Source organism: Methylotenera sp. 1P/1, assembly GCF_000384355.1.
Classification (GTDB): Bacteria; Pseudomonadota; Gammaproteobacteria; order Burkholderiales; family Methylophilaceae; genus Methylophilus.
Window position 1 is genome coordinate 575,582 of the sequence record NZ_ARWC01000001.1, and the last position, 230,686, is coordinate 806,267.

Consider the following 230,686-nt stretch of genomic DNA (forward strand, 5'->3'; position numbering starts at 1 on the left):
ATCTCGAACTAGCCTGCGTTTTCTACACGTTTTTCGGCTTCAGAATAAATCAGGATAGGTGCAGACTCTTCGTTAATTACACCTTCATCAATCACCACTTTGCTTAGATTTTCGATAGAAGGCAACTCGTACATAATATCAAGCAAAGCATGCTCTAAAATAGAACGCAAACCACGGGCACCCGTTTTACGCTCTAACGCCTTTTTGGCAATCACATGTAAGGCGGACTCTCTGAACTCCAGTTCGACACCTTCCATTTTGAACAGTTTCATATACTGTTTAGTTAATGCATTTTTCGGCTCAACCAAGATAGTCATTAACGCTTTTTCATCAAGTGATTCCAGTGTAGCCACTACCGGCAAACGACCGATAAACTCAGGAATTAGGCCGAACTTGATCAAGTCTTCAGGCTCCACTTCGCGTAGCACCTCACCGACTTGACGGATATCATCTTTGCTCTTCACTTCTGCGCCAAAACCAATGCCGCCTTTTTCTGAGCGATGACGGATCACTTTTTCTAGACCATCAAACGCGCCACCGCAGATAAACAAGATATTGGTGGTATCCAACTGCACAAACTCTTGATTAGGGTGCTTGCGTCCACCTTGTGGAGGTACTGAGGCAACAGTTCCCTCAATCAGTTTCAGCAAGGCTTGCTGTACGCCCTCGCCAGAAACATCGCGGGTAATAGACGGGTTATCTGACTTGCGTGAGATCTTATCGACTTCATCAATATACACAATGCCGCGCTGTGCTTTTTCAACGTCATAATCACACTTCTGCAATAGTTTTTGCATGATGTTTTCTACGTCTTCACCCACATAACCAGCCTCAGTCAAAGTGGTTGCATCAGCCATCACAAACGGCACATCGAGTAAACGTGCAAGCGTTTGCGCAAGCAGTGTTTTGCCGGAGCCTGTAGGTCCAATCAACAGAATGTTACTTTTCTGAATTTCTACGTCATCTTTAGCTGTATTTTCAGAAATGTGGTTATGGCCTAATCGTTTGTAATGGTTATATACCGCAACAGACAGGTTTTTCTTGGCTTGAATCTGACCAATCACATATTGATCCAATATCGCGCAGATTTCTTGCGGCGTTGGTAATGATTTGTCGGTGGCTTTAATATCATTGAGATTTTGAATTTCTTCACGAATGATGTCGTTACATAAATCCACACACTCGTCGCAAATAAACACAGAAGGCCCAGCGATGAGCTTTTTCACCTCATGCTGACTTTTGCCACAAAATGAGCAATAGAGTAATTTTTCGCCTTCAGCTTTTGTTGCCATGCTTAATTCCTAAATTCAACTACTTTAAAAAATATATCGTTCTAAGCCGCGTCTGTGCGGGCAGAAATCATTTTATCTACCAATCCGTACTTCACAGAGTCTTCTGCGCTCATAAAGTTATCACGGTCGGTGTCATTGGCAATGGTATCTACTGGCTGACCCGTATGATGCGCCATGATCTTATTGAGCTTGTCTTTTAAATACAAAATTTCTTTGGCATGAATCTCAATGTCAGATGCCTGACCTTGGAAACCGCCTAAAGGCTGATGAATCATGACGCGTGAGTTGGGTAAGCAAAAGCGCTTACCTTTCGCACCTGCCGTTAATAATAGCGCACCCATGCTAGCCGCTTGGCCGATACATAAGGTGCTGACATCAGGCTTAATAAACTGCATGGTGTCATAAATAGCCATACCAGCCGTCACGGAACCACCAGGTGAGTTAATATAAAGCGAAATGTCTTTATCTGGATTTTCAGCCTCTAAGAATAGTAACTGGGCAACAATCAGGTTGGCCGTCATGTCATTCACTGGGCCTACTAAAAAAATCACACGCTCTTTTAACAGCCTTGAGTAAATATCGTATGAGCGTTCACCGCGTCCACTTTGCTCAATGACCATCGGGATATAACCCAACCCTTGTGGTTCAAAGATCTCTCTTGTGTTAGTCATAAAACTGCTCATACCTTTCACCATTATGCGCCTGCCATTAATTCGTCAAATTTGATTTTTTTATTGGTTACTTTTGCTTGATTCAATACCCAGTTCACCACGTTCTCTTCTGTAGCTAGCGCCGCTGGCTCATCCAAGCGTTTCACATCGGCGTAATACCAGCTGACCAACTCTGCTGGCTTTTCAAAGCTTTGTGCAAAAGTATCCACCATTGCGCGAATTTGATCCGGTGTCGCTTGCAAGTTATTGGTATTCACCACTTCAGCCAAAATTAATCTTAATGCAGCATTACGCTTTGCTTGCTCTTCAAACATTGCTGGCTCAAGCTGAATCGCTTTTGGATCCATGCCGCGTTGCTGTAGATTTTGCGCAGTGACTTGCATTAAACGGTTAATTTCAGAACCTACAATCGCTTTTGGCGCTTCAAACTCTGCCTCAGCAATCAGCGCTTGGAATACAGCCTCTTTTACGCGTGCTTTTACACGTTTTTCCACTTCTTGCGTCAAGCTTGCTTTGATTTCAGTTTTCATTGTGTCGATATTACCGTCTTCCACACCTAAGCTTTTAGCAAACTCAGCATCTACAGGAGGCAATACTGGTTGCGACACTGTATTGAATGTCACTTCATAGCTGACTGTCTTGCCAGCCAACTGTGCCGGATTGTGATCTGCCGGATACGCGATCTCAAATGTTTTTGTTGCGCCTGCTTTACCACCTAGTAAAGCATCATCAAAGTCTGCCATACGACCAGGCTCACCTACCACCAAATCAATACCATTATCGGCCGTTCTTTCCACTTCTTTACCGTCAATAGAGGCAATCAATGCAATGTTAATACGATCACCTTTTTTGGCGGCACGTTTCACAGGCTCAAAAGTCACGCGCTGTTTCACCAACACGTCTAATGTTTTTTCAACATCAGCATCCGCAACTTCCAATGCTGGCTGCTCAATTTTCACTTTAGATAAGTCTTTTAATTGAATTTCTGGCAGCACTTCAAAGGTTGCGGTGTATTCAAAATCTTGCGCAGCTTCAGCAAACGGCTTGTGCTCGATGTTAGGGAAACCTGCAACACGCAATTTATTCTCTTCAACCGCATCACCAAAGCTAGTTTCTACTGCTTTGGAATACACTTCATCACGTACTTGATCCCCATAGTGTTGATTCACAAGGCCGATAGGTGCTTTTCCAGGACGAAAGCCCGCAAATTTTGCGGTGCGTGAAATTTGACTTAGACGCTGTCTAATTTGTCCTTCAAGCGGTGCCAAAGGTACTGAAATCGTCATACGACGTTCTAAATTACTAATTTTTTCAACAGATACTGCCATGTTGCATTTCCTGTAAAAGTTCGTTCAATTGAACGGTTGGTTATGGTGGCGCGATAATGACATCGCACATGTAGTTAAATCGACTTCAAATTGTTTTTGCTTGTAACGCCTAACCAATATGAGCAGGCAAGCGATAAGCGCAAAAAATAGCACTAAAATATATCACAAGTCGCCTCTGAAATAAACTCAAGCGTATAAAGTTATCTGTAGTTTGGCGTGTATCAATAGCAGATTCAAGCCTTAGGCAAGACTCACAATCGCCTCAATTTCCACCAGTACATCTCTTGGCAACTTAGCCACTTGTACTGTTGAACGTGCTGGCGTATGACTGCCAAAGGCTTCGCCATAGATAGCATTCATAGTTGCAAAGTCATCTAGATTTTTCAAAAACACCGTGGTCTTCACCACTTTGGATAAATCTGCACCGGCTTGTTGAATAATGGCTGATAAGTTGGCTAACACTTGTTGCGTTTGCAATGTGATATCACCTTCTACCAATGTGCCATCTGGGCGCAAGGCAATTTGACCTGAGGTATAGAGCACTTGCCCAACCACTACGCCTTGTGCGTATGGGCCGATGGCAGCTGGTGCATGTGGAGTTTGAATGATTTGCATAAATATCCTTATATGTCAGTACATCAACGATTCACAAAAGTTCATCGCATCACACTAGGTTGTTGCTGATGCGCTTGCTTTAAAAACAACAAAGGCCTCTCCTAAGAGAAGCCTTGTCATGGTGCGAAAGGAGAGACTCGAACTCTCACGCCTCGCGGCGCTGGAACCTAAATCCAGTGCGTCTACCAATTCCGCCACTTTCGCATGCGCTTGCTGTTACACATTCGCTAAAGACGCTATTGTATCTCAAGTTTGGTCTTTCGGAAAATAAAACCTGCGTAAATGCGGTTTCACCTTACTGAACATTGACAAACCAAGGCGTTAAAATGCACTATGTTGTTTCACTCAAATAAATAAATCTGTAAAGAATTAAGAAAAGTCACTATGTCCAATACCCAACAAATCGCAGAAAGCAATATGCTGCGAGCCGAATTAGAGCTTTTGATGAAAGAGCGCGAGACCCTTTTGATTATTGCTGGGGCTGCTGCTGGGTTGATTGCTGAGCTCAATACCGCAGATTTACCAATTCGCACAGTAGAAGCTGCCGATTTACTTGCGACCACCATCAACAAGTTACCTGAAGAGTCGCTTCAGGATGCCTTAAATGCGGTGCATGCCACCATTGATCATTAAGTACTAACGGCTTTGTCAGGCGAGTGCTTTCGCATGCAACCCACTTTCCGCAACACGTTCAGCATTTGCTCAATCACCTTAATTCTATTGGGTTGTGCGCATCAAACCTATTTCGCCAAACCATTAGATGCAGCACAATCCGCACGCAAATTATCACAAAAATCTTTAGATAATCCGGAGTTTAGAGCTTACCTAGTTAGAAACGGTGTGGCGGACACGGCTATTCCTTTTCAATCTTGGGATTTAAGTACACTGACGCACACCGCCCTGTTTTACCACACTAACTTAGTGGTAGTAAAAGAGAAATTGGCGCTGGCGGAATACTCTATCCAAGCCGCAGGATTAAAACCAGCCTTAGGTATCAACGGCACCATCGCCCGCAGTGATCGTGCCAATGGTGACATCAACCCGATGTCATATGGCTTACAGGTAGACATTCCATTTGAAACAACTGCCAAGCGTGCCGTAAAAGTGGAAGAGGCTCAGCATTTGGCAGAAGTTGCAAGGATGGATGCTGCAGAAATCGCATGGCAACTGAGGCATCAGCTACAAATTGACCTCATTGATTACCGAGCACATCAACATCAACTTACTTTACTGCAACAAGAAGTTGCACTTTACCGCCAACTGGTCGATATGCTACAGAAGCGTGTCGCCACAGGCTTAGGCTCCAATACAGAACTTGCACAATATCAACTCTTATTGCAAAAAAGCCAGATTCAATTACGCAATGAATCAGCTAAAACTGATGGGTATAAGATTAAACTCGCAGCAGATACAGGCTTGAGCTACGCACAGTTTAATATCATTCCTATTGCCCCTTTGACAGAGACTATTACAGCACAAGCACAATCTGAAATAACGGCACAAACATTACAAACTGATGCACTGACTAACCGCATTGATATTAGACGAGGGCTTGCGCGCTACGCGGTAGCTGAATCCAAATTAAAATTAGAAATCGCCAAACAAGTACCTGATATCACTTTAACACCGGGCTATATTTTTGAATTTGGTGACCGTATTTGGTCACTTGGCTTGGGTACACTACTCAACTTACTTCAGCAACAGCCAACGCTTATTCATGAAGCCGAGCTGCTCCGAACCATCGAAGGCGCGCAGTTTGAGGCCTTGCAAGCCTCAGTTATTGCGCAAGTGGAACAAGTGCATGCACAGTATCAACTCGCCATCACTACATTCGAGCACGCAAAAGAGTCGCATGCAGCACAGCGCCTGTATATTGCAAGTATACAAAAGCAGTTTGACGCTGGCTTGATTGACCGTGTAGCCCTCACACAAGCACAATTAGTGCTAAGCGTTGCCAACCAAGACCTGAATAATGCGACGTTTGATGTGCTGAAAAAACGCGCGCTGCTGGAAAATGTAGTGCAACGGCCACTCCCCTACGATAATGCAACTTTACGCACGGTAAAGCATGATGAATAAAAAAATTACACTAATAATTGGGTTACAAGCGCTGATTATTGTCACGCTATTTTGGGTCTTGGTCTTTTATAGTAAAGACGAGTATGAGGCCTACCAAAGCGAACAAGAAGAGGAAATCGAAAGCCCAAACCGGGTCACAGAAAAAGAAGGTATTAGTACGGTAGCGCTCTCGCCAGAAACGCAAGCCAACAGCGGGATCACCTATAGCAAGGTACAAAAGATCGCCTATCAAGGTGTGGTCAAGACTTACGGCAGCGTTATCTCTATCGATAAACTGGTTGAAGCGAAGTCACAATACATTGCCTTATCTACAGAGCTGCAAATTGCAAAAAGCAGCAGCCAGCAACTAACATCACAGTTTCAGCGCTTAAAAACGCTCAATGAAGATGACAAAAATATCTCAGACAGCGCCGTGCAAGAAGCACAGTCGCAACTCCATGCCAACCAAGCAAAAATTCAAGCTTTGGTACAACAGCAGCAAAATCTGAAATCAACGGTTCAACTACAGTGGGGTGAACCGTTGACGCAACTAGTGGTTGGTGGACAGGGTTCGCCACAAGTCAATCAATTACTTACTCGTCAAAATGTGTTGGTACAGGTCAGCCTGCCCATTACTGCTAACACACCTGCGGCTGGCGATAGCATTCAAATCATCTCACTAAACGAGCGCGCTGCCAGTGTAAAGGCACTATATATCTCGCCAGCGAGTACCGCAGACATTAGCGGTATAGGCAAAACCTATTACTATAGTGCGCCAGCAGAATCGCTACGCGTGGGCATGCGGGTACACGTAGTACAAGCCAACCGTACGCAACTGCAAAACGAAGGTGTTGTCATCCCTAGCAGTGCAGTGGTTTGGCATGCTGGCAAACCTTGGGTTTATGTGAAACAAAAAAACAATCAATTTATCAGGCAACCTATTTCGACAGACACAGAAATTGAAGAAGGTTGGTTTAACCAAAACATTGCTGCTGGCAGCCAGGTAGTGACCAGTGGAGCACAGCTACTACTCTCGGAAGAGTTTAAATATCTGATTAAAAATGAAAACGAGGATTGATATGTCTATATCAACCCAAATTTCCGTGCAGATGCCTATTGCAAAGCAGTGTGATGCCGTCACGATAATGAGGATACATGGCTAATGCATTTGCTTGAAAGCACCCCATCATGATGTCCGCCATTGTTCGTTTTTCTATCCGCTTTTATGGTGTGATAGTTGGGCTGGCCATCCTGATTGTATTGTATGGCTTATACAGTCTCACTCGTAGCAATCTAGATGTATTTCCGGAATTCTCCCCTACGCAAATCATCATTCAGACCGAATCCCCGGGACTGTCTGCAGAGTTAGTAGAGTCGCTAGTCACGCAACCGATTGAGAGCAGTATATCTGGTACGGTGGGCGTGATTAACCTGCGCTCACAGTCAATTCCGGGCTTATCGATTGTGACCGTAATTTTTGATGAAAAAACGGACATATACCGTAATCGGCAAGTGGTGGCAGAACGCCTAAGTACAATTGCTAATCAACTACCCAGAGGCATTGTACCCAACATTACCCCACTCACCTCTTCTGCCAGCACGGTGTTGGGCTTTGGTGTCACCTCTAAAACGCTCAATTTAATGCAGTTGCGTACACTGGTCGATTGGACGATTACGCCTCATATGATGGCGATTCCAGGCGTGGCTGACGTGAATGTATTTGGTGGCCAAGTCCGACAGTTTCAGATACAGATTGACCCAGACAAACTGGTGCGTTATCAACTCAACCTCAATGATGTTGTGCTTGCTGCACAAAAGGCGACTGGAGTGAGCGGTGCCGGTTATATCCAGAATAACAATCAACGCATTATCATCAATACGCAAGGTCAAGCGACCGATGCTAAAACACTGGCAAAAGCAACGCTAGTCCACCAAAACGGCGTGACCATTCAGCTAGGTGACATCGGTCGTGTGGTGGAAGGACCAGCACCATCGATCAGTGCTGCGGCTATTAACGAAGAAATTGGCATTTATCTATCCGTGCAAGGCCAGTTAGGTGCAAATACACATGCCGTGACACTAGCGATTGAGTCTGCATTGCAGGAGTTAAAGCCCCACCTGCAAGCACAGCATGTGACCTTACATGAAGGCCTATTTAGACCCGCCAATTTTATTGAAACCGCTATTGACGGTGTACGTACCGATATTCTGATTGGTTCAATACTGGTCATTTCCATTTTATTTTTATTCTTATTTAATGCCCGTACCGCATTTATTTCTGCAACAGCTATCCCACTGTCATTGCTCACAGCCATTGTTATCATGAGCTATTACAACGTGGGCTTGAATATTATGGTATTAGGGGGCTTGGCCATTGCGCTGGGCGAGGTGGTCGATGACGCAATCATCGATACCGAGAATATTTTTAGGCGGCTGCGTGAAAACCGCGCATTGGCGCAACCGCGGCCTATCCATAAGGTAGTGTTCCAAGCCTCCATGGAAGTCCGTAGTTCCGTAGTATATGCCACCATCATTGTGGCACTTGTGTTCATGCCTCTACTTACCCTCTCTGGTGTCGCAGGCAAATTATTCGCCCCATTGGGGTTTGCTTATATTGCGGCCATTTTGGCGTCACTGGTTGTCGCCCTCACGCTCACGCCGGCGCTCTGTTACATGATGTTGGGGCATGCCAAATTAGAGACCGAAGACTCACCCATTATTAAATATATCAAACGCAACTATATCCAACTGTTGTATGTCATCGAGAAAAACTACAAAGCCATTATCACTATCAGCTTCATCACCATTGCCATGGGGTTAGGTGTACTTCCACTGTTTAAAAATCAATTTATTCCAGCACTGCATGAAGGCCACTTCATCATGCATATGACTGCAGTTCCGGGCACATCGGAAGAAGCATCGTTACGGCTTGGCCAAAAAGTGTCTAGCACAATCAGGAAAATCGATGGTGTTAAATCTGTGACCCAATGGGTTGGTCGCGCGCAAAACGGTGCAGACACATTTGGCACGCACTATAGTGAATTTGAAATTGAGATTGGTACCTTGGCAGGTGAAGAGCAAACGCGTATTTTGAACGATATCCGAGAGGCATTGGGCGGAGATCCAGAAGATGTAGATAACGATGGTATTGCTGAAGTAGGATTTGTCGGCGCCAACTTTGCTATTAACACTTTCCTTACCGAACGTATTGAAGAAACCATTTCCGGTTATGCGGCCAGTACAGTTATTAACATTTATGGTGATGATTTGGATGCGCTGGATCGTGATGCGCAAAAAATTGCGGGGGTACTCAATGCCACCAAAGGTGCAACTGATGTGTTGGTACAGTCTCCTCCAGGCACCCCACAAGTAGTGATACGGCTCAGACCTGACCAACTTGCAGTCTGGGGATTGCATCCAACAGATGTATTGGACACGATACGTGCAGCGTATGAAGGCGTGCCTGTCTCACAAATATACCTAGGTAGCCGTGTTGTTGGCTTGAGTGTGTTGCTTGATTTAGAAGCACGGGACGATATTGGTGATATCAGCCGCATTCCGCTGTTTAATGCAGAGGGCAAATTACTACACCTCAACGATATCGCTTTCATTACGCAAGAGAATGGGCGCTCTAAAATATTACATGCGGGCGCAAAGCGTATTCAAACCGTCACTGCCAATGTAGAAAATAGAGACCAAGACAGCTTTATACGTGAGCTGAAAAAACGAATTAAAACTGACATCAGTATCAGCCCCGGCAACTACCTTGAGTTCACCGGAGAAGCTGAGGCCAATGCACAATCCAGAGAAGATTTGATTGTCCATTCACTCTTGGCCGGCGTGGCAATTTTCCTGATGCTATACATTGCATTTGGTAAGTTACGCAATTTATTACTGACCTTTGCTAACCTACCTTTTGCCTTGATTGGCGGGGTATTGGCAGCACTATTTACCGGCGGCTGGATATCTCTTGGCTCTTTGGTTGGGTTTGTCACTTTGTTTGGTATTACCTTGCGCAACTCCATCATGATGGTGTCGCATTTTCAGCATTTGGTCGATGAAGAAAATTGTGTGTGGAATCTAGAAACCTGCATACGGGGCGCGTCAGAACGCTTGCCCTCGGTGCTGATGACAGCCTTAGTCACTGCACTAGGCTTGCTGCCTTTGGCAGCAGGTAGCGGTCAGCCCGGTAGAGAAATCGAAGGGCCAATGGCGACGATTATTGTGGGAGGATTGATTACTTCCACCATGTTGAATTTACTGATTTTACCGACCATCATGCTGCATTTTGGTCGCTTTGAGAAATCGCAGCAAGACTAAGCTTCGCTGTAATCAGCATCTTAATGCGTGAGCAAGTGCCCCACTTGCCGCAAGGATGACTCCTGAAAACCATTAGAGAATGCAGTGTAGTCACCTTTGTAAGCCACCCATGCCTTTACTTGGCTATCCGCATTAAAGTGTGAAAATGCGGTGTCTATCACACCTTGGTCAATCATCTCTTCTAGACTAGCCGTGTGAGATGGTGGCTCAGATTTAACCAGTATCAGATGCTCTGCGGATATTTTTTTGGCTAGCCATAGCGCCAAACTGTCAGAAGACACATCCCAACTATGCGGAATATCATCACCATCCGTCATGACCATTTTACTAGGCATCCAGACAATGCCGCGGTGTTGCCAACTGCGTTCTGCAATTTCCAGTTCGCTATGTGCGGGAACCAGCATAGGTACTTGATCAATCAGCAGCGTTCCAAATTGGTTCATCGCACTGACCGCCAGTGCATGTGCACAGGCATCAGTCATGGGCGTTTGCTGGGATACACTTCTGACCACATCAGCAAATACACCACCACCTGGCACGATAACCACTTGCCCATCGCCATACTGCGCCACCAACTTTAGCCAGTGCTGCAACTCATCCGACCCGAGAAGGCTGCCCCCTAATTTAATCACCCACACGGATTTCCCCTTAGAATACGCTGTTGTTTTGCCAGTTATTATCTAGCTTATACAAAATATTGCCGGGATCATTGGCCTAATATACGGCCAATTACGCGTTAATTATTGTTTTAAATCTGTTTTAAATCTAAAGTATCACGCTTTTTGTCATACTCACGTATGGTTTTACTCAAAATATCCATGGTCGTCAGGAAATTAGAGGCTTTATCTAAGGTTTCTTTATACTCTTTTTCGTAAGTGGAATCAGCCACAACACCACCGCCAGCATAAAAATGAATCTGCCCTGCAATAACCACGGCGGTACGAATAGCAATATTGATGTCCATATCCCCATCAAACCCAATATAGCCTATCGCGCCACAATAAATGCCTCGCCTATGCGGCTCAAGCTCTTCTATGATTTCCATTGCACGCAATTTGGGCGCACCAGTAATTGATCCGCCAGGGAAGCAGCCACGCAGTAAATCCAAAGCTGTATAGCGATAATCCAATACGCCAGTGACGAAACTCACCAAGTGATGCACATTGGCAAAACTTTGCAGATTAAACAGCTTTTCAGCTTTGACACTACCGCGTTCACACACTTTGCCAATATCATTACGCAGCAAGTCAACAATCATGACATTTTCAGCGCGGTCTTTCAGGCTCGTCACTAACTCAATCGCACTTTGCAAATCTTTATCAGGGTCTTCAAATCGAGGGCGTGTACCTTTAATTGGGCGTGTTTCCACTTGCTGACCAATCAGTTGCAAAAAACGCTCCGGTGAGGCCGACAGCACTTGTAAGGACTGCTGGTTACCAAAGCTTAAATCCATATATGCCATAAACGGCGCTGGACTAATTGCTCTTAAAGTGCGGTAGCACTGCCAGCTATCGCCGTCAACTTCAGCAGAAAAGCGTTGTGCCAAATTAACTTGGTAGCAATCCCCTTCTTGAATATAGTGCTGCACTTGCTTAAACGCTTGCTCGTATGTTTCTGCATTAAAGTTTGAGCGTACTGCAGACGTAACTTGAAAGGTAGCAGTTTCCTCGTGTGCGGCTTGCTCACACAGCGCGCACAATGTATGCCAAACATCATTGCTGGTATAAAACTGATGTGAGACGATATGCGTAGTCTTAGCACGGTGATCCACCACAATCGCCCAATCGTAAATACCCACCATCATTTCCGGCATTTGTGTGTCATTGGCGGCAATACTAGGCAATTGCTCAATGCGTCGCCCTAAATCATAAGAAAAATAACCTAGAGCACCACCGGTAAATGGGTAATCACTATGCGCACTGGGCGTGCGTTGTAGCGTTTGCTTAACCAAAGTAAACGGGTCTTCTTCAGAAATGGTTTGTTTGCCCGCATGTTCAACCACCGTTTGCGACCCTGTGGTGACAAAGGTCATGGCCGGGTCTGCCACTAATATGTCATAGCGCCCAAACTGACTCGCCGGCAATTGGGTGTCTGCGTGCAACATTTGTGCGCTGTCTAAGAACATCGGCCAGCGCATATGCTTAATGCGTGCAAATAATTGTGCACTGTCGTGCTGATAAGGCAGTGCATGTTGAATTAACGCCATGCTATGCCGCCAATCTCGCTACTGCATAAGCAGGAAAGCAATTAACGGCTTGTTGATGCGTAGTTGCATCTTTAGCTTGCACCAACTGCGCGCCATGAATAAACGGACGTTGTAATTCGTCAGCAAGCTCACGACACAAAAACGTACCGATGCCCACGCCGACTATGGGGACAATGGCATCGGTAAGTTGTGCGTTCAATGCTGTCATGATTAGGTTCTTTTGTGTTTGTTTAAACTGCTGTGCAAGTGTTTTCCAATCAGTCAAGGTAGCATCCTCCACATCGTGGCCAATCATGCGCGCTAGCCGTCTTGCCGTGCTCAGAGGGGACCGATCTTTGCCATCGGCTGTCTCTGCCAAGTCCACCTCTGCTGGTAACTGCTCCAATAAGCGGTACACATCTGCACTGGTTGCAAAGTACTCAGCGGCCACGTAGTAACGGCGGTGATTAAACATCATAGTTGGACCCAGCGCCATGAGTGGTGTTCTCACAATACCAGTATAAATTAAGCCATGGTGCGCCATCCTTTGTGCATCCGTACACCCCACATCCAGCAAACCATGCTGCTGAATCGGAATAACGTCAGTGGTGGTGCTGCCAATATCCACAAACAAACCATCCGCTACTGTCTGTGCAATAAACGCTGCACTGGCATGCCAATTCATGGAAGCTATAGCGCCCGTGTTAGATTCTACCTCAGTGTGAGATAACCAACCCGTTTCTCCTGCATAAAATCTAGCATCCGCGCCCAACTGCGCATGCACTACCCTAGCAATCTCGCACACACCAGTATGGCGATTGGGAAAGTAATCCACCAACTCCCCAGTCATGGTTACCGCAGACACCACGTTGGACGGCAACAATGCTTGTATCTGTGCCATCGACTGCACCAGCTCTTGTGGCCCACGCCACAGTGGGCAAGCCAGTTGATATACCTGATGCGCCAGCCCCTGCGCATCAACCAATGCAGCCTTGATATGCGCCCCACCAATATCCCAGCCGATTGTATAGTTATCTTTACACATAAAACTCTATTTGCTCTCGTTTGATTTCTGGCATTGAAAACGTAGGTGCCAGCATGGCATCCATCACCATAGCCGCAGGGTTGCACCCCATGGCTTGGTGCAAGTGTACGTAACTTGTAGTTAAACGCGGGTTGATTTCGACAATCGTTACCCCTCTCGCCGTTTGCGTATCTAGCAATAGGTCCACCCCAAAATACCCGATCAAGCCAGGTACGGCAGCCTTAATGTCGTTTGCCAGCAATTTCAATTGTGGCCAATAAGCGCTCGCGCCATTAATCCTGCCGCCGGTATAGCTTAGCTTTCCATCCTGCAACAGCATCCATTGTAAATTACAACTCAACACCACCACCTCATCTTTTAACCCCAACACACAAATACTCGCAGGCTTACCCGAGATATAAGGCTGAATCACATGTGTTTGCTGGCGCTGCTTGTCTTGAGTAAACCAAGTTTCAAGTGCAGCCATTTGATTAAATACATAGGTAGATGCGCACCCTGCACCATCATTCGGCTTAACTACCCAAGCTGGGTTGGCATCTGGAATCCATTCCGAAAAAAAATAAGTAGGAATAACAGGCAAATTAGCACGCCCTAACACTTGCGCGGTAAGGTGTTTTTGACTCGTTACGTGAATCGTTTCCGGAACGGGGCCGATCCAGCGCGCTTGCAGGCTATGCGCCATCTCCGCCAATTGATACAAAATACCATCTGTCTCTGGTGCAACAACCCACACAGCATCAGCCTCAGCCATGCATTCACGCCAAATTTCCCATACATCGCAGTGACCGTCCACAGCAATGCTGCGCACCTTTGCATTAAAGGGAGAAACACGACTGTCGTAGGTGGTCACTAACTGCCAGTCCTCAAGTTGGTCAAGGTCTCTCAGCAATGCATCTCGCATCAACATACCCTCTTGGGCCAAACTCTCTGGCAATGCAGCCCCCACAAAGCCACCGCCAGTGATAAACTCACATACAAATAAAGTTTGTTGTGATTTCATTGTGCATATTATTCCTGTGATTGATTTACTGAATGGTGTTGTTGTACACGCCAAGCAAGGGCAGCGCCATCAGTATCAACCGATTCAGTCGTCACTCACCACCTCTACCAAGCCGCTAGATATTGTAAAGGCTTTTAGAGATATTTATCCGTTTGACACGCTCTACATTGCCGATTTAAGTGCAATACAACACCTGCTGGGTACACCTAGCAACCATCGCCCCATTATTGATAATATCCTTGAGGCATTCCCCGACCTAACGATTTGGATCGATGCCGGCATACAACAAGCAAGTGATGTGCAGTCTTGGCATCATCCTACGGTAAAGTCGATCATTGGCACAGAGAATATGCGGCAGATGGATGACTACTTGGCCATTGCACAGGGATATTCTGAGCATATTGTGCTATCGCTAGACTTTATGCCAAATGGCTACCAAGGTCCTAGCGCACTTCTCCAGCAACATCAGGCTTGGCCCCAAGATGTCATTGTGATGACACTGAATCAGGTGGGCGCGCAATCGGGTGTTGATATCGCCACGCTCAACAAAGTTATCCGCGTGGCTAACAAACAGCGTATTTACGCTGCCGGTGGCGTACGCAATATGCAGGACTTGGCACAACTAAGCACCATGCGTATCCATGGCGCCTTGATTGCCACAGCATTACACAGCCAACACATCACTGGTGCAGACTTATGTGCACTCCATAGTGCGGATACAAAAAAGCCCGAGTAAGCTCGGGCTTTTTAATACGGACAAACCGTTGATGACAAGCAATTACTCTAAGTTAGCATGAATCGCGCGCATACCTTCTTCGGTTAAATCTTTAGCAAAAATCAAATCAGCAATCGCCGCTTCGAGGAATACTAATGTTGAAAGCTCAAATTGTGAGCCCATCGGCATGCCTTTAGTGAGTGGGAAGCTGCTATCGTTACCAATTTGAACTACTAAATCAGCAACATCCGCCATGGCAGATGATTTTTTCATTGAAATCACCACTAGTTTTGCGCCCACAGATTTAGCTTTTTTAACGAATGGCAATAGTGTTTCCGTGCCGCCAGAGCCAGAAACCAACACCAATAAATCGCCTGCTTTAATGGCAGGCGTCACGACTTCACCAATCATACTGACGTTATACCCTGCATGCACTAAACGCATGGCAAAAAAACGTGATACCAATAGTGAACGACCTGCGCCACCAATGAATGTACGACCAGCTTCTTCAACCAGTTTCAAAAGCTCAGCAGCTTTAGAATTGTCTGTTTCTGACAGGATGCTAGTTAATTTATTTAAAATCAATGACTGACTATTGCTCATAATATTTCCTTATTTAGTCTAGGCTTACGCGCCACAATTAGATAAAAAAACCCGACACATTGCTGAGTCGGGCTTTTTAAAACTCACATCAATAATTGCTTATTGACACAGCGTTTAATTTAAAAGGCAATTAAGCGTGAGCGATTTTTGTGATTTCTGCAGCAGAAGCAGCAGGATCAGCAGCACCGTAGATAGCAGCACCAGCAACGATGATAGTCGCGCCAGCATCACGTACTTGAGCAGCTGTAGCAGCTTTAACGCCACCAGCAACTGAGATCTCAACACCTAAGTTCAAACCAGAAACCAATGCTAAGTCAGCAAATGGTGTTTGGCCAGCAGCTTGTTGGTCTAAACCAGTGTGCACGCCAATGATGTGTGCGCCTAATTTAGCAACTTCTTGTGTGCGTGCTTTTTTGTCAGCAACGTTGATCAAGTCAACTTGTGCTTTTTTGCCGTATTTGTTAGCAACGTCGATTACGCCTTTGATTGTACCGATATCTGCAACGCCTAATACAGTCACGATGTCTGCACCAGCTTTGTAGAATGGCTCAGCTTCGTAGAAGCCAGCGTCCATTGTTTTCAAGTCAACTAAGATTTGGTTGTTTGGGAATTTAGCACGTAATGTTTCTACCAATTTGATACCGTTATGCTTAATGCATGGTGTACCGATTTCTAAGATGTCTACGTGTGGAGCAACTGTAGCTGCTAATGCAACTGTTGCGTCGAAATCTAGTGAATCTAATGCCATTTGGGTTTTAGCCATGGTTTTCTCCAAAGTTAATAAATATGTTTTTCTAAAATGCTAATTTCTAGCGAATTACAGAATTTAAGCAGGACGCTCATGTTAAGTGCCCTGCTCAATTATGTCAATGTTAAAGCAGCTTAATTACAACCATATGACCCATATGGGAATGGTTTAATTCCCGCGAAACTTATAGTTTTGCGCTTAAAGCAGCCTCTAGTTTGTTTTGATCAGCAACAAAGCCACGAATGCCTTCTGCTAATTTTTCTGTTGCCATTGGATCTTGATTTAATTCAAAACGGAACTGTTCTTCAGTCATTTTAGCTGGAGCTTCTTTTGTTTTGCCGCCATCTTTTAATACTTGTACTAAAGTACCTTCAGTCGCTGCTAAATCTTGCAATAAGTTTGGTGAAACTGTTAAGCGGTCACAACCAGCCAAAGCGATCAACTCGCCAGTATTACGGAATGAAGCGCCCATGACTACAGTTTTATATCCGTGCTCTTTGTAGTATTGGTAGATCGCGCGCACTGAAACTACACCTGGGTCTGTTTCTTGTGTGTATGTTTCACCAGTTTTAGCCTTGTACCAGTCTAAGATACGGCCAACGAATGGAGAGATTAAGAATACGCCAGCTTCTGCACATGCACGCGCTTGGCCGAAACCGAATAACAATGTGAGATTACATTGGATGCCTTCTTTTTCTAAGATTTCACCCGCTTTAATGCCCTCCCATGTAGAAGCTAATTTAATCAACACGCGGTCTTTGCTGATGCCTGATTCAGCGTAAAGCGCGATTAATTTACGGCCTTTAGCTACCATTGCATCTAGGTTGAATGACAAACGTGCGTCTACTTCTGTGGAGATACGGCCTGGTACTACTTTAGTGATTTCTGTACCGATTAACACAGCTAATTTGTCAGCCGCATTTTCGATTTGTTGCTCTTTTGAGCCGCCTTGCGCTTTTGCATAAGCAATTGCAGTCTCAATCAATGGCGCATATTCTGGGATTTGACTTGCTTTTAAAACAAGTGATGGATTGGTTGTTGCGTCCACAGGTTTAACGCTTTTGATTGCTTCCACGTCACCGGTATCGGCTACGATTGTTGTCATTGCTTTAAGTTGGTCTAATAAATTTGCCATTGCATCCTCCTAGAAAATTGCTTAACTTGATTGCGCCAAAAATTTAAGCTTAGCATTATAGCTTAATTTACCTAAGATGCATGGACAACTTACACAAGAAATAAAAGCAAATCCTAGCAGAGACAATTGAAAAACATTGTTAAGTGGCTTGTGTCGCTATAACGCACCATGAATAATGGCAACCATCATGAGAGTTTGGTGTGGTGTGTGATGTCAATCAGCGAAGACGATATTGCTAGCAATGCCCTTTCGTTACTTGGGGCCAGCAGCACTTGGGTGTTGGTGCGTCATCAATGGCTCATTGATAATATGCGTAGCATACTCACCGGCGAGCCTCCACCTCCACTTGAGCACCTCTATGAATTTGACGTGATCATCCCCAAGGATTTGAAGCTTCCAGACAATCTGATTCTCAGCTTCTTAGAAGTCAAACACACACTAGAAACTTTATGGCATAACACCGTCAAGGCTACACACCCCCTTTCAGGAAAAACCTTACTTGAGCAACTGGATCAATATCAGCTGCGTGCTCATCACTTTATGCAATCTACCAAAGAGGCTAATCAGCATTTGTGGCATGAATTCACCATGCGGGATTCGCTTACGGGCGCATGGTCAAGACTCACACTGCAAGCCAATCTGACGCAAGAGCTTAAACGCCACAAGCGCTACCTCACACCATGCTCAATTGTGCTGCTGGATCAAAATAATTTCAAATCAATTAATGACTGCTGGGGACATGTCACTGGCGACCAAGTGTTGGCAAAAACAGCCAACATCATCGAAAACAACTTAAGAATTAATGATCAGTTATTCAGGTATGGCGGTGATGAGTGGTTAGTGCTAATGCCAGCTACCACTGCAGGGATTGCCGAAGCTGCCATGCGACGTATTAGTCAATTTGTGGAATCACATGCGTTTCAATCCCCCTCTGGCGAAGTGTTTCATGCAGGATTTAGTTATGGCATTGCTGAATCAGCAAACTTCCCTAGTGTTGATGATTGGATATCTGCGGCAGATCGTGAATTGTATTCAAAAAAGCAGCGTTTAACTGCGTAAAAGCACCGCCTACATGCATCATTCTTCCGAATGTGGCTGAAACTCAATGATAGGAATGCGCAAACTAAATGTAGTCGGCTGCTCCAAATCACTCTCCACCGCAATTGCACCCCCATGTTTTTCAATCACAGTTTTGACGAAATATAAGCCCAATCCAACGCCATCTGCAACCTCATCATTAGGCTTAATGCGCGAAAATCGCTTAAAAAGATAACGCTGCTCATCTTTAGATATCCCCGCACCATCGTTAGTTACAGAGAACAATACACTACGCTTATCAGCGTCCACCTTAAGCGCAATGCGTACCGTTGAGTCTACCGGCCCATATTTCACCGCGTTCAATATCATATTGAGCAATGCGCGATGGAGTAAGCCAAAGTTACCTAGTACCCATACCATGCCATCTACCAAGACGCGGCTGAGCTCTATATCTTTCATTAAGGCCACCTCATAAGCATCATCAATCGCTTGATGCACAAGGCCAACAAAATCAATTTCATTAAACTGCGCAACATCCATCATTTCTGCGCGTGAGGCATGCAAAAAGCCTTCTGCCAAACCTAATGCTTGCGACAAAGGGCTATGTAATTGAGGCAGCATATCTGGATGCTGTTTCAGCGTCATCAGTGCACTCACAATAGGCGCACGCAAATCATGTGAAATAAACGCCAACGTTTCTTTTCTATCGTTTTGTAAAAACCTCAACTGCTGTGAGGCAGCGCGTACTTGGTCAATGCGGGTATCAAATACATCATAATGTTCTATCGAATGCTCGGCAGTTTGCACAGGCAGCGCAATGAGGTTTTCTCGCAAATAGGCTAACTCAAAATCAAGAAACCGTTGCGCGGCCTCCAGCTTTCGCCAGCTCCATATGGGGTAAGCAATCATCAGCGCCACCAGCGCTGCTGCTGGCGGCATCCACACGCCAAAAAACTTGGGCACCATGCCAGAAATTAATGTAATCAAAATCAGAAAAAGCAATGTACATACAAAACCCGGCAAAGCAGGCAATTTGGGCATCCACAACAAAGGCATCAGGGCGACAGCTACCACAATCAATGTACTCAACCACAATGGCATAGACTGTATTAACCGGTCATCTCGAATAGAAGCGAGCACGTTGGCATGAAACTCTACACCAGCCATGGGCTGACCCCTTCCAGAAACTGGCGTAGACAGCAAATCATTCATGCCTAGTGCTGTAGCACCTACCAGCACAATTTTATCTTTGAATAACCCGGTAGGAAACTCCCCCTTTAATACTTGCGCATACGAAATTCTAGGAAAATGTCCGGGTGGTCCAATAAAGTTAATTTTCCTCTGGTCTTTCCTCGCTAATGTAAAAGGGTTCACTTTGGGATCAAACGCTAAATCGAAGCGGTTTTGGGTGGGTTTATTTTCCGCCACATTGAGAACCGCCTGTGCAAATAGCTGCCAAGTGGGGGTACCCACGCCTTCAAACAAGTACACACTTCTTGCGATACTGTCTGCATCAAGCACTGCGTGCACGCTGCCCATATCAGCACTATGCTCAATTAAGCTTGGTAAAGGTAGTGTCTCTATGATTTGACCATTGGCACGCGTAGTCTCTAACAATACTGGCAACACCACTTTTTTAGACTGCGTAATAGCTTCTGCTAACAATGCATCTGCATCCGGAGATTGCAGCTCTTGTTCTGAGAAAACAATATCCATGCCAATAGCAGCGGGCTGTTCTGCATTGAGCCGTTGGATTAATTGCGCATGGGTTGTTCTTGACCAAGGCCAGCGGCCAAGTTGAGATAAGCTATATTGGTCTATTGCAACAATAATGACATCATCCGGCAGCGCTTGCGGCACTATCTTTTGACCAATATCGAAAACCAAGTAATCCACCCGGTCCAACACATGTGTAAGGTGAATAACGAGTGTAAGCACCAGCAGAATTAGCGCCGAGGACGCTAAATCATTAAGTTTTATATGATGAAATGTAAGCCCCAGCACTATTCCGGGTATGCATAGAATTCATAAACCGTGGCAGCACTCACCACCCCATCGCTGTCCGCATGACGGATATATAGAGTCTGCTTTCCGTACTCTTTGAGCAGGAATTGGTAGTCCGTCTCAACACTACGTTTAACCCACACATCTTTTTGCTGATTCGCATCATTGTCCAGATTAAATTGATAACTTAATCCATCCGCAGGCGGTAGCGTGTGAATGTTGACACGATTGTCAGCAACGTCTATCCAGAACTGGTGGAGATCCGGCTTGCTAGGTATAGGTCTGACGCTAAACTGCGCGACTTGATCAAACGGACCCTGATCATCTCGCCCATCTGCTTGCATCTCTATACTTGCCACACGCCAATAATAAGTCGCTGGAGGCAATGACTGCACTGCCTGATACTCTGTGTTTTCGATGCGTCGCTGCTCAATGATGTGCTTAAAATCCACGTCTTTTGCAATGTCTAACTGATAGGCCTGTGCATTGGCGACTGTCTTCCATTTGAACATTGGGCGCACATCCCCAGTACGTTCACCTGCACCAGGCGAAACCAGTGCCGGCGCAAACGGCTGTGCATTCAAGGTAAAAGCATGCACACTCTCGTAACCTGCAATACCGTATGCATCACGTGCGTGCACACTCAGATAGTAATGACCATCAGGGATATCTTCAAACACTAGCTGAGGCTTGGCTGATGTGATTTCCGCCGTCAATTGATTGATTGTGACATCGGTAGCCACTTTACCTTGCCAAGACACTGCCGCAGCCTGATTTGGCATATCGAATACTACGGGTAAATGGGTAAATTGTGAGTTAAGGCTTGTGGTGTCTATAGCAGAAAGCAGCACGGTGGGTGGCATTGGTGGCTTGCCTTTTTCTGCCTGACTACCAAACCCTGCATTCACGATGACTTCATTATCTGCTGCTTGCAAACTCACCTGACCTGCCAGCGTAGCTTGCAGGGTATGCGTGTCATCTGCATCCACGCGGAACTTCGTCCCACGTACAGCGGCGACTGCGCTAGGCGTGATAATTTGCATGGCATTGCCTTTGATATGTTTGGGATTAGCGACCGTTTCGGCCTGACCTTGCTGCAAACGCAGCTTGGTATCCACCATTGCGCCTCCACTATACAAGCTCATCGTATCTAATACCAACTTTGCATTGGATGCAAGGCTTGTCAGCGTGCCATCGGCAAACTGAAGCGTCACTTTACTGTTGTCTTTGGTGATAAGGGTCGCTCCAGGACCTAGCGCTTGGCCTAGCCGTAACGGAACTAATGTTGGCGGATTAGGTGCTTGCGCGCCCTGCTGCAAAAACACTTGACCACTGACCTGCACTGCCTGCGCTGAAGCTGGCACTTGTTTAACCAAAGTGAGTGGTACCTGTAAAAGAAATCCAATAGGGATGCGATAAGGATCTTTAATATGATTAAGCCGCTGGAGTTTTACCCAATCATTAGGATTGATTAAATGTGCACGGGAAAAATGGATAAGATTATCGCCAGGATGCATGGCGTAACGCCATATCATATCGTTCTCGGCAGCATGCACACTCAGTGTTGAAAATGCATATAAGGCAATCAGTATTGAATGTGCAGCAGTCTTGTTTAAACCAGCTGATACTTTCATAAAGAATTAATCCAACCGTTCTAAGCGATAACCTTGGTGATACACAGAGATCAAACGCCAACCAAAAGGTGGCAACAATTTCAGTTTACTACGCAAATGACTTACATGTACATCAATCGTACGGGTGTCGATATCGGGCGAGGAAGCCCAAACGACTTTGGTCAAGTGTGACCTAGACAATAGAACACCCATCTGGCTAAAAAAATACAGTGCCAAATCTGTTTCTTTTTCAGTAAGCTTGATAGGATCGCCTTCAATCTCGAACTTGCGTTTGTCAAAATCCACTTTTAAACCACCGTAAACACTGGTGTCTCGTGATGAAAGCCTGGCATGATGGCGACGATACAGCGCGTTGATTCTGGCGAGCAATACTTTGGGGTTAGGTGGCTTAACAATGTAATCATCAGCGCCAGACTCAATCACAGACACGACGTCCTCTTCTGAATCACGACACGTTAAAAATACTACTGGTGGATAATTGCCTTTTATTTTTAAACTGGCCAACACTTCGGTACCTGCCATATCTGGCACTTCCCAATCCAAAATCGCAACATCGTATTTTGCACCGTTGAGTGCTTTTAAGCATTCACGACCAGAAGGAAAATAATCAACATCATGTCCATCGCTTTGCAAAATCGCAGTGATTTCACTGGCAAATGTTTGATCATCTTCTAAAAATGCTATTTTCATTCAATCACCTATCAAGATTAACGCGGGGCGCATTTTTACATAATTATATGGACGAACTGAATAGACAAATTGTTAAATTTCGTTAAGCGCTTTAGTACCTCAGCTTTTACGCAACAACTAAGCTGTGATGTAGAAATAACGTAGCCACCGTTAAATCCGCACTAGTACCCGGGTTAATGCCTTGGTTTTTCAAATCACGGTCAAACGCTCTCAATGTTGGGAGATAAAGTTTAGGATTTTCTTGATTTAAAAAAGCCAGATAATGCTCACGTGCTTCTTTTTGCAACTGATCCGCCACCTCCAAGCCATATTTACGCGCGACATGACTATCGGTGTGATGCGCAAGCCAATACAAATAAACGGCTGTCGTAGCCCATGCTGGGCGGTCCCATCTCACTAGTGCTTGCTGATAGTGTGGCAACCCTTCGTGCAATATAGGGTAAAACTGATTGGTATATTGCAGCGCAATGTGATCTCTCAGTGCCGCCGCTTGCATCGCTTCTAACAAGGTACATTGCGCTGACTCATGAATATCATGCTGTGCACTCTGCCCCAACCCACCGGGATTCGCCAATTGAATAGCGTCGAATGCCCATTGTGCGTCTTCAATGGTCGTATGCGCCAATACATCGGTTAGTGCAGCCTCAAAAGGCTCCGCCTGACTGTGTAGCGCAGCCTGTATCAATGGTGCACACAACAAAATAATGCCTAAATTGGTATTGCAGCCCACGGCTTGATGGGTTGCCGCAACAGATTCGTAGATACGCTGACCCAGCGAGAAAGATGGATTTGCAATCACATTAGCAGACACTTCTGCACTGGTGATAAATTGCTCAACGACCATGCCGTGTCCATCAGCAAAAATATGTACATTACCGGGCTTCAGCGCCTCCAGTTCAGCCATGCATGCATTCTGATACACCTTTGCAAGCCGTTGTGCAATGATGTGTTTAGGGTCGCTTACCATATCATCCGTTTGATTTATTTGCTTTATCGATTAAGTCGTCTACCAATGTTTGCGCAATATCCACAGTGCATACACTTTGTAGACCACGCCATGCCGGAATGCTATTTACTTCTAGCACCCATAATTGATCATCCGCATCTCGGATAATATCCACTCCGCAGTAATCAATGTCAACGGCTAGCGCAGCACGCTCTGCCAACGCCTGAATCTCGTCATCTTCTACTAATAAGCATTGGGCGCCACGTGCGACATTATGCAGCCAACCCTCGCCGCTCCGCCGCATAGTAGCAACTGCTTTATTATTGACGACAAACACGCGGTAATCATAATTATAAACACCTGTATTGACCATTTGCTGTAAATAATACACGCCATCCACAAACATATCGCGTGGCAATGGCAGCGCATCTTGCTGCGTCACTAGGCGCACGCCTTGGCCTTGGGAGCCAAATAGCGGCTTGATAACTAACGAGGTATGCAGTTCTAGCTGGGCTGAGATAATATCGTGTGCCTGCTGCCTAGATTCACATACCCAGGTAGCGGGCGTTGGGATGCCGTGATGTTTCAACAAAAAACTGGTCATGCCTTTGTCTACGGTACGCTCAATCGCTTTCGCATCGTTATATATATAGGTGCCTTGCATGCGCAAAATATGCAATATATTCAAACGTGTAATGACTTGCTGCAACGTGCCGGCGGCTATGCCGCGAATAAAAGCGAAACTTGGTTGTGCTGAAAAATGTGGGATGTGTATGCTTGCTTGTTGCCCAGACAAATCAATCATACAGTCTTGCAACTCTACAAACACAGCTTCTACGCCGCGCGCGGCAAGTGCATTGCTAAGCGCAACGCCATGCCAGCCACCCTGCTGGGCGGCTTCGTCCGTAATAATGGGGATTCTCATTTAAAACAAATTACTTTAACTAATAAATTTAAACTATTGATTTATAATATATTTAGTTAAAAGACTGTTCTAACAACGCTTCGTTAAATTGCCCAGCAAAATAGCTATGGCCTGTGTCTAAATTAGTCACTGCTACTTTGGCAGGTGAAAATAATAAAGGATCGATTTTATAAAAATCCATATTCACCGCTTTGAACACTTCAGCAAACGGGCGGCCATAATCTTTAGATGAACTGCTTGGCAATGATTTCGCCAGCGCTTCTGCTGCCGCATCTGTGCATTTCACATACAAATGTACAAATCCACCAAACAATATCGCATCATTGGTTCTACCCATGCCAGTTAAAAAGTCCGGAGAAGGCGCAGGAATTGGCGCAACACCATATCCATCCACTAATTGATGCAATGGAAAATGCACTGTATGCAATTTGTGTAAAGCCACTTCCAATACGCGCGCGGTAATTTGCACCGTCCCCGCTAGGCTTCTGGTAGGCGTTAAAATAAAAGTTAATTCATTTGCCGGAATTTGCGTGTCTCTGACCACTTTTTCAATGACTTCTTTAGGTGGAATTTTGTCTGTTTCCAGCACCAAGACCGTTTGTTTAGCTGCATCCTGATATTGAATTTCAGTAAAAATCTCTTCACGTTGCGCCAGCGCACGTGCAGGCCCGCTACCTAACGAGAAAAATTTCTCATGGGAGAGTGCCCAGCCCGCATACTGACTGCCTAAGCAAGCCACTACGGGGCTCATCGCATGCACTTTCACGCTGAGTGGCCAGTTGGCAAAAGTAGTGTTGTTTTGCAAAGTAACTTGCCCAAGCCCACCCATGCAGATCTCCGCCACAAGCCGTCCAGCCTCTAAACCGCCTTTTGCTTGAATGCCTGCATCAATCAGCGTAGCACCTGTCTCGTGTTTAGACACTATCACCTGCAAAGCATCTGCTTGTGCAATCATCCGCTCAACTATTGGTAATGTGAGCGCATGAATACTCATTTTTGATGGATTTGTATTGTTTTGATTTTGCATCGGAACCCCCGTTTTACTATCTTAAATAATGCCAGCTCTGGCTTGTACCAAATGCTTAGCTTCTTGTACATTATCTGCCGATGACGTCACCGTACAGATAGGCATACCTATCTCAAAATATTGTGATTGGCTTGGAATATCACTCACCCACTCCGGCCAAATTTTATCTTTAGCAATCTGTACTGGTTGATGCGCATACACAATATGGTGCGCTTTAGACTGTGTGCTCAATACCAGTGTCGGCATGGCCTCGATACCAAATGCACTGACATGCGATGCCATCAATGTGCCCTTCTGTGGTGTATACAAATCCACGGTTGCACTTAGGCGTGGATTGATTTCCAGCATCACCAATTGTTCGCCATCGACCACCGCATCCACACTGTTCAAACCTTTAAGGTTGAATTGCTTACTGGCTAGCGAGACAAACCGCTTAAAGGTTTCAACCAAATGCGCACTTAAAGTAATTTGACTGACCGCCCCACCATACTTAAAAGGCGTATGCTTATCTGCATCCACCCATTGTTCATTCATGCCAATCACTTGTACATTTTGTTCACTGGCTAAGAATAGACAAGAAACCGGTGTGCCGATTTGCATTTGTTGAAAATATTGATTAGATTTCAACGGTGCTTGATAGGCGCTAGCCCATTGGATATGCGCACCACCACTCCCGCCAACCTCCTTCACCAGCCAATCATCTAGCATGCTGGGTTGATTCATTGAGATAGCAGGCGTTAAAAACTGATTCGCATGGCAAAACGCAGCAAATATTTCGGGATGCTTACTTGCTTTTATAGTATCTGCAGAATTGCCTAATAAGCGGAAGCGCTGACCGATGCTAGCTAGAAGATCAGGCTGCGCTTCAAACCCTGCGCCATAGCAAACACCAAAGATATCTGCAGAATCTATTACATCTAATGCACGCAATAAAGCTTGTGCGTCAAACTGATGGCCAGTGCAGGCCACCTGAATACATTGTTTTGCCATGGCTTGCGTGTCTTGATCGACAAACGCATCCACAGCAATCACATCAAATCCGGCATCCTTTGCAGCTTTTACGTATGGCCGGCTAGATATTGCAACAATAACGAGCGTTTTATTTGGCATTGGCGCAAGCAAAGTCGTAGGCATCATGATAATCAATATGCATAGGCACATCACTACTTAGCATGCGTTGTAACAACTTGTGTTGTGTTACATATTTAAGCTGACCAATGGCTAAGGCGCCGAAGCCAGCAATCGCAGTACCTGCAATCACATCTCCATTCGCCATCACATCCACACCTTCTATCGCAGAAGGCGGCACTGCGTTTACGTCTGCCACTACTTTCAAGCTGGAAGATTTTGCGAAATGATCTAGGCCTAACACACGTACACCTGCCGGTGTTGCGCACAAAGCAACACTGGCTTGCGCCAACGCTGTTTTTTTGGCGGCATCGCTACTGCCATCCGCTACAGTTAATTGCACGTCATAACGTTGCTGCATGTTATCCACATAGGCTTGCATGCTGGCTGTGTCTGCATGTGCCATCATCATAATTTTTGCGCCTTGGCGCGCAGCAATCAGTGCGGCGGTAGAGCCAACCGTGCCGCTCGCACCAAAAATCGCAATGGTTTGCTGGCCTAATGTTTGCTGGCTCTTTTGTAAATGCGCGTCTACTTTTGCCAACATTGCCGCAGCTGTTGTAAATGCGCCGGAAGGATCTGAAAACGTAGACATTTCAAACGGTTTAAACATAGCGCTTCTGGCCGCTTTTTGCATATCGAGTGCTAAGTGAATATCGCGTCCACCGAAAAAGAACGCTTCTTGTTTAATCCCGCTTGGGCTTCTAGAGAAAATCGCATCTTGCGTTAGCGCAACCACTTCATTCAACAGCACATTGGTATAAGGCATGATCTTTTCATACCCGGCATCAAACGCCATATTGACATCAAACGGGCTTGCATTTTTGGCTGCTGTCACAAGGTGTAATATGCTGATTTTATTCATAATTCGTCTTCTTATATAAAGTAATCGAAAAAATTTATTAATATTGTATTTCTAATCATGCACTTTAACCGCAACACAACGCAACCAAAGCCATGATTAACCTAGCAATTAGCCTTTATTTCTAATATTAATCTGCGCACCGTGATTGTTTGCCGTACATATTTTCCATCGTAACGACATATCACTAAAGCGAGCCTGTAGGCGAGACAAATGCATTTGTGCTTCTTGTTGGTTAGCAAATACAGCAAAGCCTGTCGGGCCCCAAGAGCTTTGTCCAGCGCAGTGAATACCATGCGCCAACAAATCACCCAACACCGCAGTCACTTGCTTGCTAGCGTACCGTCCTCCTTGCACTGGCGCAAAATAATCACCATTGTAAGCCTGCAATGCCGATACAGCTTTACCAAACGTGGCTAAATCCTGCTCCACAAGCGCCGGTAATGCTTGCATCAGCAATTGGTGGCTTAATTGCTGCGTGTTTGGTAAGGCATGATCCGCCAATCGCTTGAACGCCTGCAACTCTTCGTCGCCATGCACACCTGTGTGTTGGTCATCGAATATCAACAAAATACGCCATGCTTCTGGAAACGCATGCTGCGCAATAATAGGCGGTACGACTGTATGAGAATTGCTACCTGCATCCAGTACAACACCACCCGTAGCAAATGTACCGATGCCAATCCCAGAGCGCGCACCGCGTCCAATTAAGCCGGCAATATCGCGTAAAGGTAAATTTACGTTAAATAATGTACTGATTGCGGTACCAATCGCCAATGCCATTTGCGTCCCAGAACCCAAGCCGGCATGACGAGGTATTTGCTCAATCACCCGGACATGCACAGGCGTATGTATCCCGGCATGCTGTAACAACAGTTGCTTGGTACGTTCAATATAGCTAGGCGCTGCCTCACCTTCACCGATAGATACTTCGACACGCGTATGCGGTGCTTGCAGGCTCACACCCATGCTACCAAAGCGACGCCCTATCGACCCGTTAAGATCAAAAAATCCCATATGCAATCTAGCGGTGGTGATCACTTCAACGGAGTGCGGTAATGAATTTGATTTCATGATGCTCTAACAAATAAGGGTTAATTCTAGAGTGAATCGCACTATACCAAGATTTCATCAATGGTTTTAGTCAATTCTGACTAATCAAGCAACGTGACATCAGTGGCCTAATTTGGCATAATGAACGTAATAAACGCTTTAATTATATTCAATATAAACCTGTCTTCACACGCAAATTTAGTGTGGGTTGTTAAAACAATATTAAGGGATTCGTATGTCTAGCCATGTCATTCCATTTGAAAATCTACGTAATAGCGATGTACCTTCGGTTGGGGGTAAAAACGCTTCACTAGGTGAAATGATTTCTCAATTAAGTGCTAAAGGCGTACGCGTTCCAACCGGTTTTGCAACAACCGCTGATGCGTACCGTGAGTTTTTATCACAAGGCGGTTTAGATAAAAAAATCAATGATTTACTAGATAAACTTAATGCAGATGATACGCAAGCATTAGCCAAATGTGGTGCGCAAATCCGCGGTTGGATTATGGAGGCACAATTTCCGCCTGCATTACAAACAGCCATCGCAGAAAGCTATGCTCGTTTGATTGAGAAATCTGCCCCAGGCACTACCTTTGCCGTACGTTCTTCTGCGACCGCAGAAGACTTGCCAGATGCCTCATTTGCAGGCCAGCAAGAAAGCTTTTTAAATATTCACGGCTTGGACAATATTACCCACGCAATTAAAGAAGTATTTGCCTCTTTATACAACGACCGTGCGATTTCATACCGGGTACATAAAGGTTTTGTGCATGCAGATGTAGCGCTTTCAGCGGGTGTGCAGCAAATGGTGCGTAGCGATATCGGCTGTGCAGGTGTCATGTTTACGATTGATACGGAATCAGGCTTTAAAGACGTGGCATTCATTACCTCCTCTTATGGCTTGGGTGAAACTGTGGTACAAGGCGCCGTCAATCCGGACGAGTTCTATGTACACAAACCATTATTGGCACAAGGCAAACCAGCAATTGTACGCCGCACCATGGGTTCTAAACTCATCAAAATGGTGTTTTCAGATGCTACGCAAGCAGGTAAATCAACCCATACCATTGATGTAGATCCAGTAGATTCTGACCGCTACTCACTCACGGATGCAGATATTTTGGAATTGGCTGGCTACGCCATGACCATTGAATCTCATTACGGCTGCCCAATGGACATTGAATGGGGTAAGAACGGTTTAGATAACAAGCTGTATATCTTGCAAGCACGCCCAGAAACAGTGAAGTCACAAGAAGCCAATAACAACGTAACCGAAACATACAAATTACAAAAACACTCAGCTAAACCATTGGTTGCTGGCCGTGCCGTGACGCAAAAAGTAGGCGTGGGCCCGGTACGTATTGTGTTAGACCCTGCACAAATGCATGAAGTACAACCTGGCGATGTGCTGGTTGCCGACATGACAGACCCGAACTGGGAACCCGTGATGAAACGTGCAAGCGCGTTGGTAACGAACCGCGGTGGCCGTACCTGCCACGCTGCGATTATTGCGCGTGAATTAGGTATTCCTGCCATTGTAGGCTCTGTGAATGCGACAGACTTGCTGCGCGAAGGTGAGATTGTGACCGTTTCATGTGCAGAAGGTGAGACTGGTTTTGTCTATCACGGTGCCTTCGATTTCGAAGTCAGCACACAAACAAACAGTGCTTTGTCTAAACCACCATGCAAAATCATGATGAACGTAGGTAACCCAGACATGGCGTTTAGCTTTGCGCAAATCCCGAATGACGGTGTTGGCCTAGCGCGCTTGGAATTTGTGATTAACAATATGGTAGGTATTCACCCGAAAGCTATTCTGAATATCGACGCCATGCCGAAAGCCATTCAAGACACGATTAAGAGCCGTGCGCGTGGCTATGCTTCACCTAAACAGTTCTATATTGATAAAGTAGCAGAAGGTGTCGCCACCATTGGTGCAGCGTTTTACCCCAAACCAGTCATCGTGCGTACATCTGATTTCAAATCGAACGAATACAAAAAACTGGTCGGCGGCGAGATTTACGAGCCAGATGAAGAGAACCCAATGATTGGCTTCCGCGGTGCGGCACGTTACATGGCAGAGGACTTTAAAGAGTGCTTTGCTATGGAATGCCAAGCCATGAAACGTGTGCGCGATGAAATGGGTCTCACCAATGTTGAGTTAATGATTCCATTTGTACGTACCTTAGATGAAGCGAAAGCTGTCACAGAAATCATGGCAGCCAATGGTTTAAAACGTGGTGAAAATGGCTTGCGCCTCATCATGATGTGTGAAATTCCATCGAATGCATTATTGGCTGAGCAGTTCTTAGAATACTTTGATGGATTCTCTATCGGCTCTAACGACTTAACGCAATTAACACTAGGCATGGACAGAGACTCTGGGATCTTGGCCGATGGCTTTGATGAGCGTAACGACGCGGTCAAAGTGCTACTAAAAATGGCCATCAGCACCTGTAACCGTCTTGGTAAGTATGTGGGAATTTGCGGACAAGGCCCTTCTGACCACCCTGACTTTGCAGAATGGCTAGTTGCGGAAGGTATTCAATCCGTTTCCTTGAATCCAGATACTGTTGTTGCCACTTGGCAGCGTCTAACCAAAAAATAGTTAGGTGGGCATTGTGAATCGTACCGTTTTCTTTATCTCAGATGGCACTGGCATTACTGCTGGTGCCCTCGGTAAATTGCTTGAGCACTTTCCCAGAACACACTTCACACAAGTGCGCATGCCATTTACCGACACATTAGATAAAGTGAAGTTGGCGAAACACGCAATTCAGGAAGTGACAGAAGAGGATAAAATCCGCCCAGTTGTGATTATGTCAGTAGGCAATGTTGAGCTGCGCCAAGCGTTGAAAGACATTGATGCCTACTTTATTGATTTATTCAATGTCTTTATTGATCCATTGGGTGAAGAGCTGCAACAAAAACCACTGACCGGCGCAGGCATTGCGCATAGTGTCATGGGTAGCAATTATCACGAGCGCATGGAAGCAGTGAATTTCACGCTGAACCATGATGATGGCATGACCAACTCCGGCTTAGAAGAAGCACAGGTGATTTTGATTGGTGTATCACGCTGCGGTAAAACACCTACCAGCGTGTATTTAGCCATGCAGTTTGGTATTAAAGCCGCTAACTACCCTCTTATTCCAGAAGACTTTGAGCGCGGCTCACTGCCTGCGGTATTGCATAAGCATATCGATAAAATATTTGGATTAACCATTAAACCTGAGCGCTTGCACTCTGTGCGCAACGAGCGTCGTGCAGGTAGCTTTTATGCTTCTTTAGATAACTGTAAAAAAGAAGTCGCAACGGCCGAAAACTTAATGCGGAATGCAGGCATTACTTGGGCTGATTCTACCAGTCGCTCTGTAGAAGAACTTTCCGCCATCATTATGCAGAAGATTAGACAGCCAGCTAAAACAGCGGCCTAATCCATCGCAAAATAATAAAGCCACCCTCAAATCGGGTGGCTTTATTATTTGGCAGGCTTCAAATAGGGTTTAATTTTACCTAAAATCTCTTTTGAATCCGGCAGAACACTACTCTCGTAGGCATATACCTCTTTACCACCAGGTAAAATGACATATTTATAAAAATTCCATTGTGGCGCTTGACCAGTTTTGGCAATCAATTGTTGGTACAACGGATTAGCATTCGGGCCGGTCACATTGCTTTTTGCCATCATCGGGAATTTCACTGCATAAGTTAACTTACAAAAATCACCAATTTGCTTGTTATCGCTCAACTCCTGCTTAAAGTCGTTGGACGGAAATCCAATCACCATCAAGCCTTGGGCTTTATATTGGCTATACATACCCTCCAACGCCTCAAACTGTGGTGTGAACCCGCATTTGCTGGCCGTATTCACCACTAAAATTGGCTGCGCTTGATAATCACACAAATTAATCTTCTCACCTTGCAATGTCGTCAGTTGCTGATTATAAATACCGTCACAAGACTGCGCGGCGTTCACATAAGTAGTGCCCAACAACAATAAGGCACTACTTATGATCAAAACACTGCGCTGATATCCAGTTGCAAACTCACCCATATCCATACTCCTTTTTTGTTTCAACAGATTGACTGCTAACACACACAATCGTTCACCTCACATTAACGCACTATTTCTATGCGCATTTGTACTAATACTGTGCATTTTTCATATATATAGCTATGCAATACATGAGGTTAAGGCACATACCACCTACTTACGCATGGCATATTAATTGCTTATATTTTCCCTGAAGTTTTACGCAAAATCGAAGTATCTCGAAAGCAACAAGCCTCTTGTACAGATTCAGATACCACATTCGCAAATACCCCCTATCGGTTAATAACCTCAAATAACATGGAGACTTAGATTGAACTTGAGTATTATTTTTACAGCCCTTGCCATTTTTTCAGGGCAAGCATTGGCTACATGCAACACCGTCATGGGTGGCTGTACCACAGAACAAGCCGTGAATGTGGCCCCACACATGCATTCCGACAGCAATAAAGCTGCAACAGCTACACCTAGCGCGCCTAGCACTAACAACGCAGCAGTCAATAAAAATATCAAAAATGCTAACGCAGCCACCCCAGCAACAAAACCAGCCACTAAGAAAATGTAACGATATTTCTTCTAACCTCGCACTTTTCGATGAGGTTTGATTGCAAGACAAAAACAGGCAGCTTACTTTACTGCCTGTTTTTTTATGCCCGTTCTGCAAGAACTGGTGCGAAAAATGTTAGTTTCTATACGCATATGTCTAAAATTTGTCAGTCATATTAACCAAACATTGATGCCTTAGCACGAATACAGGCTGGTTCAAATCAATGATAAGCGGCTTTTTTACCTCTCAGTTTTATCTATTTCGCTATTTATGCATCGTTTCTCAACAATTTAAGCCCATAACAAGCTTGGCACGCAATATGCTTTTGTATAACTAAGTGATGAAAATTGCTTAATTACTAACAGCAAGTTGAAGGGAAAACAACATGCCAACCGAAAATGTAAAAAAAGTAGACAAAATTAAAGTGATTGATCAAATGCTAGAAGATTTTGCAGGCGATGAATTTGATGATTATCAAGAAAGCTATCGTGGCATGAGCAGTGGTAACAAACACTATTCTGCAGATGAAGACACTGTCTCTCTTGATGATATTTATTAATCACCACGGATTGCTAAGCTTTACTTGTCACACCCGATAACCTGCGTTTGACGCACTTCATTTTCGTCTCAAGCTGCCGTTAACAGTCATACAAGAGAAGCATTTGCAAGACGCATCTCTATTGTGAGCAGAATTGAGGCCAACATGAGACTATTGAGCGCACTATTACACCACGCATGGCTTGCCATCACACTTAAACACCATGGCGTAGGCATGCCTACCCAACCCATGGGTGCAATTGCACTTGTGAGCCTCTACATTGCTTTGCTGCTGACGAATATCAACATGCAACACACGTTAACTATTGAAAGCGTGGTTGGTATATTGTTTGTTGCGCAATTTTATATCTTTAGCTTAAGAAACCGCATTGTGGGCCTAATCATCTTGATTGGGATTATTGCGAACGCGCTCATGCTCTGCGCACAATGGTTAACAGACATTCCTCAGCAACAGCTGTTTTTGATCACGCTATTAGAATACGTGATGATTTTTTCTGCCATGCTCAATGTCATCAAAGACCTGATGAGCGCCAACCACTACTAATTTCTTGGCTTTGCTTGGCTTGTGAATAACGTGTGAGATACACTCGCCCGCAAAATGCCAACAGAACAAGCATCACAAGGTAAACTTCTTGGGTAAAAAAAACCCCACACTTTCGTATGGGGCCACCCCTTGAGGAGGGAAACTAGTATGAAGACACGTTCACACATATTAGTCTTGACACAAAATATAATATCACACTAATCAATAGTGCGCTAATATAACAGATGGCATCATAAGTGAAAGCAGAACATGAACTGCCGCCTAAATAGGCAATCAATACTTACGCAAGCGCACTAATAACATTTCTACTTATTTACACCACCATACGCGTGATTAATATTCCAAACCTAATCTCATCCTGCATTGCATTATTGATGTTGGCAAACACAGCTTGCTCGCCCATTAAGGTGCTGAACAGCCTCATACCATCACAGGGTTACACCATCAAAGCTGACATTGCATATGGCGCACTTCCGCGGCAAAAAATGGATATTTATCTTCCAAAAATGCCGATTACCGCAAACAACCCTATACCAGTGATTGTGTTTTTTTATGGGGGCAGTTGGGATTCTGGCGAAAAAGAAGACTACTTATTCGCGGCTGAAGCATTTACTTCCAAAGGCTATATGGTGGTCATCCCTAATTACCGCGTATACCCGGATGTCAAATTTCCAGAACTCATGCAAGATCCGGCGAGCGCGGGCAAATGGGTAAAAACGCATATCGCCGAATATGGTGGTGATGCCAATCAGATCATGATGGTTGGACACTCAGCAGGCGCACACTTACTTGTGATGTTGGCACTAAATCCCGATTACTTAGCACAAGTTTCACTCAGCCCGAATGCCTTTAGTGCTTATGTAGGGCTGGCAGGTCCGTATGATTTTCTACCGTTAAAATCTACCCGATTAAAAGAGATTTTTGGTCCGGATAAGACACAATGGACTTCCCAACCAATTCACTATGTGCGAGGCGACAACCCACCACTATTGCTAGCAGTAGGCTTAAAAGATGGGACAGTGTGGCCGCGCAACACCTTTAATTTGGCACAAGCCATCCGTGCACAGCATGGACAAGTAGAAGTCGTTGAGTTTCCGCATTACGGACATATTGATATGGTGGCTAAGCTTGCTAAACCATTACGAGGCAACAGTGAGTTACTGAACGCAATTGTGCAGTTTTTAGAAGCTAACCGTAATCTATAGGTGGTTGACCAACAGCTTTATACTAATCAACACTAGCAGGCACGCAAATATGCGTCTGATAGTAGCCACTGGCAGTTTGTGCGCAAGACTTGCGCCGTAACCTACCGTAAATACACTCACAACAGAAATGCACAAGACCGCAGGCAAATAAACATAACCTACTGTAATAGGTATGCTGCTGTGCCAAGTAGCTATTGGCCCATTGAGAATATACCCTGCCGTACCGGCTATAGAGAGCGGAAAGCCTAATGCAGCCGACGTGCCTATCGCTTTTTTAATATCGACATTACGGTAAGCAAGATAAGGCACAGTCAAAGAGCCGCCACCAATCGACACCACCGAAGAAATCGCGCCAATAGCAAACGCAACACTAGCCAACTCCAACGGATGAATTCTCACATGCTCGACTGAGGACTGCGGTGCAGCCTTAAGCATTTGCCACGCGACAAACACCAAAAACACAGAGAAAATCAACGACAGCACAGCACTATTGAGTTTGGCCACAACAAATGTGGTACAAAATGCGCCGAGCACCACGCCTATGGCCATAGACTTTACATAAGGCCATAACACGCCTTGTTTGCGTTGATGTGATCGCAAACTGAAAAATGAAGTAATGACAATACAGGCCATGGAAGTACCGAGCGCATAGTGAAAAATAAGGTCAGGCGGAAAATGTAATACGCCTAGTACTGCAGTAAAAAATGGTACTAAAACCAGCCCCCCGCCAATGCCTAGCAATCCGGATAGTACGCCTACAATGGCACCAGTCAGTAAAAAAATCAGTACGAGTTCAATGGTCATAGCGGCAGTAAATATGGTTATTTATTCAGTATAAAAATGGAAGATATGCTGCATGTACATCTCAAGCTGGCAATTGGGCGAACTTGGAATGTATCACTCTATCGATATTAAATTAAATAATATTCGATTATATTTTTATACCAAACGCAGATGAAGCCTATGATGGATGGACCACTTACGCCCAAGGCCTGCACGCATCATGTGAGATAATACTTACGGAGGATTGCCCATGGACGTAAACCACAATACACATATAAACACCCAAGCCCCTAGATCTATCTCCATCACACAAGCCATGCTTTATTGGCTCAAGTTAGGATTTATTAGCTTTGGTGGTCCGGCAGGTCAAATTGCCATCATGCATCATGACCTAGTAGAGAACAAACGTTGGATTTCCGAAAAACGCTTTCTGCATGCGCTTAATTATTGCATGGTGCTGCCCGGCCCTGAAGCACAACAGCTCGCTACTTATATTGGCTGGTTAATGCACCGCACATGGGGTGGCATCATTGCTGGCACACTGTTTTTTCTCCCCTCTTTTTTTATTCTGGTGATACTGGCTTGGGTTTATATGGCCTATGGTGCAGTACCTGCAGTAGCTGGCGCCTTGTACGGCATTAAACCGGCAGTGGTAGCCATTGTATTATTTGCCGCATACAGAATCGGCGTGCGCACGCTTAAAAATACAACCATGTGGACCATTGCTACATTGGCTTTTCTGGCCATTTTTGCATTAAAGCTCCCCTTCCCGCTCATTGTGTTGGCTGCTGGCTTGATTGGTTACTTGGGTGGGCACCTATATCCCACGCACTTTAAAATTGGTGGCGGACATGGTGCCACTCAACACACATACGGCCCGGCGCTGATTGATGATGACACACCTACACCGTCACACGCTTTTTTTACTTGGCGTAAAGTATGGAAAATAACGCTGATTGGGCTTGGCATTTGGTTGAGTGCAATGCTGCTATTGATTAGCAACTATGGCTGGCAAGGTGCCTTTACACAAATGGGCTGGTTCTTTACCAAAGTAGCACTACTTACCTTCGGTGGCGCGTACGCGGTACTCCCATATGTGTATCAGGGCGCTGTAGAACACTACCAATGGCTGAGCCCAACGCAAATGATAGATGCATTGGCGTTAGGAGAAACCACTCCCGGCCCGCTGATTATGGTCGTCACATTTGTCGGCTTTGTCGGTGGCTGGGTAAGCCAGGTATTTGGTGCAGATGCCCTGCTTTCCTCTGCATTGATAGCAGCTACCGTGGTCACCTTTTTCACGTTTCTGCCAAGCTTCATTTTTATTTTGCTAGGCGGGCCATTTATTGAAACGACGCACGGCAACCTTAAGTTTACCGCCCCACTAAGCGCCATTACCGCCGCTGTAGTTGGCGTAATCTTGAACCTGGCACTATTTTTTGCTTACCATGTATTTTGGTCGCCAGATAATTCCGCAACACTGGATTGGTTCTCAGTCGCATTGACGGCAATGGCTGCGTTTGTCATCTTTAGATATAAAGCCAATGTGATTGCAGTGATTTTAGCGTGTGGATTTTTGGGGATGTTATGGCGTCTTTTTTATTAATCTATAAGATTAATAAAAGTTAATAACCATATGATTTAATTAAAAATAGTTTTATATAATGCTTTGGGGCTTAGGTGGCTTAGACAGTCGTTGCATAAGTCACCCTCACCCTCTAAGCAATGTAAAAATGCCCATGTTGCAATGCAAACATGGGCTGCTTAAAGCACCTGGCAAATTAAAACAAGTAGGTAAATAACCAATACAGTGAGCCAGATAGCAACATGGCCATTGGCAGTGTCAATACCCAAGCCGTCAATAAGCTCTTGATTGTTGACCACTGCAGGCCAGATTTATTGGCTGCCATGGTACCGGCCACGCCAGAAGACAATACATGGGTGGTGGACACTGGCAGGCCATACATGTCTGCAGCACCAATCATACTCATGGCGACGAGCTCAGCCGATGCACCTTGTGCATAGGTCAAATGTGTCTTACCAATTTTTTCGCCCACAGTGACAACAATACGCTTCCAGCCAACCATGGTGCCCAAACCAAGCGCGATGGCCACTGCAACTTTGACCCATAGCGGGATAAATTTTGTAGAAGCATCTATCTCTTTTTTGAATGCAGTGACATTCTTCTTGGTATCTTCATCAAAACTAACCGCTTTATCTTTATCAATCAGGCGGATAGCCTCTGAAGTTAAGTACATATCGTTACGCACGTTGCCTACGCTTTCACTTGGTACGCGGTCAAATGTACCGTACTCTTTTACCTGACTACCGATTTGTCCGGTAAGTGCGGCCAGCGCAGGTAATACATTGGCGTTGTATTCTTTAGTGCGGATATAGTCCGAAATGACTTGTCGTGGCTCTGCCGGTGCAGCTGCAGGCGCAATTTTCACCAATGATTGTTGTGTCACTTGCGCCACAGCAACGAACTGCGTCATCTGGTCTACAGGCATTGCTCTATTCAAGGCATATGCCATGGGCACAGTACCCACCAATATCAGCATGATTAACCCCATGCCTTTTTGGCCATCATTGGAACCATGCGCAAATGACACGCCAGTACAGGTGAGTATGAGTAATCCACGAATCCATACAGGTGGAGGTTTGTTACCTTTGGGCTCTGCATATAACTCTTTATTTTTAACAAATGCTTTTAATGCCAGCAATAGCAGCGCTGCAAACACAAATCCAATCATTGGAGATAGCAACAAAGAATAGCCGACTTTAGTGGCTTGCGCCCAATCCACACCACTGGTACCTGTGCGCCCATGCATCAAGGCATTCGCCACTCCTACACCAATAATAGAGCCAATCAATGTATGGGATGAGGATGCCGGCAAACCTAGCAACCATGTGCCTAAATTCCATAGGATTGCCGCAATTAGCAACGCAAACACCATGGCAAAGCCGGCACCAGAACCCACTTGCAGAATGAGCTCAACGGGTAATAAGGAAATAATGCCGAATGCAACTACCCCACTGGAAAAGAGTACGCCCAGAAAATTGAAAAATCCTGACCATACCACGGCAAAATTGGGCGGGAGAGAATGCGTGTAAATCACGGTGGCTACTGCGTTTGCAGTATCGTGAAAGCCATTGACGAACTCAAACCCCAGTGCGATTAACAGCGCAACCCCTAACAATATATAAGGCAGTATGGTGGTGGTTTTAACGCCTGTATTCGTCACATCATTCATCAGGCTGATTGCTGTAAATGCCAAACCGCCAATTAACAAAGCAACGAATATAATCGCTGTCATTAACCCTGGTTTATGATCAAAATTTGGTTTGATGGGTGGGCTGTAGCTAAGCGTGTTCATATTGGATCCCGACATAATTGATTGTGACTATTCTTCGCTAATTTGATGTCAGTTTGATGACATAGGCTGGTATTAATATACTTCAGGGACAAAGAGCTCTTTAGGTACGGGCATCCGCACATAATCTTCGTGATGTTCGCGTTGTGGCAGTTCAATGACGGGCCGCTTGATTTCCTCATACGGCATCTGATTGAGCAAGTGGTGGATACAGTTTAATCTAGCTTTCTTCTTGTCCACTGCTTCCACAATGCGCCAAGGTGCTTCTTCGATATGCGTGCGTTCCAGCATGGTTTCCTTGGCTTTGGTGTATTGCTCCCAACGACGGCGCGATTCTAAATCCATAGGACTCAACTTCCATTGCTTCAATGGGTCGTGCGCGCGCCCTAAAAAGCGTAAGTGCTGTTCTTCATCTGAGATTGAAAACCAATACTTAATCAGCTGGATTCCAGAACGTACCAACATGCGTTCAAAATCGGGGACAGATCGAAAAAACTCTTCGTACTGCGTATCGTCGCAAAAGCCCATCACGCGCTCGACACCGGCACGGTTGTACCAGCTGCGATCAAACAATACAATTTCGCCTGCGGCCGGGAGGTGCGAAACGTAACGCTGGAAATACCATTGGGTACGCTCACGTTCATTGGGTGCTGGAAGTGCGGCGACTCGACAGATACGTGGATTTAATCGTTGGGTGATGCGTTTGATGACGCCACCTTTACCCGCGGCATCGCGACCTTCAAACAGAATGACTACTTTATGACCAGTTGCGGCCACCCAATCCTGCAGCTTAACTAATTCGCCTTGGAGCCTGAATAACTCACGGAAATACTTTTGACGGTAACTTTTTTGCTCTGCTGTTTGGTCTAAAGAACCGCTCTCTAGAATTTCAAGATCGCGATCACCGAGCTCTAACTCCAGCTCTTCATCGTAGCTATCAATCAAATCATTGTGAATACGGCGGACTATTTCATCGTTACTTAGGCTCATTATTATGCTCACCAACGTAGAGTGTTAAGCATAAACGGTGAAAATGACAAATTTGTGACGTATTGAAGCTACCAGCAGTTTTAGCGACTATGAATATTCACTTTGGGAATGCGATACGCTAGCCAAAACGCTACCAACACAAGGCCAGTAATAAACCATTGGCTGTCATGCACGGCAGTGACCAGCGCCTCCCTAGCACTGGTCAGCAAATGCAATCCTTCGCTCTGGCTTAAATGAAATAATTGTAAAAACTGCGCTGATTTTTCATGACTAAATAATATCTGTGGGTTGTCTAGGCTAGGCGCTAGTTCCGGAGCGCTTTTCAAGGTTAATAAAGTGTGTATTTTCGAGGTATATTGACTTGAAATAATTGAGCCAATCACCGCTGCACCCATCATACTTCCAACCATCCGCATTGACTGTAGCATGGCAGTAGCAATGCCAAGCTGTGTTCTAGCTGCACTTGCTTGCACGATAAGCGTTAAGTTTGGGAGCAATAATCCGATGCCTAACCCGCCCAATGCCATTGCGCTAAAAATCATGATATGCGCTGTTAGAATAGTGACTTGTGTCATGGCTAATGCTGATATTAAAAATGCAGCCAACCCAACATATAACACTACGTTGGGGGAGTCTATGCGTGACATGATTCTTCCATTCACGATACTGCCCACCGTAATAAAAACGGCCAAAGGCGTAACCAAAATACCGGCTTGATTAGGGGAAAGCCCGAAGCCACCTTGAAACATGAGCGGCGCGTAGTACATGATGGCAAATAAACAAAACCCCATCATGGATGACAGTGCAAAGACCGGACCCAGAATATTATTCTTGAACATGCCTAATGGCAGAATCGGGTTCTCACAACGGCGTTCCCACCAAAATAAAGTGAAGCCAGCAATAATGCCAAGTACGCCTAATGGGATTAGCAGCACAGAATATTTATCTTGTAACAACCATTCAACCATCAGTTGTAAGCTACCAAGTGTTAGCGCAATTAAAAAAGCCCCTAGCCAATCCATGCGTGATGGCGGCTGATTTGAATAACGGATTTTTGGTAAAAAGTACCAAATAAACGCAAGGCTTAATATACCGACAGGTAGATTCACAAAGAATACCCAGCGCCAACCCCAATACTCCGTGAGATAGCCGCCAATCGATGGGCCAACAGCGTTAGCTAACCCAAATGCGGTGCTGAATAGCACTTGCCAACGTAAACGTTCATGGGTGTCTGGAAATATGTCTGGAATGCTTGCAAAAGAGGTAGCGACTAACATACCACCGCCAATCCCTTGCAGGGCCCGAGCAAATACTAGTTGAAGCATGCTTTGCGCCATGCCACAAAGCATGGATGCCAGTGTAAATAACACGATGGCAATGACAACAAATGGCTTACGGCCATATTCATCGCCTAATTTACCAAAGATGGGCACCGCAATGACTGAGGTAAGTAGATACGAAGTACCAACCCATGCATAGAGCTCAAACCCATTGAGCTCTGCGATGACAGTGGGCAATGCGGTGCCTATGACCGTTTGATCTAGCGCCACCATCATGAGGACGAAGCAAAGCCCCATCATGGCTAACAGCTTTTGTCTAAAGTCCCTAGGTCTTGCTGGCGCGTCGGTGGCTTTCAATGACATCCCTTAAAGTTTAATCCTAGCGAAGCTGCTGAGTTGATGCACTGAAATACATGCACTAAAAATATGAGTGTAATGGAATTAATAATTGAATTTCTACCCTGTAGATATCTTTGTTGATATCTTTTGTATTTTTAATGGTTGAATTATTGAATATAAATTACTAGACAACTGGTCTACTAGTTGATATTATTGCGGCATGAATACAGTAAATGACAATATTGATGTACGTAGCCACATACTGGAAACCGCTCAGAAAATTATCAGCAGAAAAGGTTATTCTGCTGTTGGTTTGAATGAGATTCTGGCAGCAGCTGACGTTCCTAAAGGCTCCTTCTATTATTACTTTAAATCTAAAGATGCCTTTGGTGAAGCCATGCTCCAAAGCTATTTTGAAGAGTATCACGCCAATATGGATGCAATACTCAACGTTGAGAATCAGACTAATGGCCAGCGCATTTTAAATTACTGGAACCATTGGCAGGAATCGCAAGCCAGCTTTGATTGCCAAGGTAAGTGTTTGGCTGTTAAGTTGGCTGCTGAAGTTGCGGACTTATCTGAAGCCATGCGCTTAGCACTTAAATCTGGGACCGCAGGCATTATTAATCGATTAGCAGAGGCTATTGAGAGTGGGATTGCAGATGGATCATTAAAGACTAAGGTTGAGCCCAGCAGCTTAGCGCAGACACTTTATCAAATGTGGTTGGGCGCCAGTTTAATGACCAAAATTACACGAGATATGGCACCTATTCACAACGCAATGGCCACCACAAGAAGTCTGTTGCTGGTGTAATTGACATTACTTTTTAATATTCATAATTTTTTATTTAACTCAGTTTTTTATACTTTATTTAAACCAGCTATTTTTTTAATTGCATTATATACGACCGGTCTAATTGTTGGGAACTGAGCGTATTTTATTATCCCAACATTTAAAAGGTAAACGCATATGAAAATTCTAATCGTACTCACTTCTCATGATCAACTAGGCAGCACCGGAAGAAAAACTGGATTCTGGCTAGAAGAGCTTGCTGCCCCCTACTATGTTTTTAAGGATGCAGGTGCAGAATTAGTGCTTACCTCCCCTCTTGGTGGGCAACCCCCGCTAGACCCAAAGAGCAATGAGCCTGATTTTCAAACCGAAGCGACCCATCGCTTTGAAGCTGATGCGGCAGCAAATGCTGCCTTAGCCAACACAATCCGTTTAGACACGATCAATCAAGCGGATTACGATGCAGTATTTTATCCAGGTGGCCATGGCCCATTATGGGATTTGGCTGAAGATAAGAGTTCCATACAGTTAATATCAAGTGTATTGGCAAGCCATAAACCTGTAGCATTGGTGTGCCATGCGCCTGGCGTGTTAAGACATATTAAGAATGCTGACGGTACGCCACTTGTAAAAGGTAAGAAAGTCACGGGTTTCAAAAACTCGGAAGAAGCTGCGGTTGGGTTATTAGAGATTGTGCCATTTTTGGTAGAAGACGAATTGATCAGCAAGGGTGGGCAATATTCCAGCGCTTCAGATTGGGCATCGTATGTGGTGCAAGACGGAAACCTTATTACGGGCCAGAACCCTGCTTCTTCTGCCGAGGCAGCGAAACAACTTCTGCAGTTTCTAAGTAAAAGGACTTGATGATGAGTGCTTATGTGGTGATGATACGGGAGCGCACACTGGACCAAGACGAAATGGTGCTGTATGCCCAACTAGCCAAATTAGCGCGGGAGGGGCATCAGGTCACTCCTTTGGCTAGATATGGCGCGATGGAGACTCTAGAAGGTTCTCCGGCCGAAGGTTGTTTGATTCATGAGTTTCCAACAATCAAAGATGCGCAAAATTGGTACCACAGTGCCAAGTACCAGGAAGCACTTAAACATCGACTTAAAGGCGCTGAATATCGTGTTTTAATCGTTGAAGGTTTAGAGGCTTAAGCAAATTAAATATAACAATGGACAATCAATGATGGGCAATATCAATACTTACCTGATGGCTACTATGGCTGCAATATTTTGGGGTGCTAACTTTAATTTAGCTAAACCAGTGGTGGCGGAGATGGGCCCCTATATTGCTGGGGCTAGCCGCTATATTCTTGCTGCAGCCATTATGGTGCTAATTGCGCTGATCAGAAAAGAGAACATTCCACTACGACATTTGAAGGCTTATCTGACTTTAGGCGTAGTGGGTGTTTTTGGATTTAATTTGTTTTTCTTTTTAGGGATGGAAACCACCTCTGCTATCAATGGCGCACTCATCATGGCATTAAATCCGCTATTAACAGCTATTTTGGCGTATCTCATCCTGGAGGATAAACCCTCTAAACAACAGATGATTGCATTCCCCATTGGCGTGGCTGGCGTAGCGATTGTTGTATTGGGTGCCGGCGCACACTTAACACTCTCTATTGGCGACCTTTACATCTGCATAGCTAATGTAAGTTGGGCGCTGTATAACGTGCTCGTTCGTCAAGTAATGCCAAAGAATGTCAGTGGCATAGCCAATACGGCAGGCATCATGACTGTAGGTGCAATCGCATTGAGCATCGCCGCAATATTGCAAGGTGATCGCTTTGTAGTACCGACACTAGCTACGGGCGCCTCACTCGCTATGATGGCAGTGGGCGGCGGTGTCTTGGCTTATCTTTTCTGGAATGCGAGCATCGCCAAATTAGGGCCATCAAAAGCAGCGATTTTTATGAACCTAGTGCCTGTTACCTCCATGGTCATCGCTACGATTGAACGTATACCACCCAATAACGCACAGGTGCTAGGCGCTATCTTAGTCATCAGCGCGGTAACGTTTAGCTCGTTTTCACAATCAAAATCGACATCATGATTTGAAAATTCAAACAATATCAACAGCGGCAATCAATTAGAATGTATGTCGCTGTTTTTTCGCAATTTATTGACGTAATCTACGCCAACTTAATATCACACCAGTGAGGCTGAATATAAATCCAGTGACAGTAAACAAAATCACTAGAATCGTTTTTAATTGCGGCGATTGATTTAGTGCTGGGAAGTGTTGTTGCCTCAGATACAACTTACTGAATCTGCTGCTTCAATATCAACAGCTGGAAATCATGAGAAAAACCTCTGAATGCGCTTTGCTAGCGCCAAGTCTTTAAAAGCGATAGATACAAAAAAACCCGCATTTAATTTTATTAAAGCGGGTTAGAGCAATTGCAGATGATGTTTGAATTATGGATTATTGAATGGTACCAAACTGCTTGAGCAATGCGCGTAATACGTTGCGACTAATGCCAAGTACTCTAGCAGTTTGCACTTGGACTTCACCCGTTTTACTAGACGTTTATTGACTTCCACTTTGTAGCTTTTCGAACGCCATCGGACTTAGTTGATTAAGATGACTGTGCCGACGCTTACGATTGTAAAACACTTCGATGTATTCAAATATCTCTGATTTAGCTTCCTCTCTTGTTGAATAGATTTTTCGTTTGATACGTTCTTTCTTCAAATTACTGAAGAAAGACTCAGCGACTGCATTGTCATAGCAGTTTCCACGTCGACTCATGCTGGGGACTAAATGGTTATCTTTACACCATCTTGCAAAGTCATCACTACCAAATTGACTGCCTTGGTCTGAATGAATAATGACAGCTTGCTTAGGTTTGCGCCGCCAGACTGCCATCAGCAATGCATCCAATACAATCTCAGTGGCCATCGTGGGTTTCATCGACCAGCCAACTACACTGCGGGAGTACAAATCAATCACAACGGCCACATATAACCAACCTTCATAAGTGCCAACATAGGTAATATCCGTTACCCAAGCGACATCTGGCTGATTGACAGTGAACTGCTGTTGTAGACGATTAGGCGCTGCGATTGACGGTTTGCCTGACTTATATCGTGGGCGTCTGTAACCACATATGGATTTGAGCTTGGCTTGGTGCATCAAACGTGCAACACGCTTTACACCACAGTGAAAGCCAGCTTCACGTAAGTCTCGATGAATACGTGGGCTGCCATAGATACCGTAACTGTCATCGTAAGATTGTTTAATCTCAAGCAGCAGCTTACTGTCCTCTATTGCTCGATTTGAGTGTGGCTTAACTTTCCAAGCATAGTATCCACTGCGATGCACCTTTAACACTCGGCACATGCTCGCCACCTTAAACTCAGTACAGTGTTGATCGATAAAAGTGTACTTCACTCTTGGTGACTGGCAAAGTACACGGCGGCCTTTTTTAGAATGTCACGTTCTTCTGTGGCGCGTTTTAATGCTGCATTCAATCGAATGACTTCTTGTTTTAAAGCCATCACATCTTTATTCACTACGGGTTGCTATTGTAGCTCAGCTTCTTTAATCCACTTGTAAATACTTTTAGTGGATATCCCTAAACGCTCTGCAACCTCTGCAGTATTGTGGCCGCGTTCTGTGATTTGTTTGATAGCTTCAGCCTTGAATTCGGCCGTATATCTGATGCCCTTCATTTTTAACTCTCCATTCCTGTTTCGACATTATGATATGTCTATTGAAACGGGTGAAGTCCAACTTGATTGCTTTTGCAATACTCATACGTTTGCAACACTACTTTTTGAATAAATAAATCATAAAGCTGATCGGGCTCTTGTCGAATTAAATCATTGATTGATTTTTCTAATCGCTGATCTGAAGATAGCGCATGTTCACCATCTGACATATGCGTCTGCTGTATAGAAGGCAGATTGAGATCAAACGGCTTTAATGTTTTCCCATCGCAGACCAGTAGCGCCCGATGAATCACATTTTCAAGCTCACGAATATTGCCTGGCCATGGATACTCAATGAGATGCTTTAATGTATCTGAAGTGAGCTCCGGCTTAACCGTATGCAAGCGATTGCGATAGACCTCAAGAAAGTGTTCAACCAAAGGCAATATATCGCCCCTGCGCTCTCTTAAAGGTGGAATCTCAATCGGCACTACTTTAATACGGTAATACAAGTCTTCCCTAAAACGGCCTGCATTCACCGCCTCGGTGAGATTGACATTGGTGGCTGCGATCAATCTAACATCAATCGGAATTGGCTTCCGTGACCCAATAGGAATGACTTCACGCTCTTGCAACACTCTTAGCAATTTCACTTGTGTAGACAATGGTAAATCACCGATTTCATCCAAAAACAAAGTACCGCCATTCGCCGTTTCAAACCATCCTTTTTTAGAGCCCACTGCACCGGTAAAGGCACCTCGCTCATATCCGAACAACTCACTCTCAACCAAAGTTTCTGAAAAAGCGCCGCAATTAATCGCCGCAAACGGTCCTTCTCTGCGCGGGCTAAGGTTATGCAAATGCCTTGCCACCAACTCTTTACCAGTGCCCGTTTCTCCTTTTATCAGCGCAGTAGCATTGCTAGGCGCCACTTTTTCAATCAGAGATAATAGCTGCTGTGATTTTTCATCAGCAAATATGAGCGCGCTAGCACGTATGGAAAGGCTAATTTGCTGTGGATTCGGGAATTGGATAATCGACTTTTTTGTCCAGTCAGATTCCGAGCTAATCGCCTTATCAAATTGAATTCCGTGCATTTTTTTATCAACTAAAAACAAAACGGAAATGTATCACCAAGCAAATATATTATAAAATAATATTAAATTATACTTTTATAACAAAAAAGAATATAACTGCAGAAATAAAACATACCTCAATAAAACATACCTCATTGTTGAACACGTTCTTGAATGTCTTTTTGACAGCTATCCAAACGGACTTCTGAATCTTGAATGCAATGGTCTAGTGAACCCAGCTGTTCTACTCTATGTTAAAACACGGGCGTCTATTTTTAAACCGCCAGCAAATACAGAAGTAGATTGGGTAATCAGGTGTTGATACAGTCTTATTAAATGCTTACCTAATGACAACACCCCATGGCAAATTGCCTACTGGGATTTCACCGACTATTTGATTCGTTGATGTATCAATCACTGATATGCTATTACTACGTCCATTAGCCACGTATAGCTTTTTACCGTCAGGGGTTAGCGCCATATTCCACGGGCGCTTCCCTACAGCAATTGTTGTAATCACAGTATTGTTAGTGGCGTCAATCACGCTAATATTATGATCACCACCATTACTCACATATACACGACTACCATCATGCGACACCTTTATACCGTTTGAGCGTAAACCAACGGGGATGCGATGCAGAATTGTCCAGTCGCCGACAGAGACTACTTCGACTAAGTTAGCGGCTTCATTGGCAATATAAACCAGCTTTCCGTTTGGCGAGAAGCCAATTCCTCTAGGGTGCTTGGTCGCTTTAATCAAATGTACAGATTGATATGTTGAGGTATCAATCACATCCACATCACCGCTTTCCTCATTGCTCGCTAACAACCAATTACCTTGAGGAGAGTATTCACAATGTTCTGGGTTGCGGCCTTGTGTTTTTGCGGTATGCGATAATTTAACGGTTGCTAAGTCCACAAATGAAACCGCATTTTCTTCCTCTAGACAGGCGGCTAATGTTTTACCATCCGGAGAAATACTAATCCCCTCAGGCTCATCCCCTACCTTCACTAACGCTTCCTGCTTATGCGTTTCTAAGTTCACCACAGCGACGGCATTTTTATCGCGGACCACGACATATAGTTTTTTGCCATCTGGCTGAATAGCAACTGCCTGAATTTTCTTACCAAACTTCCCTTTGGCGGGCAATTGATATATCACTTTATCTGAAGCAGTATCAATCACTGAAACTTTGCCATCTTTTTCATTGGGCACGTAAGCTAATGGAGCAGCATATATTTTAAATGCATAAGTACTTAATACAACGGATAAAAGGGCAGCAGTCTGTAATGTTTTATTCATATGTCTTTTTAATATCGGCAATCAATTATTCAATGGCGCATCAATTTTAATAGGTAAATTTTTACAATCACTTATCCCTGCGTCTGTATACAGGGATACTAAACTTATATCCCGAATTTCATACGTCAAAACTCACTAAAAACATTAGGATTTCTTCCCTAAACTTTATATAAGTAGTTCAACAATTAATTTATAAGCGCTATTCCACGTAAGGATAATTTTCCATGGATAAGATGAAAGACTCCCGTTACATCCCTAAATCAATAACGCTAAACTAAGGTCTCGTTATCTCCAAACTAACGGCTATTTCAATCTAAAGCTAGATTGGCAATAGAAAAAGCCACGCACCTTATATCGCGTGGCTTTTTATTTTCTTCATATTTCTAGCAATCTTAACTATCAACAATCAGCCCATGTTTCATTGCCAGTCGCACCATTTCTATGGGGCTAGACACTCCGAGCTTTTGTTTAATAAGTGTGTAGTAGTTTGCAACTGTTTTCTGGCTAAGCTTCAGCATGTCGGCCACCTCTTCTACACGCTTACCCTCCACCAACAAGCGAAACACTTCAAACTCACGAGAAGTCAGTTGATGAATGGGGTCTGTATCACCTGTAAGCGTTTGCATAGCAATTTTTTTTGCAACGCCTGCACTAAGAAAAGTTTTTCCTCTTGAAACATCAATGACGGCTTGTAATAAGTCTTCTGCCATGCCGGTTTTTGTTACAAACCCTTTAACCCCTGTTTTAAGTGCTTGTGATGCAAACGAAACAGCCTCATGCATTGAAAAAATAATAATTTTTGCATGACTATATCGCTGCAATATCCTTTTCGCTGACTCTATGCCCCCCATGCCTGGCATAGAAATATCCATGACAACAATATCAGGGTTCACTTCACCATATAACTGATAAGCAATCTCTCCTGTAGCTGCCTCTGCTACAACCTCAATGCCATTGCTGTTTTCTAAAAGTCGCCTTAACCCAGACCGCACCACAGCATGATCATCTACTAACAAAATCTTAAGATGTCTCATTACAGCCCCTTATCATCTGAATTAAATGACTTCTTAGGTAAGATAACGCCAATTTTGGTACCTCTTCCTACTACACTATCTATATGCATAGTGCCTCGTAATCCTTGCACCCGCTCCATCATTCCAGCAAGACCATAACCCTTTGTGTGCTGATTAAAATCAAAACCATTGCCATCATCTTCAAACTCCATAAACACATGCTTTTCATCATGCTTTATTTCTATGTTTAATTTTCTGGCATTGGCATGCTTACTAACATTGGTCAAACATTCCTGCATGACTCTATATGCAGTTACAGCTGTGGTTTCCTCAACACAACCCGTAATGTTAGCAATGTTGTGGATTAATAGCGTATTACTATTACGCTCGCGCCAATGATGCGCCAACTCAGCCAATGCCAAACTCAATCCTAATTCATCTAGAACTCTGGGCCGTAACCTTTGCAATAGATCATGAATGGTATTCATCATCTGTCTAGTCACAGCACCGATAGCTTTGGCGCTTTCTTTAGCAGTCACTAATGTTTTAGCTGCAAATATCGCGCTCGCATCAACATGGATAGCTGTTAAATACTGCCCTATTTCATCATGAATATCTTGTGCCAATCGTTTTCTTTCGTCTTCTTGCAAATTAATTATTTGCTGGGTCAGGCGATGATTATTCACTGTGCTTTGTTGCAAAGTATCTGCCATCAAGTTAAATTTAGAGCCAATTTCCTTTAGCTCAACTTGCTTAAACTCAGGCAATCTACTTTGAAAATTACCAGTTTCAAGTTGCGTCAGCGCCGAAATAATTTGTTTGACTGGTTTAAAAGTGTACTTCACAGCAATGTAGGCAAATAGGTTCATCAACACGAAAAAAATAGCTACTAAGGTTAACAGCCCAACCGTATCATCCCAAACCTCAGCCATTTCAAAGCTAGGGTCAGGCGTAACGACTAACTCACCTAAAAATCGGCCATTTAAAACAATATTCTTTCGTGTTTGCGAGACGCTCAGTGTGGACAAATCCATTGCCTTAACAAACCATTGCGGCGGCTGATTGATGTCAGTTTTATCATAGGCGTTTTTATTTGTTTCACGTAATCGACCACTCGCATCATAAAAATCTATTCTAAGATGACGGATATTGCCTAGATTTTTGAGTCTAAAAATCGATGTTTGGCCTTCGGCTCCTGGGCTCAGCCACCCAAAATCAGAACTATAATGAATGATTTCTGCATCTAGCAAATGTAAAACTAGATTCGAGGTTGACTCAATTTCAGCACGTACATCTTCTCGAGCATTATGGGTAATTGAATAAAAACTAAGTGCTAATAATGACAATAGCAATCCAGTAATCATTAAATTAAGTTTTAACTGCAGACTCATGGATAGGTACTCAAATTAACGCAGACATAGTATAGGTTCTTGCAGCATTGTTCTTGGGAAAAATTCCCGACCTCAATAGCGCCCTATTGGAAAATAGCCTAATAACGAATGAAACTGCAATTACAGTTCTATTCAAACACAGTCAAATAAACACTGAGACCCTTCAATTGAAACGGGTGTTAGCACTTGAGTGTTTGCACACAAGATTAACGCTTTCTGCGCCTATATAACACATAAAAAGTTAAAAAAGACAGTAGCCCGGGAATAATATATTGAATCGTATAGCCAATCAGTTTAGGCGCTACTGAATGCTCAGGCACAATCATATTCACATCTTTTAATCGTGTAGGCTTAATTGTCACTTTGGTAGCATCAAAAGTTAGCCATTGCAGTATGTTACTCACAAATTGCTGGTTACCACCCTTACTCAAAGACTGACTTGTCAGAAAATGTGAGTCACCTACAACGACAATGCGCTGGACCTTTGCGTTTAACTTCCGTTCATATGTTAAGACCACATGATGCGGAACAAGCGTAGGCTCTACAGTGCTCGTTTTTTGACCTTCTGCATCACTCGTTGTGACAACCAATACTAGCGGAGTCACCTTCCAGCCTTGTTCTACTGGAGGTTGGCCATTGATTTCGTGTGGCCAACTGAATATCGTTTTCATTGAAAATTGCTGTGTAATTGGATGTTGCGCATAATAGTTAGCATAGACTTCTTTGCTAACCTGCGATATTTTTTGTGAAGAATTTTGCTGGATGATTGCCTCTGAAACTTTAAGCCCCAATCGATCGGCAAGCTCAGACAGGCTCACATTTACATGATCATCTACCATCCATAGTAAATTTCCGCCTTGATCTATAAACTGCTGTAGTTGCGTCACTTTACTTGAGGTTAGTGAGTCTGATGTGTTGAGTATTAACGCACCCAGTTTTGCGGCGTTCAAGTCATCCGATCTTTCAGTGATGCCATAACCTTGCTGATTTAACGCCCGCTTTAATGCGAGATAATCACTATTGTCTTGTGATTGGGACTGATTAGCTACATCAAGCAATGCAATACGCCGGCTTTTAGTATGCGATAACTTCAAAAGCAGATTGGTAAATCTCTCTTCATTGATTGGTGGGAAAATATGCATTGATTGTTGCTGGTACTTGACTACTATTTCGCCATCAATCGTGATATTTTCGGAACGCGCTAATGCTGGGTTCTCGTGTGTACTGAATATATTCAATGAAATATTGGGCTTAGTCCGTTGATAGCGCGCAATAAAATCCTGCATACTTTGACGAAATTGATCACCATGGGTCATGTCATCCTTAGAGGCAAACACAGTCATTTGGATAGCATCTGGCATAGACTTTAAGACCGAAATACTTGGCTGTGACAAGCTGTTGCGGTTGTTTTGCGTTACATCCACGCTAAACAGATACTGCTTAGAGAAATAGCCCATCAACAAACACAAGCATAACATTACGATCAAACATGATTTGGTATGCATTACCCAATGCTCGAATGGTTGGTGTAGATGCATAGAAGTTCCTTTAACGCTATTTGCAAATTTAACCATATACCCTCTGATGCTCTAATTTACGGACGGTTAAGAACACAAAAGAAAGCGCTACTAAGAGATAGAATGCAATGTCTGCCGTATTTAACAGGCCAACAGCAAATGATTTATAGTGTTGCATCATCGACAAATCAGACCAAATAGTGTTGGGCTGTTGTGCAAAAATATGATCCAAAAACAAGAGCATGATCAATACAAGAAATGAGAGTACTGCTGCCAGAATGGGTTGACGCGTTAAGCTTGAAAAAAACAAGCTAATGGCAGAAAAGCTTGCAATCAGCAAACTTAAACCTAATACGTTGGCAAAAATATATCCGAAATCAATATCTGTCCATGCATTTAAAATGCAGATAATCACAACTAAGTAAGCTAACATCAGCGCCAAAAAGAGTATTAAGCTTAAAAATTTCCCCACTACAATTTCTGCAAGCGAGATAGGCGCACTTAGCATAAAAGGCATGGTTAGATTTTTTTGCTCTTCAGAAAATAGCCGCATGGAGAGCAAAGGAATAAAAATCAGCATAATGAAAGAGGATGTACCAAACAAATTAGATCCTATGTATTTCGTGAGTCCAATTTGTTCAACGATAGGGATATTTCCCATCATCACTTGCATATATTCGCTAAGCGATTGGGTATATAAAATTCCCATGACAATTGCATATATCGCCAACATACCCCAACCGATATAGCTGGCAAACAATACTTTTATTTCTTTTCTAATCACGACAAAGATCATGTCAGCAATTCCTTCACTCTGATTTTGTAAGCTTTAAAAAAACATCTTCTAGCGAAGTTTGCTGCTCGCTGATCAGAAACAATCCCCAATTATTTTTTACTGCCAATCCAACAATCTCCTCAGCTGGCGATGCATGTTGATATTGAACAACCAAGGTATTTTCATTTTTGTAATCCACACCAACCACATGTTGAAGCTCAGTAATGGCTTGAAGATTGACGGGGCGTTTAAACCCGACAACGAGTGCGCGTGTTTGCATGTGCTGCTTGAGTGTTTCAATATCCGACTGATAAAGCGATTTCCCCTGCTCCAGAATCTGCACATCGTCACACACCATTTCGACTTCTGGTAATAAGTGCGTAGAAAAAATCAAACTGGCGTCTTGGGCAATGTCACGCATTAAGCTTCTAATCTGCCTAATTTGAATTGGGTCTAAACCAACCGTCGGTTCGTCTAAAATAACCACCATAGGTGAGTGAATAATGGCTTGAGCTATGCCTACACGCTGCTGAAAACCATTGGACAACTGCTCTATCACACGCCGCCCCACTTCGGTTAATCCACACCGCTCTTTCACTAAAGCAATGGATTGTTTCGCTTTACGTGAAGATAACCTGTGAAAACTTGCCGCAATCTCAAGATACTCATCGACTGTCAGCTCTTTGTACAAAGGACGCTGTTCTGGCAAATAGCCAATCAACGCTTTTGCTTCAGTTGGCTTACGCAAAATATCAATACCACAAATACGAACAGCACCATGTGAAGGCGCTAGATGACCTGCAATCATTCTCATGGTTGTGGTCTTACCGGCGCCATTGGCGCCCAATAACCCCAGCGCTTTACCCTGCTCTAGAGTAAAGCTTAATTCACTCACCACTTTGCGGTCTTCATAGATGCGGGTAATAGCATCGACTTCTACAGTTATGTTATTCACAGTACAACTTTTCATGTCTAAAGAAGCTGGCAACGTCTATTGCCAGCTTGATTCCAAATCCTCAATGAGTATCTGCCAACCATATTTATTTAAATATGGTTACTAGATTTCCCCACCAGCGGCGCAGTGTATTCGCGACCTTTCTTGAGTCAGCCTTACTTACTTTTTTGGTGAGCTTGCCTCCAAATTTGCAAGGCCCTGCTTCACATATGCATTCACCGCATTACGTGCTGTTTCATCATCCGTACCCGGAGGTGGCTCATTAGTCGTATCAACGCGATAGTAGCGTACCATCCAGGAAACACGGGTACCTGAACCCTCAGCTTTAATGCTAATGCGTCCATTTAACGAACTCACTGGCATGGCTTTGGTATCACTGTTGGCTCCTAGTCGATAAGAAATTTTCATTTCGCTAGCCAATACCTCGTCAAACTCTTCATAGATTTTTCCACCTGATTTGAGCGTTAACACTCGCTTATTCTGTTCAGGCGCTTCACATGTGGTGACCGAAGGATGCCAGTCTTGAATCGCACAAGGTTCGCTGAGCTTTTTCCAAACAACCTCCGGTGACAAATTTACCAATACAGATTCATCTGTTTTCTGTGGTGTAGGCCCGTGTGCAAGCGCAGTAGATGAGACAACACATAACAAACTAACTAGATACTTCATTTTTTCTCCTTAATAAAACTAAACGACTGATACGTTGGTATACCCACTTTGGAATGAGATAGAGAATAGCCATTAGCAAACAGATGGTGGCCAACCATGGCCTTAAGTCGATCTGAGTCATTTGCCATTTGGAAAATTGGCTCGAATTAAAGAGTGATGACATCGTGCTCAACTGGTCTAGGGTGATGTATTCCAAGCCAGTCTGATTCGCTAGCTGCGTTAAATGTGCTTTATTCAATGCAGACAAATGCGCATTTTCTGCTTCTGCCGGGTTATTACCATGCGGTGAGTTACGACCGTGATAGCCTTCCTCCATCTCTAATACTGAGAGTGTCTTTCTGTTCACACCAAATGTTGCAAATCGCATCACTTCTTCTTTATCCCAATATCCAGTGACATTATTTTTCTCATCCAACTTAGGAATAGGCGCAGGCTTATCTCCCCCTACACCGAATATGGCTCCTAATACTTGTCCTGCTTTCCCTTCAAACTTAGGTGTATTGTCTACGCTCAGTGGCGGTGCTTGATGACCGTCAGTTATAAATGCCAAGCGAAGATTTGAATCAATTTTCTTCACTTTAGTGATTGCGTCAAACAGCCCGTGTGCTATAAATGAATCGGCAGCCCAAGCCATGCGCCAATCCAATTGCGCTACTGTTTCATCTAATGCATTAAAGTGCTGACAGACTTCCAGAGGCTTTAATACAGTAACAATGGAGCGTTCTGTAAATACACCTAATGCCACTTTTGATCCGCAAGGAAAATGACTTAACGCTTGCCGTATCGCACGCTTGGAAAACTCAAGGCGGCTCATTGATTTTCCATCTACCCAATAATCACTCACATTCATACTTTGGGTAATATCCACCACCACAAACCAATGATGCACCGGCGATGGTAATCGTATGGCTGGCTTAAACATGGTAACCACTAGCATGAGCAATATCGCCATCAAGCAGATACCGCGATAATCACGCACATATGGCTTTAGTTTTTTTAAACTCAAGGCATCCCTCTCGGAAAGCCCGGGATAGAAGGCCAACCTTTTTGCGGCAACCCCTCTTGCTCTTCTTCGTCTTGATGGCCTTTGCGTTGTGACGATTTAATGTCTGGTGCAAGTCTGAACACCAACTCCATGTTGTACTTAGCCTCAAGCCAGTTGGGGTCTATACTTAGCGCATTTCGGTACCCATCTTTGGCCAACGCAAGCAATGGCATCACTTCATCCCATGCGCCATAGCCTTGCGCATCTAGCAGTCGCAAGGCTTTTTTTAACCGAATATTTGCGCTGTTGTAATAAGCTAATTTTTTGATGTCTGAATCTGCCACGCTCAGCACTTGGGTATATAGGTCTAATGCTTTTTGCTCGTACGCTAATTTCTGCCCTAATTTCCAAGCATTCATCAATCTATAAGATTCTGTTTGCTGTTGACTAAGCGCGTGTGCATTCAAGGCCTGATTGTATTGATAGTGCTGATAGCAACGGACGGCAGAAAGAACAAACACCAATAAGGCTATCACTAGCACAAGGGCTATTTTCCAATTGAATCGATACGCCATGTGCGAACCTCCGTTAAATACAGCCCTGAAATGACAACCGTGGCAAGTAAAGCAATTACGTAAAACAGGTGTGCCATGTCTTTTCTTGCAATCACTTCCTGATACTTAACTGGCTTATTTTTTAATTTGGCGATAGTTTGCATCGCCAGCTTTACCTGAGCCGGGTCTTCTGCCATATAAGCGTGATAAGGCACACCCAGTGTTTGAAAATATTGGTTTAGCGCATATTCCGGCGCAGCTTGATCGTCATCTCCCTCTAGCTTTTCGTGTAAACTCGACCCATTTTTAGAGCGTAAATAGATCCAATAGAGTGATGCGTTCTGACGTACAAATGCATTGCGCAGGAAGTCTTGTGTTTTGGCATCCAGATGTGCGGCACCATCCGAGACCAATAGCACCACCCTAGAACCGGTAACAGGCTGGCCTTCAAAAAAATCAAGCGCCATTGCCAGTCCTTTGTCTACGGCTGTAAAACCCATCCCCCCCACTTCTGTTGCACTTAAGCCCGACAATACTGCTTCACGATCATGACTCAGGGATGCAACTAACATGGGTGATGTACTAAACGTAATCATGCCAATCAAGTCTTGACGACTATTTTTTGTAAACTCAGTTAATACGCGTCGTGCAGCCGCCATTTTGGAGGCACTGCCGCGCTCAGGACGGTCTGCAAAATCATCATTCATACTTCCACTTCTGTCGAGTACCACCATAATGTGCGCACCATTGCCATAACGATCTATCTTTTGCTCACCCAAATAAGGCTTACACATAGCAATTAATAAACACGCCACTAACAGCGCACAACTGATGCGCCAAATACGTTCTATCCATACAGAAAATGGATCTTCGGGAATCATGTAAATAGAGGGATATTGAAACTCGCCTTCTGTTTTAACAAGCCAAGGCAACAACACGAGTGGCAACAAATACAGCGGCCAAACTTCAGTGATCTGAAACTCATTGAAAAGACCAATCATTACCCTTGCTCCAACTGCATGAGTTGTTTAGCAAAACTTTTCAACTCTTTTACAGAGATATTGAGCGGTTGATTAGCAAACAAGAATACGTCCGTGGCATTAAAAAACTGATGAATTTCATGTTCCAACTTGGCGTAGTGTGGGTATCTAATAAACAGAGAAGACAGTTGCTCTGTACTCATGCTGGACTGCATAGTGGCATCGAATGCATTTCGAATAGCTTTTACGGCTGCATATAGCGCTGTACGGCCTTGATCCTTGCGTAAAGCACCAATTTGACGGAATGCTAAGCGAAACGGTTGGGCATGTTTAGCACCAAAGGCCAGCCAATCATTCTTCCAGGCAAGATATATCAGCGCCCAAACCATCACCAAGGCACTGATAGTCATCGCTACAATATCCGCTGTGTAGGCTTTAGCTGGCGGCTTTGCATCTGCGCGCGGTTTGAGATGTGCTTCATCCAGCACAGTTGGAATCACTGGTGACACTATGATGGATGCTGCTTTTACGGGCACTTTGATGGATGTCTTATCCTTTACAAACTGTAAAGCCAATGCACCCAGTTTGTAGCTGCGCACTTCTTGTACCGATCTAAAATTTTGCCAATATAAATAAATGGTAAATTGTGTACGTGTGCCAAATTTTTGCTGTTTAGTATCTACTTTCACCAAATCATAATATGTTTTATTCCCCACGCTTGGCAGTGAAGAAGCATCTAACACATAGCCACTCGGCGCTTCAATAGTCACGGTTTGTAAGGTAATGTCTGCTAGGTGATATCCAAGTTCGCGCGTTTGGCTATGCACTGTAAATTGTGCCTGTAATGCCTCTACCGTTGCAGTTTGTGCTGCACACGAGATCGCCCATACCAACAGGCACAATAATTGAAATATCAATCGCATCAATAGTCCTCCAACAAATGCTGAGTCATCGCTTCACTATTAAATTGATTTAATACAAAAAAAGGAGGCCTGGTTCCAAAAGCTCTAAACAGTTGTGCCAAGTGTTCTCGACGATTTAGGTAAGCATTTTCGATTGCCTTTTTCAACCTAGGACGTAAGAAAACAGGACGAGTACCACGCCCCTCCATATCGTTCACTCGCATCCATCCCCAATCTGGCAATTGGCTGATTTCAGCAGTATCCCAAAGCACTACTGGTACCACATCATGCATGGCTAATCCATGCAAAGACTCTGTTAGTAAAGCATCGTCCATATGAAAATCAGAGATTAAAAAAATCAATGAGCGTCTTTCAGGTAGCAGTTCAGTGACACGGGGCAAAGCTTTAGCGCCTGCAGGATGCAAGGGTTGAGTGCTACGCATTTTGTGCACAATATCGTCAACTACGGATACGCGATAAGCGCTTGGCTCATAAATATCCATACGTAATGTATCGTCTGCAGCAACGCAACCAAAAGCATCACCATTGCGCGTCGCCGACCATGCAATGGCTTGCACAATGTCGGTTGATAATTGCCATTTGTTTTGTTGCCCGACAAATTTCATGGATGCAGACATATCCACCACAGCAAACACTTGTATGGCATAACGCTCATGAAAGCTTCGCACCATGAGTTGATTCGGGACTGTATTTAAAGAGGCCTTTAAATCTAAGCGCTTAGGATTAAAATGCTGCATCAGTGGGACATGCGCGTTGAAGTCAGTATTACCACCTTTCGCTTTGGTCGAGTGGCTGCCTACACGCCCTCCCCGGGTGCGCCATCCAATGTGGTAGAAGAACTCTTCCATCAATATCACCAAGGATGTAAGTCTAAGGAGCCGTTACGTGAGATAACACCGCATCTAGCAATTTGGGCGCAATATCATTTCGTCTTAATTCATAGGCTGGTGTAAAAAATATACGGTGCATCATCACCGCATGAAATACGCTACGAATATCATCTGGCGTCAAATAGTCACGCTGCTCTAACCAAGCTCTTGTACGCGCGGCAGTCATTAGCATACCAACACCGCGTGGGCTAGCACCACCTGCAATCAATCGTGGCATATCAATACCATCTAATGTGATACCGGCTGCAACAGGGTCTTTTAACGTACGCCAAAGATGTACTGCATAATCTTGAAACACAGGCTCTGCGCGTACATGCTTTTGTATCATCTCAAACATCGTATTCATCGCCGCAAATGGCACAACGCCTTCATATAAGCCTGTAATCATCTTATCCACTTGCTGAAACTTAACGTCAAACATGAGGGCGCGCTGCAATTCAAAATCATCCGGCGCGCTGATGTTAATTTCCATAAAAAAACGATCACGTGCCGCGGCAGGTAACTCAAATGTTTCTTCACGCTCTAAGCGATTTCTGTCTGCAAATACCGTCAGATGCGGGAAATAATATTCACGATTAAATGCATGTGCTGAACGTTCAGCCATTAAACGTAACAACATAGAATGCGCTTGTGGTCTTGCTCGATTAATCTCGTTGAAAAAGAAAACCGCCAACTCTTCACCATGCTGTAGCAATGGCCCAGGCGCCACCGATGGCTGTCCATTTTGGTTGATATAAGCGTGGTATAAAAAATCAGAAGGCATCAGATCGACAGCACCTTCTATACGTTGATATTGCCCGCCCAACAATCTTGCAGCGGCTCTTAATAATGTTGTTTTACCAACACCCACGTCGCCTTCTAATAAGACATGGCCGCGTGATAAAACTGCAATGGTGAGCAACCTCACTTGATGGTTTAAGCCTAGAACAATTTGATTGATTGCATTTTCAAATAAGATGACTTGCTGGCGGTATACGTCTAAATCCATTTTGTTTGAATCGGTCATAAGTTTCTTTAATATGAGTGCGCGGACTAGCGGTAAAAATTGTGTTTCATCAATGGTGGTAATCACCAGAATGAATTAACCGATGCTTCTCAGCATCGGTTAATGTTGTCACTCAGATTACTCTGCGACGTTATAATCAAACTTGCCAGTTGCTTTTGCATTTGCAATACGCTTTTCATTACGCGCATCCATGGCTTTAATCGAAGCTTCTTGTTTACCCACTTCTACTGGATCATGTTTTGGATCGTATTTTGATCCAGCAATTTTTGCCGGAAAGCCAGGTTTAGCTTCCCAGCAATTGCCAGCTTCTTTACAGTTTTGTCCGTCATAAGCCAATGCTGAGCCAGATGCAACCATCGCGCCCGCAAGTACTACCAAAGTCATGATTGTTTTCATTTAAATCTCCTTCTCATATGGTTGCTGGTGTTGCTGTCTACTTGTAGCAAGCCACCAGTCAGCTCACTACAAATTTAAAACTGGTGAATCTATTTTTTCCATTTCGCTTTTTTGGGGTCTCCGCTGTAAGCACTTCTCAACCAGCTCATGACCTGCAGGATTTCATCTTGCGACAACAACCCCCTTTGCGGCCCCATCATGCCCTGTCCGCCTCCATAGATAGTCTCGAACAACCCTTTATCTGTTGCGTTGTTTGGGTATGTCCAATAATCATCCGTAAGCGCCGGCCCTAGTTTCCCCTCAGCTAAGTGACCATGACACCCCGCGCAAGCAGTAGAGAAAATGGTGTACCCACTTTTATTGATGGCTTCATAGTCGTTGTAAGGGTTTTTACCCGTCACTTTGAATGCTTTGACTGCAGGCGTGTCATCGCCTTTTTTATCATTAAAATCCAAAGGATCCCCAGAGATGGTGCCGCGAAAATCAAGCATCGGCCCAGGTGGCACCGCTATCGTTGTAGGCTTGTTTGCTTCAGCCAGTTTGAGATGCTCTGACACAGCTTCTTTTTTTGCATCCTCGCTAACCATGCTGTGACTATCAAGCTCTTGTGCTGAATTACAGGCCGCCAGATACACTGTCAATCCCACTGCTGCAACTGCAGTATGAAATCGAACATCTCTCACCATAGAAAAACTAAACTTCATATTTTTACTCACTTATTCAATTAAAAAACTTTGTTTATTAAAGCAATGGAATACCTTCTTTTTTTAGCACTGCTTCAATCTCAACCTTTTTGTCATCAATCACTTTGTTCAACGCTTGTTGCAATTCAGTGTCACCTTTTCTCACACCCATCACTACGTCATAATGCATAGGCACTTTCACGCCATTGGATTTCTTCGCATCATCTTTAATCAATTGCATTTTTAACTTGGTCTTTGCCTCACGCACATAACGAGCAGCCTCTGGCGCCCACAACTCAGCAGCGTGTAGCACTTGGCTCTCAACATCGTTGACCAACCTTGATGGCTCAACTCTGATGTAGTTATTTCGCGTCGATTTATATCCTTGAATCTCTGCAAAATAGTCGAACATGTCATCAAAACGATTAATCTGAAGCAACATCACCTTGCCCGGACTGTCTGGTAAAACACCTATCCGAAATGATTTGGCTTTCAACATTTCATCGTTCCAAGAAGAAATATCAATTTCACGGTCTTCTTTTGTCACAAATACATAACCGCTTTTAAAGTAAGGCTTGGTTTTTAAAACCCGCGGGTCAGCCGCATCCATACCAAACACAACATCACATTTGTTCTTATCTAAAAAATCACGTACGGAATATCTTGGGTCTTTCCAAAATACAAATTCCACTTTTTTATTGAGCCCTTGCCCGATCACTTCGGCTAGTGCATTCTCAAAGCCCTCTTTTTTCACATTAGAAAATGGCATTTCATTTTCACCGGCACACACACGCAACTCATCTGCATGTGCCTGCGTTGCAAGAAAACACAACACACCGGCTACCATTGAAAACAAACTGAATACCTGCTGTTTTTTAAACATAAAATTCGCATCGCCTTATTAATATTGCCAAAAGTGGTTACTCATTCGTCAGGATCTGTACCCAACATTTAGTTTGACCGTGGCGCTAAAGGTGAATACACCTCAGAGCGCCACAGTTTCCCTATTTAAAAACTACAGACTGAACACCATTAAACCGCCACCCATATTGGTGTGGTTTTGGAGCTCTTTAAATGCACCTACTGCACCCAAACCAGCACTTGGATCGGTTAAGTCAAACACCAAACCTACACCAGGCCAACCACCTACACCGTACATACTGCCGACGTATTGTTTGCCTTTAAATGAGTAAGTCATTGGCGAACCGATACCACCTGAAGGCATTTTGAATTTCCACAACTCATTACCGTTGGTTTTATCCAAAGCTTTAATATGGCCATCAAGTGTGTTGTACCAAACCAAGCCGCCTTTGGTGTATAAAGTACCGCCCCAAGCAGCAAACTTCTCCCACTTCGTCCATTTAACGTTGCCTGTTACGGTGTCAAATGCACGAACCTGACCCATCTCTTTCTTAGTTGGGCCATTTGGGCCAGGGTACATCGCTAACGTTGCACCAACGAAGAATTGACCTGCACGGTATGGCAACATGAACGGCTCCCAATCCATACAAATATGGTTCAAACCTGCATAGAGCGTACGTGATTCAGGATCGTATGAGTCAACCCCTTGGTTATGGAAACCCATCGCTGAGGGGCAAATGTTGGTACCTTTGTGGTCCATGCGTGTTGAGAACTCTGGATCACGTACTGGCAAGCCAGACTTCAAATCTACTTTCTTAAACACGTTCACTGCTGGGTCCACTTTATCTGCCAAGATGAGCTCGCCAGTATCGCGATTTAATGTGTACATAATGCCGTTGCGGTCAATATGTGTTAACAGTGGCGTCACTTTGCCTTTTACCGGCTGGTCAGTCAGCACCATTTGGTTTACACCAGCAAAGTCCCATTCATCATGAGGTGTTTTTTGGTAACCCCACTTTGCCATGCCGGTATCCACATCACGCGCCCAAATCGTCATAGTCCATTTGTTGTCACCAGGACGCATCGTTTCATTCCATGGTGCTGGATTACCAGAACCGTAGTAGAACAGATTTAATTTAGGATCATATGCATACCAACCCCAGTTAGTACCGCCACCAATCTTCCATGCATCACCTTCCCATGTTTTGGTACCCAAACCAAATTGACCATAGTGCGGATTTTTTTCATTGAAGTTTTTAGCTAGACGAACAGACTCATCTGAACCAGTAGCAAACGCACGCCACTTCAGCTCGCCTGTTTTTAAGTCCACAGCATTCACTGCACCACGTACACCCAATTCAGCACCTGAGCAACCAATCAACACCGTATCTTTAACGATATAAGGTGCCTGCGTAAGCGTCATCCCTACTTTAGGATCGCATAACTCAATTTTCCAATTTTCTTTACCGGTTTTAGCATCCAATGCCAAAAGATGGCCATCCGCTTGTTTTTTCACAATCTGACCAGCGCCATAGGCCACACCACGGTCGACAATGTCACAACACATCACTGCTTTTGTAGAAGCATCTTGTTTTGGCTTGTGTGACCAGACAATTTTGCCTGGATCATTCAAATTGATTGCATATGTATTATTTGGAAACGCAGAGTGAACATACATCATGTCGCCAATGACCAACGGTGCGCCTTCGTGCCCATGCAAAACACCCGTTGAAAAAGACCAAGCCGCTTTTACATTTTTTACATTATTTTTGTTGATTTGCGTCAAATTACTATTGTGCTGACTAAAGTAATTCCCAGTTTGAGTTGCCCATTGATTTGGATCTTGTACTCGCTTATCCAAATCAGCATCTGCATATACAGCATGACTTGTCGCCATCGCCAGCAGACCCCCTACGGCCACCCCTATCAGTTTGCGCTTATTCATAAATGTCCCCTCTATAAGGTTAAAATTAAAAACCAACCATCACATCAGTAATGGTGCAACCGAATAGTGAGCCTGCACGACCAATTAAATAAGATGAATGATTCCCGCTAACCTGATAAAAGGTTCCCTTTCGTCATGTTTTGTTACAAATTACTTAATCTTTCTTACTTTTTTTCATTAGCGGGAAGGATTCACTATTCTGAATCAAGCGCAGTAAGTAAAAATGCCAAACATGAATACCTGTAGAAATTTTTGGGTGAATCTCAACCCAGTCAAGCGTGATGTAATTGTTTTATCTTCGATCATCGTGTTGTCCTATACCACAATGATGTATATCGACCTGGCAGAGCTAATTTCAAATAGCCTATCTGCTTACGAATATCTGCAATTGGACGAAATCCCTTATCTCATCTTGCTGGTTGCTTTATCCTTGGCCATCTTTACCAAAAACCGGATGGCTGATTTAAAAAGAAGCATTCACTTAAAAGAGTTGGCAGAAGAAAAAAGTGCAACGCTGCTCGTGGAAAACCAACTGTTAACACAGCATGTCATGGAAGTTCAAGAGCGAGAAAGGCTAGAACTTGCGCGTGAGCTACACGATGAAATTGGGCAATATCTCACCGGCATCAGTTTGGATATCGCGACACTGACGGCATATCAAGATGAACGTATTGCCCTACTCGCCAATCGAATTTCCAACAACTGTCGCATGACACGCAATATTTCTAGAAAATTGATTAGACGCTTGAGGCCAAGTTCGCTGGATAGTCAGGGAATCAAAGGCGCAATCCATGCAACGGTCAAAGAATGGATCAGTTATCACCCGCAGATTCGCATAGATACTGAGATTGATAGCTTTACAAAAGATACAGATGAGAAAACCAACATCACGATTTATAGAGTCGTGCAAGAATCCCTGACCAACATCGCCAAGCATGCTCAGGCAAAGCATGTGAAGCTTGCATTGCTATTTAATACATCTAATCAAAGCATTCATCTTGCTATCCAAGACGATGGGATTGGCATCCAGCTGCAATCACGCCCTTTAGGATTTGGTCTGATTGGTATGCGCGAACGAGTTCATGCCGTGCATGGCCAACTATCCATTCATTCCAACTATCCGCGTGGCACTTCAATTGAAGTAACAATACCGCTCACGCCTTTTAATCAAAATTTAAGGTAACCACACATATGAACTATCACACGAACAAAACCATATTACTCGTTGATGATCACGTTGTTGTCAGACAAGGGTTAAAAAACTTATTACAACAATGGGGATACACTGTGGTTGCAGAAGGCAGCTCCGGGGAAGAGGCCATTGTTCTGTGGCAGAAGCATCAACCCAGCCTTGCTATTATTGATTTAGATATGTCTGGTATTGGCGGTTTAGAAGCGTTAAATCGTATTTTATTGCGGGATAAAAGCGCAAAAATTTTGATTTATAGCATGCATGAGGACAGTATTTTTGCCATGCGTGCCATCCAAGCCGGCGCAAAGGGGTATGTTATCAAAACCGATGATGCCCAAACCTTGTTAGATGCAGTGAGTAAGATTATCAATGGTCAGCGCTATATCGGCCAAAAACTTGCGCAAAACTTAGCCATTGATCATGTCAATGACAATCGACGTCCCTTAGAAAAACTCTCAGCTAGAGAGTTTGAAGTATTTCGACAAATTGTTGATGGCAATTCACTCACTCAAATTTCGAACAGCCTTAATATTTCTTATAAAACGGTTGCTAATATTCAGACACAAATTAAGCAAAAGTTAGACGTGCAAACTACAGCAAATTTGGTACATTTGGCTATATTACATGGCGTAGTAGGCAAGCGGGAACCTTTGGCATAATCAAGAGTGAATCATTCCCTATTCAGTCAAGTAGCATCTCTATAGCATAGCCACTTCAATTACAACCTTTTGTAAAGTCGCCGCTATGTCAATGATGAAGTCTCTGCGTATTTTGTTTAGTCTAGTCTTAATAAGTTTATCCGCCATATCCCATGCAAAATCTAACGTAGCTAGTGAGAAAATCATCTATTCAGAGCAGGAGTTTATTCAAGCGTTTGATGGAAGATCTCGCAGTGAAGTACAGAAAATATTAGGCAAACCAAACAAAAAAGAAACGGCCGTACGCCCTATGGGCGCCGACCAATATACGGAAAAAGCGGGCAATACCAGCTTAAAGAAAGATGCCATTGAAATGTGGTACTACAGCAAAATAGTGCGATTTAACAGTAAAAAAATTTACAAAACCATTGAGCTAACCTTTGCCAACGACAAATGCATCAATTTCTCTTTTGCATTCTAGATCACAAATATTATGTCGACTATTACGCTAAACAAACACAATTTTAAACATACCATTGAGCAAAGTAACTTTGTGATTGTATTGTTTACTGCCGATTGGTGTGAGCCATGCAAACTGTTTGAGACAATATTCAACGATCAATCAAACAGTAACACTGAGATTGTATTTGGCAAGGTTAACATCGACGATGATCCGTTGATTGCAGATTACCTTAATATACAACAAGTCCCAACTGTACTCGCCATTAGAGAAACCATTATTGTCGATGGCATCCATGGCGCCATGAATTCAATTGAGTTCATGCAGATGATTCGTGTATGGGCAAACATCCGTACCACTGAGTTTAATCGGCATTTTTCAAATACAGGCAAAAACAACATTACTGATGCCACCATCAGTGAATAGTGATGCGCGTAAAATATCTCTTTGTAAGTTCGCTATGCTTCATATCAAGCCATTCAACCACTTTGCTCGCAGACAGTTCTCGTCAACCACAGGATACGGTCAAGCAAAATCACACACCGGCTCGCTCATCAGCCCACATAAAAAATCTTGCTGCTTTATTCGACCAACATGCTGATGACCTTCAGAAGTGGATGGAACAAGTCTATATATCCAATCCACATGAACTTGAAAAAAGCACCAAGGTTAGTGCACATGAAATGGCTGACTGGGTTTTTAAAGGGCCTTTTAACTGGAAATTTGACGCTATTCAAGAACTACAAGCACGCGAGGCATTGGTAATAAGTGTATCTGCAGATTTCAATGGTGATCGTATTTTAGCTTTCATCACAGGCACGTATACATTGCTTGCCCAGTATTATCAAGGGCATCACCCACTGCCACATAGGAAGTCATTATTAGAGGCTACCCAAGATATACAAGTAGCGTTGAACGCATTAGTAAAAAACGCAAATAATTCAAATGCCAGTCTAGCAATATCCAGTATTGATTACGACGCCTTCACCGCCATTATCCACAGCATTAAATCCGAGATAAAAATGATTGAGCAATAAAATCCGCCATTCACTACTTCATAAAATTTACTGTATTAATACAATGTATCTCACACACCTATTCCTCATTGTGTTTTCTCTCCTATCACTACCAGGATGTCAGAAGGATAACGCTGACACCCCAATCGATAGTGTTACGCAGGTTGTACAAGTCAATCCTGGGGCGATCGATATTCAATCCTTGTATTCCATCTCATTCCTTTCCCCGCAAGACAATAACATTGCAGCCAAGTGGCTCGTTACTCAAGACCAAAAAGATCGAGTCTATAGCGTCATTCCAAATGCTATGGAAAATCAGTTTCAACAGCGGCTGGACTACTTATCCACACAGTTTAAAGAAGAAAAAAGGATTATCGCCAACCGCATTGTTCAGACACGTGACCTATTGGAAAAATTTAATATTTCAACTAATTTTCTCATGCTGCTAGACGGGATGATTGCTGTGAAACAATCGCACCTGATTGGTAATTTTGGTGATTATTGTCAATTTTATATTAACTTGAGACAGCACAACTACGAGCATGCTGAAGCTGTTAAAAAAATGAAATCTCTCTCTATTTCTCATTAAGGCCGTCATGAAGCATCCTTTTACATTTGATTCTCCAAGCTTGGTTTTCATCATGTTAATCAGCTACTCGGCACTCATCGGTGCCGAACCAGCCGACGCAGAGACGCCGGCACTCTCTTTTATTCAATTAGTTGGGAAAGAAGATGCTGACTGTGCAATGAAGGACGGTCAGATGATGCTACTGGCTAGCAGTAGCCAAGATCACACTATAGAAGTGTGGGTCGATCGTTGGTTTATGGAGGTGCAGACCGCAGACCACACCAAACATGTTTTATCCATTGACACTCCGACAAGCCTACTTGGCTGCTCTAACACATTATCAGGTAAACAGCGCTGGACAATTCACAGTGCAAAAGTTTTGCCTTAGAAAAGAGTAGCTACTGCGCGCTGCGGTGCAGTGGGCCAAAGCACTGCTCCAAGTAAGCTGACTCATCAGCACACATGACTAAACTATTCCCAGTATCATCAAACCGTACATAGTGCACCGCGCTTATACCAGACTGTGAGACTTCACCATCACAGTCTTTCTCATCATTGGCGCGCGTGACCTGGTGCTCTAACTTATAAAAAGCATATTCACTATGTTCATCCGCAATAAAATAAATACTATCTGTCACTTGTTGTGCGCTAGACGCTCTCAAATGACCATCTCTGGAAAACTCGTAAGTTTCAACACATCCAGAATCGGGCAACTGGTAACGCCATGTGCCAATAATGGAAAATTGAGGGAATGTAACCAGCCCGTGCAGATGCTCCTGATTTGCATGTAAGGTAACAGCGCTTAGACCAAGTAACAGTATGAATAGATACTTCAACATTTCTATACCTCGCAATACGTGCAAATGTGTTGTTGAAATATCATAAAATATCCTTCTATATTTACATCATGATAATTTGAAATTAACTCTTGGAGTTTTTCCTTCTAAAACCATATAACCATATGTTTTAATGAAGCATTCAGTTAAACAGTCGCTTTCCACTAATGTACCTTGATGAATGTGAGCTATGAAAAAAACCATTACATTGATATTAGTTTTGACCCAGCTTAATGCACACGCTGTCATCAATGGTCAAGAAACATCACCCAACGATGTATTCTCAGTCAAACTTAACATTAAACAACAGCATTGGTTGAACTCAGTCCAAGAGTGGGACAAATATGAATCGACCTGTAGTAGCGTTATTGTCGGCACACACCCTTTAACAATCATCACTGCAGGCCACTGTCTAAAAGAAATTGAGTTAGATCCCAACAATCAGCTACCTAAAATCACCATCACTGACACCAACTTTGATCAATTAGACTCCATCAATATCAGTAATGCTTTTTATTACCCATTTAGTGAAATTGAAAACAACTTAGCGCTTGATGTTGCCATTCTGGTTTTCGACAAATCACTACCAAAAAATGTGAAATCTGTGTCAATTGACACAAACCCAAACCTTGGCGATGTATTGGTGTGCGGCTTTGGTAGTGCATCTAACGAAGCCGTGTTATTTAACCCACGCTGTAGCGTTAAAAAAACCTTAAATAACTTAGATGATTTTTATGCGGTGATGCCTAAACAGTATGAACAGTCGGACCCAATGCTACATATTAAGGCAAGAGCCCAATTTCACTACAAACAAGAAATTATCAGCTCTCTAGATTACTTAACTGCAATCAATCGGTTGGATAGCAAGCATCAATATTCGGCAGCAGAACCGATGCCTACGCATGGAGATTCAGGCGGCCCATGGTTAGCCAAAACAGCGGATGAGGGTTTCTTGCTAGTAGCCATTACAAGCTACGTGGAGCGTTTTTACAATAAAAACGATGACTGGTCATTCTTTGCTAAAGAGGCTCCTTTAGACGATTACCCCTACATTGCCTACGGCGTAAAGTTTAATAGTCCAGAAGTAAAAAGTTTAATCGAAAATGCGAAAGCTAACGGTGCTGATATCACACTCATAGACACTACAATAAGATGAAATAAACCATTATTGGTTACATTTTTTAACCACCTTTCTCCTAGATAGTTTATAGGTATATTACTCTCAACTTAAAGCCTAAGTGGTAAGGGCAAGATTTCAGAGGAGTTGAAATCTGATGTTACTAAGCGATTAGAAGTATCTATACAAAACATTTACAAGTAGGCAAGTGCATCAGGTCCATCCGAACAAACAAATCGAAATAAATAATCCAAAATTCGGGAAAAACTCCCATATGCACAAACGGTAAATTTCATCATGCTAATGGCTAGGGCTTGTTTTTACCACTAGGAACGTTTGAATTAGGGCGACTTAATTTAGACGGGGTAAGCAAACCCTAACAGCACTGCTAAACTTGCATGTTTATCTCTTGCTTTAAAGCATCTCTTCGGAGGTGCTTTTTTCTTTTGGAACTATAGGTAACACAAAGTAACTCATCTGAACCCGCATAGTAAGGTCGCTTTTATTTTCTCTGCTAACTCTACTTTGCTATTCTTTGTATCTGGTAATCACCCGCCTATACTCCCCGCTTTAGAGTTGCTTACTTGTAATCTATGGAAACTCAACAGATACGGGAACAAAGCCGCTGTTGAGTTAATCTATCGTTTCAGAAATGCTCTACCTTAGTTTATATTTAATGGCGAAGTAGTACCCGTGCTGAAAGCATTTACAAAAGACCCGATATTGGACGCACTTTTTGCTAGGATAGAGTACCACTACGACCAATTTGTTTTGCGGATTATTTCTCTTTGAGAAAAATAGATAAATTATGACAAGAAACCTCAGAAATAGGACTGTGGCGAAATTTGAGAATAGCCATCTAGGCATCAGCCCCGCATGGTGTGGGCTTTGTGGCTAGTAATGCTAAGTATGCCTGGAAAGCATGACTTATTGGCGGTGCATCTAGTCTTAAGCTAACCACTCTCAGATCCTACCCTGCTTTTAGGGAAATTTACAGGGAATTGTTTAATTTATAGCTATAGGTAGACTATGTATATCAACTACTATCCATACAAATAGAGCATAGACAACGACATTAAGTTTAGGCTTCATTGATAAATCAGGGAATAACAGGGAATTGCTAAATTGTGCATTAACTCAGTTCGAATCCTTATCGAGGATTCGAACTAACGAGGACAAAGATAAGCGAATTTTCATGCATAGAATGATTAACACGTTTCAGGAATGATTATTATATTTTTTGTAGATTCTGCGGTTATGGGGTGTGAGTTCAACCGGTCGATGCAACACGTTATTCTTATACAAAAGAATGAGGTGTTGAAAAATGAAATACAGACCAAGAATTTATTATAGTGATGAGCAGAAAGCTATCATGTGGGATCGCTGGAAAAAAGGTGACTCGCTGCATGATATAGCCCGTTTATTTGACAGAAATCACTCTTCAGTAGGGCGTATATTATCTCTGACAGGTGGGATAAGACCGCCACAAAGAATACGTTCACATCTAGCTTTATCACTATCAGAGCGTGAAGAAATTTCCAGAGGTGTGGCAAGTCAAGAATCGTTTCGTTCGATTGCCCATCGGCTTGGACGCTCTCCATCTACCATTAGCCGTGAAATCAAGCGTAACGATGGTTATCAGCAATATCGGGCAACACAAGCTGATCAAGCTGCCTGGGATCGTGCTAAACGTCCAAAGCTTTGCAAACTATCAGGCAATCAAGAGTTAATAAAAACCATCACATGTAAGCTACAATCAAACTGGTCACCGCAACAAATTGCCGGTTGGTTGAAAAGAGAGTTTCCTACAGAAGAGCATAATCAAGTGTCACATGAAACCATCTATCGTAGCTTGTATGTTCAGACTCGTGGCGTATTGAAAAAGGAGTTAATTCAATACCTGAGGACGAAACGTATTATGCGTCGCTCCAAGCATTCGAGCTTGAAAGGCAATGGGCTTGGTCAGATTACCGATACAGTATCAATCAGTGAACGCCCAGCCTCCATAGAGGATAGAGCTATACCAGGGCATTGGGAAGGCGACTTGATAGCGGGGTCTAAAAACAGCTACATCGTGACATTGGTCGAGCGTCACTCACGATTCGTAATGTTAGGTAAGATTAAAGACCGAAAATCCGAAAGCGTTGTATCTGCTTTAATCAAGCAAGCAAAGAAACTCCCCAATGAGTTATACAAATCACTCACTTTGGATAGAGGTACGGAGTTTGCAGAACATCGCCGTTTTCAAGTGGAAACGAATATTGATGTGTACTTTTGCGACCCCAACAGTCCTTGGCAGCGTGGAAGCAACGAAAACACTAATCGCTTATTGAGGCAGTACTTTCCAAAAGGTACTGACTTATCGGTACACTCACAAGCTAAACTAAGCGCAGTGGCTAGACGGTTAAACGAAAGGCCTCGTAAAACATTAGATTACGAGACCCCAGCAGAAAGATTTAAAGCGTGTGTTGCGTCGACCGGTTGAACTCACAGGACAAAGCGGACCTTGAGCTCATTTAATTCTAGGTGTAAATAATATAATTAATTAGAGCCTGTAAAGAGAATTGGGTCACCAACACTTTGATTTGCGACCCCATTATTTAGGCGATTTTAAAGATTAATTCACTGCCTCTTTAAGTGCTTTACCCGCTGTGAATGCAGGTGCATTACGCGCAGCTACTTTCAGTTCTGCTCCTGTGCGTGGATTACGGCCTGTACGTGCAGCACGCTTACTCACTTTAAAGGTACCAAACCCAATCAAAGTAACGGCATCGCCTTTCTTGAGGGAGTCTGTAATAGCGGATGTAGTGGCATCAATCACTCGTCCTGCTTCTGCTTTAGTAATACCTGCTTGTGTTGCAATTTCTGCAATTAATTCTGATTTATTCATTTACACTCCTTATTGTTAATTGTTGAATGACATCGGGCCCTTACTTTGCTGGGTATTGCGTGATGTGTCAATCCGTAGATTGCTTTGCCTTACCCTACTCCAACTTAAACCCCACAGGAATCGTCACCGTGAAGGTTTTACGCTCTAAATTGGCATGTAACGCTACCTGCTCAATCGCCTTTTTAATCGTTCTCATCGCTTCTTCATTCAGTACTTGGTGTTGACTCGCCTTTGCTAGCTCGACTGAAACAAGCTTGCCTTGCCTAAAACTGGCAATCACTTGCACCTCCCCTTCTAAATGGCGTCGTATGGCAATGGTCGGGTACTGTTTGAGTTTATTCACCATGGCAGCTAAGGCTTTGCCATAGCCATCCCATACTTCGTCTGAGGTCGCTACTTCGCTTGATCTGGTGGTAGCTTGTTGTTGTGCAGTGCTTGTCGTGGTTGGCACTGTATGGGTAGGCGCTGTTTGGGTTTGGGTTGGTGTAGGGTTAGCTGTAGCAGGTGTGGTGTTCGGTGATGTCTGAACTGGGGGTGTTTCTTCCTGTGTGACTGGTGGTGTTTCTCTCTGTGGTTCTACAGGCACTTGATAGCGTTGATCAGGTACAGGTGTGGGGGTGGCTAGTACTTGACGCTCTGTCTTCGCTTTAAGTGGTTTGGTCACTGGGGTAGGTGGAATAGGTTTGGGTGGTTCTGCTTGTGATACAGGTTCTGTTGGTGGTTGTGGCTGTGTTGCTACAGGTGTGGGTTGTTCTGGTAATGGGTTTAACTCGACCTGTATGCTGGTACTGGGTGGTTGTAGGCTCTGTTGGTTAAAGTACGGGTACACATAAGCAATGGCGATATGCAATAGCATGGAGGCGATTAAGGCCCACACTAGGGATTGGTCTTCATTGTCTTGCGTCGTCACAAGAAATGATTGGTGGTAGGTATGCATGGTACGTGTAATGAATATAAAGGCTGAGGCTAGCTGCGTTTGAAGGTAGACAGTTGCGTCAATTAAGGGCTAACCGCCTCTGGCAACATCACAAAGCTAAATTTGGTGATGTTGGCACGTTGTATGGCGGCCATGACTTTCGCCACAGTGCCATACGCAGCCTGTTCGTCTGCATAGATTTCTATGGCAGGATCGGTGCTGGCTTTGAGCATATTGAGTTCATCACTGAGTGCGGTGATGGTAATGGGGGTGGTGTTGAGGGTGATGTCCCCCTGCGGTGAGATGCTAAGTTGTAAGGTCTTGGGTTCGGTCTTGGCGATGTGGGCATTGGCTTGCGGCAGTTTGACGGAGACTGCATTCATGAGCAAGGGTGCGGTCACAATAAACACGGTGAGCAATACCAGCATGACATCGACCAGTGGGGTGACGTTGATTTCGCTCATGACTTGGTCTTCTTGATTGCTGAGTAACATGCTCATGGTAGTTTGGTACCCATGCCAGATTTCACGATAAGGTAGTGGAAGGCAATGCCAAAGTTCTCGATTTGGGCATTGGAGGATTTGAGTTGTCTGAGGAAGTAGTTGTAAGCGAGTACGGCAGGTACGGCAGTGGCAATGCCAATGCCGGTGGCAATCAGGGCCTCCCCTATTGGACCTGCCACGACATCAAGTCCAGCAGAGCCTTTGCTGGAGATGTCTTTGAGGGCATGCATGATGCCCCATACGGTACCAAACAAGCCAATAAAGGGTGCGGTAGAGCCAATGCTGGCGAGGATGGCGAGTCCTTTCTCGGTGCGGGATTGTTCGACATGGGCTTGTTGTTGGAGTACGGGCGGGTGACCAGTTCTTTTCTGTCGTCATGGTTAAATGCGTTGACACTGAGACGTAAACGTTTCCATTCATCCAAACCAGCTTGGCAAATTCTTGCCAAGCTGCCATCGGTGAGTTTGGTGTTAGCACGTACATGTTGCAGGTCTTCTGCTTGGCTGAATTCTTCTAGAAATAGGTGGTTACGTTTGTTGAGTTGGTAGAAGCTCACCCATTTATGGATGACGACTCCCCATACGACGATAGACATGAGGGCAAGTAGGATAAGTACGCTATCGATGATGCTGGGGAGCTGGTAGAGCATAGGGTTCCTTTGAGTGTTATTTGTTGTTAGTTTTATTGTTGATGTTAAAGAATGAACAAGATCACTGTTGACTCCTTCATAGCGGTTTAGGCACAAACTGGTAACTCAACGTAAAAAACGCTGATCTTGGCGCACCAGTACCTAAAAAGCTGGTGCCTTGCCATTCACTGCTGTTGTAGTTAAAGCCACTTTCACCCACTACACCCAAAGTGCCAGGTGAAAAGGCATTTAAGCCCAGACGCCCAGCACTGGCATATTGTTTATCAAACAAGTTATTAATCTGCATGCCAAAAGTCCACTCTGGTGCCAATTTATAACTGGTTTGAAAGTTAAACACGCTATATCCGGCTGTTTTACCTTCGCGCCAGTCTGCGCGATTAAGCTGGCAAACATTTGGCCCTCCTGGTGTAGCGGGCAGGCAGTTTATTGGGATTAGTGGTGTTGCTGGTCCAGCCTTATGTTCATTATTTTCGTTACCGCGTACAAACGCTTCGGAATGCAGAATCATATTGAGCCCAACATTCCATTTGTCGGTAATCTCGTAACCTACATTGAAGTTGAGGTTGTGTAGTGGCACGCCCGGCATGCGGTTGCCCGGCTTTACTTTAATCTGACCGTAAGTCCCTTCTCGATCTGAGTTCAAATCATACACATTGCCCGAGCTACTGTTATACGGGCTTGCCAAGGTGAAAGTAGATTGGAAGGTAGCATCAGTCAACGCGTAGTTAATGCCAAAGCTGGTTTTGCCTGCCTTGCCTTTTAAACCCATCTCCAAGCCTTGGCGACGGGTATTGCCAATGTTTTGGAAGTAGCTTTGAGTGGCATTTACCGAAACAAAGTAAATATCGTCGGTTAAATCAGTGCGGTACACACTGGCGTTCCATTCGATATCATCTGTTAGATGTCCCCTTGCACCAAATTCTAGACTTTTGGAACGCACTTGTTTTAAATAGGGGTCACCCGACATGGCACCAGGCAGATTACAATTGCGGCGCTCTCGGAAAGTTCGGGGAACAAAAATAGGTTTACCATCATCACCAAACCTATCAAACACTGGGCTATCATCAAACGCACAGCCTAGCTCAATGGTGGTAGGTGTTCTGGCACCACGGCTCAAGTTGCCATAGAGGTTTAAATCTTCACGCGCTTGCCAAGTAACGCCTAATGAAGGGTTAAAAGAACGGTATTTGAATTTTTCTTTTAATCCCGGATCCATCCCGATAATGCTATTTCCATCTTCACGCAGATAACCAAAGCTAGGATCAAAGGGCACAATATAGCCATCCAGTCCAGTGGGGCATTCACTGGCATCCACTGTGCCATCATTGTTATTATCGGTACACAATGTCAATGCATTAAGCAAATTCAGGATACGATTAACATCACCGAAATTGCCCACGCGACTCACTGCTAGTTGATTATTGACCCTGGTGTGGTTGTAACGGGCGGCAGCGGTGATATTGAGCGTTTTAATCGGTGTCCAGGTCTCGCTGAAATATAGGCTCTTGGTGGTGTTGTCGCCTTCAAAATTATTGAGTGCAAATCCGTTCTGTTTGCTATTGGCAAAGTATTCCCACCCAAGCTGATCTGGCGCAGTATATCCATGACGATTTGCATCTAAAAAACCAAGATACTGTTTGCTATCATAAGTACTGTCTGATGTGTCGTAAGAAGCGCCAACCATAAATTTATGCTTATCCAAATTCCAGTTAAGCTGCAAAGCCGCGCCTTTGCCATCTTGGTCAATCTCGGTATCGTTAAAAATAGCAGTAGGCGTACCTTCGATATAGCCAGTTTCCAACCCGCCTGTATTGCCACCTAATGTGCCGTATTTGCCATCCCTGCGAATTTGGAGGCCATTAGCATCAAGAATACACGGGGAACCAACATTATTCCCCGTGCTACCCAATGAGCACAAAATAGGATAATTACCTGGATTGACTGGACCTACTAACTCAAAATAATCATGATAAAAGCCATTATTATCGGTATATCCACCAAAAGTACCACCTCCCAGCCCACCTCCACCAACTAGATCATATCCATAACTATTGTTGCCGGTACCAGGATGAGGCGTTGTAGAAGATGGCAAAAACCCTCTATCTATTAGAAAAGTATTGGCCGTAACGAAGGCGGCGGCTCGGTTTTCCCAAGTGAACCTGACCAAATTTGCGTAATCCGCAGATACAGGCGCATTGAACGCATCGGGAATATTAGAAGGTGAATTAAAATTATCTAGGTTTCTACGCGGGTCAACTGTCCAGTTCAATATAGATCTTCCAGAACCATCAGCTGCTGTAACGATTGCCTGATTGGCAACGACCGGTTGCAAATTACCACTTCCATCCACAGGCGCAAATTGAGTACCAATCGCTAAATCATCCACACAAGTTGGGTCTACGAAAACATCACAGATTGCACCACTAGTCGTCAGCGGATTGCCAGCCGCATCTGCCGCCACGTTATAGGCATAGTCGTTATAATCTGGCAGCCCATCGCGGTTAATATCTTGCAAGCCTGGCAATAATTGCCTTGTGCGGTCTCTGGTGGTGGCCGATGCATAAGCGCTATCACTTCCCCCAAAATTCTCATTCACATCCGAAGTATGACTTTTGCGCTTGCTTTTACGGTTGTATATCTGGCCGGTAATATTAAACTTATCAGTGACATCCCAGATGCCGCTTAGCTGAAATTGCAATAAATCATTTTTGCTCTCGTCGGGTGAGGTATAAACCTGTTTGGGATTCTGGTCGACCATCTGCTGCGGCAACAAGCCGTTGCCAGTGAGTTTGTTGCCCGCATAAAGCATACTCAAGCCTAACCTTGCGCGTTCGTTTTGCCACTCGGCCTTGCCGAACAGTTGATTGACTTTACTGGGGGAGTCATCACGCCAGCCATCCTCCATAAAAAAAGTACCTGCAGCAAAACCAGCTATCACGCCATTATTGCCACCCGCTGAAACCTGGAGTTGCTTACGCCCAAAAGAACCACCTAACACTTCCATATCTAAACCAGGATCGTTAAAACCGCTTTTGGTACGCATGGCGATTGCACCACCGAGCGTACCAAGTCCAAAGATGGGGTTGGAACCAGGAAAAACATCTAAACCACTTAGCGCATTTAATGGCAGCATGTCCCAGTTCACCACATCGCCAAACGGCTCATTGACGCGAATGCCATCTAAAAATACCGAGATGCCTTGCGCAGTACCCAACTGAGGTGACGCCGTAAAACCACGGTATTGCACATCCATCTGGAACGGGTTGCTTTGATAGTCATTCACATTTACCGATTGCAGTTTAGAGTTCATTAAGTCAGTTAAGCTCAGCGCATGCGACTCTTTAATCTCTTTTGCAGTAATACTTTGTACGTTGCCTGGGATTTCTTCTTTGGTTAAGCCTAAACCTGGCAGTGGTCCAATGTCATAAGAGCGTTTGGCGCGCACGTTGATCTGATCAAGTTGGAGGTTGGTACTATTAATATCTGGAATTTTTTTTAAAACTGCACTGTCACCATCAAGCTCAGTTGTTAACCCACTGTTTGAGAGTAGTTCACGCAGCACTTCTTTACGAGTCATGCGGCCTTTAATGGCTGGCGCTGTTTTTCCGTCTACTAACTTATTATCAAATGAAAGGCTAAGCCCTGAACTACGCGCAAATTCCTTTAAAGACATTGACAAAGGCTGTTTAGGCAGATCAACAGTAACGGGCAGGTTAAAGTGGTTATCTTGCGTGGCTGGTAATTTTGTGTTCAGCTCGTCACTGTGAGCGGATGCTGGAAACAACAAACCACTCATAAAAGCCGATCCTGAGACTGAAACAGCTAAAGCCAAAGACTTTAATTGTTGTCGTTTTGAATACTTCATACCGATTTCCTAAAAAAACAGTGTTGTTACTTGTTTAACTGTTTAATAAGAAATCGACTGATGTCTAAATTGAAAAAATATCTAAAAATTATCTAATTATTTTTTAGACTGCCGAATCAATGTTTGATTAGGTGATTTTTCAATGTCTACTGAAGCCATATTAGGTAGGTTGGCAATAAACTTCTCCACGTCCTGTTTTTTAATCACGGCGGTTATCTCGGCATCGCTAGTTAATGGCGTTTGCACACTCACTTGTGGCTGACGGTATCTTGATAAAGTCTCTGCAATCTCTTCCAAGCCTGCTTTATCAAACGTGATAATGCCCTCCGTAAAGCTAAATGCATCGCTAGCAAGTTGGTTTGTGCGTTTTGGTGGGTGGTTTTGATGCACCACAGCGACTTGCCCATTTGTAATCACCAAAGGCGCGCTCAGTGAAGCACCTGATGTATCTAGCGCATCCACTTGTACTTTACCGTGGTCAACACTGACGCGAATCAGTTTTTGTAATCGATTGACTGCAAACTTGGTGCCTAATACGGTAATACGTCCATAGCCGCTATCTACAATAAATGGACGGCTCTCATCACGCGCCACATCAAAAATCACCTCACCACGTTTTAGTTTTGCGACGCGACGATCACGGAAATAAGTAATTTCCAACTCACTATTGGCATTGAGGTTAAGCTTTGTGCCATCGTCTAGCACTTCATTTTTAATTTGACCAATGTCTGCAACTTTGACTACTTCCATGATGGGTTGCGCTTGCCAACTACGATAGGCAAAGAGGCTTGTAAATGCGATAAGCGTGATAGCCAATAAGGAGCCAATCGATTGCGTGATTTTATTGCAGCGTTTTTTCTTGTCTAAAAATGCCTTTTGCTCCATTGCCGCATCTAGCGACTTGAGATCTTCGGTTGAGTCAAACACTTCCCAAGTTTTAGCCACTTCTTCATACGCAATTTGATGGATAGGACTCATTATTAACCAAGCTTCAAACTGCCCACGGTCTGGGTGATCATAATCCACTTGTTGCATGCGTAAAAACCAAGCAACTGCAGTTTCACGTAATGTTTTTTTGTGTTCTGATGGGTTCATTGTTGCTATGAAATTAAATCGCGAGCTTCCATAAAATCTAACATCGCCCTCATCATATGACGTTGCACCATATTTTTAGAGATGTTCATGACGGTGGCAATTTCATCTTGTGGCATTGACTCAATACGGTATAACCAAAACACCTGTTTGCATTTTGCTGGTAACTTATCCATGATGCTTTGCACAATTTGTAATCGTTGCTTAATGTCTAGCAGGTGCTCTGCTGATGGGATTGAATCTAGATTTTGCAAATCCTCAATACCATTATTGGTTTCAGTATGATTTGAATTGGCATCAAAGACAGACACAAAGCGCGAGCGTTGCTTGAATCCATCTACCACTAAATGTTGAGTAATTGTTCGCAGATAGGCGTGAGGGTTTTCTTGCCGACTAGCATTATTACTTAATGCAAAGCGCACTAAAGCATCATGCAAAATATCGTATGCCGAGTGTTTACATGTAGTTTGTCTGTAGATACTTGGCAATAAATCGGCATAAGCCCAGCGCAAATCAATGCCATACCAAAACATCATATTCATTTGCTTAAAACAGGCATTTAGGATCCCGCCATTATTCAACACCCTTATTGCGTGCAAGTTTTATACCATTACAACACCCGAAATTAACTATATGAATTCACTACGATTAATTAATCAGGAGTGAATATTTCCTTAATGAATTTGGTTCATATAAACCATGATGGTGGTTTATATGAACAAATTATTATGGGGTCAAAGAGCGACTCTAAAGTGATTTCAGAAGAAGTTACTTGGTATGGAAATCTTGATTTTTGAATGGCCGCTTTGGGGTGTGAGTTCAACCGGTCGACGCAACACACGCTTTAAATCTTTCTGCTGGGGTCTCGTAATCTAATGTTTTACGAGGCCTTTCGTTTAACCGTCTAGCCACTGCGCTTAGTTTAGCTTGTGAGTGTACCGATAAGTCAGTACCTTTTGGAAAGTACTGCCTCAATAAGCGATTAGTGTTTTCGTTGCTTCCACGCTGCCAAGGACTGTTGGGGTCGCAAAAGTACACATCAATATTCGTTTCCACTTGAAAACGGCGATGTTCTGCAAACTCCGTACCTCTATCCAAAGTGAGTGATTTGTATAACTCATTGGGGAGTTTCTTTGCTTGCTTGATTAAAGCAGATACAACGCTTTCGGATTTTCGGTCTTTAATCTTACCTAACATTACGAATCGTGAGTGACGCTCGACCAATGTCACGATGTAGCTGTTTTTAGACCCCGCTATCAAGTCGCCTTCCCAATGCCCTGGTATAGCTCTATCCTCTATGGAGGCTGGGCGTTCACTGATTGATACTGTATCGGTAATCTGACCAAGCCCATTGCCTTTCAAGCTCGAATGCTTGGAGCGACGCATAATACGTTTCGTCCTCAGGTATTGAATTAACTCCTTTTTCAATACGCCACGAGTCTGAACATACAAGCTACGATAGATGGTTTCATGTGACACTTGATTATGCTCTTCTGTAGGAAACTCTCTTTTCAACCAACCGGCAATTTGTTGCGGTGACCAGTTTGATTGTAGCTTACATGTGATGGTTTTTATTAACTCTTGATTGCCTGATAGTTTGCAAAGCTTTGGACGTTTAGCACGATCCCAGGCAGCTTGATCAGCTTGTGTTGCCCGATATTGCTGATAACCATCGTTACGCTTGATTTCACGGCTAATGGTAGATGGAGAGCGTCCAAGCCGATGGGCAATCGAACGAAACGATTCTTGACTTGCCACACCTCTGGAAATTTCTTCACGCTCTGATAGTGATAAAGCTAGATGTGAACGTATTCTTTGTGGCGGTCTTATCCCACCTGTCAGAGATAATATACGCCCTACTGAAGAGTGATTTCTGTCAAATAAACGGGCTATATCATGCAGCGAGTCACCTTTTTTCCAGCGATCCCACATGATAGCTTTCTGCTCATCACTATAATAAATTCTTGGTCTGTATTTCATTTTTCAACACCTCATTCTTTTGTATAAGAATAACGTGTTGCATCGACCGGTTGAACTCACAGGATTTTGCAGCTATGGGGACAAAGCAGACGTAGAACGATTGAATTAAGGTGCATACTTTAGCGAGTCCTACTTGAATGTTGACTTGGGCGAGACCAACTTTGTGGTTGCCAATTCAATGAGTGCTGTTTTTTCTTCAATTACTGCGATTTCCGATCTGTATACAACATCATGTAGAGAATACTCACTACCAAAATTTATTGGATCTGATATTCTTAAGTAGTAAACCTGACCTGAGAGGATTGGTATTGTTAGTTTGACAGGGTGATATCCGGCCAAGTAGTTATGCTTAAATTCAAACGTATGTTCTCCTGGTCTTATATTTAACTCTAAGTACCCTTCCCTTGGCATAGACGCAACATCAGTACCATCAAGAATAAAGGTCGGCGAATACGCACTTTGCCAGTGGCCCATATCCTTGCGATACACATAAATTAAAGCATTGTTTTGAGCTGCATTATCAGCTTTTTTAAATGCAGGGCCACTAGCAGTGGCACAACCCGAAATTAGAGCTATGAAAATTAATGTCCATATCCTTAAATGCATTTTAATAGCCTTTTTAAAAACAATTATTCAACATACAGTTTCTGTTCTTGAAAATGACAAGACTCTAATTGCTGCAGCGCAACATCTGCATCCATCACGCCAAAGCCAAATTTAAATGTCAATGGTATAAAAGCTAGAGAACCAGCCACCCAAGGCACTCCCACAGCAGAATCAGAGTGGAAGCCAATGAAATAAGTATTGCCAGCCTCTAATTTGATATTAAAAGAACGAGGTTCTCTTAAGACTTTTGGATCGCCAATAATGTAATTAAAACTTTGTTTAAATTCATATGTATTCGGGGGCAAGCTAATGGTTGTATATCCCTCGTTTTTTAATTTAATGGTGGGTTTATCATCAATACTAATGTTTACCTCTCTTGCCGATGCAGTAAATGCTGCTGGCCTTAAAACATATACTAGCGCTTTACCATCTTCAGGCGCGGATAAGCTCGTAAATTTTGGCCCTGTAGCCGCACATGAGCATGTTAGAAGTGACCATAACAATATAAATATAACTCTCATTTTTCCCCTACCAATTATTAACTTGCTGTTCAATAAAAGATTGGCTGTAATCAGCCTCGCTTACTTGATCTACCATTCGGTTGTTTAAACTTTGAATTAAGGAGCACCGTTAGGTGTCTCACTTGAATGAGGGGTTAGCCATGACTAATGCCAGCAATTCTGGCAAAAGAACTCCAGTTTGTGGAGTAATGGATAGGCCTCTAAAAAGCTGTCCCTCGCCTGATTTTCGCTTATTTTTTGAGATTTTATTGACCATAACGTTTGCCCGTTAGAGTGCTCCGTCACTGCCGAATAGTTGCCAAGGAATACTGTAGACCCACTCGAGGCGACAAATGGCGCCGACAATCTCAAGTTAGTTATAGGGTGTTTATCAGAGCGTTCTTTCGTGAGCGTACCGTAAGTGAACCAATAAGGGACAGTGTACACACCAGGAGGTATTTTTATAGCCACCACCTGATCTATCACATCCTTAGGAAAGGCAGGATCACTCCCCAGTGAAATATTGTATTCTCTGCCTGATGATTGGTTGACGAGAACGAACGCAAAACCACCGCTGTTAGAACGTGTAAACTTACCTGCAACATAAGCTAATTCGTTATCGACTGTGTCCGATGCCTTTATGGGTGGTTCGATTGACGCACAAGCTGACAGCAGCGAGAGTGCGAATGCAGCAGTTATTTTTAGATTTTTCATACTTTAGATTCTATCGCTAGATGGTTAACAGTTATTAACCGAACGCGCGCGTCCGAAAACAATAATATGAACGTTGATTTTGACATGTTATTTTTCTTTTTAAATCTAGAAGTTAGGGTTTCTCTGCCCGTATAATAATAAATAGAAAATACGGACGCAACTATGTTTATTTAGTACTGTGATGAACGTCTGCTTTGGGGATTTTTCAGTACGGGGACAAAGCGGACCTTGAGCTAACGCTCTGATAGTTGCCTTAGCCTACTCCAACTTAAACCCCACTGGGATTGTCACCGTGAAGGTTTTACGTTCTAAATTGGCATGTAACGCTACCTGCTCAATCGCCTTTTTAATCGTTCTCATCGCTTCTTCATTCAGTACTTGATGTTGACTTGCCTCTGCTAGCTCGACTGAAATAAGTTTACCTTGCTTAAAACTGGCAATCACTTGCACCTCCCCTTCTAAATGGCGTCGTATGGCAATGGTCGGGTACTGTTTGAGTTTATTCACCATGGCAGCCAAGGCTTTGCCATAACCATCCCATACTTCATCTGAGGTCGCTACTTCGCTGGATCTTGCCGTGGACTGTTGTGCAGTGCTTGTCGTGGTTTGCTCTGTATGGGTAGGCGCTGTTTGGGTTTGGGTTGGTGTAGGGTTAGCTGTAGCAGGTGTGGTGTTCGGTGATGTCTGAACTGGGAGTGTTTCTTCCTGTGTGTCTGGTGGTGTCTCTCTCTGTGGTTCTACAGGGACTTGGTAGCTTTGATCAGGCGTGGGCACTGTTGTGGTCAACACTTTCCGTTTATCTTGTGGTTGTTTTTTGGGTTGTACCACCGGTGTGGGTGGAATAGGTTTGGGTGGTTCTGCTTGTGATACAGGTTCTGTTGGTGGTTGTGGCTGTGTTGCTGCAGGTGTGGGTTGTTCTGGTAATGGGTTTAACTCGACCTGTATGCTGGTACTGCGTGGTTGTAGGCTCTGTTGGTTAAAGTACGGGTACACATAAGCAATGGCGATATGCAATAGCATGGAGGCGATTAATGCCCACACTAGGGATTGGTCTTCATTGTCTTGCGTCGTCACAAGAAATGATTGGTGGTAGGTATGCATGGAGAGGTGTGGTGAATGAATCAGAACGTTTGGCGAATTAAGAGCTGGTAGCCTCTGGCAGCATCACAAAGCTAAATTTGGTGATGTTGGCACGTTGTATGGCGGCCATGACTTTGGCCACCGTGCCATAGGCAGCGTGTTCATCAGCATAGATTTCTATGGCAGGGTCGGTGCTGCTTTTGAGCATGTTGAGTTCGTCACTGAGTGCGGTGATGGTAATGGGGGTGGTGTTGAGTGTGATGTCCCCTTGTGGTGAGATGCTAAGTTGTAAGGTCTTGGGTTCTGTCTTGGCGATTTGTGCATTGGCTTGCGGCAGTTTGACGGAGACTGCGTTCATGAGCAAGGGAGCAGTCACAATAAACACGGTGAGCAATACCAGCATGACATCGACCAGTGGGGTGACGTTAATCTCACTCATGACTTGGTCTTCTTGATTGCTGAGTAACATGCTCATGGTAGTTTGGTACCCATGCCAGATTTCACGATAAGGTAGTGGAAGGCAATGCCAAAGTTCTCGATTTGGGCATTGGAGGATTTGAGTTGTCTGAGGAAGTAGTTGTAAGCGAGTACGGCAGGTACGGCAGTGGCAATGCCAATGCCGGTGGCAATCAGGGCCTCCCCTATTGGACCTGCCACGACATCAAGTCCAGCAGAGCCTTTGCTGGAGATGTCTTTGAGGGCATGCATGATGCCCCATACGGTACCAAACAAGCCAATAAAGGGTGCGGTAGAGCCAATGCTGGCGAGGATGGCGAGTCCTTTCTCGGTGCGGGATTGTTCGACATGGGCTTGTTGTTGGAGTACGGCGGTGACCAGTTCTTTTCTGTCGTCATGGTTAAATGCGTTGACACTGAGACGTAAACGTTTCCATTCATCCAAACCAGCTTGGCAAATTCTTGCCAAGCTGCCATCGGTGAGTTTGGTGTTAGCACGTACATGTTGCAGGTCTTCTGCTTGGCTGAATTCTTCTAGAAATAGGTGGTTACGTTTGTTGAGTTGGTAGAAGCTCACCCATTTATGGATGACGACTCCCCATACGACGATAGACATGAGGGCGAGTAGGATAAGTACGCTATCGATGATGCTGGGGAGCTGGTAGAGCATAGGGTTCCTTTTTTTGTTTTGTTGTTTGTTGTTTTAGTGTTGGTTGGAAATCACAATAGTGATATGCGTTGCAGATCATGATTCAATCCATGATTGAAAGAAGCGGATGTCATGATCTGCTGCATACTAGAAGCTAGGCTTGGTGTTGGGGTCGAACTGCCAGTTGAGGCTAAACCACACGCCGCGAGGGGCGCTTGGGGAAATAAAGTTGGTACTGAGCCACTCATCGGAATTATGGTTAAACCCATCCGGACCTATGGCGCCGTAAATACTGGGCGAAAACGGGTTTTGCCCCAGACGCCCTGCCGTGAAATATTCCCTGTCAAACAGGTTGTTCACCTGCATGGTTGCTGTCCATTCGCCGTTGAGCTTATAGCTAGTTTGTAAATTAAAGACAGCGTATCCAGGTACTGTACCAGGGTTAAGATTAGGTCTACCTAACAATTGACTGCCGTCAGGATAAGTATCTAGTACTGCACGGAAACCAGCTTTGTGTTCATTATTTTCGTTACCGCGCACAAAGCTCTTGGAATGTGCCACAGCACTTAGCCCTACCGTCCATTTTTCATTTACGTCATAGCTGACGCTGGCATTCAGGTTATGCAGGGCAACACCGGGCATACTACTACCTTTTTTGACCTGAATAACTTTGCCAAAACCTTTAACAAAAGTTGCGCTGGTATTATCTTCACTAATCATGTTGAAATCGTTTTCAAAGGTGGCATCAGTCAGGCTGTAATTTAGACTGAAGCCCCATTTATCCTTTTTGCCGGAAAGACCAGTCTCAATACCGCGGCGGCGGGTCTTACCGATGCTGTCAAAAAATCCCGTGCCATTACCATAGGTCACGAAATAAATATCATCCTTCAGATCGGTCTGGTAGGCACCCACGTTCCACTGTAAGTCCTCAGTGCCCCATAAGCTCTTGAATGTGCCGCGCATTCCGAGGTCATAGGTGGTTGCCTTGATCTGTGGTAGGAATGGATCGCCAGAGAGCGTAGTGGGGAGCGTGCATTGGCGATTCTCCGCGATACTTCGAGGGACCATGGTATTGCCCACCCCCGGAACCAGTGTTTTATCGAAGGCACACCCCAACTCAATCACGCTAGGGGTACGCGTACCCCGTGACCAATTTGCGAAGAGATTCAGGTTTTCCCTGGCCTGCCAAGTGGCGCCTAATTGAGGATTGAACGAATAGAAACTGAATTTTTCGGTCTCTGATGCATCTACTGTCTTGAAACCAAGAAAAGGCTTATTACCAGTGGGAGGCCGATTGACCGTGCAATCTCCTTCACATACGTTGAATCTATCTGGGTAGCTGATCAAGTCACCGATACCGTAGTTATCATTACCATACCGTACGGCAATCTTGTTGATAGTCTTAGTCTGGTTATATCGGCCTGAAGCGCTGAAGTTCCATGTTGCAACAGGTGACCACGTCTCGCTGAAATAAATACTTTTGGTGGTATTGGTGCCATTGAAGTCGTTATTGTTAAGTGGCACAAAAGCTCCGATAAACATGGGGTGCGCTTGCGCCGGATCTAAATAGGCCGTGCGATTCGCAGTGAGAAACCCCAGTTGGCTACTATTGTTATATTCAGCGCTAGCCGCATCAATGGAGGCGCCCACCATGAATTTATGGTGGTCCAGGTTCCAGTTGAATTGAATTGATGCCCCATCAACGATTTGCTTGATCTGGTTATCGTTAAAAATAGCAGTCGGCACTCCTTTAACCACTCCTGGCTGGCCTTGGCCTGTTACAGCATCATAGCCGCTGACCGCGCCATCAATAGGAATCTCTAGCCCGTCGGCCCTGTATTGCTCCAATGCAAGGCGGCCTGCAACACAAGCATCATTGTTAGCTGGAGCAGCTAAAACTACGAAGTTTTTTATAAACCCCCCTGGATTTCCAGGGTCTGGTGTGAAGAAATAATTATCGTCTCCAAGCGATAGGCTGGAAATGTTACTACCCAACGGTTCCGTAAATTGTGCTGATGAAAATATACCAACACCAAATCCAAAAGAAGCTACGGGATTTCCTGATCCATCCAATACTGGGTTACCTGAAGAGTCTCTAAGTAATGGAACAGGGGCATTAGATTTAGAAGCTCCTCTGTTATAAATGATGGTTTCATAATAGTTTTTATCAAAAGCAATCAAGTCTCTCATTCTTGCTGCCATCTCTTCAGGTAAAGGTATATTGGCATTGGCTTGGTAATCTGCTGGGTTTACAAAGAAGCGCCCGTCAGGGTAAGCAGGGTCGAAGTAATTATTGACTATATCGGTATAAAACTGTGTAGCTGAAATGTCTGCATAACCGTTCGCATCAGCCGGAACTGGAATCACATAATAAAACGGCACACCTTTTGTGACTTCGGATTCCGCAAACAGGCAGGTTGTTTCCGCGCCTGATTTTTGCATTATCTGCCGCACTGCATCTTCTCGTATATCAGTAAACACGTCTGCGCCAACTTGATGGCGGTCGCTCTTTCGGCGATAGACCTGCCCTGTGACGCTAAAGTTATCGCTGGCATGGAACGCGCCGGATAACTGAAATTGCGCCAAACGATTATCTGTAGTATCAGGACTGCTAAATACGCTTCTGGGATCCTGTGAGTACATCTCGCTTGGTAACAGTCCATTGCCTACCAACTCTGTCTTGACCAGCAAGGTGCTGAGGTTGAGGTCCAGCTTATCACCGCGATAACTCGCCTTGCCAAAAAACTGGTTTACCTTACTCGGTGAATTCTCTCTCCAACCATCTTCCAGAAAGAAGTTACCTGCTCCAAACAATGCAACAGTCCCATTATTCCACCCGCCTGTTGCTTGTAGCTGCTTCCGTCCGTATGAGCCAGTAAGAACTTCTGCATCAATGCCTTCGTTATTAAAACCATCTTTAGTTTTTACTGTGAATGCACCGCCTAAGGTATTTAGACCAAAGATAGGGTTAGAGCCAGGGAAGACATCCACACTGGAAAGTGCATTCATGGGAATCATGTCCCAGTTGACGACATCACCAAAGGGTTCATTGACACGAATACCATCGAAAAATACTGACAAACCCTGAGGCATGCCAATTTGTGGACCAGCGGTAAAGCCACGGTATTGCACATCCATTTGAAATGGATTGCCTTGATAATCATTGACAGTCACAGACTGTAGTTTTTTGTTCATTAAGTCAGTAATGCTTAATGAGTGAGACTCTTTAATCTCTTTGGCAGTGATACTTTGTACATTACCAGGGATCTGGTCTTTAGTTAAACCTAGGCCGGGTAATGGACCTATCTCGTAGAAGCGTTTGGCGCGGACTTGGATTTGGTCAAGTTGAATGGTTTTGTCTTCTTTGACTTGCGGTTTGTCATTGATACCGGGAATAGGTTTAGGTTTGGGTGGCGCGTGACGGAGCTGGTATCGGCCCGATTTATCTTGTGTCACTTCAAGCCCACTATCTTTCAGCAGGGTATCAAAACCTTCTTGTACGCCATATTGCCCTTTCAGTGCATGGCTGCGTTTACCTTGCGTGAGAATAGGATCAAACCCCAGCAAAATACCTGACTCGGCTGCATAATTAGGCAGAGTATCGCTTAGATCGCCAGCAGGAATTTGATAGGCTTTTTTAGGCAGACTGATATTGAGAGCTTCAGCATTTGCATCTATCATCATTACGCAGAGCATGATGAATCCACATACCAGCCGAGTTCTCTCCAAAGCACTACTTGGTCTATTTTTATTGTTCATTCTCTTACAACACTTTCTACTAGCAAAAATCTATGTGATTACTGCTATGCCGAATGAAAAATAAAAACCGGAAGTGAAATTTGAATTTTTTTGAAAAAAAATTCAAACAGCGTTTAGGACGGACTTAAAGTTGTCCAGTAGCGCGTAAATCTACGGACACGTACAGGCAAAGTTTGCTCTAGCGTGTTGAGTACAGCCTCTATATTTCCGATCGGGAAAGATCCGGAAATTTGCAAATTAGTCACCGCTGGATCGCAACGCAATACGCCAGAGTGGTAACGAGAAAGTTCTGCGACAAAATCTTGTAAGCGCATGGCATAGACAACTATCAGACCATTCACCCAAGCCTTATCTGTTGCCTTTAATTTGGTTTTGGCAAGTACTTGCGATTGCGAGAAGACTATTGACTCACCTGCACTCACACGCACGGGTGAATCGGCATTTTCAGTAGAGCGCACTTCAATCAGGCCTTCGAATACATTCACTTTCACATAGTCTTGCTGCTGCCACTCTCGAACACTAAATTGGGTACCCAGTGCAGTGACACTACCCTGCCGAGTTATTACACTGAAAGGACGATATGTGGATGATTGCTCGTGAGCGGTTTCAATGAATATTTCGCCACGAATCAGCTCGACGACTCTTGCAGTATCACTAAAGACAGTATTAATGGCGGAATCTGTATTGAGATGGACAATAGTACCATCCATAAGGGCAATTTGCCGACGCTCACCAACACTAGTGCTGATATCTGCTAGCATGCCACGCCATGGCTGTTCACGATAACCATAATAACTAACGCCACTTACAGCGAGTAGAAGCACCATATGTTTGAGAATGCGACGCCGTTCGGCAGAAGGTGGGTCTTGTAGAGTGGCGAGTGCCAGCGAGCCTGGGACCTTGTCAAAATGTTTTTGTACGCGCTCGATTTTCTGCCAAGCGAGACTATGTTCTTCATCTGCATCTAGCCAAGATTGCCAAGTGAGTTTTGACTTGTCATCCATTTCACCTGAAAGCCAGCGTGCATACCACTCGCTGGCTTCTTGCATGGCTGGTGTGATTTTGTTGGCTAACTTTGAATGCATATGTTCAGACCAACTACTCTTGTAACAACGCCATACATTGCAGCATAGCTGTAGCCACATAAGCGCCAACTGTGCGGGTAGAAACCCCTAAGTGGGTTGCGATTTCCTGATAGCTCTTCCCTTCCAATTGGGCCAGTAGGAAAGCTGTACGTACTTTGGCAGAGAGTCCATCCAACATCATATCCAAACGTATCAACAATTCCAACATAAGTGCCCGCGACTCCGGTGAACTAGCTTCATTCGATGCAATATGGGCCAGTGCATCAAGATAGGCTCGTTCCAAATCTCTACGACGTATATGATCCACCAATAGACCATGCGCGATGCGGCTTAAATATGCTTTAGGCTCATGAAGAACCGGCAGCTCTGCTTTTAATAATAGATTAAGAAAAGTATCCTGGGCGAGATCTGCTGCCCCGATCGGACATCCTAGCCTCCTATTGATCCATGCCCTTAGCCAAGCATGATGCTCCTCATATAAACTCTCAATAATGTCCTGCTGAAAAACCTGATTTATAGACATATCATTAGCCACGCGCAATTACTCATATATATTTTTTGCAATATATGTGCCAGCTACTAACCGATTGTTTTATAAAGAAGATATATTCAAGATCAAAACATTATGGTTACTTGTAACCATAATGGGTGGTTTACAGTAACCAGTTAGGTTTCGCATTATAAGATTACTGAGGTTTTATTTTTACATCTTTAGGGTTGATAGCTGTCAGCCCCCCAAAAGTCCTTACCCAGATACGACCGTCTTTCTCCCCAGCTAATGAGCCTAACATTTCGTATGTCCAGCGAGGGCTAAAATAGGCAGATTCGAAAATAATTTTCTTCTCTTTAGCTATATTGACATCCGTTTCTTCATTCACTTGTCTTAAGATAGCAGTAAATCCCGCCGCACTTTGTGTCTGAATGTCACTTATTTGTGCGGTTGTCAGATTAACCAGTTGCTCTAAAGTATATTGGTCTGGAAGTTGATATTGATATCGATGTGTCCACTTATCTTTATCAGAGCCACCTTCAAAAAATGTGATGGCTGATATATGAAATGTCGATGGGTCAGTTTTGGATATCAGTATTACCGGTGTTACACGAATATCCTGTGGCGACGGTTTATTTTCAATGACCATTTGCAAGCTATCAGCAGCCTGCTGAAAAGCCACATGAGGGTTGGGCATTAATTTTCCACGAAGCTGAGCAAGATCTTTATTTGTGTTTGCTTCAATCATCTTCATGTTCGCCAATACCCCAAAAGGGCCCATGAGTCCTAACGCCAAGCCTCCCCCACCTTGATTTTGGAAATAAAGCAGAGTGTTATCTTCGTTGATCCCTTTTTGCAAGTGATTGAGTTGGGTGTTCAAATCAGGTTTAGCATAAACAAGTTTATTCTCCTGATTTGAATTTATTAAGGTGGCTTTTTGCATTGGTGGCGCTGAAGCACAACCAATAAGAGCGCTGAGGATGAGAGGTAGTAATGCCCAACGAGAAAATGACATAAAGCTTCCAAAAATATAAATCGGCGCTAGTGTACTTGATTCGCCACTCATTTTGTAGATGCTAGACGAGGCTTCGATAGTTCTATTGACTTGATTTGCCCATGTCATTATGTGTGATGATTGATATGAACCGACTTGCGGTTGTATACAGCCAAAAGCATTGTAGAGAGAAGACACTAATTGTGTAATTATTCAATTAAATCATCAAGTTAATCAGCACCAGATTGTTGGAACAAAGCTTGCAAGTAGCTGTATATCTACCTTTAGAAATACTATCTAATCAGCATGAGCAATTCTGGTTCAATCAAGCTAAATGAATCGCTAAAGACCATAAGTTCGACAACGGTCAGTGAAGTGTATGTAAACAACTATAAATGGTTGGTCAATATGCTCAATAAAAAACTCAGCTGTCCTCAAAAATCGGCTGATCTTGCACAAGACACATTTATAAGAATTCTGAGCTCTCAAAATATTTTTTATATTTCTGAAGCAAAAGCAATTCTAACCACGATTTCAAAAGGGCTGTTAGTTGACTATTATAGGCGCCAGACTATCGAAGCTACTTATAGAAGTGCACTCACTTATTTACCAGAAGCACAAACCCCCTCCCCTGAAGAAAAGGCGATTGTGCTAGATACTTTGTTCGAAATTGATCGAATGCTTGATTGCCTACCAAGTAAAGCACGTACAGTCTTTTTACTCTCACAATTAGATGGTTTGACTTATCCTGAAATTGCGGAGAAACTTAATATATCGTTAAGTAGTGTTCAAAAGCACATGACTCAAACATTCCTAGCCTGCTATGCCATACGTTATCAAGGCGACAAGTGACTAATACCTCTCAAATTTCTACTGAATCAACAATTGTTCAAGAAGCCGTCAAATGGATGGTGACTTTGCAGTCTGGGATTGCAAGCGAGGATGATTTATTGAATTGTGAGAAATGGCGTAAACAAAGCCAAACACATGAAGAAACTTGGCAGCAATTAGTTGGCTTAAGTGGTAATTTAAAATCCATTCCTAAAGCGCTTGCTCATGCCACCTTAGACAACTCTGAGGTTAATCGCAAACTTCAAAGCAGAAGATTAGTACTCAAATCCGTTCTGCTTTTAGCAGGAAGCGGGACGTTAGCATATAGCGGCTATCAATTTACACCATGGCAACAAATGATAGCTGACCATGGCACTGCAGTTGGTGAACAACGCAAGATCATGTTAGCCGATGGTACAGAATTACACCTAAATACGGATAGTGCCGTTGATATTCATTTTGACGCTCAGCAACGACAAATAAAACTGCTCAAAGGTGAAGTGCTTATCACAACCGGTCATCAATCCTATGATCATAGGCCGTTTAGTATCCAAACTACTCACGGCAACGTTCGGGCATTAGGGACACGCTTTTTAGTTCATCAACAAGAAAACACCACGTTTGTTGCCGTCTATGAAAGTGCAGTAGAAGTACGTCCAATCGCCTCCAACAAAGCAACCCGTCTTAAAGTGGGTGAGCAACTAAGTTTTGACACTTCTCAAGCATATGGAATCATGCAAGCCGATCAAGATCTTTCTGCGTGGTCTGATGGCGTAATAGTTGCAAAAGAACTACGCTTGGCTGACTTTGCAAAAGAGTTGGATCGTTATCGCTCTGGCAAGATTATCTGCAATGCATCTGTGGTAAACCTCAAGATATCAGGTGTATTCCCAATTAATGATCCAGACAGAGTCATTAAAACCTTAGAAAATACACTGCCTATCGTTGCAGAAAAAAGAATGCACTTCTGGATCACTTTAAACAAGCGTAGTTAAACAGTTTAATTTTTACAGTTTTTTAAATTTCATTCGGTATATCAGATAGAACCCAACTTTCTATTTGAATCTTAATAGGTTATGCGAATGAATCATAAAAAACCAAAAGTAAAATCCTTTGCAAATCAGAATTTACGCACTCTATCTTCATTATTAATCCAACTTACATTTGCTTATTCAATGGTAGCTGCTGAGGCAAATGCAGATGAGTCCAGCGTCAAGTCAAATAAAAAATATAGTATCCCCTCTGGTCCTCTAGACAATGCATTAAATCAATTTGCACGTTCATCGGGCGTATACCTGTCTTACCCGCCAGAAATTGCGCAAGGTAAAGAGACTAAAGGGTTAAATGGTAGTTTCAATACTAAAGACGGATTTAAAGAGTTACTTAAAGGAACGGGTTTAGAGATAGTCAATGATCAACGCGGCGGCTATTATTTAGATAAAGCCTCGCCTTCGATCATAAAAGACAGTACACCCGATCTTGGTGCAAAGCATTCGGAAAATGATAAAACTATTGAACTTGACGAAATCCAAGTTCGTGCCAAACGTTTCTACGAGATCGGCCCACTGCCTGGATTAGGTTTAACCAAAGAGCAAATCCCCGGTAACGTACAAAGCATTACTGCACAAGAAATCAAAGACTCTCACTCATTAAGCATTACCGACTTAATGAACAAGAAGCTGCAATCAGTCACGGTGAATGACTACCAAGGTAATCCCTTTCAAATGGACGTGCAATACCGTGGCTTTACCGCAGGGCCGCAGATTGGCACTCCTCAAGGCTTAAGTGTTTTCTTTGATGGGATTCGTGTTAATGAACCGTTTGGTGATGTCGTCAACTGGGACATGATCCCCATGAATGCACTAGCGGGTGTGGATGTATTTCCAGGTTCCAATCCCATCTTTGGTTTAAACACACTCGGTGGTGCATTCACCCTTAAAACCAAGGATGGCTTTAACAACGCCGGTGTTGATGCCGATGTACTCACCGGTTCTTTTGGCAGAAAACAACTACAAGCTGAAGGTGGCTGGAACAACGGTACCATCGGCTTATTTGCAGCAGGTAACTTCTTCCTGGAAGACGGCTGGCGAGAGAACTCACCGAGTAAGGTGAATCAACTCTTTACTAAAGCCAGCTATAGAGGAGACAAGCTAGACCTAAACCTCAGCACCCTGTGGGTAGGGACCGATCTGGTGGGAAATGGCTTGTTGCCTAACCAAATGTATCAGCAAGATCGAAATGCCTCATTCACCTCTGAAGATACCACCAAAAACAGGCTTAGCCAATTTCAGTTGTCAGGCAATTACTTCGTGAACGATAATTTTACAGTTACAGGACAAGTCTATCGCCGTAACAGTAATCGCCATTCCTTGGGTGCTGATGCATATGTGGATGGATTTCCTGACAACGAGACTAATGAAGTGAAGAGAAACCTGAACCCCGGTGAAGTAGTGGCTTGTCAGTTCCTCAGTACGAATAAATATCAATTGCCCGATTATTATGTTATCGATTTAGCTGATCCATTTGATTACGCCTCTAATCCATTTATGGCGGATTATTTTGCAAATAGTGGTAACCCTGGGTACGACATGAACGATTCATTAGCATTGCTACCGCCAACTGCATTTAATGGAACGCTAGATGATGAGTATGCAAAGCAAGCAAGAAATGGCTTTGATTACTGGAAAAACTTTATCGATACGTTTCTATATCGCGAACAAAGTGCCCCAACACCTGTAGATTTAGGGCCTGTTACTTCATACTCTAACGGAGAGTATTCTTATTCAACGTTGGGTTTGAATTACGATGTGCTTCGCGGCAATACTTTTGATCTATTCCCTGATTTTGAAGTCAATATGAACTATTTTTATACGCCAGACGGTGTTAAACATGTTGTCTTGACCAAATCCCCAATCAATAAGGATGTGTGTCAAGGGGCTAGCTACAATGTAAATGTACTAAACGAAAATGGACTTCCTGTAAGCCCGGATGGTCACGGCATCAATGCACCAGGGGTTGTTGAAGGGACCCCTGTTTCCGTGCTGTCTGATAACAATATCAAACAAAAAACAGACGGCGCATCATTACAACTCAATTGGAATCTGGAACATCACAAATTTATGGTGGGCGTTTCAATCGATGCGGCTAGCGCCAGTTACTCTAATAGCCAACGTTTAGGTTTATTTGATGATAATCGCAAAGCCTACCTGTCACCAGAAGGTATTCGTGACCAGTACGGTGCTGCTGATATTGGTATTGCGAATAACAATTTTGAAGGCACTTCAACCACTAAAAGTATTTACGCTAGTGAAACGTGGAGCCCAATAGATACACTGAACATTACTGGATCCGCTCGCTACAACGATACACATGTTAAGAATACTGTTGCCAGCCGCACTGTATTCGGTAGTTATTATGTGCTTTCAGGCTACCAGCAGCGCCCAGATTTTTTCAATTTGTGTTTAGGTAGTGTGGCTAACTGCCCAACAACAGGATATAGAATAAGTGACGGTAGCCAATTATTAAAACCTGCAGAAACTGAGAAGTTTAGCTTTTACTCCTTTAACCCGTCTTTAGGTGCAACTTGGCAAGCGAAAGAAAACCTCAATATTTACAGCAATTGGTCGCAAGGTACACGTACACCTAGTGTAATCGAACTTGGTTGTGCGTTTGATCATAGACCCAGCGGTTCAAAAACATGGGGTGGAGATAAAAATGGTAACTTGATACCAGACCCAGAAGAAATGGTGGATATTCCTAAAAGCTTGCTAGAAAATCGTGAATGCTCGCTACCTACAACGCTTTCTGGAGACCCTTATTTACCTCAAATTAAAGCAACTACTTATGATATTGGCTTGCGCGGCACAATAGGAGATAGCGTTAGATGGAATCTGAGCGCCTATCAAACTGATTTAAAAGACGATATCTACTTTGTTGCATTAGGTAATGGCACAGGTTTTTTTGATACGGTAGGTAAAACGCGCCGTCGCGGCTTAGAGGCTGGTCTTTCAGGCAAGATCAATAAGCTAAGTTTTGGCGTTAATTACAGTTTGACAGATGCAACGTTCCAAGACAGTTTTAAAATGATTTCAGAAAATAACAGTAGTTCTGTGCCGGATTCTGCACTTTTTGCTGTAGGCGATCTAGAAGCATTCAGGAGTATTACCGTTAAGCCTGGCGATCGTATGCCAGGTATACCCTTACATAACCTAAATGCGAGCGTAGCATACGACATGACTGATCTATGGAATATTGGGTTTAGCGCAGTTCTACATTCGGAGAGTTTTATTCGAGGGAATGAAAATAATGAACATCGTGCAGGGGTGACAGAGGTATATACGAATGCTTCAGGGCAAGTGATATCACGTCAACCATTCAGTAATCCGGGAAAGGTAGATGGTTATGGGGTAGTAAACTTCCAAACCAGTTATAAATTTAATTCAGAATGGAGTGCCACCATGCTGGTCAATAATGTTTTTGATAAAGAATATTTCAGTGCAGGGCGTTTAGGGCGTAACCCATTCTCACCTAGCATTAACGGTGCAATCGGCCCAGGCGGATATAACCATAATTCTGATGACTGGCTGAGCGCTAATTTTTTAGCACCAGGAGCACCGAGAGGTGTTTGGTTTAGTTTGAATTGGCGGTTTGATCCAAATAAAAAATAAAAAATGCATTTAAGTATGTTTTTTAAAAATACAAACATGGGAATAAATGATCACGATTTTTTAATCAGTAAAATCAAACAGATGGCTGAAAGCGCTAAACTACGAGTAATACTCAATACATCAATACATCAATACAGAAAAAAGTATTTGTATTTTTGAAGCAATATAAAACGGCATGGTGCAAACCACTTGATCACTTCTATTAGATGAGCAATTAATCATTCCTCATACTTATAAATGATCACCGTTTGTCTTGGCAATAACACATGCGGTTACTATGTGATGGCGCTTGAAAGCAGCAATGATTACGATTTAGACGCAAACGATACATTCACAAGCTAAATTAAGTGCGGTGGCTAAACATTTAAACGAAAGGCCACATAAAACATTAGATACGAGACTCCAGCAGAAATAATTAAAACGTGAGTTGCGTCGACCAGTTGAATTCACAGGATTCTGCAGCTCAGTTGTACAAGACACTATAATGTTAGCTTGAATTGTCTACTTTTTTAAGGCAAGTCCAGCGTCCTGCTTGAAAGAATGGATAGATAGTTCACTTGCAAATGGAGCCTGAGTTAGTGATCCCTGCAACAATTTCTCTTTGCCTCAACGTTTTTTCTGGCTCAGCTTTTGTGCCATCAGGTGTCTTCACCAGTTTAATTACCCCTAAAGAACAAGCACCTTCATTGTAAGAATAATGCATTTCATAAGTTAGATTAGGCTGTGGGTAGAATGTTGTAAGCATTTCACATTTAGTAACATATGCAAAATAACCATGCGTTTGCAATGAGAATTCTGCATTGGCTCTAATATTGATACTAAAAGACGCCATTTGTTTTAAATCTCGATTGTTTATTTCAAGCTGATCCTTGGGAGGAATCAATTCTTGCCAACCTTTACAAGTGCTTCCATCCTCAAATGTAGTGAGCCTAAGAAATAGATTTGAGTTGTTGACGATTTTTAGCCTAGCAATTTCCCCTTGTGATGGCTCTATATACTTTGTCATGCATGCACTTAGTAACCCGCACAAAGATAACGAAAAAATTAAATTAACATGATTCACGATCGACTCTCTTACGTTTGAATGATTGGTTAAGCATTTTTACCAAGATATGTTATGTGTCCAATTACTTTGCGTTCTAAAGAATAAATGTCTCTTAACTCAACACAAAGTGGACCTTTGACTCGTATAAATTTAAGTACAGTTATCTTTAGTTATTTGTTGCCTATAAAGAGATTCAGGGTCTCTAAGATTTGAATAGAAACCCTGTTTTTTGAGGTGATTTTAAAGATTAATTCACTGCGTCTTTAAGTGCTTTACCTGCTGCGAAAGCAGGTGCATTACGTGCAGCCACTTTCAGTTCTGCACCTGTACGTGGATTTCGGCCTGTACGTGCTGCACGTTTACTTACTTTGAAGGTACCAAATCCAATCAAGGTCACGGCTTCGCCTTTCTTGAGAGAAGCTGTAATAGCGGATGTAGTGGCGTCAATCACACGTCCTGCTTCAGCCTTAGTGATGCCTGCTTCCGTTGCGATTTCTGCGATTAATTCTGATTTATTCATTTACACTCCTTATTGTTAATTGTTGAATGACATCGGGCCCTTACTTTGCTGGGTATTGCGTGATGTGTCAATCCGTAGATTGCTTTGCTTTGCCTTACCCTACTCCAACTTAAACCCCACAGGAATCGTCACCGTAAAGGTTTTACGCTCTAAATTGGCATGTAACGCTACCTGCTCAATCGCCTTTTTAATCGTTCTCATCGCTTCTTCATTCAGTACTTGGTGTTGACTCGCCTTTGCTAGCTCGACTGAAACAAGCTTGCCTTGCCTAAAACTGGCAATCACTTGCACCTCCCCTTCTAAATGGCGTCGTATGGCAATGGTCGGGTACTGTTTGAGTTTATTCACCATGGCAGCTAAGGCTTTGCCATAGCCATCCCATACTTCGTCTGAGGTCGCTACTTCGCTTGATCTGGTGGTAGCTTGTTGTTGTGCAGTGCTTGTCGTGGTTGGCACTGTATTAGTCGGTGCTGTTTGGGCTTGTGTTAGTGTAGGGTTAGCTGTAGCAGGTGTGGTGTTCGGTGATGTCTGAACTGGGGGTGTTTCTTCCTGTGTGACTGGTGGTGTCTCTGTCTGTTGTTCCACAGGGACTTGGTAGCTTTGATCAGGCGTGGGCACTGTTGTGGTCAACACTTTCCGTTTATCTTGTGGTTTTTTTTTGGGTTGTACCACCGGTGTGGGTGGAATAGGTTTGGGTGGCTCTGGTTGTACCGTGGGTTCAACTGTAGGTGGTGCTGGCGGTTGTGTTGCAGCAGGTGTCGGTTGTTCGGGCAGTTGGTTGAGTTGCACTTGGATAGTGGTACGCTGTGGCAATATGCTTTGTGATTTAAACTGTGGGTACACATAAGCAATAGCGATATGCAAGAGCATGGAGGCGATTAAGGCCCACACTAGGGATTGGTCTTCATTGTCTTGCGTCGTCACAAGAAATGATTGGTGGTAGGTATGCATGGTACGTGTAATGAATATAAAGGCTGAGGCTAGCTGCGTTTGAAGGTAGACAGTTGCGTCAATTAAGGGCTAACCGCCTCTGGCAACATCACAAAGCTAAATTTGGTGATGTTGGCACGTTGTATGGCGGCCATGACTTTCGCCACAGTGCCATACGCAGCCTGTTCGTCTGCATAGATTTCTATGGCAGGATCGGTGCTGGCTTTGAGCATATTGAGTTCATCACTGAGTGCGGTGATGGTAATGGGGGTGGTGTTGAGGGTGATGTCCCCCTGCGGTGAGATGCTAAGTTGTAAGGTCTTGGGTTCGGTCTTGGCGATGTGGGCATTGGCTTGCGGCAGTTTGACGGAGACTGCATTCATGAGCAAGGGTGCGGTCACAATAAACACGGTGAGCAATACCAGCATGACATCGACCAGTGGGGTGACGTTGATTTCGCTCATGACTTGGTCTTCTTGATTGCTGAGTAACATGCTCATGGTAGTTTGGTACCCATGCCAGATTTCACGATAAGGTAGTGGAAGGCAATGCCAAAGTTCTCGATTTGGGCATTGGAGGATTTGAGTTGTCTGAGGAAGTAGTTGTAAGCGAGTACGGCAGGTACGGCAGTGGCAATGCCAATGCCGGTGGCAATCAGGGCCTCCCCTATTGGACCTGCCACGACATCAAGTCCAGCAGAGCCTTTGCTGGAGATGTCTTTGAGGGCATGCATGATGCCCCATACGGTACCAAACAAGCCAATAAAGGGTGCGGTAGAGCCAATGCTGGCGAGGATGGCGAGTCCTTTCTCGGTGCGGGATTGTTCGACATGGGCTTGTTGTTGGAGTACGGCGGTGACCAGTTCTTTTCTGTCGTCATGGTTAAATGCGTTGACACTGAGACGTAAACGTTTCCATTCATCCAAACCAGCTTGGCAAATTCTTGCCAAGCTGCCATCGGTGAGTTTGGTGTTAGCACGTACATGTTGCAGGTCTTCTGCTTGGCTGAATTCTTCTAGAAATAGGTGGTTACGTTTGTTGAGTTGGTAGAAGCTCACCCATTTATGGATGACGACTCCCCATACGACGATAGACATGAGGGCAAGTAGGATAAGTACGCTATCGATGATGCTGGGGAGCTGGTAGAGCATAGGGTTCCTTTGAGTGTTGTTTGTTGTTTGTTTTGTTGGTTAGAGGTAACAGACTTCATTAACTGCAAGGTGATGTTAGCTGCGATGTTAGAAGCTGGGCTTGGCATTGGGGTCATACTGCCAGTTAAGGCTGAACCACACGCCGCGAGGGGCGCCAGGTGCAACGAAGTTTGTGTTCTTCCACTCAGTAGAGTTGTGGTTATAACCATCTGGGCCTATAGCGCCATAAGGGCCTTCTGAGAATGGATTGCGACCTAAACGCCCTGCGCTGAAATACTCCTTATCGAAAACATTGTTAATAAACATGCTGGCTGTCCACTCAGTGTTAAATCGATAACTCGTTTGAAAGTTAAACGTCATGTAACCATCCACTTTGCCAGGATTGTCCGTTACTCTTCTTGGCACGAGTGTGTCTATGCCAGCAATCTCAATGGTGTCATATAACACGACACCTTTCTGGTGTTTGTTATTTTCATTACCCCGCAAGAAACTATCAGAATGGGCAACAGCTGTAACACCTACTTTCCATTTTGGTGTCACATGATAATCCACAGTCGCATTTAAGTTATGCATCGCCACACCTGGCATCGTGTCACCTTTTTTCACTTGAATCACACGGCTGAAATCTTGGAAGGTTGCCGCTTCGTAAGAACTACTGTTCTCATTGCCAGCAATCTCAAAGTTATTCTCGAAGGTTGCGTCAGTTAAAGAGTAGTTCAGACTAAAGCCCCATTTATCTTTTTGGCCAGAAAATCCAGCCTCTATACCACGACGACGTGTTTTACCAACTGTATCAAAGAAGCTTTGCCCCCCTGGGAAAGTCACAAGATAGAGATCGTCACGCAAGTTGGTCTGATAAGCAGACAGGTTCCATTGTAAGTTTTCGCCCCACAAGCCGCGTAAGCCCGCCTCCCATGTTTGGGCCTTAATCTGCGGTAAATATGGATCGCCAGATAAAGCAGATGGCAATGTGCAAGAGCGACCTTCCTGTAAGCTTTTGTAAACATACTTTAGATTACCATCGGCATCACGCCCGTTTGGAACAAGCGTTTTGTCCAGCGCACAGCCTAATTCAATGACAGAAGGTACACGCACTCCCTGAGCAAAATTAGCGTACATATTCAGTTCTGGTTTTGCTTGCCAACTCACACCCAAGGAAGGGTTTAACGAGTAATAGCTAAATTTTTCTTTTTCTGGAGGGTTAAGTAAGTTAGCGCCATTTGGAATAACATAGCCCGTATTACAAACTTCACCTAGTCTACAAACCTGAAAGTAATCTGGTAGAGCCATATATTGGGCTAGCTCTAATGGAATGCGGCCACGACTACGCGTTGCAATGGTGTTTTGTCCATGTGTCATGTTGTAGCGTGCAGAGCCATTGATATGCAGCGTTTCAATTGGACTCCATGTCTCACTGAAATACACACTTTTGGTGATTTGATCACCTTCAAAATTATTATTACTGAGTGGTACGGTTGCTGCCCCAAACTGATCGAGAATGAGCTCGGGCGCCAGAAAGGCATTGCGTTCTGTATCTAGCATGCCTAATTGCAGACTATTAAAGTAAGTCGCACTGGGTCTATCAATCGAAGCACCTATCATGAACTTATGCTTATCGTAATTCCAGTTAAACTGTATGGACGCACCATCGGTCTCTTGATCAATCGAGTTGTTAGCGATAACTGCTGTCGGCACTCCTTCCACGACACCTGGATTTGTTAAACTATAGGCTGCTCCATCGATTGTCTGTTCGCCTCCATCAGGACCAAATACAGTCAAGGCTTGATTTGGCTCTGATGGGTCACTAAGATCACCCCTGCAAACATCGCCATTAGTAGGTGGAGCTATAATCAGCGCATTTAGAGTTCCTACACCTCCATCAGCATCTGGTGTGTAGTAATAAAAATTAGCTACATTAGTAAATCCATATGCAATCGGATCATTCAACAATACTTTTAACGATGATAAATTCGTCACAGATTGGTAGTAGTATGAAGGATTATCGTTTGAATAGGATGTGATAGGCCCAAACTCTTCCACTTGCCCACTACCGGTACTTGGCTGAAAAATTGTAGACGTTTGAAAGTTCGAACCATTTGCAAAATTAATTTGCGCAGCCTTAACCAACTCTGGTGGCAATGGTGCATTAAAACTTGCTGGAGATAAGGTTGCAAAAGCATCTTCAAGCGTAGGTGCTAAGGCAAAATCAAGAAAAGCTGGTGAACTAAAATAATCACCATTTGGAATCTCCATCACATAATAATCAGGCAAGTTATAAGGATTCGTGGTGGTAAACAAACAAGTGAATTGCTCGCCCGGATTGAGATTACGTCTTAATTCCTTATTTTCAAACTCTGTATAGACGTCCCCGCCAACAGACTCTCGTTTGCTTTTTCGTCGATAGGCTTGCCCTGTAATACTAAATGTATCTGTGGCTTGAAATGCTGCAGATAATTGAAACTGCTGCAATCTATTTTTGGTTGTATCAGGTGCAGTAAAAATATCTCTACGATTTCTCTCGTACATCTCGCTGGGAATCAAACCATTGCCAACTAAATCATTACCCACAATCAATGTGCTGAAATTAAGATCTAGTTTATCACCTCGGTAACTCGCTTTACCAAAAAATTGATTGACATCACTTGGCGAGTTTTTGCGCCAGCCGTCTTCTAAAAAGATATTCGCCGCACCAAATAACGCAACTGCCCCGTTATTCCAACCGCCCTCTGCTTGCAATTGCTTACGTCCAAATGAACCTGTAAGTACCTCTGCATCGACTCCAGCGTTATTAAAACCGTCTTTAGTTCTCATTGTAAAAGCACCGCCAAGCGTATTGAGCCCATAAACAGGATTAGAGCCTGGGAAAACATCGACACTGGCGATGGCGTTCATTGGAATCATGTCCCAGTTCACCACGTCACCAAAAGGCTCATTGACACGAATGCCGTCAAAGAAAACACTTAAGCCTTGAGGCGTACCTAGTTGTGGACCTGCAGTAAAGCCACGGTATTGTATATCCATCTGAAACGGGTTGCCTTGATAGTCATTAACAGTTACAGATTGCAGTTTTTTGTTCATTAAATCAGACAGACTTAACGAGTGAGAGTCTTTGATTTCTTTAGCGCTAATACTTTGTACGTTGCCAGGAATTTGTTCTTTGGTGAGGCCTAAACCAGGTAAAGGGCCAATCTCGTAAAAGCGTTTGGCACGTACGTTGATCTGATCAAGTTGGATGTTGGTGCTATCATTGTTTGGAGTTTTTTTTATAACTGCACTGTCACCCTCAATAGCTCCATTCAAACCACTTCCATTGAGTAATTTTTGCAAGGCTTCTTTTCGTGTCATGCGGCCTTTAACCGCTGGAGCAGCAAGGTTTTTGGTGATGCTGCTGTCAAATGATAAATCAACCCCTGAAAGTTCAGAAAACTGTTTGAGTGAGACACTTAATGGCTGAGCGGGAAGCTCTAAATTGATTAATCCGGAACCGTTTTTACTATCAACTGGGAGGTTTGTATTGAGTTCTGCAGCAGCAGGTAGATTTGATATCTCTAAGAGCGCCATAAATACCATCAAATGGCATAGTTTAAGATTACTTTTTACATTGTCACTTTTTGGTAGCTTCATAATAGGTATCACAAAAATTGTTGCTGATACCTATTCAACCCTGTGAAAAAAAAATTACTGATGTCTGTATAAAATATTTTTTATCAAAAGTTATTTTTCCGATATTAATAACTGTCCATTTTGTTGCTCTAGCCTTACAGGCGCGAGATCTGGCAAGTGATTCAAAAAGCTTTCAACATTGCGTTGCTTGATCACGGCAGTAATTTTTGCACTGAGTTGCTGCCCACTCTTCACTAGAACAGGTTGCTGGCGATAGCGTGAAAGCGTTTCACTTATTTCACTAAGGTCAGCATTTGTAAATGTTATAAGCCCTTTTTCAAAGCTAAATGCATCTTGAGCAGGACGATCAACTTTTCTTGGCGCTAAACCAGCGGAAATTTCTGCTACTTCGCCACTCGACAACATCATATCTTGACTAGTTGAACCTGCATGAGGATTAACCCCCTCAACCTTAACACGCCCATGATCAACACTGACACGCACTAGTGTATCTAGTTTGTTTACAGCAAATCTAGTACCCAATACCGTGACTCTTGCGTTTTCACTTTCAACGACAAATGGCCTATCCATATTTTTTGCAACTTCAAATATAGCCTCACCGCTATGTAGTTTTACATGTCGTTTATTTCGATAATAAACCACCTCAATATTGCTACTTGCGTTGATCGTAAACTTACTTCCATCATCCAGAAGCTGCGTTTTTGTCTGTCCGATACCTGCGGTAGCAACTACCTCCATGGTGGGTTGTGATTGCCATAGATCCACTACAAATACACTCAAGCAAACGGTCAGCACTAGGCTAAGCGCTGCAGATACAGCTTTGATTTTTCTGGTTCGAGATGATTTATTTTTACTTTCTAAAGCTGATGCCAGCTGTTGTAACTGCGGCGTGGAATCTAACTTTTGCCATACCCCAGAGACTTCTGCATAAGCTTCTTGATGCGAAGGACTAGCCATCAGCCATGCTTCAAAAGCGCTGCGTTCTGAGGATTCCACATCCATATTTTGCAGACGCACGAACCAATCTACCGCAGTTTTTCGTAGCGCATTTTTTTTAGAGGCTTGCATAATTGATTGAGTTTACTTGAGAAGGTCTTGCGCTTCCAGAATTTCCATCATCGCTCTCATTACATGGCGTTGCACCATATTTCTGGAAATGCCCAGTTGAACTGCAATTTCAGATTGATCTTTACCTTCAATACGAAATAACCAAAATGCCTCTCTGCATCGTGTTGGCAAATTATCAATTAACACCTGCATCGCTTGTAAACGTTGCTGAATATCAAGCAAATGCTCTGCTGATGGAGCAAAGAGTTGATGTTCAGCAGCATGTTTATGTAAATCAAAAGTGTTTGCATCATCCGTTTCTTCTGCATCTAAAGAAACAAACTTGGCGCTATGGTTGTGCGAGTCAATTAATTGATTTCTGATTATGGTTTGTAAAAATGCTTGAGGATACTGCTGGCGATCAGGATTTTTTGCTAATGCATATCTAATCAGCGAGTCGTGCAGTATATCTAATGCAATTTGCTTGCAGTAGGTATGACGGTAGATGTTTCGAAGCACATCAGAATACGCCCACTTTAAGTCAATGCCGTACCAATACAAAGTTTGCATCATGATGAGAGAACTACTTAGTTTGCAAATTAGGAGACATGTTCAAACAACGTGCAATTTTTATTCCATATTTTTACATGTATGCTAAGCAATTGTATCTATTGGCAAACTCATTCAATTTATGACTTATGACAAATAGACTGTTGGTTGTTATTAGCCACCACTGATTCCTATCAACCAAATATAAAACTTAAGTATGTAATCCGAGCTGGAAATTAGCGGAATTTAATTACCAGCTTTGTGGATTAGTTTGATTGAAATTGTGGAGTCAGAGCTGTAAATTACTTATCTACGACAGTCATGCCAATTGGCATTAGTGATATCGGAACCAATTTGAAATGTTGCATCCCGAATGGAATGCCAATGATGGTTAGGCAACACAGGATCCCTGAGACGATATGTCCGATAGCTAACCAAATTCCCATAAAGATCAACCACAAAACATTACCGATTAAGCCAAGCGTGCCTGTACCAATATCATCCTTACCAGATTTTTGTTTTCTGCTTACTGCCTCCTTCCCAAATGGCCAAAAAGCAAATTGACCAATCACAAAACAGGCTTTACCCCATGGAATGCCGATAATACTAATAAAACATAAAATGCCAGCTAGCCACCATGCTAAACCCATAATCAAACCGCCAAAAACAAACCAAATAATATTGCCAATTAATGCCAAAACATTCTCCCAATAATCAAAAGTTGATTTAATTAATTTAGTTTCTTACAACCATAACTCAAAGTGGACTTAGAAAAATCAGTTGATATTTTTTACCATAATTTGGACGGTATGTTTTGGATTTTTTAAACATTGGCTTTGGGCCGTTTTATTTTTCATCACGACTCAATGCGAGTCTTACTTTGATAATTCCCTATAAATTAATTCTTCAATTACAATAAATAAAATCATTGTCTTTTCAAATTTAACTTTCTAGAGTTAAGGTTTTTGAATGAAATGAAACAAAAAATACCAACCTTGAATAGCGCATATGTATAAAAAAATAATAATCTTATTCCCTCTAATTTTTTTTGGTGCATGTAGTCATTACATTCATACTACTAGTGCAAGAACTAGCGGAAATATATCAGATCACAATAAGCTACTAGAAACTCTCACAATTGATAAAGTTAATAGAGATTATTATTTGAACTTTGGTAAAAGTATTTATCCAAAAGTATCGAATCTTCCCAGTTCAAATGATGTTGAAAATAAGGTTTGGGCCCCTCCAAAAATTATTAATATGACGAATGCTTTTTACGAAACGGATAAGATCGGACAAGAAGGAAATGTTTTAATTGCAACTTTAATTTCAGAAAGTGGTGAAGTTATCATTTCCAAAATTGTGGAATCATCAAATGATAATTTGAATAAGTCTGCAACGGCAACGGTTACACGATGGAAAATTCTTCCAGCAACAATTGATGGTAAACCTAGTAAGTCAGTATTATTTTTACCTTTTACTTTTAAAAATGACCCCGATTCCTCGCCCGATCAAAATTTAGCAAAAGGTGTGATAGGCGATGCGCATGCCTTACAAAGCTTGCTAATTGGAACGTGGCGCCCAGACCCATATTCCGAACTCAGGCCTCCTTCAAAATCGACATATCACGATGACGGAACTCTTGAGTTTGTTGCATATAATTCATACAAATGCGATGTTCTTTTCAAAGCGAGTGGTGTTTGGCGAATTGAAGACGATGAACTTCATATCTTAATGCAATCAAGCGAGCGAACAGACCTTATGCCAGTGCCACTAGAAATAATTGATGAAGTGGTTTCAATTACTGAAAGTTCTAAAGTTTTACGTGCAAAAGATAATGGAAATATTCAACATCGTATTAAAAGTGATGTTTGCAACAACAAATAGTTTTGGCAGACTATTTTTCATTACAGCAGACAGTGTGTGTCCGAATTGAAATGTTTATCAATGGAGATAGATATTCAGTATCTGAAGGATGCAAAAGAATGACTGCTTTGGGGTGTGAGTTCAATTCAAATAAATTTTAAAAGAGTAATGCATCTCTTTTCTTTATAATTTATTTATTAAAACATGTAGTTTCTGAGCTTAAAGTAAATGCACATGGCATTGTCTGTTTCCAAAGAGGATTATCCAAGTCTGCTGTACAACCAGCGTCTTCTAGTAAACCCTGCGTACCATCACTGCTGCATACCAGCACAATGGCATGATTGAAATCCCTGTTTATCTTTAATGTATACCCATCGAACGGATCTAATAAACCCGGATCGTCAGTTGTGGAAAGTTTTAGTAACTCTTCATCACTCAAATTAGCTGGCGGATTTTCATAACGCACTGTTACTTCAACCGCCTTACTCAATTTGGTTAGTGCGGATGCTTGGATATACATAGCTTCCGAATTGTTTTTATGGCTGACGCCGACACATCCGCTGAGCAGGCCAATAAAAACTATTTTGATCGATAGGTATTTCATGGATGAGCTAAACCCAATAGACAAGCTTTTCATGTTGATCCCTTCCTGTATCAAAATTCCAGTTACCGATCACCTTTTTGTATGCGTTATCGTTCGCAACTATCGCTCTGGCAACGATCGCCCAGACATTACCAACATTCGTCACGGCTTGGTCAAAAATATCGTCATAATGCATAGGCCCGTTTGGGGTATGTAAATCCTCAATATATTGCATGTCGATTTCTTCTGGATTGGGGTAAGTCAATCCACAATTCACTGCCACGTGTCTGGCCAAGGGCAATAATCGATGGCCCTCCTCACCAACTTTATCCACCATAAAGTCAAAGGCTTGATGCCACTTATTGATGTCTGGTGGATTTTCTATAAAGGCTTCTGGATAAACATCATTGAACATGTTCGACCAAAGTGTAGATATCGCAGCATCCATTACACCTGCTTTCCCGCACCTACGGATACCAGAGTCGAAGTGTTCAGATATGCCTATTTTGCTTAGATTAAGCCGCTGAAAAATATAACTGTCTTGATGCATTTCACATCGTCGATGCGCTGTTTTGTTTTGCGCATAAGGGCCAACCTTGAGCTCAACAATCGGGTGTATGGTCACATCTGTAATCATATGGGCAGCATAGCCAAGCAGCCAAGCAATGGCTTTACGTTTAGGTAAGCTGTCTTCCATGGCTTTGATATTGGCGATACCAGCATGGATCATTTCGCCACTGCGGGTGTAATGCATGCGGTCAGCCCATGGTAGTGATTTCTTATCGGTGATAGCTAAATAAGGATAGTCTGGACTTACCGCACCCAGTTCACAGAATTTAAAATTCCGGAGTAAACCCGGAATAATTTGAATTGGGAAATTGGGGATTGCCTCAAGGCGAGGTGTCTCACTCAATAAGTTGACGAGTGTAATGTGAGCAAAGGCACCTGGCATTAATTTCCCAATCAAGAAAAACTTTTGTAGAGAATAATGGAGTTAACATAAATTGCAAGTGTAATCAGTTACTGCGTTATCCATTTACAGTTACCCTAGTATTGAAACTCACTACTAGGTGTTATATTTCAGCTTCAACTAAACATAAAAAAGTATGTAAAAACAATATTTTCTAATTTGTCTTCCCTTTTCTGATTTTCTCTTCATACATATTCCTGTAATAGCCGAAAATCCCACTCTCATTTTGCCCTCCGAATATCGAGGATAGTGCCTGCGTGGTCGAATCCACCTGATCATCATGCTTGCATGCCGGGAAAGACGTCAGCTCATGCACGTAATCATCCAACCAGTGTGCTTTTTCAGGTAAGAAGATATGGCCCGACTCAAACATGACCGAACGTTGTAGTAGACGCATGACCTTATCCCCTTCCGGTTTGAACGCTTTTGCTGCATAGACACCTATCTGTTTGAGCTCTTGGATCAAGGAAGTCCCAGATGACTTATCTTCAATCAGGATGGTTGTAGGGTGATATAGCGAATTAAGGTCAATCACAGCCTGTTTTAAGGCTGGAAACTCCACGCGCTCACGCCATACATGCAGCAAATAGATCTTCTTATCTTTAATGCCCCAGGTAGTACATACACTGTAATCATTGAGTTCACCGGCCTTGCTAGCGGTATCCCAGCTCTGTAAGATGGAATCAAACTTGTCTGGGAAGGCGGAGAATGGTAAGTACTGCAACCATGCGGTTTTGATAATACCGCCGCCTGCAGGCACAGGAGACTGCTGATATTGCCCAGCAAAGTTGTACTCACCCATGCTGTTACGGATGGCGGTCAATACCTCCAAGGGCTCACGCTCTGGATGTAAAGCTTCACCGATACGCCTATTGACGGCTTCACTGCCAAGCCACGTCGCGAAGTCGAAGCTCACCTCTTCCTCAGCAATGGCTGGTAATGACACCACATCCCACACATCTTTGTCTATCACGTGTCCGGTTAAGTCATCCAGATGCAAGCGCTGCATAATGATGATCACTGCACCCTTACGTTTGTCATTGAGACGACTCAGTGCAGTGGTTTCGAACCATTGATTGGCTTTCTCTCTGGTTGTTTCAGAGAAAGCTTCATCGGGTTTTACCGGGTCATCGATAATCAATATGTCAGCACCGCGGCCAGTAAGCACACCTCCAACGGACGTGGCCATACGGCCACCCTGTTTGTTGGTCATAAAATCATCTACAGCAGTTTTAGAACTAGCTATGGTTGTTCCTGGAAACGCTTGCTGATACCAATGGGTCGACATAATCGAACGGCAGTCTAAAGCCAGCTTGCTGGACAGGTCTTGACCATAACTGGCGCAAATAATGCGTTTAGATGGATCATGACCTAACAGCCAAGCTGGAAAGGCAATAGATGCACAGATTGACTTCATATTACGTGGCGGGATATTAATGATCAGTCGTTTGCATTGACCCATACGGACCTGATTTAATTTATGCGCAATCAAGTCTATATGCCAGTTGTGCATGTACTCATCGCTGGGATTGAGCTCCTGAAAGGCATACATAATAAAAGTGCTTAAGTCAGTGCGCAGCAATGCTGACCTTTCTTCTTGTGTTAAGGCCATCATTTATCCCCTCCTTCGTTATTAGTGGATTGCATATGCCCAGCTCTAGCCAGCATACGTTGCTGAAGATTGCGCAACGTGCGCATATCAGCTTCACTGTTGGTATGTTTCACTACGCCAGTTTCTTGCTCCTGCTCCATTACATTCATCACTTGAATCAGCAGTTTTATTGAGGCATGGTCACCACTAGCCGCTTTATTGACTAATTGCTTGAATGAAGCTTCTAATTTGGTGATGGTTTTACGTTCACCATTTTCAGTGATCACCAGCGTTTCATTCGATACGGACTTTAATATGGTCGCCATATTCCGTTTGCCTTTCGGTCGGCCACTAGGATTACCAGACTGACCTTTTTGAAAACGTGTTTCCAAAGGCGGTTTAGCAAACCCCACCTTGTAGGGTTGAGGTTTTCTTCTGGCTTTTGGAATCTGCTTATTTTGATCCTTATCCATGTACCACCTCCACATGGCAAGTCATTGCTTCTACCGCAGCTTCGCGCTGACTGAAGCGCTCGCCGGTAGAAGCGTGAATGGCTTGTTGGCCTGTGAGGTTTTGCCATCGTCGGATCGCTGTATCTACATACAAAGGATCTAGCTCCATGCCGTAAGCAAGTCGCCCTACTCTTTCTGCAGCAAGGATGATGGTGCCGCTACCGGTAAATGGATCTAATACAATGTCACCACGGCTGGAGCAATCCAACATGGCATCTGCAATCAGCTTGATGGGCTTAACCGTAGGATGCATTGCGAGTAAGTCTCCTTCTTCCCCGTGACGCATGGCTTGTATGCCAGGATATTCCCAGACATTGCTGCGATGACGGCCAAACCTACCCAGTTGGATATGGTTTTGATGCGAAGCAGTCCCACTCTTGTAAATAAAGACCAGTTCATGTTGGCTTCTGTATAAGGAACCCATGCCAGCCTGATGCTTGACCCATACACACATATTAAGTAATCTACTGTAGACAGCATTGCCAGCGGTGAGCATTTCAGGCATGTGGTTCCAATCCATGAATAAAGCATGAACAGAACCATTGCTGCTGTGTAGTACCAATAAGGCAAAACAGGTGCGTAAGAATTGCGTGAATTCAGCTGGTGTCATTTCACCTGAGGCCATGGCAAATTCACGGTGTTTTATCCTGCCATTGCCGCCGGCATGCCCATTTATCTGAACGTTATATGGTAAGTCAGATATGACCATATCCGCTACTTTGCCCTGCATTAAGGTTTCATAGCTTCGAGACTCTAAGGCATTGCCACACAGCAACCTGTGTGGGCCGAGCAACCAGAGGTCACTTAGCTTAGTTACAGCAGGTCCTAATGGCAACTCGGCCGTATCGTCTTCATCCTCTGGCATAGAGTCTAAGCCTTGAATTCGGAAGTCGATTTCCCCCATATCGAAACCAATGGCTTCTAAACTGAAATCAAGCTCTGACAAGGACAGCGCTTTGAGTTGCTCGGCCAGCAGCTTGTCATCCCACACTGAGGTATCTGTGAGTCGGTTATCTGCAATGCGGAAAGCTGTCACCTGATGCGGTGTGAGGTTGTCCAGACAGATAGTGGGCACTTGGGTTATCCCAAGTTGCTGACAGGCTAATAATCTGCCGTGGCCTGCTATCACATAGTCGTTTCGGTCGACCAAGACGGGTACATTAAATCCAAAGGCTTTGATGCTGACTGCGATTTGTTTTACTTGCTTGGGACTATGAATACGCGGATTCGCGGGGTCGGGTTTTAGCTCCCCGCTGCTGCGATAAATAACAGTGATTTTTGGTAACTTATGCATATACATCCTTTAGCCTCGATGAAGGCTGCAAGCTCATCAAGGGCAGTTAAATTAAATAGCTGCAGCTTGAAAAGGATGGTATGTTTAAAATTGTGAGATGTTAATTTGATAAGAGCTTCAGGTAGTGTTTTTTAGTTTAGTAAGCTCTACCTTAAACTTTCTAAGCACTCTGGATACATACTCTGTATTACAGTTCAACCGTGCTGCAATGCGCTTAGTTATATGATGTTTAGGAAAACCTTGTTGCTGGAATTCAGAATGGAGTCGCAGTATTTGAAGCTGTAAACCCATTTCAGCGCGAACTTTCCCACTGCGTTGTCCAAATTGTTTAGCTGACACAGCTTTTGGTACTTGGGCAATCAGAACCTTATAAAAGTCTTCGTAAATATTATTTAAATAAATTGCGATTGGATGGGTTTTGGAAGGATTTCCGGAAGTTTGATCTTTACGGTACCAGCCCTTGAAATTTTTATTAGAGGAAAGTTTAAGAATAGCGCCGCTCTGCTCTAAATATGGCATTCTTCGAGAAAGGATAAAATCTGGGTCTTTTGATATATCTACGGGCTCTTTATGTACAGCCTTAAGCATTTTAATAGCTTTATCCTGCCTGTTTTTCTGATCAGCGCGAATTTCGGCAATTTCTTCATAAATTGTTTTGTCAGTGGATCGATTCATAGTGCGATCAAGATTTAGTTTACATGGCAATAAGTATAATGCCTCAAAAATAATACTGCTCAAAAAGTTAACTTATGGAAAACTGGTTGATTATTTTTCCTCGGCGACTTTTAACAACCTCAATGCGCTTTTGGTCACGTCGTTCAAAGGCGTACTAGCACAATGTTTATTCCACAATTTTGCGCTTTCAGTCATTTTTGCATTGATCACAGCAATTTGTTCAAGGTTGAACCCACCAAATCCATTTTGAGCATGAAAAGTTAGGCAAATCACAGTACTGTCATCGTTAGCCGAAATCCTTTTCCAGGTCACACTTTGAGGATTGCGCATTCGGTTTTTAACGAGATAAGCTGCCATGGCACTGGCTTGCTCACGATCAAACTTCAACTTAACCTCTTTTTCTTGAGCAGCTTTCTGGGCTGCGTTTTGAACATCCCTTTCTTGTCTTTCTTTTGCTTCTAAGGCTAATTGCTCTGGGGATTTCATCAAGTACTCAATCCCTCTGTATATTGGGCCAACGACAAACAAGAGAATCAACATCCCATACCAGATTCTTAATGAGGTTTTTGAGTATGGTTTTTTCTCAGGCTTTGGAATTTTTACCTTTGCACCACAACCTGGACATACTTTTGCCTCTGTACTTACGCTTCCCCTACACTCATGACATATGATTAAAGCCATTATTACTCCTTTATTTTTAATCTTTAATAACAGTTCCAAGTTGCTGTAGATAAGGCTATTCATACATTCCACGCCTTCATCACGATGCAAATACTAAGGATGTCTTAGTGTGAAGTCAACTAAAAACTAAGACTATCTTAGTCATGACTAAACAGCCTTCTTCACTACCTTTATTTGCATTGCGCTTGAAAAAGGCACGTGAGCGTTTGGGTATTTCGCAGATGGAGTTAGGAGTTAAGGCGGGTATTGATGAGTTTTCTGCTTCAGCCAGAATAAATCAGTACGAGAGAGGTAAACACACGCCTGATTTTTCTACAGCTTGCAGCCTTGCGAATGTGCTTAAGATGCCAACCGCTTACTTCTATACTGAGGATGAAAGTTTGGCCGAATTAATAGTAATTTATGGTCAGTTAAAAGCAGTCGAGAAGAAAATGCTTTATGTTTTCGCAGAATCATTAATTCCAAGTAGTTAATTTAAAACCTCATTTAGGCTCTGTACCAACATCTTTAAATATTGTAAGTTGCTTGTGGCAGGCATACCGTAGTGACAACACCTAAGCATTATATGCTGGTACGCGATCTAAATAGCATAAACTGGTTATTGATCATGGCAGTTTAAAACTTCGTTGCGTCTTTCGCTTCGTATAATCGCCTGGCTAGAAGGCTGGCGAAAATTAGATACTGCGCTGCCTTCTCCTGGTCAAGATCATGATTTAGCGAATGAGCCTTGGGATTGCGTATGCCAAGGTAAGCACCGACTAAAATTTGCATGAAACCCTTCTGATCATTTCTGCCCGACTCCGTGTCAAGTTCGCTGAGGATCAGGTGCGGCTTCTCCAAACTCAATGCTTGCGTCGCAAGAGCCGCACCGTCGAGGTCCATGCCGGTGCGCTCTCGTATCAGATCAAAGATTGCAACGATTGAGTTCAGAACGGCATCGCGGTAGTGTCCGTTCACATAGTGCTGAAAGGCATGAGCGAAGATGACCGGATGTAGCAGTTCTTCGAAACCAATGCTTGGTTGCGTACCTGCTCCGCTGCGCGCATGCGTTTCTGCCCTGGACTCTACCTGTGGTAGATCACGTGCAAGGATGTCGTCATAATCGTTGACGTCTCCAAACCCAATATGCCTTCCGAGGTTTCCCATGTCTTGCTCCGGAAAACCCGCATCCGTCCAAAGTTTGCGAAGCGATTGGTAGTCTGTTTTCAAATAACCATTCACCAATTTTGCACCGGCTTTATCGTCATCCGCGAGCAAGCCCTGAGCGTCGATTGCTTTCTGGCGCATCGCACGAAACACAGCATTTACTTTTAAATACCATTCAAGCATCGAGGCTCCCCATATTCAATTTTCATCCGAACCAGCTGAGGCATCGGCGATACCAGGAAGGGCGCTGGCCGCAGATGCTGCCTGTATTGCCAAGTCGGGCACCTTCTTTCGCTTTGGCTGCTTCTTCGGTGATTTTGCAGTAGTACCTGAAAGGTGCGCATTTTTACTGATGTCGCTTGGCAAGTACCGGCGACCCGGTACTTTGACAATAACGACGTGTCTCGGCTCACTTTCACCTAATCGCCGTATGGTGCGACATTCCATCAAAGACCGGATGTGTGGTGTACCTTCAAGTTTCGGCGCGGTTAGATCAAGGACAAGCAGGAACCCCAATCGAATACTCACATTCTGGTAGTCAGTAGTTTGTCCCGCGTAATGACTCGCCAGCGAATCAAATGACCCATCGTCGATTTCACGCTTGATTTCGATCACCATGCGTTCTCCCGTGGCCTTCAGGGCCACGTCGGCGCGGCCCCCGCCAAGGTTTGTGGGCTCCATTTCACCTGATGCTGATTGAGTGCTTATCCAGCGGAAATAATCGTCTTGAAGTGCGCTCTCTGGTGGCAGGGTGCCATCAGACTTCTCAAACAGATAGGCGACCGATGGATCATCCTTCTTTGTAATTTCCAGACGATTTTTAAGAAATCTGGTCGTCCACAGTAAAACGGTGCCGAACAATTTGGCACCTCGAACACTATCCCTGTAGTCCGGGTGATATTCCACCGAGGCCAAGCAATGGTCAAAGATATCGATCTCCGCCGTGCTCAATCCTTCGAGACTGGACGCATAGGCGTTCGAGACAACTTCGATTACGCGCCGCTCGGTTTCTTTACTGCAACGGGCTTGTGACAGTACGGCAGCGACCGGCGCCAAAACGGTGGCTGCCTCAGTGGGGTTTCGCTGAGCCTCTGCATCAGCGGCCATAAACCGATCAATGCCGCTCAGGATCGCATCGGCCTCGGGGACCTGCTCGTGCTCGCGGTTTTGTTTGAGCCAGCATTTCAAAAGATATGCTTGCCCTTCGCGCTGCGCGATCGAAGACACGATCCTGGGACGCAGCAAAGTCTCCAGATATCCATCTCGGCTGCGTTTCAAGATCGTTCGCCCCGCGCTGTAAGCAGCCAGCACCTGACATTCGATCACAACCCTAGGTTCCCACCAGCTAATCTGCTGCAAACTGTCGGCAAGCGACGCAAGCGTTCCTGCAAGATCGTTCCAGCATGCAGCCTGTATATGCCGTGCGCCCAACCATGTTGGCGAATTTTCGTCGGCATGCCAGGCAAGGAGTTCGAAGGCTGATTTCTGAATCGTCGCGCTGCGCGCTCTCAACTCAATGTTGGTCTTGTGGGCATCGAAGTCCGTCAATAATGTGAGACATTCCCCATACAGCGCTGCCTCCGGTGCCGCTTCCTTCAATGATTCAGCTTTCTTGAACCACTGCAGGGAATCCAGAAAGATGGCATTTGCCATCTCTCTCTTCGGTTCGTCGAGCGCAGCTGCGAGACCTGCCATCCCCAACTCAAAGCTAGCTTCATAGGCTGCGTCTTCGCACTCGGAGAAGATGCGTAGCTTTTCCACCAACTCCGTTTCGCGCCAATGCGAGTGGGCGATTCCCATAATCTTGGCGGCATGACGAAGAAAATGCGGTTCGTCGGAAATTTGAATGCCCAACAAGGCATCCAGCAGGCGAAGCTGCATCCGACGATCAGACGCAGCCAGCCGGAAAGCTCCCTCAAGTGCTACAGCTCGGGCATAGCCTGTGATCGCACCGGAAACATCAACCGCTTTCTGCAAGAAAGCCATGAATACGTCATTTGCAGTACCGTCCGGCAATTGGCAAGAATTCAGCGCGTCGACCATTTCGATCAACACAACATCACTTATGGCGGCTCGTACCAAACAATCGATCAGGTCTTTCCATGGATGTACATCCTTGACCAATGCGTCGCTCGCATCTCGGAGAACCGCAGACAAAATTTCGCCAGCAAAAGGGGATGCCCCCAGCGCTGGCGTAGCCTCAACAATTACTTCGAATCCGCCCAGATTGTCGACGCTCGGCAGTTCCCCTTGGCTCAACAACGTATGCAGCGTAACTTCCACCGGATGCAGTTGAGCCCCCAGTGCGGTCATTACCACAGGTAGCCTCCATTTGTGGCTTCTCTGCGATGGCTTTCAGGGACGTGATCGATCATCGCTTTCGAGGTTACGCCTGCAACGAAAATCTGGAGATGGGGAAGTTCGTCACGAATGTCTTTCAACCCCGAGAGCAATTCACGAAGATCTTCTGGCGCGATTTCCTGCGCAGCGGGCGAATCGATCATGATCAAGCCAGGGTGTCGTCCGACGCCCCTTCGTTCACCGACCTGAATCATGGCAAGAACTGTGGCGACCTTCAGCCTCAGGCGCTCACCTTTCGTCACTTTGCTGAACGATGTCTCGGCGCCACCCTTCGTCAGGATCAGATTCGCATTTCCACGTAGTTGAGCCTTCGACAAGCTGTGCATGCCAAAGCGCTGGGCGAAGTGAAGAAGACTGGCGGAGACTTCGCCCAGGAACTCGTCGCGGACGGCTTTGGACCGTGTTTCCGTCTCGCTGACAATGGCTTTGAGCACGGCAGCTTCGTCATCAGTAACATCATCGCTACCAGGATCAAAGCCTGCTTCTTCAAGGCGACCTTCAAGTACAGCGATCTCGTTGGCAAGTAGCTTTCGAGCATCGAATGATCCGAGCTGCAACCTCAATGCCTCGCTCTTGATTTGAATGCTTTCCAAATCCGCTTGCAAAGCTTGGAGGCTTTCATCGGCCAACCCACGATTCTTCTGTGCCTTGTCAAACGCCGCTTTTGAAGCTTTAACGCTCATCTCAAACTGCTGCTTCAGACCTTCCGCATCTTCACTGCTCGAAATACTCTCTCCGCATACCGAACATGAATGGCTGGAGGCCTCCTTTTTTTTTCTTGCCTGATCGATCTCATGTTCGCAACGGGGGCAGCAAATAGGGTCGAGTAAACGAAAGATAGAACCTGCGGCCGCCGAATCTAGGTGGGCCTGCAGTTCTCGGCGATCTTGAAGGTAAGCGGCATTCGCTTGCTGCTCTGCGAGCGTTTCTCGATCGAGTCGTTCTTGCATCGCCATTTCCCGACGCTTGGTTTCTGAGTACTTGCCGCTAAGTACCGAAAGTTCAGCCTGGATCGTCTCATCCGAGGGTTGCGCGCTTAATGTGTTTCGCTTTTCTGCGAGCGTCGCTTCAATCTCCTTGACGCGGGTTTGCTTTGCTCGCGCACCTTGATTGCGACGGCGAACCTCTAGTTCATTTCCAGATTCGACGAGTTTTAGCGCCGCCGCTGCCGTGGCCAGAGTTGATACCCATGGAACGCCCAGGTACATCTGCATCAAACGCGCTTGAGTTCCTGTCGTAGCTGGCAGATCGCCGAGCACCACGTCATAGTTAGTACCGATAAACATCGCCCCCGACAACGCCGGCCAACCATGAACGACGGCATGGCCTGTTCTTTCTTCGGAGTCGCTTTCACGCCATGTCGCAAGCCCTTCCATCGAGAACGCTCGCAGAAAGAAGTCCGACATGACCATCTCGAATTGCTTGTCACTATTGAAGGACGCTAGTACTGTGGGATTCCCCGTTGCCGATGAGCGTCTACTCAATGTGCCAATAGCTTCATTTTGACAATCGAGCTGCACTTCATGTTCAAGTTCATCGAGGTTGAATCGTAAGCAGGCGTTATGTATCCAGGTTCTCACGTCATCCTGTAGATTTGGAGATGGCTTGCCACGAATCAGCCAACGTACAACTTCGATAATAGATGACTTCCCACGCAAGTTGCGGTCAGTCATCATTCCCCAAAGTCCTTCATTAAGGTCTGGCCATTCGAAGGTATAAAGTCCATCATCTTCAACGCCTTGCTTTTCCCCTCCAAAAGAAATACTCAAAAGCTTCATTCTGCGTGGAGCCGGTAGTACCGGTGTTGGCACAATATGGCGCGCAGTCAACACTGACTCCACGCGGTTCGTATCGACCTTCGCTCGGCTTGCAATGGCCTCTAGCCATTCCATACTTTCTTTTGCCATACCTCCCCCTTCAAGCAGTTTGTTTGAGTTTATTTAGTCTTCGTTGTACATCCGTGCCAATAGGCGGAATGATTCCGCCGAGCTGGGTTTGAGCATACGTTGCCTGCTCATATTGCTTTTCCTTCAGAGCGCCACCACCGCGCGTGCCCGCAATGTCTGCAACTAATGCCGCCCGATGTTCGTACCACTCAAGAATTGGTTCTTGAATAACAGCATTAGTACATACATTTACCCCGCGAGTAGTCAGAATGAAATCGGTCTCGTGAACCTTCACCTTTCCTTTGATACCAGTAATGCGGACTAAATCACGAGATCGCAGTAAGGAAAGAGCATCGTCGAGTCGTTCATAGGCGCCAAATAGATAACGGATCATTGGAATACGTCGCAAGTCGGGCTCATCGCTTTTGAAGATTGCTTCCGCAGCTTGACGATAGTCCACATTGCCCGTTGCTTCGTAGCCATCCAACAATTCGCTAGCTAGGTAATCTGGATTGCGCATCCAGAAATCGAAGGCATGCAATCGCGCCTCGCCTTTAAAAATCTTAGCGACTGTTGGATCGTGTGGATCCGTCCATGGCACGCCACCTGCATTCAGAATGAAAAGTATCCGGATTGCGTCACGGTGAGGCGTTCGAACATTCATACATTCCCCTTTTTCTGAGCATCAGTTGAATCATCGCGAACAGGCAATGAAACAGATAATCAATTTGATCCACAACGATGACGGTGACCTGATTGACTTCCAAGTTCCGTATGAGATAGCTATTGCCAATCTCCGCCTCAGTTCCACTTTCTCAATTTCCAGCGATGATAGTAAAGATGGTTCTGTAGCATCTGTGTCAAAAATCGCCTTGATCGACCATTTGTTATCGTTCTGACCCACCAGCGACTTAAGCCCTTCCGAAGCATTTTACAAGTCATAGTTTGGTTTACACGTAAATTTAAACTATCGAAATATGACAAGTTATAGTGAATTTGAATTAAGTTTAACAGCTTTTGTTGACTGATAGCTGCAACAGAGCGTTACTGTTATCACAGTAACGAACACATGAAAAGGATTAAAGTTGTCTATAACAGCCTTTATGAACAGAGCAATATTATGCAATGAATGGCAGACCTTATATAACTGCCCTCCTCCAATACAAAGCAATACGGAATTCTTAAGGCAAGCTGTTGGCTGGCAGCTACAGGCAGAAACCCTAGGTGGGCTAGACGCGAGCTCTCGCAAAGCATTAAAAAGCGGCTCTTTGAATAAAACACTTTCTCCAGGGACTAAGCTAGTACGCCACTGGCAAAATGCCAGCTATCAGGTCACTGTCACTGACAATGGTTTTGAGCATAATGGCAAGAATTATCGAAGCTTATCTGCAATTGCTAAAGTCATTACCGGCACAAATTGGAATGGACATGTGTTCTTTGGTGTTAAATCATGAAGGCTGTCACCTCAAGGAATAAGCCGCCCTCCTCTCCAGTCCGTTTATGCGCCATATATACCCGTAAATCATCCGAAGAAGGCCTTGAGCAGAGTTTCAATTCATTAGACGCTCAACGAGAAGCATGTGAAGCCTATGTACTAAGCCAGAAAGACGAAGGCTGGGTTGTACTACCTCAAGCGTACGACGATGGCGGTTTCTCAGGCGGTAATATCGAACGTCCAGGACTTCAGCAACTTATGAAGGACATCGAAGCTAAAAAGGTACAGACGGTTGTTGTTTACAAAGTAGATCGACTAACGCGCTCATTAGCAGACTTTGCTAAACTGGTAGAGTTGTTTGATGCCTATGGCGTCTCGTTTGTATCCATCACACAGCAGTTTAATACCACAACCTCTATGGGTAGGTTAACGCTTAATGTATTGCTGTCATTTGCACAGTTTGAGCGGGAGGTAACTGGAGAACGCATCCGTGACAAGATTGCAGCCTCCAAAGCAAAAGGTATGTGGATGGGTGGGATGCCACCGATAGGCTACAAGGTACAAGATAAAGCATTACTAATTGATAATGATTCAGCTCAACAGGTACAGCAGATATACCAGTTATATCTTGAGCTTGGTACAGTGAACTTACTTAAAGCTGAACTGGAACAGCATAATTGGAAAACACCAGCTCGTGTATCTAAACGCAATGGACAATCTGGTGAACGTCCCTACTCACGTGGACATCTTTACCGAATACTGTCTAATCAGCTTTACATTGGTAAGGTCGTACACAAAGGCAATACTTACGAGGGACAGCATCCAGCGATAATAGACATTGAGCTGTGGCAGAAAGTACAAGCGCAGTTAAGGAGTAACTCCAATCATCATCAAACACGGGCATCAGCGAAGGCACCCGGATTACTCGCTGGGTTGTTATTTGATGAGAAAGGCGAACGATTTTCCTCGGTACAAAGCAATAAACTGCTTAATACAACTTCAGACAACAAAGATATCCATAACAAAGATAAGAAGCATCACCGTCGCTATCATTACTATGTATCTCAATTACTGATCAAAGAAGGCAAAGCAAAAGCACCAGACGCTTTGCGTATACCAGCTCAGGAGCTAGAGCAGGTAGTGATTACTAGGCTCCATAGCTTTCTAACTCAAAGAGCGGAGTTGTTTAATTTAATTGACAACCTTGGATGCAAAGACGCGCATATGGTTAATGCGATATTAACGTCTGCAGTCAATTTAGCTGAAGTGCTGAATACTCAGATCACAAATACTTCCACCACTGAACTTATCGGAACCATACAAAGTATCACTGAACGCATTACAGTTAAGACTGATGAACTTGAAATAACAATTAACCTAGTCCCAATCATTGAAGATGCAAGAACAAGCTTAAGAATCAATACCAGAGAGTGGCTGAGTAGTGAACGAAATGATTACCGACATAAGATCACACTACCAATACAGCTTAAAAGAAGTGGACTGAATATGAGGTTGATTGTAGAAGCAACTGACCACGATATTAAACGTAACCCAGATGTACGCATGGTTAAACTGCTATCAAGAGCCCATCATTACTTCAACCAATTGACCTCAGGGAAAGTCAGATCAGTAAAAGAAATTGGTGAACAAGAAAAGCTTTCGTCGTCACATGTTTCCCGAGTGATGTTGCTCGCTTTTTTAGCACCAAGTATTGTGAGGGATATCCTGGAGGGCAAACATCCTCCTCTGTTGACTTCAGATAAACTGATGCGAAGTCTGCCGTTACCGATTGACTGGAATGAACAAAGGCAAGTATTAGGTTTCCAGTAGGCCAAGCTAAGGTCAAACATCCAACCAAGTGCCTCAGGCGCTTTTTATTTGCCTGAATATCTATAAAAACCCACATCCGTGGCGGATTATTTCAATTTGAGAAAACTTAACGAATTACGACAAAGAATCTCAGAATCAAGGGAAAAGTGAAGTTTGAGAATTGTTATCTAGGCCTGAGCCCCGCATGCTGCGGGCTTTGTGGACAACAACGAAAAACATGCATGGAAAGCATGACTTCTTGGCGGAGAGGGAGGGATTCGAACCCTCGACAGAGTTGCCCCTGTGCCACCTTTCCAGGGTGGTGACTTAAACCGCTCATCCACCTCTCCGAACAGGATGCGGATTATATAGTATCTGTGTTTCCGCTCCAAATACTTGTAACGAGTTTAGCGTTTATTTTTAAGCAAATAGGTGTTAACCAGCCCTTTTCCCTTTACCTGTACATCGTAACGGGTTTCAAACGTATAGTCGTATTTCAATAAGGCATAGGTTGATTCTGATACTTGTATTTCATCCACCAATCCAGTTTGTTCCATGCGGCTGGCCATGTTCACCGCATCGCCCCAGATATCATAAGCAAATTTGCTGGTACCAATGACGCCAGCCACCACTGCACCGCTACTGATACCGATACGCATCCGTAAATGATGGCCTGTTTTATGGTTAAACTCTGCCAACGCACCACGCATTTCACAGGCCAAAGCAGCCACAGTATTGGCATGGTTTTCTAGGTAGACAGGTGCGCCACCCACCACCAAGTACCCATCACCAATGGTTTTAATTTTTTCTAACTGGTGCCCTTCTGCCAAATAATCAAACATCGAGAAGATACCGCTCAACAGGTTCACTAAATCAAACGGCGTCATGGTGGCGCTTAATTCGGTGAATCCGACAATATCAGCAAACAAAATAGTGACGGAAGGATGGCTATCAGCAATGCGTTGATCCTGATTTTTAAGACGTAGCGCAATAGAGGTTGGCAAAATATTAAGCAACAGCTTTTCCGAGCGTGCTTGCTCTAATGCCAATGCCTGCAAAGTGCGCTCTTTTTGTGATTGAAAATAACGCATGGCGGCATACAGAATACATGCCGTACCAATAATGTTCATCAAGAAGAAAGTATCTTTCACATTAGCAGGCATCGGCATCAAATTACCCACAAACAGATCGTTAAATATCCATGAGAACATTGCCAACAACACAAACAATATGAACCAAGGGGTAGATTTACGGGTCCCTAAAATCATTAAAGCGCCAATCGGAGAAAGAATACCCCAGATAGCGACACCACCTGCTGCTTGATACCCGCCAATGGTCCACTGCAGAAAGAAAGGCATCACCAGTAGCATGATGAGTTGCGTAAAAATAAAGTAGTGATAGCGTTGGGTGCGATAAAACACGAACAAGCTGACATAGGAAAAAATGAGATAGACGTAAGGTGTTACGGCCATTAAGGCGTAACCTTCACCCAAACCAGAGATAGTAAATATCCAAAAAATACTGACTGCGCTCTCTGCTAGCACAAGCATAGACAGAATGGTTTTACCGAGCAGCTCATCATCTTGCGTGATGATGTTTTGCTGCGCAGAGCGTTTAATCACGCCACGCAACTTGGGTAAAAATCGTTGTAAGAGCGCGATCATACTGGCGGAATGGGGATGCCTAATAGGGGATTATATAGATGTGATTGCCACTATAACCCAGGTGCAAAAATGTTGCTATACACCTGTATGGGTGTGCTAATTTATGTCTTATAAATATTTAATTGATTAATGCACAAAGTACTTGATTTACCAATTAGTAAGGTTTAATGTTGAAGGATAATTCGCTATCAAACTCCTTTATCTACAAGGGTTTTGAAGCAATTAGCAGGCGATTGAAATTTGCTTTCAATCATATGGGGTGCGTGGCAGTTTCGTTAGATAATTGATAAAAAAACTATAGGAGTTAGCATGAGTTTGGATATTTTAAAAGGCTTGGGTGTAACCATTCCTTACAAAAGCAAATACGATAATTTCATTGGGGGCAAATGGGTTGCACCTACTAAAGGTGAGTATTTTGATGTCATTTCACCGATTACCGGCAAAACTTACACCAAAGCTGCACGCTCAAGTGCAGAGGATGTTGAGTTAGCATTGGATGCTGCGCATGCAGCTGCCGAGAAATGGGGTAAGACTTCAACTACGGAACGTGCCAATATTCTATTGAAGATTGCAGACCGCATTGAAGCCAACTTAGCCCTCATTGCCACGGCCGATACGATTGATAACGGCAAACCGATTCGTGAAACCATGAATGCGGATATCCCACTGACGGTAGACCATTTCCGCTATTTTGCCGGTGCGATTCGCGCGCAGGAAGGCGGCATCAGTGAGATTGACCATGATACTGTGGCCTATCATTACCATGAGCCACTAGGTGTAGTGGGTCAGATTATCCCTTGGAACTTCCCAATTTTGATGGCTGCTTGGAAACTAGCGCCAGCATTGGCTGCCGGTAACTGTGTGGTATTAAAACCTGCCGAATTCACACCGATTTCCATTCTCATTATGATGGAAACCATTGCCGATTTACTGCCACCTGGCGTAATCAATATCGTGAATGGCTATGGCCGTGAAGTGGGCGCACCACTCGCCAACAGCAAACGCATTGCTAAAATTGGTTTCACTGGCTCCACCGCTACTGGCCGTGCTATTGCAACGGCAGCCGCCAATAACTTGATCCCAGCTACATTAGAATTAGGCGGTAAATCTCCTAATATCTTCTTTGCAGACATCATGGATGAAGATGATGCGTTCTTTGATAAAGCAATTGAAGGCTTAGTGTTGTTTGCATTTAACCAAGGTGAAGTCTGCACTTGCCCATCACGTGCCATTATTCAAGAATCTATCTACGACAAGTTTATCGCCCGTGTATTAGAGCGCGTAAAAGCCATTAAACAAGGCAACCCGCTTGATGCCAACACCATGCTAGGCGCACAAGCTTCGCAAGACCAGTTAAACAAAATCATGAATTATATTGATATTGGTAAACAAGAAGGTGCTGAAGTGTTGATTGGTGGCAACCGCAATGTGCTGAGTGGTGATTTTGCAGAAGGCTACTATGTGCAACCAACCTTGCTTAAAGGTCATAACAAAATGCGCGTATTCCAAGAAGAGATTTTTGGCCCAGTGCTTGCAGTCACGACATTTAAAGACGAAGCGGATGCATTGGCGATTGCGAATGACACTATCTTTGGCTTAGGTGCAGGTGTTTGGAGCCGTAATGGTACTACTGCTTACCGTATGGGCCGTGGCATTAAAGCAGGTCGTGTGTGGACAAACTGTTACCACGCCTACCCTGCCCATGCTGCATTTGGTGGTTATAAAGAATCTGGTATCGGCCGTGAAAACCACAAAATGATGCTAGACCATTACCAACAAACCAAAAACTTGCTGGTCAGCTACAACCCTAACAAATTAGGTTTCTTCTAATTGATAGATAATTATAGGTTTAGGTAACGATAGGTATTGTGCAATTAGGGGCGGGCTTACTCGCCCCTTTTTACTTTAAAATAGCTGATTGGTTTGGAGATATGAATGATGGCTGAACGTCTATCCGCAACCCTGCCCGCTGTCGCATTAATCGACAAACTGGTGGCAGAGCATGGTGAAATTATTTTTCTACAATCCGGCGGATGCTGTGAGGGTAGCGGCCCGTTATGCATGCCAAAAAATGAGTTTCACCCGAGCCCATCTGATGTGGTATTAGGTATATTGGGTACAGAACAGAAGGCGACCTTTTATATGGGGGATAGCCACTTTACGTTTGCAGAAAATATGCACACTATACTAGATGCACAACCCGGCTCCAGCGGCTCGTTTTCATTGGACTGTGGCAGTGGGTTTGCCTTTATTACGCAAGGCCGATTGTACTCTGATGAAGAACTAGCCAGCCTCCCACCTGTGGTGAGAGTTGGCTACTGATGAGTATTGGGTTAAAAACCTAGGCTATCTAGCAGATCATCCACTTGCTCTTGGCTCGCCACTACATCTACTGTATTGACGGGGTCAATTTGCGGACCATTCATCAATGAATCATCTTCTTTTTTGTGCACAGGCGGAGAGAAATCCACTAGCACTTGCACTAATTGTTTTTCCAGATCTTGCGCCAGCGAAGTGATTTTCTTAATCACTTGGCCAGTCAAATCTTGGAAATCTTGCGCCATCATAATGTCCATCAATAAGGCTTTGGTGGCTGCCGTGTTTTTCTCGGTTAACGCTAAAAACGCTAAAGTCTCTTGGGCTACACCGTTATACTCTGACTTTAATGACGGCTTATCCAAAATAGCCTGCCATTGCTGCGTCAATTTAGCAGCCTCTGTCGATAGCTCCGTTTGTAGCGGTGTGGCTTCATCGGTTGCATTCAATACACGCTCTGCAGCCTGTTCCGTCATGCGGGCAACGTAGTTTAGACGATCACGCGCATCCGGGATTTCCGATGCTACTTGCTCGAGCATCTTATCAAAACCTAAACCACTCAAGTTATCATGTAACGCACGGGTAACATGCCCGATGCGGTTGAGCATTTCATCATGAGGTGGAATATGTGGCATGATCTCTGGCTGCGGCGTGTTCTTATTGATTGTTTGTGCCTTCATGATTAAGCTCCAGCCTTCTCAAGCTTCTCAAATATTTTAGATAGCTTTTCATCCAGTGTTGCTGCGGTAAATGGTTTTACCACATAGCCGTTGGCACCTGCACCTGCGGCTGCAATAATGTTCTCTTTCTTGGCTTCTGCCGTCACCATCAATACCGGCAAATGCTTGAGCTCTGGGTCAGCGCGAATACTCTGCAACATGGTCAATCCATCCATGTTCGGCATATTCCAATCTGACACCACAAAATCAAAATCACCGCCTTTTAATTTACTCAAGCCAATGGCGCCATCTTCAGCTTCCTCTACATTGCTGTAGCCAAGTTCCTTGAGTAAATTGCGGACGATTCTACGCATGGTAGAAAAATCATCGACCACTAAAAATTTCATATTGGGATTTGCCATGTCTTACTCCGTCACCATTTATTCATTAAAATCGATTGCGTATGCTTGTTTAAGCTTGCACCTTACACACATATCAGCGCCTAACTATATTATCGGCAAATATCTGTAAAGCTTAAGTCTAAAGTAACTCTATAAAAGCCTATTTATTCAGTCATTTAATACCATGTTTGGCATTGCTCATTACACACGTAAAGCGCGTGTGCCGTGTTCGGTTAAATAATCTAATACTAATTTTGGCAGCGCATTTAAGTGTGCAACTTCATCCACGCCGCCATGCGCAACTGCCTCTCTCGGCATACCATACACCACACAGCTTTCTTCGTTCTGTGCATAGTTAAACGCGCCGGCTTCTTTCATTCTTGCCATACCTGCGGCGCCATCTTTACCCATCCCGGTCAAAATCACACCAATCGCATTTTTACCGGCGTAGCTTGCAGCAGAATCAAACAGCACATCTACAGATGGCTTGTGTCGATTCACCGGCTCGGCATCACTTAGTTTGGTGATGTAGTTTGCACCACTTCTGGCCAGCAATAAGTGCTTATCACCAGGTGCAATATAGGCATGGCCTGGTAACACGCGTTCACCATCTACCGCTTCTGTCACCGAAATTTTGCAAAGCGAATCTAAACGATTGGCAAAGGATTTGGTGAACCCAGCTGGCATGTGTTGTGTAATCAAAATGCCAGGACAGTCCGATGGCATTTGCAATAAAAACGATTTAATCGCTTCTGTACCACCTGTAGAAGCGCCAATAATGATGAGTTTTTCACTACTAATCAGCGGGTTTTTCAGCATACCTAGCGTTTCACCCTGCGCGGCTGGCTTGGCAGAACGCTGTAAGCAAGCTACCTTGGCTTTTGCTGCTGTGCGGATCTTATCGGCAATAATCTCGGAATACTCACGCATGCCTTCGCTAATTGCAGTTTTCGGCTTGGTCACAAAGTCTGTGGCACCCAGCTCTAATGCGCGCAGTGTAATTTCTGAGCCACGCTCTGTTAGCGTGGATACCATCAGTACTGGCATCGGTCTTAATCGCATCAATTTTTCTAAAAAATCTAGCCCGTCCATTTTCGGCATCTCGACATCCAATGTCAGTACATCTGGATTCAGTTGCTTAATCATCTCGCGCGCAATCAAGGGATCTGGCGCGGCACCGACCACTTCCAGATCTTTCTGTTGGTTAATCATTTCCGTTAACAAGCTACGGATGAGCGCAGAATCATCAATCACTAAGACTTTGGTTTTCATACAATACTCTCTAGTTATTTCATCTAGTTGCAAGCAACACGGTACTGGCTGCAATACACATGAAATGGGTTAGAACAAGTCCACTTCACCGCCCACATCATTGGTTTTGAGTTTGCTCGAGTAAGCTTCTTCACGTTTGACCAAGGTGTAGTTGTTCAATTGTTTCAGTTTTTTCACTAAGACTTTTCCGGTTTTCGGGAAAAAGTACACTTTTCTTGGGTAGATATCCAACAAGTCTTCACCTGTAACGCGGATACCTTCATCTCTTAAATACTGTTTCACAAACGCGGCGTTACGGTCGCCTACGTTATTGGTAGTAAAGCTTCTGAGCACATTGCCACCGCCAAAGATCTTGGCTTCCAGATTCTCTCTGCGCGCGCCATTACGTAGGAGCTGGTTAATCAGCACCTCCATCGCATAGGTACCATAACGCATGGACTCTGATACCGGACTGTCCCGATCTGCTTTCGCACTATCCGGCAACATAAAGTGATTCATCCCGCCAATGCCACTCACGGTATCGCGAATACAAGCAGATACGCATGACCCTAACACGGTAACAATCAACATACTTTTGTCAGTATAGTAATACTCACCTGGTGAAATCTTGGCCGCATCGATATCAAACGTGCGGTCGTAATACAAGGTAGTAGAAACCTCTTCGTGCATCACGGTCATACCATTGCCTCATGTTTTAACGCGGCAATACGGCTAGTGCTATTGGTATTTTTAAGTTGATACACTGTTTTGCCTAACAGTTGAAGCGCATTAGAGACGTATAAAAAGTTCTCTGAGTGGCCAGCAAACAATAAGGTTTGTGGTTTCATGAGCGGCACAAAGCGGCTCAAAATTTTGGTTTGTGTAGGCTTATCAAAATAGATCATGACATTCCTACAAAAAATAGCGTCGAATGGCTCTTTGATTGGCCATTGTTCATCCAGCAGGTTCAGCTGGCTAAACGTAATTAAACTTCTTAATTCATTGCGCACACGCACACTGCCTTCGTTTTGCCCTGTGCCTTTTTGAAAAAATTCTCTGCGTCTTTTCTCAGAAAGTTTGCTCACGCGCTCATAGGGATACACGCCTTTAGAGGCTGTGGCCAGCACGTTGGTATCAATATCTGTCGCATAAATTTCTACAGGTGGTTTGAGTGTGCCAAACGCTTCGCATGCTGTCATGGCAATGGTATACGGCTCCTCACCTGTGGACGCTGCTGAGCACCAAATACGGATGGGCTTTTGCAGTTTAACTAAGTGATCAGCCAAAATTGGGAAATGATGTTCTTCTCTAAAAAAAGAAGTCAGATTGGTAGTCAACGCATTGGTAAATGCTTCCCACTCATCTGCATTTTGTTGCTGTTCTAACTCATCTAAGTATTGCTTAAAAGAATCGTGGCCCACGGCACGCAGTCTGCGGCCAATACGGCTATACACCATGTCTGTTTTTGCATCTGAGAGTGAAATGCCAGCGTGCTGGTAAATGAGTTTACGCACTCTGGAAAAGTCTTGCGCAGTAAATTCAAACTCCCGTTCATCTTGGTATTTTTCTTTTAACATTGCATACTTTCATATCAAAACTATCTGTTCAACATCACCCCAGATGTTGAATGCCAATCCATCACAGTGCGCAATCAAAGGCTAAAAAGCCTAAGATTGCTTACTGATTTGATGTCACCATCATTAGTCGTGCGCTACAAGACCTTTACGTTGTTTCATTTGATCTAAGGCTTTGTCAGCTGCATCTACTACTGTTGGTTTTGGTGTTAATGGATTACGTGATTTCATTTGCTCAATCGCTAATGCATAAGCATGATCTTCTACGCGGCGATTTTTAGTAGCTGCAAATGGATGCAATGCTTCTTTGTAATGTTTCAACACTTCAGCAGCTTTTGGCTCACGTGCAATTGCACTCTTGATTGCCATTTTTGTTGCGCGGTAGTTCCAATCTTGAATACGGTCATCCATATCCGCTTTATGATCGATAAACACACCTACGCAGATATATACGTCATCCGCTTCTTCAATTGGAATAGTGCCATCTTCAACACACTCCATTACTGCCATGGCTACACCGCGTTGTGCTGGGCCAAACATTTGCACAGCTTGACGACCATCTTTAATCGTCACTTTGTTAAACATCACAGTGTTTGGTTTTACCATCATGTTTGGCGCTGCAATCGCCAATAAACCGTTTACTCCTTGTTTTTGATCGGTGAGCGTACGACAAAATGCGTCTTCTGCAGCGCTACCGCGTGGGCCCATGACTAAGTCAATGTGCGCCACATTTTTTAAATCTAGGCCTGAACCATCTGGACGTTCTTCGATGACTAAACCTTCACCAATTAATACACGATCAATTACAGCCATTTTATTTCTCCTAATATCAACATTCAAAAATTCGCAACCCATACCCCTGTCGCACTTGTTTTACTTCTACTACAGTTACTATTTACTACTACTTCTAGGCTAAACAAATTCTAGAAAAAGACTGCTTAACCATTGCTAACCTTCAAATACTCGGTTTCATAACGTTGTTGCTGACCACTTTCAAGACTAAATACACTCACTGTTTGTGTTAGCTCATCTGCTTGCTCCATCAATGACTCTGCAGCAGCAGCGGCTTCTTCAACCAGGGCAGTATTTTGTTGTGTCACATCATCCATCTTCATGATGGCATCATTGACTTGGGCAATGCCCACGCTTTGTTCACCAGAAGCGGCAGCGATCTCAGCAATGATGTCAGACACGCGGCGCACCGATGCCACAATTTCCTGCATGGTTTCCCCTGCCATTTCCACTTGTTTGGTACCCTCTGTTGTCTTGTTCACAGAGTCTGTAATCAGCTCTTTAATCTCTTTTGCTGCAGTAGAGGAACGTTGTGCCAAGTTACGCACTTCAGCAGCTACCACAGCAAAACCACGGCCTTGCTCACCGGCACGTGCTGCTTCAACAGCAGCGTTTAACGCCAAGATATTGGTTTGGAAAGCAATGCCGTCAATCACACTGATAATGTCTTCAATTTTGCGTGCGCTCTCGTTAATCGCGCTCATGGTATCCACCACTTGGCCTACAGCCTCACCACCTTTGACTGCAACACTAGAGGATGCCAATGCCAGTTGATTGGCTTGTTTGGCGTTCTCTGCATTGAGTTTTACCGTGCCGGCTAACTGATCCATGCTGGATGCAGTTTTTTCCAAGCTGCTGGCTTGCTCTTCAGTACGGCGGCTTAAATCAGAGTTGCCTTGTGCAATCTCTTTTGCTGCCGTGTTAATCGCATCTGCAGCAGATTTCACTGTGATGATCGGGCCCACAATCATTTCCAGCGTTTCATTCACGCCTTCTACAATTTTGCGGAAATCGCCTTGGTGACGCGTCACATCAGCACGTACGCTAATGCGACCTTCTTTTGCGGCATCTGCCAGCATTTGTGCATCGGCATTCAGTGCTTTCAAATTCACACGCACTTGCTCAATCGCCTCGTTCACAAATGATTTTTTACTTGGGAATTTTTCCAATGGTGCATCAAAATTACCCTCACCAAATTGTTTCACGCAAGCCAATGCTTTTTCTGTCAAATCGATCTGACCAGCGACAATCGTGTTCACTGCACCGGCAATTTCAGAGAAACCACCTTTAAACATATGTGCATGCAATGACATATCGATATTGCCTTTGGCATGCTCTTCAGTTACCCACTTCACAGACTCTAAGATGCCTTTGAGCTTGCCTTGCAGGCGATCTAGGTTTTTATTGATCTCGGCTTTTTTGCCAGGATATTGCTGAATTTCTACAGCAAAGTTACCGTCACCAAGCATTTTCATCACTTGGATCATTTCATCTTTTTCTTGCACGTGTGCATGCACCATGCTGTTCACGCTATTCACCATTTCGGCATAGGCACCAGCATATTTCACTGCATCAATATAGACATCCACATCGCCCGCATCATGCTGTTGAGACATCTCTTGCATATCGGCAATAAAGGTTTTGATGTTGGTACGTAATAGTTCTACACCTTCATTAATAAAGGCGCGTTTGCCCGGGAATTTCTCAAGCGGCGCATCAAAATTACCTTTTGAGAACTCAGCAATACATGCAGTCACTTTACGCATCACTTCGGCCTGATTAGCCGCCATGTTGTTCACGTTTTCTGCCATGGTTCTATAGCTGCCTTGGAATTTAGCGGTATTGATGACTTCATCGATATTGCCTGCCTTGTTTTCTGCAGACATATGGCTTTGTGCTTCAATCACGCTCTTCAAGGTGAGTTGCATTTGCTGCATAGACGCCATCAAACTCGCGTTATCGCCAGCTTTTACAGTGATTGGGCTATTCAAATCCCCTTGTGCAATATGGTTAGCAATGTTCACTACATCTGTCGGTTCGCCACCTAACTGTTGCAATAAGTTGCGGGTGATGTAGTAACCCAAACCCAGTATTGCCAATACCACTAACACAGCAATCGTTAACGTAAATGTTGCAGAAGCACTCTTTACCGCAGCCGCTTCTACAGCGCTCGCTTTTGCCAACTCGACGTTGTACGCAATATGGTTTGAAATATGTTCATTGGCTTTTTCTGCCGGCGCACGAATCGCAATGTACAACTCACGTGCCACGTCTTTTTTATTCAAATTAGATGCATTTAGGATAGGCTTCATACGCTCAAAGTAGAGCTCGATACTGGCACGATCTTCTGCAAGTAGAGCCTTATCTTTTTCGTCCACAACCAACGCTTCATAGCCTTTAAGTTTTTCGGTTAACTCCGTTTCCAGCGCACTGATTGCATTTTCTACTTCGTGCATCTTTTCTGGTTGCGTCAGCATGGTGTGATTAGACACACGCACACGTAACACATTGAATTTATATCGAATATCTGCCATTTTCAAAATGCTTGGTAAGCTATTTTGATTCACAGAATTCGTCTTATCAAATACCGCATGCAGTTGATATTGACCTACCGTAGCCAAGCCAATCAACCCCAACATACTGATCAGCACCAGCAACATCATTTTTTTCGCAACAGTTAGCTTCATATCTATTCCTTAATTAAACTCTTTTGATTTTGCTTAAATTAAAACTCTGCCCAATCATCATCCGTACCCGTTTTCGCGTAGCTCTGTGCTGCAACTGGTTTGGCTTGTACCTGATCCGATTTATGTGTTTGAGCCGGTTTGCGCACTTGGGTCGGTTTGCTATAGGCCACACTGGCTACTTTTGCTGATGATTGATGATATGAAGCAGAGCTGCCTTCAATACTAAATACGCTCACGGTATTCATTAGCTCGTCTGCTTGCTCCATCAAGGATTCAGCTGCCGCTGCTGCTTGTTCAACCAATGCAGTGTTTTGCTGTGTAGTGTCATCCATACGAATAATGGCGTCATTGACTTGTGAAATACCCACGCTTTGCTCTTGTGAAGCCGCTGATATCTCTGCAATGATGTCTGCCACATGTTTTACCGAAGTCACAATCTCTTGCATGGTGGCACCGGCGTTTTCTACTTGCTTAGTACCTTCTGTGGTTTTGCTGACAGAATCGGTGATCAGCTCTTTAATTTCTTTGGCTGCACTGGCAGAACGTTGTGCTAGGCTACGTACCTCGCCAGCTACTACGGCAAAACCACGGCCCTGTTCACCAGCACGTGCCGCTTCTACCGCAGCGTTTAGCGCCAAGATATTGGTTTGGAAAGCAATACCGTCAATCACGCTGATAATGTCTTCAATTTTGCGTGCGCTCTCATTAATCGCGCTCATGGTATACACCACTTCACCCACGGCTTGACCGCCCTTCACTGCCACATCGGAGGCAGTAATGGCTAATTGATTGGCTTGTTTTGCGTTGTCGGCATTCTGTTTCACAGTGCTGGACAACTCATCCATGCTGGACGCTGTTTTTTCTAGATTGGCGGCTTGCTCTTCGGTACGGCGACTTAAATCGGAGTTACCTTGCGCGATTTCTTTAGCAGCCGTATTGATGGTTTCTGCAGCCACTTTTACGGTGGTGATTGGGGTCACAATCATGTCTAGGGTTTCATTCATACCCTCTACAATTTTGCGATAATCACCAAGATGGCGTGAGGCATCAGCACGCACAGACACACGACCATCCCGAGCAGCATCAGCCAACAGCTGCGCATCTTCGTTCAGATTTTTTAGGTTGCTACGCACTTGCTCAATGGTTTCGTTAATAAATGCTTTTTTGCCAGGGAACTGCTCTAATGGCGCACTAAAATTACCCTCACCAAAGGCTTTGACTACCTGCATCGATTTTTGATTCATATCCAGCAAGCCAGCCATCATTTTGTTGACGGACTTAGCGAGCGTACTGAAATCACCTTTAAACATGTCGTCACGTAAGGTCATGTCTATGCTGCCTTTTTCGTGCTCGCCACTCACCCAATTCACAGACTCAATCAGGCCTTTAAGATTGCCACCAATTTTCTTGATGTTCTTGTTAATGTAGGCTTTTTCACCTGGGAATTCTTTAATATTGGCTGAGAAATCGCCGTTGCCAAACTGGCTGACACACTCCATGACCGCTTTATTCTCGTCGATATACTCATTCACCATGCTATTGACGCCAATCGCCAACAAGCGATAGTCACCGGCAAACTTGTCTGTATCTATCACAAAGTTGGTGTTACCTTTGCTGTGCTCTTCGGCCATCAAACGCATATCAGAAATAAGTGCGTGGATATTGCCACGTAGCCCTTCTACACCCTCATTGACCAAGGCCAATTTGCCTGGGAATTTCTCTAACGGCACGTCAAAGTCGCCTTTAGCAAAGCTATTGACGCAGCTTGTCGTTTTGGTCATGACCGCTACGTGATTGGCCACCATACGATTGATGCCAATGGCCATATCGCGGTACGCACCTTTAAATTTGCTTACATCGATATTCGCGTCCACATTGCCTTGCTGATGTTCGGCATCCATGCGTGCCATTTCACGGTCAATCTGGATAAGCGTTTCTGAGGCAAGCGCCAGTGCGCCAATGACATTGGCACCTTGATTGGAATGTGATGTATTGGCACTAAAATCACCTTCGGCAATATGTTGTGCCGCTGCCAATGCTTCTGAAGCCTCACCGCCAAGCTGACGAATGACATGCGTCACTACAGCAAATAAACCGGCTAATGCAATGCTCAACGCAATGAATGCCAATACTAAGGATTGTGTGCGTGCAGATTGCACTTGTGCAGGCACTTCAGTTTCAATCACTTTGTAAGCCTTGTCATTCAATACGACTAATTCATCAATCACCGCACGGTGTTGTTGATAGGCATTTTTAAGGTTATTCAGCGCAGCATCAATGCGTTTGGCATCGCCAGAACGCACGGCTGGAATCAATTGATTATCACGCACACGAATGAATGTCTCACCTGTGGGGATAAGTGATTCCGTCAGGATTTTTTTCAGCTGTGGTTGTGTCTCTACCCAGAACGCAGCGCGTTTGGTAAAGGCCTCTGACAATTGCTCGCTTTTATCAATTAAAGGCTGTAAAGGCGCATTTTTAATGGCTGCCATCTCAAGCGCAACCTGCCAAGACTCAAGCAAGTAAGCGGGTGGCGGCAGAATATCTGCGGCCAAATTCTTATGTGCCTGAATGTTTTGATAGACCTCACCATTGACCAATACTTTATCAAAAGCACGGTCTGCCATGACGCCAGCAAACGCAAACCCTAATACCATGACGCCAATCAATAACAACAGTTGCGTCTTTAATTTCAAACTGCGTAATTGACTCATCACAATATTTTCCTTTTTCATTGTTGCCATGTTGAATCCTTAATTTCTTCAACCACTATTCAAATGTATTATGGGTGGACGCAAGCTGTTTTATATTGGCGATTAAGTAGGCTTAAACCGCTCAATTCTTGCGTCACACGCTAAAGTTAAAATTCTTCCCAATCACCATCATCTGTGCCTGTCTTCATCGATACTTTGGTAGGCGCAGGTTGACTAAGTGGTTTTGATTGGACAGCTGGTTTTGATTGCATAACCGGTTTAGAGGCGCTGCGCATTGGACTGTGTGTTGCACGACGATCCGTACCTACAGTATCCAACTTGAATACGCTCACCACTTCCGACAGCTGATTTGCTTGTTCCAGCAATGATTCCGCTGCAGCTGCAGCCTCTTCGACTAATGCCGCATTTTGCTGCGTCACTTCATCCATGCTGGTCACAGCTTGATTCACCTGGTCAATGCCTGTAGTTTGTTCTGCAGAAGCCGCCGCAATTTCACTGATAATGTCGGCAACACGCTGTACAGAAACCACGACTTCTTCCATCGTAGTCCCCGCGTTTTCAACCAACTTGGTGCCTTCGGCTGTTTTATTGACAGAATCGGTAATCAGTTCTTTGATCTCTTTGGCCGCACTGGCTGAACGTTGTGCCAAGTTACGCACCTCACCCGCCACCACTGCAAAGCCACGGCCTTGCTCACCAGCACGCGCCGCTTCTACCGCAGCGTTTAATGCCAAGATATTGGTTTGGAAGGCAATGCCGTCAATCACGCTGATAATGTCTTCAATTTTATGGGCGCTCTCGTTAATGCCTGTCATGGTATTCACCACTTCGGCCACCACTTGACCACCTTTGACAGCCACACCAGAGGCGGTAATCGCCAGCTGATTTGCTTGTTTTGCGTTGTCCGCATTTTGTTTAACGGTGCCAGCCAACTCTTCCATGCTGGCTGCTGTTTCTTCTAAGCTAGAGGCTTGTTGCTCTGTGCGCGCAGACAAATCGCTATTGCCGGTAGATATTTCGCCAGCGGCAGTGGCAATTGTTTCTACGGCCGCTTTAACGGCGGTAATGGGCGCCACAATCATATCCAGCGTTTGATTTACGCCTTCTACAATTTGACGGAAGTTACCTTGGTGTTGCGTGGTGTCTGCGCGTTGGGTCACACGGCCTTCGGTAGCCGCTTCCGCCAGCATATTCGCATCGGTGACCAAGCGATTGATCGCATCGATACAAGTGTTTAAGTTAGTCTTAATGACATTAAAGTCGCCACTGTAATCATCGGTAATCTTCGCTGGGATATTGCCTTTAGAGATGTTCTCTACATACTCTGCAGCCATGTTCAGCGGGTTAATCACAGAGTCCAATGTAGCATTGACACCTTCCACAATCTTACGGAAATCTCCCTGATGTTGATTTGCGTCTGCACGCGTCGCCAGCTTGCCTTCTACTGCGGCTTGCGCCAAGCGTGAAGCATCGGCAACCAAAGCATTGACTGCATCAATACAGGTATTGAGGTTATGTTTAATGGTATTAAAGTCACCACTGTAATCGTCTGTAATTTTCGCGGGGATATTGCCCTTAGAAATGCTATCCACATAGCTAGCAGCAACGTTAAGCGGGTTAATCACAGCGTCTAATGTGTCGTTAACACCTTGTACAATCTTGTAGAAATCACCTTGGTGTTTACTTGCATCGGCACGGGTAGATAAGCGCCCCTCTACGGCTGCATGCGCCAACATATCGGCATCCGCTACAAGCGCTTGGATATTGGCACGTACCTGCTCAATGGCTTCATTCACAAACGCTTTTTTACCTGGGAACTGTTCCAGCTCAGCGGTCAGATTACCTTCACCAAATGCTTTCACTACTTGAATGGCTTTTTGGTTCATCTCAATATGGCCCGCCACCATTTTATTGATGCCTTTGGCCATCTCTGAATAGCCGCCTTTAAAGCGTGTAGCATCTACGGTGCAGTCAATATCGCCCGCATCATGTTGCTGGCTGACATACTGCAAAGATTGCACCAAGCCGTCTAAGGTTTTTTGTAAGCTGCGGATAGAGTAAGCAACACTGGCTTTGTCATGCTCAGCCAACTCAATTTTTTGCGTTAAATGGCCTTCTACAAAGTTTTTGGCAATCACAGACAGCGCAGCTGGCTCCATGCCAAGTTGCTGCATTAAATTACGTTTGATGTAGAGACCAATGCACACCACTGCTGCCAAGATGGATCCGGCAATCACGAGCAACAGCAATACCGCGCCAGCCTTCATTTCTGCGGCTTGTTTGGCGCTAGCTTGGCCTAACTCAAAGTTGAACTCACGGTGCTCTTTGATTGCATTTTGAACTTGCTCCACCTTGATGGATGACGCCAACAAACTATCACGCGCGTTATTTTTCTTATTCGCCAAAGACAGTGTGAGTACTTCACCGCCCATTTGGTCGTACTCGGCCAACATGGCAAAATCTTTATCGAGATAAGCTTTATCTTTCTCGTTACTTACATTGTTTTTTTCGTAACCTTTAAGCGTAGATGTCAGCAAGTTATGTGTTTCAGCTACTTGCGTTTCAATCACTTGCATTTTGGCGCTATCGGTATTCAGCATATGCTGCCAAATCAAGCTGTTTAAGCGCTCAAATTGTGCGAGTGCACGATCCAACACTTCTACGCTCGGGGCTGAATTTTGATTTGCATAATTGGTGGTTTCGTAAATGCGGTTCATTTGAATATAGCTGACACCCGCCAGAGAAAACAACCCGACCGCTGCTAACAAAATTAGCGCATACATTCTATTGGCAACACTCATTTTTTTCTCCAAACGATATTCATTTCTATATTTCCCAGTTGATTAGGTGTGTTATTAGTTGTCTTACTTTACTCATTTAACGACACCATTTTGTACTTTCTGAAGGCCATTTCATTACTAGAAAAGCATCGTAAATACCCCTCTTTTCCAAATCACATGTCACCCAATGCCTGTAAACCGTTTCCCCATAAAAAATGCCCCTCAGCGCGATACTGAGAGGCATTTTTAGTTGTACTATTTTTCGATTAAATCGATCGATAAATTTAGCAATTAAGCTATCAAAATTACACCTTATTTACTCACTAATTTTTTAGTTTCTTTAGAAGCATCAGCAACCTCAGTTTTTTTCTTAGCGGCAGCATCTGCAACAGCGTTACCCTTCATGTGTGCTGCAGTGGCTTCCGGGCTACCTTCTTCATAACATACGCGGCCCATCATAGACACTGTGCATACTTCCGCTGCTAGTGCTTGCTGTGTTGCTAAAGCTAAAACCAATGTTGTTAATGTTGTTGCTACTAATTTAACTGCCATAAACACTCCGTTACTAGGATTAAAAAAGGTCTAGTTATTGATCTCGTACAAATATCTCATACAAAAATCTCGTACAAAACTAAACCACTTATTAAAATTAACGGAGCGGCTCCTACAATCTTTAAGACTTTTACAATGTAGTTACAAATATTTTTTTTACTCGCAATACACCATGATGCATATTGACGAAGTGTCTTTGAAACCCGCGTGAATACATCATTTTTGCAACATCCCATACTGACCCATACAATAAAAAACAGCGGGCATTTAGCCCGCTGTTTTATGTCCACTGATTTGCTTGCAGATTGGTTTAAAACTCTTCCCAATCTCCGTCATCTGTACCGGTTTTCATCGATACTTTTGCTGGAGCTGGTCTTACAACAGGTCTAGCGGTTGCCACCGGTTTTGGTGCGCTGCGCATTGGACTGCTGTGTGAACGACGCTCATGTTGAGCAGCACCTTGCAGCTTAAAGCTACTAACCACATCCATTAAGCTAACGGCTTGGTCAACGAGTGATTCAGCTGCTGCTGCTGCCTCTTCCACCAAGGCCGCATTTTGCTGTGTCACTTCGTCCATGCTGGTAATCGCGTTATTCACTTGATCAATACCAGCACTTTGCTCACTTGAAGCCGCTGAAATCTCACCCATGATGTCCGTCACACGTTGTACTGATGACACAATCTCAGTCATTGTGTTGCCAGCATTTTCAACCAGGCGTGTACCCTCTTCTACTTTGCTGACAGAGTTAGAAATTAACTCTTTGATCTCTTTTGCAGCACTGGCAGAACGTTGTGCCAAATTGCGCACTTCACCCGCCACCACAGCAAAGCCACGGCCTTGCTCACCCGCACGTGCCGCTTCTACCGCAGCGTTTAATGCAAGAATATTGGTTTGGAAAGCAATGCCATCAATCACGCTGATAATGTCTTCAATTTTGCGTGCGCTCTCGTTAATCGCGCTCATGGTTGTCACTACGTTGCCAACCACTTCGCCACCTTTGACTGCTACACCAGAAGCAGCAGCAGCCAATTGATTGGCTTGTTTAGCGTTCTCTGCATTTTGTTTCACTGTAGATGAAAGTTGCTCCATGCTTGAAGCCGTTTCTTCTAGTGATGAAGCTTGTTGTTCAGTACGTTGTGATAAATCGTTATTGCCAGTTGAAATCTCACCGGCAGCAGTGTTAATGGTTTCGCCTGCTTCACGTACAGATAATAATACTTCTGTCATCTTATCCATGAGTGAGTTTACGCCATCGCACAAACTAGCGATCGCACCGGTTTTACCAGCAAGCGATACACGGTGTGTAAGATCGCCTGATTTAGCCAGTTCGATCATTTCATTGGTTTCAATCACTGCGCTTTCTAATGCTTGCTCAGCCAGCACTTGCTCTGTCACATAGTTTGCAAAGCGAACGACTTTATAAGGCTTACCTTTGGCATCTAACACTGGTGCATACAAGGCTTGAATCCAAATCTCTTTACCATGATTAATCAGTCGTTTAAAACGACCTGTTTGAGATTTACCTGCGTTTAAGTTTTCCCAGAACGCTTTATATTCAGGTGTATTCACTTCTGTAGGATCAACAAAAGTACTGTGATGCTTACCTAATACTTCTTTAAGCTCATACCCTACGGCTTCTAGATAAATAGAGTTTGCATCAACAATATTCCCATCTATCGAGAACTCAACAATACCTTGCACCCCTTTAAATGCAGCAATCTGATCTTCATAATCTGCATTTTTTCGTTTTTGCTCAGTAATATCGGTTGCGTATTTCACCACTTTAAATGGCTTACCATCCGCATTAAATATGGGGTTGTAGCTAGATTGCAACCAAATTTCTTTGCCGCCTTTTGCGTAACGTTTGTATTCGCCGCTATCAGGCTCGCCTCGGGCTAATTTCTCCCAAAATGCTTTGTACTCACTGCCAGTACGATAAGTAGGATCCACAAACATGCTGTGATGATTGCCCACGATTTCTTTCAGGTCATATCCAGTCGCAGCCAAGAAATTATTATTGGCGTTAAGAATATTGCCTTTCAAATCAAACTCAATCACCGCCATAATTTTATGAATGGCAGACAATTGACCGGAGTAATCAGCAGATTGAGTACTTTCTTGCGTAATGTCTGATGCAAATTTCACTACTTTGTAAGGCTTACCATTCGCATCCACAATTGGGTTATAACTGGCCTCTAGCCAAATTTCTTTGCCGCCTTTGCCTACGCGTTTGAACTTACCGGAGATATACTCACCACGGTTCAATTTAGCCCAAAATTCGCGATATTCCGCACTTTTTGCATAGTCTGGCTCTACAAATGCACTATGGTGCTGCCCTACAGCTTCTTCTAAGCTATAGCCTAATACCGCCAAAAAGTTTTCATTCGCTGTCAACACTTTGCCATCTAGGCCTAGCTCAATCGTGCCTTGTGATTTACTAATGGCTTCCAGCTGTCCAGCTGTATCTACAGCGCTATATTTTTTCTGTGTGATGTCTGTCGCATATTTCACGACTTTATATACTTTGCCTGTGGCATCAAAAATCGGGTTATAGCTGGCTTCTAACCATACTTCACGTTGGCCTTTAGCAAAGCGTTTATATTGACCTTGGTCAAACTCGCCTCGGGCTAATCTTTCCCAAAACTGTTGATATTCGGCACTTTTTGCATATTCTGCATCCACAAACATGCGATGGTGCTGTCCCACCACCTCATCCTCGCGATAGCCAGCGACTTGTAAAAAGTTGTCATTGGCTTTAAGAATCACGCCCTCTGGGCTGAACTCGATGACTGCCAACACTCGATGAATTGCCTTGATTTGACCACTTTGATCCAATTGATGCACATCAGTTGTTTTATTACCAAACAAACTGCTTAATCCATTTAATATTGAACTTGCCATGAGAAACACCCCTTTACCTTTTACCTAGCCTGCATAAGTTGTTAGCGACGATGTAATTTGCTTTAATGTACTGCTGCTGTATCAATGAGTTCCATTTCTTGGCTGCTCATTAATTTTTCAATGTCCACCAAAATGAGCATATGCTGCTCAACAGTGGCCAACCCTACAATGTATTTAGTGTCTATGCTGGTCACTAAAGTCGGCACTTCACGTAGTTGATCTTCTTTTAATGCCATCACATCAGATACACCATCGACCACGATGCCCACAATACGGCCACTCAAGTTAAGAATAATGACGACTGTAAACTCGTCATATTCCACCTTGCCTAAATTAAATTTGATGCGTAAATCCACAATCGGCACGATCTTGCCGCGCAAATTGACTACCCCTTTAATAAAGTTTGGGGTATTCGCAATTTGCGTCACTGCGTCGTAACCGCGGATTTCTTGTACTTTGAGAATTTCCAGTCCGTATTGCTCTGTGCCTAGCACAAAAGTTAAATACTCACCTGCGGCGCTCTTAATGCCTGCGCTCGTGTTGGTGGAAACCGCTTCAGTATTCGTGTTCATTGCATTCACTCCTTATGCATTCGCTGGATTTGAAATGGAGGGGACAGCTTGATGCGAAAAAGTCGCAGCCCCAGTAATATAATTGGTGGTTTGGCCCATCTGAATAATCGCAGGCACATCCAAAATAAGCGCTACTGAGCCATCGCCCATGATGGTAGCGCCGGATACGCCTGGTACTTTCTTAAAGTTGGTTTCCAAACTCTTAATCACCACTTGCTGCTGACCCACTAAACGATCGACAAACAAGGCTGATTTTTTACCATCCGCTTCAATGAGCACTAAGACGCCTTGTGTTGGATCTGTAATGTCGGTGTGATGATTGAATAAGCGATGCAGCGCAATAATAGGCAAATATTCACCACGCACATGCACCATATAGCCTTCACCTGTGACTGTTTTAATGTCTTCTGCTTTAGGTTGTAATGTCTCCACAATTAAGTTGAGCGGCACTACATAGACGCTATGACCAAGTGAGACAGACATACCATCTAAAATAGCAAGCGTCAGTGGTAACGCAATCGAAATTGTCGTACCAAAGCCTAAAGCAGAACGAATCTCGACCACACCACCCATGGCAGTAATGTTTCGTTTCACCACGTCCATCCCTACACCTCGGCCAGACACATCGGTCACGACTTCAGCAGTTGAGAAACCTGGCGCAAAGATCAGTGAATACACGTCGCTATCCGACATGTTCTCATTGACAGCTAAACCATTGGACTGGGCTTTGGCTAAGATTCTGTCGCGGTTTAAGCCTGCGCCATCATCCGTGACCTCAATCACAATGCTGCCTCCTTTATGGGCCGCTGACAGCGTTAATGTACCAGTCTCTGACTTACCTGCAGCTCTACGCTTTTCAGGTGTTTCAATACCGTGATCCACACTGTTACGCACTAAATGCGTTAATGGATCGACGATACGCTCGATCAAGCCTTTGTCTAATTCTGTGGTTGCACCAATGGTGACAAACTCTACTTTCTTGTTCAACTTGCCTGCTAAATCGCGCACCATGCGTGGGAAGCGTGAGAACACAAAGTCCATTGGCATCATACGAATCGACATCACAGACTCTTGCAAATCGCGTGTATTGCGTGTGAGCTGACCAACGCTATTGATTAAGGCCTCGTTCTGCACTGGATCCAATGCGTTCACACGCTGCTCGATCATGGCTTGAGTAATGACCAGCTCGCCAACTAAGTTAATCAGTTGATCGACTTTTTCAATCCCGACACGAATCGATGTCGTTTCCGCATTGGCTGGCGCTTTGTCGGACTCGCGTCTGGCTAATGTACGTTTCTCTGCTGGCTCTGCGCTACCTGCAGCTGGTTTAGCCGCTTCCGCTTTGGCCTCGACAGCAACAGCACTGGCACCTGCATTTTCAGCCGTCAATTTAGTGTCGTCACCAATGAGCTGCGCTTTCTCTGCATCTGGATGTGGTTTGAATGGCGCAAAGAAACCGTAGCCTTCTTCTTGGCTCTCTTTACCATCTTCGGCAAACAAGCCATAGCCTACCTCTTCCTCTACTTTCACTTTACCATTGGCAACGGGCTCTGACTCAGCTTCGACCACAGCAGGTGCTGAGGGAGCAGGAGCAGCCACGGCAGCTTCAGGTGCAGCACCTGGCGCATTGCCCAAGGTAATGACCAAATCATCCGGATCTAAAATAAAGGAACAGATAGAGACGATGTCATCTTGTGTGGAGTCAGTAATTAAGGTCAATACGTAGCGATCATTGGCACCTTTTGCCGCAGTCACCTCGCCTAATAGCGCTAATTCATCTTTAATATTAGATAAATCTTTTTCTGAAATTTCTGGCAATGCCACATTAAACACTTGGTGGCCTGGTGGTAAATCGATGGCGATATCTGCCGCAACAACCGGTGCTGGCGCTGCCGCAACAGGCGCGGGCGCTTCAACAGCAGGCGCAGTCTGTGGTGCTGGCGCGGCCTGTTGAGCTGGTGCATCTTGGCTTGCCTCAGATAAGGATTTCAATACCATTTTGACATCAGCCACTTGGTCTTGATCTACATCAGTCGCATGGCGATGTCCATCCAGTTCCATTTTCAACACATCTTTGGCAGCCAAAAATGCGTCTACATGTTCACCGGTCAATTTCATTTCATTTTTACGAATTTTATCCAACAGGTTTTCCAGCACATGCGTAATTTCCGCCATGTCCATAAAACCAAATGTTGCAGCGCCGCCCTTAATGGAGTGCGCTGCTCTAAAAATCGCATTTAAATCTTCTGTATCGGGCTGATCAATATCAATCCCTAGTAACAGGCGTTCTGCTTCAGCAAGCAGCTCATCTGCTTCATCAAAGAAGACCTCATAAAACTGACTCATGTCTATTGTCATTGTGGTACCCCGTTTTTCATTGTGTACGTCCGGCTTGCATCTATTAAACTCGCCCAACGTTGCGGATATCTCTTCATCTCTATACTTTATGAACCAATTACTTTTTGTACAACTTCGATCAAACGCTTCGGATCGAACGGTTTAACTAACCAGCCATTGGCGCCAGCAGCTTTACCCTTTGCCTTCATTTCGTCGCTAGACTCCGTGGTTAGCATCAAAATAGGCACCTTTTGGTAAGAACCCAATCCGCGTAAATTTTTAATTAAAGTCAGGCCATCCATAATCGGCATATTTTGATCAGTCAGCACAAGGTCTACTGTTTTTTCTTTGGCTTTGTTTAAGCCATCTTGTCCGTCTACCGCTTGCAACACATCGTAACCAGCAGCTTTAAGGCTAAATGCCACCATTTGACGAAGTGAACCGGAGTCATCGACTGCTAAAATTGTTTTTGCCATTTCGTACTCGCTTTTATTTTGTTAAAAATTACTACCCAAAAAATAGAGTGATACTTGTGCCTAGAACAAATCAATATCGCCGGTGGCCATATCTTTTTGTCCCACTGCTTTTCTTAAATTGCCTGAAAGTGCATGACTACCAGCATGCAAAATGTCGTTGATATTGACCAAAAACTTGGCAATATCATCATGCTCACGCTGTGCGTCCATGTCATACCCATGTTCAGATAGCTCTTGTAATAGCGCTTTCAAACCATTCACACGATTGATCGTGCGGTGTAATAATTGACTCGTCATGTCTTGAAACTGCATACCCGTCACCACTGAATTTACTTCATTACCAATCTTTTCCTCATATTCTTCAATTGCAAAAGTCATGGCTTCATCTAACTGGCCAGAGGTCACCAATAAATTATGTTGGTGTGCAATCAAGTCATGAATCTTCATAAAACTGGTGCTGAGTTTCTCAATCGCTTCATTCAATAAAAAAGCGGTTTGCTGTAGATCAGATTCCACTTCGACCAAATGCTGATTACCGTGGTTAGCCACGGCTGTCAAAAGCGTTCTTAACTCATTGATGGGTAATTTATTCATTTCCATAACATCATGCCTCATTGCACTTCATCTCAATTTGTTGAATACCGTTGTAAAACCAGCTTAATTGTTGCACTACTTTGGCGATACAATACCCGCTGGCAATACCACACCAGCCTGATTACTCGTTATATCCGCATGCTCACTCTCTGCATCTTTCAGTGCATCTTCTTCTGCTTGCTTATTCATTACCACCAAGCTAATACGACGATTGGTAGGATTAAATGGATTCTCTTTGTCATATAAAGACGCAGAAGCCAGCCCCACTACGCGAAGTAGTTTTGACTCATCCATACCGCCTGCAATCAGTTCGCGGCGTGAAGAGTTCGCACGATCAGAAGACAGCTCCCAATTGCTATAGCCTTTGTCGCCATTCGGATAAGGTGCAGCATCGGTGTGCCCAGATAAACTGATTTTGTTTTGCACGCCATTCAACATTTTGCCAATTTCATGCAGAATCTCTTTGGCATACGGCTGTAAATCAGCTTTAGACGATTCAAACATCGGACGATTCTGTTCATCTAAGATTTGAATACGCAGACCTTCAGGTGTAATGTCTAACATCAACTGACTTTTGAATTTCTTTAAGGTCTCGCTTTGATCAATCGTTTGCTCAATCTTTTGTTTCAAATCTTCTAATTTGGCTTGCTCCGCTTTTTTCAATGCTTCTTTTGCATCTTCAATCGTGACTGTTTTCTGCTTGCCCGGTGGGCCATCCACGGGTTTCACCTGGCCTTGTTTTTTGGTGATGTCTCTACCACCCGTGTTTTTAATCGCCGAATCCGTGACGCCCATCGCAGGGCCGCCCATCATGGCGACCTTCAATGGTGTTTTAAAGTATTCTGCAATGCCTTCTTTCTGCGCTTTAGAGGTAGACCCCAACAGCCACATCAAAAGAAAGAACGCCATCATGGCTGTCACAAAGTCAGCATAGGCAATTTTCCATGCACCGCCATGGTGGCCACCACCACTTTTTTTAATCTTCTTAACAATAATCGGTGCAATACGATCTTCAGCCATAACTGCTTCCTCTAACTATCTATTACGTCAATTCAATCGAATTATTTAGCTGCTCTAGCTTGTTTTACATGGTCTTCCAACTCAGCAAAGCCTGGACGCTCTGTGGAGTACAGCACTTTGCGGCCAAACTCAACCGCAATGGCCGGCGCATAGCCATTCAAGCTTGCCAATAGCGTCACTTTGACGGTCTGGAACATCTTGCTGGACTCTTCTAATTTCTGCTCAAGCAAACCAGATAACGGGCCAACAAAACCATAAGCCAACAGAATCCCTAAAAATGTCCCCACCAATGCGTGCGCAATCAAAATACCTAATTCAGCTGGCGGCAATGCAACGTTTTCCATGGTATGCACTACCCCCATCACCGCTGCTACGATACCAAATGCGGGCAAGCCATCGCCTAGTTTGGCAATACAATGCGCTGGCACATGGCCTTCCATATGGTGTGTTTCAATCTCGTTATCCATTAAGTTTTCCACTTGGAATGCATCCATATTGCCGGATACCATCAAGCGTAAATAATCGGTAATAAACTCAACCAAATGATGGTCGTGCAGGATTTTTGGGTATTTGTTGAACAAGGCACTGGACTCAGGATCTTCGACGTCCTTTTCGATTGACATCATGCCTTCTTTACGGATTTTGCTAAGAATCTCAAACAAGAGCGCTAACAAATCCATGTACAGGGATTTGGTATATTTGGAGCCTTTAAAGATAGTAGGGAGTGCTTTTAATGTGGCTTTGAGTGCTTTTGTGTCGTTGCCTACAATAAATGCACCGACTGCACCACCAAAAATCATCAGCACCTCCAGCGGCTGCCATAAGCCACCCAAGTGCCCTCCCGCCAGCGCATAGCCACCAAAAATGGTGCCGCACACTACGATGTAACCAATAATGACAAACATGTTATCGTCTCCGAACAGCCAATAGAAAACTTCTTAAATTGGTATCAGAATAACAAGCGCGGACAAAAATCAATTGAGGGAATAAAGGGCATTTTTCAGGCTTTTAATCCTGTTCATCCGTGATGCTTTAAACAGGCACTATGTATTGCTGGAAGGATTGGGAACTTAGGAGAAGCGTGTAATGACGCAGGTTTAACGCTTAGTGGCTAGCAGTTATGCCATGCGCCACACAAACAAGTCAGGTGTAGTATCGCCGGTCTGAATAATCTGCTCTGGCATGACATTGGGAATATCAAACTCAAGGCTGACCAAAAGTGTGTCATGACGCATTTCTTGGCTGGCTTTTTCCCACAATTGAGACATCGCTGCGGGTGATAAGTAGGCAAATACAACATCATAGTCTGCAAAATTTAAGGCATGATAACTACCCAGTGTAAAGGTGGCTCGCGAGCCTTTCAAATAGGCTCTTACTTTGCTGATCAACCAAGGTAATGGTGCAACTTCAATGCCTTCGACCATATCATTGGGGCGGTGCTGCGCAATGTAGGTGGAGACATCACCCAAGCCGCTGCCAATATCGATCATGCGTAAAGCATGGTGTGGACGATGTTGTTGCATCAAGTTGTGCAATGCTTGCCATACGGCTGGACGGGAAGGATAAAACGGGACTTGTGTTTTAAATGTGGTCCAGTACAGGGCCATGGTCACCACAAATCCAATGAAATATACGCTGCTGGGCACATGCAAAATGGACATCAGCCATAACGCCAGCGGGAAGAAAAAGTGAATCCAGCGCCACCATACTGCCATGCCTACACAGGTGGCAATAAACGTAGCAAACATGGACTGCAATAAGACCAAAGAGAACACATAAAACGTCATGTCAGCTGTTAACAGTGCGCTCTCAGCCGGTGCGCTCATTTTGGCGTACATCAATATCACACCGAATGCGGCAGACTGTACTAACAGTGCTAATAGCGAAGGCGTCTTACTAAGGCTTTGCAACGCACGTTGATACCAAGCAGTGTCTTCAAAAAATCTGTCTGGACGGTGTTGGCTATGAAGTTGCATTTGCGCTCGCCTCAATCATTCAATCTATACAATTAAGCTGTCATAGAAACTAATTTGTAGCTTAACTCTTTGGCTTTTTTGGTTTTGCCTGCACGTGAAGGCACATGGCATAAGTTACATACATAGTGTTGATTCAAGTCATAAGTGTTCACAATAAAATTGCCACCACAGCAGTTACATGCATTGAGTTTCAACATTTTGCTTTCTACAAAGCGTACCAAGGTCCATGCACGTGTCAGTGAAAGCACTGGTTCAACGTCTGCATCTGTTTGGCCATCAGTCACTTGTTGCAAGTACAAACCGTAGGCTTTGATGATGGCTTGAATACCGCTTACATCTGCGTAATCCACCATGAATTTATAGATATTATAAAAAATGGAAGAGTGAATATTTGGCTGCCAAGTTAAGAACCAATCGGTTGAGAATGGCAACATCCCTTTTGGAGGTGAGCAGCCTTTCATTTCTTTATAGAGTTTAATCAAGCGCTCGCGCGATAATGTGGTTTGTGATTCTAGGAGCTGTAAACGCGCGCCTAAACGAATCATTTCCATGGCCAATTGAATTTGTTCTGCCTCATTGACTACGCTTTTCTTTTGCATGATAAACCCCTTATTCCTTAATATCTTTTAGAGATCGAATGTCTCAAAAACTAAGCCATTGCATCGGCAGTTTGGCCTGCCATCAACACTGCTGTATGTAGGTGTGCTTGTGCACGATCTTTAGTGTAGTTAGTCAACATGCCTAAAATATCGCTATCATCAAAACGGAAGCGTGCTAACATCATGTTGGTATTACACAATTTTAGAAGTTGTAAGTTGCTCAAGCCTTCTAACAAGTCTGCAATGTCTTTGCTGATACCTAAACGGAAAATTGCTGTTGCTTTATCGGAACGAATTAATTGTTGTGCCAACATTAAGTAGTTAAGGTTTGCATCTTTAATCTCTAACATCATTTCTTCTTGATTCATGATTGACCCCATTCTTGTCTGGTTAACGTTATAAACATGTTGTGTTGCGTTAGGCGTACTTTGAACTTATTGATGCCTAGCAACAATTGGGGTTTGTCGGTTAATTACGTAAGCGAAACGGACGCGAGCACGTAGGCGTTTGTCCTACAAACGCCTACGTGCTGCTGATGGGTTATTTTAAAATCAATGACTTAGACATCATCACTTAGTACAAGCGTGATGCTAAATACGGTTAAAAATCGACTTTCATTGCATTAAATTCCAAAAATAGTTTAAAAATAATTAAAGTTTATCTACATAGTGTCGTTACATGGTGTCGTTAAATAGTGCTGTTACATCGGGCTGTCGCATCTCTGCGACCAATTGCAATTGCCCGTGCTCACTTTTTTTCATCTATTGACGCATTAACTTCAGTAACGGCCCGCCTTAGAAAAACTTTAGGGGAAATTTAAAATATTTTTAAAAAAGTTCATAAGACATTGAATTTAAATAATAATAAAATTAAAAATATTTATTTTTTGTAGAAAAAATGCATCTTTTCAAACAAAAAACATGCTACTGGACAAAAGAAAGGGGGGGATAAACCCTTTTATTCTCAAGATGTAATTGTCATGAGTTATCTAATAATTCAATCATCCACTAAGAGGTAATGAATAGTTAGAGATCATCATGGCTGAAGAAAGCGATTTAGAAAAAACAGAACAGGCCTCCCCCAAGCGATTAGAAAAAGCTAGGGAAGAAGGCGATGTGCCCCGCTCTCGCGAGTTGGCGGCATGTGCTGTGTTGTTTGCTTCTGGCTTGAGCTTAATGATGATGCAGCAACCTCTGAACACCGCATTAAAGCAATCGCTACGTTCCGGCTTAGAGTTTGACCGTACTGTAGCATTTGATCCTGCCGTACTATTAATGCGCGTCTCGCATACCGTATTCGATTTATTGATTGCATTTGCTCCACTGGCATTGGTACTACTTGCCGTTGCAGTTGCGTCTCCTATATTAGTAGGCGGCTGGGTATTCAGTAATAAAGCATTCGTGCCGCAATTCAATCGCCTAAATCCATTACAAGGCATCAGCAATATGTTCTCTAAAAATGCTGTGGTCGAACTTATCAAGTCCGTAGGCAAAGCCATCATCGTTGCTGGTGTTGCTTACTGGGTAGTCAGTAACGACTTAAAACCGATTCTGTCACTTTCTAATATGCCGCTAGAAGCTGGCATTGGTGAAGTAAGTGATTTAATGCTCTCAGGCTTCTTAACGATTGTGGCTGCATTGATTTTTATTGCAGCAATTGATGTGCCTTATCAGCTCTATCACTACGCTGAAAAACACAAAATGACCAAAGAAGAGATCAAACAAGAATCTAAAGAAGCCGAAGGTAATCCAGAAATCAAAGCCAAGATTCGCCAACAACAACGTGAGATGGCACGCCGCCGCATGATGTCAAAAATCCCAACAGCGGATGTGGTCATCACTAACCCAACCCACTACGCCGTTGCTGTGAAATACCAAGAAGCAGGCATGAGCGCACCGATTGTAGTGGCCAAAGGTGCAGATGCTGTTGCGCTTAAAATCCGTGAGATTGCCAAAGATAACAATATTGTCACGCTCGAGTCTCCTAAACTTGCCCGTGCCTTATATGCTCATACAGAACTAGATCAAGAAATCCCTGAAGCTTTATATGCGGCAGTGGCTGAAGTCTTAGCGTATGTATTCCAATTGCGTATGTTTAAACAACAAGGCGGCTACCAACCAGAAGTACCAAAAGCCTTGCCAGTACCTGATGCACTAGACCCACATAGCTTGATCCCAGCACCTAACTTAATGGCACAAGGAGGCTTAGCATGAACAACTTACCTCCATGGTTAGCCAATATGGGCGCACGTTCCGCTGCCGCACCAGTCATCATCATCATGCTATTGGCCATGATGATTTTGCCATTGCCAGCGATTATGCTGGACGTGTTCTTCAGCTTTAATATTGCGTTGTCTATCTTGGTCTTGATGATCGGTCTGCAAACTAGAAAAGCTTTGGACTTCATTGCTTTCCCTACTGTGTTGCTGATGACTACCATGTTGCGCTTATCCCTCAACGTGGCTTCTACCCGTGTAGTACTGACAGAAGGTCATACTGGCCCAGACGCAGCAGGTAAAGTGATTGAAGCGTTTGGCCACTTCTTGATTGGTGGTAACTATGCAGTGGGTATCGTGGTATTCATTATCCTCACCATCATTAACTTTACCGTGATTACCAAAGGTGCTGGCCGTATTGCAGAAGTCGGCGCACGCTTTACTTTAGATGCGATGCCAGGTAAACAAATGGCGATTGATGCGGATTTAAACGCTGGCTTGATTGGCGAAGATGAAGCACGTCGTCGCCGTACCGAAGTGGGCCAAGAATCTGAATTCTACGGCGCGATGGACGGTGCCAGTAAATATGTACGTGGTGACGCCATTGCTGGCATCTTGGTCATCATCATCAACATTGTCGGCGGGTTGATTGTGGGCATGGTGCAACATGATCTGCAGTTTGGTGATGCCGTTAAAAATTACACCTTATTAGCGATTGGTGATGGCTTAGTCGCACAAATCCCTTCACTCATTATCTCTGTCGCAGCTGGTGTGGTGGTATCACGCGTAGCCAACAACGAAGACATTGGCGGCCAACTGATTACCCAACTATTCAATAACCCAACTGTGATTTACCTGACTGCTGGCATTATCGGTGGTATTGGCTTGATTCCAGGCATGCCGCACTTTGCGTTCCTATTACTAGCCTCTATTTTGGCGGGTATTGCGTATGTGGTAGACAAGCAAAAAACACAAGCAGCGCTTGAACCAGAAGTAGAAGCACCGGCAGAAGTCATCACAGAAGTAGAAGAAGCCAGCTGGGATGATGTAGTGCCGGTCGATATCGTGGGCCTAGAAGTGGGTTATCGCCTGATTCCATTGGTAGATAAAGCACAAGGCGGTGACTTACTTAAACGCATTAAAGGTATCCGCAAAAAATTCGCACAGGAAGTTGGCTTCTTAGCACCTACCGTACATATTCGCGATAACTTAGAGTTACGCCCAAACAGCTACCGCGTCACCCTTAAAGGGGTTGAGGTAGCTACAGGTGAATCAAACTTTGGTCAGTTTTTAGCGATTGATCCAGGAACGGTGACAGGCCAATTAGAAGGTGCCGTGACGACAGACCCAGCCTTTGGTTTGCCAGCAGTATGGGTAGACGCCAACATGCGTGACCATGCACAAGCCATGGGCTATACCGTGGTAGACGCTGGCACCGTGATTGCCACCCATCTTAACCATATGATTTCGATGCACGCAGCCGAACTATTAGGCCGTGAAGAAGTACAAAAACTCTTGGATCACGTAGGTAAAGAATCACCTAAATTGGTTGAAGACTTAGTGCCTAAACTCTTATCGTTCGCACTCGTACAAAAAGTGCTCCAAAACTTACTGACAGAAGGTGTGCATATCCGTGACATGCGTACTATTTTGGAAACGCTGTCCGAGCATGCAATCCAAACACAAGATGCTGGCGATTTGACTGCGCTAGTACGCGTGAAACTGGGTCGCGCCATTGTGCAAGACTTGTTCCCAATTGGTAACGAAGTGACTGCCATGACGTTAGACGGCAACCTAGAGCGCATTTTATTGCAAGCCTTACAAAACAATGCAGCCAACAATACATCTATAGAGCCAGGCATTGCCGAAGCCTTAGCCAGACAAGCCGAGACTGCCTCTAAACAACACGAACAAATGGGCTTAACCCCTGTGTTATTAGTGCCAGCGCCATTACGCGCAGCACTTGCAAAATTTTTACGCCGTTCCGTTCCACATCTTCGCGTGTTGTCACACGAAGAATTACCAGATTCAAAAACCATTCGCGTCACTAGTCTTATTGGAGGTCAAGCATGAACATTAAACGATTTTTCGGAAAAAACTCACGCGAAGCGTTGAGCATGGTACGTAAAGCCTTAGGCGAAGACGCGGTGATTATTTCTAACCGTGCCAGTAATGGCGGCAATGAGATTCTTGCAGTCAGCGAGGCAGACATGCATGCGATGGCGAATCAGTTCAGCCCTCTCAGCGCAGATATGCTGGACAGTCCGACCATGCAGCTTCCACAAGAAACGTTTGAGGATGAAGAGGAAGAGGATTACGCGGATGCGCCTACCCTGCTTTCCATTCTCAATCAAAACAAACGTGCTGTAAAAGCGCCAGAGTTTGTGCCAGAAAAACCCAAAGCGGTAATGCCGGCAGCCAAAGTTTCGCCTAGACAAGAAGCGCCTTCTAGACGCGCAGCTATGGAACAACCAAGTTTTGATATGCAAGCAAATGACGATATGAGCGGCTTGTCTCACCAAGAGTTAAGTCAACAATTTAGCATGATGTTGAATGAGATGCGTGGCATGCGTAGCCGTGTGGAAACACAGTTAACGGCCATGGCATGGAACAACAATCTGCAACACAACCCGGTGAAAGCCAAAATATTGAGCACTTTATTAGCCGCTAACTTTAGCGCATCACTTTCTAGACAGTTGGCAGAAAAATTACCAAACAGCCTGGAAATGAACCGCGCATTGGCTTGGATCAAAGGTGCATTGGCCAGAAATCTGGATACGATTAAAGACGAAAGCGAATTATTAGACCAAGGCGGCGTATTTGCTTTGGTAGGCCCAACTGGCGTGGGTAAAACCACTACTACTGCTAAATTAGCAGCGCGTTATGTCATGAAGCATGGCACACAAAACTTAGGCCTCATCACTACAGATGGCTACAGGATTGGTGGTCATGAGCAACTGCGTATCTACGGTAAGATTTTAGGCGTGATGGTCTATGCCGTGAAAGACGAAGCCGATTTGAAAATCGCCTTGAATGAACTCAAACACAAACACTGCATTTTGGTGGATACCGTAGGTGTGAGCCAACGTGACCGCATGGTGACAGAACAAATCGCCATGCTTTCTAAAATGAATGTGAATATCAAAAAGCTGCTGTGCCTGAACGCTACTTGCACCGGTGAAACATTAACTGATGTGATCCGTGCCTATAAAGGCCGCGCGTTGGATGGCTGCATTATCACTAAATTGGATGAAGCCGCGACCATTGGCAATACCTTAGACGTCATCATCCGCGAGAAATTAAAACTGTACTACACCACGCACGGTCAACGCGTGCCAGAAGACATGCAAGTGGCCAACAAAGTAGAGTTGATTTCCAGAGCATTGACATTGAATTCGACCAGCTGGCCTTTCCAATACTTGGAAGAAGAATTGCCATTTGTGGTGGCCAATGTAGATAACTACGCAGATTACGTGAAAGCGACGGAGGTGAACCATGCTTAATGTGCCACAAGACCAAGCGGCTGGCTTACGTAGAATCATGGCGGCGCCTGCGCCACGTATTATTTCTATTATCTCGGCTGCCGCTACGCAAGATAAATCTCGTCTGATGACGAATCTTGCAGCATCGATCAGCGACCAAGGCAATAAGACATTAGTCATCCATGCCTCTAAAGAGTCTTCTGAGACTTATTATGGCATTAACGCCCTACCTACTTTGGTGGATACTGCCGGTAAAAAAATGGGATTAAACAAAGCCATTCATTTATCGCAACATGGTTTCTCCATTGCCAAAATGATGCAGAAAAGCCAATTGGATCAGATGTTGAATCACACCATGAGCGAATACTTAACCCAAGTATTTCATACCTTGGCCGATCAGTACGAGATTTTATTGGTAGACGCTTCACTCAATAAGGCTCATTTACTACCCATTAGTTTGCTCAACGATGGCGAAATTATTATCCAGCTCACGCGTCAGCCAGAATCGATTAAAGATGCGTATGCCATGATTAAAAAGGTCTACAGTCAATTAGGCCGTCGTCACTTTGGCATCATTGTGGACGATGCTACTGAACAGCAAGCCAAAGTGGTGTTTAACAATATTTCATCTGTGGCTAAACGCTATATGCGCATTGATTTAGAGTATTTTGGTGCGATTCCAAAAGATGACCATTTGAGCAAAGCCTCGCAATTAGGCCGATCTGTCATCGAGGCATTTCCATTGGCAACCGCCTCTAACGCGTTTAAGAAAATGGCACTTAAATTAGATTATAAGCACGCTACTCCTGCAGATTTTACGCCTGCACAATTTGCCTGAATTTAGGCCAGAGGTTATTTATGTATACAGTTACTGGTAAACACGATCAAAAAAGTGAAATGCTGACCAAGCATGCCACCATGGTGAAAAAACTCGCCTATCAACTCAAGGCAAAACTACCGCCCAGTGTTGAGCTAGACGATTTAATACAGGCTGGCATGATAGGACTGCTGGATGCGATTAACCGCTATGAAGACACGCACGGCGCGCAATTTGAAACGTATGCAGCCCAGCGTATCCGTGGTTCTATGTTAGATGAGTTGCGTAGCGCAGATTGGCTACCGCGTAGCATTCGCAAGAATATGCGTGATATTGAAGCAGCTATCCATCAGTTGGAACAACAACTTGGCAGAGCACCTTCAGAAAACGAGATTGCTAAAAAGTTGGATGTCTCGCTCAATGATTACTACGAAACACTGGGCGATTGCCAAGGCCATCAACTGGTGTATTACGAAGACTTTCATGATGATGAAAGTGGTGGTGAGCACTTTTTAGACCGCTATGTAGACGACGAGAACAGCGACCCGATCAAAGGCCTGCTGGAAAGTGATTTCCGTGATGCGCTCATTGAATCGATTGAAGCGTTGCCCGAGCGTGAAAAAATATTGATGGGACTTTACTACGAGCAAGAGCTCAACCTCAAAGAGATTGGTGCCGTCATGAACGTATCCGAATCCCGCGTATGTCAATTACATAGCCAAGCGGTTGGCCGCTTACGTGCACATTTGAAAGAAAGAGCATGGACTGGGGTAGTTTAGCTGGCCTAGCCATTGCCCTGCTCGCACTGGTTGTTGGCCAAGCGGTAGAGGGTGGGCAAATTGCCTCATTGGTACAGCCAGCTGCGCTGCTGATTGTGCTATTTGGCACTTGCGGCGCAGTATTGCTGCAAACCAATTATGCAAGCTTTATAGAAGGCGTAGTGATGGCGAAACATGTATTTATCACGCCACATGACGATCGCCGTGAGTTGGCTGCACGCATCAGCGCTTGGGCCACATATGCACGTAAAGAAGGCATTTTTATGTTGGAAAGTTATTTAGGCCGCGAAACTGATCTGTTCATTCGCAAAGGCTTACAACTGATGATCGACGGTACACCGCCTGACCGTATTCGTGAGATTTGTGCGATTGATATCCATTTTTATGAACTCAAACAACGCAATGCCGCCAAAATTTGGAGTGCAGCGGGTGGCTACGCGCCCACCATTGGCATTTTAGGTGCAGTAATTGGCTTAATCCATGTGATGGAAAATTTATCTGACCCCAGCAAATTGGGCAGTGGTATCGCAGTTGCCTTTGTCGCCACCATTTATGGCGTAGGCTTTGCTAACTTAGTGTTTTTACCCATCGCCAGCAAGCTTAAAGCCTTGATTACGCACGAGATGATGCGCCGAGAAATGCTACTGAATGCCTGGGTATCGATTGCACGCGGCGACCATCCGAAAATTGTGGAAGAGCGTTTGCAGTCTTACTTACACTGATGTGACGAATCATGATTAGAAGAAAACCACTGGACGATGATGACGATAACTCAGACCGCTGGTTAGTATCGTATGCAGACTTTATTACCCTGCTGTTTGCCTTTTTTGTGGTGATGTATGCCATTTCATCCGTGAATCTCAGCAAATACAATGCGCTGACTAACGCCATAGATACTGCATTTAGCGGCGATAGCGCACCAACAGTGCCACAGCAAAAAAAAATAGACGTAAAACCGCAACCGGAAAAATCGCTGATTAAACCATTACCACTGAGTTATTTGTATCAAGAGAAATCGAAACGTGAGCGTGAAAACATGGCTAAGTTAGGCGTTGATCTTTCTAACAAGCTTGCGCTGATGATACAGGATGGTAAAGTACAAGTGATGCAAAATAACCGTGGCGTGCGCATCGATATTAACGACAGCGTATTGTTTAACTCTGGCTCCGCAGACCTTGCAGATTCTGCTGTGGAAATCATCAACGAAATCGCAGTGATTTTGAACGCCAACCAACGCTTGATTCAGGTAGAAGGCCACACTGACGATACGCCGATACATACACACCAGTTTTACTCCAACTGGGAGCTCTCCGCAGTGCGTGCCAGTACAGTAGTACGCATGCTAAATGCAGCAGGCGTAGTAGAAACGCGTTTAAGCGCACTAGGCTACGGCGCTACCCAACCTATTAGCAGTAGTGACACCGAGTTTGGTCGGGCAAAGAACCGTCGCGTATCGATCATGATTTTGTATGAGACAAAAAACGAATTGCAAGATACGCTAGAAATTAAGCCTCAAGAAGTCAAACTGCAAGAAATCACACCACAAGTGCCATAACTGGCATGCGTATTATTGTTTACTCAGCTTTAAAATTGCATTGAATTGCTCAATGGGCAATGGCTTACCAAAAAAGTAACCTTGGTAACGACGGCACCCATTGGTAAGCAAAAGTTCGCGCTGCTCATGGGTTTCCACCCCTTCAGCAATCACGCCGATGTACATACTTTGCGCCATGGCAATGATCGTACGCACAATCGTCCTATCGTGGCTATCTGTCACAATATCGCGCACAAAAGACTGGTCTATCTTAAGCTGATAGAGCGGTAACCGCTTTAAATATTGCAGCGATGAATAACCCGTACCAAAATCATCTAGCGAGAACTGCACGCCAACCTGCCCCAGCGCATTCATGTACTCTACGGTTTCTTCTACATTTTCCAACAACATGCTTTCTGTCAGCTCTAAGCGCAAATGCATCGCATCAATGCCATGTTTTTGTATGCTGGCTTTCACTTGCTGCACAAAATCCACTTGTCTAAACTGCTTGGCACTAATATTCACGGACAAAGTCAGCTCACGGGTATTGGGATCCGCCTGCCATGCTTTGATTTGTGCACAAGCGGTATCTAGCACCCATGTACCAATCGGGATAATCAAACCACTTTCTTCCGCCAGAGGAATAAACTCGGCCGGCGAAATCATGCCGCGCTCTGGGTGTAGCCAGCGAATGAGCGCTTCCGCACCAAATGGCTGTCCTAAATGATCGACTTGCACTTGGTAGTAGAGTTTGAGCTGGCATTCGTTGATGGCTTTTCTCAGCTCTGTTTCTAAACCCACCAATGCTGTGATGTTGGCTTGCATTTTGGGGTCAAAGAACCTAAAGGTATTGCGCCCTGCTTTTTTGGCCTGGAACATGGCAATATCAGATTGTTGCAACACATCCTCTGCATCCATTTTCTGCTGCCCAAACAGGGTAATGCCCACACTGGCGCTGCTATGATGTTTTTGCTTGGCAATCGTGAATGGTTTGTTCAGTACTTTTAAAATACGATCTGCGACAATTTCTACTTGCTTGGCCGCCTCAATCAACTCACTACTTAGGTTTTCGACCAGCACAACAAACTCATCGCCACCTACGCGTGCAATCGTATCGGCAGCTTGCAGATTGGCTCTTAATCGATTGGCCACCTCTACTAACAGCATATCGCCTATATCATGGCCGCGTGAATCGTTCACCGTTTTAAACTGGTCTAAATCCAGATACATCAGCGCACTATTGGCCCCAGATTCAAGATTCATCGCCATGGAACGCTTGAGTTGCTCAAATAAGAATCTGCGATTGGGCAAGCCGGTGACGTCGTCATAATAGGCTAAGTGCGCAATCTTAGAAATGGATTCGCTACGCTCTAAGGCGATGCTGATCAGGCGCGCGGATTGCTCAATCAATATCATGTCGTACTCATCCGGCGCATGCGCCTCATGGTGATAAATGCCAAAGGCACCCAGCACATTGCCTTTTGCCCCAATAATGGGCTCCGCCCAACTGGAACCAATGCCATATTTCTGGGCAATTTCTCGGTTCTTAGTCCAGTAAGGATGCGTCATCACATCCTCTACAATCACCCGTTTTTTAATAAATGCCGCCGTACCAATCGAGCCCATTCCCATGCCGATTTTCATGCCTTCTAGTGCATCCACAAAGCCTTCTGGCAAACTTAGGGCAGATACTACTGTCAGTTGCTTTCCATTCTCCGCAAGCATGGCAATCAAACAAAACATAGAGGGATTGAGCTGTTCAATACCCGCTACAATACTATCTAAAAGCACTTGTAGGTTTTCTTCGCGCACCACCAGTTCCAGCATGCGACTTCTAAATTGCTCGTAATTTGATATCCGTCGACGGTTAGAAATATCTCTGGCAAAGCCCACTGTACCCACGACTTTGTCTTCTACAATGACTGGCGATTTGTAAGCTTCAAACCATAAACGATTACCTTCCACCTCTATAATTGCATCCAGCGTCTTGGGCTCACGGCTAATCATGACCGCTTTGTCCTGAGATCTATAAGAATCAGCCAAATCAGGTGGCCAAAAATCTGAATCGGTTTTGCCAATCACCTGCTCTAAAGTATCGGCACCGCATGCATACAAAAACGCCTCATTCACGGTTAAGAATCGACTATCTTTGTCTTTTAACCAGACCATGAATGGGAAATTATCCAACAAAGAACGTTGATACGCTTCTTTCTGCCTTAGCTCAAAATCGGCCTGCTTGCTGGCTGTAATATCAAACAACGTCATTCTGACCATCGCATGGTCTTCGGTCACATGCGTACGTACGCATGTAAGTTTTACATCAACATGTGTCCCAGTTTCTTCGTCTGCTAACCCAATCTCAAATGCTAGCTCTGCACCCTCTTGCAACGCTTTTAATGCAGCAAACTGTGATTGCCAATACTTTTTATCTTGCTGCGCGACATAACGTGCAAAGCGCTCTTTACCTAATTCTTTGCGCTTAATACCAAGAATAGACCTAGCTTTCCAATTGGCTTCTGACACCATGCCTTGCTCATTGACTGTTAAATAGCCAATCGGGGCAAACTCGTACAAATCCACATAACGCTCACTAGACTCCAATAATGCATGCTGGGTTTTACGCAGTTTCTCTTGTTCTTGTTTACGTTCAGTAATAATGTCAAATACACCAAGTAGGCCAATAATCTCATTACGCGCATTGCTGAGTGGCACTTTGGACTTCAGTGCCCAATCATGTTTGCCTTGGCCATTGGTGACTTCTTCCTCGTAAAACAACTTAGGCACACCCGCGGCCATAATCGCAGCATCATCCTGCCTAAATTTTTCGGCATGCGCTGACGGAAAAAAGTCCTCATCACTTTTCCCATAAATTTCAGAAGGGTCGCTTAAGCCCATTTCTAAGGCAAATGCTTTGTTGCAGCCTAAATAACGTGAATGTTTGTCTTTCCAAAAAATTCTCGATGGCGCAGCATCAATCACAGTAACCAATAAATAACGAGACTCCTCAATGGCATTGTGCAGTGCGTTTTGTTCTGTAATGTCTCGGATCACACACACAAAATTGCTGGCTGCATTATATTCATCCAGCACCGGCGTGATGGTGAGCTCGTTCAGGAACGGGTTTCCCTCTTTGTGATAGCTGATGACTTCCCCAGAGAAAGAGAGATTCTGTGTAAGTAGTTGCTGAATTTCTAATAAGGCATCAGCATTGGTATGCGCCGAGTATAAAAAATCCAAATGCTGCTCTTGCAAATCACTCAGCAAGTAACCAGTGATTCTAGTAAACGCATCATTGACCGCTACAATTTTCCGGTTAGCATCGGCCACCAATACCCCCTGAGAGATGGCACGGAAAGCATAGGCATCAATCCGCAGCTTCTCTTGTGTTTTTTTCTGTTCGGTCACATCGCGCACCAACACAACATAGGTGTGCGCATCATCGTCTTTTACATTATTTACCACAGACAACTCAAACCAGCGTTTACCTTGCAAAATCTCCAAACTAAAATGCTTATCTTGAGAGCGTCCGTGCTGCTTAGCTTCTTGTATGGCGGCTAAAATCGCTTCACAAGCCTGCGATGGCAGAAACTCATGAATGGGTTCGCCCATAAAAGCATTTGGCGAAGCGGCCAACAGCTCTTGCGAGGCCGAATGCACCAATAGGCAAATGCCATGCTCATCGGATTCAAACAACAAATCCGGAATGGAACCCAGTTTTGCGTGTAATGCAATGCCACCCATGATGGCCGCTTCTTTTAGCTGTTTATTCTCGGTAATATCTTTGATATAACCGGTCCACAATATACTGCCATCCGGCTCTAACTCAGGCGTAGAGTTGCCAAACAGCCAACGTACCCTGCCATCTGGCAAATGCACACGGAACTCGCACTGCCAAGCAGACAACTGTTGTGCAGATTGGCGGCCAGCTAATATAAAGCGATCGTAATCACGTGGGTCAATGCGCGTAAGCAATGCGCTGGCATCGTCTTTCACATCGTCAGGGTTAAGCGCAAACAGCTCTTTGATTTGTGGACTGGAGAATGGAATACTGGTGGATTTATCAGATTTCATCCGAAATTGATAAATCATACCTTGTAAGTGCAGGGTGATTTTTGAAAGCAGGTCTAAAGCGTGTTTGCCAGCTTTATCCACAGATGGGTCAGTAGGTTCCATATTCAACTTTCAATCTAATCAAGTCAAACGGATTTCTACTTGCTGCAATTGATAAGCCTACTTGTGTCAAGCCCATTTAATCTAGAAAACCACACGTATGTTCAAAAGCAACGATGTTCAACTTATTGTTTTTATTGTATAAACATACACTTATTGATGTATATTTATGGAGTAGATTTAAAGCAGAATGATGCTAACATTCTTGATGGTTGTCAATTGATTTGTAAAACTTTATTAAACAACGAGTGAGCTGCGCAGATAATGCTGTGATTTAGCTTGACCGTTTTTACCGTAGGTATCTGTGCGTACAGATTCGCCTTGTAAATGGCCTAACACCTGTTGGTTGCGATTGAAATGTTTATTGATGAGTACGCCGTTTAATCGATTCAATTCTTTTGCTTGCACTAAAGCCTTCTGAAAAGTTTCCCAAGCGCGGTTCAATATTGGCTTGGCTTGCGCTTTTAGCCATTGTGCCATGCCTTTTTCATTCGCTTCGTAGCCTTGCTGTGCCAATGCATCATAGCGATTCTTAGCTGCAACGCTCAACTGCTGCAACAGCACCAAACGTTTATCAATCAGTTGTTCGATTGCATCAATGTCAGACACCACTAATGCAGCCTGCTCTTTTTGCAAATCAGACAATAGTTGATTCACCAATAAGGCATCTTGTTCAAACGTGATTGCCGAACGTGATGCTTGTGCTGCTGATGATGGTGCGTGCATAAGTAACCTCGATTTATTTGTTTTTCAGCAAATCTTTCACAGTATCAATCAAGCCATCCGCTACTTTCTCTGAATTGACTTTAAATTGACCACTTTCAATCGCCGATTTGATGGCATTGACTTTTTCTGTATCAAACACGCCAGAAGTGGAGACTTCTGAAGCAATTGCTTGCAGTTGTACAGACATAGGAGACAAGGTGACATTTTCGCTTGATGCAGCCGCGACTGTAGACTTGTTGTCAGCTACACCACCTGTACTGGAACGCTTGCCAGCACTTGCTTTGTCAGCACTCAGTGTATCTACACCGTGCTCCAGTTTGTTTTTGATGGAATCATTAATTTTCATGGTGAAATCCTTTTCGCGAAACACTATGCTCAATCTGCCTAGGTAATCTATGTATTGATTAATACATCTCTATATGAGTGATATCGGCATAGTTTAAGCGAACTTTAATCCTTTGTGATGATTTTTTTAATTCCCACTAGTTTAACTTAAATTTTAAAAATTAAACTTTTTAATTCAACATATTAAATAAACTTATTAATAGTTTACTTCAACTTTTCCACCGGTACGGGCAATGCCTGAAATGTACTGCCCATTACTGACTTTAACCTGTACTACCTGACCATCACTGGCCTTTGCCATGGCTTGACCTTCTGCTGAGACAGAAAACCCCTGTCCTTGCGAGATCACCATCACCATTTGCCCCTGCTGCACTACTAGGCTGGCCTTTAACATATCTTGTCGTAACACAGTGCCTGCACGCATGGAGATATTTGCGGTACGTCCAACAGCTTGACTGGCTTCTGTGAAAATACCCGCTGGCAATTGCGTTAAATCACCAGTCTCAAACATCATGTCTTGTGCAGTAATTTGCTGACCTTGCACCAATGGATTTACAGCGACCAAATATTGCGCTTGTACGCTCACAGTTGCTTGCACATAAATCGTCCACTGTGGTGATGCGCAACGCACACCCACGCTGGTCTTGCCCCATGGGCGACTGCCACTGGGAATAAATACATTAACGTCACCACATGCGGCTAACTTGAGGTTAGGATCAATGGCACCGGCTTTGATATCGACTTTGCCAGGGTACCCGACCGTTTGCACGGCTAAGAATGCAATGATTTTTTCTTTGAGTAGGGCTAGATTTTGCTTGTTGGATACTTGCTCATAGGCTGCCACGCGGGTAGCCCCCGCCTCTTCTGCAAAAGATAATGGACTCACCATCATGCAAGCCGCGCTACAAATGCATGTCAACCACATGATTTTAAATGACTTTCTACTGATCATTTGCATAATCAACACCCATATCTAGATTGAATTAATGATGCATTCTACGCATTTGCCGTACAACTAAAGGCAAGAAAAGGACGGGTTTTATCCGTTTACTTGCAAAATCAAATAGCAGGTATGCGTCTTAAACTTACGGCAAGACTGATACAAGAATACCCAATAAATAGGCATAAGCGCTTACTCGGTGTTCGATGGAAGGAATTGCAGATGTTAAATAAATTAGATGCGGCTTTAAGTTTTCACCAAAACGCGCTACGGGTGCGTAGCCAACGCCAAGAAGTGATTGCGGCCAACATTGCCAATGCGGATACGCCCAATTACAAGGCGCGGGATATTGATTTTAAATCAGCCATGCAAAACGCACTGACGCAAGGCAGCCAGATGCAAGGCGCGGTAAGCGATGGCTTGAGCAAAACCTCATCCATGCATATCAATGGCGCAGGTAACAACACATCTGCCGGACCCAATGAGCCGCTGTTCAGGCCGATTATCCAAGGCAGCGTGGATGGCAATACGGTTGATATGGATGTGGAGCGTAATCAATTTGTAGATAACGGCCTGCGTTATGAAGCCAGCCTGACCATGATTAACGGTCAGATTAAAAAGATGCTTACGGCCATCACCGGCCAGTAATTTTCCTTTATAAAGGAGTGAATGATGTCTTTATTTAACGTATTTAATATTTCCGGTTCCGCCATGAGCGCGCAATCGCAGCGCTTAAACACAGTCGCCAGCAATTTGGCCAATGCCGATAGCGCCACCAGCGCCAATGGCAAACCTTACAAAGCCAAGCAAGTCGTGTTCAGCGCAATACCCAGCGCCTCACCTGCTGCCAATGGCGTTAAAGTCAATAAAGTGGTTGAGGATAACTCGCCTGGCAAAGTGGTGTACGACCCCAAGCATCCACTAGCAGATGAAAAAGGCTATGTGACGATGCCGAATGTGAATGTGACCGAAGAAATGGTCAACATGATTTCGGCCTCTCGTGCTTACCAAAACAATGTAGAAACCATGAATGCGGCTAAAACAATGCTGATGAAAACACTCAGCCTTGGCCAATAAATATTACTGATCCATCTAGCCCTATTTAGACAAGGAAACCCAAATGACAACCGTACAAACCAATGCACCGTCTCAAACGTTATTAGATAACGTCAATGGTACTAAAAAGACCAATACCTCGACCGTAGGTGATGTTCAAGATCGTTTTATGACGCTGCTGGTGACGCAGATGAAAAACCAAGACCCTTTGAACCCAATGGATAACGCACAGGTCACCAGTCAAATGGCGCAGCTATCTACTGTGACGGGCATTGATAAATTAAACGAAACCATGTCGGCATTAATTTCAAGCGTACAAGTGGGTCAGTCTTACCAAGCCTCCGGCATGATTGGGCACAATGTATTGGTCTCCGGCAACACGCTATCTACAGAGGGCGCAGGCGCTTACTTTGGTGTGGAGCTACCGGTTGGGGCAGACAAATTATCTATCACCATTAAAGATGCTGCAGGCAACACTGTGCGTAATGTTGAACTAGGCGCACAAAGCGAAGGCACTTTACCACTGACTTGGGATGGCAAAACCAATGATGGCGCCGTTGCAGCCACTGGCGATTACAAAATTGAAGTAAGCGCCACAATTGGCGGCCAAGCAGTAGATGCCGCTGCACTCAGCTACGCCAAGGTATTAAGCGTTTCTAACATCAATGGCGGCATTAAGCTCAATTTAAGCAATAACAGCTCAGTCAACACGGCTGATGTGAAAGAGATTTTTTAGTCATTAAGTTTGTGTCACCCACCCATATTTATTTGTATCAGTTTTAGGAGAACACCATGAGTTTTCAACAAGGTTTAAGCGGATTAAACGCAGCATCAAAAACATTAGAAGTGATTGGCAACAACGTATCGAATGCCAACACGGTTGGTTTTAAACAATCACGTGCTGAGTTTGCCGATGTATTTGCTAATTCACTGACTGGCAGCGGCACTTCACAAATTGGGATCGGTACCAAAATTTCCACAGTGGCGCAGCAATTTACACAAGGTAATATCACTGGCACTAATAACCCTTTAGATATTGCGATTAATGGCGGTGGCTTCTTCCGCATGAGCAATGATGGTGCGATTACTTATACTCGCAATGGTCAATTCCAGATGGATAAAGCTGGCTATATTGTGAATAGCGAAGGCAACCGCTTAACTGGCTATACTGCGGATGCTGCAGGCGTACTATCAGCAGGGGCTCCCTCAGAACTCAACATCAATACGTCTGATTTACAACCAGAGGCCACCACTGAAGTCACTGGGATGGTGAACTTGGACTCTAGAAAAACTGCGTTGACTGCTGCTGGTTTTGATCCTGCAGATCCAACAACCTATCATAACTCTACTGCAGTCACGGTGTTTGATAGTTTAGGCAACGCACATAATGTACAAAGCTTTTTTGTAAAAACTGGCGCTGGCACATGGGATGTATTTACCACAGCAGATGGCGTACCTACCACGACATTGCCTACCCCTACTTCAACACTTACATTTAGCGGCACAGGTGTTGCACCTACTTCCGCACCAGCATTACCTACCGTTGGCTTTACACCTACCACCGGCGCAAACCCTGTTTCACTGACATTAGATTACAGCGACAGCACACAATTTGGCTCAGACTTTAGCGTGAGCGCGCCTAAAAAAGACGGCTACTCCTCAGGCAGCTTGGCAAGCTTTAGTACCAGCAACAACGGCATGATTATTGGCCGTTACACCAATGGTGAATCGCGCGTATTAGGCCAAGTAGTATTGGCCAACTTTGCCAATCCTAACGGTTTGCAATCATTGGGTGGCAACGCTTGGGCAGAAAGCGGCACGTCTGGGGATCCATTGGTTGGCCCGCCAAACACTGGCAGTTTTGGTGTATTGCAATCTTCAGCAGTTGAAGACTCCAACGTCGACCTCACGGCAGAACTGGTCAATATGATTACAGCACAACGTGTTTATCAAGCCAATGCGCAAACCATTAAAACGCAAGACCAAGTATTACAAACCTTGGTGAACTTACGCTAATTCAATTAATTAGCGCTAATAGCTAAAAGTGCTTTAAAGGAGTAGACGATGGATAAAATGATATACACGGCCATGACAGGCGCAAAACATATCCTAGAACAACAGGCGACGACTGCGCACAACCTTGCCAATGCCACCTCTACTGGCTTTAAAGCACAAGTGGATTCGTTCCGTGCTGTGCCAATTATCGGCCAAGGCCTGCCTACACGCGCTTTTGTGGTGGATTCCACCGTGGGTGCGGATTTCAACTCCGGTGCGATTGAGCACACTGGCCGTGATTTAGATGTCGCAGTACAAGGCAATGGCTGGCTGGTAGTACAACGCCCGGATGGCTCTGAAGGTTATACCCGCAACGGCGCGCTTAAAGTCAATGAAAATGGCGTATTGCAAACCTCTAATGGCCTGACAGTCATGGGCGATGGCGGCCCCATCAGCATTCCACCCGATGTGACTGTATCGATTGGTAAAGACGGTACTATTTCATCGGTCTCTAACAACACCCTACCCGGCCCCTCTAGCGTCATTGGTCGTTTAAAATTGGTGAATCCCGATCTGAATAACCTGAAGCGCTCTGAAGAAGGTGTCTTTGTCACCAAAAACGGCACGCCTGCACCTGCAGACGCCAATGTCAGCGTGGTCGGTGGCGCATTAGAAAGCAGCAACGTCAATGTCGTGGACTCTATGGTCAACATGATTAGCTTAGCCCGCCAGTTTGAAATGCAGATGAAATTGGTATCAAGTGCTGAGAATAACGCCAATAAAGCCAGTCAACTCTTCAATATGAGTTAGTTATGCCTGTATTAACATGGTGATAAGGTTAAGCAAATTGCTTACAACGCTATGTGAAAGGATGCATGATGATACGCTCACTTTGGATTTCAAAAACCGGTTTAGACGCGCAACAAACGCAAATGGACGTGATTGCCAATAACTTGGCTAACGTCAGTACCAGTGGGTTTAAACGCTCACGCGCCGTATTTGAAGATTTGCTCTACCAAAACATTCGCCAACCTGGCGCGCAATCCTCACAGCAAACACAATTGCCTTCTGGCTTACAGATTGGTACTGGGGTAAAACCCGTGGCCACTGAGCGTATTTTTACGCAAGGCAACTTACAACTCACCAGCAACGATAAAGACGTGGCGATTCAAGGCCAAGGCTTCTTTCAAGTACTGCTGCCAGATGGCACTACGGCTTATACCCGTGATGGTTCTTTTCAAATGGATAGTCAAGGTCAATTAGTCACCTCTAGCGGCTTTCCGGTACAACCTGCCATTACCATTCCAGCCAATGCACAAAGTCTCACCATTGGGCGTGATGGCGTGGTATCGGTGACCACCGCAGGTGCTACTGCGGCCACCCAAATTGGCCAGCTACAACTCGCCACGTTTATTAATCCGGCCGGCCTCATGGCTAAAGGCGAAAACTTGTATGTGGAAACCACGGCTTCTGGCAATGCCAACACCAATAACCCAGGTAGCAATGGCGCTGGTTTGCTGACACAAGGCTATGTAGAGACTTCTAACGTGAATGTGGTGGAAGAGCTGGTCAACATGATTCAAACGCAACGTGCGTATGAGATCAACAGCAAAGCCATTACTACGTCTGACCAAATGCTACAAAAACTCACGCAAATGTAATGGTTGTTTAACCACCTAGCGAGATGCATATGAACAAGTTATTGAAATACGTATTACTGATTGCGACCATGGCCATATTAGGCGCATGCTCCATTACGCCAGATAGCATCGTGAAACAGCCAACCACGGCCAGACCACAAGCCGCTGCTGCAGTACCTGTGAAATCCGGTGCGATTTTTAATCAAGCCGCTTACCGCCCTTTATTTGAAGATCGTCGCCCACGTTATGTAGGTGATACCGTCACGGTGACGATTGCAGAAAATACCTCTGCTACCAAAGCAGGTGGGAGTTCCGGCAGCAAAGACGGCGAAATTGATGCTTCCATTGCTTCCTTCTTAGGCAAAGCTATTCCAAAAGCCACTATGTCTGCAAGCTCAGCTAGCAGCTATGAAGACAAAGCCGCGGCCAACTCTAGCAACGTATTTAATGGTGCCGTGACTGCTACAGTGGTCGAAGTGTTACCCAATGGCTTCTTAGTGGTGAGTGGTGAGAAACAAATCTCGCTGGATAAAGGCACAGAGTTTGTACGCTTCTCCGGTGTGGTCAATCCAGACACGATTACGATTGGTAACGTAGTGAGCTCTACCAAAATTGCAGATGCACGTATTGAATACCGTACGAACAGCAAAATTGATGCGGCAGAGGTTGCCTCTATGTTCGCACGTTTCTTCTTGAGTATCAGCGCACTGTAAGGACCTATCCCATGCATGTTCAATCTTACAAACTGATGCAACATATAAGTCACCTCATCTCTGGGGTGCTTTGTGTATGCTTAATCAGTGCAGCAATGTTTGCGCCCAGTGCACAGGCAGAGCGCTTAAAAGACATTACCTCTATTCAAGGCGTACGTAGCAACCAATTGATTGGTTACGGCTTGGTAGTAGGCTTGGATGGCACGGGCGACCAAACCACACAAACCCCTTTTACCGTGCAAAGTATTATCAGCATGATGCAACAAATGGGTGTGAATTTACCGCCCGGTACTAACCTGCAACTTAAAAATGTAGCTTCTGTGATGGTGACCAGCAGCCTGCCTGCATTTGCACAACCTGGTCAAACCTTAGATATTACTGTCTCCTCTATGGGTAACGCCAAGAGCTTACGTGGCGGCACCTTATTGATGACACCACTCAAAGGTGCTGACGGACAAATTTACGCCATTGCACAAGGTAACTTGGTGGTGGGCGGTGTAGGTGCTTCTGCTAATGGCACGCAAACACAAATCAATCACTTAAGCGTCGGTCGAGTGTCTGAAGGTGCTACCGTAGAGCGCGCCCTACCCAACCCTATCGCACAAAGCGGCAGCGTAAATTTAGAGTTAAAAGAAAGCGATTTCTCTACAGCGAGCATGGTGGTGGATGCGATTAACCGTCGTTTTGGTCAAAACACAGCGTTTGCAGAAGATGGCCGTGTAATTAAAGTGCGCACGCCAGAAAACACTAACCGGGTTGCATTTCTAGCGTCTTTAGAGTCGATCAATGTTACGCCGTCTGCTACGCCTGCCAAAATCATCTTGAATGCACGTACTGGCTCCGTAGTAATGAACAAGGCCGTGACATTAGACAGCTGCGCAGTTTCTCATGGCAATCTGTCTGTGGTCATTAACACTGCACCTGTCATCAGCCAACCTGGTGCATTCTCAGATGGCACAACGGTATCGACAGCGGTTTCACAAGTCGACATTACCAAAGAGCCTGGCAAAGTATTGAAATTAAACAGCGGTGCCAATTTATCTGATGTGGTCAAAGCATTGAATGCGATTGGCGCGACCCCGCAAGACCTGTTAGCCATATTGCAAGCCATGAAAGCGGCTGGCGCATTGCGTGCGGAACTTGAGATTATCTAACCATGATAGACGGCGCAGACTTAACCGGAAAAGTAGCGTTTGATGCCAACGGCTTGAATCAACTCAAGCGCGCGGCCAAAGAAAACTCGCCCGAAGCGCTCAAAGCCGTTGCCAAGCAGTTTGAATCTGTACTGATGAACATGATGCTGAAAAGCATGCGCGACGCTAACCCACAAGATGGCGCGTTTGATAACGAGCAAAGCAAGATGTTTACTTCGATGCTCGACCAGCAATTGAGTAGCAATTTAAGCGCAAAAGGCTTGGGGCTTGCCGACGTGTTGGTGCGCCAACTGAGCAAAACCACACAAACAGCAGTGGATAACGTAGGCCAGATGTTAGAGAAAGTGCCCGCCTCTGCCAGCGATTTAGTGGACAGCCTGATTGCACCACATTTATCGAATTCCACAGATAAAAAAAATAACGCAGTCACGCCAACCGATAGTACAGAAAAACCAGCCAAAAGCAGCAGTATCGGTGAAAGAGTCACAGAAAGCATCTCAGGCTTTTTAAAAGAAATGGTGCAACATGCCAAAGCTGCAAGTCGTAGCACGGGCATGCCATCACATTTAATGCTAGGTCAAGCTGCATTAGAAACCGGTTGGGGCAAAAAAGAAATCAAAGCAGCGGATGGCACACCCAGCTATAACTTGTTTGGTATTAAAGCCACTGGCAACTGGCAAGGTAAAGTAGTAGAAGCCACGACCACAGAATATATCAATGGGGTAAAACAAAAACGTATTGAAAAATTTAGAGCTTATGACAATTACGCAGAATCTTTTAAAGACTTTGCCAACATGATGAAGAGCAATCCGCGTTACCAACAAGTAGTGGCGAATACGCACAATGTTGAACACTATGCACAGGCCATGCAAAACGCTGGTTACGCGACAGACCCTGCTTATGCGAAGAAGTTAAGCAGCGTGATTCAGAAAATTATGTCTACTTAAGCGGTGATAATGCATGTAATAAAAAAACCAATGCGCATTAAAGTTTTGAAAGATAGTGCCGTTAGGTAACTTATGAGGACTAAAAGGACCATATCATGGCTTCCAATATATTAAGTATCGGCAAGAGCGCACTTAACGCTGCGCAAATTGGGCTCAGTACCACTGGGCATAACATTGCCAATGCCTCTACGCCTGGCTATTCCCGTCAAATAGTGGTGCAAGCAGCAGCGCAAGCACAGAACTTTGGTTATGGGTTTATCGGCCAAGGTGCAGAAGTCACTGGCGTAACACGCGTGTATAACGAGATTCTTGCTCGCCAAATGATTAGCTTGCAATCAACCAGTGCAGCTTATACCACCTATGGCAATCAACTGAATGCGATTGACAACATGCTGTCAGATGAAGCCTCAGGCTTAAATCCGGCCATGAACGATTTCTTTGCCAGCGTACAGGCATTAGCATCTAAACCGAATGACATTCCAACACGACAAACCATGCTGTCCAATGCACAGTCATTGGTTAGCCGTTTGAATAGTATGGATAGCCGCCTGAATGAAATTGAACAGGGCGTGAATAACCAATTGGTCTCCAGTGTCAATTTGGTCAACAACTACGCCAAACAAATCGCCAGCCTCAACGATATTATTGAGCAATCGATCAGCACGACAGGTAATGTGCCGAATGATTTAATGGATCAGCGCGACCAGTTGATTTCTGAATTAAGCAAACAGATTAAAACCACGGTTGTACAGCAAAACCAAGGCACATATAACGTTTTTATAGGCAATGGCTTACCTTTGGTTGTTGGAGAAGACACTTATAATCTAGTCACAACCACTTCGCCAACAGACCCATCACGCATCGAAGTTGGATATCAAAGCGCATCCAAAGTCACTGTATTAGGTGCATCCAATTTATCTGGTGGTGCAATAGGCGGTTTGATACAGTTCAGAAGTGAATCGCTCGACCAAGTGCAAAACCAAATTGGCCAAATTGCTGTGGCATTGGCAGGAGCATTCAATACACAACATGCGCAGGGTTTAGACCGGAACGGTGACCCAGGTGGCATTTTGTTTAACATTCCTGTGCCCGTTGCCACAAGCAGCAGCGCAAACACCAGCAATGGCGAGTTAAGCGCACAAATTGTGGACCCAAGCTTGGTGACAAGTAGTGACTATCGCGTGCAGTACGATGGTAGTAATTATAAAATTACGCGCTTGAGCGATCAAACCTCTCAAACGTTTGCTAGCTTACCGCTAACCATAGATGGCTTAACTATCTCGCAAGCGAGTGGTACAAATAATGCGGGTGATGACTTTTTAATCCGCCCGACTGCGAATGCAGCAGCTACGATGTCATTAGCCATTACCGATGTGAACAAACTGGCAGTGGGTAGCCCGGTATTGAACCCGACATTAGGGGTTGGCAATACAGGTACCGGTGCCATTAGTGCAGCAAAAGTGGATGGCACTTATGCAAGTAGCCCGCTCAGCACTGCGCTTAACTTTACCTATACCAGTGGTTTACCAAGCACACTCACACTAGCACCTTCAACATTACCGGTGACTGTGACTTATGGTGGCGTTAGCACCACCTACCCTGCTGGCGCGCCTATCACTTATACCAGTGGTGCAACCATATCCGTCGCAGGGACTAGTTTTGCAATTTCCGGTGCGCCTGCCAATGGCGATCAATTCAATATTGCACCAGGTACAAGCACAGGCAGTGCTGACAACCGTAATGGCTTATTGTTAGCTGGGTTGCAAACCGCCGGCAATGTGGCGATGACAGGCTCCACGAGCAAGAACACGTTTACCACTGCATTCTCACAAGCGGTGAGCAGCGTTGGTAATAAAACACGTGAACTCAAAGTCACTGGCGAAGCAGAAACCAAAGCATTGGCACAAGCCACAGCGGCGATGCAATCTGAGTCTGGTGTAAACCTAGATGAAGAAGCCACCAACTTGATTCGTTACCAACAAGCGTATCAAGCAGCGGGCAAAATGATGCAAATTGCGAGTGATTTATTTGATGTATTACTGCAAATCGGCTAAAGACGTCGTAGCAAAAAGGAAACAATATGCGTATTAGCACCAATACTTTATTTGATAGCGGCATTCAAAAGATTACAGGCTTGCAATCTGATCAAGCGCGCTTGCAAGGTCAAATTTCTACCGGAAAGCGCTTTACAACGCCTTCTGATGACCCTGTAGCCGCAGCACGCGTGCTTGAGATTTCGCAGCAAAAAGAAATGAATGCAACCTACGCAAATGTGCGTACCGTGGCTAAAACGAATTTAGAAACCATAGAAGCTAACTTAACTAACATCACCAATTTGATGGTGGCCGCACAATCTACATTGGTTGGCGCAGGCAATGGTGCTTACTCTAATTTGGAACGCAGTTTTGTGGCAACAGATCTCAAAAACTCGCTGGAAGCACTAGTAGGCATGGCTAACGGTAAAGATGCTTATGGCAACTACCTATTTTCTGGTTTTAAATCTGAAACCGCACCGTTTACGGCCAACACCACCGGCGCAACTTACAATGGTGATAGCAATGTGCAGCAACTGCAAGTAGATTCACAGCGCCTGATGGATGTGAGCGTCAGCGGTAGTCAGTTGTTCTTAGCCAATGGGAATGACGTGTTTGCCACGTTCAATGATATCGTCAACTTGCTCAACACGCCGATTACCGATGCCACTACCCAAGCCAATTTTTCTAATGGTTTGGCTACAGCCATTACTAAAATGCAATCGTCTGTAGACAACATCATGAATGTACGCGCTAGCGTGGGTTCTAAACTCAATGAATTAGACAACTTGGATATCTCTGGGCAAGACCGTGATTTGCAATATGCAAGCTCACTGTCAGACATTCAAGATTTAGACTACGCGGAAGCGCTATCTGAGTTCTCTAAAAATCAAACCATTATGGAAGCGGCGCAGAAGTCATTCTCTTCTACCGCGCAACTCTCGTTGTTTGATTTTATTTAGTCCGAATTAAGCTAGCTTAAATAGCTGCGTGCACCTTTCCATGTGCAATATGCATCACATGGTCTGTTAACTGCGTAATTTCATCCATGGAATGGCTAACATAAATCATGGGAATCTCTACCTCTTCGGCCACGCGCTTTAAATAAGGCAAAATCTGACTTTTTAAGCGCTTGTCGAGCGAGGCCAGCGGTTCATCCAGCATCAATAAACGTGGTTTGCTCATTAAAGCCCTGCCTAGTGCTACGCGCTGCTTCTCACCGCCAGATAATTGATAAGGCTTTTGCCTTAACAAACTACCCAACTCTAGTAAGGCAGTAATTTCCTCCAAACCTTTTTGCTGCGCGGCGGATTCAAACCGGTGCGCACCATAGCGTAAGTTTCTTTCTACAGACAAATGAGGGAACAAGCGATGATCTTGAAACACCAGCCCGATTTGGCGCTGATGAACCGGTATGTCTATCTTTTGCTGTGCATCAAACAAGGCAACACCATCAATCAAAATACGGCCACTGTCCGGGTGTGCAATGCCGGCGATCACGTTTAATAGCGTTGATTTTCCGGCACCAGAAGGCCCAAATAGCGCAGTGACTCGGTGCGTGAGCGCAACATGCGCATCCAGCTTAAAACGCTTTCTACTGAGTGTGGCGACAATCTCAATCATCTTGATGCTCAATATGTCGATTGGCTTTGCGTTCTAGCTTTTCACTTAACATTAAAGCCCCTAGCGCCAGTAACAAACTCAAAATCACCAGTCTCAGCGCTGGAATATCGCCATCCGGCACTTGTGTGTAAGTGTAAATAGCCAATGGCAGCGTGCGTGTCTCCCCTTCGATATTACCCACAAAGGTAATGGTCGCGCCAAACTCTCCCAAGCTACGGCTAAATGCCAGAATCAGCCCGGTAATGATGCCCGGCAACGCCAAAGGCAAGGTAATGGTGAAGAACACACGCAAGGGATGCGCGCCCAAAGTTTGGGCTGCAATCTCTAATTGGCGATCGACCTGTGCGATGCCTTGGCGCGCTGCACGTACCAAAAGCGGAAACGCCATGACCGCCGATGCGACCACCGCCCCCACCCAAGTAAAAGCTAAGCTGATGCCAAAATACTCGTATAAATACTTGCCAATCCATCCCTGCCGGCCCAACAGTACCAGCAAGATAAAGCCTGGCACCACGGGTGGCAGCACCATAGGCAAATGCACCAAACTATCTAATAGTGATTTTCCGTAAAAAGACTTACGTGCTAGTAGCCATGCTGTGGCAATCGCTGGAATGCTGATGACAAGCACACAAAAAATTGCTACTTTCAACGAAAGTAGCAATATGGTGAGTTCTGCAGGCGTAAACTTAACCAGCTCTAACATCTATGTTGTATATCCTGCCATTGATCAAAATATCCGACTGTTGTCTCGAAAAAAATTACCCGTTTATTTTGCAAGTACTGTAAACCCATATTTGGTAAACACGGCGTGCGCCTGAGGCGAACTTAAGTAACGATAAAACCCAACGGCATTGCTACCGGCACCTACCACCAAGCCTAATGGATACACAATCGGCTCATGGCTGGATTCCGGAAACTTAGCCACAATCTCCACTTTATCCGAAATATTCGCATCTGTCTCATAGACGATACCTGCATCACACTCGCCACGCTCTACCAGCACCAGCGCAGAACGCACATCTTGTGTACCGACCAGTTTTGGCGCAAGCGATGACCACCAATTTAAAGCCGTTAAGCTTTGCTTAGCATAAATGCCCACTGGTACAGCCGCAGGATCCCCTGTGCACAGCTTGCCAGAAAAGGCCGCAGCAATATCAAAGCCCTTTTCCATATTCACTTTAAAGCGTTTACCTGCAGGCGCAATCAATACCAGCTGGTTACCCAATAAGTTGACTTGTGTATTGGCTTGTATCAATTTTTTGTTTTGCAGATATTGCATCCACTGCGTATCGGCTGAAATAAAAATATCCGCAGGCGCCCCCTTTTCAATCTGCTTAGCCAATGCAGACGAAGCCGCAAATGAAGTACGTATCTCCGTTTGATTAGCGGTATTCTCTTGCTCGTATTGCTTAGCGATTTGGCTAATCACATTGGTTAAGCTGGCGGCAGCAAACACCTTGATTGAGTCATCTGCATAGGCAACACGCATTGGCATCCATGCAGATACACATAAACTGACTAAAACTGCTAATTGCTTAATCATGAAATCACCTCTGTCTTCATTTGTATTAAAACGCACTCACAGAAATCTGTGTATAAAAGAAATCTGAATCATCACGACGCTCAGGATCCGTCAATTGCGATGTGGTCTCGGTGAAATCACCTGCCCAAAAATGTGCATAGCCCATACCAACATTGACATACTTCCCCACTGGGAAGCGCGCAAGCAAATCAAATTCTTTGCCTAAATTTTTACCGCTCCTACCCGTGGTATCTCTTAGATTACCGCCTGCATTCCAGCGATCTTTTGCACTGTCCAAACGATACCAACCAAAGCCGGTATCCATTTTTAAACCGGGCAACCAAGTGACTACAGGTTCAAACTCCAAACGCACTTTGGGTGTTCTAATATTTTCCATCTGGATGTAGTCATTGTTCGACCATGGCCTAGCAAAACCAAACAAACGTTCAAAACGCTCATTGCTGCCATCTGTAGGTTGCTTATCGCCACTTGCTACGCCATAAAATGCGCTCAAACGCGGTTTCCAAGGATGTGTAAAGGTATAACCGATTTCTGCATTATAGGCATACGCATCATGGTCTAACGCTTCAATAAACACACCAGCATTGCTAAGGCGATCTTGATGTCCCCATTGTTGGGCATAGCTTGCGTCATAGTCCCAACCAGTCTTTCCAACAACGCCATAGACCCGTAAACCAGCGGTATGAATTTCCCTGTCTATCTTGGTATTGGCTGCAGCCGCTTTGCCGTTAGCGTCGTATTTCACTTTGCTGCCATCTTGCTTTAGCAATAGATAATAAGGCTGCAAGGTCACGTATTCTGACCAACCACGCCAATCAGCAATCACCCCATAAAAATCTTGTGAGTGATCGACTTCATCCAGCTGCGTAGATAATCGCTGCATTGGCTTCATGGCGAACACATCAACTTGCCAATCGTTTTTTTGTTGACCAATGGTGGCACGTACACCCTGAAAATTGTTCGTGGTGTTACGCCACTCGTTTCGTGCAATTAAGCGGCGATCCAAATATTCAAATGCCTGGCGGCCAGCTTTAATGCTGACAGTACGCGCATTGCCCAAATCGTCTTTACCCAACGGGGTGTTATCAAAATACAGCTCTGCATAGGCTTGAATCGGCTCTGCATAATTGATATCACGTGTATCAAACTCACGTGTAAATTGGCTATGGTTACGACGTGCATCTTCCACCTCTATGGCAAAGCGCAGTGGATCCAAAATATTCTTCACACCCAGATAGCCACGTGTTCTTAACAAAAATGGCTCATCAATACTGTCACGAGAACGCCGGAAATCATTGTCACGGTATTCGTAACGAAACCGGTAATCCAACCCAACATCTAACCAATCCACATCGGCAAATGTGTCATAGTCTTTTAACCATGTTTTGTTCAACTGTTTCACATAGCGTGGTGGCTCGGTATCGCGCAAGGTGCCATAGCTTTTGCGCTCTACATAGTAACTAGCTTTAGTATTGGTATCTTCTGCGTACAGTTGTGGTGTGAATGCCCCACTTATACTCATGATCAGCATGCCCATATAATGCGTTTTCTTCATCCCTTGATTACCTATTGTTTTCGTTATTCCCATTTAATCATAACTATCGCTATATTCAAATAGGAATAGCGATAGTTATGATTGAAAATAGCGAAATGAGGCGAGTTTATTTAAGTGCAGCGCTGATTTTTGTAAGCTCGGCTTGCGCGGCTAGTTGAGATTTCACGATTAAATCTCGATAGGATTTAAGAATGGTTCGGCCAAACTCCGTAAGATGCGCGCCCCCTCCGTGCGCGCCACCCGGAGAGCTATGAACCAAAGGCTCGGTAAAGCATTTATTCATTACATCGACAAGCTCCCATGCGCGCCGATAAGACATTTTCATTTGTTTAGCGGCAGCAGAAATAGATCCACAAGCGTCAATAGCCTCCAGTAAATCAGCCTTGCCTGGCCCCATTGCCACCTGGCTGCCAAAGCTAATACGAATTTTGAGTGCTGGCGTTGTCATGAATTTGCCCGTAATGCCGATAGAGCAAATATCATATTTGAAAACAGGCGAAATTTCAGCCTGTTTAGAAATAATATTATTTTGTGATTTGCAACATATGGCTAGCACCTACATCAATCATCTTTTCCAATGGTTTGACAATGGTAGGCAGAGAAACTGCAAGTACGATAAAGCCGATGCTGATGGTGATTGGGAAGCCGATCCCAAAGATATTAAGCTGCGGTGCGGTTTTGGTGAGTATGCCTAGCGCCATATTGGTAATGAGCAACGCAGTGACTACCGGCAATGCCAAGAGTAAGCCTGAACTAAAAATCGTCTCACCCCAACTGGCAATTTTCATGGCATCAATGCCGTGACCATCCACCGCAATAGGCATCGTTGTAAAACTGTTAGCAAGCACCGAGACAAACATCAAGTGCCCATCTAAACTTAAAAAGACCAACAAGCAAATCAATACCAAAAATTGGCTGACTGCAGTGGTTTGCCCTTCTGATTGCGGATCAAAAAAGCTGGCAAACCCTAAGCCCATGCTCATGCCTATCATGTGTCCGGCCAACTCAATCGCCACAAAAACTAAGCGCATAGCAAAGCCCATGGCAATGCCAATCATAAACTGCTGCACTAAGATGAGTAAGCCCTGAAAAGAAATGATATCTAAGGCAGGCATGGCGGGTATGGCGGGCATCATCGCTAGTGTTAGCACAATGCCATAACCCAGCCTGACACGTTGCGGAATAGCGGTATGGCTAAGAATAGGCGCTACTGCGATAAAACCTAAGATGCGTGTCAACGGCCAAAGCAGGCCGACAATCCATGCTTGTAATAAATCGCTGCTGATTGTGACCATACTGCGGAATCGTGATGAGGGCTAATTAACTGGAGCCGCTGATTAGCCAGCCAATGTTGGAATACTGGTAAACACGGTGCGCATGTAGTCCACCATGGTCGTAAGCATCCATGGCCCTGCCACAACTAATGAGGCGACCACGCCAACCAACTTTGGAATGAACGAGAGTGTTTGCTCGTTAATTTGTGTCGCTGCTTGAAAAATACTCACAACCAAGCCAATGATGAGCACTACCAATAACACAGGCGCTGCCACAATCAAGGTGGTTTGCATGGCTTGCCCTGCTAAGGTCATTACACTTTCTGGCGTCATGATGTTTCCTTTTTATATACGTTTAGTTTTTGTATGTGTAACTGGATGTTTTAGCTAATGAAAGCTTTGTACTAGGGAACCCAGAATCAGTTGCCAGCCATCGACCAGCACAAATAACATGAGTTTGAATGGCAGTGCGACAATCGCAGGAGACACCATCATCATGCCCATCGCCATCAATACGCTTGCTACCACCATATCGATAATCAAGAACGGGATGAAAATAGCAAAGCCAATTTGGAAAGCCGTTTTCAGCTCACTGGTCATAAATGCTGGCACCAATACGCGTAATGGCACTTGCTCTGGCGAGGCAATATTTTCAACCTGCGCCATATTGGCAAACAAAGCCAAGTCGCCTTCGCGCGTTTGTTTCATCATAAAGGTTTTGAGTGGTTCTACGCCTTTTTCCATGGCCACTTGCATGGTGATTTTGTTTTCAGACAATGGTTGATAAGCATCCACATAAATCTTATCGATCACCGGGCTCATCACAAAAAATGTCAAAAATAAGGCCAAACCGATTAATACTTGGTTAGAAGGTGCAGATTGCGTACCCAAGGCCTGACGCAACAATGACAGCACAATAATGATGCGTGTAAACCCGGTCATCATCAAAATGGCGGCAGGGATAAACGTTAGTGACGTCAGTAGCACCAGCGTTTGCAAGCTGAGTGTGTAATCTTGACCACCGCCAGCACTTGGGGTGGCATTGATAATAGGCAATCCATTTTCTGCCAGTGCAGCCAACGGCAGCATCCATAAACAGAATGCAATGACTAGAAAACGTAAGACTGGGTGTTTAAATCGTGAGATGTACATAGTTGTTCGCTTTAATCTCGTATTATTTTTGAGGGTTCTTTTGCATGGCTTGCTTCAACCAATTGGTAAATGGCTGTAGCGGATCATGTCTTGGTGTAGGGGTTACCGATGTATTGGTATTGGCGGCTAGCGTCGCTGTCGCATCCGTATTAGGCTCTACGTTGGCAATGCTATTGACCTGACCATTGGCCACGCCTACTACTAGCCAACGCCCTGCTACTTCCAATACCACCACACGTTCGCGTGTGCCTACACTCACGCCGCCCACAACTTTAATCACAGAAGGTTGCGCAGTTACGCCAGGTAAGAATTTTTTAGCGCCCCAAGCAAACAAGGCCATGACACCAAGCACAACCACCAGTCCCATCACCATTTTTAATACACTCATGGTGGGGCTTGGTGCATTTGCAGTAGCAGCCAAGCCAGAGATGGCATAACCGTTTAATACCAATAATAAGAAAGCACGTAATAACATAATGACCTTTTGCTTGATTGCGCAATGCACTCAACCCTTGAGCGCAAGCAAATCATTAACGGTTGATTTTACGGATACGCTCAGCTGGCGTAATGATGTCAGTGAGGCGAATACCAAACTTATCGTTCACCACCACCACTTCACCCTGTGCAATTAAACAACCATTCACCAACACATCCATCGGTTCACCGGCCATGCCGTCTAGCTCCACCACAGAACCTTGTGCCAGTTGCAATAGGTTTTTAATCGCAATTTTGGTGCGACCTAACTCAACCGTGAGTTGTACCGGAATATCCAAAATGAAATCGATATCATTTTGGGTGTCATGCAATTTATTGCTGGGGCTAAATTCGGTAAAGACCTGTGCCTTTTCAACGGTTTCTGCCTGCAATACTGAAGATTCAGCCGTTGCCTGCTCCGCCATGGCGGCACCCCAATCATCTTCCGCTATTGTTTCTACGCCGTTATCTGCCATTGTTTCGTCCATTTCTGTTTGAGTTTCTGCTGCTGAAGGATTAGTCGCCATTGGATTCGCCCCTTATGTATTCACTAGAGTTTGACCGTAGTAGTTTTTCTACGCGTAACGCATACTGTCCATTAAAAATGCCGTATTTACATTCCATGACAGGAATGCCGTCAATCTGCGCCTCAATGGCATCATCAATACTGATAGGAATGACATCGCCAGCTTTCAGATTTAAAATTTCTCCCAAATGCACTTTGGTTTTGGCCAAATCCGCCACAATTTCCACTTCTGCCGCTTGCACTTGTTGCGTCATCAGTTTTACCCAGCGCTTATCCACGCCTAACACCTCACCTTGTAAAGATGAAGTCAATAAATCTTTAATCGGCTCAATCATGGAGTAAGGGATGCAGAAGTGCATCTCGCCACTGGCTGGGCCAAGCTCGATATTGAAGGTGATTGCCACCACCACTTCATTAGGGGTAGCAATATTGGCAAACTGCGTGTTCATCTCAGAGCGGATATATTCGAAATTTAGTTGGTAGACTGGCTCCCAAGATTTACCATAAGTTTCAAAAACGATATTGAGAATGCGATGGATAATGCGTTGCTCGGTTTGCGTGAAATCACGGCCTTCCACACGCGTATGAAAACGACCATCGCCACCGAACATATTGTCCACCACTAAAAATACTAACGTGGGGTCTAACACCATCATGGCTGTACCACGTAGCGGGTTAGCATGAATCAGATTCAGATTGGTTGGCACCACTAAATTACGGATAAAGTCGGTGTATTTGATAATACGCACAGGGCCAACAGAAACCTCGACCGTACGGCGTAAAAAGTTAAATAGTTCGATGCGCAATAAGCGGGCAAAACGTTCGTTGATAATTTCCAGCGTAGCCATACGGCCACGTACAATGCGCTCTTGCGTGGCAAGATTGTAAGAGCGCACACTGTCTTGGTCCGCCTCTTGTTTATCGTCGCCTTGATCGCCCTCAACGCCTTTGAGTAAGGCGTCAATTTCGTCTTGTGAGAGAAATTTATCTGACATAGCGTGCTCGATTGATCTTACTGAACCACGAAAGAAGTGAACAACACGCCTGTAACTTCTTGCGGTTTTTCACCGGCAGCATACGGTTTTTTCACTTCGGCCAGCATTTCTTCGCTTAGCGTCGCTTTGCCTTCAGAAGTAGAAATGTCTGATGCTTTTTTGCTGGTCAATAACATCAGCAAGCGATTTCTTACTGCTGGCATTTGTAACTTAATATGTTCAGCCACTTCTGGCCCAGCCACTTGCAAGGTCACATCCATTTGCAAGAATTTTTCATCGGGATCCGGTTGCAGATTCACGGTAAATGTTTCTAAAGCTAGGAACACAGGTGGCTTAGGCGCCTCTACATGTTTCTCCGCTTTTTTATCAGCATGCTTAGGTTTCATGAAATACCAAGCTGCACCGCCACCAACGCCCGCCAACACCAGCACCCCAGCTAAGATAATCACTAGCTTCTTTTTAGAGGATTTAACCGGCGCTTGTACTTCTTCGCCGCTCGTGTCTTGTTTTGGATCTTGTGCCATGTGCAATACCTTTCAACTCAATGACTACCTAGCTAATCGCACACCAAAGTGCACGTTGTATGGTGACATTATGAGAAAAAAAGTGCGTTGAACATGGTTAGATAAGAGATGTAAAAGACCGTCTAATCTCAGTTTTCAACGTATGGGCTGCCATTTGGCAACAGCAGCCCACCTTGATTGATGCAAAATCACACCCACGGCCCAGTCTAAGACGATGCCATAGTGATAGAAGTCTATTAGGCGAAGGTATCTACCAGACCATTAGAAACGCGCTGCACTACTACGTTACTGCTAACAGCCTCTTCTGCTGTGTTTGTTGCCTGCGTCGACTGTTCCAAACGCTGCTGCGCACGCTGTTGCATGGCTTGCTCAAAATGGCGCTGTGATTGCGCTTGTGAGCTCACCTGCGCATTGCCAAGCTGCATACCAGAGTCTTGCATTTTATCGCGCAACATATTCATGCCATCTTGCAATGCTTGACGCACTTCCGGATTATCCGAAATAAAGGTGGTATCCACTTGATCATTCTCTACTTGGATCACCACTTGCAATGGTCCCAAATCCGGTGGGTTAAGTGTCAGTGTTGCAGATTGATCACCCGCACCTACCATCCACACCACTTTCTGATTCACTGCTTGGCTCCATTCAGGCCTACCAAATGGCGTTGGGATTTCACTAGCTGCAGCTACGCTGGCTACCATATTGTCTGATAACTTATTAGCCACTGGTGCAACGGCTGCCATCTGAACCGGTACCGATTTCATTTCGATTTCTTTAAACTCTTTGTCGCGCACCAAGGTTTGATTAATTGCTTGATCGCCTTTTAAGGGCACAGCCTGATCATCAGCAGCTAGCTCCGGTGCTTGTTTGCTGCTATCGGCTGATTCGTGCAAAGCAGTATCCGTGACTTGCGCGCTTTTAGCTTCTACACCCGTCCAAGGCAATGCATTTTTCGCAGAGGCACCGGCACGCTCACCCAACGCTAACTCACCACTTGCAGCAGGATCAGTTGCTACTGCATTGGCTTGCTGAGTATTCAACTGTGCGGCAGGCTGCAAGCCCATTTGCATCAATATTAAGTCTTGTATCGGCGGCAAATTTTCTTCAGCTTTCTCGTCTAAATCTGCTTTCGGTATCAACGTCGATTCACTTAACACCACGCCATCCGCTGCAGCACTGTCTGTATCCGCTGCTTTGTTTGGAGTGGTAGCCGTGTTGCCTGCGGGTTTAGCACTATCGGCAGCCTCACTAGCCTCTGTTTTTTGCTGCTTTACCTGTTTCTTTAATAGCTCGGCAAATGCATTCGGTGCACTGTTCACGGCACTATCCGCGCCTAAATTGGCCATATTATTTTGATTAGCCGCTTGTTTTGTCGGTGCCGCTTTGGCAATCTGTAATGCTAAATTTTGCATATCACTATTCCTAGTTAGCTATATTTCGTTCAGATAAATAACACTATATTTACTTGGCTTGCCGGCCAATACGGCTGGCAAACTCATCCATTAATCGTTGCTCTTTCTTTTGCGTGGCTTTCAGTTGCTTATCGCTATCGCGCTGCTCTAACACATCGTAAGAAAGCTTTTTGCGTTGCGATTCTTTCCAACGCTTTTTCTGTATCAATACATGGTGCTGTGCCGATACCAACATTTCAAACTGCCCTTTTACCGCTTGGTCCAACTTGCGGAAAAACCCTTGAAAGTTTTGGTACGCTTGTGCGCCAATGCCGGTTTCTAAACTCTGCTGCAAGTTCTTGCTATAGTCGTTACGGTATTCCACCAACAAATCGTATTTAGATTGCGCTTCATCGGCAATTTTCATGGCTTCTGCCAATGCCTCAGTCGCTGTATCCACTTCCTTTTGGGCAATGTCTTTTAACATACTCATTACACCTGCGGCGCGTGTTGCCATACTTCATTACCCTTCTCATGACGCTCATTGTTATTGTTTAAATGAATTTACTTACATTAATCTGCCAGTACATGCGCTAAAAACTGCACGCTTTCTTCCATATCTGCACGTTCAGAAATATCTTGCTGTAAAAATCGCTCGATCAATTCGTGTTTTGCAATCGCTGTATCCAACACAGGGTCAGACCCAGCCTCGTACGCGCCCACGCTAATCAAATCAATGCTGCGCATATAGCGCGAATTCAATTGCTTTAACTTACGTGCTAGTTTCTGATGATCCGGACTCGTAATGTTATGCATGGCGCGGCTAATGGATTGCTCCACATCAATGGCTGGGTAATGGCCGCTCTCGGCTAAACTACGGCTTAATACAATGTGGCCATCCAAAATCGCACGTGCTGCATCTGCAATGGGGTCTTGTTGATCATCGCCTTCGGTCAATACCGTATAAAACGCAGTAATCGAGCCTTCACCTTCGGCACCATTCCCTGTGCGTTCTACTAACGCTGGCAGTTTTGCAAATACAGAGGGCGGATATCCTTTGGTCGCCGGTGGCTCGCCAATGGCTAAAGCAATCTCACGTTGCGCCATGGCATAACGTGTAAGTGAATCCATGATCAGCAATACGTTTTTACCTTGATTGCGGAAGCTCTCGGCAATCGTGGTCGCGTAGTTGGCGCCCTGTAAACGCATTAGCGCAGAAGCATCAGCAGGCGCTGCCACAACAACCGAACGTGCTAAACCCTCAGGCCCTAAAATTTGTTCAATAAACTCTTTTACCTCACGGCCCCGCTCGCCAATCAAACCCACTACAATCACATCCGCAGTGGTGTAACGTGCCATCATGCCTAGGAGTACACTTTTACCTACGCCGGAGCCAGCAAATAAGCCCATGCGTTGACCACGGCCTACCGTGAGCATGCTGTTAATCGCTCTCACACCTACGTCCAATGTCTCTTGAATAGGAGCACGTGACAACGGATTGGTCGGTCTTGCACTGAGTGGCGCACTCTCGGTCACTTCAATTTTTCCTAAATTATCCAATGGGTTACCAGCACCATCCACCACGCGACCTAGCAACGCATCGCCCACTGGCAAATGGCGTGCACGGTCATTGACTCTGCGGCGAGGTGGTCGGCCTGCGGTAGGTTTAGGTAAGGTTTCAGCCACATCCATGGCAAAGACTTTGGCGCCTGGCACCACACCATCCACACTGCTTTGCGGCATTAATAATAAGTGTTCGCCATCAAAGCCCACTACTTCGGCTTCTACACGGCTACCTTCAGATAAAGGTACATAACAAGCGCTACCAATCGGCAATTTAATGCCAGCGGCTTGCATCACCAAGCCCGTCAGTTTGGTAATGCGCCCAGCAATTTCCAGCGGTTCTACAAGTTGCAGCACTTCGTTGCAATCGCGTAAGTAGCTGTGCCAGCGTTGATGATGCACGTTTTGCGTAGATTGCATCATGGTAATAACCAATCATCATGTTTAGCTAAGGCTTCGGTAATACGTTTCCAACGCATGCCATTGCTGGCGTCAATTTGATTAGCACCGGTTTCCACCAGACAGCCGCCACGTTCAATGCTACTGTCTTCCTGAATCTGCCATTGTTGGCTTGAAATTTCTTCTGCAAGATATTCACGCAAGATATGTGCATCTTCGTGATGTACCAAAATACGTGCTGGCTTTTGTACGTGTGGTAAATAATGAATCGCATCCACTACGACTGGGATGACGGCTGCAGTATCTACATTTAGCTTCACTTTAAGCATGGATTTAGCAATATCCAGCGCCAATGCGAGTAAATCTTCCGCAATGGCTTCATCGGTTTTTTCTAGCGCTTGATTAAAATTTTGCATGATGGTCAAAAACTGTTGGCGCTCTTCTTCCGCATGTTCTCTGGCTTTGGCCATACCCACGGCAAAGCCCTCTTGCACGCCTTTGGTGTAGGCTTCTTTACGTATATTTTCAAGAATCGCATTCACAGCGTGATCTGTTTCTTCCAACTTTTTCTTAGGCTTAGCAGCCATTGCCGGGCTGGGTTTATCCTCACCAAACGATGACATTTCCCAACGTTGATAGGCTGTTTGTTGTTCTTTTGGAATCGCCATATTTGCCATCTATTACACCTTTATAATTACACTGCTATACGTACTGATCGTCTGTACCCTTGCCAGCCAACATAATTTGGCCTTCATCGGCAAGTCTTCTTACAATTTGTAAAATTTGTTTTTGTTGTGCTTCCACCTCAGAGAGCTTGACTGGCCCTTTGCTCTCCAAATCTTCTCTCATCATTTCTGCCGCGCGGGTAGACATGTTTTTGAAGATTTTGTCGCGCATTTCTTCGGTAGCACCTTTTAGCGCAATAATCAGCATTTCAGATTGCACTTCACGCAACATGACTTGAATGCCTTTGTCATCAATGTCTAAAATGTTGTCAAACACAAACATTTCATCCATGATTTTTTGCGCCATGTCATCGTCGTAATTTTTCAAACCTTCCATCACGCTGGCTTCGTTGTCGCCGCTCATGTAGTTCATAATCTCGGCCGCCACTTTAATGCCGCCCATGGTTTGTTTTTTGATGTTCTCATTGCCTGTCAGCAACTTGGTCATCACATCGTTCAGTTCTTTTAGAGCGATTGGCTTTACACCATCCAACGTTGCAATCCGTAACATCACGTCCTGACGTAACCTATCGGTAAAATGTCCAATGATTTCAGACGCTTGATCTGGATCTAAATGCACCAGAATCGTAGCAATAATTTGTGGGTGCTCATTTTTAATAAACTCCGCCACAGTAAACGCATCCATCCATTTCAGGCTTTCAATACCGCTGGCATCGCGCGATGACAAAATGCGGTTAAGCAAGTTAGAAGCTTTATCGTCACCCAAAGCCTTGGTTAGCACAGAGCGGATATACTCATCTGAATCCAAACCAAAATCACTGCTCTGCTCGGCCTCAGTTAAAAATTCCGTCACCACAGTCTCTACTTGTTCACGCCCTACTGATTTCATGGTGGCCATGGCCGAACCTAGTTTTTGCACTTCTTTCGGGCTCAAATACTTCATCACCTCTGCGGCGCCATCTTCGCCCAAGGTCAGCATCAAAATTGCACTGCGCATTACACCGGCATCACTCATATCTGCTACTCATTTCCATTTGTCCAATTGGAGACCACGCTTGCTACCATTCTTGGGTTATCTTTGGCTAGCTGCTTTACCACTTCAAGATTTTGCGCATAACCAGGTGCACCCAAGGTCATTTGAGGTTGGCCACTGATATTCACAATTGCATCTTGGCCAGCCTCTTGCTGTGCCTGACCCAACATTTTAGGTTGTGACAATGGGCTAGAAAGTTTGGCCAATAAAGGTTTAAGCAAGCGTGTATACACCAAGAACAACACCACAATACCCACCAAGAAGCGCAAGCCATCTTTGCCATATTCCACAGCCACTGGGTTTTCCCACATCGGTACCTCTGGTAGGATTTCAGTCGGCTCACCAGCAAACGAGCTATTCACTACGGTGAGTGAATCACCGCGCTCTTTGTTAAAGCCCATGGCCTGCATGGCTAAGTCATTAATCTGTTGCTTCTCAGCTGCTGTTAATGGGCGGTAAGTCACTTTGCCTTTCTTATCAGTGACAGGCATGTTGTTGACTACCACGGCTACGTGTAAACGTTTCACGCCACCTTTAGGCTGCTGCACATACCGTACGGTCTTATCTACCTCATAATTGGTTGTGGTATTTTTTTGTGTGCTTGTCGCTGCACCACCTGCATTGGCCGTAGCGCCGGCTGCATCTGCCGATGTATCGATCGGTGCGGTTGAATTAGGTGGTGGTTGGTTAGATAAAGCACCTGGCACACCAGAAGCCTCTGCACCTGAGCCATTGCTAGACTCATTGCTTTGCATACTTCTAATCGCCATATCATCTGGTTTGTAATTAGGCTTATAAGTCTCAGCTGCTTGCTCAGTGGTAGAGAAATCAATCTCAGCGCTGGCCTCGGCACGTACGTTTTTAGCACCCACAATCGGCGTGATTATTGACTCCACACGACGCGCAATGCTTGATTGCATATCATCAACATATTTAATCTGGGTTTGATCCAACCCATTCGCCCCTTGTTTTTTAGAGGTATCTGAAAGTAAGTTGCCGTTTTGGTCCACTACCGTCACATTGGTCGCTGGTAAGTTAGGTACGCTGCTCGCTACCAAATGCACTACCGCTGCTACTTGTTGTGGATCTAACGTTCTGCCGGGGTGTAAATTAAGCAATACAGATGCGGTTGGGTTTTGTTGATCACGCACAAATACGCTAGGTTTTGGAATAGCCAAATGGATACGCGCTACTTGCACCGCTGCAATCGCTTGAATGCTGCGCTCAAGTTCGCCTTCTAGTGCACGTTGGAAATTCACTTGCTCTACAAATTGAGAAACACCAAATTTTTGGTTTTCTAATAACTCAAAACCAATATTGCCACCTTTAGGCAAACCTTCAGAAGCCAGTTTAAGGCGTGCGGTATGTACTTGCTCGGCAGGCACTAAAATGGCAGAGCCGCTTTCAGAGAATTTGTATGGCACATTCATTTTCTCTAGCGCTGCGACAATCGAGCCACCATCTTTATCAGAATAGTTAGAGAATAAAATGCGGTAGTCCGGTTGTTGACTCCACATCCAAAATACCACCATCACCGCAACTACTGCGGCCACGCCAGCCAGCAGCATAAGTTTGCTGCCCAACTGCGCTGCACTGGGTAATCCGTTGCCACTTACTAACACGGCGTCGTTGCCTGCTGCCATTGTGTAACCTCCAAAAACATCCTGTTCCAAAAGCATCTCTGCTCAAAGTGTTGCTGCTGCTAACTACACACACATCACCTTTACGATTGAGTACCATTATGCCGATATTGCCAATATTCAATTTTGGGAATAAAGCACTTTTCCCTCGCCTATTTCAACGCTGGCTAAAAATCAGAGGTGCTACAGTGTGCATAAGTCAAAAAGTATGTGTGCATGGCAGACATACCAATGAAGCAACATCATTACTGGAGGTAAACCATGAAAGCCGGTGGAATAGATTCAAGCAGAATAGAATCCATGCTTGCGCAACTAAAGGCAGCAGCACAAGGCCCGCGTGTTGGGCAAGAGAATCCTATTGGTGGTGGGATAGGTATTCAAAAGTTAGATAGCCCACAATCGTCAACCAAAGTAAGCTTTACCGATGCATTGAAAGCATCGCTAGATCAAGTCAACCAAGTGCAGGTAGATGCAGAAAAATTAGGCAAAAACTTTGCCATGGGGGACGACAGCGTCAGCTTGTCAGATGTGATGATTGCAGGCCAAAAAGCCAATATCTCGTTTCAGGCCACTGTGCAGGTGCGCAATAAATTAGTATCTGCTTATCAAGATATGATGAATATGCAGGTGTAAACTAAAAATTTAAAGGTAAACGGTTAAACCGCATTACCACTAAGGTGCAAAGTATCCCGTGTAGAGTGGGTCACCAGTAACCCACGGTTTGCGATACTAAACTACTTTACCGCATGGGGTTACAACCCCACCTAAACTCAAAATGAGCCTTTGCTAGACTGGCTATGCGTGCGTATCCAATCAGCAAATTCAATCTCTGACATTTCACCTACGGCCACCGCTAGCATGCTCAACACGCATGCCACATCGTCTGCTATCAGCGCGTACCCGTTCAGCATCAAAAATAGTTCTGTTGCTACAAAAGCAGTACGCTTATTGCCGTCTAAAAATGGATAGTTTTTAGCTAACCCCATGCCATATGCCGCAGCTAATTCGGCATAATCGGGATTTCCATACGCAGCCAAATTGGGTACACGCTGCATAGCAGACTCAAACATACCTTGGTCTCGTATTCCAGCAATGCCGCCATGTTCAGCTAATTGCTCGTCATGTACTGCTAACATCACAGCATTATCCAACCAAATCCAGTCAGTCATTTAGCTAGCTCACGCATTACATTACGCCGTGCCTTCATGATTTTGCGTGCGGCATCCATTTGCGTTTCAAAGTTTGCGTCATTCGGCGTAATCGCAATACCGCCTGGCGTGTCGGTTAAAAACACCGTATCGCCCTTCTCCAGCTTAAGCCTTGCCAATACCTCTTTTGGCAAAATCAAACCAACAGAATTACCAATTTGTGTGAGTTTAATGCCTTGCATATTGCACTCCTTAAGTTATAACAATTGTTATAACTTTACAATATCACCTTTCAATCGTATCTAACGGGCTAGCCACTCCATGCCCGCCCCTATTCAATACGTGCGTGTAAATCATGGTAGTCGCCACATCGCTATGCCCTAATAACTCTTGCACAGTGCGAATATCGTAGCCGCCTTCTAGTAAATGCGTGGCAAAACTATGCCTGAGTGTGTGTGGTGTGGCCGGTTTAGTCATGCCCGCATTCACCACGGCTTGGCGCACCGCACGCTGAATTGCCTGATCTTGCACATGATGACGACGCGTTTCACTAGAACGCGGATCTACCGATAACTTGCCGGATGGAAACACATATTGCCAAGCCCAGTCACGCGCAGCATACGGGTATTTTTTACCCAACGCTTGCGGCATATACACAGCGCCATAACCACTGGCTAAATCGGCATCGTGCAGCGTTTTAACTTTGCCCATATGCGCTTTTAACGGCGCAATTAAACTGGCAGGCAACATCGTCACCCTATCTTTGTAACCTTTGCCATCCCTAATTAAAATTTCCTTACGCGCAAAATCAATATCTTTTACGCGTAAACGCAGGCATTCCAAAATGCGCATGCCTGTGCCATACAGCAAACTTACAATTAAATGATGCGTGCCATTCAACTGCATTAATATCGCCTGCACTTCTTGCTTGGTTAACACCATCGGCAAACGCTTAGGCGCTTTGGCTTGCTCAATGTCATCCAACCAAGGCAAAGCCTCACCCAATACCTCTTTATATAAAAACAGCAAAGCACTTTTGGCTTGATTTTGCGTGCTGGCCGATACGCGCCCTTGCACCGCCAAATAGGTTAAAAACTGTTCAACTTCATTAGCGCCCAAATCTTTAGGGTGGCGCTTGTTAAAATGCAGAATATAGCGTTTAATCCAATCCGTATATGCTTGCTCGGTACGGATACTATAGTGCTTTAAACGGATTTTACCGCGCACTTGATCTAACAGTTTAGGGGGCTCAATTGACGTATGCATATATAGATTTTAGGATGCACTAAAAATGCAGAGCGATATGAAGTTACTAAGTAATTTAATAAAATTTAACAATAACAATTCCATTTTGACGGAAAGTTTTACGTCAAATAGGATGTCTACTTTACGTTAGGCTTTTCTTAAAACCATTTCATTTTTGCCAGCGTTGCTTTCGTTTAAATGGTGCGCTTTTATGGTCTTATTAGGCGTTTAGTTTGGTTAAGTTTGTGGCTTTTTTAAGCTTAGGTTTTGTTGGGCTAAGCACGGTAATCTCAGTTTAGTTTGTGCGCTTGCTATTGTTGGCAGTGCGGTGCTTTTAAGTTACTGTTTTAAATAGTCACGGTTTGGGGTCGCTTGTTATGTCACCATTTATTCAGCTTCACGCGGCGCTGTTGCTTCACCAGCCTAACCCATCCATTAAGCGGGACGCGCTAAAGCGCGCCCCTTATGTCACACGTTAGAAGCTTATGCCAACTAAACCTCTCGATCGTTTAATGTTTGTTCAAGGTGGCTTGTGTTTTTTCTGCAAACAACCACTGCCAAAAACCGAAGCAAGCGTTGAGCATCTATTAGCATCAGCTAATGGTGGAAGCAACAGCGATGAAAATTGTGTTGCCTGCTGCAAGGCAGTCAACAGATTGCTAGGCAGTATGTCGCTCAAAGAGAAATTTCAAGTTGTTCTAAACCAAAAAGGGCAATTCAAATGCCCCAACGGGGTTGGGTCTAAGGTAGCTATACCAGCCAAAGCCCCAGTTGCGACAAAACCTGACAGTGACAAGTTTGCGGCTGTGGTCGCGAATTTGAAACAGCGCGGAAATTCAAAACCACGCACGCTAAAAACACTAAAAAGCACCATAGTTTCGCTTTACCCAAGTGGGTTACCAGAAACTGAACTGTCAGCTATAGTTCAACAATTGCAATCTTCCGGCAAAATAACAGTGGCAGTAAATAAGGTAACTTATGCACTCTAAATCACCAACTTCTAACCCATCATTCAAGCGGGACGCCTAACGGCGCCCCTTAATTCAAACGTTAGGGTTTTATGTCTCTGAAAATTGTACTTTTGGTAGTTTCTTTAATTGTTTCGGTCCTATTCATAGCCAACATAGTTAAAGCTAATGATTCATTTCCAAATGACGAAAACGGCAATGTGCTTCGTCAAATGCAAAAACGTGGTGATGACCTTACAAAACCAAGAAACATCGATTTTATTGTTGTATTACCAAATGAAGAAAATGCTGAAAAGCTTGCTAACCATTTTCAATCTTTGGGTTATAAAACGACCATAGCAAACTCGAATACAGTTAAAACTCTCCCATGGGATGTAAGCGTTGTTAAAAACATGGTACCTACTCATACCGATATAACGAACTTTGAACAAGAATTGGCAAATATTGCAACATCTTTAGGTGGGCGCAATGACGGCTGGGGTAGTTTTGTACAATAAAGTTTTCAACCCTAACCCATCCATCAAGCGGGACGCGCTAAAGCGCGCCCCTTATGTCAAACGTTAGGCTTAATTTAATAATTTCAAATATGCAAAACTCTCACCCACGTCAAATTTGGTTAGCTCTTATTGCTGCTCTCATTACAGAGGTTGGTGTTTGTAGTATTCTTGAAAATGTAGTGTTTATATTTGCCAATACAATTCATATTGCTATTAATTGGCTAGCCTCAGGTGGTTCGCCCAACTGGTCAGGAACATCTTACGTTTCTGATTCCACAAGCGCGCAACTGCTCATAATTGTTCGTGCTATGGGATTTGCTGTTGCGGGCTTTATCGGTTCTTGGTTTGCGCCAAGACGTTCGCGACTATCTCTTTTTGTGCTTATTTTGTTATCTATTGTGGCTACATTTGTTGACCAGCTTCCCCCTGCCTATATAGAGATTTGGTACGTTACTGCGCCTTTTGGCATTCTCCTTGGAGTAGGTTTGCTATGGTGGTTTGAGAGAGAGGCCTAACCCATAAGTCAAGCGGGACTGGCGAAAAGGTTCTTTTATGAAAAGTTTATTATTAACTGGGCTGGAGACAAGTTTGTCGCCAGCCCCTTACTTCACACGTTAGCCTTCAAGGAATAGCCTATGTCAGGTAAACAACCAAAACGGAAGCCGAGGGAAGGTTTAGACGAATATGGGCGAATCCCTCTTCATTATGCGGCAGTGGATTCTCGCTCTGATGAAGTCGCAAGATTACTAGCTACTGGCGTTAATGTGAATGCACAAGATGATAATGGTTGGTCTGCACTCCATTTTGCAGCACAAGCAGTATCCCCTGTTTGCACTACTTTACTTTTGCAAGCCGGAGCAGATATTTCACTTCAAGACTCTTTTGGAAATACAGCTCTATGGCGAGCCGTTATGTCTTCAAAAGGTGAAGGTTCTGTAATTCGCTTACTATTGGATGCTGGCTCTAACCCTGTTGAATTGAACAAGCATGGCGTTTCTCCAGTTTCTCTTGCACGAACAATTGCAAATTTTGATATAGCACAGTATTTCAAAGACATACAAGATAATGAGGGGCTAACCCATCATTCAAGCGGGACGCCTAACGGCGCCCCTTAATTCACACGTTAGCCTTCTTTGGTACACCACATGCACCTGCCTACCCTTTGCGAATCATTTCGTTCCTTGGCTCATAAAACCTATGAGCATATGGGCAGGGCCAATACTGTAGGTCATCAACCTCTAGAAGAGACATTCACGGACCTGAACATCCTCGAACTAAAGTTGAGACACGCAAGCGAGATCCATAGCCGTCTGTTTAGCAAACCGGAAGAGGGAAAGAATGGGGCTGACTGGGAATGGTGGCTAACGAATAGCAAAAAAACAAAATGGCTGGGCTTACGTGTGCAAGCGAAAGTATTGCAGTTGAAATCGGACACCTTTCCCCACATTCACTACAAATCTGGAAAATCAAAGACCTATCAGTCTGCCAAACTCAAACGTGAGTGCATCAAGGAAGGTCTCGTCCCGCTATATGCCCTATACGTTTATGAGGAGCTTATCCCGTCCGCTCCTCACCGCAGATGCGGATCGTTTGCGCATTCGCCCGAGTCGTATGGCTGTTCTCTGATCTCACTAAGACACGTCGAAACACTTCAGAAGGCCGGCGAAATTAAAGATCGTCTTTCAGTGTTGAGCGAAGCCCTCCCGTGGCATTGCCTAGTTTGCTGTTCGGGCTATGGCGGAGACGATCTCCCCACTAGAGCTTGGTCTTTGCTCCAGAAAAGTCTTGGTGTTAGCGCGCCCCGGAAGGCGACAAGAGAAACGAGGCAGTCGATTATGAGCATTCCCATTGGCCCAAGAAATCAACCGCCGGAGTATGTTCGAGCCATTCTTGAAGATCGCCCCAGTGATCTGTCACCAATTCATTCACGTGGTGTTTTGGTGATTCAGGGCCGAGAGAATGGCTAACCCGGCAGACGAGAATCAAATATGAGCAACGACCCACTTTCGATTGATTGTGGCGGCGACTGCTGGGGTTGCGTTGGTGAAATGGAAGCCAACATGGGGCATGAGTCATCGCTAGAGAAAGTGCGCCAAGAGTTCGATCTTGGGTTGAGGCCAGACTGGGTTGAACCCAAGAGGCCAGCTTAACCAATGAAAAATTGGGCTAACCCATCCATCAAGCGGGACGGCTTCGCCGCCCCTTATGTCAAACGTTAGAGGGCAAAAACTGTGTGCTCGTGCTCGAAATATGAAGATTTAGAGTTTCTCCGTAAGGTGATTGCCAAACGCATAAAAGAGAGTCGCCCCTTGAAAAAGTCTTTTGTGCAAATCGCCGAGCATTCTGAAAAAGAGCACAAACTATATCGCTGTGTTGAGTGCGATCAATATTGGCAAGGTAGCCGTGCATGGAACTGGGGTAATGATGAATATCTTTTTAAGGTGCCGCCCATTGATACTGACTTATGGAAGTCTGAAGTCTTTGTTCAGCCCGATGAACTTTTAATATTCACATCCGTAGTCAGCAACTTTCTGAATCGAAACACATTTACAAAGAAAGATTCTCTCTGTTCAGTAACTGAGTGTGAACAATTCGCTGTTTCAGGCTCGGTCAACTGCCTGCGCCACCATCTTGAATCTTTACAACGCGCACGTATGATTCCCATTTATCCTTCAGGTCGTTGGTTCAAACCTTATGTACGTGAAAACATCATTCCGGCCCTCTAACCCATCATTCAAGCGGGACACGCTAAAGCGTGCCCCTTAATTCAAACGTTAGAACTCTATGGCTGAACTATACATATTCATAATTTTAATTTTTTCTGAACCTAGCATGTTGTTCTTAGTATTTCTAGCAATTGCGTTTTTAATCATAATTGTATTTTGTTTAGCTTGTATTTTTCAGCCAGTTAAATGGGCAATCCGTTCAACTTTAATTTTTGTTTCTAGTGCCGTTAGCTCTATTATTTTGTCTGGCATCTTTGTTTATTTCATAGTAGGCCTGGACAAAGTGTTGACCCCATCGTCTTGGGCAGCATCACTGAATGGTTTACCTTTTCCTGTAATTAGTGGCTTAATTGGGGGTGGTCTTGTTTTGTGGTTATATTTTAAAAATAGGCGTTCTAACCCATCATTCAAGCGGGACTGGCTAAAGCCAGCCCCTTAATTCAAACGTTAGGTTGCATTCTATGATTCAAGAGGTACCTAGTCCAATCGATCTGCGATTGATGAGCGATGCCAAAGAGTGGGAGTCCACGGCTATGTCGAAGCGGCCTTCGCGCATCGAGTTCTTCGCGGAGTTCGCCGCGGCAATCAAGGCTGCGCAAGTTCCGGTTAGCCGTGTGCTGGAGCTCGGTTCTGGGCCAGGCTTCTTGGCAAAGCATCTCCTCATCGCGCTACCAGCAATCACCTATGTTGCTCTCGACTTCTCTACGGCGATGCATGAGCTTGCTGGTAAACGACTCGGCTCGTGCTCTTCACGAGTTCAGTTCGTCGAGCGCAGCTTTAGAGATCCTGCGTGGTCACTCGGTCTCGGGTCGTTTGAGGCTATCGTTACTAATCAGGCAGTACATGAGCTACGGCATAAACACTATGCTCAAGAGCTTCATACTCAAGCCAGAAAACTGCTTGTTCCTGGAGGGGTATACTTGGTCTGCGACCATTTTTTTGGCGAAGGTGGCATGAAAAACGATCAGTTGTATATGACCGCCTCTGAACAATACGAAGCTTTGGCCAGTGCTGGTTTCGTTAGCGTAGAGCAGCTTTTACTGAAAAGTGGCCTAATACTCCATCGTGCAACCTAACCAATCATTCAAGCGGGACCAGCTAAAGCTGGCCCCTTAATTCAAACGTTAGGCGCCATCGGAATCAGCTATAGCTATGAACAATCTCTGCCTCTTAACTAATCTCACAAGCGCCGATGTCGCCGCATGGGCACAGGCAGTCGTAGGCTCCATCGCAATTGTTGTCGGCGCGTACTTTGTCGTTTGGCAAGTTCGTCGCGGTCGGCTACAGGAGTGCGAGCGCGAGGCGACCGAACTGCTTGGACTAGCGAGGCTGTTGATTCACCTTCGAGATGGCGCAGCTGAGGCTCGGCTCGAGAAACGAAAGCTCGAACGATGGCCGCACGGCCATCCCGCGGAACCGTCTACGCGATTTTTTGAACTGGCAGAAGCCATTCTTCGCGTGCCCCTCGAAAACGTTCACGGGGATGCCGCGTTCGAAGCCTTGCTCAACGCGAGACGGGTTGCCAAGGAGATTCAACCACTGGTCGGGCCTGAGCCGGAGCTAGATGTCAATCCGAACTTTCAGTCAACGTATGAGGCGTACGTCAAGATAATCGACCAACAAATTGAGGTACTCCGCAAGGAGGCGCAGGCCCTTCTCCAAGGCAAGCGCACGATCTACTCCGCAGAAAACATGGCCGTCGGGAGCAACAATGCCGCCTAACCCATCCATCAAGCGGGACGCGCTAAGGCGCGCCCCTTATGTCAAACGTTAGCCGACTACCGCTATGCTCAAAATTGCTCTTACTCTCTTGGTTGTGCTGATCAGTGTTTATTGGGTTGGTGAAAAGGCCAGAAGAAACCCAAAAATCGATGTATTTCTGTCAGCGATTGAGGGGCATTACTCAAGGCTGAATAGCAGACTTGAAGATGCTACGACCATAAGTGGGCTACGCTTTCTTCGGCGGCTCTATGGCTGGGCAAGCGTTTTCTTGTTCGCTTGCATTTTTGCTTTTCAACGATTTTCCCAGCCAAGCCCAGCTAGTTTCTTATCTCTGTTCTGGGTATTTGGGTTTGCATTTATGGGCTGGTTCTCAATCAAGTGGGTTATCGACCACAAAAACACTATTGATGAGTTTTCTAAAAATAATGCGTTAATGATTTTTAGCCCACTTCTCATGGGTGTTTTTGATCTTGTCTTTCATACCCCTTTTACGGAAATCCTGCTTATCCCTTTTCAGCAAGCTGCTGCATCATTACATTTCAACATTCCAGAGATATCAAACCCACTTGCCATTGGCGGTGCTGTCTCACTAGTTTTTCTGGTTTTTTTTGGCTTTTACTATTTGCTTACTTGGGCTGTAACAGTTCCAGTGTTTATGGTCTCTGTATTTGCAGTGGTGATCCCCATCAGATTCGCACGCGTTCTGGCACAAATAGATCGCAACAACACATTTTTTTGGCTTACCGTGTTTGTGATGATTGTGATTTCGCTATGGCTAACACAGCTATAAGTCGGCTAACCCATCATTCAAGCGGGTCCAGCTAAAGCTGGCCCCTTAATTCAAACGTTAGAAGGTAAAATGTCTATACGCATTTTGTTCATGACTGCATTGCTTTGCTTAAGCGGATGCACCCCTTCAGATTATTGCGACGAGGCTAAACGACCTCTATCTGACGAGGAGTTGATTGCAAAAGTAGTAAGTAAAGAGTCAATTTATCCTAATTGCTGTCGAGTATCTCGTGGTAATTCCTTAGAAGTAGAAACATACCTAAAGTTGAGCGACACAGATTCGCGAAAACAAGAACACCCAGATTTTGAGTATTATGAAAACCATTTAATGGTCAATGCTTGCGGAAAAGTTTTAGACACATACGGAATGCAGATAAAAAGTATAGAACGCCCATGCTGGGCTCGCAAAGAAAAAATAGAGCGACTATCTGATAAAGAGCTTGTTAAGGCAGCATTAACAACTGCTGCAAAGCAAATGAAATTGGAACAATCAGTACAATCAATAGAGCAATTCATGATTGACCATCCTTCATGCTGCCAAGTCCAGAGAAATATCAAAGATGAGTACACTCCTAAAAACCTTACCCAAGCACGAGTTGAGATTTATTACGCAACAAATGAAGTGCATTCAAATAGTGACAATGATTTCCTTAAAATTCGTGTTTATTTTAACGAATGCGGAGATTGGGGCAGCATGATTGGGCCTAGCAAAGTAAAGTTACATTAAGCAATATGCTTTCTAACCCATCATTCAAGCGGGACTGGCTAAAGTCAGCCCCTTAATTCAAACGTTAGATTTATTAACAATCAAAGTGAATTATGTCATCTGAAGAAAAAGTCAAAGGCCCTGCCTCGTATTTCCCTTCGATAGAGAAAAAGTACGGTCAGCCTATTGCGCATTGGTTATTGCTTGTGGGCAATCTGAAAGATATGAAGCACATGGAAATGGTTAACTGGCTTAAAACAGAACATAAAATGGGGCATGGGCATGCCAATGCAATCGTCGCCTATGCGCTTGCAAATCAAATAAAGTAACAATGTCTCCATCCATCTAACCCTTCATTCAAGCAGTATGCCTAATGGCGCACGTTAATTTTGATGTTAGGGTTTACAATCTAAACACCATTTATCAAGGAGATAGCAATGTCAAATGAAGGGTATCACGAACCAATCAGTGAGCTTACGGATGAAACCAGAGATATGCACAGGGCTATCACATCACTTATGGAAGAGCTAGAAGCAGTGGATTGGTACAACCAAAGGGTTGATGCGTGCAAAAATAAAGACTTAAAAGCGATTCTTGCACATAATCGAGATGAGGAAAAAGAACATGCAGCAATGGTGCTTGAATGGATCAGACGGCAAGACCCTAGTTTTGATAAACAACTAAAAGATTACTTGTTTACAGAAAAACCAATAGCACATAAATAAAATGCCTAATCCATCATGCAAGCAAATTGCTCCATGCTAACTGGGCATATTTTATCAGCTCAAAAGCTGGGTGGTATGACATAGGTGACTGCATGCCTCAGTATCAATAAAGGCCTTAAATGTGGTCAAACTGTTTCGCAGTTAGACGCATCAAGCGCAGCCGAATGATGCGGTTTAGATGATAGGAAGCGTTATGACAAAGTATTTGGTAGCTATACACCGCCCTAACGACTATGACCCATACGTTGCAGAAGATGAGGCCATGTCACGCGATATCGACGCACTTAACGTTGAGATGGTCGCTGCTGGCATCAGAGTTTTTGTTGGCGGTTTGCAGCCAATCAACAGCGCGAAATCACTGCGGTGTGAGGCTAATGGTGAGGTAAGCATGGCTGACGGGCCATATTTAGCTACCACGGAACACATAGGCGGTTTTTGGGTGCTGGAAGTAGCTAACCTAGAACAAGCGTTGACATGGGGCCGCAAAGCGGCCGTCGCTTGTCGTGCACCAGTAGAGGTGCGTCCGTTTCATTGACGGAAAACCTAGATTGGAAATAGTGAAATGGATGACTGTAGAAACGTCTGCGTGTTAAATAGAAAACACTTAAAAAATAGCCTTACATTATCTAGTGCAGAATATTCTAGAATGCATCTTTAATATACAAACAATAAACTAACGCCAATGGAAATCCTCTCTAGCAAGTTACTTTGGGAAATTTTAAAGCACGCAAAATCATGGCTCACCAACCTAGACCGAGCGAGCAACGATAGAAAGACACAATCAGTTAAAGCGGTTAGAAAAGTCATTACCGCCTCAAGGGAAACCGCTGTGTATATTCGTAGCATAAAAGATACTGGTCAACCCAACCACGAGACAGAGGCGCGCTTATCTGTACTGTGGACTGAGTTGGGGTTTGAGCTGCAAGACATTGGCATTCACAAGCTTGCTAAGCGTTGCCAAATTAGAGGCAAACATTGGGCGGACCCTGATCATTACGATCAAGATTTTCTACAAAAAGCGGATATTAGCTTAGAAACTATGGAAAAATTGGCCAATGAAATACTGATACAGATCAGCCGCTAGCGCTCGCCAGGCAGCATGTACATAAATATTCAGGATTAAATACCATGTCTAACTTGCAAGTGACTGAAATTAAAGCGTTTGTACCATCTAAGAACTTTGAAGTATCCAAACAGTTTTACCAAGACATGGGCTTCACCATGGCATCAGAAGGTGGTGGTGTCGCTTATTTTCATTATTCACACGTGAGTTTTTTGCTGCAAGATTACTGTACTGAAGGTTTTGCCGAAAACTTTATGATGCACATCTTGGTTGAAGATGTGGATGCGTGGTGGGATCATATCAATCAACGTGACTTGGCAAATAAGTATTCCGTTAAACTCTGGCCAATGCAACTTCAGTCATGGGGCATGCGTGATTTTTGCATTACCGATCCGTCTGGTGTGCTATGGCGCATTGGTCAGAATGTAGCCTAAACTGAATGATTCAAAACTAATGCTAGTATCAATATAGTAGGAGCATATGTATGTTAACTACCTATCACGGCAGTTGCCATTGCGGCGCTGTGACTTTTGAAGCAGATTTAGATCTTACTCAACACTCCTACCGTTGTAATTGCTCTATTTGCAGACGCACACGCTTTTGGCCAGCCATTGCCAAGCCTAAGCACTTTCGCTTGCTGACTGGCGAATCTGAATTAACCCAGTATTTGTTCAATACCAAAAAAAACCATCATTATTTTTGCAAGCGCTGCGGCGTGCGGTGCTTTGGCGTGGGTAACGACACACCCATTGGCAAAATGTACGGGGTCAATCTTGGCTGTTTAACTGATGTAAGTGACGAAGTGCTGGAGAATACACCCATTGTGTATGTGGATGGACTGCACGACAATTGGCAAAATGCACCTACGTTTTATCGACACCTTTGATGGCTACTATTGAGGTATATTAATGAACCATGACGATGGAAACCAAGGAATACGCATGAAACTTGCATACCGTGCACTCACTATTGTTGCTGCATGTTGTTTTACCCTGCTAGGCTGTAAAGAAAGTGCCCCGCCTGCACCTACTACCTATGGCACCACCACGCCCAATGACCATACCACGTTTGAAAACTTTACCGATACTTGGGCAGGACAATGGAATGGCCCGGAAGGCACGTTTTTGAAGATCGATGGCAGAAGAGGTGTTTATACGCTAACGATTCAAAACCTAGATGGCCCCAGCACCTACGAAGGCAAGTCTGTCGATCATCGTATACGCTTTATGCGCAATGACAGAGAAGCCTATATTCAAGCGACAGATGGCGCAGGCACAGGCATGAAATGGCTTGCAGAAAAACAAAACTGCTTAGTGATTCGCGCGGGAGAAGGCTTTTGCCGTGATTAATCAGCCGCAACATTAAGCGCTGTTGATTTGCATCAAACGGCCTATGTCATATGGGCACACAATTAACGTAATTTTCATCACCACCAACACTAGATATGAACACTGCATTTATATTAAACGCCTGCCTACATATTCATGCTGCCATTGTGGCGCATGAGGCAGATATTGAATCATTAGACCGTGCCATTGGCGATGGTGACCATTACATCAATATGAAGCGTGGCAGCGAAGTAGCCGCTGGCATGTACAACACATTACTGCCCTTACCCGCAGATGAGGCATTAAACAAAATTGGCATGAAGCTACTAAGCACCATTGGCGGTGCATCCGGGCCTTTATTTGCCAGTTTTTTCATGAGCATGGCCAAAACCGCGCAACAAAATGGCGCGAATACACCATTAGAAATCGCCGCGGCGTTTGCAGCTGGCGTACAAGCGATTATGCAGCGTGGTAAAGCCAGCGTAGGTGAGAAAACCATGTTGGATGTATTGGTACCAGTCTCCACTACTTTTACCACACTGGCCGCACAAGGCAAATCCAGCCAAGAGATCGCCGCCGCGCTCAAACAAACCGCAGATATTGGATTGGAATCTACACGTAATCTGATTGCTACTAAAGGCAGAGCTGCTGGTTTAGGTGAGCGAGCCATTGGCCATCTGGATGCCGGTGCCAAAAGCTGCCAAGTCATGATACATGCGGTATGTGATTTAATGCTTAAAGAAGCCGACGCATAAAAATATTACTGCTTAAAAAGGTCAATCTATGAAAAAGTTTATTAACCAAGTAGACCAAGTGCTCGTTGAGAGTCTATCCGGCTTTGCTAATGCGCATCATGATTTGGTCACGTTGCATGTGGACCCCACATACCTGACTCGCCGTGAAAAAGCCGTGAACAAAGTCGCTATCGTGTCTGGCGGTGGCTCTGGTCATGAGCCACTACATGCAGGCTATATCGGCTATGGCATGCTAGATGCGGCTTGCCCAGGACAAGTATTCACATCCCCTACACCCGACCAGATTTTGGAAGCAGCCGAGGCAGTGCATACCGACCAAGGCGTGCTGTTTATTGTTAAAAACTATGCGGGTGATGTGATGAACTTTGAAATGGCTGCAGAAATGCTGCCATTTCAACACGCCACCGTACTCACTAGCGATGATTGTGCTGTGGTGAACAGCACCTATACCACTGGGCGGCGTGGGGTAGCAGGTACATTGATTGTAGAAAAATGTGTAGGCAGTTTAGCCGAAACGGGTGCAGATTTAGCAGCATGCAAAGCCTTGGGCGATAAGGTCAATCAACAGACGTCCAGTATCGGTGTGGCACTCACTAGTTGTACAGTCCCTGCCGCTGGGCGTGCTACCTTTGATATTGCCGATATTGAGCTGGAAATGGGCGTGGGTATTCATGGTGAGCCTGGGCGTAGACGCGAGCAAATGCGCGAGGCTGATGCCATTGTGCATGACTGTATTCAGGCTATTTTGGCAGACTTTGCCACCAAAGGCCTCACCCATCGCCAAGATGTTTTGCTTCTGATTAATGGCTTTGGCGCGACACCACTGATGGAATTGTATTTGCTTTACCACAGTGCAGCTAAATTATTGGCAGCGCATGGTGTACGTATCGAACGCTCATTGGTGGGCAACTACACCACCGCATTGGATATGGCCGGCGCATCCATCACCGTTTGTTTGCTAGATGACGAGATTAAACAACATTGGGATAGCCCTGTGCATACCGCAGCGTTGCGTTGGGGGCGTTAATGCGTAACGTTTTAGTAACCGCCACGCGATCAACACAGTTACTTTAAACACTAGCCCAAAACATAGCTCCACAAGCTGGAGACTGCCGTTTGCTGTGCCACAATCTCCGTCGTAGGTACCTTAGCGTCTTTGCCTTGTAGTTTGCTGCTATGAATAACTTTACGATATTCGCGGTAAGCATCGGCCACCGCTTCTGCCGCATCAGCATCTATTAATTTTAATGTTGCTAAGCGATGCAGCAAGCCAATATTACCAATATTTTCAAGCAGTTGGGGATGATGATGTGCATGCAATAACACCAAATATTGCACCATAAACTCCACATCGATAATGCCGCCTTTATCATGCTTTACATCAAATACCGCAGCTTTAGGTGGGTGACTCACGCGCATTTTCTCGCGCATCTGCACGACTTCTTGCTTTAATGTGGCCTGATCACGCACTTGTAACACTACTTGCTGGCGGATAGCTGCAAACTGCGCACCTACTTGCGCATCGCCAGCGACGAATCGGGCACGCGAAATAGCCTGATGCTCCCACACCCAGGCCTTGTGCAACTGGTATTCAGCAAACGCCTGCACACTACTCACAAGCAAACCACTATTACCATCGGGGCGCAGCTGCAAATCGGTTTCGTACAACAAGCCAGCATTGGTTAAGCTGTTAAACCAGTTGTTGATGCGCTGGGCAAACCTCGCATAAATCTCTGCTGCCTCTGGGTGGTCGTCCTCATACAGAAAAATAATATCTAAATCAGAGACATAACCTAACTCTTTGCCACCTAATTTGCCATAACCGATGATGGCAAATTGCGGAGTATCTTGATGTTTAAATTTAAGCGTAGGCCAAATGGTTTGCAAACTTACTTGCAAAATCAGCTCTGCTAGCGCACTTAAATAGTCCGACAATGTTTCCAATGCCAGCAACCCACCTACATCTTGCGCGGCAAAGCGCAATACCGCCGCATTTTTGTAGTGGCGCATCGTGTCCATCTGCGCCTCGGTATCACCATCCAGTGCGCGCATTTTTTTAGTCAGCTCAGCTTGCATGGCCACAAAATCAGGTGCGTCATACAGGCTTTGTGTGTCCAGTAATTCATCTAACAAAATTGGGTGTGCAGTGAGATACTGCGCCAACCATGGACTAGCCGCGCATAATTTAATGACAAGCTGTAACGATTCCGGAAACTCCGTCAATAGCGCTAGATAGCTGGCGCGACGGCAAATGCTTTCTAATAAGTTAATAGCGCGCAGCAGTGCAATATCCGGTGTCGCAGTCTGCGCGGATTGATAAATCACCAGCGGCATCAACTTATCAAAGCGCAGTTTGCTTTGTTCTGGCAACTGCTGATAACGGCTACTGGCATGCAGTGCGCGTAAGCGTCGGACGCTTTCCAACGGCTCTACAAAACCAGATGTTTTCAAATCCTCTGCCGCCGCGTCTTGCCCGACGGTACCTTGCCAAATCGCCGTTTCCGTTAAAAATTCTTGGTGTCCGGTATCGCTAAAGGTCGCATCAAAATGGGCCTGAATGATAGCGCGGTGATGATTCAACTGTGCTAAGAACTCTGCCCATGTTTCTAAGCGCATCATCCACACCAAACGCTGTTGTGACGCATCAGAAGTGGGCAAATCTTGTGTCTGTTGATCATCTATATACATAAGCCGATGCTCAACGTTACGTAAATAGAGATAGCCCTCCGTCAACTGGTCTACCGCCTCTTGCGGAAGCACGCGCTGTTGTGCCAATAATTGCAGCACCTGCAATGTGGGTTTAATTTGCAAATCGGTGTCTTGCCCGCCACGAATCAGTTGAAACACTTGGGCAATAAACTCCACCTCGCGGATACCGCCCCGACCTAGCTTAATGTTATTTTCCAAGCCCCGTTGCATCACGTCGCGCTGAATCTGCACTTTTAAATCGCGCATAGAAGCGTACGCATTAAAGTCTAGGTATTTTCTGAATACAAAAGGCTTCAACACGCGTGTTAAGGCTTTGTCCGGGCCAGCCACCACACGCCCCTTGATCCAAGCATAGCGTTCCCACTCACGCCCGTAATTCTGATAATAATCCTCTAGCGCATCCAAGCAGCTTACCAACGCGCCCTCCGAGCCAAATGGCCGCAAGCGCATATCCACCCTGAACACAAAGCCATCCTCGGTAATGTCATCTAGCGCAGCTATTAACTTTTTGCCTAGCTTGGTGAAATACTCCTGATTGCTAATGGATTGCGCGCCATCAGTCTCGCCCTCTTGCTCATAGGCAAAAATCAAATCAATGTCGGAAGAGACATTGAGTTCGGCGCCGCCGAGCTTACCCATTCCCACCACAATCAGCGATTGCGTCTCCCCTGCCAGACTCTTAGGCAAGCCATACTGCGGCTGGAATTGCTCGGTATAGAATGCAATGGCCTGCTGAATCGTCAATTCTGCTAACGCAGAGGTCGCCATCACCACCTCTTCAAAGTCTGCCAAGCCATTTAAGTCTCGTACAATCAAGCGTGCCATTACCTGCTGGCGCAAACGCCTTAATTGTTGTTTTAAAGTAGTTTCATCAAAAAAAGTTTGCTTGCTCAGGTAAGCTTGCATGTCTTCTAATAGATATACTTTATGTAGATTGTTTAGCAAATCACTCACTAATTGCGCATCTTTTGCCATTAATCGGGTGACGAACGGACTGCATTTCACGGCATGGAGCACATATGCCTCATCCCTAGACGCAGCGCGGTTTTCTGATAGAATCATGTCCAGTGTTAGCATGCTTTTTTGTATCTTTTATGACGGTTAGTATTACTCAATAAATTTAATTATATGTGCGTTGCAAAATATTAGGGGAGTTGTATGTCAATTGAATCCGTACTTCATGAAAATCGCGTATTTGAGCCCAGTGCAGAAACTGTGAAAACAGCCGCTGTCTCTGGCATGCAAGCGTATACGCAGCTATGCGCAGAGGCCAATGCCGATTATGAAGGTTTTTGGGCAAAACTGGCACGCGAATTACTGATTTGGCACAAACCCTTTACCAAAACACTCAACCAAGACAACGCCCCCTTTTATAAGTGGTTTGAAGATGGCGAGCTGAATGTTTCGGCTAACTGTTTAGACAAACACCTCAATACTATTCCCAACAAAACTGCCATTATTTTTGAAGCTGACAATGGCGATGTCAAAACGGTGACTTACAAACAGTTGTACCATCAAGTATGCCAATTTGCCAATGGTCTAAAAACGCTCAATCTCAAACTAGGCGACCGCGTCATTATCTATTTACCCATGGGCATTGAAGCTGTGGTCGCCATGCAGGCCTGCGCGCGCATTGGCCTCACCCACTCCGTAGTATTTGGTGGATTCTCTGCCAAAAGCTTGAACGAGCGCATTATTGACGCTGGCGCAGTCGCTGTGATTACTTCTGATGGTCAATTCCGCGGTGGTAAAACTTTACCGCTCAAGCAAGCGGTTGATGAAGGCATTGCCATGGGCGGCTGTGACAGCATTCAAAAAGTGATTGTGTTGAAAAAAACCAGTCAAGAGATTCAATGGGCAGCCAATAATATTTGGTGGGATGACTTGATTGCTGGTCAACCTGACGAATGTGAACCAGTGATGGTAAATGCAGAGCATCCGCTATTTCTGCTATACACATCTGGCTCAACTGGCAAACCTAAAGGCGTGCAACATGCGTCTGCGGGCTATTTATTGCATGCCATGAATACCATGCGCTGGACGTTTGATGTAAAAGCAGATGACATCTATTGGTGTACGGCAGATGTGGGCTGGATTACTGGCCATAGCTATGTGACTTATGGCCCACTCGCCATGGGTGCGACCCAAATCGTGTTTGAAGGCATTCCAACCTACCCAAATGCAGGTCGCTTTTGGCAAATGATTCAAAAACATCAAGTGTCGATTTTTTACACAGCGCCTACTGCGATTCGCTCATTGATTAAGGCCGGTGAAACTGATCCAGCTACACACCCCAGCCAATACGACTTGTCTAGCTTACGCTTGCTAGGTACTGTGGGCGAGCCGATCAACCCAGAAGCTTGGATGTGGTATTACGAGCAAGTGGGCGGCAGCCGTTGTCCCATTGTCGATACCTTTTGGCAAACAGAGACTGGCGGCCATGTGATTACCCCTTTACCAGGCGCAACGGCATTGGTGCCGGGCTCCTGTACACTGCCCTTCCCCGGTATTGATATAGATGTAGTCGATGAAACTGGCAAAGATGTACCATGGGGTACCGGTGGTTTACTGGTCATCAAAAAACCATGGCCATCCATGATTCGCACCATCTATAACGACCCTGAGCGTTATAAAGCCAGCTATTACCCCGCTGATCTGGGCGGGAAAACCTATCTGGCCGGCGATGGTGCCGTACGAGATGCCAAAACAGGTAACTTTACCATCATGGGCAGGATTGATGACGTGTTGAACGTATCTGGCCACCGTCTTGGCACCATGGAAATCGAATCTGCCTTGGTAGCCAACGCGCTTGTTGCCGAAGCTGCCGTGGTAGGGAAACCCCATGATATCAAAGGAGAGTCCGTCGTTGCCTATGTCGTACTTAAAGGCGCACGCCCGTTAGGTGACGATGCTAAGAGAATCGTAGCAGAGTTACGTGAGTGGGTAGGCAAAGAGATTGGCCCGATTGCCAAGCCAGACGAGATTCGCTTTGGTGATAACCTGCCAAAAACCCGTTCCGGAAAAATCATGCGCCGCTTGTTACGCAGCTTAGCCAAGGGCGAAGAAATCACGTCGGACATTTCTACATTAGATAACCCAGCCATTTTGGAACAACTGAAAGAAGTCGTGAAATAAATGGAAGGTTTGTTAGTCATGGCAGCATTGATTCTTGCTGCCATTTTTTTGATGCGGAAATAGTCCACATAGCCCACTTGAGGCATAGACAATCCATTTACTTTTGTTAACATGGCTACCTGTGCATAACATACTGTTTATCCATGAACATTATCAAGCAGCTCTCTTTACTTAGAAGAAAAAATCTAAATCAAGTCAAAGACTATGGCTATACCAAGCCTCTACCCATGGGCAACAGTATTCCCAAGGTTATTCACCAAACTTACTTTAGCCGAACCCTACCCGAAGCAGTACAAGCCAATGTTGACCACATCCGGGCGATGAACCCGGACTGGGAATATCGCTTTTATGATGACGCGGATATCGACGCTTATATTCAAGAATACTTTCCTGAGTTATTCAGCATCTTCAAAAAAATCAACCCTGCCTATGGCGCAGCCATGGCTGATTTTTTTAGATACCTATTGCTCTACAGAGAAGGTGGCGTTTACCTAGACATTAAAAGCAGCATGGATAAGCCGCTCAATGAGATCATCCAAAAAGATGACTACTACTTACTGAGTTACTGGAAAAATGATGCTGGCGACAATATGCAGAACTTGGGTAAATATGTCGATATCCCCGATCCATTGGGTGAGTTTCAGCAGTGGTATATTGTGGCTGTGCCGGGCCATCCCTTCTTAAAATCAGTGATTGAAACCGTATGCCATAACGTGATGCGTTATAACCCGTTTCTTAACCACACCGGTCATTTGGGTACATTTAGAGTCACTGGGCCTATTGCCTATAGCTTGGCCATTGCGCCCCACTTAAATCAATACCCTAAGCGATTAGTGCGCTCCAATCATGATTTACACCTGGTTTACAATATCTTTACAAAATCAGCCACGCATGAACATCATGTGATCTACAAAACGCATTATTCCAAACTCAGAAAACCCATTGTGCTGCCTTCTAAGTTTTTTGCGCCGATTCTGAGTGTTTACTTACCCATTAGCGAGCAAATATCGGGCTTCTTGAAATATTTTGTCTAATTAAACTGCTGACATTTGGTATCATTCTGCCTTCAAACTATTACCCGCAGATTCAATATTTATGAGCACAGCAGATCTCAACAAAATAGAGGTCAGACGTACCTTTGCAATTATCTCTCACCCGGATGCCGGTAAAACCACCTTAACTGAAAAGTTACTGTGGTTTGGTGGCGCTATTCAGGTGGCTGGTGAAGTACGTGGACGCAAAGCTGCGCGCCACGCTACTTCTGACTGGATGGAACTCGAGAAGCAACGTGGTATTTCTGTCACATCTTCTGTGATGCAGTTCCCGTATCGCGAACACATGATTAATCTGCTGGACACCCCCGGCCATGATGACTTTTCAGAAGACACTTATCGCACGCTGACCGCAGTGGATTCTGCGGTAATGGTGATTGACTCCGTCAATGGCGTAGAAGCGCAAACCATCAAACTGCTCAATGTATGTCGTATGCGTGATACACCAATCGTCACCTTCATCAACAAATTAGACCGTGAAAGCCGCGCGCCTATTGAGCTTTTAGATGAAATTGAATCCACATTAGGCATGGAATGCGCACCCATGACATGGCCCATAGGCATGGGGAAAACTTTCCGTGGCGTGTACCACTTACACAACGACGAAATTTCTTTTTTTGACCCACGCGCCGAAAAAGGTACCTCTGAAATCATCAAAGGATTAGACAACCCACGCTTAGATGAAGTGATTGGACGCCAAGCAGAAGAGTTGCGCATTGATATCGAGCTAGTACGCGGTGCATCACATAGCTTTGATAAAGAACGCTATTTAAGTGGCAAACAAACACCGGTGTTTTTTGGCTCTGCCATTAACAACTTTGGCGTGCAATCGCTGTTAGATGCGGTGGTCGATTTATCGCCCCCACCCCAATCACGTAAAACAGCCACCCGAGAAATTGCCGCAAACGAGTCCAAGTTTTCTGGATTTGTATTTAAGATTCAAGCCAATATGGATCCAAAACACCGTGATCGTATTGCGTTTTTACGTGTGTGTTCTGGCCGTTTTGAGCGTGGCATGAAAATCAAACAAGTGGCTACCGGTAAAATGCTGAGCGTCAATAATGCGATTACCTTCATGGCGCAAGACCGTACCACCATGGATGAAGCGTACTCAGGTGATATTATTGGGATCCCCAATCACGGCACGATTAAATTGGGCGATACGTTTACCGAAAATGAGAATCTCAAGTTTATTGGCATCCCTTCGTTTGCACCGGAATTTTTCCGTCGTGCACGAATAAAAAATCCAATGAAAATGAAGCAGTTGCAGATTGGACTTAAACAACTTTCTGAGGAAGGTGCAGCGCAACTATTCCGTCCACTGCTCTCTAATGACTTAATTCTAGGTGCGGTAGGTATGCTGCAATTTGATGTAGTAGCCCACCGTTTGGAACACGAATATGGGGTCGATATGATATTTGAACCCTATGATTGCTATACAGCGCGTTGGTTAAAAGGCAGTGATGCTGACCTGAAAGCGATTGCAGACAAGTATGGGTTTAACGTAGGATTAGACAGTGCCGACGATTATGTGTATCTGGCACCGAACCGGGTGAACTTGCAAATGGCGCAAGAGCGCTATCCGGACATTCAGTTTATGGAAACGCGTGAAATCGCTTAAGACAATGGATGGGCACACATTCATATGCAAAAGTCCAATCTAAACATTATTAATTTAAGTGATCTTTCGGCTGACTGGCATTGGCTGAGAGATGAGTTCAAGCATTTACCAAACAAGTGGGCGCACTACACTAGTTTAAACACCAAGCTGCCCAAGCACTTGCCTAAGCGACAATCCATTGCCCGTTTTATGACGGCCACGCAAGCCGTACTTGACGCAAAAAAACAGCCCAGTTTGCTGGTATCCCATGGCCCGCGCCCTGCTTATTATGGGGCGCGCATGGCGCAGCACCTGCACCCGCAGTTGCCCCATTTGGCGTACTCTTTTAACTTTACCGATTTACCCACTGGCTTTCAGCACAAAGCCATGGCTAAGGCGTATCAGCAAATCGATCGCTTTGTGGTCTACTCATCCCTAGAAAAGAAACTCTATGCAGATTACTTCGGTATCGCACTTGAGCGGATTGATATGCTGCATTGGTCAGTGCACGCACCTACAGTTCCACACGATGAGCCACCGATTGAGCAAGGCGACTATATTTGTGCATTAGGCAGCCAAGGACGGGATTACGAAACACTATTTGCGGCAATGCGCACACTCCGCCATATCCGCTTAGTGGTCGTGGCCACCGCAGACAGCGTACAACATCTTTCAGTGCCAGAAAACGTCACTATACGCACGCATATCCCACTGGCGCATGCGCATAATATTTTGACGCATAGCCGCTTGATGGTAGTGCCATTGCGAGACAGCCAAGTGCCATGTGGTCATGTCACCATCGTATCAGGTATGTTTTTCAATAAAGCCATGATTGTCACCAATTCTGAAGGTGTGCATGACTATATTCAAGACCAAAAAACGGGGGTGTTTTTCAACCCTAAAGAAGCCAATGACTTGGCTGAGAAAATTCAACAGCTATGGGATGACCCCATACAAGTCAATCGTTTAGCAGCCACTGGCTATGCATTTGCACTTGAACATTGCACCGAAAAAAACGTTGTACGCTACTTTGCTGACTATCTTAGCCATCTACAACATCTATAGTAAAACAAGCCTGCATGAAATCTACCAAAGCGCTTATTGATTGCCCTTGCGGCTCTGCTAAGGCTTACGCAAGCTGTTGCCAGCCATTACACCATGGCCAAGCCGCCAAGTCTGCGGAAGCGCTGATGCGCTCACGCTATGCGGCTTATGTACTGCATCTTGAGAATTATCTTTTAGCGACCTGGCACTCGAGTACCCGTCCAGACAGCCTTGATTTAGCACATGACGATATCAAATGGTTAGGTTTAGAAGTGTTACGAGAAGAAGTTACCAGCCCAAGCACAGCCATTGTGGAGTTTATTGCACGATACAAAGTAGGCGGCACGCGCGCAGAGCGCATGCATGAAGTCAGTGAGTTTGTGTATACCAATGCTTGGTACTATGTTACGGGTCAAACCAATTAGCTTATATTGGCAATACCCTATACTGGCAATATCATCGTCACACTGAAACCATGAGGTTTCAGATTTGCAGCCCACACCTTACCACCATGCGCTTCAATGACTTGTTTAGTGATTGCCAACCCAACGCCATGTCCAACCACTTGACTACCTGAATGCCCACGCACAAAAGGTTTGAAGATATCTTCCAACTCAGTTTCGAGCACACCTGAACCCTGATCGGTAATGGTGATTTCTATTGGTTTGCTAGTAGAGTGTGACTTGCAATCTATATTGACGATAGAATCATTAGGCGCGTACTTAATTGCGTTTCGCACTACATTTTCAATTGCACGGTGCATCAAATCTTGCTGTCCAGAGATTTTAACCGTTTGCGGTGCATTCAGTGCAATACGAATGCGTTTATTAGAAGCCTCAAACGCAGCGTCCTCCACAATCATATCCAACAACTCATTTAGCAAGAAATCTTCTTTTTTAAGATCCACCATGCCAGACTCAAAGCGAGACAACTCAAGCAACTCACCAATCATCTTATCCATACGATTCGCCTCCAGCTCAATACGAGCAAGCGAGTTTTCTGCTTTTTCCGGCGTTTGCAGCGCCAGCCCTAACGCCATATGTATTCTAGCCAACGGCGAGCGTAGCTCGTGCGAAACATGGTGTAAGAGTCGAGTCTGCCCTTGCAGTACCGCCCCCAGTCGGCTAGTCATATGGTCAAAATGACGGCCTAAATCGGATAACTCATCTTTACGCGACCCCATTTTATCGGCCACACTGATATTCAGATCACCACTCGCTGCGTGTTCAAATGCAAGACGCAATGTTTTAATGGGCTTAGAAAAGTACCAAGCCAGTATGGCAGCAAACAGTGCACTTGCAAGCGTACCTATCAGCAAACCTTTCATCGGGAATTTTGCCAGCGCCTTAAACAGCGCATTCGAATGCCCAAAGCGCTTGAAATAAGATGGCCTGCCACCCTCCTCAGGTCCGGGTGGAGGTGGCAGTCCGGCGCGTGGTCGATTCGGGCGAGATGAAACGACAAAAATCAAATAAGACTGTTGGTTGGCTAATGTTACTTTGGCTACATTTTCTTGCGTCCCAGATTTGATAGACTGTTGCGCGACGTCTAACCATGATGCGTCGAGCTTTCGATTGAGCAGATCTTGCTCACCTTGATCGACTACGTATACGTGATGTGCAAGCCGTTGTGACTCCCATCGGCTAAGTAGTTGCTTGGTTGCTTGAATTCCGCCTAATTGTAATGTCGATTGCGCCGCATCTATTAACGATTGGCCCATTGGTGACTGGTCAATACTGGGGTTTTGATTGGTAACATTAAACAAGACAAAAGCACTAACACCCAACGCTGTCGTCAGCTGCGCCAGAAAGAAAAATAAAAAGAACTTCCAGAACAAACGTCCCATGGCTTACTCTTTCAGCAATTGATATCCCATGCGATACACTGTTTGTATCACATTCGGGTTATCGGAATATTGTGCGATTTTTTGCCGGATGCTACTGAGATGTACATCAATGCTACGATCAAACTTGGCCAATGGCCTGCCTAGTGCCTGCAACGATAGCTCTTCTTTTGACACCACAGCCCCTGCGTGCCGTGCCAGTATTTCAAGCAGATTAAACTCTGTGCTGGTGAGGTCGAGCATATGATTTTGCCATTCAGCACGCCGTTGCGAAGACAACACTTTCAGATCACCGACAGTAATCACATAAGTACGCGAGGTATTTGACTGTATCCTTCTGAGGATTGCACGCACCCTTGCCACCAACTCTCTAGGCGTACACGGCTTAGGCACGTAATCATCTGCACCCAACTCTAAGCCTGTGATTTTGTCATTATTGTCACCCTTGGCCGTCAACATAATGACTGGGATGCTACTGTTGGCACGAATATTTCTTAATGTTTGAATGCCATCCTGAATCGGCATCATCACATCTAATATCATCAGATCAAAATTGCCAGCCAACACATACTGCTCAGCAGTCACACCATCATGCGCAACAGTTACATCAAAGCCTTCTTGCTGTAAATACTCCTTGAGCATACCTGCCAACTCAACATCATCATCAGTCAATAGTAACTTATTCATTTTATATCTCTAGATCAACATCTTACCGGCACATCATAGCGATTAATCATGCGCATTAACAAGTGCAAAGAAGCTGTTTTACGCAACTTTACACCACGTGAATTTTATTCTGGATAAGGAACCTTTACATGTTTTTACGTCATCTTAACAGCACTTAACAAGAAGGTGCTCCAAAATGCAATCGTCTTAATTGAGACATATTTTTGAAAGGTAAATGATGAAAACAACATTAAAAACATTATTAGCTGCAGCATGCATTACCATGGCTGCAACTGGTGTAGCGATTGCTGACCAAGATGGCAATGGCGAGAGATCTGGCCACTGCACAAAAGGCGGCCATCATAACCGTCACCATGCAGGCGCCCACGGATTTGGTCAGCCACACTTTTTACATGGCATTACCTTAACATCAGAGCAAGAAGATAAAATCTTTGCGCTTAACCATGCAGAAGTGCCAAAAGTACGCGATCAAATAAAACAACGCCAACAGTTGCATCAAGAACTTAGACAAGTGAGCCTAGCCCCACAATTTGACGAAGCCAAGGCCAAAGCCATTGCAGACAAGTTAGCGACGTTAGAAAAAGATGGTGCTTTGAATCGCGCTAGAACTGAAAACAAGGTGTTGGCCGTACTCACGCCGGAACAACGCGAGCAAGCGCTTAAGAATAAAGAGCAATTTAAAAAACATCGCGAAGAACGTCAACCTGCTGGCTTTCGTGGTCATCCACAACAGCGTCCTGATGTAAGAAGCTAAGCTACAGCAAGGTTCTATGATGCATTAATAGCCAGATAACTTATCCCATCTAGGCTAAAATAAAAAGACCACAGTGATGTGGTCTTTTTATTGCCGGTGAATGATCAAGTGCTTATACCTGCTCAAATGCTTCACACAACTGACTGAGCAACTGCCCAAATAATGGCAACACTTCATCTTTATCATGCGGGCTATCATCATCGGTACCGGCAACCACAAAGCTCACTGTCATCTTATCCACATTCTCTCTGAACTCTGCCCAATGCTCGACTTCGGCATCGCCAATCAGCTTGAATTTGTTTAAGCCAGACTCAATAATCTCCACCAACTGTGCATCACTGATGCCGGCAAATAAGGTTTTTGCTATCGTAATTTGCGCAGTTTGGTAATCTGGCGTGATATCTTCTTGCGTCAATGGCATGGTTAAGAATGCAAATAGCAACAAACCGTAGGCTTGATACACACTCAACATATCAAAATTTTCTTGTAACTCTTGCCCAGGCTGACGCCCTGCTTCCTGAATCGCTTTAAACGTCAAAAAACTCGCCAAATAGTGCGCAGCATCCACCGCATCAAAATCGTTTAAATCAATGGTGGGTTTAGCGCCATCATCATACGTTTCTGCCAAGCAAATGGCATGCAACAATTTTAACCGTTGGGAATACGTCATTTCATTCATACAAAATACCTATCAAAAAATTATTGAATTTCCGGAAGTGCTTCTAATGCTTCGTGTAATGCCAACCACTCTAGCTCGGTGGCTTCTATTAATGCTGCTAACTCAGCTTGGCGCTTTAAATGCTGTTGCAATTCTACCTTACGGCCAGGCTCATAGAGCGTTGCATCTAAAGCACTGGTATCTAAGCTTTGCTTTTCGGTCTGGTACTTTAGCAGCCCTTCGTCAACCTGCGCCAGGGATTTAAGCAATGGCCTGCGTGCAAGAATACGCGCCTGCCTATCTGCTTTATTTTGCGCATATTCGTTCTTTTTCATTGGTTTTTCGACCACATCAGCTGCAGCTTGCTGCGCTTTAGAAGAGGCTAGCCAAGTTTTATAATCATCCAAATCTCCGTCAAACACCTCCGCTTTGCCTTCTGCCACCAACACAAAACGGTCACAACTAGCCCGCAATAATGCGCGATCATGCGAGACCAAAATCACACCCCCCACGTAGTCTTGCAGCGCCAACGTCAAGGCATGACGCATCTCTAAATCCAAATGGTTGGTGGGCTCATCTAGTAATAATAAGTTGGGGCGTGTCCAAATAAGTAAAGCCAGTGCTAGGCGTGACTTTTCCCCACCAGAGAAGTTAGTACAAGGTGAGCGAGCCATATCGCCCTTGAAATCAAACCCACCTAAATAATTCAGGTGCTCTTGCTCTCGCGTCAATGGGTCTAATCGCAGCATATGCTGCAATGGTGATTCATTTGGGCGTAATTGCTCCAACTGATGCTGCGCAAAATAGCCAATGTTGAGGTCTTTACCTTCTACCCTTTTTCCTGTTAAAGGTTGTAACTCAGCAGCCAACGCTTTAATCAATGTAGATTTACCTGCTCCGTTCTTGCCCAGCAACCCAACACGCTCACCGGGACGAATAGTAAATGCGACTTTGCTCAGGATGGGTTTATCCGCATAACCTATCGTCACATCATCTAATACTAGAAGAGGATCTGGCGCACTGACCGGCACACGGAATTCAAAGTTAAACTGCGAATCTATATGGGCGGCAGAAATCATCTCCATGCGCTCTAATGCTTTGATCCGGCTTTGTGCCTGACGCGCTTTGGTGGCCTGTACGCGAAAGCGGTCAATATAGCTTTGCAAATGCGCGACTTTACGTTGTTGCTTCTCGAACATGGCTTGTTGCAACGCTAGCTTTTCTGCGCGCTGCCGCTCAAAATCACTGTAACCGCCACGGTACAAAGTTAAACGCTGTTGCTCAATATGCAGAATATTATTGACCACGCTATCTAAAAAATCACGGTCATGCGAAATTAGCAACAAAGTGCCACGATAATCACGCAGCCAGCCTTCCAGCCAGATCACTGCATCTAAATCCAAATGGTTGGTGGGCTCATCCAATAGCAACAAGTCAGAACGACACATCAGTGCACGCGCCAGATTCAAACGCACGCGCCAGCCACCGGAGAAATCACTCACGGCACGCTGTAAATCTGTTTGTAAAAAGCCCAAACCATCCAGCAAAGCTGCAGCGCGCGCTTTTGCGCTATAACCGTCAATGTCGCTTAAACGCTGATGCAACTCGGCAATCTTTTCGCCCGCATGTGCGGCCTCTGCTTGCACTAATGCCTGCTCTACCTCGCGCAGCTCAGCATCGCCATCCAACGTAAAGTCGATAGCTGACTGCGTCAATGCTGGGGTTTCTTGCGCAACGTGCGCCACTATCCAATTGGGTGGAATCTCTAAATCGCCCACCTCTGGGTGCAGCTCTCCACGCAGCAGTGCAAATAAAGAAGATTTGCCTGCACCATTTGCACCGGTCAACCCCACTTTATGCCCGGGATGCAATTGAAAGGACGCCTCTTCAATGAGTATTTTGGCACCGCGCGTGAGTGTTAACTGTTTAAATTGAATCAAAGTGTATCCAAGTATCGATGGCTACAACATGCTGAAAATTCACCACGCCGACCATTTTTGACAAAGAGCGTTATTTTAAAACAATCTAAGCCATATGCTTAATAGAACTTAATGTTTTCTTTCCGTTCCAAGCTATAAAATAAAGTAAAATAGCGCAATATCCCTATGCACCCACCCATTATCACTTCATGACTATACGCAATATCTTTCGCTGGGCTGCTTACCTCGTTGCATTTCTCTCGTTACTGATAATACTTGCAGTATTAGTCATACGCTTTTTTGTATTTCCTAATATCAACAATTACAAAGATGACATCGCCACCTACGCCAGCAAAACCATGCAGCGTAAAGTCACCATTGGCGACATCAGCACTGGCTGGCACCATCTCTCGCCGCGCGTTACGCTCGCCAACATAGATATTTATGATGAGCAAAACCGACCAGCGCTCACCTTGCAAAAGGTAGATACGCAACTTTCATGGTTAAGCATTGGGCTGCTTGATTTAAGACTTTCAGAACTCACTGCCTATGCACCTACGCTGATCATCCGCCGCTCAAAGGAAGGTGTGTTTTATTTGGCTGGTGTTAATTTAAGCGGCCGTGGCAACCCTGATTTTGCCAACTGGCTACTGGCGCAGTCTAATGTCGGTGTACAAAATGCAAACATCACTTACATTGACGAGCTCAGACAAGCGCCCCCACTCGTACTCAAGAAGCTCAACCTCACGCTAAGTAACTCTGCCTGGAAAAGTATCTTTGGAAGGCATGAGTTTAAATTAGACACATTTTCCTCTGTTGGCACAAAGCAACCCATTAAGCTTTCTGGATATTTCATTGGGCGAGACATGTCAAATATCAAAGATTGGCGCGGCAATGTGCATCTTGCTGTGCAAAATACTGACATTTCCGTGTGGCGCGCATGGGTAGACTATCCACTAGAAATCAAAAGTGGCATGGGCAATGCAGAAGCCGATCTGCATTTTTCTGCTCTTGCGATTGACGAAATAGAAGCAAATATTCGTTTACAACACCTTAGCGTGCATCATGCGCACACTGACACACCTCTCATCGCACCCAAGCTACAAGGCCATTTGGGTTGGAAGAAAACCAAAACAGGCGAAACATTGACTGCAAAAGATGTGAATGTCGCATTCAATACGGGTTTAAAGGTTGAGTCTGCCAACGGAGAGTGGGAGCGCACAACTAAGAAAAATCAAGCTTGGATAGATGCTTATGTGTCTGTACAAGCGCTAGAGCTCAGTAAAGTGGTAGAAACTGCGCGCTATTTCAAACTATCCCCGCAATGGATGGAATGGATTGAGGGTATTTCACCAAGCGGAAAGTTAACCACTATCAAAGGTGCGCTCTCTGGCCATCCTAATCAACTGCAAAACTATGCGTTGTCGGGCGAGTTTAAACAACTCAGCATACAACCCTATGGGAAACTGCCCGGATTTAACAACCTCACCGGAAATATCGATTTAAATGAACGTAAAGGCGAAGTGCAGTTTGATACACATGCTGCCGCCCTAGACCTCAAAGATATCTTACGCTGGCCTGTGCCTATCGATTCACTACAAGGCGCCGTTGAATGGCAAACGAACAAACAGGGCACTACCCTGTTTGCTGACCAACTCATCGTCAAGAACCCCCATATTTCAGGGGTCATTAAAGCCAAGTTTGCGCATCAACAAGGCAAAGGTGACTTTTTAGACTTACATGCAACATTTGACCAAGGCAACGCCAAATTTGCGCCTTTTTATTACCCGATTATTTTAGGTAAAGAAACATTGCACTGGTTAGATACTTCCATCTTGGCTGGGCGCGCCAACGATGTAAATGTCATTATCAAAGGGCGTTTGGCAGACTTTCCCTTTGTCAACGCAAAAAACCAGCCAGACGCAAAACTTGGGCAGTTTAAAGTCACTGCGCAAATCGAAGAGGCCCTGATTGAATATGGCACAGGCTGGCCACTGGTTAGAAACTTGAACACGCAAATGCTGTTTGAAGGCAAACGCATGCTGCTAAATGCCAATAAGGGAGATATCCTTGGCAACAAAATCATCAGTAGCAAAATTGAAATCCCCCAATTAGATGCCGATTGGCCTATGTTGCATATTGCCAGCGTGGTTGAAGGACCTGTACGTGAGGGCATTAAATTTGTGAATGAAAGCCCAGTCAAAGAAGTCGCCATGGGCTTTACCGAATCACTCAAAACAGCTGGCGATGGGCATTTGGATTTGGACTTACTGATTCCAATGCAAGATTTGGAAGCCGCCAAATACAAAGGGGCTTATCAAATTAAAAATGGCACCTTGTTTGCCAATGATGAAGTTGGATTGCCTGAGCTGAGCAAGATCAACGGCACGCTGAACTTTACTGAAAATGGCTTAAATGCCAATAACATCAGTACGGAAGTGCTGGGTGGACCAGCGCGTATTACATTGATGACAGGGGCAGAAAAAAGTCTGCAAATTAACGCTAGTGGTCGCATTAACGATGCTGGAATTAAGAAAGTAATCTCACACCCAATCGTTAACGCCTTACAGGGCACCACCGATTGGAAAGGGGACATTCTCATCAAGAAACCGCTAGCGGATTTCACGTTTTCATCCAACCTAGTAGGCATGGCCGTGAATCTGCCTAGCCCCATGACCAAAGCCACTGGCCAAATCTACCCGCTACGTATCGATAAAGTGCAGCGCAGTGCCGATAACGATGAAATTAACATGCAATATGGCGATCTCATTTCAGCCAAGATCGCTCGCAATACCGTAGATGGAAAATGGGCGATTGATCGTGGCGAAATTGGCATTAATACTCCAGTTGCTATTCCTGCCGGCAAAGGCTTGGTACTCAAAGCCAAACTGGACACTTTTGATGTAGACGAGTGGCTGGCATTCTTTAAACAAAACACGCCTAGCGATGCGCGAGGCACGAATGCGCTACCACCATGGCTGAGTCAAGCCGATGTGTACGCTGGCACCTTGAATGTGCTCAACCGCGACATCCACCAATTTAAAGCAAGCGCCAAGCCTTCTGCTAGCGGGATTAAGTTCAATATTCAAAGCCAAGAAATGACGGGCGATGTGACATGGCAAACCGAAGGCAACGGAAAAATCACAGCTAAACTCAAAAACTTAGTGATTCCTAATGTCACAGGTAAAGAGGATGCCTCCGCCAAAAAGGAAATCAAACGCGTCACCAAACAATATCCCGCGCTGGATTTAGATGTCGAGAACTTTGAAATTGGCGACAAAAAGCTAGGCGCGCTAACCGTTGATGCCTTTGAGAACGGGGACGACTGGCAAATACAAAAACTAAGCATCAGCAATACGGATTTCACGCTATTGGCAGATGGCACTTGGCATAACTGGACACGCAGCCCCAATACTACATTCAAGTTTAACTTGCAGTCCGACAGTATTGGTAGGTCACTGAGACGTTTTGGTCAACCAGATGCCGTAAAAGGCGGGAAGGCTACGCTCTCCGGCCAGTTACGTTGGCCTGGTAGTCCACATGAATTTGAGACTTCCGGCCTCAACGGCAATTTAAAACTGGAAGCAGAAAAAGGACAAATTGTGAAAGTGCAGCCTGGCGTGGGTCGCCTGTTAGGATTGCTCAGTTTACAAAGCCTCCCCAGAAGACTCAGCTTAGATTTTAGAGATTTGTTTAGCGATGGCTTTGCCTTTGACAAAATCAGCGCCACAGCAACAGCCACGGGTGGTGTCTTACGCAGCAACGACTTTTATATGACAGGCCCCGCTGCCGAAGCCAAAATTCAAGGGGAAACCAATTTAAAAACCGAAACCCAAAACTTGAAGGTCACCGTGATTCCGCATGTCAGTGACTCGCTTTCGCTTGCTGCACTTGCAGGCGGGCCTATTGTGGGTGCCGCTGCATTTGTTGCGCAAAAGATACTAAAAGATCCCTTTAACAAAATTGCCTCGACCGACTATGTCATTACAGGCACATGGGACAACCCACAAGAGATAGAATCAAAGAAAGATGCGCCACAAAAACAGGACATCTTGAACACACGTTAATTGCTAGCAAAGATAAACATCATGGAAAGTAAGCAAAAATTAAAGACTGTTAAAAAAGACGCTATGTTTAAAGTGGCTGCCGTTCAAATGGCATCAAGTCCACACGTCTCGTCTAACCTGGTTGAAGCAAAACGCTTGATTGAATTGGCCGCAAAACAAGGTGCCAAAATTGTGGTACTGCCAGAGTATTTTTGTATCATGGGCAACAAAGAATTCGATAAAGTCACCGTGCGTGAAAAACCGAACGATGGCCCTATTCAAACTTTTCTAGCCAAAACGGCCAAACAATACAAAGTATGGATTGTGGCTGGCTCGGTTCCGCTGGTCAGTAATTTCCCTAATAAGGTTAGAAACAGTTGCTTGGTCTATAACGACAAAGGCGAGCAAGTTGCACGCTATGACAAGATCCACCTGTTTGGCTTGGATTTGGGTACAGAACATTATCACGAAGAAAACACCATTGAATCCGGTGATCAAATTGTCACGGTTGAGACGCCTTACGGCAAAATCGGTTTGTCTATTTGTTACGATTTACGCTTCCCGGAGCTGTACCGTGCCATGGGTGAGGTCGATATGATTATGGTGCCCTCTGCGTTTACAGAAACCACCGGCAAAGCCCACTGGGAGAGCTTAATACGTGCGCGCGCCATTGAAAATCAATGTTATGTTGTCGCCTCAGCACAGGGTGGTTACCATTTATCCGGGCGTGAAACCCATGGCAATAGCATGATTGTAGACCCTTGGGGCGTGGTGCTAGATCGCTTACCACGTGGTTCTGGCGTGGTGATTGCCAATATTAACCGTGAGTATTTGAGTAGCCTGCGCCAAAGTTTGCCTGCGCTCAAGCATAAAACCATTAGAGCCATTTAATGGCTTTCATGATGGCGCATCAGGTGGATATTCCACTGCGCCATACATGCTGCCTTGTTAATATGTGTGTTATTTTATTAGAAGTCCATTTGTAAGAAGCAAACCATGAGCACACGCACAGACCAGAGCCATCTGGAAACAGCACAGGAACTATTACTCAGACCCACCGGTATCGATACTTCATCGCTACAAGGGGTGCTGGGACAAATGATGTCGCACCAGGTAGATTATGCCGATTTGTATTTTCAATACAGTCGTAGCGAATCCTGGGGCTTGGAAGAAGGTCAGGTCAAGTCAGGCAATTTCAGCATCGATCAAGGCGTAGGTGTGCGTGCAATCAGCGGTGAGAAAACCGCCTTTGCTTATTCAGATGACATTAACCTGCCAGCCTTACTTGAAGCAGCGAATGCCACCAGATCAATTGCGGCATTGGGGACAGAGCAAACGGGCAAAACCGTACTGACACGCCAAACGCCTTCCCTTTACTTACCACAAGACCCGATTGCCAGCCTCAGCGCAGACGCTAAAGTGAAATTGCTTGAGCGCCTAGAACAGTTTGCCAAACAAATCGATACGCGTGTAACACAAGTCATGGCCTCTATTGCCGGTGAGTATGAGGTTGTGATGGTAGCGCGCAGCGATGGTTTGATGGCTGCGGATGTGCGCCCATTGGTACGTATTTCCGTGCAAGTGATTGCAGAACACAATGGCAGACGCGAGCAAGGTTCTAGTGGTGGTGGTGGTCGTTTCGATTACAGCTACTTTACCGATGAAGTCTTGCACGATTACGCACAAAAGGCTGTGCATCAAGCCTTGGTGAATTTAGATGCACGCCCTGCCCCTGCGGGCAGCATGACGGTAGTGCTTGGCGCAGGCTGGCCTGGTATTCTGCTCCATGAAGCGATTGGACACGGCTTAGAAGGTGATTTTAACCGTAAAGGCAGTTCAGCTTTTAGCGGCATGATCGGCAAACAAGTAGCGGCCAAAGGCATCACGATTGTCGATGACGGCACCATTGCCGACCGTCGTGGTTCGCTGAGTATGGATGATGAAGGCAACCCGACTAATCGCACTGTGTTGATTGAAGATGGTATTTTGCGTGGCTACATTCAAGATGGTCTGAATGCAAGATTAATGGGCATGCCCTTAACCGGTAATGCCCGACGTGAAAGCTATGCACACATCCCCATGCCGCGCATGACGAATACCTACATGATGAACGGCGACAAAGATCCGCAAGAGATTATTAAATCTGTCAAAAAAGGCCTGTATGCTGCTAACTTTGGTGGCGGTCAAGTCGATATCACCAGTGGTAAGTTTGTATTCAGTGCGGCCGAAGCGTACATGATTGAAGATGGCAAAATCACCTATCCGGTAAAAGGAGCCACTTTAATAGGTAACGGTCCAGATGTGCTCACACGCGTGAGTATGATTGGTAACGATATGGCCTTAGATTCAGGTGTGGGCACTTGTGGCAAAGAAGGCCAAAGTGTGCCGGTAGGCGTTGGGCAACCCACGCTTAAAATCGATGGCTTGACAGTGGGAGGCACTGTTGAATAGGATGTAAACAAGTAGCAGACACCGATGACTTAGGACAAAGGAGAGCACGATGGCAACAGCAAAAAAAGCATCTGAGGAAAAAGCAAAACCAAAAAAAGCAGCAGCTAAACCAACTGACAAGGTAAAAAAGGCAGTTGCAGCTAAACCTAAAGCAACAGCAGCTACCAAGAAAACCAGTTCAGCTTCCAGCTCGTCCAAGGCAAAAAAAATCGGGGATGCTGAACGCTATAGAATGATAGAAGTAGCTGCCTACTATATTGCAGAGAAGCATCACTTCTCAGGTAACACAGCAGATTATTGGATACAGGCAGAGCAAGAAATTAACGCGAAATATCCCAAATAAAAAAGGCGCCTTGAGCGCCTTTTTTAATATTGCATGTCACCAAAGTGACTGATGATTACTTCATCACGCGGTTACGGTATTCACCGGTACGCGTATCAATCTCAATTTTGTCGCCTTGGCTTACAAATAATGGTACTGGAATTTCAAAACCGGTAGCAATTTTCGCTGGTTTCATCACTTTGCCTGAGGTATCACCCTTCACTGCTGGCTCGGTATAAGTGATTTCTCGCACCACAGTGGTTGGCAACTCGATAGAAATCGCTTTACCGTCGTAAAAACGCACTTCGCATGGCATACCATCTTCCAAGTATGGCAGCGCGTCTTCCATAAACTCAGCATCCACATCATATTGGTTGTATTCAGCATCCATAAATACATAGGTTGGATCTGCAAAGTAAGAGAAAGTCACTTCTTTTTTCTCTAACACAATCACATCAAATTTATCTTGTGCTGCGTATACGTTCTCGCTCGGTGCCTCTGTCAGCAAGTTTTTCATTTTCATTTTAACGACAGCAGAGTTACGGCCAGATTTATTGTATTCGGCTTTAACGATTACCATCGGATCGTTGCCAATCATTACCACGTTACCCACGCGAAGGTCTTGTGCGATTTTCATAATATTGAGTTAGAAAAATAAAATTTTAGAAGCGCGCATTATACGCAATTTTTACAAATTATTGCAAAAAATCACCAACTTAGAAGCCAAATCGGTTTGGCTAAAGAGCGTTCGACTCGCCTCTTGAGTGGCCGCGTTAATCGATGACCATGCCGCTAGATAGTCATCCCAAACAGAAGCCTGGAACGCTGTATCCTGCCAAGCCATATGCATGGCTTGGCTGACATTCAGAGCTGTTATTGGCATGCTCTGATAATGTTGCGCTAAAAAGGCTTTCAGCTTAGGTATATGTGCGCCCTCTTCTTGCAGATAAGGCTGCCAAATAAATGGTTTTCCAGCCCAAATGGCACGTACCCAGCTATCTTCACCCCGCACAAAATTAATGTCACAACGCGTGAGCAATTGGTCGTAATCGGCTTGTGATAAAAACGGTAACACCTCTACCGTTAATGCACCATGGCTTACCATTTGGCCAACCTGCAACGATGTCTTTCCAAAAAAATCAGCGACTTGAGGCAAAATCGTGGTGGAAGGCACATAGCAATGCACAGGCTGCTTACCTTCTGCAATTGCACTAAGTAAACTTATGATAGGAGCATGCGGATAACAAAATAGCGAAACTTTGCACGCATTTACAGCTTGCTTAGCAGGCGGATGCAAAACGGGTGGTATGTGGCGCTCACGAATCAGCCCACCTGTAGCTTGTGTAAACCCTGGAAAATAAAAGTGGCGCACCATACCATTTGCCTGCGGTGAGGTCTTGGCATGAAAATCTTCTGCCCAAGTTTCAGCCGTCAGATACTCTAGGTTGACCCATCTGGATTGCTGTTGTTGCATAGCGGCAATGTATGCTGGTGGCAAGCCACAAGCAAAAGCCTCAATGACCATGTCTGCCGCATCAGAGAAATCTGCATCCGCACACCAATGCATCACACGGATACCGTCTACCCGCTGTTCAGTAGCCGCCAAGGTGAGTGAAGGTATCAAGCGTTGCGCCACTTGCAAGTCATCCACCCACAGGCGAATATCCAATTGATGCTCGGATTGGAGCTGACGTGCTAGACG

Annotated in this window: 220 protein-coding genes, 2 tRNA genes and 2 pseudogenes (1 of these 224 only partly in view); 86 read left to right on the forward strand and 138 right to left on the reverse strand. The window is 44.7% G+C overall.

The window, feature by feature from the left end:
• Positions 1-8: 8 nt before the first annotated feature.
• From clpX to A3Q3_RS0102670, 5 genes are all read right to left on the reverse strand, one after another.
• Entirely contained in the window at positions 9-1,292 is a 1,284-nt protein-coding gene (clpX, locus tag A3Q3_RS0102650; protein ID WP_020182021.1) for an ATP-dependent Clp protease ATP-binding subunit ClpX, read from the reverse strand.
• Between the two features lie 41 nt (positions 1,293-1,333).
• On the reverse strand, positions 1,334-1,963 hold the full coding sequence (gene clpP, locus A3Q3_RS0102655; protein ID WP_026361712.1) for an ATP-dependent Clp endopeptidase proteolytic subunit ClpP: 630 nt from the start codon (positions 1,961-1,963) through the stop codon (positions 1,334-1,336).
• Between the two features lie 23 nt (positions 1,964-1,986).
• Positions 1,987-3,291 carry a trigger factor gene (gene tig, locus A3Q3_RS0102660; RefSeq protein WP_020182023.1) on the reverse strand — a complete coding sequence of 435 codons (1,305 nt, stop codon included), beginning with the start codon at positions 3,289-3,291 and terminating at the stop codon, positions 1,987-1,989.
• Between the two features lie 240 nt (positions 3,292-3,531).
• Complete coding sequence (locus A3Q3_RS0102665; protein WP_020182024.1) at positions 3,532-3,906, reverse strand: RidA family protein; 375 nt, start codon at positions 3,904-3,906, stop codon at positions 3,532-3,534.
• A 119-nt stretch (positions 3,907-4,025) separates the two neighbouring features.
• Positions 4,026-4,110, reverse strand: a tRNA-Leu gene (locus tag A3Q3_RS0102670).
• A gap of 180 nt (positions 4,111-4,290) precedes the next feature.
• On the opposite strand from A3Q3_RS0102670, the gene A3Q3_RS0102675 reads away from it, so the two are divergent.
• From A3Q3_RS0102675 to A3Q3_RS0102690, 4 genes are all read left to right on the forward strand, one after another.
• Entirely contained in the window at positions 4,291-4,539 is a 249-nt protein-coding gene (locus tag A3Q3_RS0102675; protein WP_020182025.1) for a hypothetical protein, read from the forward strand.
• 33 nt (positions 4,540-4,572) lie between these two features.
• Entirely contained in the window at positions 4,573-5,985 is a 1,413-nt protein-coding gene (locus A3Q3_RS13535) for a TolC family protein (RefSeq protein WP_020182026.1), read from the forward strand.
• Positions 5,975-7,042 (forward strand): hypothetical protein, encoded by a 1,068-nt coding sequence (locus A3Q3_RS0102685; RefSeq protein WP_232418337.1) that lies wholly within the window; start codon positions 5,975-5,977, stop codon positions 7,040-7,042. Before A3Q3_RS13535 ends, A3Q3_RS0102685 begins: the two co-directional genes overlap by 11 nt.
• A gap of 110 nt (positions 7,043-7,152) precedes the next feature.
• Positions 7,153-10,284, forward strand: a complete 3,132-nt coding sequence (locus A3Q3_RS0102690) for an efflux RND transporter permease subunit (protein WP_020182028.1) — start codon at positions 7,153-7,155, stop codon at positions 10,282-10,284.
• 20 nt (positions 10,285-10,304) lie between these two features.
• On the opposite strand, the gene A3Q3_RS0102695 is transcribed toward A3Q3_RS0102690, so the two are convergent.
• From A3Q3_RS0102695 to A3Q3_RS0102710, 4 genes are all read right to left on the reverse strand, one after another.
• Positions 10,305-10,922, reverse strand: a complete 618-nt coding sequence (locus A3Q3_RS0102695; RefSeq protein ID WP_020182029.1) for a hypothetical protein — start codon at positions 10,920-10,922, stop codon at positions 10,305-10,307.
• A 110-nt stretch (positions 10,923-11,032) separates the two neighbouring features.
• Positions 11,033-12,490, reverse strand: a complete 1,458-nt coding sequence (gene pabB, locus A3Q3_RS0102700) for an aminodeoxychorismate synthase component I (RefSeq protein WP_020182030.1) — start codon at positions 12,488-12,490, stop codon at positions 11,033-11,035.
• A gap of 1 nt (position 12,491) precedes the next feature.
• The gene (locus A3Q3_RS0102705; protein ID WP_020182031.1) at positions 12,492-13,514 is read right to left on the reverse strand and encodes a hydantoinase/oxoprolinase family protein; all 1,023 of its coding nucleotides are present in this window, start codon (positions 13,512-13,514) and stop codon (positions 12,492-12,494) included.
• Positions 13,507-14,514: an ATP-grasp domain-containing protein gene (locus tag A3Q3_RS0102710; RefSeq protein ID WP_020182032.1), complete on the reverse strand. Its 1,008-nt coding sequence runs from the start codon at positions 14,512-14,514 to the stop codon at positions 13,507-13,509. The genes A3Q3_RS0102705 and A3Q3_RS0102710 overlap by 8 nt, the downstream gene beginning before the upstream one ends.
• 1 nt (position 14,515) lies before the next feature.
• Between A3Q3_RS0102710 and A3Q3_RS0102715 the strand changes: the two genes are divergently transcribed.
• On the forward strand, positions 14,516-15,250 hold the full coding sequence (locus A3Q3_RS0102715) for a HisA/HisF-related TIM barrel protein (RefSeq protein ID WP_020182033.1): 735 nt from the start codon (positions 14,516-14,518) through the stop codon (positions 15,248-15,250).
• A 42-nt stretch (positions 15,251-15,292) separates the two neighbouring features.
• Here the strand turns inward: A3Q3_RS0102715 and hxlB are convergent, their stop codons facing one another.
• The 3 genes from hxlB to tal all read right to left on the reverse strand — a co-directional run bounded on the left by hxlB (position 15,293) and on the right by tal (position 17,715).
• Positions 15,293-15,832 carry a 6-phospho-3-hexuloisomerase gene (gene hxlB / locus A3Q3_RS0102720; protein ID WP_020182034.1) on the reverse strand — a complete coding sequence of 180 codons (540 nt, stop codon included), beginning with the start codon at positions 15,830-15,832 and terminating at the stop codon, positions 15,293-15,295.
• A 130-nt stretch (positions 15,833-15,962) separates the two neighbouring features.
• The gene (gene hxlA, locus A3Q3_RS0102725; protein WP_020182035.1) at positions 15,963-16,595 is read right to left on the reverse strand and encodes a 3-hexulose-6-phosphate synthase; all 633 of its coding nucleotides are present in this window, start codon (positions 16,593-16,595) and stop codon (positions 15,963-15,965) included.
• Between the two features lie 169 nt (positions 16,596-16,764).
• Complete coding sequence (gene tal / locus A3Q3_RS0102730; RefSeq protein ID WP_020182036.1) at positions 16,765-17,715, reverse strand: transaldolase; 951 nt, start codon at positions 17,713-17,715, stop codon at positions 16,765-16,767.
• 168 nt (positions 17,716-17,883) lie between these two features.
• On the opposite strand from tal, the gene A3Q3_RS0102735 reads away from it, so the two are divergent.
• Positions 17,884-18,774, forward strand: a complete 891-nt coding sequence (locus tag A3Q3_RS0102735; RefSeq protein WP_020182037.1) for a GGDEF domain-containing protein — start codon at positions 17,884-17,886, stop codon at positions 18,772-18,774.
• Between the two features lie 18 nt (positions 18,775-18,792).
• Here the strand turns inward: A3Q3_RS0102735 and A3Q3_RS0102740 are convergent, their stop codons facing one another.
• From A3Q3_RS0102740 to A3Q3_RS0102780, 9 genes are all read right to left on the reverse strand, one after another.
• Complete coding sequence (locus tag A3Q3_RS0102740; RefSeq protein ID WP_232418339.1) at positions 18,793-20,691, reverse strand: CHASE2 and HATPase_c domain-containing protein; 1,899 nt, start codon at positions 20,689-20,691, stop codon at positions 18,793-18,795.
• A gap of 65 nt (positions 20,692-20,756) precedes the next feature.
• A complete protein-coding gene (locus A3Q3_RS13540) occupies positions 20,757-22,391 on the reverse strand; it encodes a FecR domain-containing protein (protein WP_020182039.1) in 1,635 nt (544 codons plus the stop codon).
• A 6-nt stretch (positions 22,392-22,397) separates the two neighbouring features.
• Positions 22,398-23,081, reverse strand: coding sequence for a response regulator transcription factor (locus A3Q3_RS0102750; RefSeq protein WP_020182040.1), 684 nt, complete (start codon positions 23,079-23,081; stop codon positions 22,398-22,400).
• A 106-nt stretch (positions 23,082-23,187) separates the two neighbouring features.
• Positions 23,188-24,048: a triphosphoribosyl-dephospho-CoA synthase gene (locus A3Q3_RS0102755; protein ID WP_020182041.1), complete on the reverse strand. Its 861-nt coding sequence runs from the start codon at positions 24,046-24,048 to the stop codon at positions 23,188-23,190.
• 1 nt (position 24,049) lies between these two features.
• Positions 24,050-24,952: a RimK family alpha-L-glutamate ligase gene (locus A3Q3_RS0102760; RefSeq protein ID WP_020182042.1), complete on the reverse strand. Its 903-nt coding sequence runs from the start codon at positions 24,950-24,952 to the stop codon at positions 24,050-24,052.
• A gap of 52 nt (positions 24,953-25,004) precedes the next feature.
• A complete protein-coding gene (mch, locus tag A3Q3_RS0102765; protein WP_033424929.1) occupies positions 25,005-25,979 on the reverse strand; it encodes a methenyltetrahydromethanopterin cyclohydrolase in 975 nt (324 codons plus the stop codon).
• A 21-nt stretch (positions 25,980-26,000) separates the two neighbouring features.
• Entirely contained in the window at positions 26,001-27,116 is a 1,116-nt protein-coding gene (locus A3Q3_RS0102770) for an ATP-grasp domain-containing protein (RefSeq protein ID WP_157355013.1), read from the reverse strand.
• Positions 27,079-27,972: an NAD(P)-dependent methylenetetrahydromethanopterin dehydrogenase gene (locus A3Q3_RS0102775; protein ID WP_020182045.1), complete on the reverse strand. Its 894-nt coding sequence runs from the start codon at positions 27,970-27,972 to the stop codon at positions 27,079-27,081. Before A3Q3_RS0102775 ends, A3Q3_RS0102770 begins: the two co-directional genes overlap by 38 nt.
• Before the next feature lie 108 nt (positions 27,973-28,080).
• Positions 28,081-29,043, reverse strand: coding sequence for a beta-ribofuranosylaminobenzene 5'-phosphate synthase family protein (locus tag A3Q3_RS0102780; protein WP_020182046.1), 963 nt, complete (start codon positions 29,041-29,043; stop codon positions 28,081-28,083).
• A gap of 214 nt (positions 29,044-29,257) precedes the next feature.
• Here A3Q3_RS0102780 and ppsA point away from each other — a divergent pair, with 214 nt between their 5' ends.
• Together ppsA and A3Q3_RS0102790 are read left to right on the forward strand one after the other, a co-directional pair.
• The gene (gene ppsA / locus A3Q3_RS0102785; protein WP_020182047.1) at positions 29,258-31,630 is read left to right on the forward strand and encodes a phosphoenolpyruvate synthase; all 2,373 of its coding nucleotides are present in this window, start codon (positions 29,258-29,260) and stop codon (positions 31,628-31,630) included.
• Positions 31,631-31,640: 10 nt separating this feature from the next.
• Entirely contained in the window at positions 31,641-32,459 is an 819-nt protein-coding gene (locus A3Q3_RS0102790) for a pyruvate, water dikinase regulatory protein (RefSeq protein WP_025224357.1), read from the forward strand.
• Between the two features lie 44 nt (positions 32,460-32,503).
• Here the strand turns inward: A3Q3_RS0102790 and A3Q3_RS0102795 are convergent, their stop codons facing one another.
• Positions 32,504-33,079, reverse strand: coding sequence for a glutathione peroxidase (locus A3Q3_RS0102795; RefSeq protein WP_020182049.1), 576 nt, complete (start codon positions 33,077-33,079; stop codon positions 32,504-32,506).
• 316 nt (positions 33,080-33,395) lie between these two features.
• On the opposite strand from A3Q3_RS0102795, the gene A3Q3_RS0102800 reads away from it, so the two are divergent.
• The 4 genes from A3Q3_RS0102800 to A3Q3_RS0102815 all read left to right on the forward strand — a co-directional run bounded on the left by A3Q3_RS0102800 (position 33,396) and on the right by A3Q3_RS0102815 (position 35,930).
• Positions 33,396-33,641 carry a hypothetical protein gene (locus tag A3Q3_RS0102800; RefSeq protein WP_157355016.1) on the forward strand — a complete coding sequence of 82 codons (246 nt, stop codon included), beginning with the start codon at positions 33,396-33,398 and terminating at the stop codon, positions 33,639-33,641.
• A gap of 367 nt (positions 33,642-34,008) precedes the next feature.
• Positions 34,009-34,182, forward strand: a complete 174-nt coding sequence (locus tag A3Q3_RS14445; RefSeq protein ID WP_020182051.1) for a hypothetical protein — start codon at positions 34,009-34,011, stop codon at positions 34,180-34,182.
• 144 nt (positions 34,183-34,326) lie between these two features.
• Positions 34,327-34,725: a hypothetical protein gene (locus A3Q3_RS0102810; protein ID WP_020182052.1), complete on the forward strand. Its 399-nt coding sequence runs from the start codon at positions 34,327-34,329 to the stop codon at positions 34,723-34,725.
• A 374-nt stretch (positions 34,726-35,099) separates the two neighbouring features.
• A complete protein-coding gene (locus tag A3Q3_RS0102815; protein WP_020182053.1) occupies positions 35,100-35,930 on the forward strand; it encodes an alpha/beta hydrolase in 831 nt (276 codons plus the stop codon).
• On the opposite strand, the gene A3Q3_RS0102820 is transcribed toward A3Q3_RS0102815, so the two are convergent.
• A complete protein-coding gene (locus tag A3Q3_RS0102820; RefSeq protein WP_020182054.1) occupies positions 35,925-36,734 on the reverse strand; it encodes a sulfite exporter TauE/SafE family protein in 810 nt (269 codons plus the stop codon). The two genes, A3Q3_RS0102815 and A3Q3_RS0102820, sit on opposite strands and share 6 nt — an antisense overlap.
• A gap of 229 nt (positions 36,735-36,963) precedes the next feature.
• Here A3Q3_RS0102820 and chrA point away from each other — a divergent pair, with 229 nt between their 5' ends.
• A complete protein-coding gene (gene chrA, locus A3Q3_RS0102825) occupies positions 36,964-38,319 on the forward strand; it encodes a chromate efflux transporter (RefSeq protein ID WP_020182055.1) in 1,356 nt (451 codons plus the stop codon).
• A 175-nt stretch (positions 38,320-38,494) separates the two neighbouring features.
• On the opposite strand, the gene A3Q3_RS0102830 is transcribed toward chrA, so the two are convergent.
• The 3 genes from A3Q3_RS0102830 to A3Q3_RS0102840 form a co-directional block, all read right to left on the reverse strand.
• The gene (locus A3Q3_RS0102830) at positions 38,495-40,090 is read right to left on the reverse strand and encodes an inorganic phosphate transporter (protein ID WP_020182056.1); all 1,596 of its coding nucleotides are present in this window, start codon (positions 40,088-40,090) and stop codon (positions 38,495-38,497) included.
• A gap of 72 nt (positions 40,091-40,162) precedes the next feature.
• Positions 40,163-41,077: a polyphosphate kinase 2 gene (gene ppk2 / locus A3Q3_RS0102835; RefSeq protein WP_020182057.1), complete on the reverse strand. Its 915-nt coding sequence runs from the start codon at positions 41,075-41,077 to the stop codon at positions 40,163-40,165.
• A gap of 80 nt (positions 41,078-41,157) precedes the next feature.
• Positions 41,158-42,720 (reverse strand): MFS transporter, encoded by a 1,563-nt coding sequence (locus A3Q3_RS0102840; RefSeq protein WP_020182058.1) that lies wholly within the window; start codon positions 42,718-42,720, stop codon positions 41,158-41,160.
• 196 nt (positions 42,721-42,916) lie between these two features.
• On the opposite strand from A3Q3_RS0102840, the gene A3Q3_RS0102845 reads away from it, so the two are divergent.
• The 4 genes from A3Q3_RS0102845 (at position 42,917) to A3Q3_RS0102860 (ending at position 45,550) form a co-directional block, all read left to right on the forward strand.
• Positions 42,917-43,510: a TetR/AcrR family transcriptional regulator gene (locus A3Q3_RS0102845; RefSeq protein WP_020182059.1), complete on the forward strand. Its 594-nt coding sequence runs from the start codon at positions 42,917-42,919 to the stop codon at positions 43,508-43,510.
• A 156-nt stretch (positions 43,511-43,666) separates the two neighbouring features.
• On the forward strand, positions 43,667-44,353 hold the full coding sequence (locus A3Q3_RS0102850; protein WP_020182060.1) for a type 1 glutamine amidotransferase domain-containing protein: 687 nt from the start codon (positions 43,667-43,669) through the stop codon (positions 44,351-44,353).
• A complete protein-coding gene (locus tag A3Q3_RS0102855; RefSeq protein ID WP_020182061.1) occupies positions 44,353-44,649 on the forward strand; it encodes a DUF1330 domain-containing protein in 297 nt (98 codons plus the stop codon). The genes A3Q3_RS0102850 and A3Q3_RS0102855 overlap by 1 nt, the downstream gene beginning before the upstream one ends.
• 31 nt (positions 44,650-44,680) lie before the next feature.
• A complete protein-coding gene (locus tag A3Q3_RS0102860; protein WP_026361721.1) occupies positions 44,681-45,550 on the forward strand; it encodes a DMT family transporter in 870 nt (289 codons plus the stop codon).
• Between the two features lie 477 nt (positions 45,551-46,027).
• Here the strand turns inward: A3Q3_RS0102860 and A3Q3_RS0102865 are convergent.
• From A3Q3_RS0102865 to A3Q3_RS0102960, 19 genes and pseudogenes are all read right to left on the reverse strand, one after another.
• Positions 46,028-47,172, reverse strand: a pseudogene (locus tag A3Q3_RS0102865) (IS3 family transposase).
• A 38-nt stretch (positions 47,173-47,210) separates the two neighbouring features.
• Positions 47,211-48,248, reverse strand: a complete 1,038-nt coding sequence (locus A3Q3_RS0102875) for a sigma-54-dependent Fis family transcriptional regulator (RefSeq protein WP_033425015.1) — start codon at positions 48,246-48,248, stop codon at positions 47,211-47,213.
• 319 nt (positions 48,249-48,567) lie between these two features.
• The gene (locus tag A3Q3_RS0102880; protein WP_020182067.1) at positions 48,568-49,533 is read right to left on the reverse strand and encodes a beta-propeller fold lactonase family protein; all 966 of its coding nucleotides are present in this window, start codon (positions 49,531-49,533) and stop codon (positions 48,568-48,570) included.
• Between the two features lie 392 nt (positions 49,534-49,925).
• Positions 49,926-50,567, reverse strand: a complete 642-nt coding sequence (locus tag A3Q3_RS0102885) for a response regulator transcription factor (protein ID WP_020182068.1) — start codon at positions 50,565-50,567, stop codon at positions 49,926-49,928.
• Positions 50,567-51,937, reverse strand: a complete 1,371-nt coding sequence (locus tag A3Q3_RS0102890; protein WP_020182069.1) for a histidine kinase — start codon at positions 51,935-51,937, stop codon at positions 50,567-50,569. Before A3Q3_RS0102890 ends, A3Q3_RS0102885 begins: the two co-directional genes overlap by 1 nt.
• 206 nt (positions 51,938-52,143) lie before the next feature.
• A complete protein-coding gene (locus A3Q3_RS0102895; protein ID WP_198288903.1) occupies positions 52,144-53,361 on the reverse strand; it encodes a DUF4350 domain-containing protein in 1,218 nt (405 codons plus the stop codon).
• A gap of 142 nt (positions 53,362-53,503) precedes the next feature.
• Positions 53,504-54,250, reverse strand: coding sequence for an ABC transporter permease (locus A3Q3_RS0102900; protein ID WP_020182071.1), 747 nt, complete (start codon positions 54,248-54,250; stop codon positions 53,504-53,506).
• 13 nt (positions 54,251-54,263) lie between these two features.
• Positions 54,264-55,184, reverse strand: coding sequence for an ATP-binding cassette domain-containing protein (locus A3Q3_RS0102905; protein WP_025224405.1), 921 nt, complete (start codon positions 55,182-55,184; stop codon positions 54,264-54,266).
• A gap of 159 nt (positions 55,185-55,343) precedes the next feature.
• Positions 55,344-55,853, reverse strand: a complete 510-nt coding sequence (locus tag A3Q3_RS0102910; protein WP_020182073.1) for an SRPBCC family protein — start codon at positions 55,851-55,853, stop codon at positions 55,344-55,346.
• Positions 55,837-56,859: a vWA domain-containing protein gene (locus tag A3Q3_RS0102915; protein WP_020182074.1), complete on the reverse strand. Its 1,023-nt coding sequence runs from the start codon at positions 56,857-56,859 to the stop codon at positions 55,837-55,839. The genes A3Q3_RS0102910 and A3Q3_RS0102915 overlap by 17 nt, the downstream gene beginning before the upstream one ends.
• The gene (locus A3Q3_RS0102920) at positions 56,856-57,380 is read right to left on the reverse strand and encodes a hypothetical protein (RefSeq protein WP_020182075.1); all 525 of its coding nucleotides are present in this window, start codon (positions 57,378-57,380) and stop codon (positions 56,856-56,858) included. The genes A3Q3_RS0102915 and A3Q3_RS0102920 overlap by 4 nt, the downstream gene beginning before the upstream one ends.
• A gap of 5 nt (positions 57,381-57,385) precedes the next feature.
• On the reverse strand, positions 57,386-58,393 hold the full coding sequence (locus A3Q3_RS0102925) for a VWA domain-containing protein (protein ID WP_020182076.1): 1,008 nt from the start codon (positions 58,391-58,393) through the stop codon (positions 57,386-57,388).
• Positions 58,393-59,295: a hypothetical protein gene (locus A3Q3_RS0102930; RefSeq protein WP_020182077.1), complete on the reverse strand. Its 903-nt coding sequence runs from the start codon at positions 59,293-59,295 to the stop codon at positions 58,393-58,395. The genes A3Q3_RS0102925 and A3Q3_RS0102930 overlap by 1 nt, the downstream gene beginning before the upstream one ends.
• Positions 59,295-60,143, reverse strand: a complete 849-nt coding sequence (locus A3Q3_RS0102935) for a DUF58 domain-containing protein (protein WP_020182078.1) — start codon at positions 60,141-60,143, stop codon at positions 59,295-59,297. The genes A3Q3_RS0102930 and A3Q3_RS0102935 overlap by 1 nt, the downstream gene beginning before the upstream one ends.
• 22 nt (positions 60,144-60,165) lie before the next feature.
• Positions 60,166-61,191 carry a MoxR family ATPase gene (locus A3Q3_RS0102940; protein WP_025224408.1) on the reverse strand — a complete coding sequence of 342 codons (1,026 nt, stop codon included), beginning with the start codon at positions 61,189-61,191 and terminating at the stop codon, positions 60,166-60,168.
• Between the two features lie 117 nt (positions 61,192-61,308).
• Positions 61,309-61,587 (reverse strand): hypothetical protein, encoded by a 279-nt coding sequence (locus A3Q3_RS0102945; protein ID WP_020182080.1) that lies wholly within the window; start codon positions 61,585-61,587, stop codon positions 61,309-61,311.
• Between the two features lie 89 nt (positions 61,588-61,676).
• A complete protein-coding gene (moxG, locus tag A3Q3_RS0102950) occupies positions 61,677-62,291 on the reverse strand; it encodes a cytochrome c(L), periplasmic (protein WP_020182081.1) in 615 nt (204 codons plus the stop codon).
• Positions 62,292-62,328: 37 nt separating this feature from the next.
• Positions 62,329-63,153, reverse strand: a complete 825-nt coding sequence (gene moxJ / locus A3Q3_RS0102955) for a methanol oxidation system protein MoxJ (RefSeq protein WP_020182082.1) — start codon at positions 63,151-63,153, stop codon at positions 62,329-62,331.
• Positions 63,154-63,285: 132 nt separating this feature from the next.
• Positions 63,286-65,076, reverse strand: a complete 1,791-nt coding sequence (locus A3Q3_RS0102960) for a methanol/ethanol family PQQ-dependent dehydrogenase (RefSeq protein ID WP_020182083.1) — start codon at positions 65,074-65,076, stop codon at positions 63,286-63,288.
• A 232-nt stretch (positions 65,077-65,308) separates the two neighbouring features.
• On the opposite strand from A3Q3_RS0102960, the gene A3Q3_RS0102965 reads away from it, so the two are divergent.
• From A3Q3_RS0102965 to A3Q3_RS0102995, 7 genes are all read left to right on the forward strand, one after another.
• Positions 65,309-66,259, forward strand: coding sequence for an ATP-binding protein (locus tag A3Q3_RS0102965; protein ID WP_026361724.1), 951 nt, complete (start codon positions 65,309-65,311; stop codon positions 66,257-66,259).
• Between the two features lie 8 nt (positions 66,260-66,267).
• Positions 66,268-66,927, forward strand: a complete 660-nt coding sequence (locus tag A3Q3_RS0102970) for a response regulator transcription factor (RefSeq protein WP_020182085.1) — start codon at positions 66,268-66,270, stop codon at positions 66,925-66,927.
• Between the two features lie 91 nt (positions 66,928-67,018).
• Entirely contained in the window at positions 67,019-67,387 is a 369-nt protein-coding gene (locus A3Q3_RS0102975; protein ID WP_157355019.1) for a hypothetical protein, read from the forward strand.
• A gap of 12 nt (positions 67,388-67,399) precedes the next feature.
• Positions 67,400-67,792 (forward strand): co-chaperone YbbN, encoded by a 393-nt coding sequence (locus A3Q3_RS14095; RefSeq protein ID WP_020182088.1) that lies wholly within the window; start codon positions 67,400-67,402, stop codon positions 67,790-67,792.
• Positions 67,793-67,794: 2 nt separating this feature from the next.
• A complete protein-coding gene (locus tag A3Q3_RS14100) occupies positions 67,795-68,403 on the forward strand; it encodes a hypothetical protein (protein WP_152604049.1) in 609 nt (202 codons plus the stop codon).
• Entirely contained in the window at positions 68,393-68,971 is a 579-nt protein-coding gene (locus A3Q3_RS13560; RefSeq protein WP_152604050.1) for a hypothetical protein, read from the forward strand. The genes A3Q3_RS14100 and A3Q3_RS13560 overlap by 11 nt, the downstream gene beginning before the upstream one ends.
• Before the next feature lie 7 nt (positions 68,972-68,978).
• Positions 68,979-69,338, forward strand: a complete 360-nt coding sequence (locus tag A3Q3_RS0102995) for a hypothetical protein (RefSeq protein ID WP_020182091.1) — start codon at positions 68,979-68,981, stop codon at positions 69,336-69,338.
• Between the two features lie 10 nt (positions 69,339-69,348).
• Here A3Q3_RS0102995 and A3Q3_RS0103000 read toward each other — a convergent pair whose 3' ends face one another.
• Positions 69,349-69,789 carry a hypothetical protein gene (locus A3Q3_RS0103000; RefSeq protein ID WP_020182092.1) on the reverse strand — a complete coding sequence of 147 codons (441 nt, stop codon included), beginning with the start codon at positions 69,787-69,789 and terminating at the stop codon, positions 69,349-69,351.
• A gap of 187 nt (positions 69,790-69,976) precedes the next feature.
• On the opposite strand from A3Q3_RS0103000, the gene A3Q3_RS0103005 reads away from it, so the two are divergent.
• Both A3Q3_RS0103005 and A3Q3_RS0103010 read left to right on the forward strand, forming a co-directional pair.
• Positions 69,977-70,942 (forward strand): trypsin-like serine protease, encoded by a 966-nt coding sequence (locus A3Q3_RS0103005; protein WP_020182093.1) that lies wholly within the window; start codon positions 69,977-69,979, stop codon positions 70,940-70,942.
• Positions 70,943-72,227: 1,285 nt separating this feature from the next.
• The gene (locus A3Q3_RS0103010) at positions 72,228-73,388 is read left to right on the forward strand and encodes an IS30 family transposase (RefSeq protein WP_020181889.1); all 1,161 of its coding nucleotides are present in this window, start codon (positions 72,228-72,230) and stop codon (positions 73,386-73,388) included.
• A 132-nt stretch (positions 73,389-73,520) separates the two neighbouring features.
• On the opposite strand, the gene A3Q3_RS0103015 is transcribed toward A3Q3_RS0103010, so the two are convergent.
• The 18 genes from A3Q3_RS0103015 to A3Q3_RS0103105 all read right to left on the reverse strand — a co-directional run bounded on the left by A3Q3_RS0103015 (position 73,521) and on the right by A3Q3_RS0103105 (position 93,202).
• Positions 73,521-73,793: an HU family DNA-binding protein gene (locus tag A3Q3_RS0103015; protein ID WP_020182094.1), complete on the reverse strand. Its 273-nt coding sequence runs from the start codon at positions 73,791-73,793 to the stop codon at positions 73,521-73,523.
• 94 nt (positions 73,794-73,887) lie between these two features.
• Entirely contained in the window at positions 73,888-74,730 is an 843-nt protein-coding gene (locus A3Q3_RS0103020; protein WP_051086410.1) for a TonB family protein, read from the reverse strand.
• A 62-nt stretch (positions 74,731-74,792) separates the two neighbouring features.
• A complete protein-coding gene (locus tag A3Q3_RS0103025; protein WP_020182096.1) occupies positions 74,793-75,209 on the reverse strand; it encodes a biopolymer transporter ExbD in 417 nt (138 codons plus the stop codon).
• Positions 75,206-75,505, reverse strand: a complete 300-nt coding sequence (locus A3Q3_RS14600; protein WP_304412180.1) for a MotA/TolQ/ExbB proton channel family protein — start codon at positions 75,503-75,505, stop codon at positions 75,206-75,208. The genes A3Q3_RS0103025 and A3Q3_RS14600 overlap by 4 nt, the downstream gene beginning before the upstream one ends.
• A 432-nt stretch (positions 75,506-75,937) precedes the next feature.
• Positions 75,938-79,726, reverse strand: a complete 3,789-nt coding sequence (locus A3Q3_RS0103040; RefSeq protein ID WP_033424930.1) for a TonB-dependent receptor domain-containing protein — start codon at positions 79,724-79,726, stop codon at positions 75,938-75,940.
• A gap of 96 nt (positions 79,727-79,822) precedes the next feature.
• The gene (locus A3Q3_RS0103045) at positions 79,823-80,821 is read right to left on the reverse strand and encodes a FecR domain-containing protein (RefSeq protein WP_020182100.1); all 999 of its coding nucleotides are present in this window, start codon (positions 80,819-80,821) and stop codon (positions 79,823-79,825) included.
• A gap of 5 nt (positions 80,822-80,826) precedes the next feature.
• A complete protein-coding gene (locus tag A3Q3_RS0103050) occupies positions 80,827-81,354 on the reverse strand; it encodes an RNA polymerase sigma factor (protein ID WP_369751653.1) in 528 nt (175 codons plus the stop codon).
• 283 nt (positions 81,355-81,637) lie between these two features.
• Positions 81,638-82,798: an IS30 family transposase gene (locus A3Q3_RS0103055; RefSeq protein WP_020181889.1), complete on the reverse strand. Its 1,161-nt coding sequence runs from the start codon at positions 82,796-82,798 to the stop codon at positions 81,638-81,640.
• 129 nt (positions 82,799-82,927) lie between these two features.
• Positions 82,928-83,404 (reverse strand): DUF2846 domain-containing protein, encoded by a 477-nt coding sequence (locus A3Q3_RS0103060; protein ID WP_020182102.1) that lies wholly within the window; start codon positions 83,402-83,404, stop codon positions 82,928-82,930.
• 23 nt (positions 83,405-83,427) lie between these two features.
• On the reverse strand, positions 83,428-83,925 hold the full coding sequence (locus tag A3Q3_RS0103065; RefSeq protein WP_081623259.1) for a DUF2846 domain-containing protein: 498 nt from the start codon (positions 83,923-83,925) through the stop codon (positions 83,428-83,430).
• 144 nt (positions 83,926-84,069) lie between these two features.
• The gene (locus tag A3Q3_RS0103070; RefSeq protein ID WP_020182104.1) at positions 84,070-84,618 is read right to left on the reverse strand and encodes a hypothetical protein; all 549 of its coding nucleotides are present in this window, start codon (positions 84,616-84,618) and stop codon (positions 84,070-84,072) included.
• A gap of 258 nt (positions 84,619-84,876) precedes the next feature.
• Positions 84,877-85,719, reverse strand: coding sequence for a TonB family protein (locus A3Q3_RS0103075; RefSeq protein ID WP_232418343.1), 843 nt, complete (start codon positions 85,717-85,719; stop codon positions 84,877-84,879).
• Between the two features lie 37 nt (positions 85,720-85,756).
• Positions 85,757-86,173 carry a biopolymer transporter ExbD gene (locus A3Q3_RS0103080; protein ID WP_020182106.1) on the reverse strand — a complete coding sequence of 139 codons (417 nt, stop codon included), beginning with the start codon at positions 86,171-86,173 and terminating at the stop codon, positions 85,757-85,759.
• Entirely contained in the window at positions 86,170-86,823 is a 654-nt protein-coding gene (locus A3Q3_RS0103085) for a MotA/TolQ/ExbB proton channel family protein (protein ID WP_020182107.1), read from the reverse strand. Before A3Q3_RS0103085 ends, A3Q3_RS0103080 begins: the two co-directional genes overlap by 4 nt.
• A gap of 126 nt (positions 86,824-86,949) precedes the next feature.
• Positions 86,950-90,498, reverse strand: a complete 3,549-nt coding sequence (locus tag A3Q3_RS0103090; RefSeq protein WP_020182108.1) for a TonB-dependent receptor domain-containing protein — start codon at positions 90,496-90,498, stop codon at positions 86,950-86,952.
• A gap of 176 nt (positions 90,499-90,674) precedes the next feature.
• Positions 90,675-91,646 (reverse strand): FecR domain-containing protein, encoded by a 972-nt coding sequence (locus A3Q3_RS0103095; RefSeq protein ID WP_020182109.1) that lies wholly within the window; start codon positions 91,644-91,646, stop codon positions 90,675-90,677.
• Between the two features lie 13 nt (positions 91,647-91,659).
• Entirely contained in the window at positions 91,660-92,169 is a 510-nt protein-coding gene (locus tag A3Q3_RS0103100; RefSeq protein ID WP_020182110.1) for a sigma-70 family RNA polymerase sigma factor, read from the reverse strand.
• 163 nt (positions 92,170-92,332) lie between these two features.
• The gene (locus A3Q3_RS0103105) at positions 92,333-93,202 is read right to left on the reverse strand and encodes a hypothetical protein (protein ID WP_157355022.1); all 870 of its coding nucleotides are present in this window, start codon (positions 93,200-93,202) and stop codon (positions 92,333-92,335) included.
• A gap of 234 nt (positions 93,203-93,436) precedes the next feature.
• Here A3Q3_RS0103105 and A3Q3_RS0103110 point away from each other — a divergent pair, with 234 nt between their 5' ends.
• The 3 genes from A3Q3_RS0103110 to A3Q3_RS0103120 all read left to right on the forward strand — a co-directional run bounded on the left by A3Q3_RS0103110 (position 93,437) and on the right by A3Q3_RS0103120 (position 98,628).
• Positions 93,437-93,982, forward strand: coding sequence for a sigma-70 family RNA polymerase sigma factor (locus tag A3Q3_RS0103110; RefSeq protein WP_020182112.1), 546 nt, complete (start codon positions 93,437-93,439; stop codon positions 93,980-93,982).
• Positions 93,979-94,956: a FecR domain-containing protein gene (locus A3Q3_RS0103115; protein ID WP_020182113.1), complete on the forward strand. Its 978-nt coding sequence runs from the start codon at positions 93,979-93,981 to the stop codon at positions 94,954-94,956. The genes A3Q3_RS0103110 and A3Q3_RS0103115 overlap by 4 nt, the downstream gene beginning before the upstream one ends.
• A gap of 87 nt (positions 94,957-95,043) precedes the next feature.
• A complete protein-coding gene (locus tag A3Q3_RS0103120; RefSeq protein WP_020182114.1) occupies positions 95,044-98,628 on the forward strand; it encodes a TonB-dependent receptor domain-containing protein in 3,585 nt (1,194 codons plus the stop codon).
• Between the two features lie 553 nt (positions 98,629-99,181).
• Here A3Q3_RS0103120 and A3Q3_RS14385 read toward each other — a convergent pair.
• From A3Q3_RS14385 to A3Q3_RS0103170, 9 genes are all read right to left on the reverse strand, one after another.
• Positions 99,182-99,634: a hypothetical protein gene (locus tag A3Q3_RS14385; protein WP_157355025.1), complete on the reverse strand. Its 453-nt coding sequence runs from the start codon at positions 99,632-99,634 to the stop codon at positions 99,182-99,184.
• Positions 99,635-99,920: 286 nt separating this feature from the next.
• Entirely contained in the window at positions 99,921-100,193 is a 273-nt protein-coding gene (locus tag A3Q3_RS0103135) for an HU family DNA-binding protein (protein WP_020182117.1), read from the reverse strand.
• Between the two features lie 99 nt (positions 100,194-100,292).
• Entirely contained in the window at positions 100,293-101,144 is an 852-nt protein-coding gene (locus tag A3Q3_RS0103140) for a TonB family protein (protein ID WP_033424931.1), read from the reverse strand.
• 62 nt (positions 101,145-101,206) lie between these two features.
• A complete protein-coding gene (locus tag A3Q3_RS0103145; RefSeq protein ID WP_020182096.1) occupies positions 101,207-101,623 on the reverse strand; it encodes a biopolymer transporter ExbD in 417 nt (138 codons plus the stop codon).
• Positions 101,620-102,273, reverse strand: a complete 654-nt coding sequence (locus A3Q3_RS0103150) for a MotA/TolQ/ExbB proton channel family protein (RefSeq protein WP_020182107.1) — start codon at positions 102,271-102,273, stop codon at positions 101,620-101,622. The genes A3Q3_RS0103145 and A3Q3_RS0103150 overlap by 4 nt, the downstream gene beginning before the upstream one ends.
• An 87-nt stretch (positions 102,274-102,360) precedes the next feature.
• The gene (locus A3Q3_RS0103155; RefSeq protein ID WP_020182119.1) at positions 102,361-105,897 is read right to left on the reverse strand and encodes a TonB-dependent receptor domain-containing protein; all 3,537 of its coding nucleotides are present in this window, start codon (positions 105,895-105,897) and stop codon (positions 102,361-102,363) included.
• Between the two features lie 90 nt (positions 105,898-105,987).
• Positions 105,988-106,965 carry a FecR domain-containing protein gene (locus A3Q3_RS0103160; protein ID WP_020182120.1) on the reverse strand — a complete coding sequence of 326 codons (978 nt, stop codon included), beginning with the start codon at positions 106,963-106,965 and terminating at the stop codon, positions 105,988-105,990.
• A gap of 12 nt (positions 106,966-106,977) precedes the next feature.
• A complete protein-coding gene (locus tag A3Q3_RS0103165) occupies positions 106,978-107,517 on the reverse strand; it encodes an RNA polymerase sigma factor (RefSeq protein WP_020182121.1) in 540 nt (179 codons plus the stop codon).
• A 278-nt stretch (positions 107,518-107,795) separates the two neighbouring features.
• Positions 107,796-108,191, reverse strand: a complete 396-nt coding sequence (locus A3Q3_RS0103170) for a YccF domain-containing protein (RefSeq protein WP_020182122.1) — start codon at positions 108,189-108,191, stop codon at positions 107,796-107,798.
• 310 nt (positions 108,192-108,501) lie between these two features.
• Here A3Q3_RS0103170 and A3Q3_RS0103175 point away from each other — a divergent pair, with 310 nt between their 5' ends.
• On the forward strand, positions 108,502-109,380 hold the full coding sequence (locus tag A3Q3_RS0103175) for an energy transducer TonB (protein WP_020182123.1): 879 nt from the start codon (positions 108,502-108,504) through the stop codon (positions 109,378-109,380).
• Between the two features lie 169 nt (positions 109,381-109,549).
• Here the strand turns inward: A3Q3_RS0103175 and A3Q3_RS0103180 are convergent, their stop codons facing one another.
• From A3Q3_RS0103180 to A3Q3_RS0103210, 7 genes are all read right to left on the reverse strand, one after another.
• On the reverse strand, positions 109,550-109,996 hold the full coding sequence (locus A3Q3_RS0103180; RefSeq protein ID WP_020182124.1) for a hypothetical protein: 447 nt from the start codon (positions 109,994-109,996) through the stop codon (positions 109,550-109,552).
• Entirely contained in the window at positions 109,971-110,894 is a 924-nt protein-coding gene (locus tag A3Q3_RS0103185) for a zinc dependent phospholipase C family protein (protein ID WP_020182125.1), read from the reverse strand. Before A3Q3_RS0103185 ends, A3Q3_RS0103180 begins: the two co-directional genes overlap by 26 nt.
• Before the next feature lie 172 nt (positions 110,895-111,066).
• Complete coding sequence (gene terL, locus A3Q3_RS13570) at positions 111,067-112,527, reverse strand: phage terminase large subunit (protein WP_020182126.1); 1,461 nt, start codon at positions 112,525-112,527, stop codon at positions 111,067-111,069.
• On the reverse strand, positions 112,524-112,976 hold the full coding sequence (locus A3Q3_RS13575) for a DUF5681 domain-containing protein (RefSeq protein ID WP_020182127.1): 453 nt from the start codon (positions 112,974-112,976) through the stop codon (positions 112,524-112,526). The genes terL and A3Q3_RS13575 overlap by 4 nt, the downstream gene beginning before the upstream one ends.
• A complete protein-coding gene (locus A3Q3_RS0103200) occupies positions 112,969-114,309 on the reverse strand; it encodes a DNA methyltransferase (protein WP_020182128.1) in 1,341 nt (446 codons plus the stop codon). Before A3Q3_RS0103200 ends, A3Q3_RS13575 begins: the two co-directional genes overlap by 8 nt.
• A 117-nt stretch (positions 114,310-114,426) precedes the next feature.
• Positions 114,427-115,047 carry a hypothetical protein gene (locus A3Q3_RS0103205; protein WP_157355028.1) on the reverse strand — a complete coding sequence of 207 codons (621 nt, stop codon included), beginning with the start codon at positions 115,045-115,047 and terminating at the stop codon, positions 114,427-114,429.
• A gap of 27 nt (positions 115,048-115,074) precedes the next feature.
• Positions 115,075-115,665, reverse strand: coding sequence for a hypothetical protein (locus A3Q3_RS0103210; RefSeq protein WP_157355031.1), 591 nt, complete (start codon positions 115,663-115,665; stop codon positions 115,075-115,077).
• A gap of 143 nt (positions 115,666-115,808) precedes the next feature.
• Here A3Q3_RS0103210 and A3Q3_RS0103215 point away from each other — a divergent pair, with 143 nt between their 5' ends.
• Positions 115,809-116,138, forward strand: coding sequence for a helix-turn-helix domain-containing protein (locus A3Q3_RS0103215; RefSeq protein WP_026361731.1), 330 nt, complete (start codon positions 115,809-115,811; stop codon positions 116,136-116,138).
• A 142-nt stretch (positions 116,139-116,280) separates the two neighbouring features.
• On the opposite strand, the gene A3Q3_RS0103220 is transcribed toward A3Q3_RS0103215, so the two are convergent.
• From A3Q3_RS0103220 to A3Q3_RS0103235, 4 genes are read right to left on the reverse strand one after another with little or no spacing between them, the layout of a single operon-like run.
• Entirely contained in the window at positions 116,281-116,994 is a 714-nt protein-coding gene (locus A3Q3_RS0103220) for a TIGR02391 family protein (protein ID WP_020182132.1), read from the reverse strand.
• A 15-nt stretch (positions 116,995-117,009) separates the two neighbouring features.
• A complete protein-coding gene (locus A3Q3_RS0103225; protein WP_020182133.1) occupies positions 117,010-119,124 on the reverse strand; it encodes a hypothetical protein in 2,115 nt (704 codons plus the stop codon).
• Entirely contained in the window at positions 119,124-121,079 is a 1,956-nt protein-coding gene (locus tag A3Q3_RS0103230; RefSeq protein ID WP_020182134.1) for a hypothetical protein, read from the reverse strand. Before A3Q3_RS0103230 ends, A3Q3_RS0103225 begins: the two co-directional genes overlap by 1 nt.
• A 10-nt stretch (positions 121,080-121,089) precedes the next feature.
• A complete protein-coding gene (locus tag A3Q3_RS0103235) occupies positions 121,090-121,722 on the reverse strand; it encodes a hypothetical protein (protein WP_020182135.1) in 633 nt (210 codons plus the stop codon).
• A 439-nt stretch (positions 121,723-122,161) separates the two neighbouring features.
• Here A3Q3_RS0103235 and A3Q3_RS0103245 point away from each other — a divergent pair, with 439 nt between their 5' ends.
• Positions 122,162-122,512, forward strand: a complete 351-nt coding sequence (locus A3Q3_RS0103245) for a DUF2924 domain-containing protein (RefSeq protein WP_020182137.1) — start codon at positions 122,162-122,164, stop codon at positions 122,510-122,512.
• Positions 122,509-124,323 carry a recombinase family protein gene (locus A3Q3_RS0103250; protein WP_020182138.1) on the forward strand — a complete coding sequence of 605 codons (1,815 nt, stop codon included), beginning with the start codon at positions 122,509-122,511 and terminating at the stop codon, positions 124,321-124,323. Before A3Q3_RS0103245 ends, A3Q3_RS0103250 begins: the two co-directional genes overlap by 4 nt.
• A gap of 239 nt (positions 124,324-124,562) precedes the next feature.
• On the opposite strand, the gene A3Q3_RS0103255 is transcribed toward A3Q3_RS0103250, so the two are convergent.
• Together A3Q3_RS0103255 and A3Q3_RS0103260 are read right to left on the reverse strand one after the other, a co-directional pair.
• Positions 124,563-124,652 (reverse strand) — tRNA-Ser (locus A3Q3_RS0103255).
• Positions 124,653-124,709: 57 nt separating this feature from the next.
• Positions 124,710-125,966 carry an adenylate/guanylate cyclase domain-containing protein gene (locus A3Q3_RS0103260; protein ID WP_020182139.1) on the reverse strand — a complete coding sequence of 419 codons (1,257 nt, stop codon included), beginning with the start codon at positions 125,964-125,966 and terminating at the stop codon, positions 124,710-124,712.
• A 309-nt stretch (positions 125,967-126,275) separates the two neighbouring features.
• Between A3Q3_RS0103260 and A3Q3_RS0103265 the strand changes: the two genes are divergently transcribed.
• Both A3Q3_RS0103265 and A3Q3_RS0103270 read left to right on the forward strand, forming a co-directional pair.
• Positions 126,276-127,796, forward strand: a complete 1,521-nt coding sequence (locus tag A3Q3_RS0103265) for an aldehyde dehydrogenase family protein (protein WP_020182140.1) — start codon at positions 126,276-126,278, stop codon at positions 127,794-127,796.
• A gap of 108 nt (positions 127,797-127,904) precedes the next feature.
• Positions 127,905-128,288, forward strand: a complete 384-nt coding sequence (locus tag A3Q3_RS0103270) for a DUF779 domain-containing protein (RefSeq protein ID WP_026361732.1) — start codon at positions 127,905-127,907, stop codon at positions 128,286-128,288.
• A gap of 11 nt (positions 128,289-128,299) precedes the next feature.
• Here the strand turns inward: A3Q3_RS0103270 and cheZ are convergent, their stop codons facing one another.
• The 20 genes from cheZ to flhD all read right to left on the reverse strand — a co-directional run bounded on the left by cheZ (position 128,300) and on the right by flhD (position 152,536).
• Positions 128,300-128,917, reverse strand: coding sequence for a protein phosphatase CheZ (gene cheZ, locus A3Q3_RS0103275; RefSeq protein WP_232418442.1), 618 nt, complete (start codon positions 128,915-128,917; stop codon positions 128,300-128,302).
• 47 nt (positions 128,918-128,964) lie between these two features.
• Positions 128,965-129,363, reverse strand: a complete 399-nt coding sequence (cheY, locus tag A3Q3_RS0103280) for a chemotaxis response regulator CheY (RefSeq protein ID WP_020182143.1) — start codon at positions 129,361-129,363, stop codon at positions 128,965-128,967.
• Positions 129,364-129,543: 180 nt separating this feature from the next.
• On the reverse strand, positions 129,544-130,614 hold the full coding sequence (locus tag A3Q3_RS0103285) for a chemotaxis response regulator protein-glutamate methylesterase (RefSeq protein WP_020182144.1): 1,071 nt from the start codon (positions 130,612-130,614) through the stop codon (positions 129,544-129,546).
• A 69-nt stretch (positions 130,615-130,683) separates the two neighbouring features.
• Positions 130,684-131,292, reverse strand: a complete 609-nt coding sequence (cheD, locus tag A3Q3_RS0103290; protein ID WP_020182145.1) for a chemoreceptor glutamine deamidase CheD — start codon at positions 131,290-131,292, stop codon at positions 130,684-130,686.
• Complete coding sequence (locus tag A3Q3_RS0103295; protein ID WP_020182146.1) at positions 131,289-132,170, reverse strand: CheR family methyltransferase; 882 nt, start codon at positions 132,168-132,170, stop codon at positions 131,289-131,291. Before A3Q3_RS0103295 ends, cheD begins: the two co-directional genes overlap by 4 nt.
• Positions 132,171-132,293: 123 nt before the next feature.
• Entirely contained in the window at positions 132,294-132,980 is a 687-nt protein-coding gene (gene fae, locus A3Q3_RS0103300) for a formaldehyde-activating enzyme (protein WP_020182147.1), read from the reverse strand.
• A 125-nt stretch (positions 132,981-133,105) separates the two neighbouring features.
• A complete protein-coding gene (locus A3Q3_RS14605; RefSeq protein ID WP_020182148.1) occupies positions 133,106-135,646 on the reverse strand; it encodes a methyl-accepting chemotaxis protein in 2,541 nt (846 codons plus the stop codon).
• A 38-nt stretch (positions 135,647-135,684) separates the two neighbouring features.
• Positions 135,685-138,390 (reverse strand): methyl-accepting chemotaxis protein, encoded by a 2,706-nt coding sequence (locus A3Q3_RS0103310; protein WP_020182149.1) that lies wholly within the window; start codon positions 138,388-138,390, stop codon positions 135,685-135,687.
• 116 nt (positions 138,391-138,506) lie between these two features.
• Positions 138,507-141,161, reverse strand: coding sequence for a methyl-accepting chemotaxis protein (locus tag A3Q3_RS0103315; protein WP_020182150.1), 2,655 nt, complete (start codon positions 141,159-141,161; stop codon positions 138,507-138,509).
• A 291-nt stretch (positions 141,162-141,452) separates the two neighbouring features.
• Positions 141,453-141,692 (reverse strand): hypothetical protein, encoded by a 240-nt coding sequence (locus A3Q3_RS0103320; protein WP_020182151.1) that lies wholly within the window; start codon positions 141,690-141,692, stop codon positions 141,453-141,455.
• 310 nt (positions 141,693-142,002) lie between these two features.
• Positions 142,003-144,594, reverse strand: coding sequence for a methyl-accepting chemotaxis protein (locus tag A3Q3_RS14610; RefSeq protein WP_020182152.1), 2,592 nt, complete (start codon positions 144,592-144,594; stop codon positions 142,003-142,005).
• A gap of 62 nt (positions 144,595-144,656) precedes the next feature.
• Positions 144,657-145,166: a chemotaxis protein CheW gene (locus tag A3Q3_RS0103330; RefSeq protein WP_020182153.1), complete on the reverse strand. Its 510-nt coding sequence runs from the start codon at positions 145,164-145,166 to the stop codon at positions 144,657-144,659.
• Between the two features lie 12 nt (positions 145,167-145,178).
• Positions 145,179-147,524 (reverse strand): chemotaxis protein CheA, encoded by a 2,346-nt coding sequence (gene cheA / locus A3Q3_RS0103335; protein WP_026361734.1) that lies wholly within the window; start codon positions 147,522-147,524, stop codon positions 145,179-145,181.
• A gap of 86 nt (positions 147,525-147,610) precedes the next feature.
• Positions 147,611-147,979: a response regulator gene (locus tag A3Q3_RS0103340; protein WP_020182155.1), complete on the reverse strand. Its 369-nt coding sequence runs from the start codon at positions 147,977-147,979 to the stop codon at positions 147,611-147,613.
• A gap of 60 nt (positions 147,980-148,039) precedes the next feature.
• Complete coding sequence (locus A3Q3_RS0103345; protein WP_020182156.1) at positions 148,040-148,579, reverse strand: hypothetical protein; 540 nt, start codon at positions 148,577-148,579, stop codon at positions 148,040-148,042.
• Positions 148,580-148,648: 69 nt separating this feature from the next.
• On the reverse strand, positions 148,649-149,593 hold the full coding sequence (gene motB / locus A3Q3_RS0103350; RefSeq protein ID WP_020182157.1) for a flagellar motor protein MotB: 945 nt from the start codon (positions 149,591-149,593) through the stop codon (positions 148,649-148,651).
• A 41-nt stretch (positions 149,594-149,634) separates the two neighbouring features.
• The gene (gene motA, locus A3Q3_RS0103355) at positions 149,635-150,498 is read right to left on the reverse strand and encodes a flagellar motor stator protein MotA (protein WP_020182158.1); all 864 of its coding nucleotides are present in this window, start codon (positions 150,496-150,498) and stop codon (positions 149,635-149,637) included.
• Between the two features lie 213 nt (positions 150,499-150,711).
• Complete coding sequence (locus A3Q3_RS0103360; RefSeq protein ID WP_020182159.1) at positions 150,712-151,569, reverse strand: class I SAM-dependent methyltransferase; 858 nt, start codon at positions 151,567-151,569, stop codon at positions 150,712-150,714.
• 32 nt (positions 151,570-151,601) lie between these two features.
• Complete coding sequence (flhC, locus tag A3Q3_RS0103365) at positions 151,602-152,168, reverse strand: flagellar transcriptional regulator FlhC (RefSeq protein WP_020182160.1); 567 nt, start codon at positions 152,166-152,168, stop codon at positions 151,602-151,604.
• 50 nt (positions 152,169-152,218) lie between these two features.
• The gene (gene flhD, locus A3Q3_RS0103370) at positions 152,219-152,536 is read right to left on the reverse strand and encodes a flagellar transcriptional regulator FlhD (RefSeq protein WP_020182161.1); all 318 of its coding nucleotides are present in this window, start codon (positions 152,534-152,536) and stop codon (positions 152,219-152,221) included.
• A gap of 669 nt (positions 152,537-153,205) precedes the next feature.
• Here flhD and flhB point away from each other — a divergent pair.
• Genes flhB through motD form a run of 7 tightly spaced genes read left to right on the forward strand, consistent with a single transcriptional unit; the run spans position 153,206 to position 161,016 of the window.
• Positions 153,206-154,381 carry a flagellar biosynthesis protein FlhB gene (gene flhB, locus A3Q3_RS0103380; RefSeq protein ID WP_020182162.1) on the forward strand — a complete coding sequence of 392 codons (1,176 nt, stop codon included), beginning with the start codon at positions 153,206-153,208 and terminating at the stop codon, positions 154,379-154,381.
• Positions 154,378-156,456, forward strand: coding sequence for a flagellar biosynthesis protein FlhA (gene flhA, locus A3Q3_RS0103385; protein WP_020182163.1), 2,079 nt, complete (start codon positions 154,378-154,380; stop codon positions 156,454-156,456). Before flhB ends, flhA begins: the two co-directional genes overlap by 4 nt.
• The gene (gene flhF / locus A3Q3_RS0103390; protein ID WP_020182164.1) at positions 156,453-157,886 is read left to right on the forward strand and encodes a flagellar biosynthesis protein FlhF; all 1,434 of its coding nucleotides are present in this window, start codon (positions 156,453-156,455) and stop codon (positions 157,884-157,886) included. The genes flhA and flhF overlap by 4 nt, the downstream gene beginning before the upstream one ends.
• Positions 157,879-158,703 carry a hypothetical protein gene (locus tag A3Q3_RS0103395; protein WP_020182165.1) on the forward strand — a complete coding sequence of 275 codons (825 nt, stop codon included), beginning with the start codon at positions 157,879-157,881 and terminating at the stop codon, positions 158,701-158,703. The genes flhF and A3Q3_RS0103395 overlap by 8 nt, the downstream gene beginning before the upstream one ends.
• 20 nt (positions 158,704-158,723) lie before the next feature.
• Entirely contained in the window at positions 158,724-159,461 is a 738-nt protein-coding gene (locus A3Q3_RS0103400) for an RNA polymerase sigma factor FliA (protein ID WP_020182166.1), read from the forward strand.
• On the forward strand, positions 159,443-160,183 hold the full coding sequence (locus A3Q3_RS0103405) for a flagellar motor protein (RefSeq protein ID WP_020182167.1): 741 nt from the start codon (positions 159,443-159,445) through the stop codon (positions 160,181-160,183). Before A3Q3_RS0103400 ends, A3Q3_RS0103405 begins: the two co-directional genes overlap by 19 nt.
• An 11-nt stretch (positions 160,184-160,194) precedes the next feature.
• Positions 160,195-161,016: a flagellar motor protein MotD gene (motD, locus tag A3Q3_RS0103410; protein WP_020182168.1), complete on the forward strand. Its 822-nt coding sequence runs from the start codon at positions 160,195-160,197 to the stop codon at positions 161,014-161,016.
• A gap of 12 nt (positions 161,017-161,028) precedes the next feature.
• Here motD and A3Q3_RS14105 read toward each other — a convergent pair whose 3' ends face one another.
• The 4 genes from A3Q3_RS14105 to flgA all read right to left on the reverse strand — a co-directional run bounded on the left by A3Q3_RS14105 (position 161,029) and on the right by flgA (position 167,128).
• Complete coding sequence (locus A3Q3_RS14105; RefSeq protein ID WP_020182169.1) at positions 161,029-165,168, reverse strand: EAL domain-containing protein; 4,140 nt, start codon at positions 165,166-165,168, stop codon at positions 161,029-161,031.
• A gap of 234 nt (positions 165,169-165,402) precedes the next feature.
• A complete protein-coding gene (locus A3Q3_RS0103420) occupies positions 165,403-165,891 on the reverse strand; it encodes a flagella synthesis protein FlgN (protein ID WP_020182170.1) in 489 nt (162 codons plus the stop codon).
• Between the two features lie 13 nt (positions 165,892-165,904).
• On the reverse strand, positions 165,905-166,237 hold the full coding sequence (gene flgM, locus A3Q3_RS0103425; RefSeq protein WP_020182171.1) for a flagellar biosynthesis anti-sigma factor FlgM: 333 nt from the start codon (positions 166,235-166,237) through the stop codon (positions 165,905-165,907).
• A 195-nt stretch (positions 166,238-166,432) separates the two neighbouring features.
• Complete coding sequence (flgA, locus tag A3Q3_RS0103430; RefSeq protein ID WP_232418347.1) at positions 166,433-167,128, reverse strand: flagellar basal body P-ring formation chaperone FlgA; 696 nt, start codon at positions 167,126-167,128, stop codon at positions 166,433-166,435.
• A gap of 270 nt (positions 167,129-167,398) precedes the next feature.
• Here flgA and flgB point away from each other — a divergent pair, with 270 nt between their 5' ends.
• The 11 genes from flgB (at position 167,399) to flgL (ending at position 177,676) form a co-directional block, all read left to right on the forward strand.
• Positions 167,399-167,824 carry a flagellar basal body rod protein FlgB gene (gene flgB, locus A3Q3_RS0103435; RefSeq protein WP_020182173.1) on the forward strand — a complete coding sequence of 142 codons (426 nt, stop codon included), beginning with the start codon at positions 167,399-167,401 and terminating at the stop codon, positions 167,822-167,824.
• A gap of 24 nt (positions 167,825-167,848) precedes the next feature.
• Complete coding sequence (gene flgC, locus A3Q3_RS0103440; RefSeq protein ID WP_020182174.1) at positions 167,849-168,253, forward strand: flagellar basal body rod protein FlgC; 405 nt, start codon at positions 167,849-167,851, stop codon at positions 168,251-168,253.
• A gap of 43 nt (positions 168,254-168,296) precedes the next feature.
• Positions 168,297-168,968: a flagellar hook assembly protein FlgD gene (locus A3Q3_RS0103445; protein ID WP_020182175.1), complete on the forward strand. Its 672-nt coding sequence runs from the start codon at positions 168,297-168,299 to the stop codon at positions 168,966-168,968.
• A gap of 56 nt (positions 168,969-169,024) precedes the next feature.
• Complete coding sequence (gene flgE, locus A3Q3_RS0103450; protein WP_020182176.1) at positions 169,025-170,248, forward strand: flagellar hook protein FlgE; 1,224 nt, start codon at positions 169,025-169,027, stop codon at positions 170,246-170,248.
• Positions 170,249-170,296: 48 nt separating this feature from the next.
• Positions 170,297-171,037, forward strand: coding sequence for a flagellar basal-body rod protein FlgF (flgF, locus tag A3Q3_RS0103455; protein ID WP_020182177.1), 741 nt, complete (start codon positions 170,297-170,299; stop codon positions 171,035-171,037).
• 68 nt (positions 171,038-171,105) lie between these two features.
• Positions 171,106-171,888: a flagellar basal-body rod protein FlgG gene (flgG, locus tag A3Q3_RS0103460; protein ID WP_020182178.1), complete on the forward strand. Its 783-nt coding sequence runs from the start codon at positions 171,106-171,108 to the stop codon at positions 171,886-171,888.
• A gap of 29 nt (positions 171,889-171,917) precedes the next feature.
• A complete protein-coding gene (locus A3Q3_RS0103465; protein WP_020182179.1) occupies positions 171,918-172,580 on the forward strand; it encodes a flagellar basal body L-ring protein FlgH in 663 nt (220 codons plus the stop codon).
• A gap of 95 nt (positions 172,581-172,675) precedes the next feature.
• Positions 172,676-173,734, forward strand: coding sequence for a flagellar basal body P-ring protein FlgI (locus A3Q3_RS0103470; protein WP_020182180.1), 1,059 nt, complete (start codon positions 172,676-172,678; stop codon positions 173,732-173,734).
• A 2-nt stretch (positions 173,735-173,736) separates the two neighbouring features.
• Positions 173,737-174,681, forward strand: a complete 945-nt coding sequence (flgJ, locus tag A3Q3_RS0103475) for a flagellar assembly peptidoglycan hydrolase FlgJ (RefSeq protein ID WP_020182181.1) — start codon at positions 173,737-173,739, stop codon at positions 174,679-174,681.
• Positions 174,682-174,776: 95 nt separating this feature from the next.
• On the forward strand, positions 174,777-176,735 hold the full coding sequence (gene flgK / locus A3Q3_RS0103480) for a flagellar hook-associated protein FlgK (RefSeq protein ID WP_020182182.1): 1,959 nt from the start codon (positions 174,777-174,779) through the stop codon (positions 176,733-176,735).
• 26 nt (positions 176,736-176,761) lie between these two features.
• The gene (flgL, locus tag A3Q3_RS0103485) at positions 176,762-177,676 is read left to right on the forward strand and encodes a flagellar hook-associated protein FlgL (RefSeq protein ID WP_020182183.1); all 915 of its coding nucleotides are present in this window, start codon (positions 176,762-176,764) and stop codon (positions 177,674-177,676) included.
• Positions 177,677-177,692: 16 nt separating this feature from the next.
• On the opposite strand, the gene modC is transcribed toward flgL, so the two are convergent.
• From modC to fliF, 18 genes are all read right to left on the reverse strand, one after another.
• On the reverse strand, positions 177,693-178,337 hold the full coding sequence (modC, locus tag A3Q3_RS0103490) for a molybdenum ABC transporter ATP-binding protein (protein ID WP_020182184.1): 645 nt from the start codon (positions 178,335-178,337) through the stop codon (positions 177,693-177,695).
• Positions 178,330-179,040, reverse strand: a complete 711-nt coding sequence (gene modB / locus A3Q3_RS0103495) for a molybdate ABC transporter permease subunit (RefSeq protein ID WP_020182185.1) — start codon at positions 179,038-179,040, stop codon at positions 178,330-178,332. Before modB ends, modC begins: the two co-directional genes overlap by 8 nt.
• Before the next feature lie 63 nt (positions 179,041-179,103).
• Positions 179,104-179,880 (reverse strand): molybdate ABC transporter substrate-binding protein, encoded by a 777-nt coding sequence (gene modA, locus A3Q3_RS0103500; RefSeq protein ID WP_020182186.1) that lies wholly within the window; start codon positions 179,878-179,880, stop codon positions 179,104-179,106.
• 25 nt (positions 179,881-179,905) lie between these two features.
• A complete protein-coding gene (locus A3Q3_RS0103505) occupies positions 179,906-181,435 on the reverse strand; it encodes an alginate export family protein (RefSeq protein WP_020182187.1) in 1,530 nt (509 codons plus the stop codon).
• A 106-nt stretch (positions 181,436-181,541) separates the two neighbouring features.
• Entirely contained in the window at positions 181,542-181,883 is a 342-nt protein-coding gene (locus A3Q3_RS0103510) for a winged helix-turn-helix domain-containing protein (RefSeq protein WP_026361737.1), read from the reverse strand.
• Positions 181,884-181,959: 76 nt separating this feature from the next.
• Complete coding sequence (fliR, locus tag A3Q3_RS0103515) at positions 181,960-182,730, reverse strand: flagellar biosynthetic protein FliR (protein ID WP_020182189.1); 771 nt, start codon at positions 182,728-182,730, stop codon at positions 181,960-181,962.
• A 42-nt stretch (positions 182,731-182,772) separates the two neighbouring features.
• The gene (gene fliQ, locus A3Q3_RS0103520) at positions 182,773-183,042 is read right to left on the reverse strand and encodes a flagellar biosynthesis protein FliQ (protein WP_020182190.1); all 270 of its coding nucleotides are present in this window, start codon (positions 183,040-183,042) and stop codon (positions 182,773-182,775) included.
• A 54-nt stretch (positions 183,043-183,096) separates the two neighbouring features.
• Positions 183,097-183,798 carry a flagellar type III secretion system pore protein FliP gene (gene fliP, locus A3Q3_RS0103525; protein WP_051086438.1) on the reverse strand — a complete coding sequence of 234 codons (702 nt, stop codon included), beginning with the start codon at positions 183,796-183,798 and terminating at the stop codon, positions 183,097-183,099.
• An 85-nt stretch (positions 183,799-183,883) separates the two neighbouring features.
• Positions 183,884-184,336: a flagellar biosynthetic protein FliO gene (gene fliO / locus A3Q3_RS0103530; RefSeq protein WP_020182192.1), complete on the reverse strand. Its 453-nt coding sequence runs from the start codon at positions 184,334-184,336 to the stop codon at positions 183,884-183,886.
• Between the two features lie 55 nt (positions 184,337-184,391).
• Positions 184,392-184,862, reverse strand: a complete 471-nt coding sequence (fliN, locus tag A3Q3_RS0103535; RefSeq protein ID WP_020182193.1) for a flagellar motor switch protein FliN — start codon at positions 184,860-184,862, stop codon at positions 184,392-184,394.
• Positions 184,852-185,856: a flagellar motor switch protein FliM gene (gene fliM, locus A3Q3_RS0103540; protein ID WP_020182194.1), complete on the reverse strand. Its 1,005-nt coding sequence runs from the start codon at positions 185,854-185,856 to the stop codon at positions 184,852-184,854. The genes fliN and fliM overlap by 11 nt, the downstream gene beginning before the upstream one ends.
• A 17-nt stretch (positions 185,857-185,873) precedes the next feature.
• Positions 185,874-186,380: a flagellar basal body-associated protein FliL gene (fliL, locus tag A3Q3_RS0103545; protein ID WP_020182195.1), complete on the reverse strand. Its 507-nt coding sequence runs from the start codon at positions 186,378-186,380 to the stop codon at positions 185,874-185,876.
• Between the two features lie 236 nt (positions 186,381-186,616).
• The gene (locus tag A3Q3_RS14110) at positions 186,617-187,792 is read right to left on the reverse strand and encodes a flagellar hook-length control protein FliK (RefSeq protein ID WP_020182196.1); all 1,176 of its coding nucleotides are present in this window, start codon (positions 187,790-187,792) and stop codon (positions 186,617-186,619) included.
• A 49-nt stretch (positions 187,793-187,841) separates the two neighbouring features.
• Positions 187,842-188,288 carry a flagellar export protein FliJ gene (gene fliJ, locus A3Q3_RS0103555; protein ID WP_020182197.1) on the reverse strand — a complete coding sequence of 149 codons (447 nt, stop codon included), beginning with the start codon at positions 188,286-188,288 and terminating at the stop codon, positions 187,842-187,844.
• Positions 188,289-188,344: 56 nt separating this feature from the next.
• Positions 188,345-189,757: a flagellar protein export ATPase FliI gene (gene fliI, locus A3Q3_RS0103560; RefSeq protein WP_020182198.1), complete on the reverse strand. Its 1,413-nt coding sequence runs from the start codon at positions 189,755-189,757 to the stop codon at positions 188,345-188,347.
• Complete coding sequence (locus A3Q3_RS0103565) at positions 189,754-190,410, reverse strand: flagellar assembly protein FliH (protein WP_020182199.1); 657 nt, start codon at positions 190,408-190,410, stop codon at positions 189,754-189,756. Before A3Q3_RS0103565 ends, fliI begins: the two co-directional genes overlap by 4 nt.
• Positions 190,411-190,435: 25 nt before the next feature.
• Positions 190,436-191,434, reverse strand: coding sequence for a flagellar motor switch protein FliG (gene fliG, locus A3Q3_RS0103570; protein ID WP_020182200.1), 999 nt, complete (start codon positions 191,432-191,434; stop codon positions 190,436-190,438).
• Positions 191,435-191,439: 5 nt separating this feature from the next.
• On the reverse strand, positions 191,440-193,095 hold the full coding sequence (gene fliF / locus A3Q3_RS0103575; RefSeq protein WP_020182201.1) for a flagellar basal-body MS-ring/collar protein FliF: 1,656 nt from the start codon (positions 193,093-193,095) through the stop codon (positions 191,440-191,442).
• Positions 193,096-193,353: 258 nt separating this feature from the next.
• On the opposite strand from fliF, the gene fliE reads away from it, so the two are divergent.
• A complete protein-coding gene (gene fliE, locus A3Q3_RS0103580; protein WP_025224444.1) occupies positions 193,354-193,725 on the forward strand; it encodes a flagellar hook-basal body complex protein FliE in 372 nt (123 codons plus the stop codon).
• Positions 193,726-193,862: 137 nt separating this feature from the next.
• On the opposite strand, the gene A3Q3_RS0103585 is transcribed toward fliE, so the two are convergent.
• From A3Q3_RS0103585 to A3Q3_RS0103595, 3 genes are read right to left on the reverse strand one after another with little or no spacing between them, the layout of a single operon-like run.
• Positions 193,863-194,261, reverse strand: coding sequence for a type II toxin-antitoxin system death-on-curing family toxin (locus tag A3Q3_RS0103585; protein WP_020182203.1), 399 nt, complete (start codon positions 194,259-194,261; stop codon positions 193,863-193,865).
• On the reverse strand, positions 194,258-194,482 hold the full coding sequence (locus A3Q3_RS0103590) for an AbrB/MazE/SpoVT family DNA-binding domain-containing protein (RefSeq protein ID WP_020182204.1): 225 nt from the start codon (positions 194,480-194,482) through the stop codon (positions 194,258-194,260). Before A3Q3_RS0103590 ends, A3Q3_RS0103585 begins: the two co-directional genes overlap by 4 nt.
• A gap of 43 nt (positions 194,483-194,525) precedes the next feature.
• Entirely contained in the window at positions 194,526-195,506 is a 981-nt protein-coding gene (locus A3Q3_RS0103595) for an integron integrase (protein WP_020182205.1), read from the reverse strand.
• Positions 195,507-195,970: 464 nt separating this feature from the next.
• Between A3Q3_RS0103595 and A3Q3_RS0103600 the strand changes: the two genes are divergently transcribed.
• From A3Q3_RS0103600 to dhaK, 22 genes and pseudogenes are all read left to right on the forward strand, one after another.
• The gene (locus A3Q3_RS0103600; RefSeq protein WP_020182206.1) at positions 195,971-196,474 is read left to right on the forward strand and encodes an HNH endonuclease; all 504 of its coding nucleotides are present in this window, start codon (positions 195,971-195,973) and stop codon (positions 196,472-196,474) included.
• 71 nt (positions 196,475-196,545) lie between these two features.
• The gene (locus tag A3Q3_RS0103605) at positions 196,546-196,950 is read left to right on the forward strand and encodes a ribonuclease E inhibitor RraB (protein WP_020182207.1); all 405 of its coding nucleotides are present in this window, start codon (positions 196,546-196,548) and stop codon (positions 196,948-196,950) included.
• 89 nt (positions 196,951-197,039) lie between these two features.
• Entirely contained in the window at positions 197,040-197,465 is a 426-nt protein-coding gene (locus tag A3Q3_RS0103610) for a hypothetical protein (protein ID WP_157355036.1), read from the forward strand.
• A gap of 120 nt (positions 197,466-197,585) precedes the next feature.
• Positions 197,586-198,065 (forward strand): ankyrin repeat domain-containing protein, encoded by a 480-nt coding sequence (locus A3Q3_RS0103615; RefSeq protein ID WP_020182209.1) that lies wholly within the window; start codon positions 197,586-197,588, stop codon positions 198,063-198,065.
• A 30-nt stretch (positions 198,066-198,095) separates the two neighbouring features.
• Positions 198,096-198,506: pseudogene (locus A3Q3_RS14645) on the forward strand (DUF6615 family protein); the annotation flags it as partial.
• Between the two features lie 279 nt (positions 198,507-198,785).
• Positions 198,786-198,917, forward strand: a complete 132-nt coding sequence (locus A3Q3_RS14580; protein ID WP_255349034.1) for a hypothetical protein — start codon at positions 198,786-198,788, stop codon at positions 198,915-198,917.
• A gap of 21 nt (positions 198,918-198,938) precedes the next feature.
• Complete coding sequence (locus A3Q3_RS14450; protein WP_020182211.1) at positions 198,939-199,100, forward strand: hypothetical protein; 162 nt, start codon at positions 198,939-198,941, stop codon at positions 199,098-199,100.
• A 159-nt stretch (positions 199,101-199,259) separates the two neighbouring features.
• Entirely contained in the window at positions 199,260-199,676 is a 417-nt protein-coding gene (locus A3Q3_RS0103630) for a hypothetical protein (RefSeq protein WP_157355039.1), read from the forward strand.
• A gap of 58 nt (positions 199,677-199,734) precedes the next feature.
• On the forward strand, positions 199,735-200,115 hold the full coding sequence (locus A3Q3_RS14390) for a hypothetical protein (RefSeq protein ID WP_020182213.1): 381 nt from the start codon (positions 199,735-199,737) through the stop codon (positions 200,113-200,115).
• 22 nt (positions 200,116-200,137) lie between these two features.
• Positions 200,138-200,752 carry a class I SAM-dependent methyltransferase gene (locus A3Q3_RS0103640; RefSeq protein WP_020182214.1) on the forward strand — a complete coding sequence of 205 codons (615 nt, stop codon included), beginning with the start codon at positions 200,138-200,140 and terminating at the stop codon, positions 200,750-200,752.
• Between the two features lie 76 nt (positions 200,753-200,828).
• On the forward strand, positions 200,829-201,398 hold the full coding sequence (locus A3Q3_RS0103645) for a hypothetical protein (RefSeq protein ID WP_020182215.1): 570 nt from the start codon (positions 200,829-200,831) through the stop codon (positions 201,396-201,398).
• Between the two features lie 64 nt (positions 201,399-201,462).
• Complete coding sequence (locus A3Q3_RS0103650) at positions 201,463-202,188, forward strand: hypothetical protein (RefSeq protein WP_020182216.1); 726 nt, start codon at positions 201,463-201,465, stop codon at positions 202,186-202,188.
• A 69-nt stretch (positions 202,189-202,257) separates the two neighbouring features.
• Positions 202,258-202,914 carry a hypothetical protein gene (locus tag A3Q3_RS13590; RefSeq protein ID WP_033424933.1) on the forward strand — a complete coding sequence of 219 codons (657 nt, stop codon included), beginning with the start codon at positions 202,258-202,260 and terminating at the stop codon, positions 202,912-202,914.
• A 92-nt stretch (positions 202,915-203,006) separates the two neighbouring features.
• On the forward strand, positions 203,007-203,222 hold the full coding sequence (locus A3Q3_RS0103660; protein WP_020182218.1) for a DUF4287 domain-containing protein: 216 nt from the start codon (positions 203,007-203,009) through the stop codon (positions 203,220-203,222).
• A gap of 108 nt (positions 203,223-203,330) precedes the next feature.
• Complete coding sequence (locus tag A3Q3_RS0103665) at positions 203,331-203,618, forward strand: encapsulin-associated ferritin-like protein (RefSeq protein ID WP_020182219.1); 288 nt, start codon at positions 203,331-203,333, stop codon at positions 203,616-203,618.
• Positions 203,619-203,811: 193 nt separating this feature from the next.
• Complete coding sequence (locus A3Q3_RS0103670; protein WP_020182220.1) at positions 203,812-204,153, forward strand: YciI family protein; 342 nt, start codon at positions 203,812-203,814, stop codon at positions 204,151-204,153.
• 147 nt (positions 204,154-204,300) lie between these two features.
• On the forward strand, positions 204,301-204,702 hold the full coding sequence (locus tag A3Q3_RS0103675; RefSeq protein ID WP_020182221.1) for a hypothetical protein: 402 nt from the start codon (positions 204,301-204,303) through the stop codon (positions 204,700-204,702).
• A gap of 44 nt (positions 204,703-204,746) precedes the next feature.
• Positions 204,747-205,115, forward strand: coding sequence for a VOC family protein (locus tag A3Q3_RS0103680; RefSeq protein WP_020182222.1), 369 nt, complete (start codon positions 204,747-204,749; stop codon positions 205,113-205,115).
• Positions 205,116-205,165: 50 nt separating this feature from the next.
• On the forward strand, positions 205,166-205,567 hold the full coding sequence (locus A3Q3_RS0103685) for a GFA family protein (protein WP_020182223.1): 402 nt from the start codon (positions 205,166-205,168) through the stop codon (positions 205,565-205,567).
• A gap of 55 nt (positions 205,568-205,622) precedes the next feature.
• Positions 205,623-206,030 (forward strand): hypothetical protein, encoded by a 408-nt coding sequence (locus A3Q3_RS13595; RefSeq protein WP_020182224.1) that lies wholly within the window; start codon positions 205,623-205,625, stop codon positions 206,028-206,030.
• A gap of 95 nt (positions 206,031-206,125) precedes the next feature.
• Entirely contained in the window at positions 206,126-206,764 is a 639-nt protein-coding gene (dhaL, locus tag A3Q3_RS0103695; protein ID WP_020182225.1) for a dihydroxyacetone kinase subunit DhaL, read from the forward strand.
• Positions 206,765-206,792: 28 nt separating this feature from the next.
• Positions 206,793-207,791: a dihydroxyacetone kinase subunit DhaK gene (dhaK, locus tag A3Q3_RS0103700; protein ID WP_020182226.1), complete on the forward strand. Its 999-nt coding sequence runs from the start codon at positions 206,793-206,795 to the stop codon at positions 207,789-207,791.
• 50 nt (positions 207,792-207,841) lie between these two features.
• On the opposite strand, the gene glnE is transcribed toward dhaK, so the two are convergent.
• On the reverse strand, positions 207,842-210,550 hold the full coding sequence (glnE, locus tag A3Q3_RS0103705; protein ID WP_026361739.1) for a bifunctional [glutamate--ammonia ligase]-adenylyl-L-tyrosine phosphorylase/[glutamate--ammonia-ligase] adenylyltransferase: 2,709 nt from the start codon (positions 210,548-210,550) through the stop codon (positions 207,842-207,844).
• Positions 210,551-210,631: 81 nt separating this feature from the next.
• On the opposite strand from glnE, the gene acs reads away from it, so the two are divergent.
• The 5 genes from acs to A3Q3_RS0103730 all read left to right on the forward strand — a co-directional run bounded on the left by acs (position 210,632) and on the right by A3Q3_RS0103730 (position 216,729).
• Positions 210,632-212,608: an acetate--CoA ligase gene (gene acs / locus A3Q3_RS0103710; RefSeq protein WP_020182228.1), complete on the forward strand. Its 1,977-nt coding sequence runs from the start codon at positions 210,632-210,634 to the stop codon at positions 212,606-212,608.
• A gap of 143 nt (positions 212,609-212,751) precedes the next feature.
• Positions 212,752-213,642, forward strand: coding sequence for a glycosyltransferase family 32 protein (locus A3Q3_RS13600; RefSeq protein WP_020182229.1), 891 nt, complete (start codon positions 212,752-212,754; stop codon positions 213,640-213,642).
• Positions 213,643-213,703: 61 nt separating this feature from the next.
• Positions 213,704-215,281: a peptide chain release factor 3 gene (locus A3Q3_RS0103720; RefSeq protein ID WP_020182230.1), complete on the forward strand. Its 1,578-nt coding sequence runs from the start codon at positions 213,704-213,706 to the stop codon at positions 215,279-215,281.
• 24 nt (positions 215,282-215,305) lie between these two features.
• Positions 215,306-216,325 carry a glycosyltransferase gene (locus A3Q3_RS13605; RefSeq protein ID WP_020182231.1) on the forward strand — a complete coding sequence of 340 codons (1,020 nt, stop codon included), beginning with the start codon at positions 215,306-215,308 and terminating at the stop codon, positions 216,323-216,325.
• A 14-nt stretch (positions 216,326-216,339) separates the two neighbouring features.
• The gene (locus A3Q3_RS0103730) at positions 216,340-216,729 is read left to right on the forward strand and encodes a YchJ family protein (RefSeq protein ID WP_020182232.1); all 390 of its coding nucleotides are present in this window, start codon (positions 216,340-216,342) and stop codon (positions 216,727-216,729) included.
• Positions 216,730-216,746: 17 nt separating this feature from the next.
• On the opposite strand, the gene A3Q3_RS0103735 is transcribed toward A3Q3_RS0103730, so the two are convergent.
• Together A3Q3_RS0103735 and A3Q3_RS0103740 are read right to left on the reverse strand one after the other, a co-directional pair.
• Positions 216,747-218,150 carry an ATP-binding protein gene (locus tag A3Q3_RS0103735; RefSeq protein ID WP_020182233.1) on the reverse strand — a complete coding sequence of 468 codons (1,404 nt, stop codon included), beginning with the start codon at positions 218,148-218,150 and terminating at the stop codon, positions 216,747-216,749.
• Between the two features lie 3 nt (positions 218,151-218,153).
• Positions 218,154-218,834: a response regulator transcription factor gene (locus A3Q3_RS0103740; protein ID WP_020182234.1), complete on the reverse strand. Its 681-nt coding sequence runs from the start codon at positions 218,832-218,834 to the stop codon at positions 218,154-218,156.
• Positions 218,835-219,048: 214 nt separating this feature from the next.
• On the opposite strand from A3Q3_RS0103740, the gene A3Q3_RS14115 reads away from it, so the two are divergent.
• Positions 219,049-219,588, forward strand: a complete 540-nt coding sequence (locus tag A3Q3_RS14115; RefSeq protein WP_020182235.1) for a Spy/CpxP family protein refolding chaperone — start codon at positions 219,049-219,051, stop codon at positions 219,586-219,588.
• Between the two features lie 112 nt (positions 219,589-219,700).
• Here A3Q3_RS14115 and A3Q3_RS0103750 read toward each other — a convergent pair whose 3' ends face one another.
• Positions 219,701-220,267, reverse strand: coding sequence for a hypothetical protein (locus A3Q3_RS0103750; protein WP_020182236.1), 567 nt, complete (start codon positions 220,265-220,267; stop codon positions 219,701-219,703).
• A gap of 20 nt (positions 220,268-220,287) precedes the next feature.
• A complete protein-coding gene (locus tag A3Q3_RS0103755) occupies positions 220,288-222,186 on the reverse strand; it encodes an ATP-binding cassette domain-containing protein (RefSeq protein ID WP_020182237.1) in 1,899 nt (632 codons plus the stop codon).
• 188 nt (positions 222,187-222,374) lie between these two features.
• Between A3Q3_RS0103755 and A3Q3_RS0103760 the strand changes: the two genes are divergently transcribed.
• The 4 genes from A3Q3_RS0103760 (at position 222,375) to A3Q3_RS0103775 (ending at position 229,005) form a co-directional block, all read left to right on the forward strand.
• Positions 222,375-226,232, forward strand: a complete 3,858-nt coding sequence (locus A3Q3_RS0103760) for a YhdP family protein (protein ID WP_020182238.1) — start codon at positions 222,375-222,377, stop codon at positions 226,230-226,232.
• 21 nt (positions 226,233-226,253) lie between these two features.
• Positions 226,254-227,102, forward strand: coding sequence for a carbon-nitrogen hydrolase family protein (locus A3Q3_RS0103765; RefSeq protein WP_020182239.1), 849 nt, complete (start codon positions 226,254-226,256; stop codon positions 227,100-227,102).
• A gap of 105 nt (positions 227,103-227,207) precedes the next feature.
• Complete coding sequence (gene tldD, locus A3Q3_RS0103770; RefSeq protein WP_020182240.1) at positions 227,208-228,662, forward strand: metalloprotease TldD; 1,455 nt, start codon at positions 227,208-227,210, stop codon at positions 228,660-228,662.
• Positions 228,663-228,711: 49 nt separating this feature from the next.
• Positions 228,712-229,005, forward strand: a complete 294-nt coding sequence (locus A3Q3_RS0103775; protein ID WP_020182241.1) for a DUF2934 domain-containing protein — start codon at positions 228,712-228,714, stop codon at positions 229,003-229,005.
• A gap of 55 nt (positions 229,006-229,060) precedes the next feature.
• On the opposite strand, the gene efp is transcribed toward A3Q3_RS0103775, so the two are convergent.
• Positions 229,061-229,621 carry an elongation factor P gene (gene efp, locus A3Q3_RS0103780; RefSeq protein ID WP_020182242.1) on the reverse strand — a complete coding sequence of 187 codons (561 nt, stop codon included), beginning with the start codon at positions 229,619-229,621 and terminating at the stop codon, positions 229,061-229,063.
• 51 nt (positions 229,622-229,672) lie between these two features.
• On the reverse strand, positions 229,673-230,686 hold the 3' portion of the coding sequence (gene earP, locus A3Q3_RS0103785) for an elongation factor P maturation arginine rhamnosyltransferase EarP (protein WP_020182243.1). It continues 66 nt past the right edge of the window; only the last 1,014 of its 1,080 coding nucleotides appear in the window; its start codon lies beyond the right edge, outside the window; it ends in the stop codon at positions 229,673-229,675.

Coding starts and splice junctions, on each gene's coding strand:
- A3Q3_RS0103505 (WP_020182187.1), bottom strand. CDS start 181,435: ATGAAGAAAACGCATTATATGGGCATGCTGATCATGAGTATAAGTGGG.
- A3Q3_RS14445 (WP_020182051.1), top strand. CDS start 34,009: ATGCCAACCGAAAATGTAAAAAAAGTAGACAAAATTAAAGTGATTGAT.
- fliJ (WP_020182197.1), bottom strand. CDS start 188,288: ATGGCAACACGCGCCGCAGGTGTAATGAGTATGTTAAAAGACATTGCC.
- A3Q3_RS0103225 (WP_020182133.1), bottom strand. CDS start 119,124: ATGACCGCACTGGGGGCTCAACTGCATCCGGTGGAAGTTACGCTGCAT.
- A3Q3_RS0103070 (WP_020182104.1), bottom strand. CDS start 84,618: ATGAAAAATCTAAAAATAACTGCTGCATTCGCACTCTCGCTGCTGTCA.
- A3Q3_RS0103260 (WP_020182139.1), bottom strand. CDS start 125,966: ATGATCGCGCTCTTACAACGATTTTTACCCAAGTTGCGTGGCGTGATT.
- cheY (WP_020182143.1), bottom strand. CDS start 129,363: ATGGCAAATCCCAATATGAAATTTTTAGTGGTCGATGATTTTTCTACC.
- A3Q3_RS0103060 (WP_020182102.1), bottom strand. CDS start 83,404: ATGCATTTAAGGATATGGACATTAATTTTCATAGCTCTAATTTCGGGT.
- A3Q3_RS0103680 (WP_020182222.1), top strand. CDS start 204,747: ATGTCTAACTTGCAAGTGACTGAAATTAAAGCGTTTGTACCATCTAAG.
- flgA (WP_232418347.1), bottom strand. CDS start 167,128: ATGATGGTGAGTCCATTATCTTTTGCAGAAGAGGCGGGGGCTACCCGC.
- A3Q3_RS14610 (WP_020182152.1), bottom strand. CDS start 144,594: ATGGCAAGTTCAATATTAAATGGATTAAGCAGTTTGTTTGGTAATAAA.
- flhD (WP_020182161.1), bottom strand. CDS start 152,536: ATGAATCAAGAAGAAATGATGTTAGAGATTAAAGATGCAAACCTTAAC.
- A3Q3_RS0102975 (WP_157355019.1), top strand. CDS start 67,019: ATGATGAAGTCTCTGCGTATTTTGTTTAGTCTAGTCTTAATAAGTTTA.
- A3Q3_RS0103155 (WP_020182119.1), bottom strand. CDS start 105,897: ATGAAGCTACCAAAAAGTGACAATGTAAAAAGTAATCTTAAACTATGC.
- A3Q3_RS0102900 (WP_020182071.1), bottom strand. CDS start 54,250: ATGATCTTTGTCGTGATTAGAAAAGAAATAAAAGTATTGTTTGCCAGC.
- A3Q3_RS0103600 (WP_020182206.1), top strand. CDS start 195,971: ATGCCAACTAAACCTCTCGATCGTTTAATGTTTGTTCAAGGTGGCTTG.
- clpX (WP_020182021.1), bottom strand. CDS start 1,292: ATGGCAACAAAAGCTGAAGGCGAAAAATTACTCTATTGCTCATTTTGT.
- A3Q3_RS0103740 (WP_020182234.1), bottom strand. CDS start 218,834: ATGAATAAGTTACTATTGACTGATGATGATGTTGAGTTGGCAGGTATG.
- A3Q3_RS0103235 (WP_020182135.1), bottom strand. CDS start 121,722: ATGAATGTTCGAACGCCTCACCGTGACGCAATCCGGATACTTTTCATT.
- A3Q3_RS0102815 (WP_020182053.1), top strand. CDS start 35,100: ATGTTGGCAAACACAGCTTGCTCGCCCATTAAGGTGCTGAACAGCCTC.
- A3Q3_RS0103000 (WP_020182092.1), bottom strand. CDS start 69,789: ATGTTGAAGTATCTATTCATACTGTTACTTGGTCTAAGCGCTGTTACC.
- clpP (WP_026361712.1), bottom strand. CDS start 1,963: ATGACTAACACAAGAGAGATCTTTGAACCACAAGGGTTGGGTTATATC.
- A3Q3_RS13590 (WP_033424933.1), top strand. CDS start 202,258: ATGTCTATACGCATTTTGTTCATGACTGCATTGCTTTGCTTAAGCGGA.
- A3Q3_RS0102930 (WP_020182077.1), bottom strand. CDS start 59,295: ATGCGATTGATATTTCAATTATTGTGCCTGTTGGTATGGGCGATCTCG.
- A3Q3_RS0103110 (WP_020182112.1), top strand. CDS start 93,437: ATGAGCAATTCTGGTTCAATCAAGCTAAATGAATCGCTAAAGACCATA.
- A3Q3_RS0103160 (WP_020182120.1), bottom strand. CDS start 106,965: ATGCAAGCCTCTAAAAAAAATGCGCTACGAAAAACTGCGGTAGATTGG.
- A3Q3_RS0103395 (WP_020182165.1), top strand. CDS start 157,879: ATGCTTAATGTGCCACAAGACCAAGCGGCTGGCTTACGTAGAATCATG.
- moxG (WP_020182081.1), bottom strand. CDS start 62,291: ATGAAGTTTAGTTTTTCTATGGTGAGAGATGTTCGATTTCATACTGCA.
- A3Q3_RS0103180 (WP_020182124.1), bottom strand. CDS start 109,996: ATGAAAAGCTTGTCTATTGGGTTTAGCTCATCCATGAAATACCTATCG.
- motD (WP_020182168.1), top strand. CDS start 160,195: ATGATTAGAAGAAAACCACTGGACGATGATGACGATAACTCAGACCGC.
- cheZ (WP_232418442.1), bottom strand. CDS start 128,917: ATGCCACATATTCCACCTCATGATGAAATGCTCAACCGCATCGGGCAT.
- A3Q3_RS0103735 (WP_020182233.1), bottom strand. CDS start 218,150: ATGGGACGTTTGTTCTGGAAGTTCTTTTTATTTTTCTTTCTGGCGCAG.
- flhA (WP_020182163.1), top strand. CDS start 154,378: ATGAACAACTTACCTCCATGGTTAGCCAATATGGGCGCACGTTCCGCT.
- A3Q3_RS0102935 (WP_020182078.1), bottom strand. CDS start 60,143: ATGGAAGAGTTCTTCTACCACATTGGATGGCGCACCCGGGGAGGGCGT.
- A3Q3_RS0103605 (WP_020182207.1), top strand. CDS start 196,546: ATGTCTCTGAAAATTGTACTTTTGGTAGTTTCTTTAATTGTTTCGGTC.
- A3Q3_RS0103095 (WP_020182109.1), bottom strand. CDS start 91,646: ATGCATTCAAAGTTAGCCAACAAAATCACACCAGCCATGCAAGAAGCC.
- A3Q3_RS0103720 (WP_020182230.1), top strand. CDS start 213,704: ATGAGCACAGCAGATCTCAACAAAATAGAGGTCAGACGTACCTTTGCA.
- A3Q3_RS14385 (WP_157355025.1), bottom strand. CDS start 99,634: ATGACAAAGTATATAGAGCCATCACAAGGGGAAATTGCTAGGCTAAAA.
- A3Q3_RS0103145 (WP_020182096.1), bottom strand. CDS start 101,623: ATGAGCATGTTACTCAGCAATCAAGAAGACCAAGTCATGAGCGAAATC.
- A3Q3_RS0102810 (WP_020182052.1), top strand. CDS start 34,327: ATGAGACTATTGAGCGCACTATTACACCACGCATGGCTTGCCATCACA.
- modB (WP_020182185.1), bottom strand. CDS start 179,040: ATGTTAGAGCTGGTTAAGTTTACGCCTGCAGAACTCACCATATTGCTA.
- terL (WP_020182126.1), bottom strand. CDS start 112,527: ATGATGGCCTTAACACAAGAAGAAAGGTCAGCATTGCTGCGCACTGAC.
- A3Q3_RS0102675 (WP_020182025.1), top strand. CDS start 4,291: ATGTCCAATACCCAACAAATCGCAGAAAGCAATATGCTGCGAGCCGAA.
- A3Q3_RS0102755 (WP_020182041.1), bottom strand. CDS start 24,048: ATGGTAAGCGACCCTAAACACATCATTGCACAACGGCTTGCAAAGGTG.
- A3Q3_RS0103650 (WP_020182216.1), top strand. CDS start 201,463: ATGCTCAAAATTGCTCTTACTCTCTTGGTTGTGCTGATCAGTGTTTAT.
- motA (WP_020182158.1), bottom strand. CDS start 150,498: ATGTTTGTCATTATTGGTTACATCGTAGTGTGCGGCACCATTTTTGGT.
- A3Q3_RS0102760 (WP_020182042.1), bottom strand. CDS start 24,952: ATGAGAATCCCCATTATTACGGACGAAGCCGCCCAGCAGGGTGGCTGG.
- A3Q3_RS0103585 (WP_020182203.1), bottom strand. CDS start 194,261: ATGACTGACTGGATTTGGTTGGATAATGCTGTGATGTTAGCAGTACAT.
- mch (WP_033424929.1), bottom strand. CDS start 25,979: ATGCAAAATCAAAACAATACAAATCCATCAAAAATGAGTATTCATGCG.
- A3Q3_RS0103420 (WP_020182170.1), bottom strand. CDS start 165,891: ATGCACGCACCATCATCAGCAGCACAAGCATCACGTTCGGCAATCACG.
- A3Q3_RS14605 (WP_020182148.1), bottom strand. CDS start 135,646: ATGAAGCTAACTGTTGCGAAAAAAATGATGTTGCTGGTGCTGATCAGT.
- A3Q3_RS0103465 (WP_020182179.1), top strand. CDS start 171,918: ATGAACAAGTTATTGAAATACGTATTACTGATTGCGACCATGGCCATA.
- A3Q3_RS0103670 (WP_020182220.1), top strand. CDS start 203,812: ATGACAAAGTATTTGGTAGCTATACACCGCCCTAACGACTATGACCCA.
- cheD (WP_020182145.1), bottom strand. CDS start 131,292: ATGACCGTGATGCACGAAGAGGTTTCTACTACCTTGTATTACGACCGC.
- A3Q3_RS0102840 (WP_020182058.1), bottom strand. CDS start 42,720: ATGTCATTGAAAGCCACCGACGCGCCAGCAAGACCTAGGGACTTTAGA.
- flgJ (WP_020182181.1), top strand. CDS start 173,737: ATGATAGACGGCGCAGACTTAACCGGAAAAGTAGCGTTTGATGCCAAC.
- A3Q3_RS13540 (WP_020182039.1), bottom strand. CDS start 22,391: ATGAAAGTATCAGCTGGTTTAAACAAGACTGCTGCACATTCAATACTG.
- A3Q3_RS0103135 (WP_020182117.1), bottom strand. CDS start 100,193: ATGAATAAATCAGAATTAATCGCAGAAATCGCAACGGAAGCAGGCATC.
- A3Q3_RS0103015 (WP_020182094.1), bottom strand. CDS start 73,793: ATGAATAAATCAGAATTAATTGCAGAAATTGCAACACAAGCAGGTATT.
- flgC (WP_020182174.1), top strand. CDS start 167,849: ATGTCTTTATTTAACGTATTTAATATTTCCGGTTCCGCCATGAGCGCG.
- A3Q3_RS0102770 (WP_157355013.1), bottom strand. CDS start 27,116: ATGATGCCTACGACTTTGCTTGCGCCAATGCCAAATAAAACGCTCGTT.
- A3Q3_RS13605 (WP_020182231.1), top strand. CDS start 215,306: ATGCAAAAGTCCAATCTAAACATTATTAATTTAAGTGATCTTTCGGCT.
- A3Q3_RS13535 (WP_020182026.1), top strand. CDS start 4,573: ATGCAACCCACTTTCCGCAACACGTTCAGCATTTGCTCAATCACCTTA.
- A3Q3_RS0102850 (WP_020182060.1), top strand. CDS start 43,667: ATGAAAATTCTAATCGTACTCACTTCTCATGATCAACTAGGCAGCACC.
- A3Q3_RS0102735 (WP_020182037.1), top strand. CDS start 17,884: ATGAATAATGGCAACCATCATGAGAGTTTGGTGTGGTGTGTGATGTCA.
- A3Q3_RS0102705 (WP_020182031.1), bottom strand. CDS start 13,514: ATGTGTAAAGATAACTATACAATCGGCTGGGATATTGGTGGGGCGCAT.
- A3Q3_RS0103230 (WP_020182134.1), bottom strand. CDS start 121,079: ATGGCAAAAGAAAGTATGGAATGGCTAGAGGCCATTGCAAGCCGAGCG.
- tal (WP_020182036.1), bottom strand. CDS start 17,715: ATGGCAAATTTATTAGACCAACTTAAAGCAATGACAACAATCGTAGCC.
- A3Q3_RS0103140 (WP_033424931.1), bottom strand. CDS start 101,144: ATGCATACCTACCACCAATCATTTCTTGTGACGACGCAAGACAATGAA.
- A3Q3_RS0103210 (WP_157355031.1), bottom strand. CDS start 115,665: ATGGCTTTAATCATATGTCATGAGTGTAGGGGAAGCGTAAGTACAGAG.
- A3Q3_RS0103445 (WP_020182175.1), top strand. CDS start 168,297: ATGACAACCGTACAAACCAATGCACCGTCTCAAACGTTATTAGATAAC.
- A3Q3_RS0103615 (WP_020182209.1), top strand. CDS start 197,586: ATGTCAGGTAAACAACCAAAACGGAAGCCGAGGGAAGGTTTAGACGAA.
- A3Q3_RS0103005 (WP_020182093.1), top strand. CDS start 69,977: ATGAAAAAAACCATTACATTGATATTAGTTTTGACCCAGCTTAATGCA.
- A3Q3_RS0103200 (WP_020182128.1), bottom strand. CDS start 114,309: ATGCATAAGTTACCAAAAATCACTGTTATTTATCGCAGCAGCGGGGAG.
- flgE (WP_020182176.1), top strand. CDS start 169,025: ATGAGTTTTCAACAAGGTTTAAGCGGATTAAACGCAGCATCAAAAACA.
- A3Q3_RS0103265 (WP_020182140.1), top strand. CDS start 126,276: ATGAGTTTGGATATTTTAAAAGGCTTGGGTGTAACCATTCCTTACAAA.
- A3Q3_RS0103330 (WP_020182153.1), bottom strand. CDS start 145,166: ATGAACACGAATACTGAAGCGGTTTCCACCAACACGAGCGCAGGCATT.
- flhB (WP_020182162.1), top strand. CDS start 153,206: ATGGCTGAAGAAAGCGATTTAGAAAAAACAGAACAGGCCTCCCCCAAG.
- flgB (WP_020182173.1), top strand. CDS start 167,399: ATGTTAAATAAATTAGATGCGGCTTTAAGTTTTCACCAAAACGCGCTA.
- A3Q3_RS0102820 (WP_020182054.1), bottom strand. CDS start 36,734: ATGACCATTGAACTCGTACTGATTTTTTTACTGACTGGTGCCATTGTA.
- A3Q3_RS0103730 (WP_020182232.1), top strand. CDS start 216,340: ATGAAATCTACCAAAGCGCTTATTGATTGCCCTTGCGGCTCTGCTAAG.
- A3Q3_RS0103185 (WP_020182125.1), bottom strand. CDS start 110,894: ATGCCAGGTGCCTTTGCTCACATTACACTCGTCAACTTATTGAGTGAG.
- fliP (WP_051086438.1), bottom strand. CDS start 183,798: ATGCTGCCGTTGGCTGCACTGGCAGAAAATGGATTGCCTATTATCAAT.
- A3Q3_RS0103165 (WP_020182121.1), bottom strand. CDS start 107,517: ATGATGCAAACTTTGTATTGGTACGGCATTGACTTAAAGTGGGCGTAT.
- fae (WP_020182147.1), bottom strand. CDS start 132,980: ATGGCTGTAATTGATCGTGTATTAATTGGTGAAGGTTTAGTCATCGAA.
- A3Q3_RS14095 (WP_020182088.1), top strand. CDS start 67,400: ATGTCGACTATTACGCTAAACAAACACAATTTTAAACATACCATTGAG.
- tldD (WP_020182240.1), top strand. CDS start 227,208: ATGAGCACACGCACAGACCAGAGCCATCTGGAAACAGCACAGGAACTA.
- A3Q3_RS0103150 (WP_020182107.1), bottom strand. CDS start 102,273: ATGCTCTACCAGCTCCCCAGCATCATCGATAGCGTACTTATCCTACTT.
- flhC (WP_020182160.1), bottom strand. CDS start 152,168: ATGCAAAAGAAAAGCGTAGTCAATGAGGCAGAACAAATTCAATTGGCC.
- modC (WP_020182184.1), bottom strand. CDS start 178,337: ATGATTGAGATTGTCGCCACACTCAGTAGAAAGCGTTTTAAGCTGGAT.
- A3Q3_RS0102875 (WP_033425015.1), bottom strand. CDS start 48,248: ATGCACGGAATTCAATTTGATAAGGCGATTAGCTCGGAATCTGACTGG.
- chrA (WP_020182055.1), top strand. CDS start 36,964: ATGGACGTAAACCACAATACACATATAAACACCCAAGCCCCTAGATCT.
- A3Q3_RS0103320 (WP_020182151.1), bottom strand. CDS start 141,692: ATGGCAGTTAAATTAGTAGCAACAACATTAACAACATTGGTTTTAGCT.
- A3Q3_RS0103055 (WP_020181889.1), bottom strand. CDS start 82,798: ATGAAATACAGACCAAGAATTTATTATAGTGATGAGCAGAAAGCTATC.
- A3Q3_RS0102945 (WP_020182080.1), bottom strand. CDS start 61,587: ATGAAAACAATCATGACTTTGGTAGTACTTGCGGGCGCGATGGTTGCA.
- flgF (WP_020182177.1), top strand. CDS start 170,297: ATGGATAAAATGATATACACGGCCATGACAGGCGCAAAACATATCCTA.
- fliR (WP_020182189.1), bottom strand. CDS start 182,730: ATGGTCACAATCAGCAGCGATTTATTACAAGCATGGATTGTCGGCCTG.
- A3Q3_RS0103315 (WP_020182150.1), bottom strand. CDS start 141,161: ATGAGTGTTGCCAATAGAATGTATGCGCTAATTTTGTTAGCAGCGGTC.
- moxJ (WP_020182082.1), bottom strand. CDS start 63,153: ATGTTTAAAAAACAGCAGGTATTCAGTTTGTTTTCAATGGTAGCCGGT.
- A3Q3_RS0102685 (WP_232418337.1), top strand. CDS start 5,975: ATGATGAATAAAAAAATTACACTAATAATTGGGTTACAAGCGCTGATT.
- A3Q3_RS0103675 (WP_020182221.1), top strand. CDS start 204,301: ATGGAAATCCTCTCTAGCAAGTTACTTTGGGAAATTTTAAAGCACGCA.
- A3Q3_RS0103010 (WP_020181889.1), top strand. CDS start 72,228: ATGAAATACAGACCAAGAATTTATTATAGTGATGAGCAGAAAGCTATC.
- dhaK (WP_020182226.1), top strand. CDS start 206,793: ATGAAAAAGTTTATTAACCAAGTAGACCAAGTGCTCGTTGAGAGTCTA.
- A3Q3_RS0103090 (WP_020182108.1), bottom strand. CDS start 90,498: ATGCTCTGCGTAATGATGATAGATGCAAATGCTGAAGCTCTCAATATC.
- fliE (WP_025224444.1), top strand. CDS start 193,354: ATGAAAGCCGGTGGAATAGATTCAAGCAGAATAGAATCCATGCTTGCG.
- A3Q3_RS0102860 (WP_026361721.1), top strand. CDS start 44,681: ATGGGCAATATCAATACTTACCTGATGGCTACTATGGCTGCAATATTT.
- A3Q3_RS0103665 (WP_020182219.1), top strand. CDS start 203,331: ATGTCAAATGAAGGGTATCACGAACCAATCAGTGAGCTTACGGATGAA.
- fliQ (WP_020182190.1), bottom strand. CDS start 183,042: ATGACGCCAGAAAGTGTAATGACCTTAGCAGGGCAAGCCATGCAAACC.
- A3Q3_RS0103085 (WP_020182107.1), bottom strand. CDS start 86,823: ATGCTCTACCAGCTCCCCAGCATCATCGATAGCGTACTTATCCTACTC.
- A3Q3_RS0103050 (WP_369751653.1), bottom strand. CDS start 81,354: ATGATGTTTTGGTATGGCATTGATTTGCGCTGGGCTTATGCCGATTTA.
- A3Q3_RS0103595 (WP_020182205.1), bottom strand. CDS start 195,506: ATGCATACGTCAATTGAGCCCCCTAAACTGTTAGATCAAGTGCGCGGT.
- A3Q3_RS0103345 (WP_020182156.1), bottom strand. CDS start 148,579: ATGGAAATGAATAAATTACCCATCAATGAGTTAAGAACGCTTTTGACA.
- A3Q3_RS0103040 (WP_033424930.1), bottom strand. CDS start 79,726: ATGAAGTATTCAAAACGACAACAATTAAAGTCTTTGGCTTTAGCTGTT.
- A3Q3_RS0103285 (WP_020182144.1), bottom strand. CDS start 130,614: ATGAAAACCAAAGTCTTAGTGATTGATGATTCTGCGCTCATCCGTAGC.
- A3Q3_RS0103660 (WP_020182218.1), top strand. CDS start 203,007: ATGTCATCTGAAGAAAAAGTCAAAGGCCCTGCCTCGTATTTCCCTTCG.
- fliL (WP_020182195.1), bottom strand. CDS start 186,380: ATGGCACAAGATCCAAAACAAGACACGAGCGGCGAAGAAGTACAAGCG.
- fliN (WP_020182193.1), bottom strand. CDS start 184,862: ATGGCGACTAATCCTTCAGCAGCAGAAACTCAAACAGAAATGGACGAA.
- A3Q3_RS0103045 (WP_020182100.1), bottom strand. CDS start 80,821: ATGAACCCATCAGAACACAAAAAAACATTACGTGAAACTGCAGTTGCT.
- A3Q3_RS0103610 (WP_157355036.1), top strand. CDS start 197,040: ATGCAAAACTCTCACCCACGTCAAATTTGGTTAGCTCTTATTGCTGCT.
- A3Q3_RS0102995 (WP_020182091.1), top strand. CDS start 68,979: ATGAAGCATCCTTTTACATTTGATTCTCCAAGCTTGGTTTTCATCATG.
- A3Q3_RS0103590 (WP_020182204.1), bottom strand. CDS start 194,482: ATGCAAGGCATTAAACTCACACAAATTGGTAATTCTGTTGGTTTGATT.
- A3Q3_RS0102665 (WP_020182024.1), bottom strand. CDS start 3,906: ATGCAAATCATTCAAACTCCACATGCACCAGCTGCCATCGGCCCATAC.
- A3Q3_RS0103020 (WP_051086410.1), bottom strand. CDS start 74,730: ATGCATACCTACCACCAATCATTTCTTGTGACGACGCAAGACAATGAA.
- motB (WP_020182157.1), bottom strand. CDS start 149,593: ATGGCTGAAGATCGTATTGCACCGATTATTGTTAAGAAGATTAAAAAA.
- A3Q3_RS0103685 (WP_020182223.1), top strand. CDS start 205,166: ATGTTAACTACCTATCACGGCAGTTGCCATTGCGGCGCTGTGACTTTT.
- fliG (WP_020182200.1), bottom strand. CDS start 191,434: ATGAGTGATGCCGGTGTAATGCGCAGTGCAATTTTGATGCTGACCTTG.
- A3Q3_RS0102845 (WP_020182059.1), top strand. CDS start 42,917: ATGAATACAGTAAATGACAATATTGATGTACGTAGCCACATACTGGAA.
- A3Q3_RS14115 (WP_020182235.1), top strand. CDS start 219,049: ATGATGAAAACAACATTAAAAACATTATTAGCTGCAGCATGCATTACC.
- cheA (WP_026361734.1), bottom strand. CDS start 147,524: ATGACAATAGACATGAGTCAGTTTTATGAGGTCTTCTTTGATGAAGCA.
- A3Q3_RS0102780 (WP_020182046.1), bottom strand. CDS start 29,043: ATGAAATCAAATTCATTACCGCACTCCGTTGAAGTGATCACCACCGCT.
- flhF (WP_020182164.1), top strand. CDS start 156,453: ATGAACATTAAACGATTTTTCGGAAAAAACTCACGCGAAGCGTTGAGC.
- A3Q3_RS0103640 (WP_020182214.1), top strand. CDS start 200,138: ATGATTCAAGAGGTACCTAGTCCAATCGATCTGCGATTGATGAGCGAT.
- A3Q3_RS0102880 (WP_020182067.1), bottom strand. CDS start 49,533: ATGAATAAAACATTACAGACTGCTGCCCTTTTATCCGTTGTATTAAGT.
- A3Q3_RS14110 (WP_020182196.1), bottom strand. CDS start 187,792: ATGCAAAATTTAGCATTACAGATTGCCAAAGCGGCACCGACAAAACAA.
- A3Q3_RS0103760 (WP_020182238.1), top strand. CDS start 222,375: ATGACTATACGCAATATCTTTCGCTGGGCTGCTTACCTCGTTGCATTT.
- A3Q3_RS13575 (WP_020182127.1), bottom strand. CDS start 112,976: ATGGATAAGGATCAAAATAAGCAGATTCCAAAAGCCAGAAGAAAACCT.
- A3Q3_RS0103400 (WP_020182166.1), top strand. CDS start 158,724: ATGTATACAGTTACTGGTAAACACGATCAAAAAAGTGAAATGCTGACC.
- A3Q3_RS0103510 (WP_026361737.1), bottom strand. CDS start 181,883: ATGACAACGCCAGCACTCAAAATTCGTATTAGCTTTGGCAGCCAGGTG.
- flgM (WP_020182171.1), bottom strand. CDS start 166,237: ATGAAAATTAATGATTCCATCAAAAACAAACTGGAGCACGGTGTAGAT.
- modA (WP_020182186.1), bottom strand. CDS start 179,880: ATGATTAAGCAATTAGCAGTTTTAGTCAGTTTATGTGTATCTGCATGG.
- A3Q3_RS14450 (WP_020182211.1), top strand. CDS start 198,939: ATGAGCAACGACCCACTTTCGATTGATTGTGGCGGCGACTGCTGGGGT.
- A3Q3_RS0103175 (WP_020182123.1), top strand. CDS start 108,502: ATGTATAAAAAAATAATAATCTTATTCCCTCTAATTTTTTTTGGTGCA.
- A3Q3_RS0103245 (WP_020182137.1), top strand. CDS start 122,162: ATGAACAGAGCAATATTATGCAATGAATGGCAGACCTTATATAACTGC.
- fliF (WP_020182201.1), bottom strand. CDS start 193,095: ATGGCAGCAGGCAACGACGCCGTGTTAGTAAGTGGCAACGGATTACCC.
- A3Q3_RS0103075 (WP_232418343.1), bottom strand. CDS start 85,719: ATGCATACCTACCACCAATCATTTCTTGTGACGACGCAAGACAATGAA.
- A3Q3_RS0103065 (WP_081623259.1), bottom strand. CDS start 83,925: ATGAGAGTTATATTTATATTGTTATGGTCACTTCTAACATGCTCATGT.
- tig (WP_020182023.1), bottom strand. CDS start 3,291: ATGGCAGTATCTGTTGAAAAAATTAGTAATTTAGAACGTCGTATGACG.
- A3Q3_RS0102890 (WP_020182069.1), bottom strand. CDS start 51,937: ATGAGTCTGCAGTTAAAACTTAATTTAATGATTACTGGATTGCTATTG.
- A3Q3_RS0102830 (WP_020182056.1), bottom strand. CDS start 40,090: ATGAACACGCTTAGCTACAGCCCACCCATCAAACCAAATTTTGATCAT.
- A3Q3_RS0103250 (WP_020182138.1), top strand. CDS start 122,509: ATGAAGGCTGTCACCTCAAGGAATAAGCCGCCCTCCTCTCCAGTCCGT.
- flgG (WP_020182178.1), top strand. CDS start 171,106: ATGATACGCTCACTTTGGATTTCAAAAACCGGTTTAGACGCGCAACAA.
- hxlA (WP_020182035.1), bottom strand. CDS start 16,595: ATGGCTAAAACCCAAATGGCATTAGATTCACTAGATTTCGACGCAACA.
- fliM (WP_020182194.1), bottom strand. CDS start 185,856: ATGTCAGATAAATTTCTCTCACAAGACGAAATTGACGCCTTACTCAAA.
- A3Q3_RS14100 (WP_152604049.1), top strand. CDS start 67,795: ATGCGCGTAAAATATCTCTTTGTAAGTTCGCTATGCTTCATATCAAGC.
- A3Q3_RS0102940 (WP_025224408.1), bottom strand. CDS start 61,191: ATGACCGATTCAAACAAAATGGATTTAGACGTATACCGCCAGCAAGTC.
- glnE (WP_026361739.1), bottom strand. CDS start 210,550: ATGCTAACACTGGACATGATTCTATCAGAAAACCGCGCTGCGTCTAGG.
- A3Q3_RS0103295 (WP_020182146.1), bottom strand. CDS start 132,170: ATGTTAAAAGAAAAATACCAAGATGAACGGGAGTTTGAATTTACTGCG.
- acs (WP_020182228.1), top strand. CDS start 210,632: ATGTCAATTGAATCCGTACTTCATGAAAATCGCGTATTTGAGCCCAGT.
- A3Q3_RS0103080 (WP_020182106.1), bottom strand. CDS start 86,173: ATGAGCATGTTACTCAGCAATCAAGAAGACCAAGTCATGAGTGAGATT.
- A3Q3_RS0103405 (WP_020182167.1), top strand. CDS start 159,443: ATGGACTGGGGTAGTTTAGCTGGCCTAGCCATTGCCCTGCTCGCACTG.
- dhaL (WP_020182225.1), top strand. CDS start 206,126: ATGAACACTGCATTTATATTAAACGCCTGCCTACATATTCATGCTGCC.
- A3Q3_RS0102750 (WP_020182040.1), bottom strand. CDS start 23,081: ATGAAAATAGCATTTTTAGAAGATGATCAAACATTTGCCAGTGAAATC.
- A3Q3_RS0102710 (WP_020182032.1), bottom strand. CDS start 14,514: ATGAAATCACAACAAACTTTATTTGTATGTGAGTTTATCACTGGCGGT.
- fliO (WP_020182192.1), bottom strand. CDS start 184,336: ATGTTATTACGTGCTTTCTTATTATTGGTATTAAACGGTTATGCCATC.
- flgL (WP_020182183.1), top strand. CDS start 176,762: ATGCGTATTAGCACCAATACTTTATTTGATAGCGGCATTCAAAAGATT.
- A3Q3_RS0102855 (WP_020182061.1), top strand. CDS start 44,353: ATGATGAGTGCTTATGTGGTGATGATACGGGAGCGCACACTGGACCAA.
- hxlB (WP_020182034.1), bottom strand. CDS start 15,832: ATGAGCAATAGTCAGTCATTGATTTTAAATAAATTAACTAGCATCCTG.
- flgK (WP_020182182.1), top strand. CDS start 174,777: ATGGCTTCCAATATATTAAGTATCGGCAAGAGCGCACTTAACGCTGCG.
- ppsA (WP_020182047.1), top strand. CDS start 29,258: ATGTCTAGCCATGTCATTCCATTTGAAAATCTACGTAATAGCGATGTA.
- A3Q3_RS13600 (WP_020182229.1), top strand. CDS start 212,752: ATGAACATTATCAAGCAGCTCTCTTTACTTAGAAGAAAAAATCTAAAT.
- A3Q3_RS14580 (WP_255349034.1), top strand. CDS start 198,786: ATGAGCATTCCCATTGGCCCAAGAAATCAACCGCCGGAGTATGTTCGA.
- A3Q3_RS0102775 (WP_020182045.1), bottom strand. CDS start 27,972: ATGAATAAAATCAGCATATTACACCTTGTGACAGCAGCCAAAAATGCA.
- A3Q3_RS0102910 (WP_020182073.1), bottom strand. CDS start 55,853: ATGAAGTATCTAGTTAGTTTGTTATGTGTTGTCTCATCTACTGCGCTT.
- A3Q3_RS0103775 (WP_020182241.1), top strand. CDS start 228,712: ATGGCAACAGCAAAAAAAGCATCTGAGGAAAAAGCAAAACCAAAAAAA.
- A3Q3_RS0103120 (WP_020182114.1), top strand. CDS start 95,044: ATGAATCATAAAAAACCAAAAGTAAAATCCTTTGCAAATCAGAATTTA.
- A3Q3_RS0102690 (WP_020182028.1), top strand. CDS start 7,153: ATGATGTCCGCCATTGTTCGTTTTTCTATCCGCTTTTATGGTGTGATA.
- A3Q3_RS0103750 (WP_020182236.1), bottom strand. CDS start 220,267: ATGAATGAAATGACGTATTCCCAACGGTTAAAATTGTTGCATGCCATT.
- A3Q3_RS0103215 (WP_026361731.1), top strand. CDS start 115,809: ATGACTAAACAGCCTTCTTCACTACCTTTATTTGCATTGCGCTTGAAA.
- A3Q3_RS0103100 (WP_020182110.1), bottom strand. CDS start 92,169: ATGTCTATAAATCAGGTTTTTCAGCAGGACATTATTGAGAGTTTATAT.
- ppk2 (WP_020182057.1), bottom strand. CDS start 41,077: ATGAGCCTAAGTAACGATGAAATAGTCCGCCGTATTCACAATGATTTG.
- A3Q3_RS14105 (WP_020182169.1), bottom strand. CDS start 165,168: ATGGAACCTACTGACCCATCTGTGGATAAAGCTGGCAAACACGCTTTA.
- A3Q3_RS0102885 (WP_020182068.1), bottom strand. CDS start 50,567: ATGAGACATCTTAAGATTTTGTTAGTAGATGATCATGCTGTGGTGCGG.
- A3Q3_RS0103470 (WP_020182180.1), top strand. CDS start 172,676: ATGTTTGCGCCCAGTGCACAGGCAGAGCGCTTAAAAGACATTACCTCT.
- A3Q3_RS0103765 (WP_020182239.1), top strand. CDS start 226,254: ATGGAAAGTAAGCAAAAATTAAAGACTGTTAAAAAAGACGCTATGTTT.
- A3Q3_RS0103105 (WP_157355022.1), bottom strand. CDS start 93,202: ATGAGTGGCGAATCAAGTACACTAGCGCCGATTTATATTTTTGGAAGC.
- A3Q3_RS0103645 (WP_020182215.1), top strand. CDS start 200,829: ATGAACAATCTCTGCCTCTTAACTAATCTCACAAGCGCCGATGTCGCC.
- A3Q3_RS0103340 (WP_020182155.1), bottom strand. CDS start 147,979: ATGGCAAAAACAATTTTAGCAGTCGATGACTCCGGTTCACTTCGTCAA.
- A3Q3_RS0102795 (WP_020182049.1), bottom strand. CDS start 33,079: ATGGGTGAGTTTGCAACTGGATATCAGCGCAGTGTTTTGATCATAAGT.
- A3Q3_RS0103220 (WP_020182132.1), bottom strand. CDS start 116,994: ATGCTTGAATGGTATTTAAAAGTAAATGCTGTGTTTCGTGCGATGCGC.
- A3Q3_RS14390 (WP_020182213.1), top strand. CDS start 199,735: ATGGCTGAACTATACATATTCATAATTTTAATTTTTTCTGAACCTAGC.
- A3Q3_RS0103270 (WP_026361732.1), top strand. CDS start 127,905: ATGGCTGAACGTCTATCCGCAACCCTGCCCGCTGTCGCATTAATCGAC.
- A3Q3_RS0102965 (WP_026361724.1), top strand. CDS start 65,309: ATGAATACCTGTAGAAATTTTTGGGTGAATCTCAACCCAGTCAAGCGT.
- A3Q3_RS0103025 (WP_020182096.1), bottom strand. CDS start 75,209: ATGAGCATGTTACTCAGCAATCAAGAAGACCAAGTCATGAGCGAAATC.
- A3Q3_RS0102970 (WP_020182085.1), top strand. CDS start 66,268: ATGAACTATCACACGAACAAAACCATATTACTCGTTGATGATCACGTT.
- A3Q3_RS0103310 (WP_020182149.1), bottom strand. CDS start 138,390: ATGGCAACAATGAAAAAGGAAAATATTGTGATGAGTCAATTACGCAGT.
- pabB (WP_020182030.1), bottom strand. CDS start 12,490: ATGGCGTTAATTCAACATGCACTGCCTTATCAGCACGACAGTGCACAA.
- A3Q3_RS0102925 (WP_020182076.1), bottom strand. CDS start 58,393: ATGATTGGTCTTTTCAATGAGTTTCAGATCACTGAAGTTTGGCCGCTG.
- efp (WP_020182242.1), bottom strand. CDS start 229,621: ATGAAAATCGCACAAGACCTTCGCGTGGGTAACGTGGTAATGATTGGC.
- A3Q3_RS0103360 (WP_020182159.1), bottom strand. CDS start 151,569: ATGCAACTTCATAGCCAACACCGTCCAGACAGATTTTTTGAAGACACT.
- A3Q3_RS0102960 (WP_020182083.1), bottom strand. CDS start 65,076: ATGAATAAGCGCAAACTGATAGGGGTGGCCGTAGGGGGTCTGCTGGCG.
- A3Q3_RS13595 (WP_020182224.1), top strand. CDS start 205,623: ATGAAACTTGCATACCGTGCACTCACTATTGTTGCTGCATGTTGTTTT.
- A3Q3_RS0103565 (WP_020182199.1), bottom strand. CDS start 190,410: ATGGCAAATATGGCGATTCCAAAAGAACAACAAACAGCCTATCAACGT.
- fliI (WP_020182198.1), bottom strand. CDS start 189,757: ATGATGCAATCTACGCAAAACGTGCATCATCAACGCTGGCACAGCTAC.